This is a genomic window from Saliphagus sp. GCM10025317 (assembly GCF_042663665.1).
Classification (GTDB): Archaea; Halobacteriota; Halobacteria; order Halobacteriales; family Natrialbaceae; genus Natronosalvus.
Map to the genome: position 1 here is coordinate 735,759 of NZ_JBHTAQ010000005.1, position 223,654 is coordinate 959,412.

Genomic DNA, 223,654 nt, shown 5'->3' on the forward strand with positions numbered 1-223,654 from the left:
GTAAGCCACCCAGTCACACCAGTGAGGGGTTGAGGAGATGTAGCAATGACAACGTCATGTTTTCGGAGCCGTAGTCCAACGATTGTTGTCAGGACCATGAACCAAATGAATTTCAGTGCTCTTCTCGGAAGGCCACCACTGGATGCAGGGATCGTCTTCGTCATGATGACGGAGACGTCACCAATCGATTCACGGTGTACCCATTCGTTCGAATATCCTTCGTAAATTTTCCCTTCCGGGTAATCCGGTGCCGAGGTGAGTACTGTAACATCGTGACCTGCGTCAGACCAGCGTGAACACAGTTCCTTCACCCGAGTTGGGCCAGCACCTGTCTCTGGAGGACAGTATTGAGTTACATATAATATTGAATGGGACGTTGAGTCTCCTGTCATCATCACTCGTTTGGTCAGGGTGGGTCTGGTTTAGTCATTTTGATGCATTTAGCAGGTGGAGAACACGGCAGAATTTTCTAACTTTGTATACATAGAGTGTAAATGACGTGATTACTAAAGGATTCTATCCATTTTCAAAGTCCCATAAATACTACCTTCGGATTGTCTCCCAACTGTCCTCGAGCACGTTCCACACCTGCCGAATAACGATTTTCAAGTCGAACCAGAAGGACTGTTTCCGGATGTACTCGAGATCGTAGCGCAGCTTCATCCTGGGATCGGTGCTCTTCGCGTCGTTGATCTGCGCCAGCCCTGTCAGCCCGGGTTTCACGAACCAGCGTTTGCGCCAGGCGGGCGTATCTTCCTCGAGCAGAGTTTCCTCCTCGGTCCAAGCGGCCCGTGGGCCGACGACACTCATTTTCCCAATGAGAATCGCCCACAGCTGCGGGAGTTCGTCCAGGTGTGTCTTCCGCAGCATCTGACCGACCCGCGTAATTCGGTCGTTCGACTCGTCGTCTACGGGCTCGGCGGAGTCCCCTTCGGGAACCATCGACCGGAACTTGTAGACGGGGAACGTCTCACCGAACCCGGCCGTGCGGTGCTGTTTGTAAAGCACCGGTCCCCGACTGTCGAGTTTCACGGCCACTGCAATCACTACCATCAATGGCGCGAAGACAACCAGACCTACTAGAGCAAACATTACGTCGAACAGCCGCTTGAACACGTGATCGAGCGGGTCCCACGGCTCGAGATCCACGTCCACCAGCTCCCCGACGTCGTCGTTGTTCACGAGCACGCTTGAGGCGTACTCGCGGTGGACCTTCGCCTCAACACCGTGTTCGTGGCACGCATCCAGCGCGCCGAAGAATTCCGCGCGGTCGGCCCGGAAGAACGCCAGGACGACGGTGTCGACGTCGTACTCGACCAGGACGTCCTCCAGACGGGACAGCCCGCCGAGTCTGGTCATCGCGCCCAGGCGACCGTACTCGTCGATAGCTGCTTCGAGGTCCGCGAGCTGGTGGTCCTCTATCGTCCCACCGTCGGTCAAAATGCCGTTGACTTCGGCCTCGGATTGCCCGGCTACCGTGGGCCGGGTCGGGCACAGATAGCCGATTATGGGCGCATCAATGGCGGGCGCGACCCGTTTGATCTGGTGGAGGTCGTCGCCGACGATCAGCGTTCGACCCGTCTCGCCGGCCGGCCGTCGGCGCACCTGGAAGAACCAGACCGGTACCACGACGGCCAGAATCGCGACGGTCATCGTCAGCGTCTGGCGGGGCAATCGATGAGACCACTTGAAGTAGCCCAGCGTCGCCATTGCCAATCCAGCCACGACCACGCGTTTCTCAGCGATGAAGATCGTGTCGAGCGCTCGCCGGGGCTGTGGTTTATACAGCGGCAACAACGCCCCGACCACGGCCACCGTGCTCAGCGCAACTGCCCAGCGCAGCGACTCCCCGTCGAGAACCGTTGGCTCGAGACGGTTGAATAGCGGCACGTACGTCGTGAACAGGTGCTGTGGGATCGGGTGATTCGCGATGAGGACGGCAGTAATCGTCAAGGCGAGTATCCCACCTGCACTCACGATTCGGTACTGCCACCCCTTCAGCATCTACGTAAGGCACCCGTGTTCTGAAGATATATGTCTTTGGAAATTACTGGATTGCTTACACCAATCCACATAATGGTTGTGGCCATTCGGTCGTTTCACTTCGATCACGTGAGGCGAGAATCACGTTGGTACTCATTAGTTTGCTCCTGTATATCTTCACACAAGTAAGGAAGTCTCGCAGAGACCCGTCTACAGCCACACGACTATAGGGACCTGAGCCGATATCGATCGCCCCTTCCTCGAGCGAAACAGACTGCCTGAAGGAGCGTTCGCTCGACGATACGTATCATGTTCTCGAAGTGGAGGGCATGGTCAAGTCGCTAGCCGGGAACTGTGGCGAGTAACTCTCCAGGTAACAGGGTAGTTCACACCCACCTGGAATTCCTGTCGAAACGCCAGTAGTGCAGAACGAAACGCCGAAGTACTGACTGTGAGTCGACAGAGATGATGCACACCGCGGTCCGTCTCGGACTGCTCGCCATCTGTCTCCTCGCGGCTGTCGGACTTGTAGTCCACCACGGGGCGACCTACGACGAGAACTGGTCCCACCCGACGGGCGACCAGCTCGAGGGGAACGTCGAGGCCTACACCGGCGAACGCGTCCTCCTCTTCGGCGAAGTCCACGCGGTCGAGGACGACGCACTGACGGTCCACGTGACCAACGACGCCGACGAAGTCGTCCTCGAGCTGACGGTCCACGGACCCACCGAGCCGGTCGAACCCGGCGGCGTGGTCCAGGTCTACGGGATTCTCGAGGGCGACCGAACCATGACACCCGACGGGTTCGTCGTTGTGAACGAGAGTCCGACGGCTACCCGGTACAAGCACCTCGCTTCTCTCCTCGGTGGGCTCCTCGCTGCTGCGTACTTCCTTCGACAGTGGCGAATCAACGTCGCTGGAATCGGCTTCGAGCCTCGCTACACCACAAGCGATACGCGAGAGGTGTCCGACGATGGCTGACCTCCTCACACACGTCCTCGTGGCCTACGCCTGTTTCACCGTTCTGCGCTGGCGCCTCGAGTGGCTTACCCCGCGCTGGCTCGCCATCAGTCTCGTTGGCTCGCTTCTGCCCGACATCAATCGCATCGAACTGGTCGTCTCCGACGCCGCAGTCGAAGCCGCGACCGGCGTTCCCTTCGACTTCGATGCGATCCACACGCTTGGCGGCATCGTCGTCCTCGCCGCCATCGGCGCGCTCTGCTTTCGAGCCAGTCACCAGCGCGCGTTCGTCATGCTGTTCGGGGGCGCACTCTCGCATCTCGCCGTGGACGGCCTGAAGGTGTACGCCGACGCACAGTCAGGCGCCTGGCTGTATCCCTTCACCTGGTTTCGTCACCCGTCGCCGAACCTGTACGTCTCCTCGGATCCGATCGTCCTTGCCGTGGCTATCGTTGTAGCCGCCATCGTCTGGCGTATCGACCGCTGGCTCGAGACCAGAGCGCCACAGCGACTTCGAGATCAGCGAGACCGCTGATATACTGATTCGGTCGGACGCACCGTCGACGCGATTCGCCCGACAGCTAACGAACCAGGATCAGCTATCTCGAGAATCATATCATCGTCGATAACGAATTCACGAGAAAGACGAACTCGAGACACCGGCGGCCGGAGTTCGCTGGAGACTAGGCCACCAGCTAACCCCACTGCCGTGTCGATTCGCGAGAATCGTCCTTTCTTTGCGAGTCCATCGAAAGATAACAACAGCTATAGTCCAGCGTCGGCCTTGCCAGACATATGATCGTGGTGGCTGACGTATGGAGTTGATCGACGACGAGGGCAAACTCTTCGGCCGAGTCAACGTCGTTGACGCGCTCGTCGTACTGATTTTGCTTGCAGTCGTCGTTGCTGGCATCGCCGTCGTCGGGGTCCTTTCGGGCGATGCCGAACCCGAAACCCGCTATGCGACGATCGATCTCGGCCCCCAATCCGAGCACGTCGCTGAACAAATTTCCGAGGGTGACGTCATGTACCTGGAGGGAAGCGGAGACAATCTGACGGTGACCGACGTCTATCGGTCGGCGTCGAGTGGCGATGACGAGGAACGCGCTGGTGGCGCTCACGTCGTGATCCGCGCGGAACTCAACGGGCAACTCGCCGAAGACGACCAGCGAGAGGACCCTGTCTTCCAGTTCGGTGGTCAACGCCTGCGCGTGGGCCAGACCCTGACGATCGACACGCTCGAGTACACGACCGAGGGTGAGGTCCGATCGGTGAGTGGCGAGGAAACGACGCTGCCGGTGAACGAGACGGAACTGGTCGTCGAGACGACCCTTCCGACCGCGACGGCCGACGAGATCGCCGAAGGAGATACCTACCGTATCGCCGGTGACACGATCGCGTCTGTCGAGTCGGTACGGACGCACGTCGCCGGCGACAACCGGCGCCGCGTCGTCGTTGGACTCACCGCCAGGACGATCGACACCAGCTCCGGGCCGGCGTTCGGCGATCAGCCAGTCGTACTCGGGTCGACGATTCCTGTTCGGACCGACGCCTACGAGTTCGCGGGGAACGTCACGCGACGCGGAGCACTCGAGGAGTCCGGCGAGGAAACCACCGTGAGCGTCACGGCGACCCTCGATAACGTGAAACCAGACGTCGCCGACGGCCTCGAGGCTGGCATGGCCGAAACCGAACGCGGCGAGACGGTCGCAACCATCGACACCGTCGAGACGGAACCCGCGTCGGTTATCCTCGAGAGTGAGGACGGCAACATCTACGAACGCGACCACCCCCGGAACCTCGACCTCACGCTCGATCTCGAACTCGAGGGTCGAGAGACCGAATCTGGGCTCCGATTCCACGGTGAACCACTTCGGGAGGGCGAGACGATCATCCTCGACTTCGGAACCGTCATCGTCACCGTCGAGGTAACGGATATCGATCGATAACACCTAACCACACCGATGACCGATTCACTCCGCGCAGCCTACGAACGTTCGACCGTCGTCACCGTCGTCGAGCGGATTCGCCGGAGGCTTGCAACGGCGCTCGCACGATCGGGGCTCGCCTCGACGATCGTTCCCGGTCCCTCGAGCCGAGATGATCGGGATTCGCCCGGTGAATCCGCTGGTGTCGAGGACGAACGCGCCACGCCTGCGGAGGCGGTCGGGACTGGGACTCCCGGAGCTGACGACTCCACGATTAAGCGCCATTCCCGATCGTTCGTCGCGCGGGCGACTGAGTCGTCGGTCATCGCTTCCCGCGGCCGGGCGGTCCAGCGCTTTGTAACTCGCGCTGGCCGTTCCGCTCGAGTCGTAGGAGGCGCGACCGTTCTCGCTCGATACGTAACGTCGTCGTCGGTGTATCGCTGGTTCACAGCCGAACCTGAACCGGAGGTGATCGTCATCGACCTGCGCGAGACGAGGACCGTCGGACCCATCTTCGCCATTCTCGATCGTGCAATCGCGTTCGTAACCGCCGGCCTCACGACCTCGCGTATCGCCAGGATCGGGCGTTCGATCGCCGATCGGGTCTGTGCCCGTCCGATCCGCGTTCTGGGGCTGTGTCTCCTTTCAGCGCTGCTCTCGAGCTTCCTCCTGTTGACGGTAACCGATGCGATCACTGTGCCTCTCGCCGTCGTCCACGGACTGCTGGCCCTCGTGGCGGCCGCCGGAACGCGTTCGAACGCGACCCTCGAGGATCTGCGCTCGTCGCGGGCTGCTGCCCTTCTCAGCGCGGTACTAGAGCCACCAGAACCGCCCGAACGAGTAGATGATGAGTCGCTGTCCGAGTCCGACCGACGGTAAGGGTGTCAACTCGATAAACTCGAACTCCGTGCTGACTCATTTTCGCCGGATATTTCCACCAGTGAAGACCCCACGGCGGACGCTCGATGGAGTTTCCCGCGGTCTCAATCCGGGACGATCGATGCGATAGTAGATCCTGGTCGCGCCAAGGATATCAAGGTGATCCAACCACGCGAAGGATCTCTGGCGCTTCGTACATTCGGTAGCGTTCTAAGTCTATTTACGGGAGACTTAGTAGATTTAGAACGGGGGCCGGACAGCTCTGTATCAAACTGGGATTCGAATTTCAGGACAGCTCCCGCCGATACACTTCGATATGGACATCACAGTGGCCATCGATCAGCGAACAATCTGACTGTTTGATTATTTGTGTTGGCCACGGTGATCGGTGAACTCCGTCAGTGTCTTGTGATCGTAAGAACCGTCCAACCGAAGCAAATGCTGTGGGCTGAGGGTCAATAGAAAGCCGTTGAATACGAGCTGAATCCTGATCACAATATTCTGAATAGTTCCTTCCTATGTGTGTTTGTCAAAGCGAGCTACGGCTCGTCTGGGCGTGGCGCGTTCTCGTACTTGACCATCTTCTCGGGTTTCTCGGAGATGGTCTCGTAGATCCGTTGCAGCGTCTCCTCGGCCGCGAGAAGGTTGTGGGCCTCGAGGAAGTCACGGCCCTCGTCGGTGAGCCCGTAGAACTTCCAGGGATAGCCCTGTCGGCGGTCGTCATCATCAAGCGCAACCTCTTTGACGATGTCGGCATCGATCAACTTCTGGATGTGCTTGTAGACGGTGGCGTCGCTGACGCTCGGGTTGAGCGCCTCGAGTTCGTACATCGAAGGGAGCTGGTCGGGATGCTGGAGGATGTTGTTGATGAGCGCAAATCGCGTTTGCTGGGTGACGAAGTGGACCAGTTCTCGGGCCTCCATCCCATCCGTAGTTCCAAGGTCGGTGCTCATACTGCACGGTACACGCTGTGGCGGCAAGTAGTTTACCCTTGAGTAAATCACTCTCGGGTAAACCAAACCTACTTGACCCGGTGATTTACTCCATAAACCATATCTTCTCGTCACGAGAATGTTTCCGTATGTCTGACGAGGAGTCGCCCGTTCCTAACGAAGTCCTCCAGAGTGCCAAAGAACAACTTTCTGACGAGGCGATCTCGCTTAGAGACAACGAAGAGATCCTCCATGCGCTGAGCGAACTGACTCCGGTCTACGAAACCGAGCGATCGTATTTCGTGCTCGGGAACTACGACCGGGAGCCTATCCGCCGGCTGAATCTGGTCGTTGATCGGTTGAACCGGCGAACGGATGCCTACGCCTTCCGAATGGTCGATATCCGAGGCGAATGGGACAACAGTATTCAAAAGTTCTGCCTGATTGCAGATATCGTCACGTATCTCGTCGGCGTCGCGGAGAAGAAACCGAGCGACTTCCTCGTTGAACAGGGACTCCTCGTTGGCACCACCGAATACTTCGCGAAGAGCCACGTCCTCAAGCGAGAGTACGAGGATGAAGAGCACTCGTTTGGTTGGATGCAGGACGGTGTCTTTGATTTGTTCGACAATGAGGGGCGTTTGTATCGATGGCGAACCGAGGAGGACCTCGTTGAAGTAACTGGCGAGCTGCCGTGAGTTCGAGTCTCCCCCGAGAATTACCTTCACTCACGCCGTGTCGACCTCGGGGATTACAAACCTCAGATAGTAGGCCTCGCGGGTGTACGCGGCGTCCATCGACGGGGCCTTCTCCTGAGGAGCATACACGCGCGTATCGACGAGTTCCTCGTCGTAGTGGACGATCAGATCGCCCGTCTGGGCCGACCCCATATTCTGGATGTCGCCAATGGCCAGCGCGCCGTACAGCTCGAACTCGCCGTGCATATACAGTGTTGATTCGGAGGCATGGACGTACCCTGTCACGGTGATTTCGTCGGACTCGGCGCGTTCGCCCCGTCGTTCTTCGTCCGCCCGGATATCACCGGCGGCGAAGACTCGCATATCAGGCGCCCGATGGGGATTGTCGGTCGTTTCGATCCGGACGTCATCGCCCAGCTCGAGGTCGCCCGTCACATACAACCGAAAGTCGTCATCGGCGACGATCGTCGCGTTTGCGAGCGTGAGGTTGCCGGCGACGAACAGCGAGGTGTCATCGACCAGTCGGAGGGTCTCATTGCTGACCTCGAGGTCGCCGTCCGTGTGGTAGGACCCGCCGGCTTCGAGAACAGTCAGGTCCGATGCTCCGATCGGGGCCCCCTGGGTCGACTCCTGCGCGGCGATGACGTCGCCTGTAGGCACCGGCACGGAGACGTTGTCGGCGTACTCGACGATCTGGTCGTCTGTGAGCCATGGGCCGGGGGTGATCGACTCACCGGAGACGACGCGCTCGACGCGGAGGTCGACCGTGCCGCCGCCGCCGGCCGCGAAGTGCAGTTCGTTCGGCGAGCGAATCGTCGCGTTGGCCCCGCGATTGTCCCCACCATACGCCCCCGCCGAGGAGGCGTAGCTGTCGACCCACAGACGGTCGATCTCGCCGACCGTGACGCCCCCTGTCTCCCCGAAAGCGATCGCCGACGAATCGGTCGGCGGCCGTGGTGCGTTGCCCCCTTCGAAGACCACCTCGACGGTCTCGCCGTCGACCAGCCGCGCCTCACCGCTCCTTTCGAGCGCCTCGTACCAGGCCGGCGCATACTCACTGTGGACGGTGAGGGTCACGTTCGCGGTCGGATCCTCGACGCGAATCGCCGTCGTCCCCGTTCGCTCGAGGTCGCCAGAAAACGTCTCACCGGCAAGTTGCGGCACCGTAATCTGCGTTGACCGCCCCTGTGTCTCGACGGCCGGATCGCGGATCGCCCGTCCGTCTTGCACCACGAGCCCGCCTTCGTACACCAGGTCGTCGGTCACGAGCCGCCCCATCGATTCGTTATACTCCTCCTGGCCGTCGACGCTGATCACGAGCCGACCTCCCTCGACCCGCTCGTACGACTCTTCGACACCAACCGCCCGGTGATCGCCTTCTCCCAGCGAGGTAACCCCGTGGGCGATCGTCTGCATCTCGAGGCGATCCCGCTCCGTCTCGGCTTCGTCTTGCACTAGCTCTAGTCCACTCACTCCCACCGTCGCAATCGCCGTGGCTCCCACCAGTACCATCCCAAAGAGGAGGACGACCCCGAGAACCTCCGCCTGTGCACGCCCCATGGCGTGTCTGCCCAACGGTGGTATACATACACATTATGGCGAGTTTAACATTCTGAAAATCGAATGGGTTGCCTAACCGAGGGAATAACACTGGTAGGCGGCCGAATATACTGTCAAGAACTTTCGAGCGACACACTTGCCTAATTACGAGTCCGAATCGACGAGTTCTGCCTGCCCGGCGGTTCCCTCGACCTCGGTCACGCGGACGGTCGCCTGGATGCCTCTGACTTCTTCCTCGAGAAAGAGGACGAATCCGCCGTCGGTTTTGCACACGAGCGTCCCGTCGGGCTTCTCGTCGACGATGTCGACGGTCAGTTCGTCGCCCGGTTCGGGCTTCCCGCCGAGGGGCTCGCCGCATCGCCAGCACTCCGTATCGTACGCTGGCGTGCCTTCAGGTGCGTTGTTCGCGCCACACCTCGGTGTATCGCATTTGATGAACGTCTCGTGTTCGCCTGGTAGATAACGTCCCACGCTACCACTGTCGAGAGCAAAGAGCAAAAAGGTCGTTCATTCCTCGAAGAGTCTCTGTGCCCGCCTGTAGATCGGTGCTTCCAGCCAATCTCTGTTCTCGGCCAGGTGCTCGAGCCGGTTCCGTGCATCGTCCTGTGTCAGCCGACTACGTTTGACGAGGGCTTTCAGCATGATAGGCGAGATTGCGACTCGAGCCGCTGTCATGTTTTGTAGTTCGGGTAATGCCCTGAGATCATCTGTAATGAGGAAGTCGGCGTCGAGTTCCTGGCAGAGGTGGACACAGCTTGCTTCACCGGGGTCGACCCTCGATGTCTGAACGTCGGGATTAGAGAGTTTGTGAATCGTGATTTGTGACCGGTTCTCGAGTGCTGTGGTAGCGCCAGTGCCGTGGATATCTGTGTACGCTGCGGTCGCTTCGAGTTCTTCGATTACGGTTTCGGTAGTGTGGGTGTCGAACTCCTCAAGTACCAAATCGAGAGTAGCTGCGGTAGCAAGAGAGACGAACGCGCTGGTGTCGACGACTATCATCTACAGGTCGGCGAGTTCGTCGGCAAGCTCGTCACCCTGCTCGAGAACGGTTTTCGATGCCCGGATTGCTTCTGCATCCTGCCGACCGAGAACGGTTTTCAGGGTATCGAACTCGATCTGATCCTCGAGGTAGAGTTCGGTGACTGCTTCCTTAAATCGGGCTTCGTCCTCGATCCCCTCGAAGTACTCCTGGAGTGCTTCCTTGATGATCTCGGTCCGATTTTTGTGAGCGATTTCAGCAGCGATGTCTGCCTTCTCGACCAGTTCATTTGGCAGTCTGAAGTTGACTCGTGTGGTCCCCATACCAACACCTCTTGTACATACGTTGTACCCACAAGTGTATAATTGCTTCTCTCGTCTCGCCACTACGTCTCCGTGTCGACGAGCTCCGTCTGTTCGGCGACCTCACCGTTCTGGGTCACTCGGCTGGTCGCTTGGACTCATGAAGTCGGTCCAAACTCCCGAAACACTGTCGACTGAAATCCATCGTCCTCGGCCCCAAGGCTCGACTGGTCTGTCACTCGAGGCGCGTCCACTCGAGACAGAACCGTTCCGCCTCGCCCGGCTGGTCGTCGAGAAGGCTCGCCGCTCGCGATGGCGGTCGGAAGGCGGCGCGGCCAGCGTACGGCATCGCGTAGGCTTCGCTGACTGCCTCGACGTTCGCCAGGGTGAGGCCGTCGGCGAGAAAGCGCTCACGCGAGAGGCCGTAACAGATGACGGCGTCCGACGCGGCCGTGACGATGCCGACGTTGGACAGGGCGTTCTCCGTTCCCTCTCGGTCGACGAGCGACGGATGACTACTCGAGTCCGTGAGGTCCGCCCCGCGGATCCAGAGATCGAAGCTGGCGGATGGATCGAGCCCGTCGGCCTCGAGCGCGGCCAGTTCGCGGAGTTGCTCGGCGAAGTCCGGGTAGCGCACCGTGTCGAGCGTCGGGGCGTCGGACTCGACGTCGGTGATCGGTATCGTGAGTTGGCGACTCTCTCCGGGCGTTAGCGTGGTGGACTCGCTGTGGCCGAGACTGACCTCGTCAAACGCCGCCTCCCCCAGCGAGCGGTCGACGAGTGCGGCTGCCTCCTGTGCGGGCATATAGGCCCCAGGATCGAACGGGACCGCGACCGCGGCGCTGAGCCCGGCCCCCTCGCTGTCGGCGGGCGTCTCGATTTGAAGTTCAAGTGTCCCGTCCTCGAGGAAGCGGTCGCGATCCAGCGCGTGAAAACACGTGGCCCGGTCGGTCACCGCGCTGGCGTCCGGGTAATCGCCGTCGGCGTAGCCGCCGAGGTCGCCCAGGTACGTCCACGACCCATCGTGCGTTCGAACCGACAGCCGATGGTCGGCATATTCGAAGCCGTCACCAACCACCCAGAGATCGAAGACCCCGTCGGCTGCGAACCCGTCGCGGCTCGCGAGCGTCGCCACCCAGGCGTACTGGAAGCGATCCCGGGCGATCGTGAAGGTGTTGATGGCGTCCCCATCGGGTTCGGCGCCGGGGACGTTCGGCACGAAGGGATCGAAGCCGGCCTCCGTCGGCACGTAACCGGTCCGGATGTACCACCCGAGCCCGCTCGCGCCAGCCGAAAGCGCCTCCCGGATCGTCATCCCGATCGTTTCCCTGTTCGGCGTGTGGTTCGGGTTGACGGTGTGGCTCTGGCCGAGGTAGAACACGGGCCGATCGTCGAGGACGTCTCGAGCGTTCGAGACGAGACTGTGGAGGGCAGCGTTGGCGCGGCCCGGTTCGACGTCCTTGTCAAACCAGCCCCGGTAGAAGTCGGTGAACGCGAACGCCGGGGCGACGTCACGTGCATACATCCCCTGGAGGAGTTCCTCGAACACCTCGGGACGCTTCGAATCGATGATGTACGGAAAGTGGACGAACAGCCCGACGTCGAGGTCGTCGTTAGCCGATTCGACGGCGTCTTTCTGGGTGGCGAAGATCTCCGGCCCCAGCTCGAGCAGGTTGTCGACGGCTTTCTGGGTCCACTCGCCGCCGGGAACCCACTGCCCGATGACCGGGGCTTCCTGCCAGAGGATCACCCGCCCGCGGTCGAAGAACTCGCCGTGGGCACTGACGACCGACTTCAGCCACTCGAGGTGAGCCTCTCGAGCCTGTTCATCGTTCACAAACGCTTCGGCGGGAATTTCGCTCAACAGTCCCGTATTGAGCCAGACGTCCAGCCCGTACTCGTTCGCCGACTCGAGGGCCGCCGTGAACGCCTCGGTGTCGGGGCCACTCGAGGGGGAGACGACCAGAACGACCGCGAGGTCGTGTCGCTGGGCGAACGCGAACAGGTTCTCTCGGATGGTCTCGCCCTCCCACAACCCGCCCGACAGCCAGAGAAAGTCCTGACGCGACTCCGACGTGTCGGCGACCGGTGGCGAGTCGAATCGGTGGTGAGCCAGACCACCGATCGCGCCGAGGCCGAGACCAGCGGCCAGGGCGAGCGAGCCGCGACGCGAGAGACGAGAACCGACGGTCGACCATCTGGAGGTATCCTCGGGCATGCGTACCAGTAACGTCGACCACACCACCCGGGACCTTGAGAGTTAACCACGCAGGCAACGGCCTATCCCCTCGTCTCCGTAGTACTCAGACGACCACGGAAACGACCGTCCCGCCGACGATCGCCAGCCCACCGAGGCCGAAACAGACCGCCCAGAAGGGCACCCGTTCGACGACCCGCATCAGGGCGCCGATAATCTGGCATCTGCCGATCACACTCACGATTAGGAGAGCAGACAGAGCCTTGACGCTCTAGAGGGCACCAACCAGAATCGAGACTGTAACGTGATTCCACCGCGACGCTCACGGCGGATTGGTGAACGAATTCAATCGACTCACGTCACCATGATCATAGGCGGCTCGCCACATCGCGTGGACTGCCCGTGTGACGAGTGACACCTCCTCGACGGTAATACACGAGGGCTCTGCGGTCACACCCTGAACAGGTGGATGGAAGTGTTTCTCGGGAGAGTGGGTATTGGGATGGCGATCGAATCGCCAGTTGACTTCATCGGTGTCGACGTAGTGGAACGAATACATTCCGCGCTCGCTCCACTGGACGTCGAGACGCGCGCCGTCAGCTGCTCCGATCCCGTCACCAAGTTCGATGTGGAGTTCGGTCGGAGCGATGGGATCGTCGTAGGACGTCTCGTCGACGAGCGGCTCGAGCGTGCGCCAGAGGTCGCGAATTCGTCGAAGAGCGGGAAGGTAAATCGGACCGAACTCGCCAGCACGATCGGCCCCTGTCATGCAGTGAGCTGCTGGCTCGCCTCGCTGTATGCGAGGGCCGCCTGTGCGATAGAGAGGTTCTGCCGAGTGGTGCGCCACGTACTCAGGTCCTCCCACCCCTGCCCATCGTCGGCGTCGAGTTCACGTGCGAGTTCCTCGGGCGAAACGACGTCGTACTGGTCTTCGTACCGGCGAATCTCCCGTTTCATTCGTTTGATGCCGTCGAGCAACTCCTCACGAGTCGTTTCGCGTCGAAGTTCGCGGATTCGGGTCATGAGCACGCGGTCGGCGTTCCGTTTGTAGACCGTCGATCGCCCCTCCTGCTCGGCTTCGGCGAACCCGGTATTGACGAGGGCCTTGCAGTGCCGACGAGCGGTCGGCTCGCTAACGAGCGCTCGCTCGGCGATTTCGGCAGCCGACTGGCCGTCGTGAGTCTGTTCGACAATCTCGTAAACACGTTCGAACGGTGTCGTCTCGGCCTTCCACTCCGCTTTGACGTGTTCGTTGAGGTCGTTCCACGTCTCCTCAGTCATAGTCTCACGTACGACTCGAAAGAACAAATAGTTTCCTCAGAAAATAATTCTTCCCTCGCAGCCTCCAGCAGCTACGTTCACGCGATCGCGGGATCGCATCTAGACGACCACGGAAACGACCGTCCCGCCGATGATCGCCAATCCGCCGAGGCCGAAACACACCGCCCAGAAGGGCACCCGCTCGACGATTCGCATGAGTGCGTCGATGGTCAGGTACCCCACGACCCCACTCACCAGCAGCGCAACTACAGCTGGCACGGGCGCGATCCCGGGCAGCCCGCCGGCGCCGGCCATCGTCAGCGCTGCCGCGCCGAGACTCGCCGGAATCGACAGCAAAAACGATAGGCGAAACGCGGCGGGCGGTTCGTAACTCCGAAACAACAGGGCGCTCGTGGTCATCCCCGAGCGTGAAATCCCGGGTAGGATGGCGAGGCCCTGGACGGCGCCCACCAGGATCGAATCGACCAGCGTCGGTTCCTCGCGAGTGCCCATCGAGACGGACTCGAGGCGCAACTGGATCACGCCGGTCAGGATCAACAACACGCCGATCAGGCCGATGAACACCCCACCCGTTAGCTGCCCTGCGAGGTCAACGGCGTAGATATACAGCGGGATCCCCACCAGGCCGGTCATCGCAGATGCGAGGACGATGTAGGACGTGATCGCGTTCTCCCCCTCGTAGGCCCGACTCGGTCGCCACTCAGGAACGGACTCTAGGGCCGCCCGTATCTCCTCACGATAGTACGTCGCCGCCGAGAGGGTCGTACCGACCTGTAAGAACAGCGCCAGTTGGAGCGCCACGCCGGGGTCGGTGCCGACGAGCGTCAGAAACAGCGAGAGGTTGCCCTGGCTCGAGACCGGCAGCCACTCGACGACGCCCTGGACGATCCCGGCGAGAATCGCGACGAGCAACTCGAGGTCCGACTCTGCGACGGCAACGACGAACGCCCCCATGTCGTGGCTGACTCTCGGGTGGACACACAAGACCGTTTACATTCCCATTTGGTCAGCGAACCCCAATCGACTCGAAATCAGTCGGCCGCCTGCCCGCCGTCGATGGGGATCGTGTGTCCGGTGATGTACGACGCGTCGGACGAGCAGAGGAAGGCGACCGCGCCGGCCATTTCCTCGGGTTCGGCGATGCGGTCCATCGGGACGTCCCGCATCGCCGAGGTATCGAACTCGAACCGGAGCGTCTGAATGGCCATCCGCACCATCCCGATCGCGAGCCGGACTCGATCCACCAATGATCGCGAGCCGGCGGCGATGCCCAGCATCCCCGACTGAATGTTCGTCTTCGTCGGTCCGGGAGCGATGGCGTTGACCCGGATGCCGCGGCTGGCGTACTCGAGCGCGACCGACTTCGTGAGGCCGACGACGCCGTGTTTACTGGCCGAATAGCTGGCGAGGCCGCCCATGCCGACTAAGCCCGCCTCGGAGGTCGTGTTGACGATTACGCCGTGACCCTGTGCTTCCATCACGGGGAGTTCGGCTCGCATGCACGCCCATACCCCTTTCAGGTTGATGTCTAGCAGTTTGTCCCACTTCTCCTCGGTCAACTCCGCTGCCCCCGTGAAGCCGGTGAGGATGCCTGCGTTGTTGTGCGCGAAGTCGAGGCTCCCGTAGGTGTCGACCGCGACGTCGACCATTTGCTGGACCGACTCGAGGTCGGAGACGTCCACCTCGACGAAGGTGGCGTCGCCGCCGTTGGCTTCGATCAGGTCGACGGTCTCGCGGGCGCTCGATTCGACGATGTCGGCGACGACGACGTTGGCGCCTTCGTCGGCGAACCGCCGTGCAGACGCCCGACCGATTCCCGATCCCGCTCCGGTGACGAGCGCCGTCTTCCCAGCTAAACCTTTCATGATAATCTCGCTCGATACTATCCATCGATACATGTATAGTAATTTTGGGGAACAGGTTCTGTTCTGGGTGCGAACGAAAGCCGTCGCGGTATCCGTCGACCCACTCGCACTGACGAGTCAGGCCGTCGCCCTATTGTTCTCGCTGTCTGCTCACACGGTTTTGCTAGTTACCCGACCAATACAGCTAACCGATGGCCGCGCTCGCCTGATATCCAACGTAGGCCGTTTTGGTGTCGAACGTTACTCGTGCCACGTTCCTTCGGGTCGTCGTGATCCGTTGTGTGGTGTTCGAGTCTTGCGACTGTGTCCGTCTTCTCGAGTGAGATCCTCTCCGTGGCTTGCCCCGTCCCGAATCTGTTGTTTCCGACGGGAACGCTTGTGTCTCTCGAGGGCGTATCCCACTTTATGACGACCATCTACACGGCGCTTCCGAATCGGTTGCTGGTCTCCCGAGACGACGGCGACAGCGAGTGGTCACAGTCGACTCGCCTCGAGGGCTACGACCTTGAGTGCGTCGCCATCTCACCAGACGACCCCGACCGGGTCTTCGTCGGCACGTTCGAGGACGGCCTCTTTCGATCGACCGATGGCGGCGACTCCTTCGACGCACTCGAGACAGACTTCGCCAGCGAGGCCGTCATGGCGGCGACGGTCAGCCCCCACGACCCCGACGTCGTCTACGCGGGCACCGAACCCAGCCGCGTCTATCGCTCCGACGATGGCGGCGACACCTGGACCCACCTCGAAGGGCTGGTCGACCTCCCCTCCGAGGAGGAGTGGTACTTCCCACCGCGACCCCACACCCACCACGTGCGCTGGCTCGAGGTCGACCCCCACGATCCCGACCGCCTCTACGTGGGGATCGAGGCGGGGGCGTTTGTCATCCGCGACGAAGCCGAGGACAGCTGGCAGGAACGCCCCGAGGGCTCGCGGATCGACAACCACAGCCTCGCCACCCATCCCGAGATGGAGGGCCGGGTGTACTCCGCGGCGGGTGACGGCTACGCCCAGAGCGATGACGGCGGCGAGACCTGGAACCATCCACAGACGGGCCTCGAGCATCGCTACTGCTGGTCGGTCGTCCCTCATCCCGACGACCCCAACCGGGTGCTCCTCTCGAGCGCCAGCGGCGCCTCGAGCGCACACACGGCCTCGCGGGCGAAGGCCTACGCCTACCGCAAACCGGGACCGGACGCCGACTGGGAGCGCCTCGACGACCGCGGCCTTCCGATGGGCGAGGGCGTCGTCCGGACGATCTTCGCCGAGTCTGAAGGAACGGTGTACGCCGTCAACAATCTCGGCTGTTTCGTCTCACAGGACTTCGGCGACTCGTGGTCGGTGCTCGAGGCGGACTGGGAGGGGCCGGAGTCCAAAACGCCGCGCGGGCTGGCGATTGTCGCATAACCGACACAACCATCTTCCGGTCTAACCAAAAGCAATAACGCCTATCTATCTCTCTGGAGACGCTCGCGGCGTTCCTCGAATTCTTCGTCCGAGAGATCCCCACGAGCGTAGGCCAATCGTAACTCTTCGAACGCCGCATCGCTCTGTCGAGTGCCTGATCGGCGAATCGCGCTGTACAGCAGGTAGCCGATACCGAGGATCACGAGCACGGGAATGAGGGACATGAGGACCCACATCCACGTACCCCCGGAGCCGTTCCACGCACCACCGCCCCACATGTGGCCCCATCCCCACAGTCCCATCATCGGCATCATCGCGACCATCATGACGACCGGCACGAGCAGGATTGCAGCGATGACGATCAGGAGCGTTCGAGTGAACGAATCATCGGTTGCCATACTCCAGGATACGGCGCCCAGGTACGTTATTCCTCCACCCAGATTCCCGCGAAACAGGAAACGTAGCTCGAATACAGCCGCGCCGTCGGCCTGATCGAATCGCCAGGCAATGCCGTCGGTGGCAGCCGACAGTCGCTCGTCCAGCGACTGTGTTCGTTTTTTTGAGTACTCTCGCCACCCACGCTCACGCTTGCTGTACCGGGTGTCTCGAGTGTCCGTCGGTCCGCCTCGGACGGCCACCGATACGAATGAGCGAGGAGAGCGACGTCCGGACGATCGGCGCACTGCTCGAAGACGAATATATTCACGCCATCCTCATCCACACGAGCATAACTTCCACGACGTCGGTTACCGATCGCTCGATCGACGTCGCTCGAGTAGATTCTGGAATAGCCAATCCTGAAATAGGCTATTTCAGGATTGGCTATTTTCGAATTCTTTGCGATCACCTAAGGACAGCTGGCGGGGCTTCATCCGATCAACGTCGAAGCGACCAGCGATCCCATTGAACCGGTCGACGGGATACTTCGGGGACTGGGAACGGATTCGCCGAGGGTGGTCGCTCGAGCCGAGTGTGTGCCCGCCCGACACGCCCCCGGGTTCGAAATCCTTTTAGGCGCTACCCGGGCATAGTAGAGTAACTGAGTGATATCATGGAAGTCGACATCATCTCCGAGGAGGGAAATCCCATGTTGCACCGCACGAACGTCACGTTTGAACTGACCCACGACGAGGCGACGCCCTCGCGTCTGCAGGTCCGTGACAGCCTCGCCGCGAAAATGAACAAGGACGCCGACGAGGTCGTCATCCGCAAACTCGACACCAAGTTCGGCATGCGCAAGACCGTCGGCCACGCGAAGGTCTACGAGACCTCCGCCCACGCCACCGAGGTCGAACAGGAGCACATGCTCGAGCGCAACAAGATCGTCACCGACGAGAGCGACGTCGAAGCGGAGGAGGCCTGAGATGGCACACTACGAACTCTACAACGCCGAGGGCGAAGTCGAGCGCGAACAGTGCCCACGCTGTGGGGACTCGTTCCTCGCCGACCACGGCGACCGCCAGCACTGCGGCAAGTGCGGCTACACCGAGTGGGCGTAAGCCGGCTCGAGTCGCCTCTCGTCGCCGTGTTGAACCGTACACGATCACGACCACAATTTTTCACACGTGAGGAGCGTCAGCTGTGACCCGAAACACCCGTAGTGAGTCGGACGCCGACTCGAGGATGGCCACTGACTCCAGTGCCAATCCCGGCCCCACTGACGACCGACCGCCGCGCGTCCTCGGCATCGAGGGTACCGCGTGGGCGGCGAGTGCGGCCCTGTACGACGGCGACGAGGTGGTGATTGAGACCGACGCCTACGAACCCGACAGCGGCGGCATCCACCCCCGAGAGGCCGCCGAGCACATGCACGACGCGATCCCGCGAGTCGTCGAGACGGTGCTCGAGCACGCCGCCGAGACGACGGACGAACGGCCACCGATCGACGCCGTTGCCTTCTCCCGCGGCCCCGGCCTCGGTCCCTGCCTACGCGTCGTCGGCACCGCTGCACGGGCGCTCGCGGGCACCCTCGAGGTACCCCTGATCGGCGTCAATCACATGGTCGCCCACCTCGAAATCGGCCGCCACGCGGCCGACTTCGACGATCCGGTCTGTCTGAACGCCAGCGGGGCCAACGCCCACCTGCTCGCCTATCGCAACGGGCGCTATCGCGTCCTGGGCGAGACGATGGACACCGGCGTCGGCAACGCGATCGACAAATTCACCCGACACGTCGGCTGGTCCCACCCCGGCGGCCCGAAGGTCGAGCAAGCCGCCAAAGACGGCGAGTACGTCGACCTGCCCTACGTCGTCAAGGGGATGGACTTTTCGTTTTCGGGGATCATGTCCGCGGCGAAGGCTGCCGTCGACGAAGGCCACGCCGTCGAGGACGTCTGCTTTTCACTCCAGGAACACATCTTCGCGATACTCACCGAAGTCGCCGAACGCGCGCTCTCGCTCACCGGCAGCGACGAACTCGTCCTCGGGGGCGGCGTCGGTCACAATGCTCGCCTCCGCGAGATGCTCGAGACGATGTGCGCCGACCGGGGTGCCGAGTTCTACGCCCCCGAGCCCCGGTTCCTGGGCGACAACGCCGGGATGATCGCCGTCCTCGGCGCAAAGATGTACGCTGTGGGTGACACGCTCGAGATTTCGGACTCCCGCGTCGACCCCGACTTCCGACCCGATCAGGTGCCGGTCACCTGGCGGAGCGACGAACCGGATCGGGCCGTCGTCGGGGGAGACGATGGCGGCGAGAGTAGAGACGAAGCCGCGAGCGAGAGTGAGGACGAAGCCACGAGCGTGAGTGACGACGAAGCCGCGAGCGAGACGACAATTCGCGGCGCCGAAGCCGTCGTCACCCTCGAGCCCGAAGCCGGTCGCGTCCGCAAGCGTCGCCGCCCCAAACGCTACCGCCACCCCGACCTCGATGCGCGCCTGCGACGCGAGCGGACCACCCTCGAGGCCCGTCTCACGAGTCACGCTCGACGAGCGGGCGTCCCGACGCCGGTGGTTCGCGACGTCGATCTCCAGGAAGCGACCCTCGAGTTCGAGTACGTCGGCGACGACGATTTACAGGCGGCGCTGACAGTCGACCGCGTCGAATCCGTTGGGCGGTCGCTCGCGACCATCCACGAGGCGGGGTTCGTCCACGGGGATCCGACGACGCGAAACGTTCGCGTCGACGCCGACCGAACCTACCTGATCGACTTCGGGCTGGGCTATCACTCCGACCACCTCGAGGACTACGCGATGGACCTCCACGTCTTCGACCAGAGCCTGGTCGGGACGGCCGACGAGCCCGAACCGCTCAGGGAGGCGCTCCGGGCGGGCTACCGCGAGGCCGGGGACGGGGCAGTCCTCGAGCGCCTCCGCGAGATCGAGCACCGGGGTCGGTACGTCGAAAAAGAGTGATTCGGGCCGTTCTGGAACTCCCTGGTCACAGCGGGGCCGCAAGTCCGAAGTCGAAGCTGAGGCGGATTGGGTCGTTCACGACCGGTGGGATTGTCCTTTTCCGTACTCGAGATGAGTCAGTCTTCCAACGACCTGGGAAGAACCGTATCCCCACACTACTGGCCACCACCGTACCGTACAGCGAATACGTCCCCAAATCGTCTGTCACCAACAGTGGTTGTGCCAGGTCGATTTTCACATGCTAGCCATTGGGTACGCTTCGCATACCTTCAAGACAAGCTAGTCTGTCTTTTGGCGTAGCACGTATATGTATTCTTGTATTTCATGAATCAATTAACGAACGACTGCCGGATTTCTGGTCACGAGTCTCGAGGAGCGATCACCCATGAGTAATAACACGAAGCACACGGGCGCGATTCTCAACAAATTAGCGAACGAAGGGTCGATGAATACCGCGGCAGAACCGAACACCCTCTCTGTCGAACGGAACGAAAGCCACCAGTCCGCGGTCGAACGTGACCTCGAGGAGATGATGGCGCAGGTCGTTAGCGTCCTCCCTGCCGAAGACGTCCGGTTCGAGGATGCGCTTCTCAAAGAAAACCTCGACGAGGTCCTCCTGATGCTCGTCGCCCTCCACGACGGGGCTAACGGCAAGGAACTCCTCTCGACGTTAGCCACTTACTTCGACGTCCAGTTGAGTCCCGGCATCGTGTATCCAGCACTTCACGACCTCGAGGACGAGGCCTTCCTGGAGATGCACCCGATGGTCCGCACGAAGGAATATTCGATTTCGAACGAGGATCACGTACGTGCGACGCTCGAGGCGACGATGGTCCAGCACCTCGCGTTCGGTTTACTGCTCTCTGCGTTCCTCCCCCGACTCACCTCAACGTAACTCCCACAACCGCTGCTACTGCGACAGCGATCTGCCGAATATCGTCGACACGCCACAGGAACGACGTTTTTAGGGAGCTCCCATCGCTTATTTGGCTGCCGCATGTTCTCGTTACAATGCGTTACCGTTGTGTTGCCGTCACTGCACTCGCTGCGGCGTTCGTCTGGGAACTGTGACGTTTCCCCAGTTATGCACAGCACCTCGAGGTCCAGATATCGAGCACTCATCGATCGACTCGTGGTCTGTTCTGGCTTCGTATTTCAACTTCTAATGGATAGTGCGCTATCTTGCCTTCCATCTGTAGCCGGTCTCATGAGACCGGACATGCGAACATCTTTTATTCCATGGGCGAGTAGAGATGAGTAACAACTGTGATCCCTATGAGCAGCAACGACACTAAGCACGTCCAGACGGAGTTGACCGGGGACGAATACGAACAGTTCCGTGAGTTCGCTCGAGAACACGGGCTGTCGCTCAAAGAGGCCGGGCACGAAGCGCTCATCGAGTGGGTCGAACGACAACAGCGAGCGGATCCAAACGACCGAGCGTTCACCGTCCTCGACGAACTCGAGGAAGACTCACTTCCAACATCGGCGGAAACTGACGCTCGCGACGAAAATGATCTCCTTGAGGAGTGGGACGGTAGCGAGGAATCGTTCACGCTTGCCGACGATCCATCCGCGCAATCCTGACGTCACATGGCAGAGCCAGTCGACACACCGATTGGGACGGTCACGGCCGAGCATTTTCGACCTGGCCACGTTCGACACCAGGTCGTCGTTGGCCCGAAGTTCCTCTATGCACTGTTCAACCCCCGCGATCGGATGCATCCGGTCTCGCGGGCGTTCATGGCGTTCGTTCGCGATGGTGACCTCCCCTATCGTCGGCTCATCGTCAACGACCACATCGTTGACGAGGCGGCAACGCGGTTGAAAAAGCAGTCATCGATGCGGAACGCGGTCTCGTTCCTCACGACGCTTGACGAGAGTACGCTCTACCAGTTCGAAGATGTCTCCGAGGCCGTCTTCGATGCCGCCAAAGCAACGTTCGTCGAGTGGACGGATCTAGATGCGTCATTCACCGATTTCGTCGTTGCAGCACACATGGACGCGCTGGAGGTCGATCACATTCTTACGTACGACCAGCACTACGATGCGTTCGATGTGACGACGCTCCCATATCGAAATCAGAATTGAGTAACACTACGCGGCTAATCCATCGACACCTTTTGAACACGGCCAGTGTTTCTGAAAGGAGGGCGTCGACGAACCGCTCAGGCTGGTGTTCCCGGAACGGTTGGCTGAGTGTCGGGGCGTTCGCCAGGCCCGCCGTCGCGAAGCTGCTCGTACGCGCTGACGGTCGTCGCGAGCACGTACACCGTGATGGTCGCACTGACGACCTGAGCCAGCACGCCTCCGACGATGCCGAGCAGGGCGACTGGCAGGGCGAACGCCGCCGTGACGACGGCACCGGTCACGAAGACGGCGACACCGAGGCCGAACAGCCGAAGCCGGTTGCCGCGGGTGAGCTGCCAGCTGCTGCGAAAGCCCTCGAGCGCGTTCTGGTCCTCGACGGCGACGAAGACGGCCCAGTAGTAGAGGCTGACGAGCAGGAATAGCCCCGGAACGACGAACAGGACGGTTCCGAAGGCGACGATCAGCCCGAACGCGATGCCGCCGAGGATCACGTTGAGCGTCGCCCAGCCGACGTTTCGACGCACGAACGCGTCGGGGATCGTCTCCGTTTCGCCCGCGGCGAACGTGCGCAGAGCGACGATCGCGGCGACGACGGTGGCGATAGCGACGATGATCGAGAGCAATCCGGCGAACGCCCCGCCGAACCCGACGGTCGGCACTACTGGTTCACCAGCGTCGAGTCGCATCGGCGATAGAAGGACGCTCGCGATCGAGAGGATGGCGAAGACGGCGACGAACCGCAGTCCGTTTCGAGTCGTGGTGCGCTTGAACCCATCAGTCATTGTGTCGATAATAGGAATTCCCATACGACTAGTAGGCGCTCGAGCAGCATATACTAGTACTCAGACATGTGTCTGGAAGTCAGACAGTTTTCGCTAGCTCGGGTCCCCTTCCCCAGACCATAGGATAGTTCTCCAGCTCGAGTGGACTCGGCCAAAATAACTGAGCGCGACTCAACCGACCGAACCTGCCGCTCGTTCGACACCCGAGTCCTCTACAAAAGAAACGCAACCGAACCCGGCCTAGAGCACGTACTCGCCGGCGACGTCCTGGGGCGTGATGACCTCGATCTCGCCGGCCTCTTCGAGTTCCTGGACGTGTCCCAGGGTGGCCTCGAGTTCGCCGACGCCGCCGTCGAACCGGACGAACGAGATGGCGGTGATGCCGCCGAGTTCGGCCGTTGTCTCGAGGGCCTCGCGGGCCTCGTCGCCGTCGGGGTGGACGAGACGCGGGCACAGCGCGGCGTTCGTGAGGTAGCCGTTGACGGGGTAACCGCCCGTGAAGCCGAGTTCGTGGTTCGCCTCGACGGCCTCGATCGCCTCGTCGTTGTACGCACCGCCCGGGTAGGCGACGTACTCGGCGTCGTAGCCCTCGTCTTCGAGCCAGGTGGCGGCTTCTTCGATTTCGCTCGCGGGCGTCCGATCGCCTTCGAGGGCCGTTAGGTCGTTGCCGAGAGCGCCGTAGCTCCCGATGGTCCAGCCGGCGTCGGCGAGTTCGGCAACCTGGTCTGCGGTGAGGCGGTCGCCCTCGTCGTCCTCGGAGGCACGGAGACGGGATGGGGGGACGAACGCCGTCGCGGAGTAGCCGTACTCCTCGAGGAGGGGCATGGCCTCAGTGAGGTGAGATTCGTAGCCGCCGTCGAACTGGAGGAGGACGGTCGGGTCGGGCTTGGGAACGAAGTGGAGGTCGTCGATCCAGGCCTCGGTCGTACCGTCGCCGACCCAGATTGAGATGTGGATCTCAGTGATCGCGCTCAGGTCGGGGTCGCCGTTGATGTACTCGACGCCAAAGTTCACGTGACGGATGGACATGCCGTGGGTCCGCTGGCGGTAGACCACCTTGTCGCGGGTCTCGTCGTAGAGCTGGATGCCGACGTTGACCGTCGAGTGGGAGGCCACGGCCAGTCCGGGCGTGATCTCGGACACGTCGAGGGGTTCGTCGAGTTCGCGCGCGATGCGAACCTGGGACTCTTCTTCGCTCGCCTCGAGGAGGACGGACTGGGAGCCGACGACCGAGTAGTCGGTGTAGGGGGTTGCCGAGCCGGAGACGACCTGCCAGTCGGAGAGGTCTTCGAAGTCGTCGAAGGTTTCGGCTTCCGTCGGCACGTCGCCGTCGCCGTTGCCCTCTCCGTTGCCGTCGCCGTTGCCCTCTCCGTTGCCGTCGCCGTTCCCGTTGCCGTTACCATCGCCGTTCCCGGTTTCGTTGCCGTCCGGGTCGCTCGAGTTGCTGTCGTTTCCTCGCGGTTCGTCGGTCTCACCAAAGCCCATACAACCGCCGAGGGTCAGTGCGCCTGCCGTTGCGAGATAGGTACGTCGCTTCATTGCGCCGACAGGGGGTACGACGGGAGATGGGGATTGTTATGAACCGGTTGGCGCCACCGTAGGTCACCACTTCCGAACGGTTTCGCGGCAAACTCACCCGCTCGAATCGAGCCGCTATCCGGAGAAATCGCCCGGTAACGAGGGTAGGAGGGCGTTACCGGTGGCCGGTCGCGTGCCGACTCCCTACTCGGAGTCCGTCGAGCGCTTCTCCTTCTCGAGTACGCGAACGTGCTCGATTCGCGTGGCAGGGTACTGACCGTCTGCGTCCTTTTCGACGGCCTTGACCATGTCCCAGACGACGTTCAGCCCCGTCGTCACGCCCTCGAGGGCCTCCATCTCGCAGCCAGTTTTTCCCGTCGTCTCGACGGTGACCTCGAGTTCGAGTGCGGCCGATACGGGTTCGCCGTCGGCTGGACCGTTCCTCTCGTCTCTCCCGTCCACGTCGTCTTCCCCAACCGATCCGCCCCGTTCGTCCGCCCCATCCTCGAGGAATCGAAACGCCGTGTCGACGTTCGTGATCGGGATCTGGTGGCACATCGGAATCGTCTCCCAGGTGTGTTTGACCGCCTGGATCGCCCCGACGCGCGCGGTCGCGAGCACGTCACCCTTGCTCACTTCGTCCGCACGGATCGCCTCGAGCGTCGATTCTCGAAGCCGGATTTCGCCGATGGCGACGGCCCGCCGTCGAGTGTCAGGTTTGGCTCCCACGTCGACCATCTGGACGTCACCGTCGTCGGTCGTGTGGGTGAGGTCGCTCGCCGTCGAGTCGCTCCGGTCGGTGTCCACGGTATCCGGTCGATCCTCACTCATCGTCCTCACCCCATATCGCCGCCGGAATCGCCTCGAGCAGGTCCGACGCGACCAGTCCGAGGTCGTGACGACGCGCGACGCGCTCGCCGGCGCGGCCGTTGACGTACGCGGCGGCCGTCGCGGCCTCGAGGGGGTCGGCGTGTTCGAGCAACCCCGCCGTAATTCCCGACAGGAGGTCGCCGGTGCCACCGACGGCCATCGCCGGTGTCCCAGCACGGCTGATGCGGGTCGTCTCGCCGTCGGAGATTACGTCCGCCGCCCCCTTCGCGAGGACGACGTGGCCCAACTCCGCCGCGAAGGCTTCGATCTCGTCCGTGACTGCCCGGAGGTCGTCGGCCTCGGGTCCGCCCATCCCCGCGAGTTCGCGCCGATTGGGCGTACAGACCAGCGTCGCCTCGGTCTCGAGGCCGGGCACGACCTCGAGAGCGTCCGCGTCGACGACGGCCGGGCCGGTGTAGGCCTCGAGAAATCGCCGGGCAGCCTCAAGGGTCTCCTCGGCGGTGCCCAGGCCGGGTCCGAGGACGACCACGTCGTCGTGGCGCTCGGCCGTCTCGACGAGGCCCTCGACCTGGTCGGGCGTCAGCACCTCGCCCTCGTAGGGCTGGACGATCAGGTCCTCGGCGTACCCCTGGATCTCTCCGGCGACCGTATCGGGCGCGGCGACGAACGCGAGTTCCATGCCCGCCCGGAGCGCGGCCTGGGCGGCGAGCGCCGGCGCGCCGGTGTAGGGGCCACCACCGATGACGAACGCCCGACCCGTCCGATCTTCTGGCCGAGCGAGGTCGACGTCTCCGGGCCCGGCGAATCGCTCTGCGGCCGCCGGAATGCCGATGTCGGCGACCTCGACCGTCGCCTCGAGGCCCTCGAGCCCCGGTTTGGTATCGTGGAAGGTGACGACGTGGTCGGCCGCGACGCCGTTGTCGGTGTGCTCGCCCGCGTCGGCGTCGAACCCGGAGGGGACGTCGACGCTCACCACCGTCGCGTCGGCCGCGTTGATCGCCCGAGCGGCCGAGGCCGCAGGTTCGCGGAGGTCGCCGCTGATCCCGGTGCCGAGCATCGCGTCGACGATCACGTCGCAGTCGGGCAGCGAAAACGATCGCGAGTCGATGACCGGCTCGACGTCGTACTCGCCTCGCTCGAGCGCCTCCCAGTTCGCTCGCGCGATGTCGGTCCCGATAGCCTCCGGTCGACCAAGCAACAGCGTCGTCAGGTCGTAGTCCTCGAGGAAGCGGACGGCCACGAGGGCGTCCCCGCCGTTGTTTCCGCGGCCGGCGACCACGACGACCCGCGTGCCGGGGTCGGCGACGCGCTCGACGGCTCGAGCGACGGCGTTCCCGCTCGATTCCATGAGTTGTCGGCGCGGGACGCCCAACGCGGCGGCGTTCTCGTCGACGGCGGCCATCCGTTCGCCAGTGATCATGCTCGGGCCTTCGCCGTCCGGGCCGTTGAAGATTGCGGGGTTCGGGTGAGGAGTCGCCGATTGCCGGAGGAATCGAGATTCGGCTGACGAACCGCCGGCCGCTGGAGAGAACGGACTTCGGGTTGCGAGTCGTCGGGGTCGCTTGTGGTGGGCGTAACGCGGCCTGCGAGACGCTTAGGTCCCTCGAGCCCTACCGTCACCCGTGAACGTCTTCTGGCTCGACGAGGACCCGCGCCTGGCGGCTCGCTATCACTGCGACGAGCACGTCAACAAGCTGTTGCTCGAGGCCGCACAGGTGCTGTGCACGGCGGCCCGGGAGAACGGCTACGACGGCGACGACGAGTTCCTCTACGCCTCGACGCACGCGAACCACCCGGTCACGCGGTGGGCGACCGAGTCGGAAGCCAACTGGCGTCGCCTCCGTGACCACGCCGAAGCACTCAACGCGGAGTTTCGCGAGCGCTACGAAAAGCGCGAGGACCACGCCAGCTGGGCCGTCGTCCAGCAAATCGATCCCGACCTGATCGACTTCCCGAGCGTAGAGCCGACCCCGCGACCACAGGCGATGCCCGAGGCGTACAGACGTGACGACCCCGTCGACGCCTACCGGGCGTACTACGCGGCCGAGAAGGCGCCCTGGGCCACCTGGGCCCACACCGAACGCCCGCCCTGGCTCGCCGAACTCGAGGCGAACGACGGGGACGCGTAACCGTCAGTACCGAATCTCGAACCCGTTCTCGCCCTGGGGCTCCTCGTACTCGACGTCGACGTCCCTGACGTCGGCCGCTGGGCTGCCCTCGTGACACCACTCGACCATCGACTCGACGGCCGCCTCGGGGCCCTCGAAGACCGCCTCGACGCGGCCGTCGTCGAGGTTTTTGACCCAGCCGTCGACGCCCGCCTCTCGAGCCGTGTCTCTGGTCGTCGCTCGATAGTAGACGCCCTGCACCGTCCCGGAGACGAAGACGTGGGCTCGCGTACTGTCGTCGGTGCGTTCGTTCGTCATACGCGAGCAGTGGCTCGCGACGAGCAAAAAGGCACTCCCGAAAGGGGCTTGGGGTTGGAAAGGGGGGAGGCGAGGGGTGACTCGCGGGCCACCCGACGGGCGGACATCAACGCCCGGGTAGGGTGACCCGCGTACTACAGTGGTCGACGATTAGCTACATGTGGGTTCTTCCAAAATTATTTGGCCCATGTGAACACAGGACGGAGAGCCGCTGTTCGACGACTCCGACTCGCCGCCGAACGGCCGGTCGCCGCCCTCGGCAACGTACACAGCGATCCGTCCAGGTTCGACCAACCTATATCCGCTCGTCCGTCGAAATCGACCTATGGGTATCATCGACCGGTTCGAAACCGAGTACCTCGACGTCTCGAGCAGCCGTGCGACCGCGCGCGACATCGTCGAACTCGTCGTCGGGTCGGTGGTCTTCGTCGCACTCGCCTGGCTGTTCGTCTCTACGTTCATCGGCGACGCGGCTGCGCTGGGCGTCGCGGTGATTCTGGGAGTCCTCTTCACCATCACGATCCTGTCGCAGGCCTACTGGGGGCTCACCGGGCGGTCGGATTACCGCGAGGACGATGGCTGAACGTCGTCTCCCGCGACGTCACCGGGTCGGAACCCCGTCTTCGGGACGCGGGTCCGGCTCGCCTGCCGTCCCCGTCTCGCGTCCGGGGACGGCCGACACCCGCCGGAAGACGGCTTCCGGGTCGCGGTTCCACTGCCAGTGCCAGCGCGTCTTCAGGACACACCACAGTTTTCGTGCCGTCGACAGTGACGGCTCGGCGTTCAACACGTCGTACCCTCGAGCGCGGATGAGCACGTGATGTTCGGCGTACAGCACGGCCGCGAGCAAGACCGGAAGCTGACAGTCCTCGGGGAGATACTGGATGCCCGCGACGCCCTCCCGGTACAGCGACTCCGTCCGACGAAGCTCCTGGGCCATCGCCGTCGCGAACGCGTCGGTCATCTCGAGGCGCTCGACCTGCTCTTCGGTGACCCCGTGGGCCGCGAGCGTCTCGAGGGGCAGGTAGATGCGGTCACGCTCGAGGACGTCCTCACGAACGTCCCGCAGGAAGTTCGTCATCTGGAACGCTTCGCCGAGTTTGATCGCGTGGGGGAGGGCCGCCTCCGGATCCTCAGGGTCCATGATCGCCGTCATCATCACGCCGACGGCGGCCGCCGACCCGCGCATGTACGCCTCGAGGTCGGCGTAGGTGTCGTACCGACTGGTGTGGATGTCGGATTTCATCGCGTCGACGAACGCGTCGACCTCGGCGTCGCTGATCCCGTATCGCTCCCGGAGGCCGTTGAAGGCAATGAGGACCGGATCGTCGGTGAGCTGTTCGCCCAGCGCCTGCGCGCGAAGGGTCTCGAGGCGGGCGGCCTGCGTCTCGGACGGAACGCCCGAGGCGTCGTCGACGACCTCGTCGGCGATTCGGAAGAAGCCGTAGAGCACGTGCGTCGACTCCCGGACGCGTCGCGGCAGGAAGCGCGTCGCGAGATAGAACGTCTTCCCGGTTCGTCGCTGGATTTCCTTGCCGGCGTGTACGTGTTCTTGATCCATATGAATCCCCTCGTCGACCGATTCGACACCGATCCGATACTATACTGTCCGGCAGAAGCGTACAAAAAGGGAATCCCTCACTAGGTTAAGTTTCGCTCGAGAAAGTATTTGGGGGCTGGCCAGTAACGACGACACTGTGACGCGATTCGCCCTCCAGGTTATCGTCGTGGTCGCCCTGATCGCCCTCGCAGGGTGTAACGGCTTCGCTGCGAGCCCGTTCGAGGACTCGAGTCCCAATCGCGAGACCTACGGTGTCGAGGAGCCGCTAGACCCCGAGGAGATCGAGACCGAGTTCGACGAGAACGCGACCCCGCCTGGTATTCCGAACAACGAGTCCGGATCGGTTGACGTCGATCGACTGAGTAGGACTCACGCCGACGCAACCCAAGGAACGACCTATCGTCAGCACATCCGGAGCGTCATTACCCTCGAGAACGGGACGACGCTGATCGACAATCACGCTTCGCTGGCGGCCGACCCTGCAGCGGGCACCTTCCACGCCACGGAACGCTTCGCAGGCCGATTTCCGACACAGCACCCACCATCGCGTTTCGGTTTCCCCCTCGACGGGCTGACAGCGGCAGAACAGTGGGTCACCCGGTCTCCGGAGTTCGAACAGGTCGGGACGCTCGAGTACGCGAACGGATCGACGCGATACGAGCGCATTCGATCCGGGTTCGTCGGCTACTACAGGACGCAACAATCCATGATTCGCCTCGCCGAGAACGTCTCCGTGGAGCGACTCGAGGATGACGGTGACCGCTACTATCGGCTCTCCTCTGAGACGCCCCGATACGACAACTACCTCGAGGACGAACCCTTCGAATTCGAGGCCTACGTGGACAGCGAGGGCGTCATCGTCTACGCCGCCATCGAGGGAACGATGCGCCTCGAGGACTCGCCGATCGGACAGCGGTCCGACGAGGAAGAACGCGAGGGTCGGACGATCACCGTTCAGGAAATCGCCACCACGACGGACATCAACGAGACGGACCTCGAGGAACCTGACTGGGTCGAGACGGCGCGGGAGGAGGCTCCTGACCGGGAAGACAGGCTCGAACCTGGCGACGCCGAAGGCGAATCAGTAGAACGAGACGGCGACGACGCTCCTGAGAATAGGACTGGCGACTAACTCGAGCAGAGTACCGACCGAACAGCACTGACGACTGACGCTCGCCCAGCGCGTCTACACTTCGTCCTCAAGCAACTCCTCGGCCAGCATCGGCAGGAACGTCCCGATGTCGGTGACCATGCCGATCGCCTGGGCGCTCCCGCGATCGAGCAACTGGGTGACGGTGGCCGGGTTGATGTCGACGCAGACAGTCTTCGTCGTCGACGGCAGGCAGTTGCCGACGGCCACGGAGTGGAGCAGCGTCGAGAGCATCAATACGAGGTCCGCGCGCTGGGCCTGCTCGCGGATCGCGTCCTGGGCCTCGATCGAATCCGTGATCGTGTCCGGGAGCGGGCCGTCGTCCCGGATCGACCCCGCGAGCACGTAGGGGACATCGTTGGCCACGCACTCGTACATGACGCCGCTGTCGACGATGCCCGCGTCGACGGCCGCCTCGATCCCTCCGGAGCGGCCGATCTCGCTGATCGTGTAGATGTGGTGCTTGTGCCCCTTCCGCGGGTGCTCGAGCGTCTCCGTGTCGACGCCGAGGGAGGTCCCGTAGAGGTCGCGCTCGAGATCGTGGACCGCGAACCCGTTGCCCGCACTCAGCGCGTTGACGTATCCCTCGCGGACTAGGTCAGCGAGGGCCTCCCGCCCCCCGGCGTGGACGATAGCGGGGCCACAGACGACGAGCACGTTGCCATCGCTCTCGGCCACGTCGCGCATCTCGTCGGCAATCTCCTCGATCAGGGACTTCGAGGGACGCTCGCTCGAGACGCCGCCCTGCATGAACCCGAAGGCGCTGCCTTTCCCGCGTGGGCGTTCCGGGGGGTCGACGCGAATGCCGGTTTCCCCCGTAACGACGAGGTCGCTCTCCTCGATGGCGTTGAGGACGCGCGTCCGCACGCGCACCTCGTCGGCCTCGTCCTCGGCGCGGGTGACGACCAGCGCACAGTCCATCTCGACGTTCTCGACGGGAATCCACTCGCCGTCGACGCGGACCTCGGTCGGGTGGTTCGTCGTCGAGTAGAAGTCGATCGGCACCACCTGGTCGGCGGGCGCCGGTTCGAGCGTCGCGTCGCGCGGATCGGCGACGGTCGCGCCGTTCTGGTTGAGTTCGTGGAGGATCGCCCGGAGGTCGGCCTCGCTTTCGGCGCTGACGGCCATCCGGCAGTAGGACTCCGCGTGTTTGTGTCGACCCACTTCGAACGCCTCGACGTCGAACTCGCCACCGAGGTCCATCACGGCCCCGAAACATCGGGCCATCGTCCCGGAGTCGATGATGTGCCCCTCGAGTTCGACGGTACGACTGACGGTCATTGGTCGGTCTTGGTTCCGGGGGACCGTGAATCTGTGTTTGACATCCTCCCCGCGCTAAAGCGCAAGAATTCCACCGTGGGGGTTCGGCTACGCCGATTCCCCGGCGGTAACTTGCGGGTGTGTATGCTCCTCGTTGGGACGGTGAGCGCGTGGTGACGCCGACCATCGGTGGTCGTCCCACTTGAGGCATACGGGCCGTGCCATCGGCCGTGGTACGTTTCCTTCGTGCCGTCGGAGGAACGTCTCCGACGCCGTGAGGTCCGCGTGGCCCTCGAAGCCACACGGACAGGTGAGCGTGTCTTTGTGTCGAGTCGTGTCCTCCGTTGAGCCGCACTGGGGACACGTCTGCGAGGTCCACGCTTCGGGGCGGACTTCGACGACGATGCCGTACTCCTCGGCGGTACACGCCAGCCGGTCGATAAACGCGCGGAATGCCCAGAAGTTGTGCGTCTTCTGGTTCGCCCGCACCGACCAGTGCGTTTCCAATACGTCGGTGAGGTCGCCGACGTACACGGTGGAAACACCTTCCCCGTACAACCGATCGAAGAGGTCGCGGGCAAGTGCGTCCATGGCGTGGTCGCGTCGTCGCGTCCGTCGGCGGTACAGCCGTCGAATCCGCTTCGACGTGTACCGGCCCTCTTCGCGCTTCACCTTCGATTGGTGGTCCGCGATTCGGCGGGTCGTCTCGCGGAACCGCTCGAACAGGTTGCGCCCCTTGTAAAGATACTGCTGGCCGGTCGTGGTTGTACAGGCGACGATGTTGTTTGCGCCAATATCCAGAGCAGCCGTCTCGTCGGCTAATGGTGAGTCCTGTCGAGAAACATTCGTGGTGACAGGTTGAATGGCCCTGAATTGGCCGCTCAACTCGTCGTAGTACAGTTCCAGCCGGCCTTGGTCGTCCGACCACTTCGGCTTCCCACGAACGCCGAGTGTGAGGCGTTCGCGGTAGCCCATGTCGTACTCATCCTTGAGGTCGCTGCCGACCGTGATTTCGATGGTCGAGCGGTCGCCCCACCGGAGCGTGTACTGGTCGTTGCGAATATACGTCCGCAACTCCCGCCCTTCTTCCTCGTTGCCCCAGTACCCCGGCAGGCCGTTGGCTTCCCCCTTCTCTTTCAGGGCAAAGAACGACCGCCACGCTTCGGTGTTCTTGCGAATCACCTGTTGGGCGGTGGCACTTCCGAGGACACCGACGTACTGTTTGCGGTAGTCCTCGGTATCCCACACCGACTTGTCGATGTCGGGGTCGGTGAAGTTCTGCCGGCGCTGGTAGGTGATTTGGTTCCACAGCGAGGCAGAGGCGTCCAACAGCCTGTGAAGCAGTTCTTCGTCGGCGTCGGAGCGCGGGACGACGGTAAAGGAGTTAACGCGCCTCATGCAGTCCACCTCCCGTCTTGCTTGTCCTTCTGCTCGCGGATGTACTGCTTGACGGCGTCTTTCGAGACGCTGCCGGCAGTCCCGACATAGTACGAGCGCGTCCACTTGATACGGTCGTTGGACCGCTCATTGTACCACCGGGCGGAAATTCCCTTCACCCAGTTGACGATGAGTGACGGGGCGTTCTTCGGCGGACTGCCGATGAAGAGGTGGACGTGGTCAGGCATGATTTCGGCTTCGACCAGTTCGAGGTCTTTGTCGTCGCAGATTTCTTCGAAGATGGAGTGAAGCCGGTCGGCGGCGGCACCCGTGAGACGCTGCTCCCGGTACTTCGGGATGAATACTACGTGGTAGTAGAGGTCATAGACAGCGTGACGGGTGCTCTTCACTATGCATGTATACCATAGTTAGCATGGGCGGTAAGTGCTTCGGTCGAACCCCAGCCCTGCCATCGTTGGTGGACTGTGTGGCCGGAGTGTCCGGCTGATCCCACCCAGAAGGGCAAGGCTTGCACTCGAAAGCCATGTCATTCACTTGCTGTGCATGCTAACCCGGATGATTCACTCGCCGTCCACGCTGACCCGGATTCGGCTTTACCCTCCTCCCCACCGACTCGAGCGACCGCTTCCCGCCGTGCTGAAGGCTGTTAGCCGACGACTACCAAAGTCCCGCGAGAGCGAAGGTCGCCCATGGTCTCGGACCGCGAACTGGTCGACAAGTGGCGAACGCACGTGTTTCGACCCGCAGCAGACGAGGTCAGGGCGCTCCTCGAGCGATTCCCCGACCGCCGGTCGCTCACCGTCCCGTTCGACCGCTGCGGGACCGACTACCGTTTTTCGGCGCCGCTGCTCGAACAACCCGACCGGACCCTCGAGGCCGGGCGGGCGGCCCTCGGCGAGTTCGCCGAGGAACTCGGGGCGCGGGAGGGGCGGATTCACCCGGACGACCGGGTCTACCTGCGGGTGACCGGGGCCCCGACGAGCGTCCGCCACTCGCTGTCGGACCTCGGGACGGACCACCTCAACCGGCTCGTGACCGTCGAGGGGACCGTCGCCGACGTGGACGCGCCCGGCCCGCGGGTCGCCGTCGCTGGTTTCCGCTGTGACCACTGCGAGGAACTCGTCTCGGTCCGCCAGCCGGGACGATTCCTGCGTCGACCGGGGCGCTGTCGTCACTGTAACGCGAACGGGCCATTCACGCTCGAGCCGGATCGAGCGACCTGCGTCGACGCCCAGACCATCGCCATCAGCGACGACGACCGGACGCTCGCCGTCGAACTCGAACACGACCTCGTCGACGCCTTCTCAATCGGCGAGGAAATCGAACTCGTCGCCATCCCCAGGGCGCGACTCGACGGCGAGACGACGACCGGCACACTCGAACTCGAGGCCGTGAGCGCCGACCCCGAGGACGAAAACCCGGCGCTAGCGCCCTGAACGCGAGAGCAGAACGGATTTACGTCGCGGGCCACTTGGCTCGAGTATGGATTACGAAGCGAGCCTCGAGCGCGCGATGGAGAATGTCCCCGACATCGGCGGGGACGACGACCGACTGCAGATTCCCGACGCCCAGCCCCAGAAGGACGGTGCCTTCACCCGGTTTACCAACCTCGGCGAGATCGCGGACGTCCTCTCGCGAGAGACCGACCACCTCCACCGGTTCGTCCAGCGCGAACTCGGGACGAACGGAAAACTGGCCGACGGCCGCGGCCGGTACAACGGTTCGTTCTCCGGCCAGGACTTCGACGCCGCGATCGACGCCTACGTCGAGGAGTACGTCCGCTGTTCGGAGTGTGGCCTGCCCGACACGCGACTCGTCCGCGAGGACCGCACCCCGATGCTCCGGTGTGACGCCTGCGGGGCGTTCCGCCCGGTGACGAAGCGCTCTTCGAGCGCCCAGCAACAGACCCAGCGCGAGGCCGTCGAGGAAGGCCAGACCTACACCGTCGAGATTACGGGTACGGGTCGCAAGGGCGACGGAGTCGCTGAGAAGGGCGAGTACACAATCTTCGTCCCCGGTGCGAGCGAGGGCGACGTCGTCGACATCTACATCAAGAACATCTCGGGCAACCTGGCATTCGCTCGAATCGACTGACCCTCGAGTTCGCTCGGTTCGGTCAGATGCTACTCTTTGTAATTGGACACGAGCCTTGAGCCGACAGTATTTGGTAGGAGAACTTGTCAGTCGGCTATCGATGTGAGACGTGGCGAACCGGCCTATTTGACGCAAGAACTGCACAACCAAGGCACGGTTCACTCGGAAACGTCGTCATCGTCGAAGACGGAGACTCGTTCCTGCTACGTCTAGTCGGTACCGCTCGCTCCTGTTCGAGAGGCGCGAGGCGGACGTGAACGTTGAACCACCAGCAAAAACGAAAATCGACTCCCTGTTCAGTAGAACCGCCGGTAGGCCACGAACAGACCACCGATGACGGCAATACCGGCGACGCCTGCTGCGGCGGCAGCGGTCGTCGAAATCGGGAGCAGCGAGTCGTCGTCCTCACCCTCCTCGAGGAACGAGCGGACCTCGTCTTCGTTGATCGAGGGGAACTCGCGGTCCCACTCGCCGGGCAGGTTGACGGTCGTGTCTTCCCCGACCTGGCGCTGCTCGCGAACCTCGGCCTCGTCGGCGTCCTCGCCGACGAATCCTTCGACAGTGACGTACATCGTCGTCGTCGCGTTCTCGGTCTCGCCGTGGACCGCCGTGATCGTGAGGCCGTTCTCGGTCTCGAAGGGGACGCCCTCGAGTTCGGTCATGTTGCCGAACGCCGCGGCCGTCTCGAACTCGGCTTCCTCCTCGGTGATCGACATCGTCGCCTTCGTCGTCTCGAACTCGGCAGCGCGGAAGTTCTCGATGGCAGCGGTGACTTCCTCGCCGATCATCGGATCCTGTTCTGCCATTTGCTCGTACTCGTCGAGGATGCGCTCGAGCAACTCGTCGTCCTTGGCGGCGTAGTCGTAGACGATGTTGACGTCGCCGTCGACCGTCTCGGCCTCGAAGGAGAGCGTCGTCTCCGCGAGGAACTGCTCGACGTCGCGCTCCTCGAGTCCGTCGACGTAGTCTCCCCAGTTCTCGGCGTCGGCCGAGGAACTGAACTCCAGACTCGTCTCGTTCGGCGCCTGGGTCATCGAGAGGTCGTATTCGGTCGTCTGGACGAGGTCCGCTTCCTTCTGAGCCTCGATCATCTGCCGGGCCTCGTCGAACTGGTCGGCGAGCTCGTCGTCGACGTCGTCGAGTGATTCGGCGATCTCGATGACGCCCAGGACGACCTGGTCGTAGTTGTGGATCTCGGTGTTCCAGTCGATGACGACCGTCGAGCCGTCCTGCTCGGCGGAGAACTGGATTTCTTCGATGTGCAACTCGGCGAGGCGGTCGGCGATCGCTCGCGCCTCAGTTTCGTCGAGGTCGAGTTCGGGATCGTTCTGGAGTTCCATCGCGATCATGTCGGCAACCTGGTCGCTAATGCCGGTGAAGGTAACCGAATACTCGAGGTCGACCGTCGCCGACTCGCCGCTGTCGTCGTAGCTGTATGACTCGAGCGTGAGGTCGTAGTCCCCGCCGAAGTTCATCGCGACGGACTGGAACTGGCGGTCGAGGGCAGCGCGTGCGTCCTCCTCGGTGGCCCAGTTGTCCTGCTCGTAGTCGCTGAGCGCTCGCGTTTCGCTCACCGAGAGGTCGTACTGGTCGTCGCTCTGGGTAAGCGTCATGTCGATAGTGGAGTCACCCTCTCCAGCGGGGGTCCCACTGTCGACGGTCATCGTCCCCGAGGATTCGAACGTCGTCGCGGTGGTTCTGGTCTGTGCGGAGATGTCGACCGATTCCTCCGTTTCGACGTAGTTACTCTCGTTGATCACCATCGCGAGGTTGGCGTTCGCCGAGTAGGTCGTTCGAGACTGCTCGAGGTTGACGTCGGCACTGAACTCCTCGTAGGCGTCGACGTCTCGGAACGTGAGGTCGGCCGCACTCGTGACCGACTCGGGGGACATCCGGAACGAGGCGTCCCCGACCATGCCGAGTTCCTCGCTAGCGTTCTCGTCCATCTCGGTGAAGTCGGCGCCGTAGAGGGCGTGCATGAGTCCCGTCTGGGTCTCGATACCGAACGTACCGGAGACGGCCTCTGCGTCGGAATCGTCCGAGGTATCCTCGTAGACGAGGACGGCGTCGCCGTTCTCGGAGACGTAGACTTCGTCCGCTTCGTCGGGGTCCGCGTCGAATTCTTCCTGCGTCGACGCGCCCGTAGACTGCGTCGCCGCGATCGCCGTCGCTCCCAGACTCGCGACGAGAAAGAGCGACAGCACCAGTGCACCAATTTGTTTCTTGCGCATCATACCTACTGGTAAGGTGGACACTTCATACGCATAATAGTTTCTGTGTCCGCTTGTTAGCAGATAACAATATTTGCCAGCGAAGACCGATGACGATCCGTCGGGCTTTTGGCCGCTGACGCCCCATTCGCGAGTAACACCCGTGGCCCGCTATCACATCGAGACCTACGGCTGCACGTCGAATCGCGGCGAGAGCCGCGAGATCGAGCGGCGTCTCCGTGACGCGGGCCACTATCGCGTCGACGGCCCGGAAACGGCCGACGTCGCCATCCTCAACACCTGTACCGTCGTCGAGAAGACCGAGCGAAACATGCTCGAGCGAGCCACGGAACTGAGCGAGGAGACGGCCGACCTGTTCGTCACCGGCTGTATGGCGCTCGCCCAGGGCGAGGAGTTCGCCGGCCTCGACGCACAGGTCCTCCACTGGGACGAGGTTCCGACTGCGGTCACCAACGGCGAGTGTCCGACGACGACCCCCGACGCCGAGCCGATCCTCGACGGCGTTATCGGCATCCTCCCCATCGCGCGCGGCTGTATGTCCGACTGCTCGTACTGCATCACGAAGCAGGCAACGGGTAAGATCGAGTCGCCGCCGATCGAGGAGAACGTCGAGAAGGCGCGCGCGCTCGTCCACGCGGGGGCGAAAGAACTCCGAATTACCGGCCAGGACACCGGCGTCTACGGCTGGGACACCGGTGAACGCAAACTCCACGAACTCCTCGAGCGTATCTGCGCCATCGATGGAGACTTTCGCGTGCGCGTCGGGATGGCCAACCCGAAGGGCGTCCACGGCATCCGCGAGGAACTCGCCGACGTCTTCGCGGCGAACGACGAACTCTACGACTTCCTGCACGCGCCCGTGCAGTCGGGTAGCGACGACGTCCTCGGCGACATGCGTCGCCAGCACCAGGTCAGCGAGTACCTCGAGGTCGTCGAAACCTTCGACGAGGCGCTCGGCTACTGGACGCTCTCGACGGACTTCATCGTCGGCTTCCCGACCGAGACCGACCACGATCACGAGCAGTCGATGGCCCTCCTGCGAGAGACCCGGCCCGAGAAGATCAACGTCACCCGGTTCTCGAAGCGACCCGGCACCGACGCCGCCGAGATGAAGGGCCTCGGCGGCACGATCAAGAAGGAGCGCTCGAAGGCGATGTCCGAACTCAAACTCGAGATCGTCGGCGCCGCCTACGAGGAGATGGTCGGCGAGACCCGGGAGAACGCCCTGGTCGTCGAGGAGGGGACGGGCGACTCGGTGAAGTGTCGCGATTCGGCGTACCGACAGCTCATCGTCCGCAACGCCAGCGAGTACGGCCTCGAGCCCGGGCAGTTCGTCGACCTCGAGGTGACGAGCGCGAACACGGTGTACGCGTTCGCCGAACCGATCTGAGTCTGTGTCCGTACGCGCAGGCTCACTTTTCGGTAATTCTAGGGCTTCGCTTCGAAGACCAGACTGGTCGGCGTCTCCGCCGCGCGGCGAAAGCGCGTAAACCCGCCCTCGGTGACGACGTCGCGAGTCTGCTCTTCACCCGCCTGGGCGCCGAGCCCGTAGCCGACGTCCTGACTGAGCGAATTCGGCGTACAGGCCACCGTCGAGATCGCGTACGCGAGACGGCCAAACGGCGTGAGGTTATCTTCGACGTCGTCCTCGGCGTAGGGTTCGACGATCATCCACGCACCGTCGTCGGTGAGCGTCTCTCGGACGTGGGCCGCCACGCCGACGGGATCGCCCATGTCGTGGAAACAGTTGAACATCGTTACCAGGTCGTAGTCCGTTCCGTTGTACTCCCGTGCGGTCGCCACCCCGAAATCGACGCGATCGGCAACATTCGCCGCTTCCGCCCGCTCGCGCGCTACCGCTATCGAGGCTTCGTGGTAGTCGATACCGACGACCCTCGAGTCGGGGTACGCTTCGGCCATGCGGATCGTCGGTGCGCCGTGTCCACAGCCAATGTCAGCGATCCGTCCACCCGCTTTCAACGCTGCATCTACCCCGTCGAGCGCCTCGATCCAGTCGAGCAGGAAGGCCCCGTAGGACGGGCCGAAGAAGCGTTCGGTGCCGTGAAACACGTCCTCGTCGTGTTCGTGCCAGCCGATGCCCTCGCCCGTTCGAAACGCCTCGGTAAGGTCGGGTTCGATCTTGGCTACCGACGTGACGAGCTGAAAGGCGCCCGGCATGAACACCGGACTCTCCCTGTTGGCTAACACGTACGCCTGCTCGGGAGAGAGACCGTAGCGGTCGGTCTCGGGGTCGTAGGTCACGTATCCGCCGGCGGCCTGCGAACGCAGCCATTCGCGGACGTAGCGCTCCGCGGTATCCGTTTTTTCTGCTACCTCGGTGGACGTGAGCGGCCCGGCGTCGTCCAGTGTCGTATAGAGATCGAGTTCGTCGCCGATGACGGCGAGCGCGGCGTGGACCGTCGCGCCGAGATCGACGAGCGACGTCTCCACGAGTTCGTTCAGTTGCTGTTCGTCGATCGGATCCGCTTCTGTTCGGGTTTCTGTTGTCATTGTCTCATTTCCGTCGCTACACGATTTTGAGGTGTTCACTCCGGAGTTCCTCGACTGCGTAGTCCTTCCTGTGGACGTCACGCAGGTGCGATTTCGCTAATTCGATCGTTTCTTCCTCGTTTTCCGACTGAATAATGAACCGGCAATCGCCAGTTGCCGATTCGCAATCCAGCCTGTGGGCCTGTGCCATTTCTGTACCCCCGGATACACCATCGACCACGACCAGAATAAATATAATTAGAACGATATTTCTATTGGATTGCTGATCGAACTATGGTTCTATAACTAATATGATGTCTTGTCCCGAACCCGATGCAGTATGGGTGCGATCCCCTCGACGACTCTCGAGGCCCTTCGCGGCCCGATACTATGCTGTATGCTAACGTGAGGAAACGTCTTTATCGTCGTTCGCGTGGTTTCTGTATGGACTCCTCAATTCCGAGCGAAACAGCGGGGTCAGCTCAATCCACCGGAGACGAGGCGTTCCAGCTCCTCTCGGACGAGACCAGACTGGCAGTATTACAGGTCCTCTGGGACGCACATGATCCTACAGACGAGACGCCATTGCGGTTCGCCGAACTTCGCCAACGCATCGGCGTCGAGGATCCCGGCCGTCTCAACTACCACTTGAACAAGCTCACGGGTTACTTCGTCCGGCGGACCGAAGATGGATACGAACTCAGAGATTCGGGAAAGCGGATCGTCAGAATGCTCCTTTCCGGCACCGCGATCGACGATCCGGAGATCGAACCAGTGGCGGTGGATATCTCGTGTTGGTACTGCGGAGGGAAACCTAAGTGGAGCTACCGGGATGGGTGGCGATACCTGGAATGTACCGACTGCGACGCCCGGTGCGTCGATACCTTCCCGCCCGGCGTCATCAGCAAAAACGAGTTCCCACCGTCGGGGTTACGGAATCGCACGCCGAACGAAATCAACGAAGCCGATCGGATCTGGGGCACGCATCGACGAGCATCCGTAATAGACGGCGTCTGTCCGGAGTGTGCGAGCGATATGCCCGTTACCGCGGTCGATATCTGCGACGACCATCACCCCGATTGGAACGAGTACCAGTTCTGTGAGGGCTGTGGGTCGCTCTTCTGGATGCTCGTCTCGCACGTCTGCGAGGGGTGTAAATTTCGGTGGCGGATGCCGACGTTGTTCTACCCGTCGAGACAGCCGGCAGTGACCGCGTTCTATTACGAGCACGGCATCGAGTTCGACCTAGCCACGTACGAACAGCGCGCACTCCTCCTCGACTTCGAGGAGGAACTCCTCTCGGAGGATCCGCTTCGTATCGGCATCTCGATTCCGTTGGAGGACGAAGCGCTGCAGGTGACGTACGATGAACGGATGGAGGTGGTGGATGTAAATCGGCGGGAGCGAAAACACTGACTCAACGGTTGCCTACTCGACGGTACATTCGCTGGGTGGGGCTCTATGGTACCTGCGCTGTTAGAACGCCTGACCGTGCAGCAGGAGGGTCACGACAATGGACAGCATCAATCCGGCGACGGGCGAGGTGATTGAAACGTACGACGATCACACTGCGGACGACGTCGATTCCATCCTCGACGAATCGGCGGCGGTTACGAACGATTGGGCGGCAACGAGCATCACTGATCGACAGCAATTACTCGAGCGCGCGGCCGAGATCCTGCGCGAGCGCGAGGACGAGTACGCCGAGTTGATCACCCGCGAGATGGGGAAACCGATCTCCGAATCCCGGGCGGAAGTCGAGAAGTGCGCCTGGGTCTGTGAGTACTACGCCGAACGCGCAGGCGAGTTCCTCGCGGATCGGGTTATCGGGAGCGAACCCCACGCGCGGACGTTCGTCTCCTACGAACCGCTCGGCGCGGTGCTCGCGGTGATGCCCTGGAACTTCCCGTTCTGGCAGGTGTTCCGGTTCGCCGCGCCCCACCTCACGGCGGGCAACGTCGGCCTGCTGAAACACGCCTCGAACGTACCGGGCTGCGCGCTGGCGATCGAGGACGTCTTCCGGGAGGCGGGCTACCCGGAGGGCGTCTTCTCGACGCTGCTGGTCGACTCCGAGAAGATGGAGGACGTGATCCGGGACGACCGCCTCGACGCGGTGACGCTCACGGGGAGCGAGGGCGCGGGACGGACCGTCGCCGAGCAGGCCGGGAACGAGTTGAAGAAGCACGTCCTCGAACTCGGCGGGAGCGACCCGTTCGTCGTGTGCGAAGACGCCGACCTCGACGCAGCGGCCGAGACCGGCGTCGCGGCGCGGACGATCAACTCCGGCCAGTCCTGTATCGCCGCCAAGCGATTCATCGTCGTCGACACCGTCTTCGAGGACTTCCTCGATCGGTTCGTCCAGGAGATGGAGGCCCTCGAGGTGGGTGACCCGACGGACTCGGATACCCAGATCGGTCCGCAGGCCCGCGAGGACCTCGTGGAGGACCTCCACGAACAGGTCGAAGCGAGCGTCGACGCCGGCGCCGACCTCGCGTGTGGCGGCGATCCGATGGACCGCGAGGGCTGGTACTACCCGCCGACGGTGCTCGCGGAACCGCCCGCGGACAGTCCCGCGGCGACCGAAGAGGTGTTCGGCCCGGTCGCGGCGGTCTTCCGCGCCGAGGACGAGGCCGACGCGATCGAGATGGCCAACGACATCCACTACGGACTCGGCGCCTCGATTTGGACGGCCGATCTCGAGCACGGCGAGGGACTCGCCCGCGAGATCGACGCCGGCTGCGTGTTCGTCAACGAACTCGTCAAATCCGATCCGCGGGTGCCCTTCGGCGGCGTGAAGGCGTCGGGATACGGCCGGGAACTCGGGAAGGAAGGAATCCACGAGTTCGTCAATCGAAAGACCGTGTGGGTCCAGTCGCCTGGTGACGAAGACGATGTGGTTCCCACGGAGTGAGTCCCCGTGTCCACTGCATCCAACCTGCTCGTCGCCTGCCTCGAGGAAGAGGGTGTCGAGCACGTCTTCGGCCTTCCCGGTGAAGAAATCGAGGACCTCCTGTTCTCGCTCCGGGAGTCGTCGATCACGTTCGTCCCGACCCGCCACGAACAGGGCGCGGCGTTCATGGCCGACGTACACGGTCGATTGACCGGCAAGGCGGGCGTCTGCCTGTCGACGCTCGGCCCCGGTGCGACCAACCTCGTCACCGGGGTCGCGGACGCTCACCTCGACAAGAGCCCGGTCGTCGCGATCACTGGCCAGGGCGGCCTGGAACGGCTCCACAAGGAGAGCCATCAGGCGCTCGAGGTGGTCGACATCTTCGAGCCGATCGTCAAGTGGAACGCTCAGCTGACTGCCCCGGAGATCGTCCCCGAATCTATCCGCAAGGCGTTCAAACTCGCCGAGTACGAGAAGCCGGGGGCGACCCACCTCGAGTTCCCCGAGGACGTCGCCGGCGAATCCATCGACGCCAGTCCGATCCCCCAGCACGATCAGGTGCGTCGACCCGACCCGGATACCGAATCGGCGGCACGAGCGGCCCGGACGATCGAGGCGGCCGAACGGCCGATCCTCCTCGCCGGAAATGGTGCGGTGCGGACCCGTGCCTCCGATCGACTGCGCGCGTTCGTCGATCGCCTCGACATTCCAGTCGTCGCGACGTACATGGGGAAGGGAGCGATATCCGACCGCGAACCAGCGTCGCTTCTGACGCTCGACTCCGGCCCGGACGAGGAGGCCGCCCGTGCCATCGAACTGGCAGACTGCGTCGTCGCCGTCGGGTACGACATCGCCGAGCACGACCCGGCGGCTTGGAACCCCGACCTCGAGACGGCGGTCGTCCACGTCGATCACGAACCTGCGGAGGTGTACCGTCACTACAATCCCGAGGTGGAGATCGTCGCCGACGTCGGCGCGTCCCTCGAGGCGATCGGCGAGCACCTTTCTGCGGGCGCCTGCTCGCTGTGGTGTGCCGACCGACACGACCGGATCCTCGAACACGTTTCCGCGCCGCCGGAGGTGGACGATCCCGTTACCGTCAGGAGTGCACTCCCCCTGCTTCGCGAGGCGATGGCCGACGAAGACGTCCTCGTCTCGGACGTGGGGAACCACAAACTCGCGATTGCACAGAATTACCCGACCTACGAGCCCAATACCTGCGTCATCTCCAACGGCCTGGCGAGCATGGGTATCGCCGTACCGGGCGCGCTCGCGGCCGACCTCGCCGTGGACGCGAACGTGGTCGCCGCGACTGGCGACGGCGGCTTCCTGATGAACGCGGCAGAGATCGAGACCGCGACGCGCCTCGGCTGTGAGTTCACCATCGTCGTGTTCACCGACGACGATTACGGACTCATCTCTGCACAACAGGTCGACCATCGGGGGGAGTCGACCGGAACGACGCTCTCCAACCCGGATTTCGTCGCCTTCGCCGAGAGCTTCGGAATCGACGCCCGTCGCCCCGAGACGTGGGACGAAATCGAACTGGCGTTCGCGCAAGCGGTCCCCTCTGACGACCTAACCCTGATCGAGGTGCGTCTGGACGCGTTACGTCCGGACTCGAACGGGTGATCGTCGCCTGCGAACTCGCTCGAGGCGGTTACTCGAACGCAAACCGAACCCCGCTCGAGTCGTCCGGGACCTGCGCGCCCTCCTGGGCGGCGAAGGCCTCGTGAACGAGGGCGTACGTCTCCTCGAGTGCCTCGACGATGACGGTAGTGTCGCTCAGGACGGGCATGAAGTTCGTGTCGCCCTGCCACCGCGGGACAACGTGAGTGTGCAGGTGGTCGCCGATCGAGCCACCTGCGCCCTCTCCCAGGTTCAGCCCGGCGTTGAATCCGTCCGGTTCGAGGGCAGTCTCGAGGGCCTCGAAGGTCCGTCGTTTGAGGCGGGCGTGGTCGAGCAGTTCCTCGTCCGTGAGTTCGGTGTAGTCGCCAGTGTGGTGGTGGGGGATCACCATGACGTGTCCGGGGTTATACGGGGCGTTGTTCAGCAACACGAAGGCGTGGTCACTCCGGGCGACGAGACGGTTCTCCCGTTCGTCTTCCCACTCGGGAAGTTCACAGAAGACGCACTCCTCGACGTTCGGATTTTGCTCCTCGCGCCTGATCCACTCGATTCGCCACGGCGCAAAGATCCGGTCCATACGGGTTCCACTCGAGACGAACTGAAAGAGGTGTCGAGAGGTGGTGCGAACGATGAGCAGCGCGAGGACAGACGGGCTCGATTCCGCTATTGTGGCGTGTTGGCCGTTCTCACGGCCCTTGTCGATAATCCAAACTAACATTTTTGTCACGACTTTCAAGAAATCGTGAAATAATCGCTGAGCAATGAGTTTGAACTGTCTAAAACCGTCTCGGGCCTGCTTATGGTCTGTATAATCCCCTGCTTGCGGTTTTCTCGACTCAGGATCCGAAATGAAACTGGGTTTTAATACTACTCTAACGGAAGAATCTCTCAATGGCAACGACTGACAGCTCATTTAACGGATTGACCGAATACTGCAAGGAGTGCGACCTGGACACGCTACACGAAGTGAACGTGCAGATCCGCACCGAGAGCCTGAAGAAAGAGAACGCGCAGTTTTCCCGCGAACCCTACCGCGTCACCGAGTGCCAGCGCTGCGGAACGCGTTCGAGCCAGCGGATGAACAACGCCTGATCACTAGCGTCTAGTGACCCCCGGTCCCCATTTCCTTTTTTCCTCACGTTGTGTTCTGCGGACGATCCGCTTACCGGTCGGTCAACAGGCGGTTCGAGGCTCGACCCCGAGGCGGTTCACTGATCGGCCGTCGTGACTTCACACCCGTCTTCGGTGACGATAATGGTGTGTTCTTTCTGACTGACCAGACAGCCCTCGTCCTCCTTGAGCACGGGGTAGCCGTGGACGACGTTCCGGCGCTTGAGCCGCCGAAGCGCCATCTCGGGGCGGTCGGTCTCGAGCCAGCGGGTCGCAAACGGCAGGGTGCGGAACTCCTCGGTGATCTGTGCGAGCGCGTCTCGCGCCTGCCGGTTGCGAACCGACGCCTCCCGCTCGAGTGAGTAAATCTCCTCGCTCGAGCCCTCGGTCACCTTCCCGCCGCCGTCGGTCGCGAACGGTTCGATGGCGACGACGTCGCCCACCTCGAGCGTCGTCCCCTGGGAGACGGCCCGGTTGGGGATGTTCGGGCTGGTGTGTTGTTCCCAGTGGCCCAGGCCGTGGCCGGTGAGGTTGACCACGGGGTTGTAGCCGTAGCCGTCGATGACCTCCTCGATTTCGGCGCCGATGTCGCCGGTGTTTACGCCAGGTTCGACGAGATCGAGGGCGGCCTCGAGAGCCTGCTTCGAGGCCTCCGCGAGTTCGGGATTTCCAGAGAGGTCGACCGTGATGGCGGTGTCGGCGAGCCAGCCGTCGACGTGGACGCCGATGTCGAGGTTGATCATCTCCTCGCCGAAGGTGGACTCGTCGTCGATGGTCGGCGTGCGGTGGGCCGCCTCCTCGTCGATAGAGATGTTGACGGGGAACGCTGGCTGGCCCCCGAGTTCCCTGATGCGGTCTTCGGCGTACTCGGCGACCTCGAGGTGGCTCACACCGACCTCAACGCGGTCGGCGGCTTCCTGGCGGACCTGGGCGAGGATCGCCCCGGCTTCGCGATGCTTCTCGTACTGTTCGGCCTCGAGGTCGACCGCGCTGTCGCTCATGCCGTGTGCTTGTGCGGGTCGATAAAAAGAGATTGCGTCACAGTTCGACGCGATTCCGCCACCGTTGGGCCCGATCCACTCTCGGCGTGCGCCGGTCTCCGTCCGGATCGACGACGCTCTAGGCCGGCGTTCGCCCGCCCCGGACCAGTTTGAGCACGCCCTGGGCGATTAACCCGAGCATCGTCCACTTCCAGGCGAGCGCCGCGAGGACGAGCAGTCCTGCTGCCCTGATCCGGTGTCCGTTCTTGAACGCCCGTTTCGCCTCCGCGGCGACCGAGAGGACCGTCAGCGATCGAGCCGCTTTCGAGCCCACCAACCGTTTGAGTACCATAGCCGGTCTACCCCTCGAGGGTGGTTACCTCGCGTGCCAGTATACGCAAGTCGTCGCAAGTCGCAAGCCGTCGGCTGGGCGGTCACTCCGGGTCGAACCCGCCCACGAGTCGATCGAGCGCGAAGAGCGCAATCGCCCCGACGACGGTCCAGACGGCAGCCAGGACGACTGTATCGGTCGTCCAGGTGTGTGTCTCGCCGATGTTGTGCAGCGGGGCGGGCGTCGAGCCGGCGATGAGACTCACCAGAAAGATCAGCGTCGTGTTTCGGTGCCGATCGAGCGCTGCCCGGACGATGCGCGCGACGCTCAGCAGGCCGACCAGCCCGCCAGCGATGAACAGAACCACTGTGGTCCCGGGAGCGAGGACGGCCTCGAGCGACCCGCCGCCGGCGAGACCGGCGATTCCCGAGAGAAACGCGCTCAGTTCGCCCGAGAGGAAGACGTACTGGCCGAGCAGGATCAGGATGAGCGATCCGGAGACGCCCGGCAGGATCATCGCGCTGATCGCGAGGGCGCCGGCGAAGACGATGGTGATCGCGCCGCTTCCCGGCAACTCGAGGACGTTCGCCGCGATGAGCAATGCGAGCGACACGCCCGCGATGGCCACGAGTACGTCCGTCCGCGTCCGAACCCGGAGCTCGCGGTAGAGGACGATTGCGGATGCCCCGATGAGCCCCGTGAAAAAGCCAAAGAGGGCGACGGGATGTGATTCCGCGAGCGACGACACCGCGCTGGCGATGAGCGCGACGGCGGTCACTGCACCGAGTCCGAGCGGGAACAAGAAGCCGACGTCCATCTCGAGGAGTGCCTCTCTGGCCGAGTTGCGGTTCTCCGGACGAACGCCGTTGAGCACGGTCCAGATACGAGTCGGGGTGATCGACGTGATCGCCGCGATCAACCGACCGTAGAACCCGAGGAGGAGGGCGATCGTTCCGCCGGAGACGCCGGGGAGGGCGTCCGCCGTTCCCATGCAGAGCCCGTAGGCGTAGATTCGGAACATCGACAGGCGCTCGACGAGGCGCTCGTCGACGCTATAGCCCACGCCGCGTCACCTCGAGGGCGCGTGGCGCTCGCCGGACGGTCGTCGAGGCTGACGATTCGCGGGGCCGTTTGGCGTCCATTACAGGTTCGTACCGCGGGGAGCCCCTAAAACGGTTCTACTCGCCACGGTTCTACTCGCTACTATTCTACTCGCTACGGTTCCTGCGGGCTGCGATCGGCCACCGTTCTAGCGTCGCCGGCCGTCACTCGTTGGCGCCCGAACTCGAGCCGCTTCCGGTCCCCGTGTACTCGCTCCCGATGACCTCGCGCAAACGTTCGGCGGTCACCTCGCCGACGCCGTCGGCCTCACGTAACTCGTCCTCGCTCGCGATCATCACCGCCTCGACAGTCCCGAAGGTCTCGAGCAGCGAGCGGGCGGTCACCGGGCCAACGTCGGCGATCGAGGAGACGACGTACTCCTGTTGCTCGCTCAGGGTCTTCGCCCCCTTCTCGCCGTGGACGGACACCTCGCGGTTCGAGAGCTGTTGTTCGCGCTTGGCGATCGTCGCGAGCAACTCCGTCGTGTCGTCCTCGCTCTCGCTCCGGAGTATGCTCGCGCCAAAGTCGACCGCCAGGCTCGAGAGCGCCCCGCGGATCGCGTTCGGATGGACGTCGCGCTGTTCGTACAGGCCCTCGCCCTCGACGATGACGACCGGGCGGGAGTAGTGCCGGGCCATCGCGCCCACCTGCTCGAACACCGAACGGTCGCCGCCGACGAGCGAGTCGACGAAGTCCGCGGCCGACTTTCGCTCGACCACCACGCGGTCCGAGCAGACGTAGTCGCCGACGTCGAGCGTTTCCAGACGGATTTCGATCTCCTCGCGCCTCGAGAGTTCACGGGCGATATTCGCGTCCATCTCGCGCTGGTCGGCGACGATTTCGACCGTATCGCCCTCGGCGCTGGGTTCGTGGGTTTCGACCGCTGCAGCTTCTTCGTGGGTCCCGTCAGGTTCGCCGTTGCTGTCCTCGTCGTCCGTTTCACCCTCGTCGCTCGAGTTGACCCCGTCGCTCGAGTCCGTCGCGTCGCCGACGAAATCCTGCAGTCCAGGCTGGCTGCTCCTTTCCTGACTCTCACTCGAGATGCCGCTCTCCGATGCGGGTTTCGACCCACCCGACGCCGCGGATGTCCCGCTCTCGAACGCCTCGAGGGATTGCTGGGCGTCGTCGAGTTCGGCCTCGAGGTCGCTGGCCATCCCCTTGAGTTCCCGGAGTTCGCTCTCCATCTCCTTCTCGCGACGCCGCGAGATCCAGAAGTACGCCTCGTCGCGGGTGTCCTCGGCCATCAAAACGACGACGCGCCCCTCCGCCTGGCGGCCGGTTCGACCCTTGCGCTGAATCGACCGGATGGCCGTCGGGACGGGTTCGTAAAAGAGCACGAGGTCGACCTCGGGGACGTCCAGCCCCTCCTCGGCGACCGACGTCGAGACGAGCACCTCGAACTCGCCGGCCCGGAAGTCGTCGAGCACCTCCTGCTGTTGTTTCTGGGTCATCCCGTCGCTGCCCTCGCGGTCGCCCTGCCCGACGAAGCGCTTCGCGTCGAAGCTCGTGTTCAGGAACTCGGTCAGCGCCTCGGCCGTGTCCCTGGATTCGGTGAAGACGATGACGCGCTCGCCGCCCTCGAGCCCCAGCGTTTCGGCCAGGAGCATCCGCGTCTTGCGGTATTTGGGGTGGAGTTCGTCGAAGGACTCCGCCCGGCGCATCGCTTCCCGGACTCGGGGGTCGCTCACCAGCCGCTGGCTCGCTTTCGATGCCCCCGAGCTGCGGGCCTGGTTGCGCTGGCGCTCGAAGTACCGCCGCAGCGCCTCGACGCTCTGGGTCTCCACGAGGGTGACGGCCTGGCGGAGTTTCATCACCTCCGCGTGGACGGACATGCCCTTGAACCCCTCCGACTGGTCGTTGTTGATCAGTTTCTGTAACTCCGCGCGCATTCGGTTGAGGTCCTTCTGGGACTGGTCGGGCTGGGTCGACCTGGCGACCCCCAGTTCTTTGAGCTTCTCGAGACGTTCCGTGATCACGTCGTTCAGGGCGTCCCTGATTTCGATGACGTCGTCGGGCAACTGGATGCGTTCCCACTCGACCTCGGTGTCGTGGGTGAACTCCGCGACGTCGGCGTCGTCCTCGGTCATCACCTCGACCTCCCGGAGCCCGAGGTTCGCACACACCTCGAGGATGGCCTCCTCGTCGCCACCGGGGGAGGCGCTCATCCCCGTCACGAGCGGGTCCGTGGCGTCGGCGTGGTAGCGCTCGGCGATGTAGTTGTAGGCGTAGTCGCCCGTAGCGCGGTGACACTCGTCGAAGGTGCAGTGCGTCACGTCGGCGAGGGAGATGCGAGAGCCCACGAGGTCGTTCTCGATCACCTGCGGCGTCGCCATGATCACGGTCGCCTCGTCCCACAGCGCCGCGCGGTCGTCCGGGCTCACGTCGCCGGTGAAGACGACGATCTCCTCGTCCGGGATCTGAAGGGCCTCGCGATAGAAGTCGGCGTGTTGCTGGACGAGGGGTTTCGTCGGTGCGAGCATCAGGGACTTGCCACCGACCTCGTCGAGGCGTCGAGCGGTCACGAGCAGGCTCACCGTCGTCTTGCCGAGTCCCGTCGGGAGACAGACGAGCGTGTGATCGTTCGCCGCGGTGCCGGCGAGTTTTAGCTGGTAGAGGCGCCGCTCGAGGAAGTCCGACTCGAGCAGCGGGTGGTCGATGGAGGGCGTTCCCTCGTCCGTCGCGGCCATTGACGCGAATTCGAGGCGGGATCGGTTAAGGGTTCTCGTACCGCGGTGAAAGTGGACAAAGCGGTTCCTGACTCTCTCGACGTACTCCTTCTAACTATCTGGGGAGTGTGCGATCAGCTATGGACGAAACGAGAACAGTGGACGGCACCCGTCGCGGCGGAATTTCCCTCCGATCGCTCTCGCGAGGCGACGTCCTCGAGGCCCTGGCGTTCGTGATCGGCGTCAACGTCGTCGGCGGGCTCCCCGCGGTTCTCGGCGGTCCCGACAGCGCCTGGTTCGAGAGCCTCGAGAAACCCGCCTACTACCCGCCCGAACTCGCGTTCCCGGTCGTCTGGACGCTCCTCTTTTTCCTGATGGGACTCGCCCTGTGGCTGGTGTGGCGGTCCTCGAGGGACGGCCGACGGCTGGCTTTCGGGCTGTTCGCCGTTCAGATGGCGTTCAACGTCGCCTGGACGCCGGTGTTCTTCCAGCTCGAGGAGGTGGCAGTGGCGCTCGTCGTCATCGTCGTCCTCTGGGTTCTCCTCGTCGCGACCATCGCGGCGTTTCGACGGGTCGACCGGCGTGCGGCGGCGCTGCTGTTGCCGTACCTCGCCTGGGTGACGTTCGCGGCCGTCCTGAACTATGGTATCTGGCGGTTGAACGCCTGAGTCGGCCGGAACTCGAGATAATCGGAGTACGGTCTGTCGCCTCGGACCTGGCCGACCTTCTCGCTATCGAGTCAGTTCTGGGTTCCCCTCCCGTCCACGTCGACGGGCGCGTCGTGGGCCTCGGACGCCCGCACTCGATCGGTGGCGTACGCGAGCGCGCGTTCGAAGGTCGCCGGGCCGTCGTAGGCCGTCTCGAAGAGCGACATGAACCGGCGGGCGAGTTCGTCGCACCTGGGGAAGCGAAAGACGTGACGAATCGTCCGCGAGGTGGACTCGAGGCCCTCACCGGTGGGACCGTCGGACGACTCGAGTTCGGGATAGGTCGTCGTGGTGATCGCGTACCCCGGCTGATCGTCGCCGTCGATAGAGGCGGGGGCAACTCGGACGCGCAGGTCTCCCGATTCGTGGCGGTACGTGACGTAGGTCATCTCGCGGTCGCTCGTCGCCGGCGTGTACCGTCTGTGGGTCTCGACGTGCCAGCCGGCTGGCGGGTCCTCGAGGTCCTCCTCGGTCATCGTCCACTGAAACGACCGGAACTGCCACGTTCGTATCGACTCGAGCAATATTTCCGGACTAGCGTCCTCCTATCCGACGGATGTCTGGTACTACTGGCGTAAACGAGGCGATTTGTGTGCGTCTGTCCGAGAATAACGCGGCGATCCGGACTATCGGTCGTTCGCCCGCGGATACTCCGCCGCGAACACGTCCTCGACCAGCGGTTCGCCGTCGGTGGTGTTCGCCGTGGCGTCGGGTTCCACCGGGCTGTCCGCACCGGGACTCACACTCCCCGTCCGGTAGCCGTGGAGGTCGAGGGTGACGTGATCGAACCCGAGCTCGAGCAGCGGGTCGCGGATCGCCTCGACGAACGCCGAGTCGAGGGCATCCTCGAGTTCGTCCGGGTCGATTTCGATGCGGGCGAGCCCGTCGTGGTCGCGTACGCGAAAGCCCTCGAACCCCCACTGGCGGACCAGTGCCTCTGCGCGCTCGATGCGCGACAGGCGGTCCTCGGTGACCGACAGCCCCGTCGGGATTCGCGAGGAGAGACAGGCCATCGACGGCTTGTCGGCCACGGAGAGGCCGTACGCCTCGGCCAGTTCTCTGACCGCCGACTTCGAGAGGTCGTGTGCGAGCAGCGGCGAGTGCACCTCGAGTTCCTCGACGGCGCGCAGACCGGGTCGGTGGCCGGCGCCGGGGTCGTCCGCGTTAGTCCCGTCACAGACCGTCTCGATGCCGAGTTCGCGGGCCTTCTCGAGCATCTTCCCCAGGCGCATCGTTCGACAGTGGTAACACCGCTCCTCGTCGTTCGCGACGAAGGCGTCGCTGTCGAGTTCGGAGAACTCGACGACCTCGTGGCGGATGCCGATCTCCTCGGCGACGCGTTTCGCGTCCTCGAGTTCCGATTCAGGGAGGGTCTCGCTCTTTGCCGTACAGGCGACCGCGTCCTCACCGAGGGCTTCGTGGGCGAGGGCCGCGACCGTACTCGAGTCGACGCCGCCGGAGAAGGCGACCAGGACGCCGTCGTGGGTGCGGAGGTCGTCGACGGCGGCCGCGCGTTTTGCCTCGAGGTCGAGGGTCATAGCCATCGTTTGACCTCGAGGGGCAAAAACGCGTTGTCACCGGTGTGGACTCGGCTCGAGTCGCCGTTCGAATCGGTCTACCGTGCTGGGCCGACCGTCGAGTAGGGTCTCGAAACCGGATGGCGTCTTTGAGGGTTCGCGTCGTAACCTGCGTGGAGAAAACACTTATACGCGGACTGACCACTTGGACTACTGATTTAATTCAAATGAATCGATACCATATCCCCGCTATCGTTCTTCTGGTGATCGGGGTCGGATTGCTGGTCGGTTTGGGGTACGCCGTCCTTTCGGAGCCATCGGCGGAACGGACGTACTCTATCGAGGAAGTTGGCTCCGTTACCAACTACGGGCCAGATACGGACAGCATGACCCCGACTTACAACTATTCCGAACTCTCATCGGAGGGGAAAGAGACGTTCCGAAAGACGCTCGACTCGGACGACGGCACGTACGTTGAAACCGGCGGTCGGGGGGAGTTTGCGCCGGATTTTCACCCGCCACAGGACACGCACTCCGGCGATCATCGCATTCGATACGACGACACCTATTACAATTTGGGCGTACAGAGTACTGACACCGGTGGATACGGCCTCGTCTTCGCCATTCCGTTCGTTCTCCTGACCAGTACGATATTCATCTCACTCGGCGCAGTTGGAGCGGGAATGTCTCGTCCCATCTTCCCGACGGCAATACTCGTCGGCCTCGGCTACCTCGTCGTCCGATCTGCCCTGTTCGAGCCCTCTGCCGGAACGCTTCCAGCCGGATTGTCTCGTGGCGACCTCGGGAGCAGCGTGTTGCTGATGATCGGCACGTACGTCGTTATTCGGGGACGATTCGTATGGAAACACCGATCCAGGTAGCGTCGTGAGCGGCCACGGTTCACAGAATCCTGGTGGAATCTAACCGTCGTCGTTCCGACGACATCGTGAAGAACGTTCACAACACGTCGCCGCGAACCGTCGCTCCCGCCTGCTCGCCCCGCCAGGCGTGGACCGCCTCCGCGGCCTCCTGGGCCTCCGCATCGTCCATTCCGAGCATCTCGAGCGCGCCCGACAGCGTGGGAAACGCCAGCTCGCTGTTTCGCACCTTCTCGAGGGCGTCGTCGCTGCGAACCCCGTCGGACCAGAGACAGACGCCCCGCGGGTCGAGCAACTGCGTGTAGTCCTCGCGTAAACGCGCGCCGCGGAGTCGCTGGGTCACGTTGTCCTCGAACCGGGCGTTGCAGACCTCGAGGTGGACCGGTTCGCCGTCGGCGAGCAACTGCGCGGCGAGACACTTCTCGGGAGCGGCGTGGCCGTTCGCGTTGGCCCGGAGGTACTCCGGATGGGCGCGTGCCCATTCGGCTCGAACCGACTTGCCGACGCCCTCGACGCCGTGGCTCTCCTCGAACTCGGCTTCCGCCTCTGGTTCGTCGCGCATCAGGATGTCCTTCGTCAGGTAGACGTCCAGGCGGTCGACGGGGTCGAGACCGAGCGCGAGGTCGCCGTATATCCACACCTCGTGGACGGGAACTGGCAGTGGATCCGAGTCGACGGTCTCGAGGATCGCCTCCACCCTGTCGACGGCGTCGGCCCGGCTGAATCCGCTCATGGCTCGAGGTTGGGGCGAGTCGGGCAAAACGGTTTTCCTCGACCTGTGCTGACCAGCGAACTCGCTCGATCGCCTCCGCAAACGCCGGTTTACGCCCGCTTGGACTCGTCGGTCCCGACGTACACCTCCTTCTCGGCTCTCGCGTGACGGGTGCCGTCCGCGGCAACGATGTCGACCGCATAGGTCCGGGTCGTGGAGGACTCGGTCTCGAGGACCGACTCGATTTCCTCGAGTTCTTCGTCCGAGAGCCGAAACCTGGCGTACAGCGTCTCTTTGGCCGGCTTCTCGAACTCGATCGTCGCGCCTTTGTCCCAGACGACGTAGGAGTCCTCGAGTGCCTGGACGAGCATTATCGCGTAAATCGGGTCGATGGCGGCGTAGATGCTCCCACCGAAGGTCGTCCCGAAGACGTTCTTCGTCCGCCAGCTACGCGGGATCGAGACGCGGACCTCCTGCCAGTCGCTCGCGATGTACTCGATTCGACCGCCGGCGAGTCGATACGCTGGAAAGAGATTGAAGCGATGGCGTGCGAGTTTCGTCCGAAGGGATTCGGGCATTGCGTGGGTGTATTGTCTCGAAGGGGCAAGGTAGCGCCTTCGATCCTGGCGTGTGGAGTGCTGGCTTCCACCCCCGAGTTCAGCGACGGACGGCGTACGCTTTTGTCACTTCCCGACGAATAGACAGCCGAGATGCGCCATCGAATCTTCAACGACGAGGGCGAGGAGGACCTCGTCTTCGTCATGGGCTTCGGGAATCGCTGGACTCACGAGAACGTCAGCTGGCTCGTCGGAACGCTCGCCAACGCCGGCTACCGCGTCCACGCGTTCGAACTCCCGACGAACATCGAGGACTTCAAAGCCGACTGGCTCGAGCCCGTCGCTGAGTACGTCGTCGACCTCGAGGACTATCAACTGCTGGCTCACAGCGCGGGCTCGCTCGTCGCCCAGGCGCTCGACGGCGCGGACAACCACGTCTACCTGAGTCCGTGGTGGGGGTACAACGAGCGGGTTCCCGACCCGATTCTCGACCTCCTCTCCCAGATTCCGACGAGTGCGCCGTTTCTCCCGCGCGGTGAGACCGACAGATCGGCCATCGGCGACCTCGCGACGGACCACCAGCTCGCGACGGGCCCGAAGTGGGTTTCGCCGTCGTTCGTCCGGGAGACGCGCCGCGCCCAGGGCGACCTCCTGGCGATCGACCACGACGCCGTCGTCTTCTGCTCGCTCAAAGATCCCATCATCGACCACCAGCCCATCGGCGAGCGGGTGCCGCCCGAACACGTGGTCCTCTACGACGGCGGTCACGAACTGTTCTCCTCGAGCGTCCGCGACCAGTACGTCGGCCTCCTGTTGACCGCGCTCGAGGGCGGGGCCGACGCGATCGAAGCCGCCCACGGGATCTACACGCTCGAGGAATCGGTCGGCCGTGGCGACGCTGTCGACGCCGACGCTGGTGACGCCGACACCGACGCAGGAGACGAAGCTGACGCCGTCGACGCGACTAACTAGACGTTGCAGCCAGCCAGAACCGACCAGTTTCAATCAGGGAGGAGCGACCAGTTACTGTCGGCGAGGAGCGAAACGCGTTTCCCCCCGAACCCGCTACCTCGAGTCGATGAACTGCAACCGGTGTGACGCCGAGGCGGTGATGCACGCCGCCTACTCGGGGGCGCACCTCTGTGAAGACCACTTCCTCGAGTCCGTCGACAAGCGGGTCCGACGCCGGATTCGCCGCGACGACCTGGTCCCGCGAGACGCAACTCCAGAAAACCCCCAGACGTGGGTAATCGGCCTCTCGGGCGGGAAGGACAGCGTCGTCCTGACCCAGATCCTCTCGGAGACGTTCGCCGAGGACCCCCGGATCGAACTCGTCTGTCTCACGATCCACGAGGGCATCGAGGGCTATCGCGACGAGAGCCTGGCGGCCTGCCTCGAGCTGACCGAGGACCTCGACATTCGTCACGAGGTGGTGAGCTACGAGGACGAGTTCGACGTCCGCATGGACCACGTCGTCGAGGACGACCCCGAAAACATGGCCGCCTGCGCGTACTGCGGCGTCTTCCGGCGCGACCTCCTCGAGAAGTACGCCGACCGCTTTGACGCCGACCTGATGCTCACCGGCCACAACCTCGACGACGAGGCCCAGACGGCCCTGATGAACTTCCTCGAGGGCGACGTCTCCCAGATCGCGAAGCACTTCGAAGCGAGCCTCGGCCCGCTCGACGAACGCCGGGACCAGGACAACTTCGTTCCCCGGGCCAAACCCCTCCGGGATGTCCCCGAGAAGGAGGTCGCTCTCTACGCCCACCTCCGGGACCTGCCCGCCCACATCACTGAGTGTCCCCACTCGAGCGAGGCCTATCGCGGCGAGATCCAGCAGCTTCTCTACGGCCTCGAGGAAGATCACCCCGGAACACGCCACTCCATCCTCTCGGGCTACGAGGAACTGGCCGGTATCGTCGCCGATCGCTACGACGAAGACGGCGACGACGCCGACCTCCAGGCGTGTACCGAGTGCGGCTCGACGACGACGCGGGAAGTCTGTCGAAAGTGCTCGTTGCTCGAGTCGATCCACGCGGTTTGAGTTCTCTCGAGGAATGTCTCGGCGTATTACGTCGTCGTACTCAGGAGTTCCACCCTCGTCAGTGGCGTCTCGAGAACGGCCGGCGGTGCTCGCGGAACCCACGTGTAGGTAGCGTCTCGCCGAGAGTCGCCACTTGAGGGTGTGAAAGCGTCGGTCGGCCAAAGTGGTGTGTCTGGTGTGGTGTCCTGCGGCGGCGGTGTGTCAGGGCCGCCACAGGTGGCCGACCGATGGTGTGTCGTGATTCGTGATTCGCGGTCGCGATTGCGTTGGTGTGTCAGTCGCGATTGCGTTGGTGTGTCGTTTCGGCTCGACGGTCGAACGGCTGACGGCTAGTCCCCGCGTTAGCGGATAACGTCGACGCCGTTGTTCCGCTCGACCTGGTCGCGGCCGCCGTCGCTCTGAGCACCGAAGCTCGAACTCGAGCCCGAGTGCGAGCGCGAACTCGAAGTCCGCCCGCCCGATCCTCGCTCCTGTGTCTGCTGGGAGCGAACGTTCTGGCTCGCGTCGAAGTCCGCTTCGGTCACGCCCTCCAGGCTGGCACGGGACTTGTCGGCCTGCTTCTGGGTACTCGGGCCGAGCACCTGCGCGCTCTGGACGCCGGTCATGATCGCCATGACCCGCACCTTGCCCTTGTAGCTCTCCTGGATCCGGGCGCCCCAGATCACGTTCGCCGAGGCCTCGAGGCGCTCGGTGATGTTGTCGGCGATTCCCTCGGCCTCCTTCAGCGTGAGGTCGGGGCCGCCGGTGATGTGGACCAGTCCGCCGGAGGCGCCGCGATAGTCGACGTCCAACAGCGGATGGTTCATCGCGTCGCGGACGACCTCCTCGGTCTTGTTCTTGTCCTGGGTCTCTCCCACGAGCATCACCGCGACGCCGCCCTGGTTCATGATCGTGGACATGTCCGCGTAGTCCAGGTTGATCAGGCTCGGCTGGGTGATCGTCTCGGAGATGCCCTTGACGGTCTCGGCGATGATCTGGTCCATCACCGAGAACGCCTTGCCGATCGGCAGATTCGGGACGTAGTCGAGCAGCCGGTTGTTGTCCAGGACGATGATCGAGTCGGCCTGCTCGCGCAGCTTCTCGAGGCCTTCCTCGGCCTTGACCGTGCGGGCGCGTTCGACGTTGAACGGCGTCGAGACCATCCCGACGACGATGGCGCCCTGCTCTTTGGCGATCTTCGAGGCGACGGGAGCGGCACCGGTTCCGGTACCGCCACCCATGCCGGCCGTGACGAAGACGAGGTCCGCGTCTCCGAGGACCTCCTTGATCGTGCCCTGGGCCATCTCGGTGGCACGCTCGCCCATCGAGGGGTCGCCGCCGGCACCCAGTCCGTTCGTGAGCGACTTGCCCACGAGGATCTTGGTGTCGGCCTCGATCATCTTCAGGTGCTGCTTGTCGGTGTTGATCGCGATCGTCTCTGCGCCTTCGACACCGATGTTGTACAGCCGGTTGATCGTGTTGTTGCCGGCTCCACCGCACCCGATGATGACGATTCGGGGCTCCCCGAACTCGTCGTCGTCGAGGGAGCCGTCCATGTTCTTGGCCTCTTCTTCGGCGTTCTCGAGGGCGTCTTGCACGATGTCCTGCATCGTTACACCTTCGCCCAGCCGCGTTTACCCGGCTGTTCGTGGCGACCCTCGTACTGGTCGTTGATCATTTCTCGCACGGCCGAACGGATAGCTTCGCTCCGGTTTGGAAACTCCCCGGTCTCGACCAGCTGTTCGACTTCTTCGATCTGCTGTTTCGGTATTCGCAGTGTCACACGCTCCATTATTGTATTCCCCGTATTGGGTAAGACGGTGCGCGCCCCTGTCAGACGCGGCGTGTCTTACACGTTGAATCGCCCGACTTCGGACGATTCCCGGGTGACTTCCACCCGCTGTAAGACAACCGTCTTACGCGACTGTAGCCAACAGGCTGCTATGTATTAAAACTATCGGCGTCCGTGACCGTCTGTGTCTTACGACGGAATCGTTTGTATGACAGTCACGACTGATTCGACTCGAGCACGTCCGCTGCGGGCGTTCGACGCCCACAGCTCGGACAGAACGCCCAGTCCGATCGCACCTCGTCCCCGCAGTCACAGAAGACGCGGTGGGTCGCCTTCTCCCCGCAGTTGGGACAGAAGACGTGTTCGGACTCGAGTCCCGTCCCGCACTGGCCACATGCGTGCGCGCCTCGAGCGGAATGGTCCTCCATCGAACGCGCCGGTTGGTCTCGCGTCGAGCCGTTCGAGGGGCTCGAGCGGTCGGCCGTGCGCGTTTCCTCAGCCGAGGTGGCAGCGGAAGCGGATTCGGTCTTGCGTGCGCGCGTCGCCTCGACGCCCTCGAGCGCGATGGAGACGTTGACGTCCTGGCCGCTCGACGAGTGACGAGCGGACAATCGCTGCTCGAGCAGGGAGTCGATCCGTTCCTCGAGCAGGGCGTCGAGGCTGTCGTCCGGAGCGTCGGCGCGAGCGTCGTCGGTCGGACGGGCGTCGACACCGTCTGTCGGCTGCTCGTCCAGGTACGCTCGGAGTGCCTCGCGCATGACCTCGCTCTTCGAGGCGTCGAAAGCCTCGAGTTCGGCGACGAGGTCGTCGTCCGCGCGGAACGTGATCTTTCCCATGGTCGATTCAGTTACCGACCATATTATAACTCATCCTATATGAAACTTCCCACGCGTCCGACGGGTGTCTCACACGGCACGAATAATAACCCTTATACCGCCTTCGTCTGCTACGTATGAGTGACCGCTCTTAGCTCAGCCTGGTAGAGCAGTCGACTGTAGATCGACTTGCCCCCCGTTCAAATCGGGGAGAGCGGACTGATCTTCCGGCCGTTCTGTAGTAGTTAGCGATTCCGACGTAAACGCAGACTACAGCGTACCTCCTACCGGATTCATTTTTCCGAAAACGGGCGTCAAAAGTGGAGTAGAACTTGAAACCCGTTGCGGGTCGCCTACTTCCTGCGATTTTGGGAGTGGAAACGGGGGTGGTCGACGTGGCAGTGAGCGACTGGGTTGCCGAGATCGGATCGACCTGTCGGCACTGCGGCGCCCGTTCCAGGCTGTCAGCGGCTGGTTCGGAGCTCGATGCTCGTCTCTTCGCTGGCCCCGAGTTCGTCGATGACGGTAAGCGTGACCGGCCACTCCACACACGGTTCCTCGAGTTCGACGCGAACTCGTTCGCCCTCGACCGTTCCGTATCCATCGATTTCCCACTCGTAAGACGCGATATCTCTCGAGCCACCGGACGAGGTGGAGGCGTCGAGGACAACCGTCGTCCCGGGTTCGAAGCGAGTCTCCTGGGCGTCCGATGGTTCCGTCTCGATGCGAGGCGTCGGCGCCTCGTAGCGTTCCTCGCTTACCTCCACGGTCCTCGTCGTCGATGCCGTCCACCCGTAGGAGTTACTTACCACGAGCGTCGCCTCGTACTGACCGCTCTCGTCGTAGGCGTACGCGATCGAATTGTCTGTGCTCGCGGTCGTTCGATCGGTCGTCCCATCACCGTCGAAGTCCCAGCGGAACTCGGCGGTCCCAGAGTCGCCGTCGAAGTCGCCGAAGGCGTCTGATCGGTTCTCGAAATGGACGGGCATCTCACGCAGAATTTCGTCGGGGACGACGGTGAAGGATGGGGCGGGTTCGGCTGATGCGGTGGCGTCGCCTCCTGCCACCACCGCGGCCAGGCCGAAGGTCTCCTCGCCAGCAGCCGAGAAGCCCCCGACGTACGCCGTTCCGTCGACCACCGCTGGTGGGGTGATAATCTCCGCGTTCCGCTGCGGTCGATACTGTCCGGTGGGATCGCCCGTATCGGGGTCGAGGGCGTATATTCCGGCCGCCTCCGTTCCGACGTAGACGGCCCCGTCAACCAGAACCGGAGAACTGCTTACGGTGACGCTCGAAGGGGCGAATCGCCACTGACGGTCACTGGTGGCCGAATCGACGGCGATCAGCCCGTCGCCGTCGAGGAAATAAACCGACCCGTCGGCGACGGCAGGTGACTGCTCGGTGAAAAACCTGGGCGTGAAGCCGGAGAGTTCCTCGCGCCATCGTTCCGTTCCATCCGGTGTAAACGCGAACAGTGCATTGTTCGTAGCGAAGAATACCTGTCCGTCGTCTATTGTCGGCGTCGAGAGGTTTCCGGGATTGCGTCCCGCGCGTGGGAGGTCTACGCGCCAGCGTTGGTCACCTGTGTTGGCGTCGACCGCGTACAGCGCGCCCTCACTGGCGTCCGTGCCGACGCCGAAGTATGCGACGCCGTTCGCGACGGCGACGCCGGTCACCTCCATTGGACTGCCGGGAACGTCGGCCTCGACGGACCATTCGACGGACCCGTCCGTCGCGTTCAGCGCGAATATCAGCCCGCCCTCGGGCGCGCGAGCGGCGGTGAAAACGGTACCGTCCGCGACCGTCGGCGATCCCTCGTAGTACGAGCTGTTGCCGAACGACCAGCGCTGCTCGCCGGTAGTGGCATCGAGGGCGAGCAACGGGCCGCCGTGGCCGCCGACGAGGACCAGCCCTTCGGCCACCGCAGGCGACGATTGCGCTACCGTCGTACGGGTGCGCCACCGCTCCGACCCGCCGGCGTCGACCGCGTGGACGACTCCCGAGTGGCCATCGTCAGCGTCGCCGCCGTCGCCGGTGTCGTTCGAGACGAAGTACAGCGTTCCGTCCGCTACCGCGGGTGCCGAGGCACAGCCGTACTCGCCGACGTTCCGGAACCGCCACGTCGCGTGGAGGCTTTCCGACGGGCCCGACAGGGGAGCGTTTCCGCGCTTCGCCGCGTCGAACTGTAGCTGAGGCCAGACGGGCTCGGAGGCGTCGCGGCTCTCGTCGTCCGCGAGACCTTCGCTGCTGAGTAACGTGCCGCCGAGCGCGAGACCCGTTGCGCCGAGGAGGTTTCGTCGAGTGAATCTCCGCATACCCACCGACTCTCTCGCTCTGGATATTATTATGGAACTTATTATACAGTTCCGTGACGTAGAAACGTGACGGGTGCAGTGAAGCCTACCGTCGTTTCTGGAGGCTCGAGGTTCATACGATCAGGGCGACCCGAGCCGAACGATTCTGTCGTCGCCGTCGATTGGAAACGACCCGGCATCCATGCCGTCGCGGTTCGACGTCGCGAGGAGCACGCTCCCGTCCGGGGCCTGTACGACGTTCCGAATTCGCCCGAATTCGTCTTCGAAGATACGGTGGGCGGTCACCGTGTAGGAGTCGTCTAGCCAGGCTGCGTCGTACCGTGTCGAATCGCCCTTGAGCGGCGGTTGTTCGGCATCGGGCGAGCGGAGCGTGAGGACGGTAACGTTCTGCCCCTGGAGCGTCCCGACGAGTACCCGGTCGCTCCAAGCGGGGATCGCGGTGCCGGTATAACGAATGCACGCGCTGGGCGCCCACGTGTCGTCCGGCCCAGTGTTGACGAGCGGCGGGGCGACATCCTCACGGGCGTCGTAGGACTCGTATTCGGGGTCGTCGGGACCTCCCTGAACGCCCGGCCAGCCGTAGTTCGCGCCGGGTCGGAGGACGGCCACTTCGTCGCGGCCGCCCGGCCCGTGGTCGACGCAAACGGGCGTGTCGTCGGCGAGCCAGGCGATTCCCTGCGGGTTGCGGTGCCCGTAGGAAAATACCCGGGGATCGGCGCCGTCGATGTCGGGATTGTCCGGTGAAGGCTCGCCGTCCGGCGTCAGCCTGAGAACCGTCCCCCCGAGGCTTCCGGGGTCCTGCGCGGGCGTTTTCTCAGCGGTCCCGACCGTGACCCAGAGCGCTCCGTCGGGACCGAACGTAATCTCGCCGCCAATCGTGTGGTCCCCGGCGATGCCTTCGAGGAGCACCTCGTGGGTCGCTTCCGGATCGCTCGCCTCTGCGTCGAACCGCCCGACGCGGTTCGCTCCGCCCACGTTGTAATACAGGTAGACGTACGCGGGATCCGGGTACGATGGATGGACGGCGATTCCCTGGATCGACTCGCCCGGCCACTCCTGTCGCCGCTCGTCGGGAACGTCGCCCGCCCGTATCGGATCGTCGGCCGCCTCGAGCAGCGTCTCCGCGTCCAGGCGCGTCAGTCGTCCCGCGCGTTCGGAGACGAAGACCTCGCCGGTGGGCGTAAACGCGACCTCCCAGGGGACCTCGAGGCCGACGAGCACCGGCGTGGGGTCGACGTCGGCCTCGAGCGGCGATTCGGGTGATTCGTCGCTGGAATCGTTCGAGGGTGTGTTTTCGGCGGATTCGTCTCCATCGCTCTCTCGATCCTCACCTCCATCCTCGTCCGGTTGTAACCCGCCAGCGCTGTCGGGCATCGAACAACCGGCGAGCACGGTGCTAGCGGCCGCAGTTGCGGCGAGCAGACGGCGACGGGAGAGTCGATTCGGCCGGGTAGGCATTTCGTGACCGTTCGTTTTCGAGATAAATAGCTCCGGCGAGGGCGGGGTGAGGGTGTCACAACCTCGAGGATGGGTCCCGAGGTGACCGAGAGCGGACCGCCGGTTTGCACGGCGAACTCCGAACCCGACCGCCTACCGCACGATCTGCGGCATCGCGTCCAGGCCTGCCACGTCGTAGGTTGCGGCTTCCGAAAGCACGACGTCCCGACAGTGATCCCGACGGACGAACGCCGAGTCCATTCCCACCCGGTGGGCGGCGAGCACGTCGCTCTCGCTATCCCCCACGTACAGCGCACGACCGGCCTCGACGTCGAGGTCGGCCAGCGCCCGCTCGAGATAGTGTCCGTTCGGCTTCTGCAACGCCAGGCTCTCGAGGGTCTTCTCCCGACCGTAATACGTCTCGAACAGGTGCTCGAGATCGAAGTACTCGAGGACGAACTCGATCGTAGTGTGGTGGTTGTTGCTGACGATCCCGCAGGGTTGCTCGAGTTGCTCGACCGCCTCAAGGTCGTCGTACGGCCCGCGCGTTCCGTCCCTGAACCGGCGAAACTGGGATCGTTCGTCGTGATCCTCCCAGGCCGTCCAGAACGACTCCGGCCCGAGGTCGTACCGGCGACAGAGTTCCCGGACTCGCTCGGCGGGGACGCCGTCACAGAGTTCGTCGACGACCGCCCGGTCGACGGTCTCGACGCCCATCGCTTCGAATGCGGCGGTCGTCGCCTCCGCCTGGACGTCGTCGGTCGGCGGGCGCACGAGCACGCCGTCGCTGTCGAAGATGACCGCGTCGTAGGCTGTCACTCGCGAACGTGCACGCCAGGATCACGTGATCGTTTCGGTCTTCTGGAGACGCCCGTTTCGGTGCCAAACGGCCTCCCCCGCAGTCGCCAGCCAACCGCTTTTTCCGCCGCTCGTAGTAGTGACGACCATGAGCGACCAGCCACCAGACGCTGACTCGAGTGCGGGTTCTAACCAGCGAGACCCCGACCCCGAACGCGTCCAGGAACGCGCACGAGAGCGCCAGTCGTCCCGAGCCGAATCGACCGAGGACATCCTCGAGACCGTCGAAGCGCGTCTCGGCGACCTCGAGTACCCGGTCTCGAGCGAGGAAATCGCGGCCGAGTACGGAAGTGAACCGATCGACCTGCCCAACGAGACCGAGACGATGGGGAGCGTCTTCGATCGGCTGGCCGGCGAGACCTACGACACGCCCGAGGAGGCACGCGAGGCGATCTTCGGGCAGCTGACCGGCGAGGCGGGCGGACGAACCGAGGCGAACCTGGAGCGCGACCTCGAGTCGCTAGACGAGGCGGAACAGGGGTCGCCGAGTGAGAGCGGGGGCAGCGGTCTCTGATCGAGCGAGTAGCGTCCGTCGTCCACCCCGTCTCGTTCATACCGTCTCGTTCGCCGAAGACCGCGACGACGCTTCCGTTTACCGCCCCCCCGTTTCGAGTCGACGAGCGTCGCGGCTCCAAACCAACCACCGTCTCCGGGCGCGTCGTCTACTCGTCCCCTCTCGGCATCCTCGAGAGCCACAGCCAGCCGGCGACCAGGGGGGCGTGGATCGTCGCGAGCGGGTAGGCGGTTCGATTGGGGTCGACCCCGAACCCGGCGGCCAGGCCGATAGCGGCGACGCCGATGAGTGCGATCAGGCCGGCCGTAACTCGCCGATCGGCGGGAAAGCCGATGGCTCGAGCGCCGGCCCAGCAGAGCGCGAGCGCGTAGGCGAGACTCCCGAGCGGCCAGTAGCGGAGGTACGAGGGCGTTGGCCCCGGTTGGTCGAGAAACGTCGGCAGGAGCGTGACGTGCCCGGTCTCGAGGACGACCGTCCCCCAGGGAAACAGCAGCGTCGTCCCGCTGGTTCGGATCACGACCCAGGGAACGACGCCGAGGGACAGCAGGGCGAGCCAGCGGACGATTCGATGGCGGCGATTCTGGCCACCTGTCCCCGATTCGGGACTCGTGTTGTCGGCCGCCTCGTCCGACTCGTTCACCTCGTCCGACTCGTCGACGGACGCCACGTTATCGGCCACCGCGGCTACCTCGGCCACCCGCGCGTTCAGAATGGCCGTGCACCCGCCGTTTCCCACCGCTGGTGATCGTTCGTCTCAGCACGCTCGAGCGTCCGTGACGCGGCGAAAAAAGCGTGGCGACCGCCTGCGACCGGAGAACTCATCACCGCGTGCCCGAACGAGTGGCGCATGTCGACGATTCTCGTGACGGGCTACGAACCGTTCGGCGAGTTCGAAACGAATCCGGCGAGCCAATTAGCCACAGCGCTCGACGGCACTCGAGTGGCAGGGGCGACCGTCGTCGGGCGCGAACTCCCGGTAGCCTTCGATCGGGCGCGTCCCGCGCTCGTCGAGCACCTCGAGCGCCACGACCCGACGCTAGTCGTCTCGCTCGGCCTGGCCGCCGGTCGACCCGCACTCTCGCTCGAGCGCGTGGGGATCAACCTCCGCGACACCGCGGGGACGCCGGACAACGACAACCGCTCGGTCGTCGACGACCCGGTCGACGTCGAGGGGCCGGACGCGTACTTCTCGACGCTCCCGGTTCGCCAAATGAGGACGGCTATGCGCGAGGCGGGCATTCCGACGACGCTGTCGACGTCGGCGGGCACCCACCTCTGTAACGACATCCTTTACGCGACTCGCCGGTACGTCGAGACGAACGATCTCGAGACTCGGTCGGGATTCGTCCACGTCCCGCTGAGCCACGAGCAGGCGGCCACCCGCGAGGCTACCCAGCCGAGCATGGCGCTCGAGACGATGCGACACGGGCTCGAGGTGGGGTTGAAGACGGCGCTCGAGGAGTGAACCGCACCAGTTGCGGGGCATTTGATATAGCGACCAGGTGTATATCTGCGCCACTTCTTCCGCCTGCTGGTTCACCTCTCGAGGCACTCGTGGACGCTCAGACGGCGAGTCATCCGACGATCGAGGGTGGCGGACGAGGACGACGGGTTCCGATTTCGCCCAATTGCCGATGGTGCCGCCCCGGGAAGTCTTCGTCCTCCGGGCCGAACGGCCGATAATGCCTCCGATGCGCGTCTGCTACGCCTGCGAACGAACGTTCGAGCCCCCTCGAGCCCGGTGTGACTGCGGCGAACCGCTGTGGCGGCCCATCGAGCCGCTCGAGCGCTGGCCCTCGGGCACTGGCTCGAGCGGGCGATCGATCTGGCGATACGACGCGGTGCTTCCGGCGAGCCAGCCAGCGGGCGACCTCGAGGCTGGCGGCGCGTCGATCTGGCGAAGCCGCTCTCTCGAAGGCTACGCAGGGGCGCGCGTATGGCTCGTTGACGAGGGGCGAAACCCGACGGGGAGCTTCAAGGACCGAGGAAGCGCCGTCGGCGTCGCGGCCGCCCTCGAGGCCGGGGTCGTTCGCGTCGGGACCGTCTCTCACGGCAACATGGCGAGAAGCGTAGCGGCGCACGCGGCGGCCGTTGGAATCGACTGCACCGTCCTGGTCCCTGCAGACATCGCCGAGGAGCGGATCCGAGCTATCGCCCGGTTCGACCCGCAAATCGTCCGCGTCCGCGGCGACTACGGCCGACTGTATTACGACGCCCTCGAACTCGGCCGTAGACACGGAATCCAGTTTCTCAACTCCGACGTTCCCCTCCGGGTCGCGGGCCAGAAGACGCTCGCGTTCGACCTCCTCGAGCGTATCCCGGACCTCGACGCCATCGTCCTCCCGGTCAGCAGCGGCGGCAACGCGAGCGCGGTCTGGAAGGGACTGCTGGAGTTGCGCGCCGGCGGATTGCTCGAGTCACTGCCGCGACTGTACCTGACCCAGGCGGCAGCTTGCGATCCGATCGCCGCGGCGTTCCGGTCGGGTCGAGAGCGCGTCGATCCCGCTGCGGACGTAAAAGCGACCGTCGCGTACTCTATCGCCAACGCCGACCCGCCGAGTGGCACCCGTGCGCTCGCGGCCGTTCGAGACACCGATGGCGCCGTCCTCTCGGTCGACGACGACGCGACCCTCGAGGCCCAGGACCGCCTGGCTCGCGACGCTGGCGTGCGCGTCGAACCCGCCTCGGCGACCACGCTCGCGGGGCTTCGCCGACTGACCGAACGCGGGGAAATCGACACTGACGAGACGGTCGCCTGCGTGCTGACAGGGCGCGGCTACGGCGGCGGGGGCGACGTTCCGACGACGCCCGTCGTCGACCAGGAGGACCTCGAGTCGGTACTCGAGTCCGCGTGACGTACGGTCTCGGGTCGGTGCTTGATCTCGAGTGAGACAGCCGGCGACGGTCCCGAGCAGGTGACGGCGCTACGGGGGGGGGGGCGCCGTAAGAGAGCGTACATAATACTCTTATTACCGGACGGTGTACGCCCGGGTATGGCAGACAAACCGACCTCCGGTGAGATTTTCGGCGTCCCGTACAACTTCGAGCGACCGAGTTTCGGCCGAATGCTCTCGTCGTACTGGCAACCCGGTAAGGGAATGCTCGTCGAGAAGCCATTCGGCGTCGGCTACACGCTCAACCTGGCCAACTGGCGCTCGTGGATCGTCGTCCTCATCGCGGGCGCACTGCTCTGGCAGGAACAGTCGCCGTCGTCGGAGTCGGACTCAGGCTCGGAGTCGGCGATCGATCCTGTCGAAGTGATCGTCGACGACGAGAGCGACGACTGAGCGGTCTCCAGTAGCACTTTTCGACCGTCTTTCGTTCGCCCGAGTCTCGACCTTCGAACCTCGAGTCTCTCTTCCCGTATGTCGAATTGGAATTCGACGACCTCGAGCGCCCGTTCTCTCCTTTCTCTCCCCCGTCGCGCGTCGACTCAGGCCTCGAGTGCTCGGTCGCGAACCCAGCCCTCGGCACCGAACTTCCGCTCGGCGAGGTCGGCCGCGGCCTCGAGTTCCCCGTCCCGCCACTCGCCTTCCTCGGCGTCACACCACTCTCCGAGCGCGCTGGCGAGGCAGTCGACGGCCTCCTCGCGGTCGATTCCCGCCTGCTCGCGGATGCTCGTGACGCGGTCCGTAAACGTCTGCGGCTCGATGTCCGCGGCGAAGACCCCGACGTGCGTTTCGGGCTCGAGGTCGAAACTCAACGAGCCGTGCTGGATGACGACGTCGCGCTGGCGGTACTGGGCGTTGCCGCTGATCTTCTTCGCCTCGGCTTCGCCTGCGGGGGCCACCACGTCGTGAGCCGGGTGGATGTCCCGAAGGTAACACGATGGGCGGTAGATGGCCTCCTGTTTCGCCCCCGCGAAGTCGGCGTCGACGCCCATCCGGGAGAACGCCTCCAGGATGGGTTCACAGAACATGGCATAACAGTCCATCAGGTCACCGGGGACTTCCGCGGCCGGGGCGACGATGGTGTAGGAGATGTCCGCCACGGAATCGTGGTAGATGCCGCCACCGCCGGTCTGGCGTCGGGTGACGCCGATCCCGTGCTCTTCGCAAAAGTCCCAGTCGACGGTGTCGGGTTCTTGCTGGTAGCCCAGCGAGAGCGTGCTCGGCTTCCAGTCGTAGACCCGAACGGTGCGCAGGTCGTCCTCGAGCGCCGTCTGCGCGGCGATTTCCTCGAGGGACATCTGGGTTGCTCCGTCCCTGGGGTCGTCCCTGATCAGGCGCCACTCGCGGTCGGCGAGGTCGGTCATACCCGTGTGCTCGTCGGCCACCGAGAAATGGATTCCGACGTGCGGTCACCGTCGACCGTCGACCATCGACGAATCTTCACATGAGCATCTGATTTAGATCCATCTAAAAATAGAATTCAGTAGTAACTACTTTATAGTTCGTGGGTGCTACGTCACGACAATGAGCGAGCGATCACGGTCGTCTGACGAACACACGATATCCCGCCGCCAGGCACTCGCGAGCGGCGCTGGGATCCTCGTGGCCGGGAGCGCGGGCTGTCTCGCGGGCCTCAGCGGGAGTCCGTCGAGGGGTGAGGACGGGTCGCCGGTCGTCGCGGCGTCGTTTTTCAGCTTCTACGACTTCGGGCGCAAGATAGCCGAGAACACGCCCGTCCAGGTGACGAACCTGATTCCGACCGGCCTCCACGGCCACGGCTGGGAACCGGACGCGAGCATCACGCGTGACATCATCGAGGCGGACGCGTTCGTCCACGTCGGCCCGGAGTTCCAGCCCTGGGCCGATCGGGCGATTCAGACCCTCGAGGACGACGGGGTCGACACGGCGTTGATCAACGCCCGCGAGGGCGTCGAACTGGTCTCGCTGGCAGCCAGCCTGGACCCGGAAGAAGAGGGCGTCGGCGACGGACGAGGCAAAGACCCGCACTTCTGGCTTGACCCACGGCGTGCGAAGCGCTCCGTCGACAACATTGCCGACGGCCTGATCGAGGTCGCCCCCGACCACGAGGAGACACTTCGGGAGAACGCTGAGGCGTACAAGACGGACGTCCTGGACCGGATCGACGCGGACTACGAGCGAATCTTCGAGACGGCTTCGCGGAACGTGGTCCAGCTCGCGGCTCACAACGCGTTCCAGTACGTCGGCGTTCGCTACGGCGTCGAGATGCGCCCGCTGGTCACGAACCTCGCTGCCAGCGGGAACGTGTCACCGAGCGACATCGTGGCAGCGAAAGAGGTCATCGAGGAGAACGACATCGAGTACATCGGTGCCGCGGTCTTCGAGACGCGCAAACCGGCCGAGCAGTTGCTCGCAGAGACGCCCGTCGAGGCCTACTTCCCCGTGACACCGTACGCCGGCGTCTACGAGGAGTGGGTCGATGCGGGCTGGGGGTACGAAGAGATTGCGTACAACATCAACATGCCCACGTTCAGCGTGGTCCTCGGCAACGAATCGCCGGAGAGCGCCGGACCGGACGGCTGGGCCGACGAGTGGCGAAATTTCGAGTGAGACACATGCAAACTACAGCTAATCAGGAGGCGCAGACGAACTCCGCTGACCCGAATACGCCCGTCATCGAACTGTCCGAGGTCGACTTCGGGTACACGTCCACTCCGGTCGTCGAGGACGTCTCGCTTCGTGTCGACCCCGGTGAGTACGTCGCCATTGTGGGCCCGAACGGCTCCGGAAAGTCGACGCTCATGCGACTCGCGCTCGGATTGCTCCGACCGGACCGGGGTGCCGCGCAGCTGTTCGACCAACCCGCCCACCGATTCGACGACGGCGCTCGAGTCGGCTACGTCGCCCAGCGGGCGAGTGCCTCGACGGAGATGCCGATCACGGTTCGCGAGGTCGTGAAGATGGGTCGGTTTCCCCACGTTCGCTTCGGCCGACTCGACGAGGCGGACTGGGCAATCGTCGACCGCGCCCTCGAGACGGTCGGCATGGACGCGTTCGCCGATCGGCGGATCACGAACCTCTCCGGTGGCCAGCGCCAGCGGGCGTTCATCGCGCGGGCGCTCGCGGGCGAGGCGGACCTGCTCGTCCTGGACGAACCGACCGTCGGCGTCGACGCCGAATCGGTCGAGGCGTTCTACGACCTGCTCGAGTCGCTCAACGCTTCGGGGATCACCGTCCTCCTGATCGAACACGATCTGGGCGCAGTGACCGCCCATGCCGACCGGATCGTCTGTCTCAATCGCGAGGTGTACTTCGACGGGACGGCGGAGGCGTTCGTCGAGAGCGACGCGCTCGGCCGGGCGTTCGGGGCGGCAGCGGCCATCGTAGGTGACCGCCGATGAGCCGGTCAATCGTCGGCCTGCTTGGGTCGAGCCCTCACGACCCGCTGCAATCGGGACCCGTCGACGTCGCCCTCGAGCCGCTGTACTGGCTGCTCGAGGCGTGGTACTGGCTCCTGTCCCAGCTGTACTACGCGACCGGGCTCGAGCTGATCCACCCCGAGTACGCGTTCATGCACCGGGCGATCCTGGTGGGGCTCTGCATCGGCGTGATGGCCCCGCTCATCGGCACCTTCCTGGTTCACCGCCAGCTCGCGCTCATCGGCGACGCCCTCGCACACACCGCGTTTGCGGGCGTCGCGGTCGGGCTGTTCATCAATGCGACCCTGTCGTTCTCGGTGTCGCCGTACCTGACGGCGATCGTCGTCGCGGTGATCGCTGCGTTGCTCATCGAACTCATCTCGGAGTACACCGACGCCTACAACGACGTCTCGATGGCGATCGTCCTCTCGACGGGGTTCGCCCTCGGGACGGTGCTCATCAGCCTCAACGCGGGCGGGCTCACCGTCTCGATCGACCAGTACCTCTTCGGGAACCTCTCTACAGTGTCAGCCGAAAACGCGGTCTTGCTGCTGGTGCTGTTCGCCGTCGTCGTCGGCACCGTCGCGCTCACCCGGAATCAACTGCTGTACGTCACCTTCGACGAGGTGGCCGCCGAGGTTGCGGGGATTCCCGTGCGCTGGTACAATCGGGTGATGGTGATGCTCACCGCGCTGGTCGTCGTCGGCGCGATGCAGATCATGGGCGTCATCCTCGTGGCAGCGATGCTGGTCGTCCCCGTCGCTGGCGCCTCGCAGGTCGCACGAAGCTTTTCGCAGGCGTTACTGACGTCGGTCGTCCTCGCCGAACTCGCCGTCGTCGTCGGCATCGGGGTCGCGTACTACGCCGAGGCGACCGCCGGCGGCGTCGTCGTGCTGGTCGCCGTTGCCATCTACGTCGGCTGCGTCGGCCTCGGCAAGCTCTTCGCCGGAACCCACCGCGAGGAGTCGGCGCCGGACGTCGACGCGATCGACGGTGACGGGACTCCCCTCGAGTGACCGATCGACTGTGACGGGACTCCCCTCGAGTGACCGATCGACTGTGACGGGGCTTCCCTCGAGTGACCGATCGACGGCGATGAAACCTCCCTCGAGTGACGGCCCGATCGGCTGGATCTCGAACGCTCCCAGGTGGGTCACCTCGAACGGTTTCGTCCGGTCGCTAGACCACTATACGTTTATACATCTGGCTCTAGGTCTTGGCGTAATGGAATCGCCAGGTTCGGCTCCGAACTGCACTCGAGCGGACGTCCAACGCGTGTTTTCGCGACTCGAGGACCCCTCGACGCCGATTTCGGCCGCCGAGGTCGCCGACGAGCTGGAGTGCTCCCTGGAGTCTGCCCGTCTAACCCTGTCGGAACTCGTCGAACGAGGCACGCTCCGGTCGAAGCGAATCGACGAGTCGACTCGAGTCTGGTGGCGCTCGAGCGACGCTGAGCGTCCCGATAGGCGAACGGATCGAGAGGAGTTCAGTGCCTTCGTCACCGCGGTCGAGGATTACGCCATCTTCATGCTCGACCCCGACGGCACCGTCGTCAGCTGGAACGACGGGGCGGAACGGATCAAGGGCTACGACGAAGCCGACATCGTCGGCGAGCACTTCTCTACGTTCTACACCGACGACGACACTGCCGCCGGCGTTCCCGAGCGAAATCTCGAGCGGGCGACCGCCGCGGGCCGCGTCGAGGACGAGGGCTGGCGCGTTCGCGAGGACGGCTCCCTCTTCTGGGCCAACGTCACCATAACGGCGCTCCACGACGACGAGGGGACGCTTCGCGGATTCACCAAGGTCACTCGCGACATGACCGAGCGTCGGGAATACGAACAGCAACTCCGCCGGGAACGGGACTTCACCGCCCAGGTGCTCGAGACCGTCCCAGTTGGGATCCTCGTGAGCACGCCCGACGGGGACCTCACCCGGGCGAACAGGCGAGTCCTGGACTGGCTCGGTGCCGAGGCGTCGTCGTTCACCGACCACGACCACGACCGCGAGACGTGGGACGTCTACGATGCCGCCGCCGAGCAGATCCCGTTCGAGGACTGGCCGTTGATGCAGGTTGTCGAAACCGGCGAGCCAGTTTTTGGCTACCAGTGCCAGATCGACTCGCCGGCACGCGGTCGGCGGTGGGTCTCGATCAACGCCGCACCGATCGACGACGACGGCGACGACGACGACGGCGACGACGACCGAGTCGTCTTCTCCGTCGAGGACGTCACCGAACAGCACGAACGCGAACAGCAACTCCGTCGCGAGCGCGACCAGACCGAGCAACTCCTGCGGACGGTGCCGATCCCCATCGGCGTCTGGAACGCCGACGGGGAGACGGTGATGACGAACCGGCGGGCCCAGGAAACCCTCGACGTTTCCGAACAGGAATTCCTCGACGATCCCGACGGCGCCGGTCAGTGGAGACTCTACGATCCTGATGGGAACCCGCTCGACTCGACCGAAACGCCGTCCGCGCGCGCTGCAGCGACCGGTGAACCGGTCCGCAACGAAGAAGTCGTCGTCGAAATGCCTGACGGCGATCGCATCCACCTGCACGTGAACGCCGCGCCGGTGCTCGATCCCGATGGGAACGTCGAACGAATCATCGTCGCCGGCGAGGACATCACCGACCTCAAGGATCGAGAACACCAGCTGGAACGACGGAAGTCGGAACTCGAGACCGAACTGAGCGAAATCCTCGGTCGAATCACCGACGCGTTCTACGCGCTCGACGACGAGTGGCGGTTCACGCACGTCAACGAGCGCGCGGAGGAGTTAATCGACTTCGAGGATCGGGGGCTCGTCGGCGAGCACGTCTGGGAGGTCTTCGACTGGGTCGAGAACACGCAACTCCGCGAGGAATACGAGCAGGCGATGGAGACGCAGGAACCGACCTCGTTCGAGTTCCACTACCCCGACCCGCTAGACGCGTGGCTAGACATACACGTCTATCCGTCGGAGACGGGCCTTTCGGTCTACTTCCGGGACGTCACCGAACGGAAAGAGCGCGAGCGCCAGCTCGAGGAGTCCGAACGGCGCTACCGCACGCTCGTCGAACACTTCCCGAACGGCGCCGTCGCGCTCGTCGACGAGCACCTCCGCTACCAGACGATTGGTGGTACGCCTCTCGACGGGGCGGACGTCGCGATCGGGTCTGGATTCGAAGCACCGGTCGAGGACGTCCTCCCCGCGCCGCTCGAGGACGAACTCGTGCCGCGATACGAGGCCGCGCTCGAGGGGGAGTCCAGCTCGTTCGAAATCGAACTCGGCGAGCATGTCTACCAGCTCCAGACGGTCCCAATTCGCGACGAGAGCGGGGGCGTCTTCGCCGCCCTCGGGATGTCCCAGGACATCACCGAGCGCCGAACGTACGAGCGAAAACTCGAGGCCTCGAACGAGCGCCTCGAGCAGTTCGCCTACGCCGCCAGCCACGACCTCCAGGAGCCCCTGCGGATGGTCTCGAGCTATCTTCAGTTGATCGAGCGCCGGTACGGCGAAGCACTCGACGAAGACGGCGAGGAATTCCTGGAATTCGCCGTCGACGGGGCCGAGCGCATGCGCGAGATGATCGACGGACTCCTCGAGTACTCCCGGGTGGAAACCCAGGGGAACGCGTTCGAACCCGTCGATCTCGAGACGGTGCTCTCGGACGCACAGGCCGACCTCCGATTCCCGATCCAGGAGAGCGGGGCCGACGTCACGGCAGAGTCCCTCCCTCGCGTCGAGGGAGATCCGACCCAGTTGCGTCAGGTGTTCCAGAACCTGCTGAGCAACGCGATCGAGTACAGCGGCGACGAACCGCCCCGCGTGCATGTGACTGCCGAGCGAGCCGATGACGTCTGGGAGGTGTCGGTCCGAGACGAGGGAATCGGTATCGATCCCGACGACACCGACCGGATCTTCGAGGTGTTCCAGCGCCTCCACAGTCAGGAGGAACACGCGGGAACGGGCATCGGGCTCGCGCTTTGCCGACGAATTGTCGAGCGTCACGGCGGGACGATCCGGGCCGACTCGGAACCGGGCGTTGGGACGACCTTCACCTTTACGCTCCCGACGGCGGACGACGCCGACCAGGGCTGAACGGACGTCGCCGCTCTCGCGACGAGAGTTCTTCTCTCGCGACGAAACCTCTCTCCCGCAACGGAAGCTCTCTCCCGCGACGAATTCCGGTGATCAGCCGTTCGGTCGAATTTCCGCTCCTACTCGCTGAACCATGGTCTTCTCGGTCCACACCGGCTCTCGAGCGCCGAGATCCGGTGACCAGGGCGCTCCGCCGCGAGCCACTCGACGAGCCATGACCACCGGGCAAAACGGGATTTGATACAGCTACATACAGTTTATCACGTGGCGCCCGGGCCGCTCGAGCGGTTGTGAGCACTTTTACGTCCACGGCGGCTACGGCGCCCATGGTGCGGAACGTCGCCGAGCTGTTGGCAGAACTCGAGTCCGAGGACTTCTATCTCCTCTCGGGGATCGAGCAGGGAATGCGCTTCTCGGAGTGGGTCCAGCGCGAGAAGTTGTCGAACTTCTCGGGACTCACCCCCGAAGAGGTGGACTACCGCCTCGAGCGCTGTCTCAAGCGCGGGCTAGTAGAGAAGAAGACGATCCAGTACGAGGGGTACACCCTCCAGTTCGAGGGCTACGACGCCCTCGCCCTTCGTGCACTCGTCGAGCGAGACACGATTTCGGAGTTCGGCGCCCCGCTGGGCGTCGGCAAGGAGAGCGACGTCTACGAAGTCAAATCTTACAAGCCGCTGGCCCTGAAGTACCACCGGGAGGGCTATACCAACTTCCGGGAGGTCAACCGCGAGCGCGATTACACCTCGGAGAATCAGCACGTGTCTTGGCTCTACACCGCCCGGAAAGCGGCTGAACGCGAGTTCGACGCCCTCGAGACGCTGTATCCCGACGTCTCGGTACCCCAACCGATCGGCCAGAACCGACACGCCATCGTGATGGAGAAGATGCCGGGGGTGGAACTCTCGCGAACCCGGTTCGAGGACGACCAGGTGCTGGGGGTGCTCGAGTTACTCTTGCGAGAACTCTCGCGTGCGTACGAGGAGGGGTACGTCCACGCGGACATGAGCGAGTACAACGTGTTCGTCGCTGAAGAGGGGGTGACGATCTTCGACTGGCCGCAGGCGGTGCCGACCGATCACGAACACGCCCGCGAGTTCCTGGATCGCGACCTCACGAATCTGGTGGGCTACTTCCGGCGGAAATATCCGTCAGTCGTGCCCGGAGACCTCGAGAGCGACGCGATCGCTGCCGAGATCGCCGCCGGTGAGTTCGATTCGTTGTCGGTGTAGGACGTGATACACTCTATGGTGCTATAGGTAATCTTCCCGTCGCTCGAGGAGCCTCGCCGCAACAGATGCTGTGGAGACGCCCCTCGTCCCCCTTCGAGCCGAAAACCGCCTACTCGAGTTCTGCTGCTGCCTCTCGGAACAACCCGTCCAGAATCTCGGGCGTGGTCGGATGGTACGCCCGGTCCGGAACCTCTCGCACGTCGAGGCCCATCTCGACGATTACCTGCATCGTCTTGGCCATCACGTCCGCGTGGAGGTGCAGTCCCTGGTACCCCAGCACGGTCCCGTCACGGGCGCTGACGACCAGCGTCGCGACGCCCTCCGGGTGGTTCTTGGTCTTGAAGACGCCGTCGTCGGACGCCTCCCTCGAGACCACAATCGCGTCCATCGACGAATCCGCGACGGTATCAGGTGTGTGGCCGACGCGGGCCACCGGGTAGGTGCCCAGGCCCGAGAAGATGACGTGGTGGGGGACGTTCGCGTAGGGCTCGAGGTCGTCGCCTCGAGCGTGGCGCAGGACGTTCTCCCCGGCGGCGAACCCCTGTTCCTTGGCGACGTGGAGGATCGGCTCGCGGCCGTTGGCGTCTCCGACGACGAACGTGCGCTCGTTGGCGGCGGCCTGCATCGTCGGCGCGACCCAGCCCTGCTCCGGTTCCAGGGTCGTGTGCTCGAGCCCGAGGCCGTCGACGTTTGGGCGGCGGCCGGTGAAGACGTAGAGCTGATCGGCCTCCAGGACCTCCTCGGTGCCGTCGCGGTCGACCGTGAGTCGGACGCCACCGTCTGCAGTCGATTCGAGGCGCTCCTCGTCGGTGTTCGTCAGAATCTCGACGTCGAACTGCTCCCGGTAGAGGTCGAGGATGGTGTCGCCGTAGGCGTCCTCGAACTCCTCGAGCGGTCGGTTGTCGTGTTCGATCACGGTGAGGTCGACGCCGCTGACCTCGCTGAGATAGGGGGCGAGTTCGAGGCCGATGTAGCCAAAGCCCATCACGATTCCCGAGTCGGGGAACGACGTCGCGTCGAGCACGTCCGCGCTCGAGCAGTAGTCGACGTCCTCGATGCCGGGCGTATCGGGAACGTTGAGCGTCGAGCCAGTCGCGACCACGACGTAGTCGGGTTCGATCGTGCGGTCGCCGACGGCGAGCGTGCGGTCGTCGACGAACCTGGCGCGCTCGTGGAGGAACTCGACGCCGTCGCGGTCGGCGAGATCGTGGACGTGATTCCGTCGATGCTCAGCGAATCCGTGGACGTGCTCGTCCTTCTGGGCGACGATCTCCTCCGGATCGACTGTTGGTGTGCCTTCGAGCCGACCGTCGTGTCGCGCCTGATAGCGGTGCTGGGCGGCCGAGAGGACGTCCTTCGAGGGCATGCAACCCCGGAGAATGCAGAGGCCGCCGCCCGGTTCACCGTCGTCGATCAGCGTCAGTTCGAGGTCGGTTTCCGATTCTCGGGCGCGCTCGAGCAACTCGTCGGCGGCGGCGACGCCCGCACTCCCGTAGGCGCCGACAATCGCGACGTGGAGACTGTCCATATCGGCGAAACGGTGGCTTCCCCAATAGGCGTTGGTGCGGTCGTGCGTAGACGAGTCACTGGCGACAGGAGAAGGCGTTTCGAGAACGAACGTGACGACGAGTCTAGCGTCGAAGCCTGGCTACGACACCCGTCCCGAGGAGTCCGAGCAGCGCGGCGAGAGCCCCGAATCCGGGGAGACCGTCGCTTTCGGCGCTCGAGTCGTCTTCGTCGCTACTGCCCTCGTCGGCACCCGAGCCGTCGATCGACGCGGTTCGCTCCGAGAAGTGGTTGAACGCGACGAAGACGGTCGCTTTCGTCTCCGCCTCGGCGTGCTGGCTCACCATGTACGCGGATTCCTCGCCGCCGATCGCGCTCTCGAGTTCGGACTGGGAGGACGCCTGGACGGCAGCCTCACCGTCGACGCGAACCTCGAGGTCCTCAAGCGTGCCGACGGTCTCCTCTTCGACCGTCGTCATGACGATCGTTCCCTCCTCGATGGCGCGGTCGACGGTGACGTCGACGCGGCGTTCGCTCTCCTGCTTGGCCTCGAGGGTCAGATCCTCGGCGTAGGTGACCGAGTCGGTGACGGTTTCGTCGTCTCGCTGCTCGACGTAGACCTCGGCGGCGGCCGAGCCGTCGGCGATGAGTTGCTCCTGGGACTTCGTCTCGTCCGTGCGCTCGCCGTCCCCGTAGGACCGGAAGACGAGCGTCGACTCGCCCTCGAGGCTGGCCGTGACGTTGCCCTCCTCGTTGACGGTCACGTCGCCGTCGCCGATCACGAGGAAGACGCCGTTGCGGTCGTCGCCCTCGACGACGACGCGCTCGCCGTCGCCTTCGGCGCTGGCCTGGACGTTCTCGCCGAGTTGGGCTTCGACGACCTGGGCGTCGCCGCCGGCCCGGACGACAAGAATCCCGCGTTCGTTGTCGTGGGCCGACAGCGTCGCGCCGCTCTCGGATTCGATTCGCGTACTCGTCTGGGACTCGGCGCTCACCGAGAGGCCGGCGCCCTCGAGGCTCACGACGGCCCCGAGGTCGATACCGGCGCCTCCGCTGCCGCCGACGCCGGCGTTACTTCGGGAGTCCACGGCGACCGACGAAAAGAGGGTCTCGCCGCCGACGGCGTAGTCCGTCAGGGCGCTCCCCGACGTCTCGAACTCGAGGTGGCTCCCTGTGTACGTTTCGCTCTGGGTGGTCGCGCTCGATCCGGCCGAACTCGCACCGGCCCCGGCCGCGGCGACGAGACTGACGCCGAGCATCGCGGCAAGGAGGACGGCTACGATTGCATTTCGATTCATTTCATCTGATCAGTTCGCCCGCACCATAAAAGGGGTTCTGACAGAGCCGTCCAATCGAACGGGGTCCGAAACCACCCGAGTGCGTCCAGGAGGATAGTTCACGACGCTCGCCCCTCGATTCACGACGCTCACTGGTCTGGGCGGGAGAGTGGGAGGAGAGGGTGGGGTGGGGGTTCAGCGCGAGATCGACTCGCCGCTGTCGGCGACGACCGCGTCGACTTCCGCCTTTGTGAGGAGGGCAGCGTCGCCCGGAATCGTCCGCTTGAGGGCGGCCGTCGCGGCGGCGTACTCGAGCGCTCGACCGACGTCATCGCCGGAGAGCCGGCGAGCGATGAACGCGCCCGTGAAGGCGTCGCCGGTGCCGATGGGGTCGTGCGTCTCGGTCTCGTAGGCGTCGTGGTCGTGGACGACGTTGTCGTGCCAGGCGAGCGCGCCTTGGTCGCCCCGGGTGACGACGACGGTTCGGAAGTCGAACTGGGAGCCGAGCTTGTGGGCGAGCTGACGGGGGTCACCCTCGTAGCCGAGCACGGTACGGGCGTCGCGGGCCGCGATCACGAGCACGTCGATTCCGGGGAACAGTTTCGTCAGGGTGTCTCGCGCCTCCTCGGGCGACCAGAGCTTTCGCCGGTAGTTGAGGTCGAAGGCGGTGGTCGTGTCGTTCTGTCGCGCCGCTTTCAGGAGCTGTGCCGTGGTCTCTCGGAGGGTCGGCGACAGCGCGGGGGTGATGCCCGAGGTGAAGAAGACCCGAGCGTCCCGGATGAGGTCGATGTCGAACTCCTGGGGTTCGGCGGTCGTGATTGCGGCGTCCGATCGGTCGTAGACGACGTTCGTTCCGCGGGGCTTGCCTCCGTGCTCGAGGTAGTACGTCCCCTGGCGGCCCTCGTCGCTCCAGACGACGTCGGTGTCGATGCCGTACTGCTGGAGTTCGCCGACGACGCGCCGACCCAGGGGGGAGTCCGGGAGCTTCGAGGTCCAGGTCGAGACGGCGCCGAGTCGCTCGGCGGCGACGGCCACGTTGCTCTCGGCGCCCGCCGCGCGAACCTCGAACTCGCTGGCGGTCTCGAGGCGTTCGTGCCCGGGTGGCGAGAGGCGGAGCATCGTCTCGCCGAAGGTGACGAGGTCGCTCACGCGTCTCCCTCCCGGTTCGGTCGGACGGTGGTGATAGTGAATCGCTGGCTCATAGGTCGCAAAACGGAGGGCCGTGCTATAAGTTGTGTCGTTGGTGGCGGTATCTCACTCTCTCACTTTCACTCTCACTCGAGACTCGTCTCGGCGACCAGGACGGTCGACCCGCCGTCGTTCTTCCGGTGCTCGGGCTCGAGGTCGAGATCCAGGTCGGAGCCAAACGCCTCGAGCAGTCGCAGGCTCGTCTCGACGTGGTCGGTTACGGCCGGAATCCGCAGGCGGCCGCCGCCGAGAACGAGGAAGTCGAGGAGTTGATCGGCGAGATGGACGTCGACGCTTCCGTTTCCCTCGAGAAAGGCGACGGCGGCGTCGGCGGCTTCCTCCCCGACGCGCTCGGCCGGTTTGCCGGGTTCGCCGAGGGCGCCGAAGCCGGCCCGGAGACGGGGCCTCGATGCGGTTTCCGGCGAGCCGTCGGCGAACTCGTGCTCGAACTCGAGGCCCAGCACAATTACCGAACCTGGACAGGCGCTCTCGGCCGTCGTCTCGACACGCTCGCGGATCTCGAAATTCGCCTCACCTGCACCGATTCGTGCTCGCAACCGCCCGAGGGCACCCTCCGCCTGCCGTTTCGCGACGTCGGCGTCGGCCAGCGCGGCGGCTTCCGTCGAGTAGACGCGCACACCCGCGAGGTCGCCCCGGCTTTCGAGGTCGAGCGGTTCGAACCGCGAGGGAGCGAGGTGAAGCCGCAGTCGGCCGCTGCCCGCGGGATAAAAGCCGCGCTGGTCGACCTCAACGGCGGCCTGCAGGCCGTACCGACGGAGGAGTGGGAGTTTGACGTAGCGCAGGTAGTCCACGGGCGGCGACCAGGTGACGTCCGTCCCACCCGTGGCGGTCAGAATGAGCGGCGACTCGAGGCGGGCGGCGAGGGGGAGGACGGCGTCGAAGAGGAGGGTGAGGCTGCCGGCGGTGCCGACGTCGACGGCGTATTCCCCGCCCGAAATTTCGACTGCGCCGTCGCTGCCCGATCTCGCATGAGGGTCGAATTCGACCGTCTCGGCCTCGAGTTCGTCACCCGAGACCTCGGCGTCGGTAATCGCCGCCATCGCCTCCAGAACGGCCAGGTGCTGGTTCGCCAGCCCCGGATTCGGCCGGTCGCCGCGGACGCCCTCGAGGCGAACGGACTCGCCGGTGAGCGCCGAGAGGGTGAGCGCCCGCCGGAGGAACTGGCCGCCGGCGTCGTACCCGTCGAGGGTGTGCATACCTGCGTGGTCGAGCGCGTCGTGGAAAGGTCTTCTCGTGGTGTGTCACGTCGCGGGGTGTGCCATGGCGCATCCGTGGGGATCGCTCGAGTGAGACGGACACGACCGCTCGAGACGAACGCGAGGACTGCGGTCGAATGGAACAACGGTGACGGAGGGCGCCGGTGGAGCCGCGAATCTCTCTCGAACCCCGTTCGCGATGAACGCTTCCGGAACCTGAATCGTTAGGTCACTCGAGTCGAGAGAAGACAGTCATGCGAGGCTGGCGCGACCCGCTCACTCGCCGGTGGTTCCTCTGGGGGACCCTCGGCGTCGTCTTCTTGCTCGTGAACGTCTACCGGCTCTCGACGGCCGTCCTCGCCGAGGAGCTGATGGCCGGATTCCGGACCACGGGCGCCCAGCTCGGAACGCTCCACGCGATTTTCTTCTGGATCTACGCGCTGATGCAGTTGCCGACGGGGATCCTGGCCGACCGAATCGGTCCCCGACGGACGGCAGCCGCGGGCGGGCTCGTGATGAACGTCGGCGCGATCTGGTTCGCGCTGGCCACCAGCTACGCGGGGGCGCTGGTCGCCCGCGGACTCGTCGGCCTCGGGGCGAGCGTGATCTTCGTCTGCATCCTCCGGTTCTGTGCCAGCTGGTTCCGGGCCGACGAGTTCGCCACCCTCAGCGGCCTCAGCTTCGCGGTTTCGGGCGTCGGCGGCGTCCTCGCGACCACGCCGCTCGCGATCGCCGCGGAATCGGCGGGCTGGCGGGCGACCGTCGGCGCGCTCGGGGTCTTCGGCGTCGCGTTCAGCGTCGTCGTCTACGCGGTCGTTCGGGACACGCCCGAACGGGCCGGCTTCGACCCGATCGAGGGCGTGCCCGGCCAGCCGACGCTCTCGACGGCCGCCGTCATCCGCCACGTCCGAACCGTGCTCTCCGATCGCGTCACCTGGGTCGCCAGCGTGATGCTCTTCTGTACCTCCGGACTCAACCTGACGCTGTTCGGGCTGTGGGGCGTTCCGTACGTCGTCCAGACCTACGACGTCTCCGTGACCCATGCCTCGCTCTACACCCTCGCCGGCGGCGTCGGCATGATCGTCGGCCCGCCGTCGATCGGCTGGCTCTCGGACCGCCTCGAGCGCCGCGTCGAGTTGATGGTCGTCGGCGGCGTCCTCTACGTGGCCTCGATCGGTCTCGTCGCCGCGCTGGGGCGGCCCCCGATCGCCATCGTCGGCTTCGTCTTCTTCGTAGCGGGCATCCTGCTCGGCGCGTTCGTCCTCGGGTATCCGCTGGTGAAAGACCGCCACGACGCGAGCGCGAGCGGCATCTCGACCAGCGTGATCAACGGCGCAGCCTTCTTCGGGGCCGCCGTGCTCCCGACGGCGATGGGCGTCGCTCTCGACACCTACTGGACGGGCGAACTCGAGGCCGGCGTTCGCGTCTACACCGCGACCGGGTACCGGATGGCATTCGTGATCGCGACCGCCGCGGCCGTTGTCGCGCTCGCGTGTACGCTCTGGTTGTATCGGTATGCGGCGGACGGCTCGAGCGTCTGACGGCCCGCACGAGTAGCACCCTTCCAGGCGTCGACCGATGCCTGAAACCGGAAGAACGCTATCAGTTTCACCCAGAACGTAACTAGCCGCACACTTTTTCGTCTTTGCCCTCTGACAAGCCATCGTGACCGACTCGAGCCGCCACCGATCCACTCACTTCGTCCGACCCGCGCGCCTCGAAGACGCCCGAGCGATCCGGGCCGTCGCCCGCGAGAGCTGGCACGCCGCGTACGACGACCTCCTCGGCCCCGAGACCGTCGAGACGGTGACCGACGAGTGGTACGCCCTCGAGGGCCTGCACGAGTCGATCCAGTCGAGGGACAGCCACCTGCTCGTCGCCCCCGAATCCGACGATGGCGAAGCGGATCGAACCGACGAACTCGCCGGCTTCGTCCACGTCGGCCAGTGGCCGGACGAACCCGCCGTCGGCCACCTCGCTCGCCTCTACGTTCGCTCGAGTCACTGGGGGCGCGGGCTGGGAACGTCGCTCTGTGAGCGCGGAGAACGAGCGCTCGAGGACGTCGGCTACGACCGGATTCGCCTCGAAGTGTTCGCGAGAAACGAGCGCGCAATCGACTTTTACGAGGGTCGAGGGTACGAACCCGCCGCCGAGGTAGTCGAAGAACTCGAGGGCGAGACGTATCGGGTGTCGTTGCTCGAGAAGCTGTTATGAGTTCTTGATATCCACCCACGACTGAAGTCGTGGACTTTCTCCTCGAATCTGTGTAACCGCGTTTTCCGCAATTCAGCGTAATTCAAGGTGGAGCCTCCGGCCTCAAGGAGCGAACGAAGTAAGCGAGTAGGCCGGAGAGGAAACCGACATGGGACGACACAACCAGCATACTGCGACCGACTGACTCCCGAACGTATACGTACCGCCGTGTCTTCTCTGAAGTATGGACGTGCGTCGAACCGCCGTCGTGAAACTCGCCGTTTCCGACGAGCAACGCGACGCACTCCATCGAACCGCCGAGCAATACCTGTACTGCGCGAACCAAACTGCCGACTACTGTTGGTCAGGAACCTCGTTCACCGAATGCAGGATCAACAAACGGCGGGTTCGAGACGCGCTCTACTCCGACCTCCGCGAAGAGACGGACCTACAGGCACAACTCGTCCAGGCCGCGATACGTCGCGCTGTCGAATCCATCAAAGGCGTCGTTGAACGCTGGAAGAAGGGACAGCGCGTCTCTTGCCCGACGTTCACCGCCGAAACGATGGACTACGACACGCGGAGCGCGACCTTCTACCGGAACAAGGTGTCGCTGGCAACTGTTGAAGGTCGGGTCGAACCCTCGTTCGTTCTTCCGGCAGACAGTCCGACGCCTTACGAGCGGTACGTTCTCTCCGAGGACTACGAGTTCCGCGAGAGTACGCTTCGGTACGACGCGGCAACAGACGAGTTCTACCTCAATATCTCGATCCGGCGGTGTGAGGTGGACGGCGTTGACGAGACGCGCGTCTCGTCCGCACACCAGAACGCTTCACGTTCTGGGGACGACGACGCGGAGGTCTTGGCAGATACTGAGCACCCCGACCAAACGGTCCTCGGCATCGACCTCGGCGTCAACAGTCTCGCCGTCTCCTCGACCGGCACGTTCTGGCAGGGCAGTGAGTACGACCACTGGTGTCGTGAGTTCGAGAAGCGACGTAGAGCGATGCAACAGCGCGGCACGCAAGCCGCACACAACGCCTTGCTTCGACTCGGGAAACGCGAAGAAGCGTGGCGCAAGCAGTACATCCACACCGTCGCCAACGAAATCGTCACGGAAGCCGTCGAACGCGGTTGCGACGTGATCGCGTTCGAGGACTTGACCGACATACGCGAGCAACTTCCACAGGCGAAGTGGCACCACGTCTGGGCGTTCCGACGCCTCTTCGAGTACGTGGAGTACAAAGCGCCTGAACAAGGCGTCTCCGTGGAACAAGTCGCGCCGAACCACACGTCCCAACGCTGTTCTCGGACGGACTGTGGGTTCACGAACGAAGCCAACCGACACGGAGAACGCTTCTGTTGTGCGAAGTGCGGGTACGAGGTGAACGCGGATTACAACGGAGCGAAGAACATCGGGCTACGCTACGCCCGGAAGCGGATACACAGACTCCGTTCCTCGCCCACGTCGGGGAGCGGAGACGCAGAAGTAGACCTGCGTGTGAATGGTGGGACGGTGAACGGCAAGAGCCACCGGCCTATTGCCGGCGACTGATTTCCGGGAGTCCACATCAAAACCCCACCCTCGAGGACCGAGGCGCGTCTGCGCCGAGGGAGTAGGGTGGGGTAGTTTACAGCGTATTGTCTGCCTCTTCAGCGTCCTCGACGACCTCGAGCCCTCGGTTGTTCACCGCCATCGGATCGAGGCCGACCTCCTGGAGGAACTGTTTGTACTCGCGCTCGCAGGTCTCGGCGGCCTTCTGCTTGTCGCTGGCCCGGTCACAGAGGGCGACGAGGTTCTCCGGCACGTCGTTCTGGTAGACGATCCAGTGGTTGATCAGGTCCGAGAGGCGGCGGATGGGGCTCGTGAAGTGGCCGTAAATCTCGAAGTTGAGCGCGTGGTGGCCGCCGAACGGGTCGTTCATGTACTTCGCGCGGGGCATCACCTTCATCACGGCCCACTGGATCTTGTCGAGTTGTCGGCCCGGCGCGGTCTCGAGAGTCGCGTTGACCGCCTTCCGGGGCTCGTCCCAGGTGTCGCCGGGGATGGAGACGCCGTCGAGGTCCTGGATTTCCTGGAGGGCCTTCGACCACTCGTCGGGCGTCGGCTGGGGGTGGACGCGGTACATCGCCTCGACGCCGCGAGACCACATGAGTTCGTGCGTGACGGCCTTGTTGGCCTTGAGCATGCACTCCTCGATGATGGTGTGGGCGCGGTCGCGGCTGGGGTTCAGGACGAGGGAGCCGTCTTCCTTGCGGATCTCGTGCATCTCGTTGGCGACCTCGTAGACGAGCGCGTTCTCCTCGTGGAGGGGTGCGTCGGGGTCCTCGAGTCGCTGTTCGGCCTGCGAGTAGGTGAGCCGTTCGTCGGACTCGATGACGGACTTGTAGATGTCGATGGACTCGTAGCTCAGCGTTTCCTTGTCGAGGTGCATCTCGACGGTGTGGGCCAGTCGCTCCTCGTTGGGCACGAGCGAGCAGACCGACTCTGCCAGCACCGGCGGCAGCATGTGGATGGTGTAGGCGGGCAGGTAGACCGTGTTGCCGCGCTCGACGGCCTCGTTCCACATCTCGGATTCGGGGTGAACGTAGTGGGTCACGTCCGCGATGTGAACCCAGAGGACGTACTCGTCCTCGCGCTCTTCGATCGAGAGCGCGTCGTCGAAGTCCTGGGCGTCGATGGGGTCGGTCGTCCACGTCGTCATGTCCCGGAGGTCACGCCGGTGCTCAAGTTCCGCGTCGATGTCCGCCTGTGGATCTTCGGTCAATTCCTTGGCCTCTTCGAGAACACTCGCGGGGAACTCGTCGCGGATCTCGAACTTCTCGAAGAGGTCTTCGCGCTTGTTCTCGAGGTGGCGGGCCAGGTCTTCGGAGATCTGGACGGGACCTTGCCCCTCGGCCGTGCCGGCTGCGGCCTGTGCGTCGTCGCTCATACCCTCGGCTACGAACAGGAGGGCCAAAGTCGTGTCGGGACGCGTGCGCGGCGTTTCGTGCCAGCCGTGCGAAGTGGTCGAGGAACTGAACGCGTCCTGGAACGACCGGTGCGAACAAAACACGGTCCGCTGCAATTCTCGATTCGCTCCGGGAGCTTCAAGTGGGTGACAAGGCATATTGTGTCGTATGTTACCACTCTCTTGGAGGGAAGGCGGGGAACAGGCAAAGGCTACTTACCGATAGACATCGAGGTACGTGACAATGAGTCAGAAGGCAGATCGGAGCCGTCAGCAGGAACTGCGGACGGGGAAATCCGCCACCGTCGATTCGCTGACCCTGGAAAGCGGACTGGAGGCGCTTCGGTCGAGTCCGGCGTTTCACGGGACGGTCGAACCGCTCGACGGACTCGACGATCTGGAAACCTGCGAGCACATCGCGCTGTTCTACCGGTCCCGCGAGGAACGGTTCGCCACCGTTGCCCCATTTATTCGACAGGGTATCGAGCGCGGCGAGCGGGTCATGTACGTCATCGACGACCTTCCGAAGTCCGCAATCCTCGCGGAACTCCGCGGTGGCGACGTCGACGTCGACGCGGCGCTCGAGTCGGGTCAGCTGACGTTCCACTCGCTCGAGGAGACCTACCTCCGGTCCGGGCGCTTCGACCCCGACGACATGCTCGAGGTGTACGCCGACGCGATCGAGGAAGCGAAGGAGGAGTACCCGGCGCTTCGCGTGACCGCGAATACGAACTTCATCCTGGACGAGTACGCGACCCTCGAGGACTTCATGGCCTACGAGAGCCGCGTCAACGACCTCTTTCGCGGCGAGGACTGCATCGCCCTCTGTCACTACGATTGCGAGCGCATCCCACCCGAGACGCTCGTCGACGTTATCCGAACGCACCCGCACCTGGTGTACGAGGACACCGTCTGTCACAACTTCTACTACACGCCGCCGGAGGAGTTCTTCGAACCCGACGAACCCACCCGCGACGTCGAGCGAATGCTGAATACGCTGGTGGACCGCGCTCTAGCGCGGTCCGAACTCAACGAGACGGTCGCGGAACTCGAGGAGTCCAACGAGCGACTCAGGCGGTTCGCCTACGTCGCCTCCCACGACTTACAGGAGCCGCTGCGGATGATCTCGAGCTATCTCCAGTTGCTCGATTCCCGCTACGCGGACGACCTGGACGAGGAGGCGCGGGAGTACATCGACTTCGCCGTGGACGGCTCCGACCGGATGCGGGAGATGGTCAACGGATTGCTCGCGTACTCGCGGATCGACATGGACGAGGCGGACTTCGAGCGAGTCGAGTGCGACGACGTCGTCGAGGACGTGCTGACCGATCTACAGGTGCAGATCGACGAGACCGATGCTACAGTCGACCTCGAGCCGTTACCCGCGGTCCGCGGTGAGGCCCACCAGCTCGAGCAACTGGTCTCGAACCTGGTCTCGAACGCGATCAAGTACAGTGGCGACGAGATACCTCGAATCGAGATTACCGGCGAGAAACGGGGTGACCGCTGCGTCTTCTCGGTCGCCGACGACGGAATCGGTATCGATCCGGAGTACGTCGACCAAATCTTCGACATCTTCAATCGACTCCACTCGAACGATGAGTTCCAGGGGACTGGCATTGGGCTCTCGCTGTGTCGAAAGATCGTCGACCACCACGGCGGTGACATCTGGGTCGACTCGGAACCGGGCGACGGCACGACGTTTTACTTCACTCTTCCCGCGGCGGCGTAAATCGGTTCACAGCTCACAGGCTCAGTAGTTCACAGGTTTACAGTAATGACCGAGGAACCGTTCGACATCCTGGTAATCGAGGACAACCCCGGCGACGTTCGGCTCATCGAGAACGGATTCGACGAGAGCGACGTCCCGCGTTCGCTGACCGTCGTCACCGACGGTGCGGAAGCGCTCGACTACCTCTATCGACGAAACGGCTACGAACCCGCGGCGAAACCGGACCTCGTGCTGTTGGATCTGAACGTGCCGAAACTGACCGGCAATGCAGTGCTCGAGCGGATTACCGACGACCCCGACTTTCGTTCGACGCCGATACTCGTTCTCTCGGGCTCCCAGTCAGACGACCACGTTCTGGAGACCTATCAGCTGGGGGCGGACGGGTACTTCGTCAAACCGGTGGACCCCCACGAGTTCATCTCGCTCGTCAAAACGATCGGGGATTCGCTGGCCTCGCCCGGGTCGCTCCCTTCGGGGGAGTTCGCCGACGTCGATCAGCCCTCGTGATCCTAGTCGGGAGAAAACGGGTCTCGGTATGGGACGCCTGCACGTAGAACGGCTAGCCGTTGCGGGAGCGCGACCCCGGCGAGAGCGAACGGTTTCATTGGCCGTCTGCCAGTCGCCCGCGTTCGAGTATCTGTAATCGTCCCACCTGAGCATCTGCAGTTGCCCCCGCTCGAGCATCGACCACAACCCGTGATTTACTATGCCTTTTATAGTATTGTGCCGCCGTGCAGAAACGACCACGTTCCGTCTCTCTCGAGTCGATCAACCAGTTCGCGAAGAACACGTTGGAATTTATATGTTTCCAGCAGAGAGTGTGTGGAGATGACGACGATTGCCCTCCACGACGTCGCGAAACGGTATGGCGACGTCACCGCACTGGCCGGCATCGACCTCGAGGTCGAATCCGGCGAGGTCTTCGGCTTCCTGGGCCCGAACGGGGCCGGCAAGTCGACGACTATCGACATCCTGATGCGCTACACCCACCCCTCGAGTGGGCGGGTCGAGGTGCTGGGTCACGACGTGACGAGCGACCCCGTCGCCGTCCGCGAGCGGACCGGCATTCTCCCGGAGGGGTACGCCCCCTTCGAGACGATGACCGGCCGTCAGCACCTCGAGTACGCCATCGCGGCCAACGACGCCGACGACGACCCCGACGTCCTGCTCGAGCGCGTCGACGTGGCCCACGCGGCCGACCGCAAGGCCATCGGCTACTCGAAGGGGATGACCCAACGCCTGGGGCTAGCGATGGCCCTCGTCGGCGAACCCGAACTCCTGATCCTCGACGAACCCTCGACCGGGCTCGATCCACACGGCGTCCGACTGATGCGTCAGATCGTTCGCGAGGAACGCGACCGGGGCGCGACGGTCTTCTTCTCGAGTCACATCTTAGAGCAGGTCGAGGCCGTCGCCGACCGAGTGGGAATTCTCCGGCAGGGCTCGCTGATCGCCGTCGACACCATCGACGGTCTCCGGTCGGCTAACGAGAGCGACGGCGAACTCGTCGTCGAACTCGAGACGGCCGGCGAGGTTCGTGAACGCGTTGCAGGTGGCGAGGTCGGGGCGGGATCGAACCCACCGCCAGGAGCACAGGTCGGCCTCGAACCGGTCGTCGCGGCCGTCGACTCCCTCGCGGGCGTCTCCTCGGTGCGTCGAGACGGCGACGCGCTCGTGATCACCTGCGCGACGGAGGCGAAACTCGACGTGCTGGATACGATTCGCGACCAGGGAGCGACGATTACCGACTTTACGACCGCGGAGACGTCGCTCGAGGAGCTATTCGTCTCCTACACGGAGGGCGAGCGATGAACTGGCGACTGCTCGCGAGCAAGGAGTTCGGCGACGCGATTCGCAACTACCAGCTGTACGCGATGGCGGCGCTCTTCGGGCTCGTCTTCGGCGTGTTTGGTTACATTCACGTGCGGAACGTGCGACGCGCTCGCGTTCACGACTACCTCTCGGCGCCCGAACCGATCGAGTTCGTCACGATGCTCTCGTTGCTCTGTATCGTGCTGATCCCGGCTACCGGGCTGATGCTCTCGTACGAGGCTATCGTCAAGCGACGCGATGGCGGCCAGCTCACGCTCGTGCTGGGAATGCCCCACGACCGACGCGACGTCGTGATCGGGTCGCTGGTCGGGCGGTACCTGGTGTTCCTCGCACCGCTACTCCTAGGCGTCGTCGTCGCGGTCGCGATCCTCCTCGGGTTCGGCGCGACGGTTCCACTGGCGGCGCTGGCCGGATTTACGCTCGCCACCGCCGGTCTGGGACTGGCCTACGTCGCCATCGGCATCGGTCTCTCGGGACTGCTCCGATCGCCCTCCTGGGCCGCCGTCTGTGCCTTCGGCGTGTTCATGCTGTTCGTCTTCGTCTGGCGGGTGGTCCCCGACGGCGTCGTCTACCTGCTTTCGGGACTCGAGTTCCCCGACGAACTCCCGTGGTGGCGCCCCTACGTGGCGACGCTCTCCCCGAGCGTGGCCTACGAACGGGTACTCGACGCCTACGTGTTCGACCGGGCCGGCGAGGATGCGCCGTCGGTGTTCGGCGTGGCAGTCTTGCTCGTCTGGGTGATACTCGCGCCGCTGGCGGGGTATCTGCAGTTCGACCGGACGGACCTCTAGCGTTCGATGTACATCGACCTCAGGTCGACGCGCACCCACCTGCGACCGTCCGCGCGGCCCGTGATCACCGCTCCTCGACCCGCCGGCGCTCCTCGAGCGAACACAGATACCGCCGCAAAAACGCCTCCTGGGAGTGCTCGCCAGCCTCGAGGTCGGTGAGCTGGGCCTCGAGGCCGTCACGGCCGTATCGACAGAGGTCGCCGTCGCAGGGTTTACAGAAGTACTCGAAGGTCTTGCCCTCGCGTTCCCAGCGATTGCCGTACTTGTCGTACTCGCGGGCCTCGGATCGCGGAACCGTCTCGCCGCAGGCGATGCAGGTCACGGTCTCCGTTCGCCACCGGGAGAGCCACATACGTCGGCTATTGGTGTGCGCCTACTTAGCAATTCTCACGGCACGTGTGACGGTCACGATTGACGACCGAGACGGGCGGTGACCTCGTGATCGAACTGGCCTCGAGACGGGCGTTTTATAGCTGACGTGACCGTGGTGGCGCGTATGCAGGTCAAATCGCGACACCACCTCCGCAGCGACGCCATCTCTGAGATCGAGACGGCCGTGTCCAACCGTCTCGGCGTCACGCTCGCGGGCGACACCTACGAACGCGTCGAGTTCGAGGACAGCGACTGGGAGGTCGTCCTGGTCGACGGCGCCCCCGAAATCGCCTACTTCGACGACGAGCCGTTCCCGACCGTCCGCGGGGCGAACGCCTACGATCCCGACTACCGGATCGTGACCGTCGACGCGGGCGCGGTCTCGTTCGTCTCCGACGGTGCGGACGTGATGCGCCCGGGGATCACCGAAGCCGACGGCGAAATCTCTGAGGGGGACCTCGTGTTGATCGCCGAGGAGTCCCACGGCAAGGTGCTGGCGATCGGGCGCGCTCGCGTCTCGGGGACGGAGATGGTCGGCGAGGAGGGGAAGGTCGTCGACTCGCTGCACCACGTCGGCGACGACCTCTACTCCTTTTCTGGATAACGCTCGACCTGTTCGCGTTTGCGGGTCTCCTACGTGCTTCCAACCCTCGAGCGACGGTACATCCAACCCTCGAGCGATGGCTCACTCCTCGCTCGCGTCGATGTCGTCCTCCTCGTAGGCGTCCTCGTACTTCTCGAGTGCCGTCTCGTAGCCCTCCCGTGCCAGGTCGAAGGTCTCCCGGAGGTCCGCGATCGGCTCGAGGGTCGCGTCGACCCGGAGGTCGTCGTAGAACGGCTCGAGTTCGCGCTCCTCGGTCGTCGCGACGCGGACGGCCGCGCTCTGGACCCGCAGTTCCTCGCGCTTGTCGCCCCCTTCGGCGTGGCCGGCGGCGAGGGCGTCGGTCAGGCGTTCGGCGAGCGGCGTGTCATCGTCCCCCGAGTCGGTGTAGGCCGTCGCGGTCGCCTCGATCACGGACTCCCCGGTCAGGAGGTTGCCGGCGACCGTGTAGCCGTCGCCGCTCATGTGTCCGTACCAGTCCTTGCAGTCTTCCCCCGAGAACGTGAACTCGCCGTCGCGGTCGACGCCGTGGAGTTGGCGGTTCGAAGCCCCCTCGTCCGCGTTGAGCAGGCCCTCGAGGGCGTCCTCGACGGCGAGTCCGTCGTCGACGTACTGGATTCCTCGCCGACCGAGGTCGACGTTCACCAGGCTCTGGGTGGCGACGGCCCCGTTCTCGCTGACGAACGGGCAGAGTGTGCCGACGCCGGGAAGCCGGGTCGTCACGGCGACGCCGAACCGGTCGTGTTCCTCGCCGTCGTCGTCCTCGTACGTCTCGTGGACGCAGATGCTGAACGTCATGTCGTCCGGGGGCACGTACTCCGCCGGCAAAAAGGGACGTCTCCCGGCAGCCCGGGAGTGCTCGAGGGACGGTCGAACTGGCTCGTCCGCTCAGTACGCCTGGCTGTCGCTCGTTTCGTTGCCCGCGGCGTCCGTCACCGTCACTCGGACGCTGTCGGGACTGTCACGCGTCCGCAGGTCGTCCTCGCCCGAGGCGCTCGAGCCGCTGACGCTCGTGGTCTGGCTGTCGAGTACGCTGGTGCCCGAGAGGAGTTCCGTCGTCACGCTCGCGAGGTCACCGTCGGCGTCCGAGACGGACCAGCTGACGCTCGCGCGCGACCAGGGCCCGCTCGAGCTGGTGGAGACGGCGAACTGGTCGATGGTGGGTGCGGTGTCACCGTCGCCACCGTCACCGCCGTCTCCGCCGTCGTCATCGTCACCGCCGTCGAGTCCGAGCGAATTCGCCACGTTCAGCCGACCCGCACCTTGCTCGTTGCTGGCGAGGCCGACGTCCTCGGCGCCGTCTTTCAGGAGCTGTCGGACGTTTGCGGGATCCTCGCCGGCACCGATCAGGCTCGCGGCTGCGCCGGCGACGTGCGGGCAGGCCATCGAAGTCCCCGAGAATTCGGCGTAGTCGCTGCGCGGGATCGACGAGAGCACGTCGACGCCGGGGGCAGCGATTTCGATCTCCGGTCCGGTCGAGGAGAAGTCCGCGAGGTCGTCGTTGGAATCGGTCGCGGAGACGGCGATGACCTCGTCGTACGCAGCCGGGTAGCCCACGCAGTCGGAACAGGGGCCGTCGTTTCCGGCCGCCGCGACGATGACCTTCCCCTGCTGGTCGGCGTACTGACAGGCGTCGCGGACGACGCTCGAGTCGTCGCCACCGAGGCTCATGCTCAACACGTCGATCTGGCCCTGGTCGGCAGCCCACTCGATGCCCGCGGCGATGCTGTCGTACGAGCCGCCGCCCGAACAGTCCAGTACCTTGACCGCGTGCAGGGTGGCGTCCGGGGCGACGCCGATGACGCCCAGTCCGTTATCGGCCGCGGCGGCCGTCCCCGCGCAGTGGCTCCCGTGATCGTTGTCGTCGTCCCAGACCTCGAGGCACTCGCTGATGTCGTTGCCGCCGCCGAAGGGACCGCCGCCACAGCCGGTGTCACACTCCGCGTCGCCCGCGGCCCAGCCCTCGCCGAGGTTCGCCGAGAGCGTCTCGTGCTGGGCGTCGATGCCCGTGTCGATGATCGCGATGTTGGCGCCGGCGCCGGTCTCGCCGTTGTCGACCGCCACGTCGGCGTCTACCAGGTCGATACCGTACGGCGTCGTCTGCTCGAGGGCGTGCATCCGACCGTTTTGCTCGACGTAGCGAACGTTCGGATTGTTCTCGAGCGCCTCGACCGCCTGTTCGGAGAATCGTCCCGAGAGCGCTTTGCCGACGTCGCCGAACTCGAGCTCGAGCCGAACACTGTTGGCTCGCTCGCTGGCGACCTCGAACCCGCTGTTGGCTCGCAGTCCGATGATATACTCGTCGCCCCGTCCGGACGCCTGTCCGGCCAGTGCCGTCGCGGCGACTCCAGCTCCGACTCCGTGCAGCAGCGTTCGTCGTGAGATGTGTTCCCGTGACATGGTATTATCAACCACGACCACACTCACCATACTTTACCATATAAATGTTCTTATGATACTCCGAAAAATGAATTCTATCTGATAGGCGAATAACAATTAGGTGGATTGCAACAAGCTGGTATTGCCGTTACGAAATCGGGGAGGACCGTGAAGTCGCGAGACAGCGTCTGACGTAAGAACTATACTCCAGCGCGGGACCATTGACGCTATGGGATTAATGAGCAAGATCCTCGGCAGCGGGCAGACGCGCACCGCCGACGAGTACGTCGAACTCGACCTCGACGACGTCACGCCGTCGACCGGGGACGCCGGAATGTCCGTCCACATCGCCGAAATCGGGGGGCAGGTTGACGCCATCGACATCAAAGACGCCGTCTACGACGGCGACATCGTCATCGCCGACATCACCCGCCTGCGCACCAAGGACAGCACGACCGAACACATCGTCGACGAACTCCGACAGGTCGCCCGCGAGGTCGACGGCGACATCGTCCAGAAGGGTGACGACCAGCTCATCATCACCCCGACCGGGATTCGGATCGGGCGGGAGAAACTGGGTCGGTAAGGTTCAGGAACTTCGCTTCTCGAGGGCTCGAGCGTCATCGAGCGTGGCCTCTGTCATACACTAACTAGCAGCGATGGTGAACACGATTGGCGTTTCAAAGTTCGTTACTAACGACTCTCGTCGACTCTGCCCCTGCACCCTTTCGGCCGAATACTCCGCATCTGGAGGTCTCAGTTCTGTTTGGTTCCCGCTGAAGCGTGCGCTCAGTTCTCGCCTCGGGAGCATGTTGTTTGCGGATTAAATTGGGACTGTAAGCGTCGTAATCCGGTTGTTTCCTCTATTCTTCGGCGCTTTTATAGCAGATCCGTCAGTCGGATTCTCGCTTCTGCGCTAGATGCTCCCACACTTCGGTACACCCGCACCCATCAGCAATGTCCTCTAAGTGTCGATCGTCTCGCTCATCCTCGGCCAGGGGTTCATCGTTTGCAGAGGTCATGGTACTCAGTTTCTGAGTAACTCAATTCTCCACGAGGTCTTAGTACTTTCCCTCGGTCTCGCAGGCGATGGCAGAAGCATTATATGGTATGTACTCAAATTATGAGTAACTATGTCGATACTGGTTACGGGTGGCGACGGATATCTCGGCTGGCCTACCGCACTGCGCATCGCATCGCGAACCGACGACCGCGTGGTCCTGGTCGATAACTTCGCGAGGAGGGAGTGGGTAGAGTCCGTCGGATCGACGACAGCGGTACCGATCGCGGATATCGATGCGCGACTGGAGGCGGCCGAAGAAGCGCTCGGTCTCGAGAACCTCTCCTTCGTCGAGGGTGATTTGACCGACAGAGCATTCGTCGACCAGCTGCTCTCGGTTCACGAACCCGAGACGATCGTCCATACCGCTGCACAACCGTCCGCGCCGTACTCACAGATCAACGGCGAGCGGGCAAACTACACGCAGCACAACAATATGCAGGCGACGCGGAATCTGCTCTGGGGGCTGCACGAAGCGGGGCTTTCGGACACCCACTTTATCGAAACGACGACGACCGGCGTCTACGGGGCGCCCACGTTCCCGATTCCGGAGGGCGGGGCGACGATGGAAAACCAGGGCGAGCGAGACGACGTCCCGTTCCCGGCGATGGCCGGTAGCTGGTACCACCTGACGAAATCGCACGACGCAGCAAATATGCGCCTGGCACACAAGCAGTTCGACATTCCAATCTCGGACGTGCGAACGGCGATCACGTACGGTACCGAAACCGAAGAGACCGCAGCACACCCCGACCTGGCGACCCGGTTCGACTTCGATTACTACTTCGGGGTCGTTACCCACCGATTCTGTGCACAGGCCATCGCTGGCTATCCGATGACCGTGTACGGAAAAGGCGAACAGCGAAAGCCGTTCATCGCCCTCGGGGACGCGGTCGAAGGGCTGGCGCGCCTCGCCCTCGAAGAGACCGACCACGACGGTCTCGCCGTCTACAATCAGGTAACTCGAGCGATCAGTATCGTCGAGATTGCAGAAACCATCGCCTCCGTCGCCCACGAGTTCGATCTCGACGTCGACGTCGAACACTTCGAAAACCCGCGCGAGGAGGACGAGACGCACAAGATGGAGATCGAACACGACCGCTACGCGGACCTGATCAACGGCCAGTCGACGACGTTCGAGGACGGCGTCAGACAGATTCTCGGAACGTTGGTCGATCACGAACGGACGGTCACGGCCCACGAAGATCGGTTCCTCCCCGGCGTCCTGACGTCTGATGACTGATCTGCACGTCCTCGTGACGGGCGGCTGTGGGTACATCGGGAGCGAACTCGTTTCGCTCCTCCTCGAGGAGGAAGCCGTGGGGACCGTCAGCGTCCTGGATTCGCTGACGACTGGCTCGCCGTCGAACCTCGCCGGACGCATCGATGACGTTCAGTTTCGACGTGGTGACGTCCGCGAGTACGGTGACGTCGAGAACGCGATGCGCGACGTCGATCGAGTGATCCATCTCGCCGCGATTACCGGTGCAGCGTCGACGCACGATCGCCGTGAGGAGACGTTCGCGGTCAACTACCACGGGACGGAGAACGTGCTCACGGCTGCCGGGAAGTTCGATATCGAACACGTCGTCTTCGCCTCGTCGTGTAACAACTACGGGCGTACCGCGAGCACCGACATCGACGAGACGACCGACCAGGACCCGCTCAATCCGTACGCGGAGTCCAAGGTCGAATCCGAGGGGTTGCTTCGCGAGGCAATCGACGAGTACGGGTTCGACGGGACGGCACTCCGAATGAGCACGAACTACGGCTGGTCGCCGGGTGTTCGTTTCAACCTGGTCATCAACCACTTCGTGTTCCGAGCGCTCACCGACCGACCGCTTACCGTCTACGGTGACGGGAGTAACTGGCGCCCGTTTATTCACGTGAAAGACGCCGCGAGAGCTTACGCACACGCCGCGCTGAACCCGAACTCGTGGCCGCAACTGGTCTACAACGTGGGGGCGAACGACCAGAACTACCAGATCGCCACCATCGCGGAACTCGTTCGAGACGAACTCGATCGGGAACTCGATATCACGTACCTGGAGGACGAGCACCCAGGGCCGTCGTATCACGTGAGCTTCGACCGGTTATCGGAAACTGGCTTCGAGTCGGAATGGACCGTACGAGAGGGAATTTCGGATCTGGCAGACCGGTTACAACGATCACATCCGAGGCAATGATACTATGACAAGTCAACGATCATCGAAGCAAGACGACACGAACGAACCGCCGACGATTGCCGTCACCGGTGCGGCCGGATTCATCGGCAGCCGCGTCCTTCACCTGCTTGAACAAACGCACCCCGAGTGGTCCGTTCGCGCGATCGATAACCAGTACCGAGGTCAGGTTTCCGCGGTTGGCTCGGTTGACATCGAACACGTCGACATTCGAGATCGTCACCGGCTGGAATCGGCGCTCGACGGAGCGGACGTCGTGCTTCACCTCGCCGCGATCAGTGGGGTCGACGACTGCGATACCAACCGCGACCTCGCCTACGACGTCAACGTCACCGGAACGAACGACGTCGCGTGGTTCTGTCGGAAAAACGGATCTGCGCTCGTGTTCCCGTTTAGCATGGCCGTTCTCGGCGACCCCGACACGTTCCCGATTACGGCGGACGATCCACGGGACCCGCTCAACTGGTACGGCCGAACCAAGCTCCTCGGCGAATGCGCGATCGACACGCTGGCCGACGGCGCGTTTCCGGCCCATCTGTTCCTCAAGTCGAACCTATACGGCGACCACGTGGTCGACGGAACGGTCGTCTCGAAACCGACGGTGATCAACTTCTTCGTCAACCGAGCCACGTCGAACGAGCCGTTGACGGTGTACGAACCGGGCACCCAGTCGAGAAACTTCGTCCACGTCAAAGACGTCGCCAGGGCGTATATCCACAGCTGCGAACGGCTGCTCGAGCAACTCGAGACAGGCGATACCGGCACCGAGATTTACGAGATTGCCGGCACTGAGGATCCCTCCGTGATGACGGTCGCGGAAACCGTTCAGGCGATCGCCCGAGAGGAACTGAACGTCGACGTCGACGTCGAACTCGTCGAAAACCCGCGAAGCGGTGAAACGATGGTCGAAAGCTTCACCGTCGACACGTCGAGGGCAGACGAGCATCTTGGATGGTCACCAAGACACACCATCGAAGAATCGGTTCGAGAACTCCTGCAGCGAGCAGAGCGTTGAATTACTGACCTCAGACCAGAATCGCTCGAGGATAAATACACGGTTTTACGGTTTCACAGTCCAACCGTGGGATATCTGCTATGGGGACCGAGCCAACCGATTTGCTGCAGGAATTAGAATTGAAGGAGTACGAGGCGACGGCACTCGAGCATCTCTTGAGCGCCGGACGAACGACTGCACCGGACATCGCAAAGGCGACGGGCATCCCCAAGGCTCGCGTGTACGGCGTTCTCGAATCGCTCGCGAATTACGGCTTCATCAAGGTGATTCCCGGCCGGCCGAAGCAGTATCAACCGAAATCTCCGGAAACCGTTCTCGAGCGGGCGAAGGAGAATCGCCGCCAGGAGTACGAAGACTACTGTACCGAAATCGATTCCATCGAGTCGACGTTTCTGGAGACGTTCGGGCCCCTGTACGAGCAAGCGAACGAGGACGTGACACCGACGTCGGAACTCTTTCACGTAGTCGACGTCGGCGACCCGAGTGAGACGGAGACGCGTCAGCTCTATCAGAACGCGGCCGAAACCGTCTACGTGATTACGAACAGCTTCGCCTACTTCGAGGACATCGAAACGACGGTCGAAACCGCGCTCGAGCGAGGGCTCGAGGTCTCGGTGTTGTTCCTCGATCCCCGTAAGCTTCCGCCGGAGAAAGCAGCGGTACAGGCGGATATCGTAGATCGAATCGCCGCTGAACACCCCGCCATCCGATATCGATTCAGTGAGGAGGTACTGCCCTGGCGCGGAACGTTTATCGATCCCAGTATGGAGTACGATTCCGGGAAAGCGATCTTCCTGGTTGAAGAGACCGACGTTCCGAACCATCAGCGCCAGGCCGCGATCACGGAAAATGGCTCGTTCGTCGCGGGAATGAAGCGGTATTTCGATTTGATCTGGAGCTATGAGAGCCTCGAGTCACGGCCATCGGCCTAAACGATTACTAACCATAGCCGAAGACACTGGACCGCGAGATATTTAGCCGAGTCGTCAGCATATTCAAACAATGCGTATCCTCTACCTCACCGAGGAGCCTATTTCTTTCTCCGATGCGATGGTACGAGGTGGTGCGATACATGTCCGAAATGTCGTTTCAGGACTTCGAAAGCGAGGACACGACGTTTATCTTCTTGACTGGAACTCCAAGCCAGAACGATCGTTTCAGGTTTCGGTTGACCCCCAGTGTCGATTCGTCGAAGGGCCCCTCAGAACGCTCATTCGAGCGATTCGAATCGGACGGAGGCGTGCCGTCGATGTCATCATCTCGAAGACCCGGAAAACGTATCTTCCGGGACTGCTCGCGGCACGGAGTCTCGGCGTGCCTCACGTCGTCCACGTCGGGTCGAGCCTCGACCCGCCGGTGGAGAGTCTCTTCGGGCGATTGGACCTCGCTTCCTTCAGAACACGGCTCCGTGCGCCTCACGACGGATACTTCGTGGTCTGTGATTACATCGGTTCTCAGCTTCAGACGTACGGTGTCCACGAGGATCGTATCTTCAATGTGCTGAACGCAGTCGACGTAGACCGATTTAATCCGGAGTTGGTGCCGACCACGCTTTCCGAGCGATTCGAAAACCGAATCGAGGTTCAAGAGAGTGGCCTCTGCCTGGGATACGTTGGCGGGCTTCAACCGTATAAGGGCCTCGAGGATCTCGCCACCGCACTCGAATCAGTCGATGCTGACTGCAAACTGATCGTCGCCGGTGACGGGCCGGAACGACGACGACTCGAGCAGATTTTCGGGGAAACGGCTACGTTCCTCGGGTCGGTGCCATATGAGCAGATCCCCTCGCTGTACCACGAGTTCGACGCGTTCGTTCTCCCCTCCCATACTGAGGGGCTTCCGCGAGTAATACTCGAGGCGCAGGCAACGGCAACGCCGGTCGTGGCCACTCGAGTTGGCGGGGTCCCGGAAATCGTTCAGGACGGCGAGACAGGGTTGCTCTGTGATCCCCATCGACCGGATCAACTGGCGACGGTGATTGATCGCCTCGCGACAGACGAACGTGAACGTGAGTGGCTCGGCGAGAACGGTCGAACGGCCGTCGAGAAAGGGTTCTCCTGGGACGAGTTGTACGATCGATATGAACGCGCTCTTCGACAGGTGATCGGGTGACCAGATGAGCGATAGCGATCAAGCAATCCGGGACGTGGTCAAAGGCGCGAGCGTCATCTACGTTGGGCTGTTTCTCGAACTAGTTATCGCGTTTATAGCGCAGGTGCTCGCCGCAAGGTTTCTCTCGGTTAGCAGTTTCGGCGGTTTAACGACTGGGACTGCGCTATTAAACGTGGGCGCGATTATTGGAGGCCTCGGGTTAGCCTCGGGCCTGATACGGTACCTTCCCCGGGTAGATAACTCGGAAAAGCGGGCGATTACTCGGTTTGCGTTTAGCGTGGCTGTGATAGCCTCTCTACCATTAGGGCTGCTAGTTACACTCAATGCGGACTTCATCGCGGCGACCGTATTCAACGATCCAACAGTCGAAGCGAGCATTAGAGTCTTCGGTGCAGCAATTCCGTTTGCTGCACTTCTCAATGTCGCACTAAGCGGCTTACGTGGGCAATCGGAGTCGACACGATACGCGTTCGTTCAGAACATCTTGCACACTAGCGTTCGGCTAGTGCTTATTGTCGGAGCAGTCACATTAAGCCTCAACCAGTTCGGGTTCGCTGCAGCATATGCGATCCCGTACGGCGTCAGTCTCGTTGCTGCCGCCTATTTTCTCCATCGTTCGCTTCCAGCGGTCTCGAAACCGCTCGATAAGGATCGCCGGTCCGATGTGTTTCGATATTCTCTCCCATTTACCATCACCGGCCTCTCGAACTTCATATACAGAAGTGCCGATATATTTCTCGTTCTGCGTTTTCTGGGGAGTACAGCGGTTGGAGTTTACGGCGTCGCGTACGCGGCCGTGAGTTTTATGGGGATGTTCTCTACCGCGTTTAACTTCATTGGAACGCCGATGGCAAGCCGGCTTGAAGGAGAAGGGAATATCTCGGGTATGATTGAGGTGTACCAATCAATAACTCGCTGGCTAGTAATCGCAAGCGTATGTGCCTTTTTCCCGCTCGGCGTCTTCTCAACGGAGTTCATTAGTGTAATTTACGGTGGCGAGTATGCTGAAGGCGGTCTTGTCCTCACAATATTAGCCATCGGATACGGCATCACTAATGTCTTGAATGTCCACGGATCTCTCCTCCAAGCATTGGGAAAATCGAAGTTCCTCTCTTTTAATAACGCAGCCGCGGCGATAGCGAATATTGTTTTTAACGTCATACTGATTCCTGCAATCGGAATCATGGGTGCCGCCGTCGCAACAGCGATCTCATTTCTTATCCGTGACGGGCTGGCAACAATACAGGTTCGCTATTACGCTGGTCGGACGCCGCTCTCATCTGCTACCTTGATCCCTGTTCTAATCTCTCTTCCCTTCATCGCTATTGCAGGACTCGTCATACCAGTAATTCCTGCCTCGTTTGTTTGGCTAATCCTTGTTTCGGTAGCATTCTCCTTGACATATTTGCTAAGCATTCTCTTGGTCACTGGTATCTCCCAATACGAAGTAATGATCATCAGGTCGGTGGAGGAAAAATATGGGCTCAACATCTGGTTATTCGATGTATTGGTTAATAGATTTTCGTGAGGATCGTACTATTCGAAGATATCCTCAATGAATGTCCATTCTGGCTGACCAAACAATCGATGAATATTGCTTGCCCTCCGATGAGAACCTAAAATACGTACTCCCGTATGTCAGCAGTCCAATCGACTCGCTCCCGGGTAAAATGGTTGTGACCGCCAATCATAGCCAAGTGTACTTTGATGGCCTGAAAGGTCGACTTGGCCAATGGTCACAAACCACGCCTCCGAATTCTTGAGCTAGTTGAAGTGCTTTAGGCAGTTGTCGAGGATGAGCGCCGCGATATTCGAGACGGCGAGGTCACCACGGCTAGCGGTAGCCGAGTTTAAGAACCGATTCGGCAGCTCGATCACGCCTAGTCGATATATCCGAGATCTTTTAGTCGTTCTTCGACTTCATCACTTTTCGACATTTTCGGGAGGTCAGTGTCAGTCGCCTCGGCTTCGGTTATATACTCCTCCATAATCTCTTTAAAGCGAGAAACATGTTCAGGATTATCCGTACTTACGTCCATCACCTCTTCACGGTCACTCCTCAGATCGAAGAGTTCGACGGTTTCGTCGTCTCGCCGCCAAAAGCACTTCCAGTGCGAGGTCCTGCATGCAAGTCGGTCACCACCCTTCGCTGTAACTAATGCGACTGGTTCGTCCATTGTATCTCCACGAAGTAAGGGAGCGAAACTCGTCCCCTGTACGTTATCGGGAATCGGGATGTCGACGATATCGTAAATAGTTGGACCGAGGTCTACGAGCGAAACTTGTTGTTCCACGTCACGTGAGTCTGTTCCCGGCACTCGGATAACTAGCGGGACACGCAATAGTTCGTCGTATAGATTTGGATGGTGGCCGAATCGATCATGTTCTCCAAACGCTTCGCCATGGTCTGCTGTGATCACGAGTAGGGTCTCTTCGTAGATACCTATATTCCTCAAGTGCTCGATGATGTGCCCGATCTGCTCATCTACAAAACGGACCTCGCCATCGTATAGCGTTAATAGGTCATCAACGTCTTCCTCTAAGAGTGTTTCCGGCTCCTCCTGCATCCGTCCATTAAGCTCGGTAGTTCGGCTCATTGGAATCGGTGTATCTCCATTTTGTTCTACATATTTGTTCGGAGGAGAGAACGGATAATGGACGTCCATATAATGTAGCCACATAAAAAATGAGGATTCACCGTCCCAAGTGGTATCTATCCAGGAAAGAGCGTTTTCAGTAATAGATGATGCCTTGGCGTAAGCAGATGTCCCTGTCGACATGGTGAAGTAGTGCCAGAATCGGCGGAGTAGTTTGTAGAGCCATGTGTCTGTGTCGAGTCTCCGCTCTACGAAATCTTTCGTGGAAGCGATTGATTCTGAGCCTTCTGCGGCATCTCTAAACTCGCTAAAGCCCATGTCATAGTTCTCATCAGCTCCCAGATGGGGATTAGAATGGTACCCGACAGTTTGGAATCCTTCTTCTGCAAGCGTTTTCGCTATGAACGGTCTAGCGTTGTCGAGATACGAATAACCGCCGTAAGCAAGCGGATGCGTACTTGTCAAAATACTTGGGAAGCTCGAACGAGTGGCCGGTCCATTAGAGACTGCCTGAGAGAACGTGATAGCTTCCTCGCTCAATTCGGCTACGTTCGGAGCTGTGACCGTTCCATATGGACGTCTTGGACAACGATCAAAGCGAAGGCTGTCCACGGTTATCAAGAGTACGTGTGGTTTGTTCATCGGCCTCGTGAGTATGTCAAATTGGATTTAGCGCCTACTAAAGCAATCCCTTTCATCGAGGAGCATTGTCTCATCATCACAAAATAACCACGGGGCTTATCTTATAGGCCTCTGTAGTACGGAACAATGGGAGGAATTTCAGATTTGGCCGACGGAAATGCCGTCGAGAACGTTCTGATATATATCGTCGATAGTCTTCGTCTGGATTACCTTCCGGAGCGGGTATCAGATCTTGGTGTAACTGTGCCAACTATCGCTGCGAGTACATACACAGCGTCGAGCATTCCATCAATGATGACTGGCCAATATCCCGCTACACATAGAGTCTGGGGATTCAATGACGTTGTCGAACGATCGCCCAAACTACTTGAAGGACCAAATGCAGGGTTAGATTTGCGGAACGTCTGGGTCGATATAGATGATCCTGTACAAAAACCACCGAATCGGGTTCTCGATCTAGAAAAACAACATAACCTCAATGAGGCCGAAGATGGATTTACTATTGTAGTCCACGAAAAGGGCGCTCACGCTCCATACGATTTCTTCAATGTAAAGTGGGATAGCTCACCGCCCTTTTTCGAGCATTTTGCCGGAAAGAGTGATCAACTAGAGAACATGTACAAACGCGGTGCAGAAACTGCAGCGGATCGATTTCTCGATACGGTTGATCAGCTTTCGGAACGCGACCTCCTTGAGGATACGCTCGTCATTTTTACGAGTGATCACGGCGAGTTACTCGGCGAAATAGAGAGGGGAGGGATATACGCTCATGGTTCCCCGATATGTCCCGAATTAGTCCGCGTTCCAACGGTGTTCATGGGTGCAGGACTTCCGTCTGGGAAACGCCTCGAATGGGTCTCGTCAGGGACCGACCTCGCTCCAACAGCAATGAGCGCGACTAACCGAGGTACTTTACCGAACGTTGATGGTATTGATTTGTGGACAATCACACCCGATCCAAACCGTATTGTTAGATCCGATTTTTGGGCTCACGGTGGAACTGTTGAGTATAGTGCCAGTTCTGCCTGGGATAGTAACGGGGGATTTGTCAAACAGTTTGGATCACCGCTCGAACGAATTATCTTTGCGATTCACAGAAAACTCTACAAGGGGTTGCAAGCGCCTGCGAACAGAGCACAATTGCCGCGTTCGTTTTTACCACTCGTCCAAACGTTCGGCAAATCTGCGTTGGCCTATGGATCGCCATCTGAAATGACCCACCAGTACCCGGTTTCAGAATTCGAGGAGAATAAAGGTGAAACGGAAGTCCCGGAGGTAAACGAAGAACAACTCAGAGCTCTCGGATACATTGATTAAAACATCATTATAAATCTACAACACAGTAGTTGCGAGTAAAGTTAAACCGGAAGCTTTAGACGATACTGAAAGGGTTTTGCTTGACAATATCAAAGCCATGATTACGAGCATGACGTCCAAGAGATCCTACGATAATCCCCGATGGAATACAATGGTGCGTAGTCAGTTTGGCGCCGTGATCGATCAATGACATTCATCGATTGGCTTCGGTATTCGGTGTCGGAGATCCGTTCAAACGGTGCCACAGGAGTCCATTCGGCCGCTGATGAATTATTCTGGGGTGCTCGTGATCGGTTTCGCCGGCTCGCGCCGCTCACATCCTCCACAAAATCTGTCTCGATAGGGCCGCACACAGTCGATATTCACAATCGCACCGTCGGTGAATTCGATCACATCCGCGCAATCCATAACGAATCACCGAATATTGAACATTTTTGTCGACATCTCACCCCAGACGATTGTGTCTGGGACGTTGGAAGTAATATCGGCGTCTATACGCTCTTCGCCGCCACGATCGGCGCGGAGACTGTCGCAATTGAACCTTGGCAGGAGAACGTCGAAACCATCGAAAAAAACCTCGCGCTCAACGATCTTCAGGCTCATGTTGTCGATAGAGCTCTCGCCGAATCTGCCGGGCCGAGAGAATTTACGCTCGACAATCGGGCAACTGCTGGAGCAGGACGGGGCTCGTTGCTCTCAGATTGGCAGCATGGTGATACAATCACAGTCAAGTGTGTCCGTGGAGACGAACTAGCGGGGCAGAACGTGCCTAAACCAACAGTCATTAAAGTTGATGTTGAAGGGGCTGAGCTATCGGTCCTAAAGGGAATGGATGGTATTCTTGAGGGTGTCAGACGGATATATTGCGAACTACACGGTGTTGACGACGAAGCCGTCCACTCGCTTCTCCTCGAAAATGGGTTTAACATTGAGGCGACTCCAGACGAGAGTGGATGCGGAATTCTAAGAGCCGTTCGATGAAAAAGCGGTGTATTCGAACCGTGATTAGCACAAATACTATCATAGACTATGCTGTTGTAGAGCGATGCGATAGGAGTAAATAAATGAAGATTGCTGTATTCACTGGCCATAGAACAGAGAATCTTGCAAACCCACTTGAGCGAACGAATGAAGATGTTATTATAGTTTCAAACACCTCCTCAAATCTGATAAAACGAGCGGTGATGACGGCCAAGGATGGACGACGGGAACTGAAGAATCAGAATGTGGATATTGTCATCGGTGATCACGCGGGCGTCGTAAGTTTCATCGCCTCATTGCTTGCCGTGGCCTATTCTATTCCGTTCGCGCTTAGGCTTGGTGGAAATATTTGGGAAATCAATCGCGAAAAGTTACGCGAGCACGTAACTAACCGGAATTATGGCGGTATCGCCCTTATTACCGTATTAATATTCATAAACCGTATCACGTTTAGGCTATCAGATTGTTATTTAACGATTTCGAACACTGTTGAACGTGCTATCATCAAGAATACGGAGACCACCCCAGACAGAATCGGCACCATCGGTGTTCCACTCGCTTATGATACTTTCGCCGATGCCTCGCCAAAAGCTATCCGCAAAAAGTTCAATCTCAATGGAAGCCGCCTCCTGATCACCGTTACTAACCTGCGCTTCAGAAAGAAGTACGAAGCGCTCAGAGATGCGTTACCTCAGATCGAGCAAATACTAAACGACAATGAAGATTTACAGTTTATTATTGCAGGGGATGGAACATATTTAGAACCTCTCAAGAATGATATTGACTCGTCGTTTTCGAATGATGTCCGAGATAAGGTGCACTTTCTGGGATTCATTGACGACGTTCAAGGTCTATATGCTGCAGCAGATGCGATGGTGTACGTCTCATACGAGGAGGGTTTCGGAAATATCATCCAAGAGGCGATGGCCGCCGGCTGCCCAGTCGTGGCAAACGACTGCGAAGGCCTGGGTGAGCAGATTACCGACGGTGAAACCGGCATATTAGTCGCTTCGCCCACCGATCCGGAACTGACCAGAGCTATCACACAGTTGCTTTACGAAGAACAACGCGAAGAAATAATTCAGAACGCTCGGGCATACGTTAGCGAAGTAAGTGACCCGGATAAAGTTGGACAAGAAATCGTCGCGGAGCTACGTAACATGTGTGATACGGTCGATACAAAGAGTAGCCTCTTTTCTAAATTTTGGACTCGTTAACCTCAACCTCGGAGATGGTAACAGGATTTTCATTCATAACTCTTTCGAGAATCGTTCGTAGCAGATCAAACTTGTCAACCAAGTACATGCAAGCAGGATGAAGAAGCAATGTCGTGATATCGGTCGCTTTGAGCCTGGCATCAGTATGGTCCAATACCCACGAAGCCCATTCATCCGGGTAATATGAGTCTCCCCCAAATGGACCGTCAAACTCGGCATCTGTAACGAACTCCGGCGTTCGAAATGCGTGATAGAGGTGTTCGTGATCAGGTGGCGTATTTACCGGGACGACTGTGACGTCACCATTTTTCCGGACGTGGCCGGCCGGTTCGACCGGGTCAGAAAAATGGGTAAAGTCATGTTTCGCAAGCAGTGATACCGTATGTTTGTCATGCCGGTATGCGTGGTCGCGCCAACTGGTAATACGAGCCTCAATCTTCTGGAACGCCGCTACCGTTTTACCGATTTCCCAGTCCTGGAAAGCACGCGGACCGTTCCACGAACCGAGACGACCACCGGTGGCCTTCTCCACGGCACGCCACAGTTGGTGAACAGGCGTCGTGAACGCCCAATAGTTGTGTCCACCAAGTTCGACGTTCGGCATCTCCGCGAGTTCACGGACCCGATTTCGCTCTTCGTAGACACATTTACCGGTCAGAAAAAGAGTGACTGGAACCTCGTACTCCGCGGCAATCTCCGCGTATTCGATAGCTGCCTCGACTTCCGTGCAGTCCATGTACGCCTGATCGCGCGTCTCGAGCGACATGTGGTGGACATCGCCGGTGAGACAAACCGTCATTCCAGATACCCGAGGTCCTCCAGCCGGTTCTGAACGCTCTGGCGTCCCGAAGCATCTACTGACTCGAACGGTATGGGGTCACATTCATCGAACGCATCGTCGCCGAATAGCGGGAGCGGCGTGCCATCCATGTCCGTCGGAACTGCACAGCCGACGCTGTGGAGAACGGTTGGAGCGATGTCCGTGATTATCACGTCGCGATCAATCGTTGACACCTCGATATCCGGACCGCTCGCAAGGAAGAGCCCTGTCCGGACGTTCTCGGCTTCCCACTGTCCGACGTCGTCGAATACCGGATTCGGTCCGATCGCTCCACTCGTGTGAACGCCCGGCCGCTGGTCGAAGACGATGTCCGGTGCTTCGTCCGTATAGGGGCCGCTGTAGGCGTCGTCGCTACGCATCACCTCTCGAGCGATCGAATCGCCCTTCTCATTTGTAAGCGCGGACAGATCGTCGATTATAGTATCGACCGTATCGGGATCGTTATCGATGACGTAGATGAGACCCTGTCCGCTGGCGATGGCTCGTGAACGTTCCCAATCTATCTTCTCGAGTTTCTGTTCGCGTTTGTAGCCCTCCTCGTCCTCCGGGATCGAGTCCGTCAAACGATCGGGTGCCAGCCGCGTTACGAGGTCGTGAACGCCGAGTTTGTGGGCAAGTTTCGAGATTCGCTTCTTGTTGATGCCGTACTTCGTGAGAAGATCCGACGTTTCGCTTTCGGAAACCAGGTATCCTTCGGCCTCGAGCCAGCTATTGGCGTAAAACACTGTATCGACGTTTTTACAACCGTGGTCCGACATCAGGAAGAGGTTGCTGTCTGGATGTTCCTCTCGGAGTCGTCCGATATGGCCGTCAATGACCTCCCAGGCACGCCGAGTCGGCTCACCGCGCCAAAAGAAGTGTTGGAGTACGTTAATGTAAAACACCGTACAGTGTGCGACGTCCGGGTCTTCCTCCTCGAGCAGGTGGTGAAACGTCTCCAGTCGGCGTTCGATCAGGTCAACGAGATCATCGGCTTCGTCGCGATCGTCTTTCCCGGTAACTGGCTGGTCGGGATGAAGTGCGTATCCTTCGTCGTTGAGACGCGTACCCAGGTCAGACGGATAGGCGTAATTGTTCTGCTCGCTTCCTGGCCCCCCTGCAACGAGAAATCGATCGACCTCGAACGGCGGGTACGTCATCGGGAGGTTGAGTATGCCCGCAGTTCGGCCCTGTTCGTTGAGGTAGTCCCAGTAGTTGGCGCTCTTGAATGATCGCGAGTCGGGTGTTGTAAGCGTGCGCCTGTCCGTGTCGATGCGCTCCCACCAGAACACGCCCAGCTTTCCCGGGTTCTTTCCTGTGGAGTAACACCGCCAGTTCGGGCACGTGACCGGAGGGAGACAGCTTTCCATATCTGCGACGACGCCTTCGGACCGGAGCGCTTCGATGTTCGGGAGGCGCTCCTCTTCCAGCCATGGCTTGAGTAGCGCCCAGTTCGCCCCGTCGAGACCGAGTACGATTGTTTCAGTCATCAGTGGTTCCCTCTCGCCGCCGTCGCGAACGCCTCGTACCGATCGACGACAGCCGATTTCAGTTGCTTCTCGAAGGCAGCGGTTGAGAACGTTTCGACTTCGGACCGAGGGTCACCGTCGAGCCCGTTCGACTCGAACCGTTCGACGGAGGCCCGAATCCCTGCCGGCGTCCCGTCGTGACGGTACCCGTTCTCACCGTCATCAACGTATATGCCTGGGAATCCGTCGTTGCGCACCAGGACGGCCTTCCCACTGGCATTCGCTTCGATCGGAACGATCCCAAAGTCTTCATTCCGGCCGTTGAACACGACAGCGCGACAGGTCGCCAATAGATCTCGTTTTTCGTCTTCATCGACGAATCCGCGGTACACGAGGTTCTCACTCCGATTTATTTTCTCGACGACCGTGTCTTCGACGTCGCCACGGCCGCCAGCCAGTACCAACTGATGGTCGAGTCCCTCAAACGCTTCGACCACCTCTGGGACGCCCTTCTCCTCGTCGAGACGGCCAAGATGAAGGTAGAACCTGTCGTCGTCGTCTTCGTGGTAGGAGTCGACGGCGACGGGCGGATACAGCACCTCCGAATCACGTTTGTAGTATTTCTGTAAGCGCTGAGCGATAATCGGGCTGTTTGCGAAGTAGCCGTCTACGCGCGGGTCGATCGTGTGATCGCGCATCCGAAGATATCGAATCAGTGGTCTGGCGAGCACCCCGGTCGGGGAATCTTTTCGGTCGTGGTATAGGTCGTAAAACCAGCGCGGAGGTGAGTGGCAGTAGTTCAGATGCAAGGTATTTGCCGGCGTAATGACCGAACGAGTCGTCGCTCCCGACGTGATCAACACGTCGGGAGATCCGTACTCACGCCAATCAACGTCTTCCCAGAGAGCGTATTCAAAAGGTCGACCTACGTGCGCCTGAACCTTCCGAAGCAGGCGGGGAGAGAGATCCTCCGTCACGTCTACGAACCGTACGTTTCCATACGGATTTGGATCATCTGGGTTGGGTTCTCCGATTGTATAGATCCGGTCCACGTCCAGGACATCCGCAAGAATCGTTGCAAGGTATTCTGCGCCTCCCCAGGCGTTGATTCCCCAGTGGGCGATAGCGATGTCGAGATCACGTAGCCGCAAGTCTGTGTCCTCGTCCACTGAAGAGTCACTCATATTTCTACCGAACAAAGTCGGCTGTATAAGCGTATCGGCAAGCGTTCACGTCAACGCCACTTCGTCATTCCATATAAGTAACCAAACCCAACAGCGCCGGTAAAGGCGAACAACATGATGAATTGAACGGCCTTTTCCAAAGAAGGGTTACGAACGAGGTTCCTCGTACGTGCTGGGACGAACTTGCGGAAGAGTCGGCCAAGAAAATCGTACTCCTCGCCGGTCGATTCGGGGACCAGTACTTCCATTCCGCGCTTGGAATACCCTTGCCAGAAGGCGCGGTCGAGCAACCACAGCGGTTTTGTCCGGTAATCGAACACCTTGTGGGCGACCTCCGCTTCGGGGTTGTAGTAGACGCTCTGGTTGTACTCGCTACGAAGCCGGGCACACAGTTCCGTTTCGCCGCCCTGGAGGTTCTCATCCCCCTGACGACCGCCAATAGTTGTATCGAACCCGCCCAAATCGAGGAAAACTTCGCGGCGAAAGGAGATATTCGAGCCGAAAGTGTTTCGAACTTCACCCTTGCCATCGGCGAATCCACGTTGGGTAACTCCGACGAGAAAGTAGAACTCTTCGGGGAGAAAGCTCGGTCGTCCAGCCACCCAGAGTGGAACCATTTTTCCACCCACAGAGAGCGCATTCAAGTTCCCATATACTTCGACGAGTTCGGCCACCCATTCGGGATCCGCTACGGCATCATCGTCGATGAACGCTACCACGTCTCCGGTCGCCACTTGGGCCCCGTTGTTTCGACTCTCGAGAAGCCCAACATTGTTTTCGTTGCAGTGTATCGATACGTTTTCGTGGTCGTCGTAGTCCTCATAGAATTGCTGGCAGACTTCTTCGTTCCCGTCGGCTACCAGTACAAGTTCAATGTCGTTGTGGCTCTGGGCGAGAATGCTATTGACTGCATCTCGAAGGTCCTGATACCGGTCCAGCGTGTGTTCACAGACGACCACCGAGACGCGCATGTACGGGCCTGCGAAACTGAGAGAGTTAGTTATTTCGGTAAACGGCCTCGGGCGCAGGGTAGCCGTTACTTGGACTGTCGATGGCAACCAACGGAACATCAGGTTATTTAATGAAACGAGCAGACCATTGGTGCATGGAAGGAAAACGCGTTCTCATCACGGGCGGTGCTGGGTTTATTGGTTCTAACCTCGCAAACTATCTTGCTTCTACAAATGAGGTGGTTGTCGTCGACGATCTCTACCTGGGGACCACCGACAATCTTATCGACGAAGTCGAATTCCACGACGTGAGCGTCCTTGATGATGACCTCCCGTCCGATGTTGATATCCTGTTCCACCTCGCAGCACTCTCCTCTCGGAATATGCACGAAGATGATCCACGACGTGGATGTCGTATCAACGTCGAGGGCTTCGTCAATGCGGTTGAGCAGGTGCGTAAACAGGGTTGTGAAACCGTCGTTTACGCCTCTACGTCGTCTATTTACGGTAGTCAGACCGAACCATCCGTTGAAAGCATGGATGTCGAGGCACATACAGGGTACGAGGCATCGAAATTGGCTCGCGAACGTTACGCTGAATACTATGCCAATCACCATGGACTCTCGATGGCTGGCCTTCGCCTGTTCTCTGTCTATCAAGGATTCGGAGGTAACGAGGAACACAAAGGTAAGTTCGCAAATACCGTCGCCCAGTTCACGGATCGAATTGCCGCCGGTGAATCGCCAAAAGTGTTCGGCGATGGTACACAGACTCGAGATTTTACTCACGTCGATGATGTCGTGCGCGCGTTCGAACTCGCTGCAGATCACGAACTTGGCGGGGTATATAACGTCGGAACGGGCGATGCCTACAGTTTCAACAGGATGATCGAACTGATCAATGATGAACTCGGCACTGATGTCGAGCCAGAGTACGTTGACTGTCCCTTTGACGATTACGTCGAACACACATGTGCCGACCCATCGAAATTCTCTCGAGCAACGGGTTGGGCCCCTTCGATCGATTTCGAAGATGGAGTGAATATGGTGTGCCAGCCCTACCTCGACTAAGCCGGTGGTTAGCCTGGAATTCGAGAACTGTAAATGCCTGCTTCTCGATAGCGCTCAGGAACTTACTAAGCCGCGTTGGCTACCAGTGTTGATCACTCAATACGGCGTACCTCTCGTGTTTTTATGATCTATCGGCCAATTTGCTCTTTGCGATCGCTGGGACGAATTGCGCTGGATACGGTCAGATTCTCATTCGGTCAACTACACATGAAAACAGTCTCACCAAAAGCTTCCAACAGCAGATAACAAAGTTTATTCGCCATATTGCACTGGTGGGACGTAATGAGTACTGACACTGAACACGTCGACGAGGGAACCGAAACGCCCTCCACCCTCGAGGCGTGGCAGGAGTGGTATCACCTTCCCCTCCTCGGGCTGGTGATACTATTCATGCTGTGGACTCGCCTCCGGTCCTACGAGAACTTCGTCGCCGACGGCTCGCCGCGTTTGTCCGGCGTCGACTCGTGGTACCACTGGCGGACGATCCAGTGGACCGCCGAGAATTATCCATTCACGATGCCTTATGAGGTCTATACTGGCTACCCTACAGGGACCTACGTCGGCCACTTCGGCACGCTATTCGACCAGCTTATCGTCACGGCGGCGATGATCGTCGGTCTCGGGAATCCTTCCCCTGAAACCCTCTACATGGTCGCCCTCGTGTCCATCCCGCTGATGGGCGCGCTCACCGCAATTCCCGTCTTCTACATGGGCCGTCGACTAGGCGGAACCATCGGTGGACTCGTCTCGGTCGTCCTCCTCGCGCTCGTGCCGGGGTCGTTCTTCTACCGCTCGGCCGTCGGCCAGCTCGACCATCACATCGGCGAGGCGCTGTTCATGGCGATTGCGGTCCTCGCGATGATGGTCGCCGTCCGGGCGGGCGAACGTGACCGCCCGATCTACGAACTCGTCGCCGACCGCGACTGGGACGCCCTTCGTCGCCCAACCATCTACTCGGTCCTTGCCGGTCTCGCGCTCACGCTGTTCATCTGGGTCTGGCCCTCGGCGGTATTGCTGATCGGTATCTTCGGCGTCTTCTTCTGCATCCAGCTCTGTGTCGACTACGTCCGAGGGATCTCTCCCGACCACGTCGCCTTCGTCGGGGCCGTCAGCCTCGGTGTGACGGCAATCGGATCCGTGCTCCTGTTCGAACAGTGGTCCGGCAGCGTCTCTCACTTCGGCTACCTCCAGCCGACGCTTGCCCTGGGCGTCGCACTCGGCTGCGCGTTCATGGCCTGGTTCGCTCGCCAGTGGGACGACCTTGAGGTCGACCGCCATTATTACCCGGCTGCGATCGCCGGCCTCCTGATCGTGGGACTCGGCGTGATGGCCGTCATCGTTCCCGAGCTCTACTCCACTGTGATTACAAATATCACGAGACGGCTACTGCCGCTCGACCCCTCGACTGGGGCGCTCACCGTTTCGGAGGCCCAGCCTCCGGACGACTTCACCCAGTACGTCTTTAACGAGTTCGGAGCCGCGTTCTTCACGATGCTCGGCGGACTCGCGTTCCTCCTGCTTCGCCCGCTGTTCGGACGCGAGTGGCGCGCCGAGTACACCCTCGTGATCGTCTGGTCGCTGTTCCTGATCAGCATGGCGGCGACCCAGACGCGGTTCTCCTACTACCTCGCGGTCGCGGTTGCGGTCGTCAACGCAGTCTTCGTCGCGGACATCGCCCGCCTCCTCAGCCTGGATTTCCACCGTACGGCCGACTCGATTCGCGACGTCGAGACCTACCAGGTGATCGCGATCGTCCTCATCGTCGTGATGCTGTTCATGCCCCTGCTCCCGCCAATCGCGGCCGACGGCACCACCACCTGGGAGCGCGGCGAGAACGTCGGGCCGAGCGACGACGCGATGACCTGGGACGAGTCGACGCAGTGGCTCCTCGAGAGCACGCCCGAACCCGGGAACTGGGCGGGCGCAGGCAACCAGAGCGACCTCGAGTATTACGGAACTTACGACCGCCCCGCCGACGGCGACTTCGACTATCCGGGCGGTTCCTACGGCGTGATGTCCTGGTGGGACTACGGCCACCTGATCACGACCAACGGCGAGCGCATTCCACACTCGAACCCGTTCCAGCAGAACGCGCAGTCGTCCTCGTGGTACCTGCTGGCCGAGGAGGAGTCCCACGGTGAGGTAATCCTCGACGGGATCGCTGCGGGCGTTCCGGTGGTGAATCAGCCGGAAGACACGATCCGCAGCGACCTCGAGAACGCCGACAGTGCCGACGAAGGTGAGATGCGCTACGTCATGATCGACGATGAGATGGCCGGTGGGAAGTTCAGTGCGATCACGCAGTGGTCCAACCCGGCGTACAGTCGGTTCCAGACCCAGGAGACGGCAAATCTCAGCGGCCAGGAGTTCGACGTGCCGACGACGAGCGAGGCCTACCACGACACGATGCTCGCCTCGCTGTACCTCCACGACGCGGAGGGCATGGAGCATTACCGACTGGTCCACGAATCGAGTTCGTACTCGATCGTGGGGACGCAGTTGCTCCAGACGCCGAACGGGCTGTACCCGGTGACGACCCGCTCCGGTCGGGTCGGAGCCGTCGGTGACCAGGCGGACAACATCTCGGCGATGCTCGAGGAGGCACGGGCGGCCGACCAGGCAACAATGCCGTTTGGCGGATATGCGGTCGAACTCGGCGGCCGGTATTATCCCGCCTACGCCTACAACGCGTATCTGGTCTCGGACGTCAAGACCTTCGAGCGCGTCGAGGGGGCGAGCATCACTGGCTCGGTCGACGGCGAAGTCGCCGACTCCGACCGCGTCTACGCGCAGATCGAACTCGAGACGGAGCCGGGACGAACGTTCACCTACACGCAACAGGCCAACGTGAGCGACGACGGTACGTTCGAGCTAACGGTGCCGTACGCGACGAACGACGAGCTCGGACCGGAAGACGGCTACACCGATAGCGCGGTCGAGGCGGTCGACGAGGAGTACGAAATCTTCGTCGGGACGCCCGAAGACGGCGAGATCGAGCGCCAATACCTGGGAACCACGGCGGTCCCCGAAACAGCTGTCGTGGATGGCGAGACCCTCGAGGTGACGCTCGAGGAAGGTGACGGCGAGGTCGTGCCAGATCCGGATGCGGAGGCACAGCCGTCCGAGGGTGAGGACGAGAACGAGAGTGACGGCGGGAATGAGACCGACGACGATACCGACGATGACGAGTCCGGCGACGACGGACCGGAGAACGTCACGGACGGCGACAACGAGACGGATGCGGGTTCAGACGATGAAAACGAGACGAACGAAACGAACGACACGCCTGACGCTCCCGCCCTGATCGATCCGGTAGCGCCACAAGCGGACTGATTCGGGTACGATTCTACTCGAGGTGGGCCGCACTGTCGAGTCGAGACGAACACCCGACTCGAGGGCGGGTGTTGCCGGAACGTCGACCACCGTCAACCGCCGACGCTTTTGTGACGCGCATCGAGCAGTCGGGCATGGACGATCACGACCTGCTTCGGATGACGCCCGGGCCCACGGAGGTCCCCGAACGCGTTCGCGAGCGCATGGCCGAACCGAGTCGGAACCCCGACGTCGAACCCGAGTTCGTCAACTTCTATCGCGACCTCACCGAGAAACTCGAGCCGATCTACGGCGACGGGGACGTCGCCATCCTCGGTGGGGAGGGCATCCTGGGGCTCGAGGCCGCGGTGGCCTCGCTGGTCGATCCCGGCGACGAAGTGCTGTGTATCGCCAACGGGCTCTACGGCGAGGGCTTTGCGGACTTCGTCGACCTGTATGATGGCGAGGCGACCGTCTGTGGCGGCAACTGGCGGGAATCGATCGACGTCGAGATGGTGGAGCGGGAACTCGAGTCCGGCGACTACGACGTCGCGACGATGGTCCACTGTGAGACGCCCACTGGCGTGCTCAACGACCTCAAGCCAGTGCTCGACCGCCTCGCCGAACACGACGTGATTAGCGTCGTCGACGCAGTCTCCTCGCTTGGCGGCACTCCGGTGCCGACCGACCGCATCGACGTCGTCCTCGGAGCGACCCAGAAGTGTTTCAGCGCGCCACCGGGGCTGACCGTCTGTGCGGTGAGCGACCGCGCGTGGGAGCGGATCGAAACCGTCGAAACGCGTTCGTTCTACGCGAGTCTCGAGCCCTGGAAGACCGTGATCAAGGACGAGTGGTTCCCTTACACCCACCTCACGGCCAATCTGCAGGCCCTCGACGCGGCGACCGACTTGCTGCTCGAGGAGGGCCTCGACTCCGTCTACGGGCGCCACGAGGCGGCCGCCGAGCGGTGTCGCGAGCGGGCCGACGAACTGGGCCTCGGCGTGTATCCCAAGGACTCGCTCGCGTCGCCGACGGTGACGGCGCTCGACCTCGAGGGGCGCGCGACGTACCTCCAGGCGCAGATCCGCGAGGATCACGGGATCGTCCTCTCGACGGGTCTCGGAGACCTCGAGGACGATATCCTCAGGATCGGGCACATGGGCCACAACGCCCGAATCGACCGGGTCGAGCGGACGATGGACGCGCTCGAGGCCGCGCTCGAGTGAGCGCTCGCCGGAGCGCACATCCAGTAAGTTCTCTCCCCAGTTCCCGGGGAGACCGCTACTCGATCGGCTGACACAAGGAGGTTTTCGTTTCGGGGCCCGTTTCGCGCGGGCCACGCGATGGAGTACCGATCACCCTGGTAATCATTGGATCGACGCCGTAACCATCGATTTACTGCCATATTTCCGAATCGAATATCCACCCGGATATAATAACTTCACCATCGATGGTGTGAATATAACCAAGTATTAAGAGTATCGCCCACACTCTGTGTGGGTGGGCTTGTCATGACACAGGTAATTTGGATCGTTGCCGCGGTACTGGTAACGTTTACAGTGGGGTACGTGGGGTACTCGAGGTACCTCGTACAGTTCGTCGAACTCGACTCGAGTCGAACCACACCGGCACACAAGTACGAGGACGGCCAGGAGTACGTCCCGTCGAAGAAACCGGTATTGTTGGGGCATCACTTCTCGAGCATCGCCGGCGGTGCGCCGATCGTCGGACCGATTACGGCGGGCGCCATCTGGGGCTGGGCGCCCGCGCTCGCGTGGGTCGCCATCGGGAACCCCCTGATGGGCGCCGTTCACGACTTCATCTCGCTGTCCGGGTCGATGCGACACGAGGGGAAGTCGATCGGTTACATCATCGGTGAGTACGTCGGCGAACGGGGCAAAGACATGCTGCTGTGGTTCGCGTTCCTCACCATCATCCTGGTGGTGGCGGTGTTCGCGCTCGTCGTGGGTATCGTCCTGAACGCGTTTCCGCAGGCGGCTACCGCGAGTCTGGTGTACATCGGGCTCGCGCTGGTGTTCGGCGTGTACCTCTACCAGATGAACGCCCCGTTCATCCCCGGGACGATCCTGTTCGTCGCGGGCGTGTTCGCGGGCGTCTGGGTCGGGATCCAGTACCCGCTCGCGATCTTCGAGCTGGCGGAGGGTGCCCACCCCGAGGGAACCATCGTCCTGCTCGAGGGAACGGGTTCGTGGATGCCCGGTGCCGGCACCCCCGCGCTGAACGGGAACGGCGCCGCGTGGGTCCCGGTAATCCTCGTGTACGCCGCGGTCGCCAGCGCGCTCCCGGTCTGGACGTTGCTCCAGCCGCGTGATTACCTCTCGTCGTTCCTGCTGTATGCGGGGGTTGGCGGGGCGCTGCTCGCCATCATCGTCGGGACGATCTTCGGGACGTCCTCGGAGCCGCTCGTGGTCGACAGCAGCATCGGCGCGTTCGAGGGATTCCTCGGCGTCGACGCCGTCTCCCCGTACCCGCTGTTCCCGCTGTTGTTCATCACGATCGCGTGCGGGACCATCAGCGGCTTCCACTCGCTGGTGTCCTCGGGGACGACTGCGAAGCAACTCAACAAGGAGAGCGACGCCCGCCTCATCGGCTACGGCGGCATGCTCGGTGAGGGCCTGCTCGCCGCGACAGCACTGTCGACGCTGGCAGTTGCCGGGCTCGCCTCGGAAGCATCCGGTGGCGGCATCGGTGGCGCGCTCCCGAACTTCGCGACCGGCGGGGGCGTCATCCTCACGAGTTTCGGCATCGATCCCGCGTTCGGCGCCCCGTTCATGGCGCTCGTGCTCGTGAGCTTCCTGCTCACGTCCACCGACACGGCTGCTCGCCTCGGCCGATACATGATGGAGGAGATCGTCGGTATGGTCGGGAGCGGCACCGACACCGGCTTCTCCGGCGGCGTCGGCTCGTTCGCTGGCGGTCGGTACACGAATCCCGTCATCCAGATCACCATCGCGTACGTGCTCATCATCTCCGGCCAGTGGACCACACTGTGGGGGCTGTTCGGCGGCGCCAACCAGCTGCTCGCCGCGCTGGCCCTGCTCACCGGAACCGTCTGGCTGGCCAACTGGGACCGTTCCAAGCAGCTCGTCAGCACCGGTGTCCCGATGGCCATCATGGTCGTCATTACCACCCTCGGACTCGCCTGGCTGGCGTTCTACGAGAACCTGTACGTGAACCTGCTACAGGGCGGTGCAGACGGATTCCTCGCGACCGCTTCCGCGGCCGTCCAGATGGTGCTCGCCCTCGTGCTCATCTACCTGGCGCTCTCGCTGGTGCGCATCGGGTACGGGAACATCTCGCGGGCACGGACGGGTCGCGGGCCTGCGGCAGAACCGGGCGACGACTGAACCAAGAAACGACTACCCCTGCGGTCCCCACTTCCTGCCCTCTCGAGAATTGCTACCGGCTGGTCCGTCGGTTTGTCTCCCTCGCCGAAAATCGCGCCCCTACCGCCAGAATCGCTTCGCGAACCGCGAAAGTACGCCCTCCTCGGGCTCGGTGACGTCGTCCCAGAGGGTGAACGCCTCGGTGACATCGGCGACCTCGCTGGCAACGTGTTCCTCCTCGTCGGGATCGACGACGACGAGATTGACGTCGTAGTGGCCGTAGTAGCCGAACTTCAACAACGTGCGGTCGCGGAAGCCCGAGACGAACTCACTGACCGCGTCCGACAATTCGTCGGCGACGAGCACGAAACTCACGTCCGTCCCGAAGTGCTCCTCGCTGGCGACGATCCGGTCGTCGGCGATGTCGTGACCCAGGTCGACGAGTCGCTCGAGTTCGGCGACTGTCGGTCGCGGCTCGCGGCGGGCGAAGAGGTACTCCCTGGCCTCGTGATCGGCGTACTTCAGCGAGGGATGGAAGAACTGCTTCTGGTTGAGCACGCGCAACTCGCCGTAGAGGTCCCACCGTTCGCCGGCGGCGTGTCGATCCTTCTCGAGGTCGTAGCTGTACATCAGCCGGTCGGAGACCCGGTCGAAGTACTCGTCGTCCCAGTCGGGGACGGCCTCGCGGATCTCGGCGGGGAGTTCCTCGGCCTCGGGGAACTGTTCGCTGTCGCTCATGTATCCTCAGGTTTGGTTTCGGGTTCGGGGTCGTAGACGCGGGCGTCGCCGTCGGCCGCCGGCGCACCAATCGCCAGGACGGACACCGGGTCGTCGGCGTCGACCGGATTGTACGCGCGCTGGGGGCTCCCCGGATCGACGATGAACAGCCGTTCCTCCGGTACCTCGTACGTCTCCTCGGGCGTCTCGACGGACAGCGTACCCTCGAGAACGTAAAATGCCTCCTGCTGGGTCTCGTGGTAATGGTACGCCAGCGGCAGTTCCTCGCCCGGGTCGGCGCGGAACCGATTGATCGCCATCGTTTCGAGCCCACCCGGTTCGGACAGCTTTCGACACTCGCTCGGTCGGTCGGGCGCCGGCTCGACGGCGTCCGGATCGACGATACGATATCCCATACCACTTCGTACGAGCGGGGGAGCAAATAGGCGTCGGTGGTTCTGAGGGGTTCGAGGCTCGAGCTCACACCGAGGCCACCAGTCCGCCTACTACTGCAGACGGCGGTACGCTTTAGCCCCTGGAACCGTTACGTTGTGAACGAGACACATGGGAGAGAAACCCACCGAATCCTGTGGCCGGTGTGCCATGTCGACGGTCGTCGACGCAACCGAGGCCGACCGGTCCGACGAGGAACGGGCCTCCCGCGACCCGTACGCCCGCGGGGCCATCGAGGTCGAGGAGTCGTCGGTTCGTCGCGTCTCGCCGGCCGCGTGGCTCGAGGGAATCTCGACTCGCCTCGACGACGCTGCACGGCGGTTTATCTACGGCCGATAGCTTGACCGGTCGTTCCCGAAGCACCGAGTCGTCGGCGCAGTCGCGCCCAGGTCAGGATCACGTCATCGTGACCGCGTAGGTCGCCGTAAACAGCAGAATTATCGCCGTCGCGACGTTTACCAGCGTAAACTCGAGGATTCCGGCGAACGCGAGCCCCCAGACGACGGTCGTGGCGAACAACGTCGACAGGACGGCGTTCATCGCGAGGAGGACGCGCGGGTCACCCCGCGAGGAGGACGCGGCCTCGTCGAACCCCTCGGCATCGCTGTTGGTCCGGCCCTCGACCTCCTCCGGATCAGTCATACCGAACCACGGATGCTCTGGCACTTAGTTTTTGTCGCTCGAAGGTGTCCGTGCTGTATGCGATTCCGCCTTCGAAATCGCGAGGGAACGCCGGTCGACCCCGTCCCGTTTTTCGTCGTCGCGGGCCTCGCCGTCATGCTCGTTCTCTCGTTCGGCCCGCTGTATGGCCAGGCGATTGGCGTCGGCCTCGAGTATTCGGCCGCCGGTTCTATCGCGCTCTCGTTCGCGTTCACCGTCGGCGCGTACTATCGGCAGGTCTGGACCGTCCGGCCGGAGTTCGTCGGCGTCGTTCCAGCAGAGGTACGCGTCGAGCGCCTGTATTACCTCATGCTCGTGCTCGCGGTGCTCGTCGTCGGCCTGGCGATTCCACTGGCCCTCTGAACCGGTGCGAATTACAACGCTCGAACCGTCCGTACCGCTCGAGCGGTCACGTAGGGAGCTGACGACCGTATCGGCGGTGGTCGTGTGTCACCAATGCACACCCACAAAGGACTGGTAGTGCTGGAACTTGAAGAGTCAAATATGGGAGTCATCGATTCGGTGAAAGCCGTACTCGCGTCGTCCGGGCCGAACGACCGCCCCACGGACGGCTCGCAGGGAGCGTACTGGTGTGACGACTGCGACGTTCGCATCAGAGACGTCGACATCCAGGGCGACCCCGTCTGTCCGAACTGCGGCGAGGAGATGCGCTTCGAGCGCTCGTACGGCCGTAGTTGTGCGTGTTGACCGCGGGTTCGAATCGGAACCGTGCTCAGGGCTCTCGAAGCACGACCTCCTCGCCCTGGACGCTGGGAAACGGTCCCTCGGTCTCGAGACCCTCCTCCCACTCTTCATCTGTCACGAGCGTCTTCGATAGCGCGTCCCGGAGCGCCGTCTCGTCGTAGTCGGTACCAATGAACACGAGTTCGGTGCGACGGTCGCCGTGGTCGTCGTGCCACTCCAGGTTGGGTCGGTTCGACCGGAGCATGTCACGCTCGACGGCGGGGAGGCTGGCGATCCAGGGCCCCTGTACGGTCGCTCTGACCGAGGGACCGGCCTGGGCGACCGTCACCCGCACCTCGTTGCCGGCGAGCCAGGCGGTACCTTTCGAACGGACGATTTCCGACGGGAGGGTCTCGAGGAATGCGGCGAACCGCCCAGGGTGGAAGGGACGGCGACGGCCGAAGACGAACGAGGAGACGCCGTAGACTTCGTCGGGGTGACGGTGGTCGTGGCTGTGGCTGTGTTCGTGATTCTCGCCGTGCTCGTGGCCATGAGCGTGCTCGCCATCACCGTCGCGCGGTTCATCGTGATTATGAGTGGCTTCTTCGTCGTGGGTATCGCCCTTCTCGAGCGCCCGCTTCCAGCCCGGCAGGTCGGCCAGCCGGGTGGGATCGAACAGCTCCCGCCCCAGGAGGCGATCCGGATCCACCGCCGAGAACTCCGTCCGAATCGTCTCCGCGTCGGGCTGGAGCGCCCGGACGAGCTCGGCGGCGTGCTCGAGTCCGCCCTCGCTACACAGGTCCGCCTTGTTGAGTAAGACCAGGTTCGAAACCTCGACCTGTTCGACCAGCAAATCCGAAAGCGGGCGATCGTCCTCGGTGCCTCGGCGCTCCGGGACCTCGTCCCCGGCGAAGGCCTCGATGAACGCGGGCGTATCCAGGACGGTCACGAGTGTGTCGACCGCGTAAAGCGCGGCGACGCGGGACTCGGTAGTGAACAGCCGCGCGACGGGTGCGGGCTCGGAGATGCCTGAGGATTCGACGATCAGGTGGTCGAAGTCCCGGTCGCGAGCCAGGCGGACGACCGCGGTCTCGAGGTCGTCCTGGAGTTCACAGCAGATACAGCCGTTCGAGAGTTCCGCGACGCCGTCCTTGAAGTCGAGTTCGGAACCCTCGGCGATCAGTTCGGCGTCGACGTTGACCTCGCCCATGTCGTTGACCAGCACCGCCAGCGACCGGTCCTCGGCGGTCGTCAGCAGGTGGTTGAGCAGCGTCGTCTTTCCCGCGCCAAGGCTTCCGGAGAGAATCGTGACCGGAATCTGATCGGTCTGCCCGTTCATACCGGCTACTGGGGCCGCGTTCCCTTGAATCCGATCCTCGAGCGCTCGACGCCGCGATACCTTTTACCCGTCGGCCTCCCACATCAGGGCATGGACCTGGCCGATCGCATCGAACGCTTTCGAGAAACGCTCGAGGAGTGGCTCCGTGGGCTCTACCACGGGATGATCACGCATCCGGCCTACGAGAAGATCGAGAAGGAAGCCGAGGACATCGAGGACGTGTTCCTGCTCGCGTGTTTCCCCGACGCGTTCGGCATCCCGTCGCCCGTGTCGTACTACACCGCTGAACTCCTGCCGTACCTCGAGACCGAGTTCGAGGCCTGGGAGCGCCGGCTGTGGGATCGCGACATGCTCATCGAGCGCAAAGGCCAGCAGTATCACTTCTGATCGACATGGAACCCTTCGTCTTCTTCGGCGGCAAGGGCGGGGTCGGAAAGACCACCGTCTCCTGTGCCTACGGCCTGCGCTGTGCTCGCGACGGGCTGCGGACGCTCGTCGTCTCGACCGACCCGGCCCACTCGGTAACCGACGTGTTCGACCAGCCCTTCGACGACGATCCGACGCCAGTCGAGGGCATCGACGGCCTCGAGGCGATGCAACTCGACCCCGAGGAAGAGGTCACGCGCCACCTCGACGACATCCGACGAGATCTCTCCGAGCAGGTCTCGGCGGCGATGGTCAACGAGATCAACCGCCAACTCGAGATGGCTCACGGGACGCCCGGGGCCTACGAGTCGGCCCTGTTCGACCGGTTCATCGAGGTCATGCGCAATTCCGAGGGGTACGACCGGGTCGTCTTCGACACCGCTCCCTCCGGTAGCACGCTCCGCTTGCTCGGCCTGCCGGACCTGCTCGAGGGCTGGATCGACCGGCTGATGTACAAACGTCGGACGAGCATCGACCTCTTCGAGAAGGCCGCGATCGGGAACCACGAACCGCGCCGCGTGATGGACGGCGACCCCGTCCTCGCGCGCCTCCAGGAGCGCAAGGAGTTCTTCCGGTTCGCCGGAGACACGCTCGGCGACGATGCGGCCTTCTTCCTCGTCTTGAACCCCGACGAACTCTCACTCAATGAGACCGAACGCTCGATCACCGACCTCGAGGAGAAGGACCTCCCCGTCCGCGGCCTCGTCGCCAACAAACTCACGCCCGAACCCGACGACGACGAGAACGGCCGCGGCGCGCGGTACCTCCGCGAGCGCGTGAAGACCGAGCGCGCACACCTCGAGACCATCCGCGAGACGTTCGGGCCGCCGCTGGTGGCCGAAATCGGCTGGCGGACCGCGGAGGTCAAAGGGAGTCTCCTGGAGGACGTCGCCGGCGAACTCGACATCGAGACGGCGGTCGAACCGCCGACGCACGTCTGATCCTCACGCGGGGTTCGAGACCGCTCGATGAGGTCACCCCGACGTTCCGTGGTCGGTGTACTTGAGGAGCAGGTGAGGGACGATGACGCCGACCACGAAGACGATTCCAAAGACGACTTCCGACGAGAGGGCGGTGAACTCGTAGAGACCGAACAGCAGTCCCATTGCGACCAGAACGAAGGTACCGATGAGCTTGTTTTCGGCAGTGACCAACCCTTCTCGTCTGATGACGACGTACAGCGAGAGGAGTAGCAATCCGAGCACGCCGACGAGAACGGCCGTCACCAGTTCGATGGAGTCCGTCGCCAGCGCGTAAAACAGCGCGATGCCGACCGCGACGTACGACAGTCCGAGCGCTAACGGACCCCTTCGCCCGTCGAAATAGCGATTGGCGTCCGTTCCGGACGACGGAGCATTCACGTTCCCAACGTGACACTGGAGGACTAAATACGTACGGGCGCCGTCGCTCGAGTCCTCGATTCGAGACCGTGGCATGCCGTCTCCTTTCACACGGCGACGGGAACAAAAGCCGTTTAGCCGGGCCGCGCTCACGACTGGTAATGACCAGCAGTTACCGGATCGGACTCGTCGGCAAACCCTCCGTCGGCAAGTCCTCCTTCTTCAACGCCGCCACGATGAACGACGTCCCCGAGGGGGCCTACCCGTTCACCACTATCGACCCAAGCGCCGGCGAGGCCTACGTTCGCGTCGAGTGTGCGGCCCCCGAGTTCGACGAGGAGTGCACCCCCAACGTCGGCTACTGCGAGCACGGTACCCGCTTCGTCCCCACGAAACTCGTCGACGTTGCCGGCCTCATCCCCGGCGCCCACGAGGGCAAAGGCCTCGGGAACCAGTTCCTCACGGACCTCAACGAGACCGACGTGCTCGTCCACGTCGTCGACTTCTCCGGCGAAACGAACCTCGAGGGCGAACCCACCGAGGGCCACGACCCCCGCGAGGACATCGACTTCCTCGAGACCGAACTCGACCAGTGGTACCTGGGCGTGCTCGAGAAGGGGATCAACCGCTACTCGTCGGGCTACGTCACCGAGGACGACGCCATCGAGGAGGATCTGGCCGAACAGATGAGCGCGTTCAAGACGAACGAAGACGAACTCAAACTCCTCATTCGGCGCGTCGACATCGGTTTCGACCCCGAGGAGTGGGACGACGAGGACAAACTCGAGTTGGCCCGCGAAATTCGCAAGGCGACGAAGCCGATGGTGATCGCGGCGAACAAGATGGACACGCCCGCGGCCCAGGAGAACTACGACGAGATCACGAGCGACCCCGAGTACGAGCACCTGACCATCGTTCCCTGTAGTGCCCACGCCGAGAAGGCGCTCAAGTCGGCCGACAAGGCCGGCGTCGTCGAGTACCAACCGGGCGACGACGACTTCGAGATCACGGGCGACATCTCCGAGAGCCAGAAGGAAGGTCTCGAGCAGATTCGCGACTTCCTCCAATCCTACGGCGCGACGGGTGTTCAGGCGGCCCTCGAGACGGCCCTGTTCGACGTTCTCGGCGTGACGCCGGTGTTTCCCGGCGGTGCCAACGGCCTGGGGAACGAGCGCGGCGAGGTGCTGCCCGACTGTTTCCTGATCCCGCCGGAGTCGACCGCGGAGGATTTCGCCTACAGCCTCCACTCCGACATCGGCGACGGCTTCCTCTACGCCATCGACTGCCGGAGCAACCGCCAGTTAGGCAAGGACTACCCCGTCGAGGCCCGCGATGTCATCGAGATTGTGACGACGAACTGAGTCTCGAACTGCGCGCGTCTCGAGTTGACTTCGGTCTGGCTCGAGCATCACATTTGACTCTATTTTGGCTCTGATGGCCCGTTTTCAAACGCCGTTTGAGGCTGGTGACTCGCTCTGCCGATCTGTCACGGTAACTTCACCCGAGAGCAACTGTTCAGAGGGCGGAGCGAGCGCGATATCTTCCTCATCGAAGTGTCGTTTCACTAATCGACGGAAGTCCGAGCGAATCGTCAAGATGTCCTTGTTGTTCGGATCTTCTATCCACAACTCTGCTTGCACCGTGATCGCGTTCTCCCCGAGCTCGAGAATCCGTGCGTTCGGCGCTGGATCATCGAGGATCGAATCATAATTGACGGCAATCTGCTGAATCTCCATCATCGCCCGCTCGGTGTCCTCGTAGTAGGCGACGGACACCTGTTCCGTGATCCGGTACTGGTCCCGACCGTAGGGCCGGGTGAGCGCGTTGTTCGTGAGTTCAGTGTTCGGGACCGAGATCGTTTCGTTGTCCAGTGTCCGAACTCGCGTGACGCGAAAGTCGACTGCTTCGATGGTGCCTTCCCCACCCGGCCACTCTATCCAGTCGCCAACGTTAAAGTCGGGATCGGCGACGAGAAACATCCCGCTGATCAGCGAACCGAACACGTGCTGCCCGGCGATACCGAGGGCAAACGTGATGGCTGCGATGATGACCGCCGATTCGGAAAACACCCTTCCGTACCCAGCGGCGATAATGCCCGTCAGGATCGCAAACCCGATCAGAACCACCCGAAGGTACGTCTTCGTTGCAGTCTCGATCGTGGGGTTATTGCGATTGCGCGATCTAACAACTCGAGTGACGAGAGGAACGAGAACGATCCGGCCGATGAAATAGACGATCCCGAGGGCCATGAGGAACCAAAACAATTCTGACAACACCTGGTCGTATGCCGACAGTACATCTGTCACCCATTCTGGTGGAGAGGTCTGGCCGATCATGCTCTACGGTTAGGGTATACGAATAAAAACACACTTGCTGGCTTCTCAATGCTATCACGCGTATTCAGGTCATGCCGTTTGTCAGGCCATTGTGCAAGACTCGCGCTGTGTATTTAGCACGGTTTCTAAAACTTATTTCCAATTAAGAATTCCAACAAAATCTATATTTTCTATAGTAATATCGAGCCTCGATGGAACGGCCGATTATCGCGTCGACCGTCTCGAGCGCGCCTTCGAATCTCACCAACACGGCTTGTACCCAATTTCGGCCACTCGAACTCGTCACCTTCGAGCCACCGCTCGTGGAAAATGGCCGACGAAACCCGCCCGAACAGAAGCTATTTCCCCGCGGCTTCGGAACCTCGAGCCATGCCCGTCGACCTCGTTATTCACAACGGAACCGTCCTCACGCCCGCGGGCCGGAGCCCGGATTCGGGTATCGCCGTCGAGGACGGCACGATCGTCGCAGTCGGTAGGAGCGAGCGGTTGCCCGACGCGGACCGAACGCTCGACGCAGCGGGTAACGTCATCGCCCCCGGCGTCGTCGATTGCCACATCCACAACCGCGAACCTGGCCTTGAGTACAAGGAAGACTGGGAGTCGGCCACCCGGGCGGCCGCCGCGGGCGGGGTCACGACCGTCGTCGGCATGCCAAACACCGATCCCGTCATCGACCGGCCCGAGCACCTCGAGTTGAAACTCGAGCGCGGCGACGCGAGCGCCCACGTCGACTTCGGGAGCTACGTCGTCGTCACCTCCGAGAACCTCGAGCACATTCCTGCCCTGGACGAGGCGGGTGCTACTGGTTACAAAATCTTCCTCGGCTCGACCGTTGGGGACGTCCCGCCGCCGAACGACGGCGAGATCCTCGAGGCGATGGAAAAGATTCGGGAGACGGGCAAGCGTCTCGGCTTCCACGAGGAGAACGGGGAGATCATCGACCACTACACCCGCCAGTTCCAGGACGCGGGGAAGAACCGACCGATCGACCACGCTCACTCCCGGCCGGTTATCGCCGAACGGGAGGCCATCGAGCGCATGGTCACCTTCGCCGAGGAAACCGGCGCGAAGATCCACATGTTCCACGTTTCCTCGGGGTCGGGTGCGGAGGCCGTCGCCCGCGGCAAGGAGCGCGGCGTCGACGTGACCGCCGAGACCTGCCCGCACTACCTCTGGTTCACCGAGTCGGTTCTCGAGGAGAAGGGCAACGTCGCCCGGATCCAGCCACCGATCCGGGACGCCGACCAGCGCGACCGGCTCTGGAGGGCCTTCCAGACCGGTGCCATCGACTGCGTCGCCACCGATCACGCGCCGCACACGCCTGAAGAAAAGCTGGTCGACGACCCCTTCGGGAACACCTGGGACGCCATCTCCGGCTTCGTCGGCCTCGAGACCGAAGTCCCCGCGCTGCTCTCGTTCGTCGAGCAGGGACGGCTCACGCTCGAGGAGTGGGCTTACCACCACGCGGCGCGCCCCGCCCAGGTCTGGGGGCTGTACCCACAGAAGGGGTCGCTGCAGGTGGGGACGGACGCCGATATTACGATCGTCGACCCCGACCTGGAGTGGACGCTCGGGGACGCCTCCGAGTTACACTCGAAGAACTGCGTGACGCCGTTCGAGGGCGAGACCTTCACCGGGAAGGCGGTGACGACGGTGGTCCGCGGCGAGATCGTCTACGACGACGGCGAGGTCGTCGGGGAGTCGGGGTACGGGGCTCGCGTCGAGCCGAACTGAGTCGGTGGACTCGAGGGGTCCAGCCAGAACGTGTATCGACTTGCGAACGAGGTTCGGAGATTCACACAAAGGCCAGCAAACACTCGTTTTGCTCACCGCATTGACTACGGGAAAGGGATTTCAACCAGTCGTTCGTTGAGGGTTCCAACAAAGTTCGACGATCATCTTGCGGTAGCGAGGAAACCCCGTGCTTTAGCACGGGGAGGAATCGCGTTCGTTCGTGTCTCGACTCGCCCTACAACGGCCCCTTGGTGTCCAACGATTTCGCACCTTGGAGCAACACTCCTTTCCAGGTGAGGCCGTGCGCGTCTTTGATTTCGCTCAGGCGGTCGTACTCGTCTTGATCCACTTCGATATTCAAGTTGGGCATCAACACACCTACTTAGTTTTTCGTTAGTTTTAACTATTACGCTCTCGTACTCGTAGTTGTGACGGCGACCGCCACAAAAACGCTCGAAGCCACGCTCGCCCCGCCCACTATGGGCAAAGAGCAACGCCTTGAGCGCACCGTGACGACCTATCGACGCGCCCTTTCGGACGCCTTCGAGAGTGGAGCGGATACGCAGACGGCGGTTAACGACGTCGTTACGCCGTACACGCTCACGTCCTACGCAAAGGACGCGCTCAAGAACTACGTCCCGTCGCTTCGGGATACGTACAACGCGTCGGAGATCAAGGACGAGCACCCGGTTCGATTTACGAACCGCGGATTCACTCTTGACCATTCCGACGATCGAACGCACGGGTTCTGCTGGCGCGTTCCACAGGCCGGACGTGGCAACGCATTCTGGATTCCACTTCGAATCAATCCCGAGCAGGAATCGCTCTGGTTCGACCTGCTCGACGAGAGCGCGGCAGTCGGTGAGTTCCGACTGCAACAGCACCGAACCAGTTGGATGCTGCACGTCACCGTCGAGTACGACGTTACCGAACCAGAGATCCCGGACGACCCGACTCGAGTTGGCTTCGATATCGGCGAGTCCAAACTGCTGACGGGCTGTGCCTGTCAGAACGACACTCCGACCCAACCGTTCATCTACGATGGCGGTCGTGCTCGCGCACTCCGCGAGGAGATGTACACGACCCTGAAGCGCCTGCAAGAGCGTGACGCCGAGCAGTGGCGGATAGATGAACGCTTCGACCACTTCCAGAACGCACTCACGGATATCGTCGAGAAGGCGTCTCGAGAAACCATCGAGTACGCCGAGTCTTTCGACGACCCGGTGATCGTACTCGAGGACTTGTCGTACATCCGCGAGAACCTGGATTACGGCAAGTACATGAACCGACGCTTGCACTCGTGGGCGTTCGCTCGACTTACCGACCGCATTGAGGACAAGGCCCTCGAAGCCGGTATTCCGGTCGAGTTCGTGAACCCGCGCTACACGTCCCAGACATGCCACGCGTGCGGCCACATCGGCCGTCGTGGGTCGCAAGCCGAGTTCCGGTGCACGAACGCGGAGTGTTGGGTCACGGAGTATCAAGCAGATATCAACGCGGCCGCGAATATCGCCGGTCGTTTTGATCCGTGGGGAGAGAGCGTTCCTTGGAAACCGGAACGCAATGACTCGACACGGAATGGGTGCCGTTGTGACACGGCCACAGGACACCGCACGCCGAGTCGGAGATCCCGACAGACGACGCTTGCGGCCTTCGAGTCCTGAAACCTCCCACTTAGGGCTTCCCTTGTAGGAAACCCCACCCTTTAGGGCGGGTGAGGATGTCACAATCGCTGTAATCGTCCGGAAGGTGCGTGGTATGGTGGTTTGAGAACGAAACTAGGAAGACGGAGATTTGTGTGGGCAGTTTTTGCTCGAGATGGCACTCAGAGCAGCGTCAGGCTTGAACGACAGAGAGAAGAACAACCAAAAAGGGATGTGAATAAGGGTAAATTCACGCTTTCAAAAGTTCATAATCGGTTTCCGTATGGCGTTTTCCGTGTTGAGCGACGATCGATAGACGATGGACCGAAATGCTGGCTCGAGTCCGCTAGCTCGATTTGAATTCGATGGTATGACGCCCTCTATGCAGGGATTTGAGCCACCACCTCGAATAAGTAACCTCCTCTCAGGATATGCTATCCAGAAGTTCATAATCGGATTCCTGCTATCGATTTTGGGCATTTCATCTGCTTGGATTGGTGTGTAGGTATACCTTCAATACAAAAAGTGTAAACGACGCTCTCAGGCCTCCTCAATCCGTTATTCAGGTGTATTGCCTCGAGAAAGACATTGAAGGGTTGGACGCCGACGATGAGACATACCGTGCTCACCTGCCGATCTGGTTGGCCCTGCTATTCGTTCAGACGCCCATATATTGACTTGAGAGGTCCTCTACCCAACGTTTGTGCGACCGTACGCATTCTCGAGCGTGATCTCGATCTTGCAATACCGGAGCGCGCCTCTTCCTAGATGCCCTCTATAACACTCTCTACACACATCTTCCGGACGCATAGCCCAATTATGAACCTCCAAAAAACAGCTAGCACTGTTCTCGAGGCCACTCTGCAGGGTTGACAGCATTCATGCTTTACGTATCGATTCGGAATTGCAGGATCGGCGTCGTGACATAGTGTTTCTCGACTCGAGGGCTCCCTCTGAGGGATCGGCGAGGCCGAGTCGATGTTCGTTATTATCTCAACCGACTCGCGCTTCCGCGCGTGGGGACCTTGCCGTCACGGTGAGTGTGTCACTCCTCGTCTTCGCCTCCATCCTCATCTTCGTCGGCCTCTTCGTCCTCACCACCGTCTTCTTCACCGTTATCTCCGTCTTCACTCTCGTCTTCATCGCCGCCCTCGCCGCCTTCCTCATCGCTGCCCTCGTCGGTTTCGTCCTCATCTCCTTCATCATCTTCACTTTCGTCTCCACCCTCGCTCTCATCACTCGAGCCCTCATCAGACTCGGATTCGTCGCTCTCGTCGGAGCCGTCGTCCTCTCCGCCGTCCTCGCCAGCGCCCTCCTCTTCACCGCTGCTGTCGTCACCGCCGTCGCCACCCTCGGCGCCGTCCGCGTCGGCACCCGATTCCTCGCCGCCGTCGGCCTCGCCGCTCGAGCCGGGCGCGTCCGGCGGCGTCTCCACCGTGACCCAGAAGTACGTGTACTCGGTGGCCTCCTCCATCGTGGCCGTCTCGGGGGCGTCGCCCTCGAAGAGCATTACCGCGATGCGAACCGTCTCGCCGTCTCCGGCGGTCGGTGTCACCGATCGCTCGGCGGTGATCTGTCCACCGTCCTCGGACTGGCTGATCGCCGACACCTCCTGGTGGGTCACTCGCTCGACGACCTCGCCGTCAGCGACCACCTGCTCTTGCATCACCACGGTGTACTCCATCTCCCGGCCCTCCTCGTTGTGGATCTGGAAGGTGATCGGGATCGAGTCCCCGGGGGCGACCGTGTCGGGCATCTCGGCCTCGAGGTCGCCGTCGCCCTCGGCCGTGTAGATGGCCAGCTGGGTGAACCCCCCGGCGGCCATCGGCGCCGTGAACGAGTACAGCAACACGCCGACGGCAGCGATGACCGCGAGTCCGAGCAAGAGCGACGAGGCGCGGGCCGCTCCGGTTTCGTTCGCGCTCGAGAAGCGGCTTCGCAGATCGGCAAGCGACACCGTAAAGCGATCCGCGGGCGGGACGCGGAGCCGGCGGATCACCGCGAGCTGGGCGGCCACGACGGTCACTACCGCGAGCGCGCCGACGGTCGAACCGACTGTGAGGCCCCAGCGCGTCAGCGGGAGCGCCAGCACGACGATCGGGACGACTGCGATCGAGAGCCCCAGACCGAGCGCCAGTCGTTCGACGGCGTCGATACCGCCTGGACGGGCCTCGGCGGTCGCCTGTGGTCCTGGGGCTCGTGCTCTGGCCCGAACCGGGAAGAGCATCGAGACGAGCGCGTAGCCGGGCAGGAACGAGACGAACGTCAGCGCGGACAGCAGGCGGAGGCCGCTTCCCGGCGGCAGGTTCGTGACGAGCACGTACGCGAGGACCGTCGCGAGCGTGACGAACGCGAGGTCGGTCGGGTACCGACCCACCGCTCCGACGGTGTTCTGGGTCTTCGTGGTGAGACTCATCGATTCCGCCTCCACAGGAGTCGGTCAGGGACACCGGACATACTCGAATCAGTGAATTGCTAGCGGTAGCCGGCCTTTGTTATGGCCGGATTACCGTCCTCGAGTCGGTATTCATCGTTCGTTCCCGACGTAAAACGTGATTGTGACTTTCGACGGTCGGCCGCCGTCCGTCGACCGTCGACCGTCGACTGTCACCCGCCGACTGCAGCACCGCCCGGTCGTTCGGGTTGGAGCGACCGGGTGGCGCGATAGCGCTCGCCAGCGATGGCCCGGCATGGGATCGAGCGCGCGATCTGCTCGAGTAGCTTCGTTCAGGCGCCGCGGGTGACCTCATTCAGGCGTTTGTTCGACGGCAACGTTGCTCGTCGACGGTGGTCGCGTCGCTCGCTGTTCGTCGCTCCCCGCTCACCGACGATCGGAAAACAGTGTCGGCGATCGTCCTGGGCGCAGCTCGTCACTTGCCGTTCGACGTCGGCCGGTCACGGCCGCCGTCCCCCTAGACGTCGACGTACTGGGCCTCCCAGTCGCGGCGCTCGCTGATCCGATCGAGCCCCTCGTCGGTAATCGCGTAATAGTTCGTTCGTCTGTCGAGTTGTCCCTTTTCGACCAGCTCCTTGTTGACGAGCGTATCGAGGTTCGGGTACAGCCGTCCGTGATTGATCTCGGAGCTGTAGTACTGTTCGACTTCTTCTTTGACGGTTTGTCCGGACGGGCGGTCCGCGCCGGCGATTACGTATAGCAGGTCTCGCTGGAATCCGGTCAGGTCGTGCATTGCTCAATCACATGGACCGTTCCGTAGATTGGATATTTGTTATCCGCATCATACAGCCGTTGCTCGCTCTCGGTTTTGTCAACGGAATGTACTGTTTTCACGCTATGCTCGTCTTTATCGCGTGAACTCGGGCTAACTCCCCCGAGAGCGCCACCCGTCGTATTCCCCCGATCTGATCGCAACGGCGGGTCGCGAATCTACCGGGTGCCGCCACGTCGCGCCTGCACGCTCGGCTCCGTTTCCGTGTCGTGGCCCGCCCCGGTCGAAACCGTGATCCCCGTCTCGCCGATCTCGACCTGCACGCGGTCGACGGTCGACTCGTAGGCCGTCGTGTGCGTCCCGTCCGGTTCGAACCGGATGCACTCCGCCAGCAACTCACTCTCGAGGAGGTTGTTGATCCGTCGATAGATTGTCGCCGACGAGCAGTCGGTTCGTTCGGTCAGTTCTTTCGCGGTCCGTGGTCCCTCGCTGGCGGCGACGAGGATCGTTCGCGCACACTCGTCGCCGAGCACGTTGAGCTGAGCCGCCGGGTTGACTGTCGATTCTGTCGCCGTGTCGTTTACGTGAGTGGACATGTGTGGAATCTCCGTTGTGAGACCGTAATCGGGTTGTGGGGCAGCACCGACGTCAACTGTCGACAGTGACAGGCCATCGGTACGTTCTAACCATCTAACTCGTAAGGAGGACTAGTATTTTATAACGGACAGCCTTACTCGGCGAAGGGCGCCCGTTCCGTCACGAAAGGTGGAATTTCCCGATGGAAAGTTCGAATTTCGGTGCCCGATATCGGTCTCCTAAACGGTGAATTCGAGCGAACGCGGGTGAATCCGGGCGGAAGTTGTCGGCCAGCACACCCGCACAAATCGGTCACAGCGGCCCAGACGTCGGTAAAACAGCGTATTAACCGGTTCTACCCGCTCTGACCGAACTGAACGGTCGGCCTCTTTTATTCGGATCTGAACACCTCGGTTGAGTACTGCTCGAGCGCTCCCTCGTTCGAGTGCGTGTATAGCCAGGACGACTGCATCGAATCCCCCTTTCCAATCCATGACAACGACTCGACTCAACTGGACTCCGAACGAATCGTCGGCGACAGGTACGCGGTGTGAAAACTGCGGAACGCACGTGACCCAGCAGTTCGCTCGCGTCTTCGGCGACAACGGCGACGTCGTACACGGCTGTCCCGCGTGTACGACCTACCGCGAAATGCAATCGGGTGGCCATCTTCCTTCTCGCTAACACGGCTTTCGAGCCTGTTCCACGACGGTTTCACGACGCGGTGGTGCGATCGTCGGTACGTGTCACGCCGTGTACGTTTCGTTCGCCCGAAACGTCTAGCACATTTTACATCAGATTGAAGGGTGCAGTACGCGAATTGAGAGGTAATACGATGGTAGGTGGTGGAACGTCTTCCAGCGATATCCGCTGTCGAGGCAGCTGAATCATGTCGGTACAGCAGAGCCGAACGGGATCGCTCGCCGAGAGCGATGTCTTTCACATTCTGGGTAACGACCGACGGCGGGCAATCGTTCAGTTGCTCGCTGACGAACACGGCCGACTCGACGTCTCCGACGTCGCCTCCGAAATTGCCTCGACGGAAACCGATGGGAGTTCCGTTCCGAACAATCTGTACAAGAGTGTCTACGTCTCTTTACAGCAGACGCACCTGCCCCAACTAGAGGAAGACGGCGTCATCGAGTACGACTCGACAGCGAAGACGATCACGCCGGGGCCGACCTTCGAGACGGTCTACGGCTACGTCGACGGCGACCAGTCGACGGATCGGTCCGTCCTGATCGGCCACCTCCTCGTGGGCGTCTTCGGTCTGGTCCTGATCGCGGTGTCCGGCCTCGAGGCGCCGCTCGTCTCGAGTATCGATCCCGTGCTCTCGAGCGTGCTGGTCTTGCTCGCGGTGGCGGCGAGCAGCCTGTATCGGCTGTTGAGTTGAGAACAGGGGCGGGGTAGCAATGCCTTTCTCGTCAATAGTGTCGTGAACCACACCGGTGATCCGAAGCCGTTGCTCGCGGTCTACCTGGGTGAATCGATACGTCGGTTCGTACTCGATCGTCGGACGCGAATTTCGAGAACGCCGTTGTTGAACCAGGCCTCGGTCGTTTCGGGCGATCGCCAGGGAATTTCGACGCGCTCGAGGACGGTTCCCTCGCGACTGATCACGAGTTGGTTCGTGCTCGAGTCGATCCCCACCGAGAGGTCGTCTTTGCTTGCCCCGGGGACGTCGGCGGTGACGAGGAACTCGTCGCCGTCCAGGCGGGTGTCGATCAGGTAGTCGGTCGTCGTCTTCCGCACTCGCTTGACTCGGGTGCGTTCCGGTTGGGCTTCCTGGCGTCGACGGTACTCCCCGCCACCCTCGACGGTCGTCCGGTCGGCCGAGTTCACTGGGGGTGGATCCCCCACGGAGACCTCCACCAGGTTGCCGAGCAGGGTCGAGAGGGACCGCAAGCCGGCTCTCAGTCGGAACGCGCGAGGCCGGTCTTCGGATTCGCTCGAGTTCGGATCGTTCGGGTCGTCTGTGTCCTCTTCGCTCATGCGTGTGTCGAGACCGTGAGCCTGTCTCACGGCACGTGTCGTGTGCTAACACCTCGATGGGGATAAGTGGTGTGCACCGCTGGACGGGGACGACGAGTCGATCAGTGAAACGAAGATGCGCTGAAGGAATTTCGCCGCGAGTTTGACCACGTCAGCCCCACTCCACCTGATCTTCTTCGCGTCCTGCGTACCCGTTCTGCGGGAGCAATCTCTCAGACGGAAATCAGAGTCGTCTGCTCGCGAACGGAAGGCGGAACGTGGACCGACTGGACGCGCGCTGGGCGATTGCGAGGACCAAAACGAGAATGCACACTCCCAGTGCGACGAACGGGACGAGCCCCGACGACAGGGTACCGACGGAAAAGCCGGCCAGGACGGCGACGATGGCACCGACGACCGAGACCGACGCGTAGTACCAGTGCCAGGGCCGCTGGTCCTCGAGGTCCCGATCCAGGTACGGCTCGAACGTCTCCTCGTTCGGCAACAACTCGATGCGGTGGGCATCGGGGTCCCAGTCGACGATGCCGTGGTCCTCGAGCATCGGCAGGTGGGTCTGGTAGAGCGAGATGTACACGCGCCGACGCTGGGCGCGCGTCACCTCGTCGGTCGTCGTGTCGTTCTCCCAGGCGGCGACCTGTTCGACCAGCGGTGCCAGATCACAGGTCCCGTGATGGCGTTTGAGGTACTGTACCGTCTGTCGTCGTCTGGCGTTGCTGAACACGTCGAACAGCTCTGCCTGCGTAAGCGTGCCATCGGTCATGGTCATCGATGTCCTCGAAACCGCTCCCAGGTACCCGTCGTCGAGAGACTCACGCACTCAGGTGCCACCGAGTGACACTTTACTATCTCGCGGCTACCGTCTCGAAATCGGTTTGTACCGATCTGATTCGGTGTTTCTCACCACTCTCGAACTGTCACGCACACGTGAACGCGAAACCCCCCTCTCGTCGCCGAAAGGCCGGCCGTCTCTTCGGTCTCGAGCCAGTGGCTGCTCGTTCGTAGTGGCGCGCTACCGGCGCTCAGGCCGGGGATAACAAAGCCCGATTACCGGATGATCCTACGTGATTACCCAACCGGGTATCTGATCTCCATGTACACGCACCGATATCGACGGACGGACGACCGAACGGCATCGACAACGCGGGGTGACCGGCCGTGGCGGTAACCAACGCGACCTACACGGCGGGCGACCGGTGCTCGATCGACGACGGGGCGACCGTCGGCTATGGGGTCGACGACGCGTTCGAGCCGACCACGCTGGGCGACGACGCGACGATCCGTCGGGGATCGATCGTCTACGGTGACGTCGTCGTCGGGAACGACTTCACGACGGGCCACGACGTGCTCGTCCGCGAGAAGACGACGATCGGCCACGACGTCCTGCTCGGCACGAAGACGATCGTCGACGGGCGAACCGACATCGGCTCGCACGTGAGCATCCAGTCGGCCGTCTACGTCCCGACGGACACGACGATCGGAGACAACGTGTTCGTCGGCCCCGGCGCCGTCCTCACGAACGACCAGTACCCCATCCGAACCGAGGTCGACCTCGAGGGACCGACCATCGAGGACGGCGCCTCGATCGGGGCGAACGCGACCATCCTCCCCGGAGTCACGATCGGCGAGAACGCGTTCGTCGGGGCGGGGGCGCTGGTGACCGAGGACGTCCCCCCGGACACGCTCGCGATCGGCGCGCCGGCGGAATCGAGAGCCCTCCCGGCACCCCTCGATGGGCCGAACCGAATCGCATGACCGGCGACATCTCTATCGCCGACCCCGACCTGGGCGAGGCGGTCTACGATCGGGTGCACGCGATCCTGGAGAGCGGCCAGCTGGCCGACGGCCCCGAAGTTCGCCGCTTCGAGTCCGAGTTCGCCCGCTACTGCGGCGCCGAGCACGGCGTCGCGACGACGAACGGAACCACGGCGCTGGTCACCGCCCTCAAGGCGCTGGGCGTCGAGGCGGGCGACGCCGTCGTCACGTCGACGTTCTCGTTCGTCGCCAGTGCGAACGCGATCAGGCTGGCCGGAGCGACGCCGGTCTTCGCCGATATCGACCCCGAGACGCACACGATCGACCCCGACGCCGCCGAGGCAGTCGTGCGCGAGCGCGAGGACGTCGTCGGCATCCTGCCGGTCCACCTCTACGGGCTGCCCGCAGCGATGGGGCCCCTGTGCGACATCGCCGACGCGCACGACCTGTTCGTCCTCGAGGACGCCTGCCAGGCCCACGGCGCGGCCATCGACGGTGAGCGCGTCGGCAGCCTCGGGGACGCCGCTTGCTTCTCGTTTTACCCGACGAAGAACATGACGACCGGCGAGGGCGGCATGATCACGACCGACAGCGAGGACGTGGCGAACGCCGCCGCGAGCTACGTCAACCACGGGCGGGACGTGACCGGAACGCGCGGCTACGATCACGTCTCCCTCGGCGGGAACCACCGTATGACCAGCCTCGCCGCCGCCATCGGCCGGGCGCAACTCGAGCGCCTGCCGGACTTCACCGAGGCGAGGCGGGCGAACGCGGCGTACTACGACGACGGGCTGGACGACGTGCCGGTGGAGACGCCGACTGTCCCCGACGGGATGACCCACGTCTACCACCAGTACACCGTCGCGGCGGACGACCGGGACAACCTCGCCGCCTGGCTCGAAGAGCGCGGGATTGGGACGGGGGTCTACTACCCGACGCCGATCCACCGCCAGCCAGCCTACGAGACGGTGAGTACGGCCGCAGCGACGCTGCCGAACGCCGAACGGGCTGCCGAGCGCGTGCTGTCGCTACCCGTCCACCCGAACCTCGAGCCCGCCGACCGCGAGCGGGTCGTCGAGGCGATTATCGACTACTACAATTCACAATGACTCGACAGACTACTTCGACGGAGACGGTACGGGCCGGCGTCATCGGCGTCGGATCGATGGGAGAGAACCACGCGCGCGTCTACAGCGAGTGCCGGGACGTCGACCTCGTCGGCGTCAGCGACCTTGACGAGGCGCTCGCGGAGACGGTCGCCGCCCGCTACGGCACCGCCGCCGTGCCGATGGACGACCTACTCGCGAACTGTGACGTCGTCACCGTCGCGGTGCCGACCCACGCTCACTACGAGACGGTCTCGGCGTGTCTCGAGGCCGGGGTCCACGTGCTGGTCGAGAAACCGATCGCCGAGACCGTCGAGCAGGGTCGTGCCCTCGCGCGGAAGGCCGAGGAGGCTGGCCTCGTTCTACAGGTCGGCCACGTCGAGCGGTTCAACCCGGCCGTCGACACCCTCGAGTCGGTCATCGCCGACCTGGACGTGATCGCCGTCGAAGCCGAGCGTCTCGGCCCGCCGATCGACCGCACGGCGACCGACGGCGTCGTCCTCGACCTGATGATCCACGACATCGACGTCGTCGGCTCGCTGCTCGAGTCTCGCCCCGAGGTGGTCTCGGCGACGAGCACCGACGACGGCCAGTACGCGACGGCGACGATGACGGCCGACGACGTGATCGTCTCGCTGACGGCGAGTCGCCGTACCCAGAAGAAGGTGCGACGGCTCACGGTGACCGCCAGCGAGTGCCTCGTCGAGGTCGACTACCTCCAGCAGTCGGTGCTGATCCACCGGGATTCCTACCCCGAGTACGTCACCGACGAGGGGACGAACCGCCACCGCCACGAGAGCGTCGTCGAGCGCCCGCGCGTCGAGAACGGCGAACCGCTCAAGCGCGAACTCGAGTCGTTCGTCGACGCCGTTCGAAACGACGCCGAGCCCGTAGTGACCGGCGAGGACGGCGTGGCCGCCCTCGAGATGGTCGAACGGATCGACCGGTTCGTCGCCGACGAGGATCAGGAGGTGGTCGCTCGATGAGTCGGGCGACGACGGCCCTCTATGGCGGGCCGGAGGACGAAGCCACGAAGCGACGGGCGCTGACGAGCGGATCGGTTCCGGTCGCGGTGTACGGCCTCGGCAAGATGGGACTCCCGCTCGCCGCCGTCTTCGCCGAGGGAACGGGCGCCGTCACCGGCGTCGACGTCGATCCCACCGTGGTCGAAACGGTGAACGGCGGCCGGAGCCACGTCGGCGGCGAACCCGGTCTCGACGACCTCGTCGCCGAACAGGTCTCGCGGAGTCGACTGCGGGCGACGATCGACGGGGCTGCCGCCGCCAGCGAGGCACGCGTCCACGTGATCATCGTTCCGACGCTGATCACCGACGGCGACGAACCGGAACCGGATCTCTCGACTATCGAGGCGGTCCTCGAGGACGTCGCCAGCGGCCTCGAGCCAGGCGACCTGGTGATTGCGGAATCCACGTTGCCGCCGGGCACCTGCCGGGACGTCATCGCGCCTCACCTTGCGGCCCGAAGCGGGCTCGAGCCCGGCTCCTTCGGCGTCGCGTTCTGTCCCGAGCGGACCGCCTCGGGGACGGCCCTGCGGGACATCCGCGGGCAGTACCCGAAGGTCGTCGGCGGCGTCGACGAGGCGAGCGGGCAGGCGGCCGCGCTGGTCTACGACGAACTCTCAGCCAACGCGGTTCACCTGGTCTCGGACGCGACGACGGCGGAAGCCGTCAAGGTGTTCGAGGGGGTCTACCGCGACGTCAACATCGCGCTGGCGAACCAGCTCGCGGGCACCGCCGACGACCTCGGGATCTCGGTGCGCGAGGCGATCGAAACGGCCAACCACATTCCGATGTGTCACCTGCACGACCCGGGTCCGGGCGTCGGCGGGCACTGCATCCCCTACTATCCGCACTTCCTGCTCGCCCAGACCGAGGCCCCGCTCTCGATGGTCGAACTGGGCCGCGAGGTCAATCGCGAGATGCCCGCGCGCACGGTGTCGATGCTCGAGGCGGCGCTCAACGATTCGGGTACGGACGAAAGCGAACGCGATAGCCACGGGGAGGAACCCGCCGGCAGCCTCGAGGACGCCACGGTCCTCGTCCTCGGGTTCACCTACCGACCGGGCGTCGAGGAGACCCGGGCTTCCCCCGCCATCGGCGTCGTCGAGTCCCTCCGCGAGCGCGGCGCCGAGGTCTGGGGCTGTGATCCACTGGTCGACCCGGCCGACTTCGGCGCTCGAGCGATCGACGTCGAGGGCCTGGTGTCGGGGCCGACGTTCGACGCGGCGATCCTCGTCACGCCCCAGGACGCCTTCGAGCGTATCCCGTGGGCCGACCTCGAGCCGATGGTGGTCCTCGACGGCCGAGACGTGCTCTCGTTGTCGAACACGGACCACCGTGTCGTCACGCTCGGCGGTGCGCGCGACGGCCGGCCGACGGTCATCGACGGCGACTTGCCGACCGAAACTGACACCTCGACGATCGGCCGTCCGGCGACGTTCGATGCGACCGGGCGGTAGCTCGCACTTTTCGTCGATCGAGAGCGCCGACGCAGACCGGTTATCCGATCGCGAACAGGTCGAGAAGGACCGACTAGCCGACCGCGAGCGACCGTAACCGGTCCCGACCCGCTGGAAGTCGCAGAATAACGAAACCACCGCTAGTCGTCCGTGTGCGCATGAACGAACTGTTCGCGCTCAAGCGGGTCGTCGGCCGGCGCGCGGTCTCGCCCTCGAGGGATCGGCAGTGGTCGCCGTGAAGACCGTCGTCTTCGCGTTCGAGGGCGTGACGAACCGACACCTCGAACGCTTCGCCGACGCGATGCCGACCGTTTCCGGCCTCCGAACCCGCGGCGTTTCGGGGTCGCTCGAGTCGACCGTCCCGGCCAGTCCGGCGAGCGCCTGGACGTCGCTGCTGACGGGGACCGACCCGAGTTACCACGGTGTCTTCGACGACGTCGTCCGCGCGAACTATCCTAACGGTGAGCGCCGGCCAGCCTCCGCCGTCGATGTTCGTCGGCCGACCCTCTGGGCGTACCTCACCGGCGAGGGCGCGTCCACGGTGGCCTGCGGGTTGCCGATGACCGACCCACCGGGGCCAGTGACTGGCGTCGTGGTTCCTGGACGGCGCCCCGTGGAGTCACTCGACGGCCCTACATCGAGTGCCCCCGCGGACGCGAGACTCCCGTCCGGCTCACCCGGCTCGCCGTGGACACTTCGGGACATCGAGGATCCGGCTCAGGTGCCGACGCTCCTCGAGACGAGACGTCGCCTCGCCCGCGACCTGCTCGAGGGCGAGTCCTGGGAGCTGGCGCTCGTCCACGTTCCGGTCGCCGATCCGGACCTCCTCGGGGACGTCGACGCGGACGCCGGCGACCGCGCCCTCGAGGCTGCGTGCCGGGCCGCGGATCGACTCGTCCAGGACGTCCTCGAGGCCACTCCTGAAGAATCGACCGTCATCGGGTGTTCGCCGCTCGGCGTCGAGCGCTCGCGAGGGTATCGCGTCCACGTCAACGAGGTGCTCGCCGATCGCGACCTGCTCGAGCGGGACGCACGAGATTGCCGGTGGCGACTGTCGGGGGCGCTCGAGTCGATACTGGGCGTCGTCAGGAGTGCGTTCGGCGGCGAAGCGAACGAGAGGCATCGGGACGCCGACGGGTATCGGTGGGCGATCTCGGAGGCGTTCTTCCCGAGCCAGACCGGTGCAGGGGTCCGCCTCAACGTCGCCGGCCGGGAGCGTTACGGTCGGGTCGTCAACTCGACGTACGAGGAGACCCGCACGCGGGTGCTCGAGGCGCTGACCGGCCTCGTGGACCCGAGGGGGAACCCCGCCCTCGAGTTCGCCTGTCGACGCGAGCACCTATACGGGGGGCCGTTCGCCCGCGAGGCGCCCGACGTCCTCGTCTCCACTGCGGGGACGGACTGCTCGCTGTCGGCCGCTCCTGCGGAGCGACGGTTCACGCGACTCGAGGGCGTGACGCGAACGGACGTCGGGACGTTCTTCGCGTCCGGGCCGACGATCCGGGAGTCCCCGGAACCAGTTTGTCTCACCGCCGCGGACGTCGCGCCGCTGGTGATGGCGACGCTGGGACGTCCGATTCCCAATCTGATGACCGGACGCGATCCGTCGGCGCTGACGACTGCTCCCGTCGGCTACGGCACGTACGCGAACGTCGCTCACGGTACGGCCTGCGACGATCCCACGTTCGACGACGCGCGTCTGGGGGAGCGCCTTGAGGAGTTCGATTACCGCTAGTCTCGCTCGAGGCCGAGGTATCCTGTCCGTGGAACTACCGGTCGCCCGCCTCGAACGCCTCGAGCGCGTCCCCGGTCACGCCTTCACGTGAGAGCAGCGTCAGGAGGTCGTCGGGTTCGATCTCGGTGTCGCCGCGAGGAGTCAACACGGCGTCGTCTCGCTCGATGGCGATCACGAGCACGTCGTCGGCGAGGACGCCCTCCCTGGCGGCGCGCTCGAGCGAGAGCCCTGCGATGGGGGCCGATTCGGCGACGGTCACCTCGACGACCTCGGCGCCGCCGGTCAGGCTGATGTAATCGGAGAGCGGCTGTGGCGTCCGGTCGTCGGGGCCGAAGGGGCGATAGGCCTGGTAGTGTTCGGCCTGGAGTAAGTCCTCGTCCTCGATGTCGATCCCGAGAGAGGCGATTTCGCGGGCGATTCGGCGCAGGTCGTTCGTGTCTGTACCGACGGCGAGCACGTGGAGGTTTCGCCGGCCGGTCATGAGCTCGCGGACGTTGATCACGCCGGGAATCAGTCGCACCTGGTGGGCCATTCGTTCGCGGTCGTCGACCGGGGCGTTACAGAGGTAGAGATTACGTAACCGGCCGTCGCCGCGCTCGAAGTCGACGTTCGCGTGATAGCCCTCGATCACGCCCGCCTCCTCGAGCTGCCCGATTCGGTTGCGGATCGTCGCCGCCGAAACGCCCACCTCGTCGGCGATCATCGGCGCCGAGATGGACCGCGCGTCCTCCATGAGGGCGTGGATGATGCGCCTGTTGACGTCGTCCAGACGGATGTCCATACGGTCCGTTCACGCGACAGTATTAAGGAGACTGCGTTTCGCTTCCTCGAGTTTAGTCGATGGGGTACTCGACGATCTCGTCGTGATCGCAGTGGGGACACCGACTCGTCTTCGGGTCGACTGTCGTTCCACAGTTTCGACACTCGTAGACGACCGTCGTCGGCCCGTCCACGTGGGCGCCGCGTGGCGCGTCAGGTGACTCCGGCTCGGCGTCTGTCCCCGGCAGAAGTCCAGTGAATAGATCGGAGAGTGACATTGATCGTCCTGACAGCCGCTTCAATGTTCACCAGTATAAGCGTTTCGTCGACAATCGATAGATAGTATTTATATGTGGTTGTTGGAACCGAAACTCCTGGTAGCCTCGAGTTCGTCAACCGGCTTGGGTGTGACCCACGTCTGACGGACGTCGCTCGACGTTCGACGTCGACGCTCGAGGCTGACGTTCGACGTCGACAGACCCGTTTCGAGTCGTGCCCGGTAGAGCCTTAAACCGGGGGACGACTCGGTTCAGGTGCCAACCTCGTGGCGAAGGCCGTTCCTAACAAAGCACGTTCCCGGTGGTCTCTCGGCCGAATGGACGTACTCACGCTGACGAACGCCGCGGACGCGCCGTTTTTGAACCAGCAACAGGCTGCCCTCGAGCGCCGCGGCGTTCGATTCGAGACGCTGTCGGTCGCCGGCGACGCGACCGGCGAGAACGCTCGCGGGCCGCTCGAGTACCTCCGCTTCTTTCGGACGGTGCGCCGCGAACTGGATCACGAATACGACCTGATCCACGCCCACTACGGGCTCACGGCCCCGATGGCGCTCGCCCAACGACAGGTGCCGGTCGTCTGCTCGCTCTGGGGATCGGACGTCCACGGCCCCGTCGCTCCCGTGAGTCGCTTCTGTGCACCCTTCTGTGACGAGGTAATCGTCATGTCCGAGGCGATGGCCGATGCCCTCGGTCGGGAGTGTCGCGTGATCCCCGACGGCGTCGACCTCGAGACCTTCCGGCCGTGGTCGCAGGCGGCCGCCCGTGATCGCGTCGGCTGGCCCACTGACGAGCACGCGGTTCTGTTCCCCTACGCGCCCGACCGGTCGGTGAAGAACTATCCGCGGGCGAAACGGATCGTCGACCGCGTCGACGGTCGACTCGAGCGCCCCGTCTCCCTGCGGACGATTTCGGGCGTCGACCACGACGAGATGCCCCACTACATGAACGCCGCCGACGCCCTCCTGCTAACCTCCCACAGCGAGGGGTCGCCTAACGCTGTCAAGGAGGCGATGGCCTGCGACCTCCCGGTGGTCGCCGTCGACGTCGGTGACGTGCGCGAACGCCTCGAGGGCGTCTTCCCGTCGTGCGTGGCCGACGCCGACGACGTCCTGGTCGACGGCCTGGCGTCGATCCTCGAGTCGGGTGCTCGGTCGAACGGCCGCAGGGCCGCCCGCGAGGTGAGCCTGGAGCGCACGACCGACGCCGTCCTCGACGTCTACGAGTCGGTGACGGGGCTCGAGCGAGTAGACCAGCAGCGAACGCGAGTGACGCGATCCTGAGCACAGGCGATCGTAGACGAGTAAGCGTCCCCTACCGAAACTCTTCACTATCGTTTCTATAGTTATAACCAGGATATCATCGACAGGCTGTCCGAATCACGAGAACGGCGTCGTTGTTCCCGCGTTCGCTCGCAGACCTAAATTAGTCGTCGCCACCGACGGTTTGCGTGATGCTCGTCTCGAGTCCCTCCTCGTCCGCGTTCTCGCTTTCGTCAGCGTCCTCGGTCGACTCGCCGATTCGAGCGGCGACCTCGTCCATCGTCTCCACGGTGAGGTCGGTCTCTCGACGCTGCCGGTCGATGTAGGCGAGGATCGCTCGCATCCGCTCGTCGTCGCGGTCGGTCGTGAGGTTGTTCGGATGGAGCCAGAGGTGACAGAGTCGGTCGTCGTCGGCCGCGACGGCCTGGTCGATCGCTCGACGGGCCGTCACGACCATCGGATCGGTCCAGACGGACTCGGCGACCGTCCTGGCGACGCCCTCGAATCCGAAGCAAAACAGCGAGGCCGGCACGTTCACCAGGCCGTGCTCGTCGACCGTCGGTTCGACCAGCACCGAGCGCCCGCCCAGGCCGGTGTCGAGGACCGCCCGGAATCCCTCCGGCGTCGACGTTCGGCCCCGGTAGGCGGTGAAGCCCGCCTCGGCGAGCGCCGCCCGGTGGCCGACGTCGTTTCGCGGGTAGACGAACGACGAGCACTCGAGCCCCCACTCATCGGCCAGTTCGAGCGCCCGCTCGAACTCGGCGCGAGCCAGGTCCCGATCAGTGCTCGGGGCGCCGAAGAGGACGTGGGAGAACGAGTGGCTCGCGAACTCGTGGTCGACCGGCGACTCGAGCACGGACCGGACCAGGTCGGGACCGAACCGGAGGTCCGGGCGATCCTTCCAGTCGGTTCGCTCGCGCTCGAACCAGCCCGCTGGAGCGGGGTGGTCGACGTGACGGCCGTCGCAGTCTTCGAGCATGAGGTGGCCGACGACGGCCCACGTGGCGGGGATGTCGTAGGCCTCGAAGGCCTCGCGGAGGGCGTGCCAGCCGTGTCGGCAGCGCTCGATGCGGTCGGCCGGCGGTGGGTGGAGGTCGAGAAAACCCCAGCCGAGTTCGGCATCGACCGAGACGACGACGCTACCCACGACGGTCACCTGCCACCCGCTCGCGGTCGCGACTCGGGGCGTCGACGGGAGCGAACATGGCTGGTGGATTCTCTCGTAACGGTTTTGTTATGGACGGCCTGCCACCCCGCTGTGGCCGTTCGCGCCCGGCCGGGTTGAAACGTGTATCCCTGGTGTGCTTCCCGCCGAATCCCGCGGTAGTACCCATCGAGTGAACCGTCTCGAACGGGAGAGTGTGTTCCGTTCGTGGCGGTTTCCAGGGGACAGTCGCTGGATAACAAAGGCCTCCGTACGCCTTGTCAGCGACAGCAGGCGTCACCAACGCCTCGAGTATCATCATGAGCGGATCTACATCGACGACGGCGTCCGAGCGAGCGTTCGTGCTCGGTCTCGACGGCGTCCCCTGGCACTTGATCGAACGCTGGACTGACGAGGGAACGCTCCCGAACTTCGCCCGACTGCGCGAGGAGGGGGCGTCGGGCCCGCTCGACAGCACGCGTCCGGCGACGACGCCGCTGGCGTGGCCGTCGATCGCGACCGGTGTCTGGCCAGATAAACACGGGATTTACGGCTTTCAGCAGCTCTCTTCGTCGTACTCCCACCGGATGTACACCAGCCGGGACTGCAAGCAGCCGCCGCTGTGGGAGCAACTCGGCCCCGCGGTCGTCGGCAACGTCCCGATGACCTACCCCGCGACCGACATCGACGGCGAGGTGGTCGCGGGGATGATGACGCCCTCGCTCGAGCACGACTTCACTCACCCGCCGGAACTCGCCGACGAAATCGTCGACCGCATCCCCGACTACCAGATCAGTCTCAACTACCCCGACTACGCCGACCGCCTCGACGAGTTCGAGGTCGCGGTCTCGGACATCCTCCGGAAGCGCCGGGAACTGATGCGACTGCTGATGGAGCGTCGGGACGACTGGGAGCTGTTCTTCTTCGTCTACACCGCGCCCGACCGCTTCCAGCATCTCATCTGGGACGAAGACCGCATCCTCGAGCAGTACCGGGCACTCGACGACATTCTCGGCGAGGTGATGGACTACACCGACGAGCACGACGCCGACCTCTACGTCGTCTCCGATCACGGGTTCGGGCCCATCGACGAACTCGCCTACCCGAATCACTTCCTCGAGCGGGAAGGGTACCTCTTCGAGGAGGAAGACGACGGAACCCGCGGCGCGCTCGCGAGCCTGGGAATCTCCCGGGAACGCGTCTCGAGTGCGCTGAACCGGATCGGCATCTCCGAGGAGTTCCTGGTCTCGAAGCTGCCGCGCCAGCTACTCGACTCCGTTGCCGAGCAGATCCCCGGCCAGCACGCCCTCTACGACGTGGACTACGAGCGAACCGTCGCGTTCGTCCACGACGCGGGCAACCTCTACGTCAACGACTCGGATCGGTTCGACCACGGCGTCGTCTCGCCGCGAGAGATCCCGGCGCTCAAGGCCGAACTCACCGACCTCTTCGAGTCGATTACCGACGACGCGGGCGAGCGCGTCTTCGTCGTCTACGACGGCGACGACCTCTTCCCGACGGACCCCGACTCGCCGGACCTCATCGTCAACGGGACGAACCGCTACGAGGGGCGCAACGCCATCTCCGACGAGCCGTTCGGCGACCCGTCGCCGACCGCCGCAAGCCATCGCCCCGAGGGAATCATGCTCTGTCGCGGCCCCTCGATCGAACCCGGGGCGACGCTACGAGGGGCGCGGGTCGTTGACGTCGCCCCCACGCTACTCCACGGGATCGGCAAGCCCGTCCCCACGAACGCCGACGGCCGGGTTCTCTTCGACGCGTTCCGACCGGACGCCGAACCCACCGGGACCAAGGTCGCCCGCCGAGACGTCACGAGCGAGCGCGACCAAGAAAGCGTCGACGACGACTTCTCCGGCGTCGAGGATCGGTTGAAGGGCCTCGGCTATATGGAATGAGCGGTCTCGGAATCGAATCGAGTCTTCGAAATCCGATCGTTGCATCGGGACGAAACGTCGGTAACGTCACCGTAACCCGGTTGCATGCATGTCCGGGAACCGATATATAGGTTCCAATTCGTACCTGGTAACGCAATGAAACCAGTTTGCAACTACGGATCGAACCGTCCCACGACCACCCGCGACCTCGAGGTGAGCGCCTGATGTTCGAGTCTGCCGGCGCCGACGTGGCGTTCCTGCTCGCTCGCGTGATCTTCGGTGGCGTCCTCGCGTTCATGGGATTCAATCACTTCCTCGACGTCGAGGGGATGGCCGGCTACGCGGAGTTCAAGGGCCTGCCAGCACCGAAAGCGTCCGTCGTGCTGAGCGGCGTCCTCCTCGTCCTCGGGGGACTCTCGCTCATCGCGGGCGTGTTCCCCGCTATCGGTGCCGGTGCGCTCGCGGTGTTCCTCGTCGTCTCGGCGCTGAAGATGCACGACTTCTGGAACGTCGAGGGCGAAGAGGCCCAGAACGAGATGACGGCATTCCTCAAGAACGTCTACGGCGCGGGCGCGGCCCTCGCGTTCCTCGCGGTCAGCAACGCCGCCTGGCCCTACGCGCTGAACATCGGGCTCTAAGCATCCGAGAGCACCGAGTACGACGTTCCTCGGGATGTGCTGTTCGATCCCGAGTCGAGTACGTGCGTCGAACTCGAGCACTGCTATATTGATGTGTGGCTGACACCTTCTCTCAGCCTTCTTCAGAAGTAATTCAGGAGTGACTATAGCCGGTTTAAATAAGAATGATACTTAACAACATAGTATTATTTGTCGGAATATTGATGTTCAGTCGCCAGACAATCACTGCCGTGTTACACTGTGAAACGGCGTACCTTCATTAAAACCGTCACGAGCACGCTCGCCGGGCTGGCCGCAGCGCAACCGGCACAGGCTGCCGATTCCGCGCTCGACTGTGGCGTCTGGTACGACGCCGAGATCACACGCGTCGTCGACGGTGACACCTTCGACGTCTACGTGTACGAGACCGGTGAGGAGTACAACGTCCGCACGCTCGGGCACGACACGCCCGAGAAAACCGGCAACACGAGCTACGAGAAGATCGAGGAGTGGGAGTTCATCGAGGACGAGGCGCACCTCGAGCACTGGGGCAACGAGGCCACCAGTTTTGCCGAGACGGAACTCCCGGCGGGTTCGGCCTGCCAGGTCCAGGTCGACTGCGCCTCCGAGGAAATCGATCAGTTCGGCCGTCTCCTCGCGAAGATCCGGTACGACCGAGCCGGCGACGGCACCTACACGGTGTACAACAAACTCACCCTCGAGGAGGGATACGCCCGGGTGTACGCCGCGAGCCTGACGAACACCGACGAGTACCTCGAGGCCCAGGAAGCCGCCCGGGCGGCCGGGCGCGGGCTCTGGGTCGCCGACGATGGCCACGTCTCGGAGTGGCGAAACGACGACGTCGCGGCGACGTTCCATCCCCACACCTCGAGCGTGAGGACGACGGACGGCCCCGTCCCCGATTCGCGAGTGCCGGTCTGGGCCGAGGACACCGCCGTCCAGGAGAACACGGCCTCGAGCACCGTCGACTACGACGCGATTCCGATGGTCGGCGTGGACGAGTCGCGCAACCTCGCGTACTTCGGTGGCTGTACGATAAACGAGCGCTGGGAGGGCGAGTCGGCCGACCTGAACCACTTCACGTTCGTCACGAACCTGATCGACCACCTGCACGGGAGCGACGAGCCCTCGGGGCCGGTGCTTGTCGATGGCGGCCACCGAACCTTCGAGCAGGACAATGCGGTGTCGGCCGAAGACACCGCCTACTACCAGCGCCACCTCGAGGGGCTGGGTATCGAACTCCACAGCATCAATGAGTACGGGAACGGATACGGGTACAGCCTGTCGGAGGCCCGCGCGCTCGTCGCCTCCTGTAGCCCGGAGGCGTGGAGCGACGCCGAAATCACGGAGGTGCAGAATTACGTCGACGAGGGAGGTGTCGTCCTCCTGATGGGCAGCGGCAGCGAAACCGCCGGAGAACGAGCCAATCTCGACGACCTCGCCGCGGGCCTCGGGTCGGACCTCCGGCTAAACTACGACGACGTTCGCGACGACACGAACTACGCCGGCGATAGTCGAAAGCTTCTCAAAACGAGTCAGCTGAACACCGCCGACTTCCACCTCTGGTCGGCTTACGAAAGCGGCAAGGGTATTCGAACGGACGTCTTGCGTGCGTCGCCGAACGATCCCGGCGCCGACGCAGATCACGAGTGGACGCTCGCGGACCCCGCCGACGAATTCGCCGGCGAGCTCGATACGATCACCGTCGACTACCCCGACGGGACCAGTCTGGACGGCCTCACGAACGACGACGTGACGGTATCCATGGATCGGGACGGCGATGGCACGGTCGACGAGATCCCCGTCAACGCCGACGAGTACACCGGAAGCGCGGCGACGTTCGACCTCGACGGTCGGTATAACACGTCGGTCGAGGGTGAGGTGCGGGTCGAAATCGCCGGCGTCGCGAATCCGGAGTCGGGCGAGTACGTCGCGACGGAGACGCTCGAGGGCGACGACAGCCTCTCGATCGACGCCGAATACAACGTCACCGACCTGACCGTCGCGACGGACGCGGCGACCCGCGTCGGCGACGCGTCAGCGACGCTGAACGGAACGCTCGAGGACCTCGACGGCGCCGACTGGGGCGAGGTCTCCTTCGAGTGGGGGCGGGCGGGCGACCTCGTGAACACCACGAAGACCCGCCTGCTCGAGGATACCGGATCGTTCAGTGAGGACGTCGACGGACTCGAAGCGGGCGCCGAGTACGAGTTCCGCGCCGTCGTGGAGTCCAACCACGGTTACACCGCCTACGGATCCGTTCGAGCGTTCACCGCCGAAACGGACGTTCGGTCCGACGTTCTCGAGGCCGACCCGGCAACGGCGGGTACGGAGTCCTACCACACGTGGACCCTGGCGGATCCGTCCGCCGACTTCGACGGCGAGGTCGACACGATCACGGTCGACTATCCTGACGGAACCAGCGTAGACGGGCTCACGAACGACGACGTGACCGTCTACATGGACCGCAACGGGGACGGGACGGTCGACGAGATCGCCGTCAACTCGGACGAATACGCCGGAAGCGCCGCAACGTTCGACCTCAACGGCGTCTACAACACGTCGGTCGAGGGCGAGGTGCGCGTCGAAATCGATGGCGTGACCAATCCCGTGTCGGGCGAGTACGTCGCAAACGAGACGCTCGAGGGGGAGGATTTCCACTCCGTCGACGCCGAATTCATCGTGGACTGACGGGGCACGAGAGCGTCGCCACCCGAAAATCGATATCTCACTCGAGGTCAGCCCCAACAGCGTCTTCGATCGACGAAAACCCGTCCTCGCGGAGCAACTCGAGGAGCCCACGATTCATCTCCCTCGCCGTCGACGGCCCGTTGTAGACGAAACCAGTGTAGAGTTGCACCAGCGAAGCCCCGGCGCGGATCTTCTCGTAGGCGCGCTCGGCGGAGTCGACGCCGCCGACGCCGATAATGGGCACGTCGGTGTTCGACGCCAGGAGACGAACGACGTCCGTCGAGCGATCCCGCAGCGGAGCACCGCTCAGCCCACCCCACTCCTCGCTCGCGGGCGAGCGCAGGCCCTCGCGCCCGGTCGACGTGTTCGTAGCGACGATCCCGTCGACTCCCTGGGCCTCGACGATCTCGAGCAACTCGAGGACCGACTCCTCGGGCGAATCGGGACCGATCTTCACCAGAAGCGGGACGTCGGCGTCGTTCTCGGCGTGGAGGGTCTCGAAGATGGCCTCGAGGTGCTCGGGCGAACTCTCGTCGAACTCGTCGGGCGTGTTCGGACAGGAGACGTTGACGACGACGTAGTCGGCGAACGGCGCCAGTCTGGTGAAGACGCGGCGGTAGTCCTCGATCGCCTCGCGCTCGCTCGAGGTGTTCATCTTTCCAATGTTGACGCCGAGGGGAATCCGGGGCGTGCCGTCGGCTTCCAGCCGCTTTCGGACCCGATCCATCCCGTCGCCGTTGAATCCCATCCGGTTGACCATCGCCTCGTCCTCCTGGAGGCGGAACAGGCGCGGGCGCTCGTTGCCGGTCTGGGCGTACGGCGTCACGGTCCCGATTTCGACGAAGCCGAATCCGAGGGCGGCCAGGGCGTGCGTACACTCCGCGTTCTTGTCGAAGCCCGCGGCGACGCCCACGGGATTGGGGAACGTCGTCCCGAACCGCTCGACCTCGAGGGCGGGGTGTTCGTACCGGTAGGCGGCCTCGAGGGCCCATCTGGTCGGCCACGTCGACTGGGCCGCCCGGAGGGCCGCCTTCCCGGCGTCGTGAGCCGTTTCGGGCGGCAGCGCGAACGCCAGCGGCCGGAGCCGCGAGTACAGCGTCATCGAGTATCGCCTAGTCCTCCAGTGGGAAAACACCTAAAGGACTCGAAACCCCAATTCAGGAAACGCGTTCCGGAACCCGAAAAAATCCCCGTTCCATCTGGCGGATAACGAAATAGTTTTCCTGCGGCTACCGCTTGAGTCGACTATCAGACACCAGCGCCATGAGTAACGAATATCGCACGCGTTCGAGCGTCGTTTTCGGAGCCGGATCGGGGGCCGGAACCCGGGCGACTCGAGCGTGTCACCCGCACGGGCGCTCGACCGGAGGGAGCCACCGTGGCGGCTGACCGCCTGCTCGTTCCGCTCTCTGAGTCGTCCACCGTCCGCCAGACGGTCGCCTACGCGGTCCAGTCGAGTCTCGAGTCCGAGTCCGGCCCCGGGGAACTCGTCTGTCACCTCGTGGTCGCCGTCCCCTTCGAGGCCGACGTCCCCGAGGAGCGCGCGGAACTCGAGGCCGCCGAGCGTTTGCTCGAGCGCGCGGCGACGTGGGTCGGCGAAGACACCGACGACGTCGACGCGACCGTTATCGTCGAGACGGCCATCATCGGCGCCGACGAGTACCTCTTCGGCCCGAAGGACTACGCCGACGCGTTCGCGGCCTATGCCGAGGCACACGACCTGGACCGACTCGTCCTCGATCCGGAGTACCAGCCCGGGGCGACCGCGCCGCTGTTGCAACCGCTCGAGCGCGAACTTACACGGACCGACCTGCCATTCGACGAAGCGCCGGTCGACCGGCCAGCCCAGCACGCGCGATTCGTCAGTACCGGCGGCTGGCGTCGCTTTTTCGGTCTCTTCGGCATCTCGTTCATTTTCTACCTGATCCTCGGCGATCCGACCTATTGGTTCGACCTCGTCACCGGCGTCGCCGTCGCCGGAATCGTCTCGCTGACGCTCTCGCAGGTCACGTTCATCCACGAGCCGTCGATCACGCGCGGCCCCGTGTTGCTGGTTCGCTTTCTGCTCTACATTCCCTACCTCCTTTACGAGATCGTCAAAGCCAACGTGGCGGTTTCGATCGCCATCCTTCGGCCCTCGATGCCGATCGAGCCCACGTTGACGCGCGTCGACGCCCGCGTCAAGAGCGGCCTGCCGCTGCTTGCGCTGGCCAACAGCATCACGCTCACGCCAGGGACGCTGACCGTCCGGGCGAACGACCAGTCGCTGATCGTCCACACGCTGATCCCTGCCGCACAGGACGATCTGTTCGACGGCGGCCTCGAGCGAGCGATCCGGTTCGTCTTCTACGGCCGGGGGTCCGCGGCCATCGCGTCGCCTCGAGAACGGGAAGATGCCGAGGTCGTCTATCCGGAGCCTGCTCTCGACGCGGACGCTGATGCGGACACTGACGCTGACCCAGACTCGAACTCCAGGTCTTCCACCGAAAGAGGTGACGAACGATGATGCCGACCGACCTCAGCGAGATCTTCCTCGCCGCCGCCGCGGTGTTCGTCGTGCTCGCCATCGTCATGTTCTACCGCGCGGTCGCCGGCCCGACGACCCAGGACCGTCTCCTCGCGGTCAACGTCCTCGGGACGAACACGGTCGTCATCCTCGCGCTGCTCTCGGTGGCGCTCGAGCAGCCGTGGTACCTCGACATCGCGCTGATCTACGCCCTGTTGAACTTCCTGATGGCGATCGCCATCTCGAAGTTCACCGTCGAACGAGGTGGAGTGCTGTGATCGAGACGATCCGCTTCTGGGCCATCGTCACCCTCGTCTGTGCGGGTGTGTTCTTCACGCTCGTCTCGGCGATCGGCGTCATCCGCCTTCCAGATGTCTACACACGCGCGCACACGGCCTCCCAGACGGACACACTGGGCGCCGGCTTTACGCTCGCGGCGGTCGCGCTGGCGCTGGGATGGCAACACGCGACGGCGTACACCGTCCTCCTGCTGTTCTTCGTCTTCGTCACGAACCCGACGGCCGCCCACGCCATCGCGCGTTCGGCCTCCGACGTCGGTATCGATCCGTGGACGGCCGACGACGCCCGCGACCAGGACGACACGGGAGGTGACTCGCGATGAGCGCCGTCGCCTACACCCTCGCGGCGTTCGTCCTGCTGTCGGCCGTCGCGACCGCGCTGTTCCGGGACGTCCTCTCGGCCATCGTCGTCTTCGGCGCCTACAGCCTGGGAATGGCGATCCTGTACGCCTTCCTACTCGCGCCCGACGTGGCCATGACCGAAGCCGCCATCGGCGCTGGCGTGACGACGGTGCTCCTGTTGCTCACCATCGCCCGGACGGCCCGTCCGACGACCGAGGACCGCTTCGAGTCGATTCACGTGCCCTCGCTCGTCGTCGTCGGGGCGTTCGTCCTCGTGCTCGTGACGGCGGTCCTGCCCGAGATGTACGCCGTCGGCTCCCAGGAGGCGCCCATCTGGGCGAACGCCGAGGTGACCCAGGCGTACCTCGAGTCGGCGTACACGGACACGGGGGCCGAAAACGCGGTGACGGCCGTCCTGGCCGCCTACCGTGGCTTCGACACCTTCGGGGAGGCGGTCGTCGTCTTCGCGGCCGGCGTCGCCACCTTGCTCGTCCTGAAACGGGAGGTGTTCGTCTGATGAGCGATCGGGAACCCGTCAACGGTGGGTTCGAGGACACCTACACCGAGAGCCAGGTCATCCTCGTGGCGGTCAGGATCATCGCCCCGTTCACGCTCACCTACGGTCTGTTCATGACTCTACACGGGGCGAACACGCCCGGCGGGAGCTTCCAGGGTGGTGCCATCGTCGGCGTCACCATCCTCATGATCGCCTTCGCGTTCGGAATCGAGCCGACCCGACAGTGGCTCGCAAACAGCGCCATCGTCGCCCTCGTGACCGGCGGGGTCGCCGTCTTCGTCGGGATCGGCCTCGCGACCATCGCCCTGGACGGCGCGTTCCTCGAGTACGCGCGCTTCGAGTCGATCGGCATCGCCAAAAAGTGGGGGATGGAGGCCATCGAGGTCGGTGGCATCGCCCTGATCGTCTCGGGGGTGATCGTCACGCTGTTCTTCGCGACGGCAGCGGGTTTCGCGACCAACGAATTCGACGAGACGGAGGGATCTACCGATGATTGAGCTACTCGCAAGCCACTACGCCTACGTCCTGGTGTTCGTCGTGCTCGGCATCGGGCTCTACATGACTATCGCCAGCCAGAACCTCGTGAAGAAACTGATCGGCGTCAACCTGTTCCAGTCGGCGATCTTCCTGTTCTTCGTCGCCACGGCCTACGTCGAGGGCGGCCGGGCGCCGATTCTCAAAACGGGGACGGACGCGCCGCTGGCGAGTCCGCTCCCGCAGGTGATCGTGCTCACCGCCATCGTCGTCGGCATCGCGTTGACGGCGGTCGGCCTCGCGCTCATCGTCCGCATCCACGGCGAGTACGGGACGCTTCGGGAGGACACCCTCCGGGAGGTGCGCAGCGATGAGTAGCCTCGAGACGCTCGTCGTCCTGCTGATCGTCGCGCCCATCCTGCTGTCGCTGGCGCCGATCGCGCTCGGCCTTCGATACGACCGCGTCGGCTGGCCGGTCGCAACGATTACGACGGCGGGGCTGTTCGCCGCCGTTCTCGTGCTGGCGTCGGACGTCTTCGTCGCCGAGGGGACGAACCGCGAGGTCGCCCGGATTCACGTGCTCGGGAACTTCGAGGCCCCGATGGGGATCGAACTCGTCGCGGACCCGCTGTCGACCCTGATCGCCCTCCTGATCACCGGAACGGCGTTCGGCGTCCTCCTCCACACCCGGACGAACGGGCCGCGCGGGAACACGTTCTACACTGCCTACCTGCTGCTCGTCGGCGGCCTGCTCGGGATCACGCTCACCGGCGACGTGTTCAACCTGTTCGTCTTCCTCGAGATCACGAGCCTCGCGACCTACGCGCTGGTCGCCAGCGGCGACGGCCCCGAGTCGGCGGTCGCCGCTCTGAAGTACCTGATCCTGGGGACGGTCGCGGCCTCGCTGTACCTCATGGGCGTGGGCCTCCTGTTCATGGGAACCGGGACGCTCAACATGGCCGACCTGGCCGCGACCATTCCCGAACTCGAGGGCCAGAACGTCACCCTCGCTCGCGCGGGTCTGGCCTTTATCGTCATCGGCTTCGCGATCAAGGTCGCCCAGTGGCCCCTCCATAGCTGGCAGCCAGACGCCTACCAGCACGCCCCCGACGGGGTGACGCCGGTGATCGCCGCGCTCGTCTCGACGGCCTCGGCGTACGCCCTCGGGCGCGTCCTCTTCGGGGTCTACGGCCCCGGATTTATCGCCTCGACGCCCAACGCGTCGGCGGTCGTCGTGACCATCGGCTGTCTCAGCGTTGTCGCCGGGAGCACGCTCGCGGTGATCCAGCGCGACGTCATGCGACTGCTGGCATACTCCTCGGTGTCCCAGTTCGGGCTGATCGTCGCCGCCTACGGCGTGCTCACCGAGCAGGCGCTCTCCGGCGCGCTTATCCACCTCGTCGGCCACGGGCTGACGAAGGCCGGCCTGTTCGTCGCCGTCGGCTGGATCGCCATCGCTCACGGCGCCCGAACGGTCGACGAGTACGCCGGCCTCGCCGGTCGACAGCCGTTCGTCGCCGGGGCGATGGCCGTCCTCTTGCTCTCGCTCGTCGGCATCCCGCCCTCGGTCGGCTTCGTCGGCAAGTGGTACATCGCCATCGGTGCCGTCGAGGCCCAGGCCTGGCCCGTTGCCGCCGTCATCCTCTTCAGCACCATGCTCACTCTCGCCTACGTCGCCCGGTTGCTCGAGACCATGTACGTCACCCCACCTATCGATTCGGCGGTCGAACCGGCTCACGACACTCCGGCAGCGACCGACGGGGGGCGTCCGGGATCCGGCGCTGGCGCCGATGCCGGATCCAACCACGGCCCCGGCCTCGAGCGCGCCAGGATCACGACCCGAAAGTCTGTCCCGTTCGGCACTCTCGCAGTGCTCGTCCTCGCCGCCGTCCTCGCCGTCGCGCTCGGGTTCGCCGGTGAACTGTTCGTCGACGTGCTCACCCCGTTCCTCGAGAGCGTCCTGGAGGTGTCTTCCTGATGGTAGAACACGCCGTTGCCGACCCGCGACCGCTGGCAGCCGTCCTCGTCTCGGCCGTCACTGTCGCCCTGATCATCGCCTCGTACCGCCACCCGAACGTCCGCGAGGGGTGGTCCGTCTTGGCCGCGCTCTCGAAGTTCGCCATCGTCGCGAGCATGCTCCCAGGCGTGATGAACGGGACCGTCTACCAGTGGCGCCTCAGCGAGGCGACGGGCTACACGTTCGTCTCGGGGATCGACTTCACCCTGCGGGCCGACCCACTGGGCCTCTTCTTCGCCCTGCTCGCGAGTTTCCTGTGGATCTTCACCTCGTTCTACGCCGCGGGCTATATGCGCGGGCTGGACGAACACGCCCAGACGCGCTTTTTCGCCGCGTTCGCGGCCAGCCTCTCGACGGCCGTCGGCATCGCGTTCGCCGGCAACCTGGTCACCATCTTCGTCTTCTACGAACTCCTCTCGCTCGTGACCTACCCGCTGGTCGCGCACAACGAGGACGATGAGGCCCGGATCGCCGGCCGGAAGTACCTCTTCTACACGTTCTTCGGCGGCGGGGTCCTCCTGCTCGCGGGCACGGTGTTGGTTTACTGGCTCACCTCGGGGGTCGGGGAACCCACGCTCGCCTTCGAGTCCGGCGGCATGTCGGCACTCGCCGACGCCGCCGCGGCCGATCCTGCGATGGCCCAGGCGGCCTTCTACCTCCTGATCGCCGGCTTCGGCGTCAAAGCCGCGGTGATGCCGCTTCACTCCTGGCTCGCCGACGCGATGGTCGCGCCGACGCCCGTCTCCGGCCTGCTCCACGCCGTCGCCGTCGTCAAGTCCGGCGCCTTCGGCGTCGCCAGAGTCATCCTCGAGGTGTACGGTCCCGAGACCATCCGGGACCTGCCCCTGTCGGTCCCCGGCGTCGGCGAGGTGGGCCTCAACATCCCCGTGGCGATCATGGCCGCGTTCACGCTGACCGCGGCGAGCATCATCGCCATGCGCAAGGACCACCTCAAGCGCCGGCTGGCGTACTCGACGACGGCCCAGCTATCGTACATCGTCCTCGGGCTCTCGTTGTTGCACCCGTGGACCATCTTCGGCGCGCTGTTCCACATCCCGGCCCATGCGTTCGGCAAGCTCACGCTGTTCTTCTGTGCCGGGGCGATCCACGTCGAGACCCACACCGACTACATCAGCGAGATGGCGGGCATCGGCAAGCGGATGCCGCTCACCCTGTCGGCGTTCACGATTGGCGCGGCAGGGATGGCCGGTATGCCCCTGGTCGCCGGCTTCGTCAGCAAGTTCTACATGTTGATCGGCTCGGTTCGGCTCGAGGGGTCGGAGTGGATCTACCTGGACGGGTGGGGCTGGCTCTTCGCGGCCACCCTCCTGCTCTCGGGTGTGCTCAACATCGCGTACTTCTGGCCAATCGTCTACACCGCGTTCTTCGAACGTGAGGACCGCCACGACGCGAAGCCGCTCGTCGAGTTCCCGATGGGCGGGCAGTTCCGGTCCTACACCGGGCGTGTGGCCGACCCCGTCCAGCCCGACGGCGGGCGGAACGAGGTCGATGCGGACGCCGGGAGCCTCGAGGGCGAGGGTACGACCGACGCCGAAACGGACGGTCACGCGAACCACGCCGTCGACGCCAACCCGAGCGACGCCGACGTCCCGTTCGGAGCCGGGACGCGTCGCGGGCCCCGCGGAGAACCCGTCCCCATCGATAGCGACCACGACCACGGACACCACGGCGGCCCGCCCGCCGACGGCTGGGCGCGCCACACCCCGCTCACCGAGAGCACGTGGCTCATGCTCGTGCCCATCACCGTCATCGCCACCGGAGCCGTCGTCCTCGGCGTGATTCCCGACTATGCGATCTTCCTCGAGCTGGCGGGAACCATCGTCGAGAACGTCACCGGGGAGGTGGTCCTCGGATGACCGCCACCGCTGAGACGCTCGTCTACGCCTACCCGCCCCTGCTCGTCCTGACGGCGGCGCTGCTCGCGCTCGTCCTGCCCCGCGTCGTCGGCTACGCCGTCGGCGCGCTCTCGCTCTTCGGCGTCCTCGCTGCCTCTCTGCTCGTTCCGGAGGGCCAGCACCTGACGACGACGTTCCTCGGCTTCGCCGACGTTCAGCCGTTCTTCGTCGACGACTTCAGCCGGATGATCGGGACTGGCATCGGCTTCCTCGGCGGTATGGCCGTCGTCTACGCCTACTCGAGCGAGGCCAGCCGCCGGCTACTCGCACTCGCGCTGTTCTACGTCGCGTCCTGTCTCGGCGCGGCGTTCGCGGGTGACTGGCTCGCGCTGGTCTTCATGTGGGAACTCATGGCGATGACCAGTACCCTGCTGGTGTGGCTCCACGGCGACGACGCCGTCCGCGCGGGCTTTCGGTACGCGCTGTTCCACGGCATCGGCGGCGTGCTGGTGCTGTTCGCCGTCACCGCCCACTACGCCCAGACGGGGACGTTCGCCTACGAGGGCGGCATCGCGGGCGGCATCCCGACGATCCTGGCGATGGTCGGCATCGGCGTCAACGTCGGCTTCATCGGCCTGCACACCTGGCTCCCCGACACCTATCCCCGCCCGCACATCGCCGCGTCGGTCTTCCTTTCGGTGTTCACCACGAAGACGAGCGCGTACGTCCTCTACCGCGCGTTCCCCGGCGACGGCGACCTCGCGCTGGCGTACATGGGCGGGCTGATGGCGGTCTACGGCGCCACCTTCGCGCTCCTCCAGCACGACATGCGTGCGTTGTTGTCTTACCACATCCAGGCCCAGGTCGGCTACATGGTCGCCGGCATCGGGATCGCCTCGAACCTGGCCGTCGCCGGCGCGATGGGGCACCTGTTCAACAACGTCCTCTACAAGAGCCTGCTGTTCATGGCCGTCGGCGTCATCATCTATCGGACCGGCGAGGAGGACCTGTACAAACTCGGCGGGCTCTGGCGCGAGATGCCCCTGACGGCGGCCGCGTTCGGTCTCGGCGCGCTCTCGATCACCGCCGTTCCCGGATTCAACGGCTACATCAGCAAGGGAATGATCCTCGACGCGGCCAACCCCGATCCGAGTTACTACGGTGCACCTGAGTACCAGGTCCTGTACTACCTGCTCTGGCTCGGCGCCATCGGAACCTTCCTCTCGTTCATCAAACTCGGCTACTACGCCTTCCTCCACGGGGAGAACGACCTCGAGGTGGCCGACGCGCGGCCGGGTCAGACCGTCGCCATGCTCTCGGTCGGCGGCGCGTGTCTCCTCCTGGGGGTCTGGTGGCAGGGCTTCGTCGACTTCCTGCCGCTGATCGAGGGGACGGCCTTCGAGTATCCGGGCGGCGAGAGCCACCTCCACCCCTACAGCGAGAGCCACCTGACCGATTCGGCCCTGCTGCTGGGCATCTCGGTCGTCGGCTTCGCGCTCGTCCGCAAGCCACTCTCGAAACTCGACATCGCGGATCCGGCGACGATCGTCTACCCCGTCGGCTACTACGTCGGGCGGTGGTCGACCCTCGCCGTCACCGAACTGTTCGCCGCGGTCGACCGGGCCGCCGTCTCGCTCGTACGGTCGGGCTACTGGGTCGGAAACAACCCCGTACTCGCCGTCGAGCGGGCGACGCGAGGCCTGCCGTCGTGGCTCGTCGACCTCGAGGAGACGGGACGAACCGACGGCGGCCGCCCTTCGACGCTCTCGCTGCGGGCGACCATCGGGACGAGCGTCCTCCTCATTACGCTCGCCCTGACAGTCGTGCTGGCGCTCGTGCTCTGACCGGAGTCGATCGATTCCGAGCGGCCACCGACGACGCTCGAGGCTCGCTGGAACGTCGATCACGATAGCTCGAGACTACAGCTCCCGCAAGCGTCGCATAACAATGGGCGAACGGACGAATCTCAGTCGTAGATGAGACGCACTTCTCTCCACGTACCGATACCGGCTCCCCGCGAGTTCGACGCTCGCCCTCCGAGTACGTCGCCTGCGCGGAGGTGAGCACCGTGTACCGAGCACACAGCGTCGGCGTCGTGGTGCCTGCCTACAACGAGGAGGGGTTCGTCGGCCGAGTGATCGAGACGATGCCCGCGTTCGTCGACCGGGTGTACGTCGTCGACGACCGTTCGACGGACGGCACCTGGGACGAGATCACGCGCTACGCCGAGCGGGCGACCCCGCAACTTGTGACGGACGGAAACGGTTCCTCGAGCGCCGTCCAGGCCTCGAGTGATGGAGGGGGGCGGGCCGATCGTTCTGACCAACCCGACCGGACGGCTCCCGACGGCGGCTCGAGCGTCGCCTCCAGCACCGATGCCGAGACGGATCGCCTCCCAGAGACGGACCTGAGCAGCATCGAGCGAGAACGCGAACTCGACCGCCCGATCGACGACCACGCACAGCGGTCCGAAGCCTCCCTCGAGACGTCCGACCGCTCGGGCCAGCGTGACGACGAGGCCAGCAAGGACGCCTCGACGACGGTCGTTCCCATCCGCCACGAGCGAAACCGCGGCGTCGGCGGCGCCATCAAGACCGGCTACCAGCGCGCCCTCGAGGACGGAATGGACGTCACCGCGGTCATGGCCGGCGATGCTCAGATGGACCCCGATCAGCTACACCGGCTGCTCGATCCGATCGTCGAGGGCCAGGCCGAATACGCCAAGGGCAACCGCCTCGCGGACCGCGACCACCGCGAGTCGATGTCGAACTGGCGGCTCTTCGGCAACGTCACCCTGACCGTCCTGACGAAGGTCGCCAGCGGCTACTGGGAGATGATGGACCCCCAGAACGGCTACACGGCCATCTCGAGGGGAGCGCTCGAGGCCGTCGACCTGGACGCCCTCTACGAGGAGTACGGCTTCGCGAACGACCTGCTCGTCGAACTCAATACGGCCGGCTACCGGATCGCGGACGTGTCGATGCCGGCGGTCTACGGCGACGAACGGAGTCACATCGAGTACCGGACCTTCGTACCACGGCTCTCGAAACTCCTCTTGACGGGCTTCCTGCGCCGACTCGGTCGACGGTACGTCGTCCGCGAGTTCCACCCGCTGGTGGTGCTCTACGGGCTCGGCGTCGCGGGTTGGTTGCTGGCGACCGCGGCGTTCGGGTGGGCGGCGGCCAATCGCGCCCGTGCCGAGACGCGGACCGGTCGAATCGGCTGGACCGTCCTCTACGCCTTCCTCGGGGCGATGTGTCTCGCGTTCGCGATGACGCTCGACCACGAGGCCAACGTTGGCACGGTGACGGTGGTGACCGAGGAATGAAGGCCGTCGTGACCATCCAGCACCCCGCCCACGTCCACTTCTACCGCCACGTCATCGACGAACTCGAGGCGCGGGACCACGAGGTGTTTGTCTTCGCCCGCGAGAACGACCTGGCCGTGCCGCTGCTCAACGCCTACGGAATCCCCCACGAGGTGCTGACGGGCCCCCAGGACTCGCTGTCGGAACTCGCGAAGGTGCAACTGGCCTACGAACTCCGCCTGCTCCGGCGAGTTCGGAAGATCGGTCCGGACGTGATGACTGCCATCGGCGGCGTCGCGGTCTCGCACGTCGCCCCGCTCGTCGGCGCCCGGAGCGTCGTCTTCGTCGACAACGAGGGGACGACCTCCCACCGGATCACGACCCCGTTCGCCCACGTGGTCGCCACCCCGCGTCACTACGACGAGGACTACGGCGCGAACCACGTCCGCTACGACGGCTTCCACGAACTCGCCTACCTCCACCCGGACTACTTCGAACCCGATCCGGATGCGCTGGTCGCCCACGGCGTCGACCCCGACGCCACGTACTTCGTCCTCCGGTTCCGCCGATGGGACGCGCTCCACGACGTCGGCGAGGGTGGCCTCTCGCTCGGGGGCAAGCGCCGCCTCGTCTCGATGCTCGAAGAGTACGGCGACGTCTACATCACGAGTACGGACCCGCTGCCGTCGGACCTCGAGGCCTACCAGCTGCCGGTGGCGCCGACGCTGATCCACGACCTGCTCTACTTCGCCGACTGCTACGCGGGCGACTCGGCGACGATGGCGACCGAGTCGGCACTGCTCGGGACGCCGACCGTCCGCATCCAGTCGTTCGCCGCCCGCGAGACGGACATGACCAACTTCGTCGAACTCGAGGAAACTTACGACCTGCTCCGGTCGACGCCCGACGAGGAGGAGGGACTCGAGCTGGTTCGGGAAATCGTCCAGGACCCCGAGACGAGGACGCGCTGGCGAGCGCGTCGGGAACGGCTGTTCGAGGACAAAATCGACGTCGCGGCGTACGTTACGGAACTGCTCTGTGAGCAGGGTGGGGCGGCGGTGGGGACGGTCGAACAGCGGGCCGTTTCGGCGGACTGACCTCGGGAACCGGATCTCGAGCCTCGAGCCTCGAACATCGGGCCACCGGGCGCTCGGGGTGCCCGCGTCGCCTCGATCAGGATTCGTCCGCGTCGACGTCTGTACCCGCGTTCGCGCCCGCGTCGACATCCACCTCCACGTCCACCAGATCGTCGACACCGCCGAGCCCCAGGTCGGGCCGATCCTCGACGACGGCGATCGATTGCTCCGACGACTGTTGGCGGAGGGCCGTCTCCACCGACGCTTGTTCGCCTGGATAGGTTCGCTCGCCCAGCCCCGTCCGCGCTCCCCGCGGGGTCAGGTAGTCCCCACCGACGTCGATCTCGGCGGCCGTACACAGCCGCTTCAGGATCGAACGCGCGCCCTCGGTGGTGATCGCCGGCGGCGCGATAGCGAACCGTCGCGAGAGTTCCGCGGACGTGTGCTTCTCACAGAGCGATTCGATCTCCTCGGTGTCGAACCCGCGTTCCTCGAGGACCGTTCGCACCCGCCGGGCGACCGAGGGGGCGTGACGGGTCGGGAACAGCGGCCACTCGTTCGAGGGCGGATCCTGGACGACGCGGTAGCGCCGAAGTGGCGTCCGCGCCGAGGCCGGCAACGGGACGTCCTCGAGGCGCTGTGATCGCCCCAGGACGCGGATCGTTCCCGAGTAGAAGTCGACGTCGGCCCAGGTTGCCCCGGTGCGGCGGTCGTCCTCGGGCACCCGGAAGAGTTCGGCACCGCGGACCCCGGAGTGAGCCAGCACGGCGACCATCGCGTACTCGCGCAGTCGGGCGAGGCGCTCGGATCTGGGGGCGTCCTCGGCCTCGAGCGACCGCTCGCGGACGAACGCCTCGAGCGCGTCGCGCTGCTCGCGGGTCCAGGATCGGTCGCTGGCGTCGGCGCCGTCGTCGACCGGGAGGGCTCCCTCGGCGGCGTCGGTCGCGGCCGGATTGGTCTCGAGGATGCCACCGCGGACGCACCAGGAGAGGAAGGCCCTGACGACGGCGAAGTAGGTGCCGGCCGTCGAGGCGGTGTAGTCGCCTCGGCGGGTTCTGTCGTCGAGTTCCTCGGCGTAGGCGCGCATGTGTTCGACGTCGAGGTCGAACAGCGAGGCGACGGCGTGTTCGCGCTCGAGCCACTCGGCCCACCGACGGAGGACGGACTCGGCGTTCGAGGCGTAGGTGCCGGCGCCGGGCCCGTCCGGGTTGCCGACGGCCTTGCGCTGGAGGTAGGCGTCGACGGCGTCGGCGACGCGAACGCGGACCTCGCTCACGTAGCGATCACCTCGCGTCGGTCGCCTTCGTCTGATCCGTCGCCGTCCTCACATTCCTCTGGTCGCTCGTATCGATCGCGTTCTTCCCGCTCGCCGGACACCACTCGCCCCTCGCGCTGGATGCGACGTCGAGCGCTCGAGAAACGACTTTGAAATAGTTGGACAGAGGACGCGACGATCGACGCGTCTCCCTCGACGCCACCCCTTGCCGAGCAGGACTCGACCGTCATTCTCGTCGCTTCCTACTCGAGCCTCGTACATCTGCGTTTCGGTCTCGAGAAACGGAAAGAAAGTTACCGCTTCGGCCGTCAGTCGTCCGCCGTTGGCGTCTCCGGGCGGTACGACCGGCTGATTCGCTTCCACTTCCCCGTCGAGAACCGGTAGTAGTTGACCGCCGCGGGGACGGTCGTTTCGGCGACGAACGCGAGGTACAGGCCCATCAGCCCGATCGCGGGTATCGAGATGCCGGGGACCGCAATCGTGGCGTCGACGAGGGGGACGGCGGCCTCGAGCGGCGGGAGCTCGAGGCCGTTCGCGCCGAGGTACGCGAGCGGAATCGCGAAGCCGAACATCCCGAGGAACTGGCTGTAGAACGGCCACCGGGTGTCGCCGCTGGCGTTGAGCGGGCCTGAGGCACCGCCGGACACGCCGCGAAGCACGACGGCCACGCAGGCGGCGTGGACGAGCGAGACGGCGATCGGAATCGCGGGATCCGTCGGATCGTTGCTGAACAGCAGCGTGATCTGCTCGGCGAAGACGAAGACCAGGAACGCAGAGACTGCGTAGACGGCGACGGCGAAGCGGATGATCTCGCGGCCGTACTGCTCGGCCGTCCCCTCGTCGCCGGTGCCGAGTACCTGCCCGACCAGACTCGAGGAGGCCAGCCCGAAGCCCCAGCCGGGAGTGTTCATGACGCCCCAGATGCGTCGGGCGATGACGTAGGCGGCGACGGTGTCCTCGCCGAAGACGTCGACGATGGCGAGCATGGGGAACTCGGCGAGGGTCCAGACGAGGTTGGTCCCGAACACGGGGAGGCCGATGGTGACCAGGTCCCGCAGCGTCGGGGTGTCCACGTAGCTCCCGACGGGATCGACGCGGACGGGAAATTCCCTCGTCCCGGGCAACCGACCAGCGGTCAGGCCGACCGCGAACACCGCGGTGACGACGACGTTCGAGAGGACGGTCCCGAGGGCGGCGCCGACGACGCCCAGGTCGAGGCCGAAGATCAACACGGCGTTGATCCCAATGTTGGCGACGGCGCCGCCGGCCCGGACGACCATCGGGGTCCAGGCGTCGTCCATGCCGACGAACACGCGGCTTCCGATGAGGTTGAGTCCCGCGAAGGGGATGCCGAGGGCGACGACCTGGAGGTAGTCGGATCCGTACCGAATCGCGTCCGGGTTGTCCGTGATCAGTCCGATGAATGACTCGGCGTACAGCCAGAAGGTGGCCGTAATCGGGAGCGAGACGACGACCACGAGGAAGACGCTCGAGCGAACGGCCTGTCCGAGCTGGTCGTAGGCCTCGGCGCCGTAGCGCTGGGAGACGAGCGCGATGGTGCCGCCGGCGACCCCGCCCCCCACCGAGAACGCGAGCCCCCAGAACGGGCCGGCGAATCCGACGCCGGCGATGGCCGACGAGCCGACCGCGATACCGACCATCGCGACGTCGACGGCGCTCTTCGACATGCGGGCGATGCCGGTGACGATGCGCGGCCACGCGAGGTCGGTCGTCCGCCGGGCCCGTTCGCGCTCGATCAGCCCCGCTCGAGCGAGGGCGAAGCCGATCCAGAGAATCAGCAATCGAAACGGGTTCGGGACGCGACGGACCACCGGAATCACGCGAGCCTAGAAGCCTCCGCTTAAAAGCACTTCCCGACGCGGCATGGTCGACCGGTTTCGAATCGAAACCATTTGTCACGGGTGGGGTTCGCACGCCCTCTCCTCGTTCGCGACCCTGGCTTCGACTTATCGCTCGTCTTGGCCGTCAGTTCCTCACGATCCAGAGTCCGGGCTCCCGCTCGTCTCGAGCCGTCGTTCGTACTTCGCGAGCGATTCCTCGAGAGCGTCTCCGGCATCGACGTCGACTTCGGTACAGAGTGCGAGCAGGGCGAAGAGTGCATCTCCGAGTTCGTCTCGAGCGATGGCGACGACCTCGGGGTCAGCCCCGTACGTCGTTGACTCGTTGATCTCCTTCGCCACCTCGCCGACCTCGGAGGCGAGGTCGAGGGCGCGATAGGCCGGATCCGTCTCGAGGTCGTGACGCTCGAGAAATGCCGTGACGTCGTCCTGGGCGTCCATGACTGGGACGTGAGGCGATCGATCGAAAAGAGCATCGGTTTCCTGTGACTACTCGAGCGAGTCGACTGGTTCACTCCGTCGGTCGTCCGTTCGGCACCTCGTCAGTTTCTCGAGCGGACGCACGTTCACGGGTCCGGTGACGGGCGACTGAAAAATAGCGATTCGACGTCCGGTCGTACTTAGACCGGTCCGATGACACCGATCGGGATACGGGAGTCCGTATCCGTGTCGTCGGTTTCGTTGTCGTCTGTTTCGTTGTCGTCGTAGTCGTCGGTCTCGTCAGTGTCGTTGTCGTCAGTGTCGGTTTCGTTATCGTCTGCATCGTCCTCGTCAGTCTCGGTGTCGTCGTCCATCTCGTCTTCCTCCGTCAGCTCGATGAAGGCGACCTCGCCGAACTCGTCGGTGAGGACCATATGGACGTACTCACCAGCCTCGACGCCGGTGGTGTCGACCTCGAACTCAACCGTATCGCTCTCGTCACCGTCGAGCGTCACCGATTGTGACTCGATGAGGTCGCCCTGGAGCCTGAATTCGACGTCCTGGGTGGCCTCCTCGTCGTTGGGATTGGTGACGGTCGCATTGACCGTGATGGTGTCACCGGCGGTGGCGTTCTCCGGTGCCTCGAGGCTTTCGATGGTGAACGATTCCATGTCGCCGTCGAGGCCGTCGTCAGTCTCGTTGTCATCGAGGCCATCATCAGTCTCGTTGTCATCGAGGCCATCATCAGTCTCGTTGTCGTCTAAGCCGTCGTCGGTCTCGTTGTCATCGAGGCCATCATCGTCGTCGAGACCGTCGTCTGTTTCGTTGTCATCGAGACCGTCATCATCGTCAGTCTCGTTATCGTCGTGGCCATCGTCATCATCGAGACCATCATCGTCAGTCTCGTTATCGTCGTGGCCATCGTCATCATCGAGACCATCATCGTCGGTCTCGTTGTCGTCGAGGCCGTCCTCGTCAGTCTCGTTGTCGTCGAGACCATCGTCGTCATCGAGGCCGTCCTCGTCGTCTAGGCCGTCATCGTCGGTCTCATTGTCGTCGAGGCCGTCATCGTCGTCAAGGCCGTCGTCGGTCTCGTTGTCGTCGAGACCATCGTCGTCAGTCTCGTTATCGTGGACGCCATCCATGTCGTCTTCACCGTCGACGACGGTTACGTTCTCTTCGTCACCCAGCATCTCCTCGAGCCGGTCGAGCGCCTCCTCGTCGTCGAGGACGAGGATGTAGACGTTCTCGATCGTGACTTCCTCGATCGTCACCGACGAGAAGTTCGCGTTGACGATCGTCACGCCGTCTTCGACGGCGTCAGCGTCGGACTCCATGACGGGAGCGTCGTCGCTGTCGTTGGTTGGTTCTTCGTCGGCGTGGTCTGCCGGTTCTTCGTCAGCGTCGTCGGCTGGTTCCTCGTCAGTGTCGTCGGCCGGTGGTTCGTCAGCGTCGTCGGTCTCGTTATCGACGCCGTCGTGCTCGTCGTCAGCGTCGTCGCCGTCATCCTCCTCGACGGGGCACTCAGACGGCTTCTCAGCTTCGGCGTCGTCGGTCTCGTTGTCCGCTTCCGAGTCCTCGACGTCGTCGGTCTCGTTAGCCGGCTCTTCTGCCGACTCGAGGGTCACCGCAGCCTCATCGGTCACCGGCTCACCGTCTTCGGTGAGGTAGGGACCGTCGTCTTCGCCCTCGGTCTCGACGAAGTCGTAGGTCTCGTTGTCGTTCGTATCGAGGTGGGGCATCGCGATCAGCGTCTCGCTCTCCTCGAGCGAGGAGTCGAGTTGGACCTCGACGTCTTCGTGCGTGCCCGCCTCGAGGTACTCGGAGGTTCCGAGGACGCTCTCGAGAGCGTTGCCGACGAGCAGTGAGCTATCGTGGATCGTCACGAAGCCGCCTTCCTCCATCGTCACCTCGTCGACGACGACGGAGGTCCCGTCGGTGGTCTGGTCGCTGAACGTCACGCTCGCGGACGGTTGTGCGGTCTCGTTGTCCGCTTCGCTAGTGTCGTTCTCTGTGTCGTTCGCTGTATCGTTCTCTGTGTCGTTCGCCTCGTCGTCCTGTATTGCCAGGCTCGCTCCTGATGCGGATGCCGCCCCCACCAGGGCAACACCACTCGTCAGCATCATAAGGGCGACGAGTACGACGACTACGTGTTTTCGTGTGCTCATGTCATCTCGTGCCGTAAAGGCGTTCGAAACTTGACGAAGGCGGGCATAAACCGGCCCAACGCTTTCGACGGGAAACGACAAACTGCTCCTTACCGTCGCCGTTCCAACCGGCGCCCGCGGCAGAAATGAGGCATTTCGTTGGGGTTTGCGTCGGACACCGCGTCGTGTACTCGATACCTACTGGGGATCGCGCGGCGGCTCGCTCGAGCGGCTCGCGGTGGGCTCGTTCCCCCGAATACACACGAGGTTCTCGCGACCGATCCGCAACTTCGTGATCTCGCCCTCGTCCTCAAGGTCGGCCAGCAGGCGACTCACCTTCGCCTTCGACCAGTCGACTGAGTCGACGATCGCCGACTGCTTCATCCGCCCGCCGTTTCGCTGGATCAGCGAGCACACCTGCTCGCGGTCGGTAAGCATCGACTCGCCCTCGGTTGAATCCCTCGAGTCCGCCTCGGCCCCGGCCTCGAGTCGCTTCCGGAGAACCAGGCCACCGCCCAGAAACGCCAGCGCCAGGATGCCGACGATCGCGGCCAGGTGAGACTCCTCGCCGCCCTGGGTCTGGGCCTGGAGGCGTGTCTGGAGCGCGAACACCTGTGCATGTGTCTGGGCACCGATACCGGTGATCGACCACTCGAGGATCGACCACTCGGCTGGGGCGGATACGACCGGGTTGGAGATGGTGGCTGGATTCATGCGACGAGTGTAAATCGGTTGAGACTGGTCGATACGCCGTTCTGTGGGGGTCTGTCAGCAATCATCGACACGTGGCGCTAAAGTAGTTTTTATAAGAGTACAAGTGATATTGTATTCGGCGACACTCAGGCGACTCGAGAGGTCGCCTCGAGGTCGCGTCCGGCGCGGGGAGAGCCGGCGTGTGACGTTCATCGAGGCTTCAACAATTCGATCCGACAGTCTCGGCTCAGACGCCCGGGACCCCCGCCGCGTCGAACGTCGTCACGCCGAGGAACGCGAGGATGTAGAGCACGATGAGCACGCTCAGCCAGGCCACGAGCGTGATCGCTGCCGCCTGAATCCAGCCGCCTGGATAGCGGGCATTGATCACCGTGAGGTACGCGATGAGGACGATCGCTGGGCCCAGGAGTGGGATCCAGCCGAGGAAGAACCCGACGACGCCCCAGACGATCGCCCCGATGAGAGCCGTGACCAGGGCGTAGGTGTAGTCCTCCGTGTCGACGATGACTCTGGCCCCGACGTAGATTCCGAGGGCTCCGATGAGCAAGCTCACGGCGAACACGATGATGCTGTCGATTGTAGCCATACCCAGGGAGTAGGGCCGCTCCATCGTTAGTTATCGGCGTCCTACACGCACGCGAGCGTGACTCCCAAGAAGCCGTGGCTGTCTCGAGTCTCTCACGTGGAGGCTTCGTCGGATTCCCGTCGCCGTACGTTGTAGCTTCCGTGACGATTACCGAGTCTGAAAGCGAATTCTGACCCAGATCGTGGACGGGGCCGTCCGACACATCCTGCGCGTCCTGTCCACTCTTCCTGTCCTGCGCGCACTTCACGTTCTACACGTCCTACGCATCCTGCCGGCTGCCGGCCGTCTCTCGCTCGCCACCGACCTCGTTCGTCGGTCGACCCGCTGCCCGCTGCGCCCCTCGAGAGTCCGTCCCCGCTTCGACGAGCCGCTCGAGCCCCGACTCGAGGTCGATTCGTGCCGCAAAGTCGAGCTCGTCGCTCGCTCGAGCCACGGACGCGACGCTGTGGCGGACGTCGCCCGGGCGGGGCTCGACGTGGACGATGTCCGAGTCCGAAGCGGTGACGTCTCGGATCGTCTCGGCGAGCGTCCGGATCGACGTCCGCGTACCCGTTCCGACGTTGTACGCCTTCCCGACCGCGTCGGTCGTCGCCGCCAGGAGGTTCGCCCGGACGACGTCCGAGACGTGTACGAAGTCGCGCGTCTGCTCGCCGTCGCCCTCGATGGTGATCGGCTCGCCGGCGCGAGCCTGCTCGAGGAACGTCGCGATCACGCCGCTGTAGGGACCCTGCTGGCGAGGGCCGTAGGCGTTGAAGTATCGCAGGGCTACCGTCTCGAGGCCATATAACTGGTTGTACGCGCGTGCGTAGTGATCGAGGGCGAGCTTCTGGATCCCGTACGGCGAGGTCGGACGCAGGGAGTCCGTCTCCGCGACCGGAACGCTTTCGGGGTGGCCGTAGATCGCCGCGCTCGAGGCCAGGACGACCCGGGCGTCCTCGAGGCGGGCCTGCTCGAGCACGCCCAGGGTTCCCTCGAGGTTGACGTCGTTCGTATGCCGGGGGTCGTCGACGCTCTCGGTGACGCTAACGATGGCGCCCTCGTGAAAGATGACGTCGACGCCGCGAGCCGCGCGCTGGAGGGCGATCGGATCGCGGAGGTCGCCCTCGATCACGGTCGCGTCGTCGTGGACGTGCTCGCGCGTCCCGTTGACGAAGTTGTCGAGGACGCGAACCTCCGCGTGGGGAGCCAGCGCGTCGACGAGGTGGCTGCCGATGAAGCCGGCGCCACCGGTGACGAGGACGCGGCGGTCGGCGAGTGGGTGTTGCTCCATCGGGGAGGCCAACCAGTCGCCCGCGGTTTAGTATAGGTGGCGTACCCCGTCGTATTCGATTCCTACGGGTGTCGGGGTACTCGAGTCGTTCGCGTCGTCCGAGTCGTTCGCACCGTCTAATTCATTCACGTCGCTCGAGCCAGTTCGTCACTCGAGCGGGTTCCGAGGACTACCGATCCGCGTACCAGTCGGTGAACGCGGCCAGCGCACGCCCGCGATGGGAGATGGAATTCTTCTCCGCGGCCATCATCTCCGCGAACGTCTGCCCGTTGTACTCGAAGATCGGATCGTAGCCAAAGCCCGCCTCGCCCCGCGGGGCGACGATGGTTCCCGCGACCGACCCCTCGAAGGTCTCGACGCCCTCGGCGTCGGCGTAGGCCATGACCGTGCGGAAGTGTGCGCGACGATTGGATTCGTCCTCGGCCTCGAGCAGTCGCCAGACGCGTTCGACGCCGACGGTCGTCTCGACGTAGGCCGAGTATGGCCCCGGGAAACCGCCGAGGGCGTCGACGAAGAGGCCGGTGTCGTCGACGAGGACGCCGTCGATGTCGGCTTTCTCGGTCGCCAGCTCGTCGTCTCCCGCTAGCTCGCCGTCGCCCGCTAGCGCGTCGCCAGTTGTCATCGCGTCGTAGGTCTCCCGAGCGCCCGTCGCAGCGATCTCGCCCAGGTCGTCGCTCTGGATCTCGGTGTAGTCGTACTCGATCTGCTCGAGGACCGCCTGCCCGTCGAGGTACTCGCGGGCCTCCTCGAGTTTGCCTGCGTTGCCGGTGGCGAAATAGAGTGTGTCCATACGCGTGGGCGCGCACGGGAGCGGGAAAGCGCCGTCGATTTCTCCTCTTCTCTCCCCCCGGTCGCCGCCTCCGCTAGCCTTTTCCTCCCGGCGGCCGAGTTTCTGGGCATGGACGCTACGCTCGATCACGTCATGCTGCGCGTCGAGGACCTCGAGGAGAGCCTGGAGTGGTACGGCACCCACTTCGACTACGAGGAGAAGGGACGCTGGGAGGCCGACACCTTCACCAACGTCTACCTCGGTCCCGAGGACGACCACGAGGATGGCGCGGTCCTCGAGTTGACGTACAACCACGACGATCGGAGCTACGAGGTGGGCGACGCCTGGGGACACATCGCCGTCCGGGTTCCCGAGGACGAACTCGAGTCGAGCTACCAGCAGCTGATGGACGAGGGCGTCGAGGACTACCGCGATCCTGAGTCCTGCGGGAACCGCTACGCGTTCGTCAAGGACCCCGACGGTCACGAGATCGAGATTGTCAAGCGCGACTACGGGGCGAAGTGGAGCCTCGACCACACGATGATCCGCGTCGAGGACGCCGACGAGGCACTTGGCTACTGGACGCGGAAGTTCGAGTACGACGAGATCAGTCGCTGGGAGTCGGACACCTTCGCGAACTACTTCGTCCAGCGGGAGGGGGCCGCCCCGGAGGAGATGACCGTCGAACTGACCTACAACTACGACGGTCGGAGCTACGAACTGGGCGACGCCTGGGGTCACCTCGCGGTCTCCGTGGACGACCTGAACGAGGCCTGGGACCAGTTGCTCGAGCGCGAAAGCGAAGACTACCGCGATCCGGAGTCGTGTGACGACCGCTACGCGTTCACGAAGGATCAGGACGGCCACGAGATCGAGATTGTGACTCGAGACTGAGTTTTCGAGAGCGATCGACAGTCACGAACGCTCTTTTGCGCTTCCACGGTATCGAATCTTCTCGCTGATCGATGGTGTAGTGTCACAGCTTCGTCTGGCTCGAGTAGTTTGGGAACTTCGAGTGGTTTGAGCAACTCGAGCAGCTCGAGCGGTGCGCCCCTCGAGAGCCGGTCTCGGGTGATCACGCTGTGCACGACTCGTTTCGAGCCAGCCAAATCGTCGTCACGTCGTCATCACGTTCGCCACCACTCCCGTGACTGGTTGGATCGTTGAAGCGGTAATCCGGTCTTACGATCACTCGAATACTCCATCCTCTCGGCAATCCTGGACACTCACTCCCGGCAGATAGTTCGGTCTGATCACCAGTGCTGGAGTCAATCCTGAGCCAAACCGTGACCCTCACTACTCCGTGACAGTTACTGGCCTTTATATGTATTCTCGAGTTGTACGTCGACCGTGTTCGGCGCTAATACCGGGCTGAACGGGGTCTGAGGGGGATTGTGCAGGGTTGGCACACCTCGAGACCACCACAAAGCATTTATAACAATGGCTCTTCGGTATCTAATACCCCTACCCAGGGTGACAGTAGTAAGTATGGCCTCACGCACGGTAATGTGCGATTGGCAGGAACGATACTGTTGCCGTAACAGAATACAACGATAACAATGACAGGCAATTATAAGGATAAATTCAGCGCAGTCGTCATGGCTACGCTGATGGTCCTCTCTGTGGTCGCGATCGGTGGCGCTGCCCTCGCGGGTTCCGCCGCTGCGTCGAACCACAGCGACCTTTCGGTCGAACAGGGACCTGTATCCTATGAGGATTCAAACGGTAACGCATTGATTGAGATCGTCTTCGACGGATCTCCAAGCGAATTTACAGCTGATGAGATCGCCATTACGGACCGTAATGGAGATGACGTCCCCGTGGAAGATGCCGATCTCACTGCCACCGACAACCGGCTCGAAATCGCACTGAGCGAGGCACTCGCGCCTGGCGCAACTCTCGAGCTCTTCGGTGAAGACGAGTACGACATCGAGTCGACTACCGTGACGATGGCCAACGACGATCAGCCTGAGGCCTATGTCGGCGAAAACGTCGCAATTGTCAACGATGACCTTGCTGGCGACACCGTCGAAATCGAGGCTCCTGATGGCACCATCACGCGTGGTCTCGGAGCCGACAGTCACGTTCGGACGCTGGACACCAGCGGCTACGAAGCCGGTGACCAGATCAACGTCACGTTCGAAGAGGATGGTCAGACTTCCACTCTGACTCTCGATGACCTCGGTCTAGAGATCGGGGATGTCTCAGAGTCCTACTATGACAGTGACACTATTGAAGTGTCCGCGGAAGCAGACAATATCGGTCTGGATGTCGAGTTCGAACTTCTTAACAGCGACGGAGAAGCCGTTGCTACTTCCGAAGTCAAATCACTCGACTCCGAAGGTCAAGCATCCGCTGAGTTCGACCTGAGCACGATTGAGAACCTCGAGACGGGTGACTACACGGTCCGCGTCTCCGAGATTGACAGTGGTATCTCCGACGAGACTGACTCGTTCTCGGTCGAAGAAGCCGACGCTAACGTCGCCTTCGACTCGAGCACCTACCAGGCTGTCTCTGGTGACGTCGGCGAAATCACCATTCAGTTCGAGGAAGGTGCTGAGCAAGCGACCTTCAACCTCGTCGAAGAAGACGAGAACTACGAAGCGAACGTGACGGTTGAGGACGGAAACGGTGACGGCGAAGTGACCGTTCTGTTCAACACCTACCAAGCAGGCCACAATGGTGACACCTTCACTGCGGAGGATGACGATGACAGCGTCACCATTAAAGACGAGAACAGCGAACTGGGCAACGCTCACTTGCTGCCCGCTGACTTCGACCTGGAACTGTTCCAGGGCGACTCCGTCGACACCGGTAACGAAGTTGACGCAGCAGTTCTCCTGCTCGAGGCCCGCTCGACTGGCGACATCTCGACGTACGTGGCCCCCGAGGACACGGCCGTCGATGCTGACATCGAAGACGTGATCGCTGACATGACCGAAAGCTCGACGCTCGCCGAAGACGACGTCTTCGTGACGCAAGTCGAAGCCAACGGTCTGTACGGCTACATGCTCAACAGTGATGGTGAGTTGGTTGGAGACGGTCTGGCGCTCAACTTCACTGACACGGAAGACCCACGCTACGGTGACGCCGACAACATCGAAGTCAACGACCTCATTGACGCTGACAACGCTCAGATCGTCACTGACGCCGAGAACGAGACGTTCTACGTCGTCGCTGACCTCTCCAGCTACGAAGGCGCTAATGACGAAAGCGTTGACGCTGGCGAAACCTGGGAGGTCTCCTTCTCCGTCAACAGTGACAACCCGTACGTCACTGCTGACGAAGACGAAGAAGTCTCCAGTGAGTTCAACGTTGAAGAACGCACGCTCGAGTTCGAGAACGTCAACGACGACGACGTTGTCGAAATCGGCAACAGTGCAGAATCCGAAGTCGCCACATCGACCAACGTCGCCCCAGGTACGGAAGTTGACTTCCGCCTGCGCTTCGCGACCTCGGTCATGACCGAGACGGCCGAAGTCGGTGACGACCACCGCGCCGTCGCGACGTTCGACCTCAGCGACCGCGAGGTTGGTGAGGAACTCGATACCGTCCGCGCAACCGGCGCTGTCAACGAACAGGCCGAGCACGCAGGCGTGATCGTCGAAGCCGAAGACGACTCTGACGATTCCCTCGAGAACTGGAAGGCTACCGCGAACCTCCCCGAGGACGCTGTCGAAGGTGACACCCTCGAGTTCTCCGTTGACCTCGAAAACAACGGCGACGAGGAGGCCACGACTACCGTTCAGCTCGTCTTCGACGGGAAGAACGTGATCGACGCGGAAGAGACCGTCGGCGCTGGCGAATCCGTGACGCTCGAAGGCACGGACAGCAAGGCCACCGCTGATGACTACGAGTGGTCGCTCGTCGTTGGTGACACGGTCATCGACGAGGGCACCCTCACGGTCGAAGAAGGTGAAGACACCGACGGTAACGACACCGACGGTGACGACACTGACGGTGACGACACTGACGGCGACGACACTGACGGTGACGACACTGACGGTGACGACACTGACGGTGACGACACTGACGGTGACGACACTGACGGTGACGACACTGACGGTGACGACACCGACGGTGACGACACTGACGGTGACGACACCGAAGACGACGATGACGACGAAGGCGATGACGGTTCGCCCGGCTTCGGCGTCGCTGTCGCTCTCGTCGCACTCCTCGGCGCTGCGATGCTGGCACTCCGCCGCCAGGACTAAGCAGCTGAACTAACCGGAGCAGTTCCGGTCCCGCGGTTTTCATTTTATCGAACGCTACACCGATCAGCGACGGCGTTCCGTCCACCCTCGCTCAGAACCAATCGAGGCGACGATCGATTCCACTACCGTGAACGTAGCCGACCGCTCGAGCACTCGCGTTCCACGTCCACGAAAAGTCCCCACGACTGGACGGCCGTCCTGGCGGTCCGTCGACAGCTACCACGGCATTCGATTCACGGTCACAGTCCATGCCAGTTCGTGCGTCGTCCCTCTCTACTCACTTGTGTCCCGCTGGCGGCTATTGCATCGTCACCGACGCCGACGACTGCCGACGTAAGGACCTGCCTTCGGTGATCGTCGCTGCCGGTCGTCAGAGTTGACGGCGGGGCCGTCCAGTTCTCACGGAAACGTCCGGTGCCACACGGCCAACCCCGTGCTGTCCTGGAATCGTCATCGTGGACGGCGCTACTCGAGAGATGATAGGCAACACTACTGGTGGTGAAAGCGGGCCGTCCAAAAGCGCATCGGACCGTCCACGAACTACACCAAAACGTTCCTCGGGCTCACCTCGTCGCGAACAGCATCGTTTCTGTGAGATCGTGCAGGTTTCCTTCGTGGGCCGATCGATGGCTACGCCCGGCGCTCGACACACACCACACCCAATCGTGGCGACTGCGACCCGGACCCGACGCTGCGCTTCGTCTCGTCACGATTGAGTGGTGGCCACCGCCTCCGCTCGGTCAACCAGTCGCCAGCGTAGACGGCGTTTTTCGTCGCTGTTCCTCTCCCGTTCTCGGCCTCGCCCCTTCTGGACGTACCCGGCTCATCGTAGTCGGCTCATCGTAGCCGGCTCACCGCTCGCGATTCACGGCATCGCTATTCTGCGGTACTTCGTACTCGAGTCTTTCTCGAGGCCAATTCGTCGAGTCGGACGACGGGCACCCGTAGTCGGGCCCGACAGATCCAGGTGCGAGTCGGTTAGACAGCCACGGATTGCTCGAGGCACGTACAGTCCAAAAACGTGTACAGACGGCGTTCGAACTCGACCGAAAACGCTCGGATTCAACGGCCTCCGACCGTCGACTCCGTAACTGAACGTCTTAGCTGGACTCCTGGATGAACTCACCCGAACAGTCGTACTCGATGAGTTCGAATCGGGCGATATCCGGCTCTTCTCCCCGCTCGGCGCGGTCCGTTAGTCCGTAGATGGTGACGGTCTCGAGCTGGGTGTCGTGTTCGTCGTTCCAGCGATGACAGAGGTAGTTCGCCGTGTAAGAGCGGTGATTCTCGTTGCCGGCGTAGCGCATGTTGCTGAGGTACTTCCGCCACCGCGCCCCGTCGTAGGTCGCGTCGACGCTCGGCGGCCGATCCCAGTCGACTTCCTCGCCGTGCATGGCGTCGACCTCCGACCCGTCCTCGAGTTCGCCGGGGACGACGAACCACTTGGCATTCGAGGTGGGGTTCGGTGCGAACATCCGCCAGCTCTGGTCAATCATCGCAGTGTCGATGACCTCCTCTGCAGGGTCGGGAACCTCGGTGTAGTCGACGGCCTCGGCGTTGGCGAAGAGGACCAGGAGCAAGAGCAGCGCCGGAATGACCGAGAAGAACGCACCACGACTGCGCTCGAGGACACTCGAGCGCGACGGCATCGGGACGTCCACTGCAGGAAATCGCGGAACGACCGCCTGCAGTCGTGCTACTCGCGCTCGGAGCGGCGCCGCGATGCCAACGTGGGCGGCAAGGGCGGTCGCGTGGTCCCATATCACCGGTGGATAGAACAGAAGTAAGCCGGCGATGACGATCAGCGGAAACAGGCCGATGCGAAGCGTGACGAGCATGCCGAGGTGCATGCCGACGAACAGCGTCGCGAGCAGAGCACGGCGGTAGCCCGTGAGTGCGATCAGGAGCGGCGAGAGCACGATTAGTGCGACCCAAACGTACGAAAACAGTTGCAACAGGAAGACCTGGTCCGCGAGAACGTTGCCGAGCAAGATCGTAAACTGATCGGCCTGGAAGATACGAACGAGCGCTTCCCCTTCCATCCACACGTCGCTCCGCCACTTGTGGATAGCGTTGGTGAAGTACATCAAGAACACCTGTAAGAGCACGGCCATCGTCGCCTCGCTGGCAATCGTCGAACGTTCCCGATCGATTCGCCTGGCGTCGATCGACCACCGTTCGCCAAGGGGGAGAAAGATCCCCCACAGCAACAGCAGGCGCAAGAGGATGTCGCCGCCGTTCGTTACCATTGGGTTTCGAACGTGCAGTGAGACGAGCAAGAGCCAGGAGACGATCGTTGCGAGTCGAGTTCGGTACCCGAGGACCATCGCGAGCGCGAACGCGCCCGCGATACCGAACAGGAGCGCCTGGAACCAGGCGTCTCCAGAAATCGCGTGTATCGAGTATACGTCGCCGTAATCCGAGTGCAACGCCTCGAGCGGGAGGACCCCCTTGTCGGTGTGAAACGCGTGGAAATCGCGAGCGCGGTTCAGCAGGTCGAGGATGATCAACAGCCCGAGAGCGATTCGAAACGCGGCGAGCGCCCGGAGATCGATCTCGAACCGTCGCTGGAGGGCGGTGGCGAACCGATCCATGGCGGCTGACAGCCGGTCCAGAGTGGAGGTGGATTGCGAGGACATCGTTTGGGTCGACCGTTTCCGAGGTGTCACGCGCAATGACGCATAAGTTTGTTGTCTCCTTTGTCGCTCAGTTTCGATCGACGTGGACTCGTGAAACTTTCTGACGTATACTCGAACAGCAGGTCCTTGTACCCGCGAATCCGCGAAAATCTCGAGCTGAGACCATCGACCCCAATCACCGCCATCGGAACGCTGAACTGCACCCCAGCGAAAGGTCCGACCAATGAGCGTCGACCTCGAGGTTCCCGCAGATGCCCCCATTCTCCTCTTCGACGGCGTCTGCAACCTGTGTAACGGCTTCGTCCAGTTCGTCGTGCCCCGCGATACGGAAGAGCAGTTCTACTTCGCGTCCCTCCAGTCCGACGTGGGCAAAGCGCTGTGTGCCGAACACGGTCTCCCGACCGACGAACTCGAGTCGGTCGTCCTGATCGAGGGCGAGGACAGTTACGTCAAGTCGGGGGCGATCATTCGCACGGCGAGACATCTCGGCGGGATCTACGCCTTGCTGTCGCCGTTTCGGTTCGTCCCACGCCCGGTTCGGGACTGGGCGTACGACTTCGTCGCGACCCGGCGCTATCGCTGGTTCGGGAAGAAAGAGCAGTGTATGATGCCGACGGGGGACGTACAGTCGCGGTTCCTCGAGCGAACCGACTCCTGACTGGAGTCAGGTATCAGCCGACAGTCGTCAGTCGTCGGCCGCAGGAACTTCCTCGCTCTCTTCGAGCACAACCTCTTCGCGCTCTCGCTCGAGGTCCTCTAAGTACTCGTCGGCGTCGATGGCGGCCTTCGAGCCCATGCTCGCGGCGGTGACGGCCTGCTGGTAGTGGTAGTCGACGACGTCGCCAGCACCGAAGATGCCGGGGACGGCGGTTTCGGTCTGGCCGCCGCCGTCGCCACCTTTCGTCTTGAGGTAGCCTTCGTCGTCGGTCTCGATGCCCAGTCCCTCGAGGTAGTCGGTGTTGGGCGTGTGGCCGATGGCGAAGAAGACGGCGCCGACGTCGAAGTCGAACTCCTCGGTTTCGGGGTCGTCGAGGCGGTCGGTCGGGTGCCCCTTCTCGTTGCGGACGAGGGTGACGTGATCGACGCCCGCCTCCTGGGAGCCGTGAATCTCGATCAGTTCGGTGTTCTTCATAATCTCGATGTTGCCGTCCTCGACGTGCTCGTGGACCCGGTCGATCCAGTAGTCCTCGGCGCGGAACTCCTCGCGGCGGTGGGCCAAGTAGACCGTGTCGGCGAACTTCGTGAGGAACGAGGCTTCCTCCATGGCCGCGTCGCCGCCGCCGACGACGAGCATGTCCTCGTCCCGGAAGAACGCGCCGTCGCAGGTCGCACACGTCGAGAGCCCGTAGCCCATGAGTTCGTCTTCACCGGGGATACCGAGGGTGCGGGCGCTGGCGCCGGAGGCGACGATGACGGCGTCGGCGGTGTAGCGGTCGCCGTTGGTGAGGTCGACGCAGAAGGAGTCCTCGGTGGCCTCCTCCACGACCGACGGATCCTCGAGGCGCTCGACGTTTTCGACGATGCCGTTTTTCAATTCGGCGCCGAACTGCCGGGCCTGTTCCTTCATGTTGTTCACGAGTTCCGGGCCGCTGATCCCCTCGGGGAAGCCGGGGTAGTTCGCCACGTCGGTCGTCAGGGTGAGCTGGCCGCCGGGTTCGTCGCCCTCGATGACCAGGGGCTCGTTGTTCGACCGACCAGCGTAAATGGCCGCTGTCAGGCCGGCGATACCCGTTCCGGCGATGAGCAGGCGACGGTGCTCGATGACCTCGCAGTCGTCGTTGCGGGCGATCCCGAGCAGCTCGTCGAGTTCGCCGGTCTCGTCGAGCGCGCTGGTCTCGTCCCAGCCGCCGATCAGTTCGTCGTCGATAAACACCTCGGGCGCGGTCTTGCGACCCTCGGCGCGGTCGACCATCTCCTCGAACAGGTCCTCGTCACCCGTGACGTTGTACGTCTCGAAGGCGACCCCTTTGGCGTCGAGGAGGTCCTTCGCCTTCTCGCAGTACGAGCAGTTCTCTTTGGTGTAGATTTCGACTCGAGGGGCGTCGCTCATGTATCCGTACTACGCACAGGCGACCTAAACGCCTTGCGTTCCTGGCATTCCGCGGTCGGTCATCGGCCGGTTCACCGAGTCGAACCGAGCCTCACCACGGTCCGTTCCGGTGTCCCGGTCGACGTACTCGACGGTCACCTCAATCTGGCGGCCCGTCCGATCCTCGAGGGCGTCCTCGAGGGTAGAGACGAGGTCCGGATAGGCGACGCCGTCGGGGCGACGAACCACGGCGGTCACCTCGTACGACGTGGCCAGGTCGCCCCCGACGAACTCCGTTCGGAGGTCGACGAGTTCGAGACGGTCGTACTCGGGATTGTCGAGGACGGTCCGGATCTCCTCATTGACGTCGTTCTCGAAGGAGACGTGATGGAAGAGGACGCCGCCAGCGAGCAGGCAGACCAGCGAGAGGACGAGCACGGCGGGAACGATTGCGCCGAGGCGGTCGCGGGTCAGGTTCCGGCCCAGGTCACCCGGTACCCAGTCGGCGGGCCGGTAGCCGAGATACCAGAAGACGGCGAGGCCGGAGAGGACGATAGACGCGGCGTTGATCGTCAGCAGGACGAACGCTCCGGCCGCGACCAGGGGCGCGTTCCAGGCCAGGCCGATGCCGACGGCTGCCGCAGCGGGGATGAGCGCCGCGGCGATCATGACGCCGACGAGCGAGACGGGCAGGGCGGTCGCCAGACCGAACGCGCCCGCAGCACCGGCGCAGATGCCGATGATCAGCGAGAGGAGGTCGGGCGAGATGCGGGTGCTCACCTGGTGGATAGCGGTAATCTCGATCGTCGAGGGGACGATGGCACCGGAGCGAAGGAGCCAGGCGAACGCGAACGCCCCGGCCATCGCGGCCACCAACCCGCCGACGAGCGAGGAGATGCCGTCGACGATCATGCCGCGGTCGTTGAGCACCATCCCGACAGTGCCGGTCAGCGCGGCACTCACCTGCGGGGCAATGACCATCGACCCCACGACGATGGCCGGCGAGTCGAGCAGGAGACCGGCCGTCGCCACGACCGCGCTCAGGAGCGTCATCGCGTAGTAGGTGAGGCGGTTCGGCGTCATGTTCAGCGCCCGCGTCCGAATCTCCTCGTAGAAGATGCTGTCGTCGGACTCACTCCCGCTGACGAAGCGCTCCTCGAGGGACTCGAGGCCCGGCGTCCGTGCCGTCTCGATCGAACTGACGACGATGAAGTCGTCGTCGACGCCCGCCTCCTCGAGCGTCTCGAGGACCTCCTCGACGGCCTGGGTCGGCAACGGAAACTGGACGATGACGCTGTTTTCCCCGTCGGTGTTCTCCCGGAGGGTCACGTAGTCGATCCCTTCGGTGTCGAGCGCGAACAGCACGTCGTCCCGGACGGCGGAGGGGACGAGCGCCTGTATCAGTCGCATCGTCGGCGATACCACGGCCCCCTAGTTACGTCTTTATCAGCGGACACGGCGAATACCCCGAGGCTTTTCCTCGAGGACGAAACCGACACGCAGGGATACAAACCATTAAGGAAACATATAACTAATCAAGAGATAGCGATGGAATACAGTCACCGCTACCACGCCTACCCGACACAAGAGGTAGCGGAGCGACTGGAACGCCATCTCACCATTCATCGCCAGCTCTACAACCATGTCCGCTGGGACTACGAACACAGTCCTGGAAGCGACAAGCCGAGTGAGTACGACCAAAACAATAAGCTTCCTGAGTGGAAACGCAAGTGGTTGGTGTTTAGTGAACTACACTCGAAGGCCGCACAAGCCACAGTCGCTCGTTTCCACCGCAACCTCTCGAACCTTTACAAGAAGAAAGAGAAAGGATACAAAGTCGGTCGGCTCAAACGGCAAGCACCCACCGACTACCGGAGCGTCACGTACAACCAGTCTGGTTTCGACCTTGATGAAAAGAGGGGCCAAGACAGGTATGCTTACGTCCGCTTCAGCAAAATTGGTTGGGTCAAAATCCGATACCACCGCCCGATTCCCGACCGCGCCACGGTCAAAGAAGTCACGTTCAAGAAAGAGACGACAGGCGAGTGGTTCATCTCCTTCGGACTCGAAACCGATGACGAACACGTTCCCGAAAAACCTGCGCTGGACTCCTTGGATGCGAGCAACAGCGTCGGTATTGACCTCGGCATCCTCAACTACATCCACACGTCTGACGGCAAGACTGTGGATTGGCTGGACCTCGAAAACGAGTACGAGTGTCTTCACTGCGAGCAACGCAAACTCTCGCGGAAGGAGAACGGATCGAACAACTACGAGAAACAACGGAGAAAAGTTGCAAAGGTCAAGCGCCACATCAAGCGGAAGGTACTGGACTACCAGCACAAACTCACAACGTGGCTAGTCCGCGAATACGATGCCGTGTTTGTGGAAGACCTCAATGTAGCTGGGATGCTTCAGAACGACGGGAACGCCCGGACCAAGCAGGATGCGGCGTGGCGACAGTTCATCACGCTCCTCGAATACAAGGCAGACTTGTACGGTTGTCACGTCGCTCAAGTAGAGGCCCGAGGCACGACCAAAGAGTGTGCATCGTGTGGTGTGGAGACAGCAAAACCCATCTGGGTGCGTGAACACTCTTGCCCGTCGTGCGAATTCGAGACAGACAGGGACGCGAACGCGGCAATGAACGTTTTGCAGAGAGGCTTTTCTGAACTAGGGCTGGGATGGCCCGAAGACACGCCCGTGGAGACTGTGACCGCTACGGACACGCCTGACTTTCAACGTGTGTCTGCAAGTCACGTCATAGAAACGGGAAGCCTCGGGGTCAAGTCCCGAGGCGATTCACCGACCTGACAGTCGCTGTGAACGGACCGTCCGCACTCGATGACGGTGGCGATGACGATGCGTTTACGACCGTTCCCGTCGACCACTGCGTATGCCTGCTGATCTCGAGGAGAAGACCGATCGCTACGGCACCCTCCTGGCGGAGGCGCTCGAGGCGGCGACCGTCGCGCCGCCGGAGGGAACCCCGATGGCCGAGGCTGCCGCGGAGTGTTTCGAGATGGCTCGATCCTATCTCGAGGACGGCCGTCACTTCCGGGAGGAAGACGACCTGGTGAACGCGCTTGCGGCCTTCTCCTACGGACACGCCTGGCTCGATGCCGGGGCTCGGATCGGCCTGTTCGACGTGCCGACCGAGGGACATCTCTTTACCGTCTGACGGTACCGGCGGTCTCCCGTCCGAACGCCCGATACGCAACGAACGATCATGTACTAACCGAAACGTACATAACTGCTCGCATGACTCTTTATAAAGAAGGCAAAAGCTTTATATGCCTTTCGCCCTTACCGTATGTTAGCTGGAGCGTCCGGGTTTTCTTCTGGTACCCCCCACCCGGGAGCTCTGAGTAACTGAGTCGATACACCATGACAGATACGACAATTCGAACCTACAGTGGCGAGACACAGCGGGAACAGGAGCCGCGAGCCAGCGAGGACGAGCAGTGCCCCGAGTGCGGTGGCCGACTGGTCTCGGACAGCGAACACGCCGAGACGGTGTGTTCGGAGTGTGGCCTGGTCGTCGAGGAAGACGAGATCGACCGCGGGCCCGAGTGGCGCGCGTTCGACTCCGCCGAGAAGGACAAGAAGTCCCGCGTCGGCGCGCCGACGACGAAGATGATGCACGACCAGGGCCTGTCGACCAACATCGGCTGGCAGGACAAGGACGCCTACGGGCGCTCGCTCTCGAGCCGACAGCGCCAGAAGATGCAGCGCCTGCGCACCTGGAACGAGCGCTTCCGCACCCGCGACAGCAAGGAGCGGAATCTCAAGCAGGCTCTCGGCGAGATCGACCGCATGGCTAGCGCGCTCGGCCTCCCGGAGAACGTCCGGGAGACCGCCAGCGTGATCTACCGGCGAGCGCTCGACGAGGACCTGCTCCCGGGACGCTCGATCGAGGGCGTCGCCACCTCGGCGCTGTACGCCGCCGCACGACAGGCCGGGACGCCGCGCAGCCTCGACGAGATCGCCGCCGTCAGCCGCGTTGACCGGATGGAGCTGACCCGGACCTACCGCTACATCGTCCGCCAGCTCAACCTCGAGATCAAGCCGGCCGACCCCGAGAGCTACGTCCCGCGGTTCATCAGCGACCTGGACCTCTCGGACGAGACCGAGCGTCGGGCACGCGACCTGCTCGAGTCGGCTCGCAAGGAGGGCGTCCACAGCGGCAAGTCGCCGGTCGGCCTCGCGGCCGCGTCGGTGTACGCCGCCGCCTTGCTGACCAACGAGAAGGTCACCCAGAACGATGTCAGCGAGGTCGCGAGCATCTCCGAAGTCACCATTCGAAACCGGTACAAGGAGTTGCTCGAGGCCAGCGACACGATGACGGTATAGAGTCGGTCGACGACCGTATCTGCAGTCTCGGTGTCGATCGACTCGTCGTTTCAACTAAATGGTAACGCGGAGTCCCCTTCCTCGAGCACGAGTGAAACGAGCGGTAGGGAGGGGAAGGGCGCGTTCGTATCGCTGGGCATTTCAGAGACCTATAAATAGCCACGGGAATACATTGAATATGTGGCAGACGACTACGTGCGTCGGACGGCAATCACCCGCCTCTCGGTAGACAGTGAGCAACGCAACTTGCTCGAAGACACCATCTCCGAGTGGAAACGGGGGTGCCAAATCGCCACGGACCTCGCGTGGGGACATTGCAACACCAAGAGCGACGTGCAACCCCTCGCCTACGATTCTGTGCGCAAAGATACCGACCTCGGGAGTCAGCACGCGATTCTCGCCACCCACCAAGCCGCACAAGCCATCACCGGCTGTATCGAACGCCGGTCGAAAGGCAAGAAGGTCAGCAAGCCGACGTTCACCGCGCCGACCGTAACGTACGATACGCGGACGATGACGGTGTTTGATGACGATACCGTCTCCCTCTCCACGACGGAGAGTCGGGTTCGGTGTCCGCTTGCCCTCCCCGACGCTGACGATGGCTACCAGCGGCAGTATCTCGACTCGGACGAATGGTGCGTCACGGAGAGTACGCTCACCGCCCGAGACGGCAAGTTTTTCTTGCATATCGGCTTCCGCCGACCCAAGAACGATACTGAGCGGAACACCGCCGAGGACGGAACGGTTCTCGGGGTTGACCTCGGTATCGAAAACCTCGCCGTCACCAGCACCGCCTCCTTCTTCAGCGGGCGGAAGTTGACCCACGACCTCCGCGAATTCGAGAAGGTACGTGCCGGACTCCAACAGACCGGCACCCGAAGCGCCCACCGAACGCTCGAACAGTCGAGCAGTCGAGAGCTTCGATACGTCCGCGACGTACTCCACCGGGCATCCAACGCGATCGTGGACGAAGCCCTCCGCTACGACTGTGACGTAATCGTGTTCGAGAACCTGACCCATATCCGCGACCGAACCGGGGCATCGTGGGGTCACAAGTGGGCGTTCCGAACGCTCTACGAATACGTCGAGTACAAAGCCGAATCGGTCGGCATCTCGGTGAAGCAAGTCAGGTCGGCGTACACGTCGAAGCGGTGTGCCGAGTGTGGATTCACGGCAGACGAGAATCGCCCGTCGCGCAACAACTTCCGGTGCGTGAAGTGCGGGTCGGAAGCGAACGCGGACTACAACGCGGCGAAGAACATTGGATTACGGTACGTCCGTCGAGGCCAACAGTCGTCTCGGCGGACGGGCGACAGTCAACTCGCCCTAAAGTCTGGAACGGTGACGCCGAAGCGCGGATTTACCGCCTACCCTGATGGGTTCGAGGCCGAGTTCACGGACAAGCCCCACCCTCGACACGTCGAAGGCGTGTAGGGTGAGGTAGTTGACTTGCGCGGTAACGTTTTTGACGGTGGGTGTGTATTGCCATAGCATGGTCGAAACGACCGTCCAACTCGTCTGCCCTGAATGTGTCAAAGAATGGCAACTTACGCCGACGGAATTGCCCGACTCCACCTCGATGTTTCATTGTCCTAATTGCCACGCCTCCCGGCGAATGGCCGAATTTACCCGGACGGACCGCGATCTGCGAACGTTGAAACAACTCGGGTAACGGCGGCGGCCCGGTCGTGGATCCTTTATTGAGCGCACCTGTGCAGAGCGCCGCGTCTCGAAGGGGTGAACGAGGGCTCGATGCTCGAGTTCGAGTTCGATCCTGATGGTCGATCGATCGGAACGCATTCGAGAGGCGATTTTCGGCTCCAGTCACCGATCGGTTTGCTCGCTACAACTCAATGCCAGCGAGCGACACGTTCAGTTGTTCGTGTCGATTTCTACGCCCCGACCGTCGACCAGTTTCGGCCGCGCAACCGAAGTCGATCCCTGTCCCCGGGAAACCTCGTTGGATTCCGTCAGAAATCACAGATTACGTCGTTCAAATCCTCGTTAAGCCGATCCTTCCGAGGGGTTTTTGAGAAGCGATTTCCCCTCGAGATGGTCTCGAACGGCGAAATTTCGTTCAATCGTCACCTGGAGCGTGTTAACGAGACTCAAGATAATAATATAACCCTGCAGTGGGTATGATTGCATGGTTATGAAGAAACAAGAGCTCATTCACCTTCACGGCCTTCTTGCCGAAGTATCGAACCACTGTGCTAACTGGGAGGACTGTTCGGTTTCGCTCGACGAGTACGAGTCTCTTGGGATTCGACCGACATCGATCCACAAATCGAAAACCGATCACAAAGCTGCTGTTTTTGCGCTGGCTGGGGGAATTACGCAACCGATGCGAGAGGGGGAGGCGGAAGCCGTCGCAGCCACGGCCGACTGAGTTTCCTGCGATACCCTAGTCCACGACACTGCCAACTGGAAAGGCTGGCTCTCTCTGACGTTTGATTTCGACTTCGACTTCAAATCTACGCACTTCGTCTCGCTTCGTGTTCCACTTCACGAATCCGTTCTTGGGTCCCGGATCCGTTCGTCGACTGCTCTCGTGCGATAGACTGTGGTGCTTTTATTTGAGGTAAACGCTGGCTCCGTACTTGCGCGACGATTGGTCGACTACCGCTTCTGATTCGAAATCGTCACTCGAGTAAATCTTCGAATTCGGGGAGGACGTCGTCGTCCGACTCGGAGCTCTGATCGTCAGCCTCGTCTCCGCTGCGAGCCTCGTCTTCGTCGTCTCGAGCCGACTCGTCGGTTGACGTTTCGTTGTCGCTATCGTTGTCCGTGTCGCTGTCGTCGTCGTCGTCCTCGTCCTCATCCTCATCGTCCTCGAGCACCTCGACCGAAAGCACCTCCAGCGGGATGTTCTCGAGTCGCTGGCCGATCTCTTTGCGGGCGATGCGGGAGGCGTGTTCCTCGCGTTCGACGTTGAAAACGGTCATCTCGAGCTCGAGGGCGACGAGGGCCTCGTCGGCGGCGATGAACGCGGGCGGCAGTTCCTCGCCGCCGGGGGAGGTGCGCTCGCCCATGTTGATCTCGACGTAGTTCAGGTCAGGGTTCAGCATCTCGCCAGTTTTCGAGATGGCGATACGGATTGCCTCGTCTTCCGTCTCGACGTCGAACACCGGCACGGCAGCTTCGACGACAACCCTGCAGTGCATAGTGAGCTATTGTATCGCATTCGGTATGAAGGTTCGCCCGTAGTGGGCCACAGGCGTTGTCTCGCTCTCGCTCGTACTCTCGTACCGGATTTTCGAACCAGGCCAAAATCAGAAGGCCCATACCCGCACCCACGAAGGCCACGACCAGAGCGATGGCGACAGCCACTGTCAGCGACACAATTGCCGTCGAAGCCCTCTCGGGCGGCTTCGACCTGTACCTCACCCTCGAGAGCGGCCAGAGCTACCTCTGGACGCGAAGCGACGGCGAGATGTACACGGACCGTCGAGCGCCCAAGGCGTGGTACCAAACCGTCGTCGACGACGTTCCGATCCGGGTGCGCCAGCCCGACGGCCCCGGCGGCGACCTCGAGTGGCAATCGACGACCGATGCCGACCCGCTCGTCCGCGAGCTGTTGCGCCTCGAGGACGACCTCGAGGCGATCGCCGCGGACGCGCCCGACGATCCGCTGATTCGAGCGGCATACGCGGCCCACGACGGGATGCGACTGGTCGACGACCCACCCTTCGGGACGTTGATCTCGTTCATCTGCTCGGCGCAGATGCGCGTCGGGCGGATCCACGGCATGGCCTCGACGCTCGCGAGGGAGTACGGCGACGCCTACGCGCTCGGTGGCGAGACCGTCTACGCCTTCCCGACGCCCGAACAGCTCGCGACCGCCACCGAAGCCGACCTCCGGGACCTGCGCCTGGGGTATCGCGCCCCCTACGTCCAGCGCACGGCCGAGATGGTCGCGAACGGCGAGGCCCGCCCCGAGGACGCCCGCGACCTCGAGTACGAGGCCGCCCGCGAGCACCTCACGCGGTTCGTCGGTGTCGGCGACAAGGTGGCCGACTGCGTCCTGCTCTTCTCGCTGGGGTTCGACGAGGCCGTGCCCCTCGACACGTGGATCAGGAGCGCAATCGCGGAGTACTACCCCGATTGCGACCAGGGATCGTACGGCGAGACGTCTCGAGCGATCCGCGAGCGACTCGGCGGTCAGTACGCCGGGTACGCCCAGACGTACCTCTTCCACCACCTGCGAACGGGTGCCGTCGACGCGTAGGCGGTTCGCGAGAACTTCGGCCCGCGTCCAGTTCGACCCCCCGAGCTGGCGATTACGCTCGACACAAGCGGTAGTGCTGTCTCTCGAGGTGCTGACGAGTGTCCGAACGTGATGCGAGAGTACGAACGTGGCTCGAGAGTCCCAGTACGAGTCGATAGACGAGGCGTCGACCGTCAGTGGGCCGACTCTTCTGCCGGCGCGACCATATCCTCGATCCGCAGAATCAGGATGTTGTTCGTGTCGTCTTTCCCATCGAGTACTCCCTCGATGACCAGTTTCGATAGCGGCGTCGGCCCGACGGTGACGCTGTCGCCCTCGTGGATGTCGCCGGTCGAGCCCTGGACGTGGATCTCGGCCCGGCAGAGTTCCGGGTGGTGGACGCTCGAGAGGTCGATTTCCTCGACGATCATGCCCTCGACCGGGGTACCCTCGTGGGTGAGTGGGACGGCCGCTGGCTCGTCCATCTGCTGGATCTCGAGAGCCTCGAAGGCGGCCGCGGTCGGCTTGTAACCGCCTTTGGGGCCGGGTACGCCCTCGACCAGCTGAAGGGCCTTCAGGCTCTGCATCTGGTTGCGGATGGTTCCCGGGTTGCGGTCGACTTGCTCGGCGATGTCCTCACCTTTGATCGCATCTTCGTCCTCGGAGTGAAGATTGGTGAGCGCGCGCAAAATTTTCTTTTGGCTCGGGGTAAGCTCGATTGATGACATGGTGAATCCTTGGTAATTGATTTGCTTAAAGCCGATGGTCAGGTACGGTTTCGATCGCTATCTCATATTCTTCACAACCGTAGTAATCAATTCCGCTTCCTGTTCGTCGGTTCGTCGACGGATTACGACCGGGCGTCCACCGGCGTCGCGACGCGAACGTGACGGGCCACCTCTTGTGGGAGCGAGACCTGGGTTTCGGTATCCGCTGACTCGAGCGGCCGCGCGGTCACCATCCCGAAGGGGGCGACCTCGACGATCTCGAGTTCGACGCCGGGCTCGACGCCGTGGTCGGCCAGGTACGAGAGAATCTCGGGGTCGTGATCGGCGACCTCGCGGACGACGACGCGGTCGCCCGCTTCGAACGCTGAGATGGCATCGCCGGTCGGCGTCTCTGGCGCCTCGAGGTCGGCGCTCGGGATGGGGGCGCCGTGGGGGTCGACGTCGGGGTCGTCGAGTGCGGCGGCGACCCTGGCCTCGAAGTCTTCGCTGATGTGGTGCTCGAGGCGGTCGGCCTCCGCGTGGACCTCCGACCAGTCGTAGTCGAGGTGCTCGGTCAGGTAAGCCTCGAGCAGACGGTGGTGACGGATCACCTCGAGGGCGACGGTCTCGCCCTCCGGGGTGAGGACCACCCCACGGTACTTCTCGCGGTCGACGAGACCGCGCTCCTCGAGTTTCGAGAGCATGCTGGTGACGGTCGGCGAGGTGACCTTGAGCGCCTCGGCGATGGCGGAGGTCTTGACCCGCTCGTCGCGTCCCTCCTGGAGCTGGTAGATCGCCTTGAGGTAGTCTTCCATGACGTCACTCAGCATCATCGTCCGAATTTAGGCGCGTCTATTCCTAAAGGTTCCGACAATCGAATCCGACCGCGAACGCCACGTATTCAGCGGTTTCGTGAAACCGGGTACTCGAATCCGAAATCGGGTCACTCTAAACGTCGGGTGGAGAACTGCGGGTATGGATCGAGCTGTCCACGTAATCGGTGCACCGATGGACTACGGGGCCGACCGACGCGGCGTCGACATGGGAACCTCCGCGATCAGGTACGCGGGACTCGCCGACGAACTCGCCGGCGCCGGCGTCGAGGTTCTCGACCAGGGTGACCTCCCGATGCCCCGTGCCGAGGAGCGCGACCCCGACGCGAACCAGCCGGTCGAGGGCACCGCCAAATTCCTCCGCGAGGTCGAGGACGTGACCACGCGCGTCGCCAGTTCCGTCGCCGCGACCCTGGAGACCGGTGCGTTCCCGCTCGTCCTCGGCGGCGACCACTCCATCGCCATCGGGTCGATGAGCGGTTCCTCCAGGGACGCCGACCTCGGCGTCGTCTGGTTCGACGCCCACGCCGACCTCAACACGCCCGCGACGTCCCCGAGCGGGAACGTCCACGGGATGCCCCTGGCCGCGACGCTCGGTCACGGCATGTTCGACGGCCTCGAGTGGGCTCACGCCCCGCGGGTCCGCGAGGAGTCGATCGCCTACGTCGGCCTCCGGAGCATCGACGAGCGCGAGCGCGAACTCGTTCGCGAGAGTGAGATGACCGCGTTCACCATGTCCGACATCGACGAGCGGGGCATCACGGCGGTCGTCGAGGATGCCCTGGACGTGGCGACGGCGGGGACCGACGGCGTCCACGTCAGTCTCGACCTGGACTGGCTCGATCCCCGAATGGCCCCCGGCGTCGGGACCCCCGTCCGCGGCGGCGTCACCTACCGGGAGGCCCACTCGGCGCTCGAAACCGTCTACGAACGCGACCAGGACGAGGGAATCCTCCGGTCGATGGACGTCGTCGAGGTGAACCCGATCCTCGACGAGCAAAACGAGACGGCCGAACTGGCCGCCGAACTGGCGGCGAGTGTCTTCGGGAAGCGGATCCTGTAGATACATCGAATAATTGATTGCTTCTGGAGAGTTCTGCTACGTGGGAACGGTGCGCACGCCTATCCGGGTTTCAACACCTTTGTATCGGTGTGATACGGAGGTTGGCGTATATGACCGAGAACGTCGTCGTGCTCGGCTCCGGCTACGCCGGCGCCGGCGCGATCAAGTCGCTCCAATCGGAACTCGACGAGACCGCTCGACTGACCTGGATCTCCGACACCGACTACCACCTCGTGTTGCACGAGTCCCATCGCGTGGTTCGAGATCCCTCGGTTCGCGCCGACATCACCATCCCGGTTGCCGACATCGCCGACCCGCGGACCCGGTTCATCACCGACACCGTCACCGGCCTCGACACCGAAGAACGCGTCGTCGAACTCGCAGACGGCGAGGACGTCGAGTACGACTACGTGCTGGTCGCGCTTGGGAGCAGTACCGCCTACTACGGCATCCCCGGCCTCGCGGAGCACTCGCTGACGCTCAAGAGCCTCGACGACGCCCTCGAGATCAACGAGCAGCTCACCGAGGCGAGTCGCAACGCGACCCGCGGCGAACCGGCCCAGATCGTCATCGGCGGCGCTGGCCTCTCGGGCATCCAGACCGCCGGCGAGGTCGCGGCGTTCCGCGACGAGAACCGCGCGCCCCTCGAGATTCACTTGGTCGAGGCGCTCGACGAAATCTTCCCCGGGAACGACCCCGAGATCCAGCAGGCTCTGCGCAACCTGCTCGAGGAAGCCGGCGTCAAGATTCACACCGACGACCCGATCACCGAGGCCGAAGACGGCGTCATTCACTTCGACGAGGGCGACCCCCTCGAGTACGACGTGTTCGTCTGGACCGGCGGCATCACGGGGCGGGAGGCCCTCGACGGGACCGACCTCGAGAACCAGCACAATCGCGTCGAGGCGAAGGCGAACTTCCGGACCTCCGACGAGCGCGTGTTCGCCATCGGCGACTCGGCGATCGTCGACCAGGGCAGTCAGCCCGCCCCGCCGACCGCACAGGCCGCCTGGCAGGCCGCGGAGGTCGTCGGCGAGAACATCGCCCGCGCAATCGACAATCGCCCGCTCAAGACCTGGGAGTACGACGACAAAGGGACGGTCGTCTCCGTCGGCGACGAGGCCGTCGCTCACGGCGTCAAGATGCTCCCTGTCGACACCTTCGGTGGCTTCCCCGCGAAGAACCTCAAGAAGCTCATCGCCGCCCGCTGGATCGCCGACCTGACCTCATGGAACCGGGCCCGCAAGGCCTGGTCCGTGCTCTGATCGAGGCCTGAGAATTTCGTGGACCCGATCGTTTTCGACGCTTTGGTTTCGCTCGAGGGGGCCCTCGGTAGCCTTGCCGATAGATCGATTTCGGATGCCATTCCGGTTCCGGACCCGGGCACGGGCCTGCTCTCAGGGGTAGCGCAGGCCCAACTCGCCAGCGTCGAGGAGTGGGCTCGCAACCTCCTCGACGCCGCCAGCGGCCCCTGGCAGTACGCGCTCGTCTTCGCGCTCGCGGCGACTCCCCTGCTCGAGATCCTGGTCGTGATCCCGCTCGGCGTCGCTCTCGGACTCGATCCGGTCGTGGTCGCCGTGACGGCGTTCACCGGCAACGTCCTCCCGATCTACGGCATCGTCCTCGCGGCCGACCGGGTCGCGTCGTGGCTCGAGAGCCGCCGCTCGGGCGAACCCTCCGCGCGACGGAAACGGGCGATCCGCATCTGGAATCGCTACGGGCTACCGGGGCTGGCGCTACTCTCGCCCGTCACGACCGGGGTCCACCTCGCGGCCGTCCTCGCGCTCTCGCTGGGCGCCCGCGGCCGGGACACGCTCGCGTGGATGACCGGCAGCATCGCCCTCTGGACGGTCCTCATTACGCTCGTCAGCGTCGTCGGGCGATCGGCGCTCACGGGCGCCTTCTAATCACTTCTACGGGGTCACTCGGTCTGCCTCGCCGTCGCCGACGACCAGCACCGGCCTCGAGGACAGGCGAACCAGCGCGTCGACCGTACTTCCGAGCAAGGCGTCGCGAAACGCCGAGCGGCCCTGTGCGCCCACGACGATCACCGAACAGCCCTGCTCGTCCGCGTAGTCGAGAACCTCCTCGTGGGGCGTCCCTCGTTTCCGGGCGGTCGTGACGGGGACATCGGACTCGCCCGCCACCGCCTCGACTCGCTCGAGGGCGTCGTCGGCTCGAGATTGCTGTCGCTCGCGAACCTCCTCGGGGTCGACGATGCCCGAATCGTAGGCCGTTCGGTCCTCGAGCACCGAGATGGCGAACAGCGGGACGGCGAGCGTCTTGGCGAGGAAGACGGCGTGGTCGACCGCTCGCTCGGCCGTGTCGCTGCCGTCGGTGGCGACGAGGATCGAGTCGTACATACCTGGCCTTGGTTGCCCATCGGAAAGAAGATTCACCTCCTGGGCTGACCCTGGATTTTTCTCGTATCCGGACGAGGGCCTCGTATGAACGTCAGACAGGTTATTCCCCGAGACGCGATCCCCAGCATCGACAATCCCCGGTTCGGCCCGGACCACCGGGGACCGGCCTCCGACGATGCCGTCGTCCTCGAAACCGAGGACGGCTCCGCGCGGGCGTACCCGCTCCGGATCCTCGACTACCACGAGGTGGTCAACGACGAGGTGTCGGGCACCCCGATGGCCGTCACCTGGTGCCCGCTCTGTGCCAGTGCCGTCGTCTACGACGCCGTCGTCGACGGTCGTTGGCTCACGTTCGGCGTGAGCGGAAAGCTCGCCGACGACGACCTCGTCCTCTACGATCGAGAAACGGACTCGGAGTGGAAACAATCCGCGGGCGTCTGCATCGACGGCCCCCTCGAGGGGGCGCGACTGTCGCCGCGGGGGTCCTCGCTGACGACGGTCGACCGTTTCTTCGAGCGTTACCCCGACGGTCGAGTCCTCCAGCCCGTCCCCGACGCCGAGAGCGAGGCCGCGAGCGAGAACGACGACCCGGCGCCGGTCGACTACGACGAACGGCCGTACGCGGGGTACTTCGCGAGCGACGAGGTCGGTCTCGCTGGTCTTCGCGGCGACGGTGACGGTGACAGTGACGGCGGCCGGACCTGGAACCGAACTGACCTCGAGCCCAAAGCGGTCGTCCTCGGCATCGAGCGCGCCGGCGACGCGCTCGGAATCCCCGTCCCGTGGGTTCGTGAGGCGGGCGGCGTCCTGACGGCGTCGGTCGGCGAGAGCGAGGTCGTCGTCGGCGCCGGCGAGGCCGGCATCCACGCGTTCGAGGCGCCCGATTTCGTCCTCGAGTTCGCGCGAGCGACGGATGTGGACGTGGATATGGACGTAGACGCGACCGGCAGCCCGCTGCTCGTCGGCGACGGCACGACCTGGGACCCCGTCACCGGCGAGAGCGAGGACGGGCGTCGCCTCGAGACCGTCCCCGCGAAGCGGTTGTTCGCGTTCGCCTGGTGTGACGACCACGGGCAGGAATCGCTCGTCGACCGGTGAGTCGGCAGCGAGCGTACCCTGGGGCCGGTGCCGGTGAACGACTGCTCGGCGGCGAACGCCGCGTTTCCTCACGCTCGAGGATCCTGGTCCGGTCCCGGATAGGTGTCGCCCTCGATGGCCTCGTAGAGACTCTCGGCGTCGAACACCGTTGCGAACGCGTCCGGCGTCCGCACGCTCACGGCGACCCGCGGCTGTAAGGTCATTCCCGCTTTTGCCGACCCCAGGCGTTCGTCGAACGAGAGGAGGTGCGCCGCGTTCCCCCGGTAGGCCGAGGCGAGCGCCGGATGGTCCTCGGGTGGGTGCTCGACGCGAACGCACTCGCGCTCGAGTCGGTCGTGGTGAGCCCGCGCGAGGTCGGCGTCGGCCAGGCCGGCGACGAGCGATTTGGTCGCCTCGAGGAGTTCGTCGCTCGCGACCAGGTCCATCCAGGAGTGGCGACGCACGTGGTCGAGGGCGTCCCTGGCCACCCCGCCGACGAGGAGGTCCGCCGCGAGTACGTCCGCGTCGGCGACGATGCGTGCCGGATTGGGTCGGTCAGGCATCGTTGTCCTCCGGGTTCGATTCCGATGTTGGTTCCAGGGCCGATTCCGATTTCGAGGCCGAGCCCGATTCAGGTTTCGATCCCGAGCCCGGCCCGGGATCATCGGCAGCCAACTCGCGCCGTCTCGCGAACTCGTTTCGAATCGTCTCGAGGTCGACCGCGAACGACTCCCCCCGGTCGAATAGCGCTTGCCAGCGTTCGGTCATCACTCGGGGTTGGGGGTCGACCCTCAAAAGTACTCGAGGGACGGCGCTCGACGGTCGCGGTAGCTCGAGGGGAGCTGAGTTCGAGGTGAACCGAGCCAGACAGCGATTTCGACAGCTAGTAACCAAATTATATAGGGGGTAGAGTAGTAATTCACCTCTGTGTGATTGTTCGTGAGAAAAATGCATCGGTCTCCCAACGCGAAACGGAGTGCCTCCGCCGTCGAAGTTACGTTTTCGATTTCTGATAGTTCGTATCCGTTCGTCGCGGCATCGACCATCGACGGCTGTGAAATCGAGTTAGCGAAACTACTTCCCCGGGACGACGGCCAGTTCGCGGAGTACTTCACCGTCACCGGCACCGAGACGAGTCGAATCTACGACCTCGCTGCTGACCACGCCTCGGTGAGCGTTTCGCTTCTCGAGACGTACGACCGCGGTGGGTTGTTCGAATTTCTGGTTTCCGCCGACTGTCCCGCCGTGACGCTGGCGACGTGCGGTGCGCTCCCCAGAGAGGTTCGCGGCGTCGACGGCGAAGGACGGGTCGTCGCCGAAATTCCGTCGCCGTACGAGGCCGGCGACGTCATCGAGACGTTTCTCGAGGAGATCGACGGCGCCTCGCTCGTCTCCAAGCGCGAAACGGGGTCCGTCACGCCCCTCTTTACGGAATCGTCGTTCGAGCAGGTCCTGGAGGCCCAGCTCACCGACCGCCAGCACGAGGTGCTCGAGGTCGCGTACCAGGCGGGCTACTACGACTGGCCGCGAACGTGTACCGGCGAGGAGGTAGCCGAGCGCCTCGACATTACCTCCGCGACGTTTTCCGAGCACATCCACACCGCCGAGCGAAAGCTGCTCACGATGCTCTTTGATGGTTCGTGAAGGTGAGGCCTGGAGCCGATCCGGAGCGGAACGGGACGTGACGGAACCCGTCGTCAATCGCGCTCGGAAACCGTGACGGTCGTCTGACCGCTGGTGGAGACGGTCACGTCACACCCGTGAAACCGGAACTCGACGACGCCCGTTCGCAGCGACGGCACGTGGCTTGTCGGTTCGAACAATTGGTCCAGTGCCTCGGGGTCGACGACCTCGTAGAGCGGAGGGATGGATTCCGGCGTCGATCCGGTGGCAGCGGCGACCGCCTCGACTACCGCCTCCGAGGGTAATTCGTCGGTCGCCCAGTCAGAGGAGACGGTGTACGTGTCAGTCTCCGGATCGTACCCAATCCTGTCGTCGGGTGAGTGGTCTGAGGACATTGGAGGACAGAAGTGACGGTTGACTACCAGAGACGACGAGGAGTGACGCCTTAGTTTCGGCCCCTACATCTCGAGGGCCGCGATCTGGTTCGAAACGAATCCTCGGGTATTCCGGTTTTGGCCTCATTCGTCGGTGTCGGCGTCGCCGTCGCCGCCGGCGTCGGCCGCGGCCGGAAGGGTAAACGAGAACGTCGCACCCTCGCCTAGTTCGGAGTCGACCCAGATTTCGCCGCCGTGGCGCTCGAGGACGCGCTGGCAGATCGCCAGGCCGATGCCGGTGCCGGTATCTTCCTCGCGCGAGTGAGCGCGGTTGAAGACGTCGAAGATTCGATTCGCCTCTCGGGGATCGATGCCGATGCCCTCGTCTCGTACCGAGATGATCCAGTCCGATTCGTCGCGCTCGGCCGAGACGTGCACGCGTGGTGGGGCGTCGCCAGCGTAGGTGAGCGCGTTGGCGATCAGGTTCTGAAAGACCTGTCTGAGCTGACTGCCGTCGGCCCGGACCCACGGCAGCGGATCGGCGGTAATCACCGCGTCGGTCTCGACGACTCGCACCTCGAGGTTGGCGAGCGCCTCCTCGAGGGCCTCACCGGCGTCGACCGGTTCGAGCGGGGCTCCCTGGGTGTCGATCCGCGAGTACTGGAGCAGACCGTCGATCATCTCGCGCATCCGGTCGGCGCCGTCGACGGCGAATTCCAGGAACTCCTCGCCGTCTTCGTCGAGGTTGTCGCCGTACCGGCGCTCGATCAACTGGAGGTAGCTCGAGACCATCCGCAGGGGCTCCTGGAGGTCGTGGCTGGCTGCATAGGCGAACTGCTCGAGGCGTTCGTTCGAGTCCTCGAGGCGGTCGATCGTTCCCTCGAGTTCCGCCCGGTACTCGGTGCGCTCGATCGTTTCCGCGAGGATGTTGGCGACGCTCTGGACGAAGTTCACGTCCTCGTCGATGAACGATCGATGACTGGTGTCGTGGACGCCGAGGATGCCCCACGGATCGTCGGCGGAGCCGATGATGGTACTAATTCCGCTCGAGACGTCGTGGTCGGTCAGCAGGTCGGGGCCTCGGAATCGGGTCTCCGACTCGAGATCGTCGACGACGACGGGTTCCTCCGCGATGAGCGTGTATCCGGCCTGGGAGTTGTCGGTGGCAGAGACGGTCGCCGTGCCGACGATTCCCGCCTGCCAGCCGACGCCCTGTCGGAGGCGCAGTTCGTCGGCGACGGGATCGAGATCCAGGACCTTGCAGTACTCGACCTCGAGTGCGTCGGCGACCTGCCGCGTCGCCTCGTGCATGAGGTCGTCGATGTCGTTCGTCTCGATGGCGAACTGCCCGAGGTCGGCGATGACCGCCTGCTGGACGGTGCGGCGTTGCAGTCGATTACGCGACCGGACGCGTTCGGTGATGTCCGTGAGGTAGACCGACTGACCGGTCTCGGAGGGGTAGATCGTCACCTGGAGCCAGGCGTCGGCTGGCTCGTAGAACACCTCGCGTTCGACCGTGGTTCCGGTCCGCTTCGCCTCGCGGGCCGCGTCGGAACACGCAGTTGCCTCGAGTTCGGGGAGGGCGTCCCAGATCGGGGCGCCGAGTAGTTCCGGCCCCGAGACGTCGACCAGGTCGGCGAACGCCTCGTTGGCGTAGATGACGTGCCAGTCGGTGTCGACCGCGAAGAAGGCGTCGTCGATCCGCTCGAACAGGTCGTCGAGTTCGGTTCGCAAGTCGTCGCGCTGTCGCTCGATGCGCTCGGCCTGTACCTTCAGCTGCGTGATGTCGGTCACCGCGGCGACGACGTGGCGAACGCTGCCGTCGTCTCGCGTGACGGGCGCGGCGTTGATCGAGAGCCACCGGGGCTGGCCGTCGGCGTCTTCGATCCAGATCTCCGTGTCCGTCACCGCCTCGCCGGTCTCGAACACTCGACTGATCGGCCGGTCCTCGAGTGGGATGTACTCGCCGGTCGCGTCGTACATGTCCCGCTGACCGGCGCTGTAGGCTTCCATCGTTTGCACCGATCGGTCGAAGATCTCCGCCAACCGGTCGTTCGCCCGCACGGTCGTTCCGTCCGGATTCGCGACCATGATCCCGACCGGACTCGTCTCCAGCACCCGGGTGATCAGGTCGCGCTCGTGTTGCAGTTGCTGTTCGTGCTCGCGCCGGTCGGTCATGTCGCGAGTGACTTTGAGGAACCCCCGGTGGGTACCGTCGCCGTCGAAGATCGCCGTGATGGTGACGTTCGCCCAGAACGTCGTGCCGTCGCACCTGACGCGCCATCCCTCGTCCTCGACCGACCCTCGATAGAGGGCGGTAGCGAGGTTTCGTTCGGGGACGCGCTCGGCCCTGTCGTCGGCCGTGTAGAACCTCGAGAAGTGCTCGCCGACGATCTCCTCGCGGTCGTAGCCCTTGATCTTCGAGGCACCCTCGTTCCAGGAGGCGACGCGCCCCTCGGGATTGAGTCGGAAGATGGCGTACTCCTCGACGGCATCGACCAGCGACGCGAACTCGGCCTCGCTCTCGAGGAGAGCGCCCTCCGAGCGCTTCTGTTCGGTGATGTCGGAGTAGAGTTCGACCCGACCGCCGGCGTACTGACCCGTCTCGATCGGTTTGCTCCAGTGCTCGAGCCAGCGGCCGGTCCGCTCTTCGGCTTCGGTGACGCGACACTCGAAGCGCTCGACGGCGTCGTTGTCCTCGTAGGTCGCGAGGACGCGTTCCGCGAATTTCTCGGAGTCGGCGACCCGCTGGCTGACGTCGTCGACGACGGTGCGTTTGTCGCGACCGACGAGTTCCGCTCGCGAGAGTCCGAAGTACTCCTCGATCGTTTCGTCGGCCCACGCGACGGTGAACTCGTCGTCGAGGACGATGACGCCGATCTCGGCGTCGTCCAGGACGCTCGTGATCGACCGGTAGGTCTCCCGGGCGGATTCGGCGCGTTCGCGGTGGCGTTCGCGTTCGGAGACGTCACGCGCGACGCCAATCGTTCCGGCGAATTCGCCGTCCTCGATCAGCACTGTCATCCGGACGTCGCAGGGAACCGCGCCGCCGCCCGCTGTCCGGACCGAGAACTCCATCGTCGACACGTCACCGGTCCCCTCCTCGAGCTGTCTCCTGATCTCTTGTCTCCCTCGAGCCACGTCTTCGTCCTCGAGGAGCATCGAGATGTGCTCGCCGACGAGTTCGTCGCGGGCGAATCCCGTCGTCTCGACGATCGCCTCGTTGACGGCCTCGAAGCGGCCCTCGGCGTCGAGCTGGTAGAGCCCGTCGTCGACCGTGTCGACGAGCGTCCGGTAGCGGTCCCGCGCCACGTCATCGGACATCCCCTCCCAGAAAGTCGTTCGTGTGCCTATCGACCGGTCGTTCATACGTCGTAATGATCACTCGATGGGATAAAATCTCTGGCATGCTTCTCGGTGAAGCATCCCGTGACGGACGTCACTCGAGCGGTGAGGGCGGTACGACGGACGTCATTCGAGCGTCGAAGACGGGCGCGACGACCGATCGTCAGGTCTCGAGCGCAGCCTCGAGCACCGCCGTGATCTCGGCTGCGGCGTCCTCGTCCACCGGCTCGAGCGGTCGGCGCGGGGGCCCGACCTCGAGGCCGCGGTGGGCGAGGGCCGCCTTGATGCCGGGGACGCCGTAGCGGGCCGTGAGCGTCCGGTTGAGTTCCACGATGGCGGCGTTCAGGTCGCGAGCGGTGTCGTCGTCGCCGTTCCAATGGGTCTCGAAGATTTCGCTCGCAAGGTCGGGGACGGCGTTCGCGACTGCCAGCACCCCGCCGTCGGCGCCGGCATCGAGCGCGTGGGCGTAGACGCTCCCGTGGCCGACGAGCACCGAGAAGTCGGCGTCGGCGGTAAACCGGACGAGGCGCTGGATCGACTCGAGGCTCCCGCTCGAGTCCTTGATCCCGGCGACGTTCTCGTGGGTCGCGAGCGACTCGACGAGTCGCGGCGAGAGCGGGCAGTCGGTGAACTTCGGCACGCTGTAGAGGTAGATCGGGATCGGCGATTCGTCCGCCAGGTCGCGGTAGTAGCGCCCGAGCGCGGCGTCGTCGCTGCCGTAGTACGACGGCGTCACGACGAGCGCGGCGTCGGCACCTGCCGCGGCCGCACCCTCGGTCGCCTCGAGCGTCGGTTCGTATCCTTCGTGGCCGGTGCCCGCGAGGACGGGTTTCTCGGTCGCGTCGGCCACCGTCTCGACGACCTGTGTCCGTTCGTCGGCCGTCAACAGTGGTGCCTCGCCCGTCGAGCCGCAGGGGACGAAGAAGTCGATGCCCGCGCTCGCGAACCAGTCCACGAGCGCCTCGAGGCGCTCGTGATCGACGCGTCCATCGTCGCCGATCGGCGTCACCAGCGGCACGCCAGTTCCGTGCATGCCGGTTCCTGAGTGATGACGGGTAATAGCTGTGGCCGTTCGGATGCCAGCTATTCTGCACGGGCGTCGACGTGGTCGAGCCTTGAGCGCGTCTCCGTGATTTACTATCGAAATTATATTGAATGACTATGATATATATAGTATTAGAAGAATTGAGAACGCCTCGAGCGAACGATCAGCAGGCCTAAGCGCCCGCCTCGAGAACGTTCGACCGTGACCGACCCCTCGCCCGACTCCGACCCCGCGCTCGGCAAGATCGACCGGACGGTGTTCGAGCGACAGATCGCCCCCCGTCTCGGTGCCGACCGCGACGACGTCGTGCTCGGGCCAACCCACGGCGTCGACTTCGGCGTGCTCGACGTCGGCGGCCGGGCCGTCGTGGTGGCGACCGATCCGGTGTCGATTCTTCCGGATCTGGGCCTCGAGCGGGCCGCCAGGTTCGCCCTGGACATCGTGCTCACGGACGTCGCCGTCAGCGGAATATCTCCCTCTCACCTCTCGATTTCCTTTACCTTGCCCCCGGAGATGACCGACGAGCAGTTCGCGATCGTCTGGGAGGCGATCCACGAGGAGTGCGTCGATCTCGGAATTGCGATCACGGCGGGCCACACCGCCCGCTACGCCGGCATCTCGTACTCGTGGGTCGGCGGTGCGACGGTGCTCGGCGTCGGCGACCACGAGGCCGTCGTCCGCCCCGATGGCGCCCGCCCCGGCGATGTACTCTTGCTCACCACCGGACCGGCCGTCGAGGCCGTCGCCCTCCTGAGCACTCTTTTCGGCGACAAAATCGACGTCTCCGACGCCGTCCTCGAGGACGCTCGGGCCTGCCTCGACGATAGCTTCGCCGTCCGCGACGCGCTGACCGCCGCCGCGTCGGCCCCCGTCCACGCGATGCACGACGTGACCGAGGGTGGCCTCGCAGGCGCGCTCGTCGAGATGTCGGAAGGGTCAGGAACTCGCTTCGAGATCGATCGCTCGGCGGTCCCGGTTCGGCCGGCCGTCCAAGCGGTCTGTGACGCCCTCGAGATGGACCCCTGGCGGGCGACCAGCTGTGGCTCGCTCGTGATCGCGGTCGATCCGGGGGACCTTTCGGCGGTGGTCGAGGCGCTCGAGGGTCGTGGAACGACGGTCGCAGAAATCGGGCACGTCCAGGAGGCCGGCGACGCTCCCGAAGTTCGCGTCGATGGCGCCGTGCTCGAGCACCCCGGCGTCGATTCTTCGTGGGGGGCATTCGAACGCCTCGCCGAGAAGTGAACCACGCAAACGAGTGATACCGGAGTATTCCGAGTGTGCACTGGCGCTTTCGGAATTTCCGGCACGGGTACGTTAGCAGTCGATTTCGTTTTCGGCCCCGCTCGAATCGTCGTCAGTTCGAGCTATCTCCGCTCGATCCCTCTACGCCCGCATCCAGTGCGTACACTGATGTATAGTCAGCTGAAACGAAGACGGAACCATCGGCGAATCTCGGCTCGCTTATGTCGGAATCGGCAACGAAGTTCCATCGCTCCTCGCCGGTTGTCGTATCCAGCGCGTTTAATCGATAGGCGTCCTCGAAGTCCGTGTCAGTTCTGCTGGCGACGAAGAGGGTATCTTCGATGACGGTTATCGGTGAGACCAATAGATTACCGGCGAGGAAGCGCCACCGTTCCGTGCCCGTCTCCGGCTCGAGTGCGTGAACGACGCCGTCGCCGCCTTCCCCAAGCGCCGTTCCAACGAAGAGCGTGCCATCTGCCCTGGTCACCGTGTCGACGGAATTGTTCGCCTCGAATTGCCACTTTTCCTCGCCCGATCCCGCGTCGATGGCGTACAGGTTTGCACACGTGGGATGGTCGTAGCAATCGTCCGTCCCGACATACAGGGTGTCGTCGAACACGGTCACGAACTCGGGTCTCGGCTTTTCGGTACCGGGATCCGGATTCACCGTGAATCGCCATCGTTCCTCGCCGGTGGTCGCGTCCAGCGCGGAAACGTAGTACTGGAAGTTGTCCGGCTGGTCAGTTTCACTGTCGAACACTCCGAGGAACAGCGTGTCATCGACCACCGAGAGTTCGGTATACACTCGGCTGCCGACGTCGGCGCGCCATTCTTCCTCGCCGCTAGCCACGTCCACGGCAAACACGTTCCCGTCGCTATCAGCGACGTAGAACGTGCCGGAGTCCGTCTTGGCGAAAGAGTCCATTTTGACTTTGAGCTGGGTTTCTATCCCGTACCCAACCTTGAAGTCCCATCGGTGGTCTCCGGTGTCCGCGTCTACTGCGGTGACGCAAAATTGCTTGGGGATGAAGACGGTGTTCTCCGCCACGTGTATCGGTGCGACGGTCACATCGTAGTCGTCGAACTGCCACTTCTGTTCGCCCGTGTCCGCATCCAGCGCGTACACTGCAGTGTCTTCTACGTCCCGATCGGAGTAAACGTGACTCGTAGCATAGACGGTGCCATCGACCACGATGGGCTGATCGTGAAACTCCGTGTCGTCAACGCTGAATTGCCACTCTTCGTCGCCCGTCGATGCGGACAGTGCATGGACGGTATCGAGGTTACTCACATAGAGGGTGCCATCCGCTACCGATGACAAGTACGGTCTACCAAGGGGATCCGGAGTTTCGTAATCGACGTGCCACAGTTCTTCGCCTGCACTCGATTCTGTGTCTCCGTCACTTCCACCTTCCGCGTCTCCGTCGGATCCGCCGCCGGTAGCGACCCCGGCACCGATCCCCGAAAGGAGGCACGTACCCGCAGCACCGGCAAGGAACCTGCGGCGAGGCGTTGATTTAAACGACTGTTCTCCGAGTGACCCACTATCGTGTTCACCCATACGCTCGCAGAAACCATCATTGATTATTATTAGAAGGTAATTAGACAATTCTACAACTTGAAACAGTCTCGTAGAACTCCGTCGACGATAGCGAAGATCGAATTTCCGAGAGATTGGCCAGCAACATCCCTTTGTACAACCGACGAATACCTCCCGTATGAACGAACTCGGCAAGGCCGACCGGGAGTTCTTCGACGAGTACCTCTACCCAAACCTGGGCGCCGAGCGCGAGGACGTGCGACTCGCACCGCAACACGGCGTCGACTTCGGCGTCGTCGACGTCGGCGGCACCGCCGTGGCGATGGCAACCGATCCCGTCTTCATCATGCCCTCGCTGGGCTTCGAGCGGGCGGCGTGGTTCGCCTTCCACATCCTCTTCAGCGACGTGGCCGTCTCGGGGCTCGAGCCGGCGTACCTGAGCGTCGACTTCAACCTCCCGCCGGAGATCACCGACGAACAGTTCGCGACCGTCTGGGAGACGTTCGACCGGGAGGCGCGCGAGCTGGGCGTCTCGGTCGTCACGGGCCATACTGCTCGCTACGCCGGGTGCAACTACCCGATGGTCGGGGGCGCGACCGTCGTCGCTGTCGGCGATCACGACGACCTGATTCGCCCCGACGGCGCTCGACCGGGCGACCGCGTCCTCGTGACGAAGGGGCCGGCCATCGAGACGACCGGCTTGCTGGCGATTCAGTACGAGTCCTTGCTCGCAGAGCGGATGGACCCCGACGCGCTCGAGGCCGCCAAAGACCGCTACTACGACATGAGTCCGATCCGAGAGGCGATGCTCGCGGCCGAGGTCGGCGGCGACGCCGTTACGGCGATGCACGACGCGACCGAGGGTGGCGTCTACGGCGGGCTGTTCGAGATGGCGCGCTCGGCAGGCGTCGGGATGCGGATCGAACGCGATCGCGTGCCGATCATGCCCGGCGTCCGCGAGACCTGCGAGGCCGTCGAAATCGATCCCTGGATCTCGATCAGCGAGGGAACGCTGCTCGCGACAGTTGACCCCGAGGGCGTCGACGACGTGATCGAGGCACTCGAGGCCGAGGGAGTCCCGGCGGCGACCGTCGGCGAGGTCACGGACGGTGAGGGTGTGGTCGTCGACGGGGAGTCGATCGACCACCCCGGGACGGACCCGTTCTGGGGGACGTTCGAGCGATTGGCCGAGGAGGCCTCGAACAGGGACGAGTCGAGAGAAGGAGGCGAGAACGGATCGGGGGAGGGGGACGCGAACGGAGGCGACGACCGATGATCGTCCCTTCACCCGAGACGCCGCCCGTCGCCCTCACCATCGCAGGCAGCGACTCCGGCGGCGGGGCCGGCATCCAGGCCGACCTGAAGACGATGGCCGCCCACGGCGTCTTCGGCACGAGCGCGATCACCGCCGTCACCGCCCAGCACACCCGTGGCGTCGAGTCGAGTTTCGTCCTCCCGCTCGAGGAGATCGATGCCCAGATTCGGGCCGTCCTGGACGACTTCGACGTTCGCGCAGTGAAGACGGGGATGCTCGCGACCGCCGACGTCGTCGACCTGGTGACCGAGCACGCGGCCGACCTCGAGGCGCCGCTCGTCGTGGACCCGGTCATGGTCGCCACCTCGGGCGACCGACTGCTCGACGCCGATGCAGAGACCGCCTACCGGGAGCTGTTCGCCCAGGCGACGCTCGTCACGCCCAACGCCGACGAGGCGAGCGTCCTGACGGGAATCGACGTCGACACTCACGACGCGGCACGCGACGCCGGACGGGCGCTCCTCGAGACCGGCACCGACGCTGTGCTGGTGAAGGGCGGCCACGTCCCCGGCGAGACGGTTCGGGACCTCCTCTGTACCGACGACGGGATCACGGCGATCGACCACCCGCGAATCGACACGGCGGCGACCCACGGCTCCGGGTGTACGCTCTCCGCCGCGATCGCATCGAACCTGGCTCGAGGCGAGGGCCTCGAGGCGGCCGTCGAGGGTGGAATCGAGTTCGTCGAGGCCGCGCTGACTCGCTACGCCAACGTGGGTCGCGGAGCGGGTGCGGCGAACCCGACCGCGGAACTCGAGTGAGTTCGGGTGTAATACGGAGGACGACTCGAGTAAATTCCGAACGGAACGCGGCGCAGGTGGTCGACTCGGGTGGAGGGAGGGGGCGACGTCCGACGTTCGACGGACGGTGCCAGCGGTCGAGTCCCGTCGAGAGCGCGGGCCGACTGCCGCTGGCGGGCGCCGTTCGAAATCACCGGCAGCCGTGTCTTTACCCAGTCATTAGACCCGCTTGAACAGTTGCTCAGCATACAACTGTGAGATAGTACGTCGATAGTAATGAGATGATTCGACCCTGAACAGGTATGGGAAAATGGAAACGCCGTTCCTTCCTCGCAACTGGTGCAGCACTGTCGACTGGCGTCGGACTCGCCTCGAGCGGGGCGGGAGACGACGACGACGGTGACGGCCCCTCCAATGTCAACGCAGCGCTCGATACGGACCTCCCGGACCCGACACGCCGACCGAACCCCACTATGGACGAAGACTGGGCATCCTACCGCGGCGACGCGGGACAGACCAGGTGTATCGCCGACGGACACGACTTCGACGGGGACGCACTCGCCCCCGTCTGGACGGCCGACCACGACGGCTCGGTTGCCGCCGCCGACGATACGGTGTACACTTCGACCGCCGACGGCGTCGTCGCGCTGGACGCCGAGGATGGGGCACTCGTCTGGGAGAACGCGGCTGTCGACGCGAGCGACCCCGCGGTCGCCGACGACGTGGTCTGTCTGACCACCGACGAGGGCGTCGTGGCGCTCGACCGATCCGACGGCAGCGTCCGGTGGGAGACGTCGTTCGATCCGGCGGACTCGGTCACCCGTCACGCGGTAGCCTACGGAGCCGCATTCGTCGTCGTCGACGGAACCCTCTACGCCCTCGAGGTCGACGACGGCTCGATTCGGTGGGAACGGGAGTCGGTCACGCTCGAGTCACCCGTTAGCCCGGACGGGACGTTCGAATTCGCCAGGGCCCCCGCCGCGGCGAACGGCGTCGTCTACGCCGCGACACCCCGAACCGTGCTCGCGCTGGAGCCCGAAGCCGGGGACGAAGTCTGGCGAAATGAGGAGGTCTATCAGGACGTCGAGAGCCCCATCCACGCGAACGCGAGCGCGGTCGTCGTCGACTGGTGGTCCGACATCGACCAGGGCGTGCACGATGCGCAGACGGGCGAGGTGAAGGGCGTCATCACGTCGGAGACGGACCACGAGATTACGCTCGGTGAGGACGTTTACATCACCGGCGACTCTTTCAACCTCTACGGCGGTTCCGTCGAGGCGTGTGAGCGTGAGTGGGAAGTCCCCTGTGCGTACAACCTCGGACAGGCCGTTATCTGCGGCGAGACCATCTACGTCTACTTCGGACAGGCAAGAGGGGACCGGGGCGACTACGACCAGGAACTCGTCGCGCTGTCCAAGGACGACGGAACCGAGAAGTGGGCGATTTCGACGAACGAGGCGCCAGTGGGATACGTTCGGGCGATCAGCGGCGACACGCTGTACGTCGACCACGACGGGGAACTGGTCGCGTTCAGAGAGGGTGCGCCCGAGGACGGCTGCTGAGACCTCGAGCATTCGTCTTCCACGTCCAGATCCGATTCATCAGCGATTTTACCGATCCTGGCCCTCGACTCGTCAGTAATTTCATCGATCCTAACTCCGATCCGACTTGTCAACGAATCCCTCGACCTCGACTTCGACTTCGACTTCACTCGCTGCCTCGAGCGAACCGCCGACGTATATCTGTCTGGCGCTCCTGTCTCGAGACGATGCCGGAGAGTCCGTTCGACGTCGAGATTCGCATCGGAGAGATCGTCCGCGCGGAGTCGTTTCCCGAGGCGCGAAAGCCGCACATGACGAAACTGTGGATCGACCTCGGTTCCGATTCCGGTTCCGGGTCCGATTCCGACACCGGTGACGACCTCGTTCGCTCGGCAGGCCAGCACGACTACCACTACGATCCCGAGGAACTGATCGGTCGCCGGGTTCTCTGTGCGACGAACCTCGGGAGCGTTCGCATTGCCGGGTTCAAATCTGAGGTCCTCACCGTAGGCGTTCCGAGCGACGAGGGCTACCCGGTACTCGTGACTCCCGACTCCGAAGTCGACGCGGACGTGCCACTCGGCGGCGTCCTCTACTGACGCTCGAGTCGAGGAGGGAAACCCTGATACTGCCATCGCCTAATCGTTACGCATGGGAACCGAGTGGACCGACCGGATCGTCAGCGAGCGCATGACCGTCGACCGGGAGTTCTCGACGCGGGTCCAGAGCTCTCGCTTTTCGAGCCAGGAGTGGAGCTTGATCATGACCGCGACCGAGTTCGAGATCGAGAATCCCGAAGACCCCGAAACCGCGCGGATGGTCGCCAACACCGACAAGATCGACCAGATCCTGCCGGAACTCGAGAACGTCCGCTCCCAGGTCGGCGCGATGGGCGGCGCCCCGGGGGGTAGCAACGACTCCGGCGGCGGGGTCATCGATTCGATCAAGGGCGCCCTCGGGATGGGCGGCGGTGGCTCCCACGACGCCGAGCGCGAGGCTGCCGAGGCGCTCACCCAGGAGTACGCCGAGGAACTGCAAGCCCGCCTCGAGGAGAACGGCCGCTGGGAGGGGATCTGTGCGACTGCGGCGGAATGACGCCGCTCGAGTGACTCACTTCAGCCCGCGCGTCGCTCCGTCGAATCAATCGCCCGCGTGGAACAGCGTCCGCTCGCTCGATTCGTAGATGTTGATCAGTTCGATTATCAGTTCGTCGTAGGACTCGTCTTCGATCCGCAGGGCGTCCAGTCGCTCGATCGTCTCCTCGTCGAGTTCGACCTGGGGCATGGTCGACGGTTAGACGCCGACGGCAATAAAGGCACAGTACCTTTAAGGTTGCCCGCCAAGGGTCAGTCGATGACAGACGACATTGAGACGACCACGTTTTCGATCGAAGCCGATGGCGACGCCGACGAAGTCACGCTCCCGACCGGCCTGGTCGACCTCCTCGCGGAGGAGGGTCAGGGCGAGGCCGAGACCGTCGCGGACATTACCCTGCTCTCGTTCGCGAGCCGCGCCCACCACCTCGTCCACCACGGTGAGGATCCAGGTGAGGACCTCGAGGCCCAGGAGGAACGCGTCATGGACCTCTTCGAGGAGCGCTTCGGCGTTTCGTTCGCGGAAGCGACGGGCCACCACCACTGAGTCGGCGCTCGAATCGGTTTCCGCGCCACTCGACGGGGTCGCGTTATCCCGTCGGCTCGAGCAGTTTTCGCATTTTCTCGCTGACTCGAGCGACGTCACTGTCGGGCTGCGGCTATTGGTCGTTGGCCGGTGGTTGCTATTCATCGGTGACGGTCGCACGCTGGTGGCCGCTCGGAGCTAATGTGAGCGAGTCCCACGGACTGTACTCTCGCTCCCATCCGTAAACCCAAGAGTTAAATCTGGTTTACGAGTGGGTCGAAGTATGGCTACGTCAACCGAAAACGTCGACCTCGTCGGCGGCGACGTCGTGCGCTCGTTCGCTCGAGCCGCCCTGTTAGCGGTGTTGATCGGCGCGAGCGCCTACGTATCGATTCCACTGCCGGTCTCGCCGGTCCCGTTCACGCTCCAGGTGTTGTTCGTCTTCCTCGCAGGACTGGTTCTCGGGCCCGTCTGGGGCGTCATCTCGATGGTGCTGTACCTCGCCGCTGGCGCGGTCGGCGTTCCGGTCTTCGCCGGGGGCGTAGGCGGCGTCGGTCACCTGTTCGACTACACCGGGGGATACCTCTGGTCGTACCCGATCGCGGCGTTCGTTATCGGCCTCCTCGTCCACCGGGGCTGGCAGGTTCGAGACCCCGCGACGATACAGAAAACGACGCTCGCCGCGGCGCTGCTGGTTGGCCTCGGTATCATCTACGGCCTCGGCGTCCCGTGGCTCGCCTGGGTCCAGAGCCTCTCGCTCGCCGAGGCGGCCATCATCGGCATGGCGTACTACGTTCCCCTCGACCTCGTGAAACTCGCCGCCGCGATCGCGATCGTTCGAAGCGAACGGATCCCCGTCGCCTAGTCGATGATCGAATTTCGCGACGTTCGCTACGAGATCGAGGGCGTCACCGTCCTCGAGTCCATCTCGCTCGAGATCGGGAGCGACGAGTTCGTCGTCCTCGCGGGGGCGAACGGGAGCGGGAAGACGACGCTCCTGCGTCACTGCAACGGCCTACTGACGCCGACGGCGGGAACGGTTCTCGTCGACGGCACGCCGGTCACCGACGACCTCGTGGCCGCCCGCACAGCCGTGGGGATGGTCTTCCAGCACCCACGGGACCAGTTCGTCGCCGCGACGGTCGGCGCGGACGTCGCGTTCGGCCCGGAAAACCTCGGCCTCGAGCGTCCGGAAATCGACCGCCGCGTCGCCGACGCGCTCGAAGCCGTCCGACTCGAGGGACGCGAGGACGATCGAATCCACACCCTCTCCGGGGGCGAACAGTCCCGCGTCGCCATCGCGGGCGCACTCGCGATGGAGCCGACCCACCTCGTCCTCGACGAACCGTTCACCGGCCTCGACGACCCCGCCCGTCGGGCCGTCCTCGAGCGTCTGGTTGCCCTCTCCCAGCAGGAAACCGGAATCGTCCTCGCGACTCACGACCTGCGGGACGTGCTCGCGTTGGCCGACCGGGTGATCGTTATGCGAAACGGCGCGATCGCGATCGACAAACCACCGGCCGACGCTCGCGACTCCCTCGAGGGCGAGGCGATTGCCGTTCGCGCGCCCGGCAGCGGTTCGCGAGTCGGGGATTGACGATCGATGCTCGGTTACGAACCCGACGACACGCTCGCTCATCGCCTCGATCCGCGATCGAAACTCGCCGTCCAGATCGGGTTCTCCGTTGCGGCGCTGGCTCACCTCTCGCCGCGACCGCTCGCGGCACTCACCGTCCTCGCGCTGGGGTTCCTGTGGTCTGCGGCCGTTTCGCCACTTCGTGCGCTCGTCGCCTACCGATTCGCGCTGCCGTTTCTTCTCGCGGCCCCGGTCGTCGCCGCGATCTCGTTCGGTCCGCCGTGGCTCGAGCCTGGCGACGCGATCGAGCCGACGCTCGCGAGTTACCGCGTCCTGTTGATCGTCCTCGTCAGCGCCGCCTACGTGCGCTCGACGCCGGTTCGCGCCTCTCGGGCGGCTATCCAGCGAACGATTCCGGGGAAACCCGGCCAGGTGCTGGGAATGGGCGTCGCGCTCGTCTTTCGGTTTCTCCCCGTGCTCCGGGCCGATCTGCGGTCGATCCGGGACGCCTCTGCGGCTCGACTGGGGACTGAACGGGGCTTGCTCGAGCGGGTGACCCACCTCGGGGTGACGGCCCTCGAGCGCGCGTTTCTCCGGGCGGATCGACTGGCGATCGCGATGCAGGCGCGGTGTTTCGCCTGGAACCCGACGCTCCCGGAACTCGCACTCACGCGGCTCGACGTGCCAGCGTTCGGGCTGGCCGTCGCGCTAACGGTATCGGCGTTCCTCTAGGCGTCGAGTTCCTCGAGAACGCGTTCCCGCTCGCCGACGAGGGCCGACTCGAGGGCGAACCGGACGGTCTCGACGGACGCACCCGAATCGCCCGTGACGCCACCCACCGATGTCGGATCGAACGGCACCTCCAGCGCATCGTAGACGGCCTTGAGGAGGTCTCGAAGCTCGTCGCTCGCCTCGACGAGCAGGATGCCCGAGACGAGGGCGGCGTCGCTCGTCACTCGCTGGGCGATGCCGACGACCTTGCGACGCGACCCACCCGCTTCGAGCGAGAGGGAGTGGGCCCCCGGACAGAAGGAGTCGTCGGGCTCGCCACGAACCGGTTCGACGCCGAGGGCTGTGAGGGCCGATTCGACGTCGGCCGTGAGCCGTTCGTAGCGCTCGTCGGTCCCTCGGCGGAAGTCGGCGACGGGCTCTACGCGGGCGAACGCCAGCACCCGCGACCCGTCGTAGGCGACCGCCCGACCGCCGACGCCCCGTTCGACCGGCGGGAACCCGCGCTCGTCGGCGGCCTCGCGGGCCCGTTCGTACCCCTCGCGTCGGGCGTCGCGGCGGCCGAACGCGACCTGGCGGTGGGGCGTCCAGACCCGAACCGCCCGCTGGCCATCGGCGGCGACCTCGAGGAGGCGTTCGCTCGCCGCCCGGTCGGCGTCAATCGTCGGTTTCCGGCCTCGGAGGACGCGAACCGGCGGAGTCGCTGGCATACCAGAAGCGTGGAGCCGAACTATCTAAATCCTCGCGACTCCGACTCACAGGCGATGGACGCGCCGGAACCGGTCCCGCTCGGACCCTCGGTGCTCGAGCGCTACGCTCGCTTCTCGCTGTACAACTCGCCGTACCCCGCCCACGACCGGGGCTGTGCAATCGACCTCTATCCCGGGACGCTACGGGATGGCCGGACGACCGCGGCGCCGAGCCCCGTCTCGGGAACCGTGCTCGAGACGCGGACCGTCCGAGCGCCGCCGAAACCGTACGCGCCCGATCACGACCACCTGGTCCTCCTCGAGTGCGACGGGCCGTTCGCTGGATTGGTCGCCCGAATCCTCCACGTCGACCCCACCGTCGAGGCGGGCGAGACAGTCGAGGCGGGAGACTCGCTGGGTCGGCTCGTCCGGGCCGGCTTCTTCGCCCCCTGGGTCGACAACCACCTCCACGTTGGCTTTCGTCGACCCGACCAGAACTGCTATCGGGCATCGGGGTCGCTCCCGCTGGCGCTCGGCCTGGAGATTCGGCCGCTCGCGTGGGACGGTATCGGCACGGTGGTCGACGTCGGCGAGACGTACGCCGTGCTCGACGCTCCGGCGCATCCGTCTCCTGGATCGGGGTTCGTCGGAATCGCAGCGGACGACGGCGGCGTCCTCGACGGCGGGATGCCCCACTACGAGGGCGGAGGCGTCCTCGGGGACGTTTCGGGTACCGAAGTTCGCCTCGGTGGAACTCGACTCGGCACGCTCGAGGATGGCGGTCGAACCGTCGACTGGGACCGCCTCGCGGTGACCGTCGACGGCACGCCGATCACCGGACTCTCGTTCTTCTGTGCGCGCGACGACGGCTTCGGCGCGAAGCTCATCTGCCCGGATCACGACCTCGTTGTGGGCTCTCAGGTTACGGCCGAGATCCGAAACGGTGGTTTCGGCGCCAACAGAAAGGGTTAGGTCCTTCGAGATACTCGTGGCCGGTAATGGCTGCACTGAATACGGAAGTCGTCCTCGAAATGGCGACGCTACTACTTTACTCACTGATCGCGGCCGCCCTGACAGTGGCCGGGGCCGCCGCGGAGTTGCTGAGCGTCCAGAACTTCGGCGCCGGTGAACTGTCCGTGGCCGTCTGGGCAGGGGTGCTCGGGTTCGTCCTGCTGTACGCCGGCCTCTACGGCATCGGCTACCAGAAGTTGCTGGCTCGAGTGATCTGAGGCGCCTGTCAGTTCTTCGGTTGATCGTCGGCTAATTAGCGACGGCGTTGTTGGCGGAGTCGAGCCATCCTCGATCCGTCACCGATCCGCCGTCGACTCATCGCCGATCGACCCACTCCCTCCCGGAGATCACATCGATCCAAGCAGCGCCGCTATCGACGCAAAATCAGCTTCAACACGTCCTCGTCCTCGAGGACGTGCTGGTCGCCCACCTGCTGTTTGTCGTGGGTCGCGCTGGGCCCCGACACCCGCGCGAATCGGAATCGCTCCTCGAACTCGCCGCCAAGCTTGTCGACGGCGTCCTCGATGGTCGACCCTGCCGAGATGACGAGCGGCTCCTCGTAGTCGACGCCCCGTCCCGGCTTGTCCATGTAGACCCGGATCAGGTCGAGGTTGTTCCACATCCGATCCTTGAGCGCCTCGAGCCCCTTCTCCTCTGCGGCGCTGATGAACGTGACCTCCTCGGGGTCGAGGCCGCGCTCGCGGAGTTGCTCGTCGACGGTCTCCTTGTACTCCGGGGTGATCAGGTCGACCTTGTTGACGCAGGTGATCGACGGAATGTACTCCCGATTTTCCATTAGGCCGTCGATCAGGCGGTCGATGTCCACCTTCTCACCGAGGTTGAGGTCGGCGTTGACGTAGCCCTGGTCGCGCAGGACCTCCTTGATCGTGGCCTCGTCCAGGTCCTGGTCGGCGCTCGAGGTGATCTTGATGCCGTCTTTGATCTTCGGCCGGACGGTCACCCGGGGCGGTTCCTTGTCGACGCGGATGTTGATATTGTACAACTCCTCCTGGAGGCGGTCGTACTGTTCGATCTCGAACACCGAGAGGACGAAGAGGATGAGGTCGGCGTTCCGGACGACCGAGAGCACCTGCTTGCCGTCGCCCTTCCCGGTCGCCGCGCCCTCGATCAGCCCGGGTACGTCGAGGAGCTGGATGTTGGCGCCGCGGTGTTTGCACATCCCGGGATTGACGTCGAGGGTCGTGAACTCGTACTCGCCGGTCTCGCTCTCGGCGTTGGTCAGCGAGTTCAACAGTGAGGACTTGCCGACGCTCGGAAACCCGACGAGGCCGACCGTTGCGTCGCCGGTCTTCTCGACGGAGTAGCCCGTGCCGCCACCCGCCGAGGACTGGTTCTGGAGCTTCTCTTTCTTCTCGGCGAGCTTCGATTTCAGCCGGCCGATGTGCGCCTCGGTCGACTTGTTGTAGGGCGTGTTGGCGATTTCCTCCTCGATTGCCTGGATGTCCTCCTCGAGCCCCATTCTATCTAGCCTCATCCGCGCGTCGCGAAAAACCCTTTCGACCTCGTGCAGGCGTCGCGGTGCGGTCGCGGCCGCGCACGGACGAATCGGGAAACCGGGATGCATCCGGATCACCCCTCTATTCGAAACCGACGGACACTTCGACACACATAAACGACCGGCAACGCATCGTTTAGCCGAACGAATGCCAGATCCGTCGAGTCTGCGCGATAGCACGCAAATCGTCCTCCCGCAGGAGGCCCTGGCGGGCCTCGAGGCGCAACTCGACGAGGAGTTTACGATAACGATTTTCCCCGAAGGCGATCGGTACTGCCGGATCATCGGCAGCCCGGTCGAGATCAAGGAAGCGAGTCAGTTTTTGGTACGCCAGGGCGTCAGTTTACCTTGACCATCTGACCGCGGTCACGATCATGATCACGACTACGATCATCGCTCCGGGTGCGTCGGCCCGTCGAACCCCCCTCTGACCAGCGGTTTCGCGACGTGGCGTCGCGCACACGGGGGTACCTCGTACCACCCGACCTCGAGGTCGCGCTCGAGAGGTCGGTCGACCTTCGTCGCCGCTGTCGTCCCACACTTCCGGCACCGGTAGCCCTGGCCACGACCGGCGCTCTCCATCCGTCGGCCGCAGGACTCGCAGGTCGGCGTCACGCGCTCGGTTTCGACGAGGTCGCGAACCGCGAACTTCTCGAGCTTCAGGGTACCGCGGGCGATCTCGCCACAGACGGTGAGCTGGTCACCGACTCGCAGGGCGCGTACCCGGTCGCGAAAGCGTTTGGTGGGTTCGAATGCGGCGCAGGTGAGCGTCTCGGTCGCGTTCGCGCTCGAGACGTCCGTATTGTCACTTTCACTCGAGGCGTCTGCAGACGCACTGTCGGCTGGGTCGGCTAACTCGAAGAACACGTGCCCGCCCCGTCGCGTTTCGGGCTCGCCGGCGACCCGTCCCTCGAGGCGGTAGGCTCGCCCGTCCCGAGCCGCCGAGAACGACTCGAGGGTCGACCCGTCCTGGAGGTGGACGTCGGTTCCCTGGTTGGTCACGAATCGCTGGGTTCGGGCGACCGGTTCGCTCCTGATCGCTTCGGACACAGTTCGGACGGCCTCGGGGTCGTCGCCGCGGATCCCGTGCAGGATCGGTCCCGGCGTGTGCGGGACGCAGACCGTCTCGCCTTCGACCCGGTCGACGGTGTCCCACACGGTTGGATAGCCCGCCTCGGCGGCCGCGAAGACGCTTTCCTCGTCGATCGTTCGCGGCGTTCCCCACCGTTCCGGGTCGCGGTAGGCGATGTACTCGTGGGTCCAGTCCCGCTCCTCGAGGGCGACCCAGGCGCCGACCGCCGCCAGCGCGCCGATCTGTCCGCGGCCATTTCCCGCCCCCCACCGACGGTAGCCGCAGTCGTCGGCGAGCGTCGTGGCTTCGTCGATCGACAGGTGGTCACGGATCGCCGACAGCGCGAACGCACTCACGTCGTCGGGAACCTCGTCGGGGTGGTGGTCGGCGACGACCAGTCCCGGGTTCGTCCGATCGTCGGCCGACTCTGCGAGGTCCTCGAGTGTCGCCCGGGCGACCTCGAAGGCCGTCTCTGGATCGCACTGCTGGTCGTGGCCGAGGTGGATCGCGAGGGCGGCGTTCCCGCGAGTCTTGTGTTCGACGGCGGGGTTGAGCCGGACGAGGAGCAGGCGCTCGGCGGTCGCGCCCGTCTGTTCGGTCAGGCGGTTGGCCACCTCGGTCGCGACGTAGGTCGTACACATCCCGCGCTCGCGGGAGTCCGTATCGTCGAGGCCGACGACGGTCATCGCTGCTCGTTGGACCGCGAGTCGTTAACCGGTTTCGCCTCGTGACTTCTGCGAACTGGCCCTGGTCCCGATTCCGACCGGCCGTACTGGTTCGTCCAGTTATAAAACCGGCTGCTCGGATCTCGAGGAGTGGCGACGATCCGGCCGAAACCCAAAAAGACCGGACGGCACGGAGTCATCGGGGAAACGCTCATATACCAGGAGTGACTTACCTTTCCCTATGTCCCGATCCGCACTGGTCGGCAACGTCACCGCGATGCTCGAAGACGCGGGCTTTACGGTGAGCGACCGGTGTGCAATTCGCCCGAAGAGCTTCGACATCGCGGCCCGCCGCGGCGAGGACCTGATCCTCGTGAAGATCCTCGGCAACGTCGACGCCTTCAACCAGGCGACCGGCCACGAGATGCGCCGACTCGGCACCTACCTCGAGGCGACGCCGCTGGTCATCGGCCTGCGCAGTCGCGACGAGGACCTGAAACCCGACGTGGTCTACTTCCGCCACGGCGTTCCGGTGTTCAGCCCCGACACGGCCTACAACCTGTTCATCGAGAACGTCCCGCCGCTGATCTACGCGGCCCCCGGCGGTCTCTACGTCAACATCGACGGCGACCTGCTGGCCGACGAACGCGAGGCTCGCGAGTGGAGCCTGGGGCAGCTCGCGAACGAACTCGGGGTCTCCCGCCGAACGGTCTCGAAGTACGAAGACGGCATGAACGCCTCCATCGAGGTCGCGATGGCGCTCGAGGACCTCTTCGACGCGCCCCTGACCAGCCCGGTGGACGTTCTCGAGGGTACGGAGGACGTTCGCGAGCGCGATGCGACGCCCGAAGAGCCGGACGCCGACCCCGACGACGAGGAGGTCGTCGCGGTTCTCACGCGGGCGGGCTACCGGGTCCACCCGACGCTGCGCTCGCCGTTCAAGGCCGTCAGCCAGGACGAGGCCGACGACGAGGACGTCGTCCTCACCGGCCACTCCCAGTTCACCAAGGCGGCGGAGAAACGTGCGAGGATCATGAGTTCCATCGGCCAGGTCACTCACACCCAGTCGGTCTACGTCGTCGACCGCGCGAAGCAGGAAAACGTCGACGGGACGGCGTTGGTCGAACGCGAGGAACTCGAAGCGCTCGACGACGCCGCGGAACTCCGGAAGGTGATTCGCGAGCGGGCGAAGCGCGAAGAAGCGGCCTGACTCCGAATCCGAATGGGGATCCAAATCCGGATTCGGATTTGGACTCGAGGTCCCTGTATTTTTGACGGCGACGCTACTCGAGCGCCGTCCAGCCGGTCGATTTTCGCCCGAACCCACGAACGCGACACTCCCAGTCGCCGGCGTCTGTTTCCCGGAGTTCGATGACCCCGTCGAACTGCCCCCGGACCGTGTTGATGACCTGTGCGTCGTGTGTGTCGTCGTTGAGTGTGTAGATCCCGAGGCCGTTCGTATCGTTCACCCGGTTGGCGAAGACGTACAGGAACTTGAACACGGTGTTGCTGTCGAGGTGCTGGAGGAGGGACGAAACGGAGATGAGACCGTACCTGATGTCCGAAACGCCTCGTTTGTGAAACTGGTTGAACAGTTTGGCCGTCCCGATGCTGATCCCGGTCAGGTCGGCTGGCGAGGAGACCGACTCCGTCATCTCCTCGATCATCGAGCACGTGTTACGTCCACCGCAGTTGAGGACGCCGATCTGCTTCCGATCCAGCGACGTAACGTGTCGCTCGAGGTCGTTGAACAGCCGTTCTGCGTTTCCCGTGGTAATGCACAGAATGCCGTCACCCGATTCGTAGCCGGTTGCGAGCAAGCGAAGCGCTATCTCGCGCTTTCCGCTCATCGACGGCCCAACGACTGCGACGTTCGTCCCCGGCTCGACCTCCTCGAGCAACCCGTCGGGGAGTACTCCTGCGACGTCGTACCCGTCGGTCATCGTTCCTCCTCGGCGTCGGTGATCCGGTCGAATGCGGCCGAACCGTCCTGGTCGCCTCCGTCAGCGTCGTCGGCCAGTTCACGGATCGCACTAACGAAGTCGATATCGGAGGCCATGTCCCCGAGACCATCGTCTATCTCGGCCTGTTTCGCGTCGATACGGTCGAGAAGATTCTGGTACTCGTCGCTCGCTTCCAGCTCGGCGAGCGGTTTTTCGGACTCGAGGGCGCCTTTCCGGGCCAGCAGCGAGTGATACTCCTGTAACGCTCCATCGAGAGTCGCCCGCTCGAGCAGCTGGTCGATCGTACCGATCAGGTCCGCTCGCTCTGGCGGTTTGGTGATGTACGCGTCGAACCCCATCTCGACGACGTCGAAGTCGGGTTCGACCGCTGTCACCATCGCGACGCGACAGTCGATCCCGCGTTCGCGGATCTCGCGCAGGACCTGCTCGCCGGATCGTTTCGGCATCATCCGGTCCAGGAGGACCACGTCCACCGTGTCGTCGATGACGTCGAGCGCATCCTCGCCGTCGTGGGCGCGCCTGATCTCGTATCGACCCGCGAGCCAGAGCTCGTAACTCTCCGCCACGTCCGGTTCGTCTTCGACAATGAGGACGACCGGAGCGTCTGCGCCCGTCATTTCCTTGCCCCCGGTACGGAGAGCACACGTATCACGTTTTTGTCCCTCCGTTCGCTTTCGGGAGTTCGAGAACGAAGCAGGCGCCGCCTGAGTTGTTGTCAGTCACCCAGACTTCGCCGCCGTACTTCTCGACCATGACGTCGACGAAGAACAGCCCGAAGCCTGACCCGGTCTCTTTGACGTGGGAGGTCGCGCCGCGACGGAACACGCCTTCTTTGCGCTCGTCGGCGATTCCGATCCCGTTGTCGGCGATTCGTATCGTGACGGCGTCGGCGTCGTCGGTTTCGATCGTCACTTCGACCCGGAGGCCGTCCGTGTCGTTGTGTTCGATGCTGTTCGACAGGAGGTTGGCGAGGACGTCGGACAACAACTCGTCGGCACGAACGGACACGCTCGAGTCGAAATCGTCGACGAAGGTGACCTCAGGGTGCGCGTTTTGCAGTTCGTCTAGCTTCCGCCGGAGGATCGCGCCTGCATCGACCGGCATAACCTGGCTCTCCTCGTTCGGCGTCGTGAGCGTCTCGATGACGCGCTGGACTCTCTTCGTGACCGCCGTCGTGGCGTCACACCAGTCGACGATCGTCCGTGCATACCGCCCGTGCTCGCCCTCGAGTTGGTCGGCCAGGAGTTCGCCGCGCGTCTTGATGATGGTCATCCCGTTCAACACGTCGTGACGGAGGATTGAGTTGAAGAACTCCATCTGCTCGCGCTGGCGTTCCAGTTCGGTGATGTCCATCGAGATGCCGATGAGTTCGGTCACGTCGTCGTCCTCGACGATCGGTCTGAACTGGCTTTGGAAGTAGTGGTTTTCGACTTCGAACGTGAGAGACACCTCTTCGCCCTCGAGCGTCCGTTCGACCGCCTCGAGGATCTCTGGGTTGGCCGCGTACACGTCGAACACGGATTCGCCGACGACGGCACCGGGCTCGAGACCCAGCATCGTCAGCCCTTTGCCGCGAGATTCCTGGAAAACTCCCTCGCTATCGATCCGATAGAAAATGAGTGGCATGGAGTCCAGCACCATCCCAAACTTCTCCTTCTGGTCGGTGATGTCGGCCGAGATGACCGCAACCCCGTCCTCGTAGGGATACGCCTGCGCCTCGATCCAGTACTCGTAATCTTCGACGTAGAATTCACATGACGTTACCTCCTGGCGCTCCTTCGCTTCCTGGAAGGTTTCCTCGAGGATCGATCCTCGAGCGCCGGGAATCACCTCCCAGACCGACGTTCCGATCAATTCGTCGACAGTCGTTTCGAGTCGTTCGGCCAGCACCTCGTTGCAGTACGTCAGCGTCCAGTCGCGATCGAACGTGTAGTAGGCCTCCGGAAGGCGGTTGACGAGTTGCCTGTACTGCAGGTCCTGTCGGTGGAGTCGACGCTCCTGTTCCTTGCGCTTCGTGATGTCGGTGACGATTCCAACCATTCGACCGTTGCCGTCCTCGAACCCGTACGTTTCAGCCCGTGCGTACCCCCAGCGCTGCTCGCCGTCGTCACGGAGAATTCGGTATTCGAGCTGGAACACGTCGTCCTGCTCGATGGCCGTCTCGATGGCCGATTGTACGGCGGGGCGGTCGTCAGGATGGACGCGCTTGGCGAACGCCTCGAAGGTTCCCTCGAACGTGCCGGGCTCGAGTCCGAACAGTCGTTCCATCGATTCGGTCCAGGTCACCTAGTCGGTCTCCATATTCCACTCCCAGACGCCCGTGTTCGTTCCGGCTAGGGCGATGTTGAGCCGCTGAACCGTCGTGTCTAGCGCTCGAGATCGCGTTTCCTCGGATCCACGTTCGCGGATGGT

At 63.5% G+C, this 223,654-nt stretch carries 216 protein-coding genes, 1 tRNA gene and 3 pseudogenes (2 of these 220 only partly in view); 118 read left to right on the forward strand and 102 right to left on the reverse strand.

Features of this window, described 5'->3' with window-relative positions; translation table 11 throughout:
* Positions 1–395, reverse strand: partial view of a glycosyltransferase family 4 protein gene (locus ACFQS4_RS05690; RefSeq protein ID WP_497902694.1) — the beginning only. 856 nt of this gene lie to the left of the window's left edge; 395 of the gene's 1,251 nt are visible here — the first part of the coding sequence; it begins with the start codon at positions 393–395; its stop codon lies off the left edge, out of view.
* 148 nt (positions 396–543) lie between these two features.
* The gene (locus ACFQS4_RS05695) at positions 544–2,004 is read right to left on the reverse strand and encodes a sugar transferase (protein WP_497902695.1); all 1,461 of its coding nucleotides are present in this window, start codon (positions 2,002–2,004) and stop codon (positions 544–546) included.
* A gap of 447 nt (positions 2,005–2,451) precedes the next feature.
* On the opposite strand from ACFQS4_RS05695, the gene ACFQS4_RS05700 reads away from it, so the two are divergent.
* The 4 genes from ACFQS4_RS05700 to ACFQS4_RS05715 all read left to right on the forward strand — a co-directional run bounded on the left by ACFQS4_RS05700 (position 2,452) and on the right by ACFQS4_RS05715 (position 5,750).
* Positions 2,452–2,964 (forward strand): OB-like fold-containing membrane protein, encoded by a 513-nt coding sequence (locus tag ACFQS4_RS05700; RefSeq protein ID WP_497902696.1) that lies wholly within the window; start codon positions 2,452–2,454, stop codon positions 2,962–2,964.
* Positions 2,957–3,478: a metal-dependent hydrolase gene (locus ACFQS4_RS05705; RefSeq protein ID WP_497902697.1), complete on the forward strand. Its 522-nt coding sequence runs from the start codon at positions 2,957–2,959 to the stop codon at positions 3,476–3,478. The genes ACFQS4_RS05700 and ACFQS4_RS05705 overlap by 8 nt, the downstream gene beginning before the upstream one ends.
* A gap of 280 nt (positions 3,479–3,758) precedes the next feature.
* A complete protein-coding gene (locus ACFQS4_RS05710; RefSeq protein WP_497902698.1) occupies positions 3,759–4,892 on the forward strand; it encodes a DUF4330 family protein in 1,134 nt (377 codons plus the stop codon).
* A gap of 15 nt (positions 4,893–4,907) precedes the next feature.
* Complete coding sequence (locus tag ACFQS4_RS05715; RefSeq protein ID WP_497902699.1) at positions 4,908–5,750, forward strand: hypothetical protein; 843 nt, start codon at positions 4,908–4,910, stop codon at positions 5,748–5,750.
* 539 nt (positions 5,751–6,289) lie between these two features.
* On the opposite strand, the gene ACFQS4_RS05720 is transcribed toward ACFQS4_RS05715, so the two are convergent.
* On the reverse strand, positions 6,290–6,703 hold the full coding sequence (locus ACFQS4_RS05720) for a PadR family transcriptional regulator (RefSeq protein WP_497902700.1): 414 nt from the start codon (positions 6,701–6,703) through the stop codon (positions 6,290–6,292).
* A gap of 128 nt (positions 6,704–6,831) precedes the next feature.
* Between ACFQS4_RS05720 and ACFQS4_RS05725 the strand changes: the two genes are divergently transcribed.
* Positions 6,832–7,380 (forward strand): DUF8170 family protein, encoded by a 549-nt coding sequence (locus ACFQS4_RS05725; protein ID WP_497903155.1) that lies wholly within the window; start codon positions 6,832–6,834, stop codon positions 7,378–7,380.
* Between the two features lie 30 nt (positions 7,381–7,410).
* On the opposite strand, the gene ACFQS4_RS05730 is transcribed toward ACFQS4_RS05725, so the two are convergent.
* The 10 genes and pseudogenes from ACFQS4_RS05730 to ACFQS4_RS05775 all read right to left on the reverse strand — a co-directional run bounded on the left by ACFQS4_RS05730 (position 7,411) and on the right by ACFQS4_RS05775 (position 15,564).
* Positions 7,411–8,940, reverse strand: coding sequence for a DUF7289 family protein (locus tag ACFQS4_RS05730; RefSeq protein WP_497902701.1), 1,530 nt, complete (start codon positions 8,938–8,940; stop codon positions 7,411–7,413).
* A gap of 144 nt (positions 8,941–9,084) precedes the next feature.
* On the reverse strand, positions 9,085–9,411 hold the full coding sequence (locus ACFQS4_RS05735) for a TRAM domain-containing protein (RefSeq protein WP_497902702.1): 327 nt from the start codon (positions 9,409–9,411) through the stop codon (positions 9,085–9,087).
* Positions 9,412–9,447: 36 nt separating this feature from the next.
* Complete coding sequence (locus tag ACFQS4_RS05740; RefSeq protein WP_497902703.1) at positions 9,448–9,939, reverse strand: PIN domain-containing protein; 492 nt, start codon at positions 9,937–9,939, stop codon at positions 9,448–9,450.
* Entirely contained in the window at positions 9,940–10,242 is a 303-nt protein-coding gene (locus tag ACFQS4_RS05745; protein WP_497902704.1) for a ribbon-helix-helix domain-containing protein, read from the reverse strand. It abuts the gene before it with no gap.
* Positions 10,243–10,456: 214 nt separating this feature from the next.
* Positions 10,457–12,439 carry a hypothetical protein gene (locus tag ACFQS4_RS05750; RefSeq protein ID WP_497902705.1) on the reverse strand — a complete coding sequence of 661 codons (1,983 nt, stop codon included), beginning with the start codon at positions 12,437–12,439 and terminating at the stop codon, positions 10,457–10,459.
* An 85-nt stretch (positions 12,440–12,524) separates the two neighbouring features.
* Positions 12,525–12,680 (reverse strand): annotated as a pseudogene (locus ACFQS4_RS05755) (undecaprenyl-diphosphate phosphatase); the annotation flags it as partial.
* A gap of 60 nt (positions 12,681–12,740) precedes the next feature.
* Complete coding sequence (locus tag ACFQS4_RS05760) at positions 12,741–13,187, reverse strand: toxin-antitoxin system TumE family protein (RefSeq protein WP_497902706.1); 447 nt, start codon at positions 13,185–13,187, stop codon at positions 12,741–12,743.
* Positions 13,184–13,699, reverse strand: a complete 516-nt coding sequence (locus ACFQS4_RS05765) for a winged helix-turn-helix domain-containing protein (RefSeq protein ID WP_497902707.1) — start codon at positions 13,697–13,699, stop codon at positions 13,184–13,186. The genes ACFQS4_RS05760 and ACFQS4_RS05765 overlap by 4 nt, the downstream gene beginning before the upstream one ends.
* A gap of 99 nt (positions 13,700–13,798) precedes the next feature.
* The gene (locus ACFQS4_RS05770; RefSeq protein WP_497902708.1) at positions 13,799–14,653 is read right to left on the reverse strand and encodes an undecaprenyl-diphosphate phosphatase; all 855 of its coding nucleotides are present in this window, start codon (positions 14,651–14,653) and stop codon (positions 13,799–13,801) included.
* Between the two features lie 77 nt (positions 14,654–14,730).
* Entirely contained in the window at positions 14,731–15,564 is an 834-nt protein-coding gene (locus tag ACFQS4_RS05775) for an SDR family NAD(P)-dependent oxidoreductase (protein ID WP_497902709.1), read from the reverse strand.
* A gap of 405 nt (positions 15,565–15,969) precedes the next feature.
* On the opposite strand from ACFQS4_RS05775, the gene ACFQS4_RS05780 reads away from it, so the two are divergent.
* Positions 15,970–16,968: a WD40/YVTN/BNR-like repeat-containing protein gene (locus ACFQS4_RS05780; RefSeq protein WP_497902710.1), complete on the forward strand. Its 999-nt coding sequence runs from the start codon at positions 15,970–15,972 to the stop codon at positions 16,966–16,968.
* Between the two features lie 41 nt (positions 16,969–17,009).
* Here ACFQS4_RS05780 and ACFQS4_RS05785 read toward each other — a convergent pair whose 3' ends face one another.
* On the reverse strand, positions 17,010–17,366 hold the full coding sequence (locus ACFQS4_RS05785) for an SHOCT domain-containing protein (RefSeq protein WP_497902711.1): 357 nt from the start codon (positions 17,364–17,366) through the stop codon (positions 17,010–17,012).
* 653 nt (positions 17,367–18,019) lie between these two features.
* On the opposite strand from ACFQS4_RS05785, the gene ACFQS4_RS05790 reads away from it, so the two are divergent.
* The 6 genes from ACFQS4_RS05790 to ACFQS4_RS05815 all read left to right on the forward strand — a co-directional run bounded on the left by ACFQS4_RS05790 (position 18,020) and on the right by ACFQS4_RS05815 (position 22,413).
* Complete coding sequence (locus ACFQS4_RS05790; protein WP_497902712.1) at positions 18,020–18,331, forward strand: 30S ribosomal protein S24e; 312 nt, start codon at positions 18,020–18,022, stop codon at positions 18,329–18,331.
* Between the two features lies 1 nt (position 18,332).
* The gene (locus tag ACFQS4_RS05795) at positions 18,333–18,467 is read left to right on the forward strand and encodes a 30S ribosomal protein S27ae (protein ID WP_497902713.1); all 135 of its coding nucleotides are present in this window, start codon (positions 18,333–18,335) and stop codon (positions 18,465–18,467) included.
* Positions 18,468–18,591: 124 nt separating this feature from the next.
* Positions 18,592–20,322, forward strand: coding sequence for a bifunctional N(6)-L-threonylcarbamoyladenine synthase/serine/threonine protein kinase (locus tag ACFQS4_RS05800; protein ID WP_497902714.1), 1,731 nt, complete (start codon positions 18,592–18,594; stop codon positions 20,320–20,322).
* A gap of 385 nt (positions 20,323–20,707) precedes the next feature.
* Positions 20,708–21,217, forward strand: coding sequence for a PadR family transcriptional regulator (locus ACFQS4_RS05805; RefSeq protein WP_497902715.1), 510 nt, complete (start codon positions 20,708–20,710; stop codon positions 21,215–21,217).
* A gap of 380 nt (positions 21,218–21,597) precedes the next feature.
* Complete coding sequence (locus tag ACFQS4_RS05810; protein ID WP_497902716.1) at positions 21,598–21,909, forward strand: hypothetical protein; 312 nt, start codon at positions 21,598–21,600, stop codon at positions 21,907–21,909.
* A 6-nt stretch (positions 21,910–21,915) separates the two neighbouring features.
* Positions 21,916–22,413, forward strand: a complete 498-nt coding sequence (locus ACFQS4_RS05815; protein WP_497902717.1) for a type II toxin-antitoxin system VapC family toxin — start codon at positions 21,916–21,918, stop codon at positions 22,411–22,413.
* 77 nt (positions 22,414–22,490) lie between these two features.
* Here ACFQS4_RS05815 and ACFQS4_RS05820 read toward each other — a convergent pair whose 3' ends face one another.
* The 4 genes from ACFQS4_RS05820 to ACFQS4_RS05835 form a co-directional block, all read right to left on the reverse strand.
* On the reverse strand, positions 22,491–23,219 hold the full coding sequence (locus tag ACFQS4_RS05820) for a DUF7847 domain-containing protein (protein WP_497902718.1): 729 nt from the start codon (positions 23,217–23,219) through the stop codon (positions 22,491–22,493).
* Positions 23,220–23,435: 216 nt separating this feature from the next.
* On the reverse strand, positions 23,436–24,734 hold the full coding sequence (locus tag ACFQS4_RS05825; protein ID WP_497902719.1) for a polysaccharide deacetylase family protein: 1,299 nt from the start codon (positions 24,732–24,734) through the stop codon (positions 23,436–23,438).
* 183 nt (positions 24,735–24,917) lie between these two features.
* Positions 24,918–25,544 carry a cyclic pyranopterin monophosphate synthase MoaC gene (locus ACFQS4_RS05830; RefSeq protein ID WP_497902720.1) on the reverse strand — a complete coding sequence of 209 codons (627 nt, stop codon included), beginning with the start codon at positions 25,542–25,544 and terminating at the stop codon, positions 24,918–24,920.
* Complete coding sequence (locus ACFQS4_RS05835; protein ID WP_497902721.1) at positions 25,537–26,964, reverse strand: NAD(P)H-hydrate dehydratase; 1,428 nt, start codon at positions 26,962–26,964, stop codon at positions 25,537–25,539. Before ACFQS4_RS05835 ends, ACFQS4_RS05830 begins: the two co-directional genes overlap by 8 nt.
* A gap of 202 nt (positions 26,965–27,166) precedes the next feature.
* Between ACFQS4_RS05835 and ACFQS4_RS05840 the strand changes: the two genes are divergently transcribed.
* The gene (locus tag ACFQS4_RS05840; protein WP_497902722.1) at positions 27,167–27,673 is read left to right on the forward strand and encodes a hypothetical protein; all 507 of its coding nucleotides are present in this window, start codon (positions 27,167–27,169) and stop codon (positions 27,671–27,673) included.
* 3 nt (positions 27,674–27,676) lie between these two features.
* Here ACFQS4_RS05840 and ACFQS4_RS05845 read toward each other — a convergent pair whose 3' ends face one another.
* Positions 27,677–27,970 (reverse strand): acylphosphatase, encoded by a 294-nt coding sequence (locus ACFQS4_RS05845; RefSeq protein WP_497902723.1) that lies wholly within the window; start codon positions 27,968–27,970, stop codon positions 27,677–27,679.
* A gap of 325 nt (positions 27,971–28,295) precedes the next feature.
* On the opposite strand from ACFQS4_RS05845, the gene ACFQS4_RS05850 reads away from it, so the two are divergent.
* Positions 28,296–28,553 carry a hypothetical protein gene (locus tag ACFQS4_RS05850; RefSeq protein WP_497902724.1) on the forward strand — a complete coding sequence of 86 codons (258 nt, stop codon included), beginning with the start codon at positions 28,296–28,298 and terminating at the stop codon, positions 28,551–28,553.
* Positions 28,554–28,571: 18 nt separating this feature from the next.
* Here ACFQS4_RS05850 and ACFQS4_RS05855 read toward each other — a convergent pair whose 3' ends face one another.
* Positions 28,572–29,531 (reverse strand): phytoene/squalene synthase family protein, encoded by a 960-nt coding sequence (locus ACFQS4_RS05855; protein ID WP_497902725.1) that lies wholly within the window; start codon positions 29,529–29,531, stop codon positions 28,572–28,574.
* A 136-nt stretch (positions 29,532–29,667) separates the two neighbouring features.
* Between ACFQS4_RS05855 and ACFQS4_RS05860 the strand changes: the two genes are divergently transcribed.
* Positions 29,668–30,663: a hypothetical protein gene (locus ACFQS4_RS05860; protein WP_497902726.1), complete on the forward strand. Its 996-nt coding sequence runs from the start codon at positions 29,668–29,670 to the stop codon at positions 30,661–30,663.
* Between the two features lie 54 nt (positions 30,664–30,717).
* Here the strand turns inward: ACFQS4_RS05860 and ACFQS4_RS05865 are convergent, their stop codons facing one another.
* From ACFQS4_RS05865 to tnpA, 3 genes are all read right to left on the reverse strand, one after another.
* Entirely contained in the window at positions 30,718–31,962 is a 1,245-nt protein-coding gene (locus ACFQS4_RS05865; protein ID WP_497902727.1) for an ornithine cyclodeaminase, nickel-pincer nucleotide-dependent, read from the reverse strand.
* Between the two features lie 87 nt (positions 31,963–32,049).
* Positions 32,050–33,339, reverse strand: coding sequence for an RNA-guided endonuclease InsQ/TnpB family protein (locus ACFQS4_RS05870; protein WP_497902728.1), 1,290 nt, complete (start codon positions 33,337–33,339; stop codon positions 32,050–32,052).
* Complete coding sequence (tnpA, locus tag ACFQS4_RS05875) at positions 33,336–33,731, reverse strand: IS200/IS605 family transposase (RefSeq protein WP_254159641.1); 396 nt, start codon at positions 33,729–33,731, stop codon at positions 33,336–33,338. Before tnpA ends, ACFQS4_RS05870 begins: the two co-directional genes overlap by 4 nt.
* 297 nt (positions 33,732–34,028) lie before the next feature.
* Here tnpA and ACFQS4_RS05880 point away from each other — a divergent pair, with 297 nt between their 5' ends.
* A complete protein-coding gene (locus tag ACFQS4_RS05880) occupies positions 34,029–34,775 on the forward strand; it encodes a hypothetical protein (protein ID WP_497902729.1) in 747 nt (248 codons plus the stop codon).
* Between the two features lie 46 nt (positions 34,776–34,821).
* On the forward strand, positions 34,822–35,433 hold the full coding sequence (locus tag ACFQS4_RS05885; RefSeq protein ID WP_254159643.1) for a translation initiation factor IF-2 subunit beta: 612 nt from the start codon (positions 34,822–34,824) through the stop codon (positions 35,431–35,433).
* 296 nt (positions 35,434–35,729) lie between these two features.
* Here the strand turns inward: ACFQS4_RS05885 and ACFQS4_RS05890 are convergent, their stop codons facing one another.
* The gene (locus ACFQS4_RS05890; RefSeq protein WP_497902730.1) at positions 35,730–37,667 is read right to left on the reverse strand and encodes a hypothetical protein; all 1,938 of its coding nucleotides are present in this window, start codon (positions 37,665–37,667) and stop codon (positions 35,730–35,732) included.
* A 139-nt stretch (positions 37,668–37,806) separates the two neighbouring features.
* On the opposite strand from ACFQS4_RS05890, the gene ACFQS4_RS05895 reads away from it, so the two are divergent.
* Positions 37,807–39,054 (forward strand): tRNA (N(6)-L-threonylcarbamoyladenosine(37)-C(2))-methylthiotransferase, encoded by a 1,248-nt coding sequence (locus tag ACFQS4_RS05895; RefSeq protein ID WP_497902731.1) that lies wholly within the window; start codon positions 37,807–37,809, stop codon positions 39,052–39,054.
* A 38-nt stretch (positions 39,055–39,092) separates the two neighbouring features.
* Here the strand turns inward: ACFQS4_RS05895 and ACFQS4_RS05900 are convergent, their stop codons facing one another.
* Together ACFQS4_RS05900 and ACFQS4_RS05905 are read right to left on the reverse strand one after the other, a co-directional pair.
* Positions 39,093–40,175 carry a class I SAM-dependent methyltransferase gene (locus tag ACFQS4_RS05900; RefSeq protein WP_497902732.1) on the reverse strand — a complete coding sequence of 361 codons (1,083 nt, stop codon included), beginning with the start codon at positions 40,173–40,175 and terminating at the stop codon, positions 39,093–39,095.
* A gap of 16 nt (positions 40,176–40,191) precedes the next feature.
* On the reverse strand, positions 40,192–40,365 hold the full coding sequence (locus tag ACFQS4_RS05905; protein ID WP_497902733.1) for a DUF1059 domain-containing protein: 174 nt from the start codon (positions 40,363–40,365) through the stop codon (positions 40,192–40,194).
* A gap of 233 nt (positions 40,366–40,598) precedes the next feature.
* Between ACFQS4_RS05905 and ACFQS4_RS05910 the strand changes: the two genes are divergently transcribed.
* The 3 genes from ACFQS4_RS05910 to ACFQS4_RS05920 all read left to right on the forward strand — a co-directional run bounded on the left by ACFQS4_RS05910 (position 40,599) and on the right by ACFQS4_RS05920 (position 44,676).
* Entirely contained in the window at positions 40,599–41,570 is a 972-nt protein-coding gene (locus ACFQS4_RS05910) for a DUF7351 domain-containing protein (protein ID WP_497902734.1), read from the forward strand.
* Between the two features lie 97 nt (positions 41,571–41,667).
* Positions 41,668–43,065 (forward strand): NAD-dependent succinate-semialdehyde dehydrogenase, encoded by a 1,398-nt coding sequence (locus ACFQS4_RS05915; protein ID WP_497902735.1) that lies wholly within the window; start codon positions 41,668–41,670, stop codon positions 43,063–43,065.
* A gap of 6 nt (positions 43,066–43,071) precedes the next feature.
* Complete coding sequence (locus ACFQS4_RS05920) at positions 43,072–44,676, forward strand: acetolactate synthase large subunit (protein ID WP_497902736.1); 1,605 nt, start codon at positions 43,072–43,074, stop codon at positions 44,674–44,676.
* 28 nt (positions 44,677–44,704) lie between these two features.
* Here ACFQS4_RS05920 and ACFQS4_RS05925 read toward each other — a convergent pair whose 3' ends face one another.
* Positions 44,705–45,250, reverse strand: coding sequence for an HIT family protein (locus tag ACFQS4_RS05925; protein ID WP_497902737.1), 546 nt, complete (start codon positions 45,248–45,250; stop codon positions 44,705–44,707).
* A 314-nt stretch (positions 45,251–45,564) separates the two neighbouring features.
* Between ACFQS4_RS05925 and ACFQS4_RS05930 the strand changes: the two genes are divergently transcribed.
* On the forward strand, positions 45,565–45,765 hold the full coding sequence (locus ACFQS4_RS05930; RefSeq protein WP_254159655.1) for a DUF7835 family putative zinc beta-ribbon protein: 201 nt from the start codon (positions 45,565–45,567) through the stop codon (positions 45,763–45,765).
* A gap of 116 nt (positions 45,766–45,881) precedes the next feature.
* Here ACFQS4_RS05930 and map read toward each other — a convergent pair whose 3' ends face one another.
* The 4 genes from map to ACFQS4_RS05950 form a co-directional block, all read right to left on the reverse strand.
* Positions 45,882–46,784 (reverse strand): type II methionyl aminopeptidase, encoded by a 903-nt coding sequence (gene map / locus ACFQS4_RS05935; protein ID WP_497902738.1) that lies wholly within the window; start codon positions 46,782–46,784, stop codon positions 45,882–45,884.
* A gap of 118 nt (positions 46,785–46,902) precedes the next feature.
* The gene (locus ACFQS4_RS05940; protein WP_497902739.1) at positions 46,903–47,115 is read right to left on the reverse strand and encodes a hypothetical protein; all 213 of its coding nucleotides are present in this window, start codon (positions 47,113–47,115) and stop codon (positions 46,903–46,905) included.
* Positions 47,116–47,197: 82 nt separating this feature from the next.
* A complete protein-coding gene (locus tag ACFQS4_RS05945; protein WP_497902740.1) occupies positions 47,198–48,157 on the reverse strand; it encodes a DUF368 domain-containing protein in 960 nt (319 codons plus the stop codon).
* A gap of 202 nt (positions 48,158–48,359) precedes the next feature.
* Positions 48,360–50,882 (reverse strand): DEAD/DEAH box helicase, encoded by a 2,523-nt coding sequence (locus ACFQS4_RS05950; protein ID WP_497902741.1) that lies wholly within the window; start codon positions 50,880–50,882, stop codon positions 48,360–48,362.
* A 119-nt stretch (positions 50,883–51,001) separates the two neighbouring features.
* Here ACFQS4_RS05950 and ACFQS4_RS05955 point away from each other — a divergent pair, with 119 nt between their 5' ends.
* Positions 51,002–51,529: a TspO/MBR family protein gene (locus tag ACFQS4_RS05955; RefSeq protein WP_497902742.1), complete on the forward strand. Its 528-nt coding sequence runs from the start codon at positions 51,002–51,004 to the stop codon at positions 51,527–51,529.
* A gap of 71 nt (positions 51,530–51,600) precedes the next feature.
* Here the strand turns inward: ACFQS4_RS05955 and ACFQS4_RS05960 are convergent, their stop codons facing one another.
* Together ACFQS4_RS05960 and larE are read right to left on the reverse strand one after the other, a co-directional pair.
* Entirely contained in the window at positions 51,601–52,044 is a 444-nt protein-coding gene (locus ACFQS4_RS05960; RefSeq protein ID WP_497902743.1) for a hypothetical protein, read from the reverse strand.
* A 150-nt stretch (positions 52,045–52,194) separates the two neighbouring features.
* Positions 52,195–53,106 carry an ATP-dependent sacrificial sulfur transferase LarE gene (gene larE, locus ACFQS4_RS05965; RefSeq protein WP_500192477.1) on the reverse strand — a complete coding sequence of 304 codons (912 nt, stop codon included), beginning with the start codon at positions 53,104–53,106 and terminating at the stop codon, positions 52,195–52,197.
* A gap of 206 nt (positions 53,107–53,312) precedes the next feature.
* Here larE and ACFQS4_RS05970 point away from each other — a divergent pair, with 206 nt between their 5' ends.
* The gene (locus ACFQS4_RS05970) at positions 53,313–53,966 is read left to right on the forward strand and encodes a DUF7979 domain-containing protein (protein ID WP_497902745.1); all 654 of its coding nucleotides are present in this window, start codon (positions 53,313–53,315) and stop codon (positions 53,964–53,966) included.
* Positions 53,967–54,042: 76 nt separating this feature from the next.
* On the opposite strand, the gene ACFQS4_RS05975 is transcribed toward ACFQS4_RS05970, so the two are convergent.
* A complete protein-coding gene (locus ACFQS4_RS05975; protein ID WP_497902746.1) occupies positions 54,043–54,696 on the reverse strand; it encodes a DUF7095 family protein in 654 nt (217 codons plus the stop codon).
* A gap of 89 nt (positions 54,697–54,785) precedes the next feature.
* Positions 54,786–55,253, reverse strand: a complete 468-nt coding sequence (locus tag ACFQS4_RS05980) for a DUF4442 domain-containing protein (protein ID WP_497902747.1) — start codon at positions 55,251–55,253, stop codon at positions 54,786–54,788.
* Positions 55,254–55,385: 132 nt separating this feature from the next.
* On the opposite strand from ACFQS4_RS05980, the gene ACFQS4_RS05985 reads away from it, so the two are divergent.
* Both ACFQS4_RS05985 and ncsA read left to right on the forward strand, forming a co-directional pair.
* Positions 55,386–56,204, forward strand: coding sequence for an alpha/beta fold hydrolase (locus ACFQS4_RS05985; protein ID WP_497902748.1), 819 nt, complete (start codon positions 55,386–55,388; stop codon positions 56,202–56,204).
* A gap of 106 nt (positions 56,205–56,310) precedes the next feature.
* Entirely contained in the window at positions 56,311–57,279 is a 969-nt protein-coding gene (ncsA, locus tag ACFQS4_RS05990; RefSeq protein WP_497902749.1) for a tRNA 2-thiolation protein NcsA, read from the forward strand.
* A 341-nt stretch (positions 57,280–57,620) separates the two neighbouring features.
* Here the strand turns inward: ncsA and ftsZ are convergent, their stop codons facing one another.
* The 3 genes from ftsZ to ACFQS4_RS06005 all read right to left on the reverse strand — a co-directional run bounded on the left by ftsZ (position 57,621) and on the right by ACFQS4_RS06005 (position 59,886).
* Positions 57,621–58,868, reverse strand: coding sequence for a cell division protein FtsZ (gene ftsZ, locus ACFQS4_RS05995; protein ID WP_497902750.1), 1,248 nt, complete (start codon positions 58,866–58,868; stop codon positions 57,621–57,623).
* 2 nt (positions 58,869–58,870) lie between these two features.
* Positions 58,871–59,050 (reverse strand): transcriptional regulator CdrS, encoded by a 180-nt coding sequence (cdrS, locus tag ACFQS4_RS06000; protein ID WP_253433115.1) that lies wholly within the window; start codon positions 59,048–59,050, stop codon positions 58,871–58,873.
* A 215-nt stretch (positions 59,051–59,265) separates the two neighbouring features.
* On the reverse strand, positions 59,266–59,886 hold the full coding sequence (locus ACFQS4_RS06005; RefSeq protein WP_497902751.1) for a double zinc ribbon domain-containing protein: 621 nt from the start codon (positions 59,884–59,886) through the stop codon (positions 59,266–59,268).
* A gap of 124 nt (positions 59,887–60,010) precedes the next feature.
* Here ACFQS4_RS06005 and ACFQS4_RS06010 point away from each other — a divergent pair.
* Positions 60,011–60,084: transfer RNA gene (locus ACFQS4_RS06010), tRNA-Tyr, on the forward strand.
* A 245-nt stretch (positions 60,085–60,329) separates the two neighbouring features.
* Here ACFQS4_RS06010 and ACFQS4_RS06015 read toward each other — a convergent pair.
* The 3 genes from ACFQS4_RS06015 to ACFQS4_RS06025 form a co-directional block, all read right to left on the reverse strand.
* Entirely contained in the window at positions 60,330–62,180 is a 1,851-nt protein-coding gene (locus ACFQS4_RS06015; RefSeq protein ID WP_497902752.1) for an outer membrane protein assembly factor BamB family protein, read from the reverse strand.
* A gap of 120 nt (positions 62,181–62,300) precedes the next feature.
* Positions 62,301–63,638: a PQQ-dependent sugar dehydrogenase gene (locus ACFQS4_RS06020; protein ID WP_497902753.1), complete on the reverse strand. Its 1,338-nt coding sequence runs from the start codon at positions 63,636–63,638 to the stop codon at positions 62,301–62,303.
* 132 nt (positions 63,639–63,770) lie between these two features.
* Positions 63,771–64,436, reverse strand: a complete 666-nt coding sequence (locus ACFQS4_RS06025) for an HAD family hydrolase (protein ID WP_497902754.1) — start codon at positions 64,434–64,436, stop codon at positions 63,771–63,773.
* A 127-nt stretch (positions 64,437–64,563) separates the two neighbouring features.
* Between ACFQS4_RS06025 and ACFQS4_RS06030 the strand changes: the two genes are divergently transcribed.
* Entirely contained in the window at positions 64,564–64,989 is a 426-nt protein-coding gene (locus ACFQS4_RS06030) for a DUF5789 family protein (RefSeq protein ID WP_497902755.1), read from the forward strand.
* A 148-nt stretch (positions 64,990–65,137) separates the two neighbouring features.
* Here ACFQS4_RS06030 and ACFQS4_RS06035 read toward each other — a convergent pair whose 3' ends face one another.
* Positions 65,138–65,668, reverse strand: a complete 531-nt coding sequence (locus tag ACFQS4_RS06035) for a DUF8050 family protein (RefSeq protein WP_497902756.1) — start codon at positions 65,666–65,668, stop codon at positions 65,138–65,140.
* Between the two features lie 168 nt (positions 65,669–65,836).
* Between ACFQS4_RS06035 and pcp the strand changes: the two genes are divergently transcribed.
* From pcp to ACFQS4_RS06050, 3 genes are all read left to right on the forward strand, one after another.
* Positions 65,837–66,454 carry a pyroglutamyl-peptidase I gene (pcp, locus tag ACFQS4_RS06040; protein WP_497902757.1) on the forward strand — a complete coding sequence of 206 codons (618 nt, stop codon included), beginning with the start codon at positions 65,837–65,839 and terminating at the stop codon, positions 66,452–66,454.
* A gap of 217 nt (positions 66,455–66,671) precedes the next feature.
* Entirely contained in the window at positions 66,672–67,844 is a 1,173-nt protein-coding gene (gene thrC, locus ACFQS4_RS06045) for a threonine synthase (RefSeq protein WP_497903156.1), read from the forward strand.
* 138 nt (positions 67,845–67,982) lie between these two features.
* A complete protein-coding gene (locus ACFQS4_RS06050; protein WP_497902758.1) occupies positions 67,983–68,276 on the forward strand; it encodes a DUF5808 domain-containing protein in 294 nt (97 codons plus the stop codon).
* Positions 68,277–68,422: 146 nt separating this feature from the next.
* Here ACFQS4_RS06050 and ACFQS4_RS06055 read toward each other — a convergent pair whose 3' ends face one another.
* Positions 68,423–69,244, reverse strand: coding sequence for a lipoate--protein ligase family protein (locus tag ACFQS4_RS06055; protein WP_497902759.1), 822 nt, complete (start codon positions 69,242–69,244; stop codon positions 68,423–68,425).
* 160 nt (positions 69,245–69,404) lie between these two features.
* Between ACFQS4_RS06055 and ACFQS4_RS06060 the strand changes: the two genes are divergently transcribed.
* From ACFQS4_RS06060 to ACFQS4_RS06080, 5 genes are all read left to right on the forward strand, one after another.
* Complete coding sequence (locus ACFQS4_RS06060; RefSeq protein ID WP_497902760.1) at positions 69,405–70,469, forward strand: metal ABC transporter substrate-binding protein; 1,065 nt, start codon at positions 69,405–69,407, stop codon at positions 70,467–70,469.
* A gap of 5 nt (positions 70,470–70,474) precedes the next feature.
* Entirely contained in the window at positions 70,475–71,260 is a 786-nt protein-coding gene (locus ACFQS4_RS06065) for a metal ABC transporter ATP-binding protein (RefSeq protein ID WP_497902761.1), read from the forward strand.
* Positions 71,257–72,294, forward strand: a complete 1,038-nt coding sequence (locus ACFQS4_RS06070) for a metal ABC transporter permease (protein WP_497902762.1) — start codon at positions 71,257–71,259, stop codon at positions 72,292–72,294. The genes ACFQS4_RS06065 and ACFQS4_RS06070 overlap by 4 nt, the downstream gene beginning before the upstream one ends.
* Positions 72,295–72,502: 208 nt before the next feature.
* Complete coding sequence (locus tag ACFQS4_RS06075) at positions 72,503–75,364, forward strand: PAS domain-containing protein (protein ID WP_497902763.1); 2,862 nt, start codon at positions 72,503–72,505, stop codon at positions 75,362–75,364.
* 326 nt (positions 75,365–75,690) lie between these two features.
* On the forward strand, positions 75,691–76,593 hold the full coding sequence (locus tag ACFQS4_RS06080) for a serine/threonine-protein kinase RIO2 (RefSeq protein ID WP_497902764.1): 903 nt from the start codon (positions 75,691–75,693) through the stop codon (positions 76,591–76,593).
* Between the two features lie 109 nt (positions 76,594–76,702).
* On the opposite strand, the gene ACFQS4_RS06085 is transcribed toward ACFQS4_RS06080, so the two are convergent.
* The 4 genes from ACFQS4_RS06085 to rtcA form a co-directional block, all read right to left on the reverse strand.
* Entirely contained in the window at positions 76,703–78,121 is a 1,419-nt protein-coding gene (locus ACFQS4_RS06085) for a dihydrolipoyl dehydrogenase family protein (protein ID WP_497902765.1), read from the reverse strand.
* A gap of 103 nt (positions 78,122–78,224) precedes the next feature.
* A complete protein-coding gene (locus ACFQS4_RS06090; protein WP_497902766.1) occupies positions 78,225–79,397 on the reverse strand; it encodes a PGF-CTERM sorting domain-containing protein in 1,173 nt (390 codons plus the stop codon).
* 174 nt (positions 79,398–79,571) lie between these two features.
* The gene (gene kdgK1, locus ACFQS4_RS06095; RefSeq protein ID WP_497902767.1) at positions 79,572–80,525 is read right to left on the reverse strand and encodes a bifunctional 2-dehydro-3-deoxygluconokinase/2-dehydro-3-deoxygalactonokinase; all 954 of its coding nucleotides are present in this window, start codon (positions 80,523–80,525) and stop codon (positions 79,572–79,574) included.
* Between the two features lie 125 nt (positions 80,526–80,650).
* On the reverse strand, positions 80,651–81,781 hold the full coding sequence (gene rtcA, locus ACFQS4_RS06100) for an RNA 3'-terminal phosphate cyclase (RefSeq protein ID WP_497902768.1): 1,131 nt from the start codon (positions 81,779–81,781) through the stop codon (positions 80,651–80,653).
* A gap of 254 nt (positions 81,782–82,035) precedes the next feature.
* Between rtcA and ACFQS4_RS06105 the strand changes: the two genes are divergently transcribed.
* From ACFQS4_RS06105 to ACFQS4_RS06115, 3 genes are all read left to right on the forward strand, one after another.
* Positions 82,036–83,322 carry an MFS transporter gene (locus ACFQS4_RS06105; RefSeq protein ID WP_497902769.1) on the forward strand — a complete coding sequence of 429 codons (1,287 nt, stop codon included), beginning with the start codon at positions 82,036–82,038 and terminating at the stop codon, positions 83,320–83,322.
* 124 nt (positions 83,323–83,446) lie between these two features.
* Positions 83,447–83,995 (forward strand): GNAT family N-acetyltransferase, encoded by a 549-nt coding sequence (locus ACFQS4_RS06110; RefSeq protein WP_497902770.1) that lies wholly within the window; start codon positions 83,447–83,449, stop codon positions 83,993–83,995.
* 223 nt (positions 83,996–84,218) lie between these two features.
* The gene (locus tag ACFQS4_RS06115; RefSeq protein WP_497902771.1) at positions 84,219–85,529 is read left to right on the forward strand and encodes an RNA-guided endonuclease InsQ/TnpB family protein; all 1,311 of its coding nucleotides are present in this window, start codon (positions 84,219–84,221) and stop codon (positions 85,527–85,529) included.
* 76 nt (positions 85,530–85,605) lie between these two features.
* Here ACFQS4_RS06115 and ACFQS4_RS06120 read toward each other — a convergent pair whose 3' ends face one another.
* Positions 85,606–86,907: an RNB domain-containing ribonuclease gene (locus ACFQS4_RS06120; RefSeq protein ID WP_497902772.1), complete on the reverse strand. Its 1,302-nt coding sequence runs from the start codon at positions 86,905–86,907 to the stop codon at positions 85,606–85,608.
* Positions 86,908–87,169: 262 nt separating this feature from the next.
* Between ACFQS4_RS06120 and ACFQS4_RS06125 the strand changes: the two genes are divergently transcribed.
* The 4 genes from ACFQS4_RS06125 (at position 87,170) to ACFQS4_RS06140 (ending at position 91,281) form a co-directional block, all read left to right on the forward strand.
* On the forward strand, positions 87,170–88,657 hold the full coding sequence (locus ACFQS4_RS06125) for a sensor histidine kinase (RefSeq protein ID WP_497902773.1): 1,488 nt from the start codon (positions 87,170–87,172) through the stop codon (positions 88,655–88,657).
* Between the two features lie 45 nt (positions 88,658–88,702).
* Positions 88,703–89,164 (forward strand): response regulator, encoded by a 462-nt coding sequence (locus ACFQS4_RS06130; protein ID WP_497902774.1) that lies wholly within the window; start codon positions 88,703–88,705, stop codon positions 89,162–89,164.
* 321 nt (positions 89,165–89,485) lie between these two features.
* A complete protein-coding gene (locus ACFQS4_RS06135) occupies positions 89,486–90,469 on the forward strand; it encodes an ABC transporter ATP-binding protein (RefSeq protein ID WP_497902775.1) in 984 nt (327 codons plus the stop codon).
* Complete coding sequence (locus ACFQS4_RS06140) at positions 90,466–91,281, forward strand: ABC transporter permease subunit (RefSeq protein ID WP_497902776.1); 816 nt, start codon at positions 90,466–90,468, stop codon at positions 91,279–91,281. The genes ACFQS4_RS06135 and ACFQS4_RS06140 overlap by 4 nt, the downstream gene beginning before the upstream one ends.
* A gap of 64 nt (positions 91,282–91,345) precedes the next feature.
* Here ACFQS4_RS06140 and ACFQS4_RS06145 read toward each other — a convergent pair whose 3' ends face one another.
* Complete coding sequence (locus ACFQS4_RS06145) at positions 91,346–91,633, reverse strand: DUF7562 family protein (RefSeq protein WP_497902777.1); 288 nt, start codon at positions 91,631–91,633, stop codon at positions 91,346–91,348.
* Between the two features lie 144 nt (positions 91,634–91,777).
* Between ACFQS4_RS06145 and ACFQS4_RS06150 the strand changes: the two genes are divergently transcribed.
* A complete protein-coding gene (locus ACFQS4_RS06150) occupies positions 91,778–92,257 on the forward strand; it encodes an RNA-binding protein (protein ID WP_497902778.1) in 480 nt (159 codons plus the stop codon).
* Between the two features lie 81 nt (positions 92,258–92,338).
* On the opposite strand, the gene ACFQS4_RS06155 is transcribed toward ACFQS4_RS06150, so the two are convergent.
* Together ACFQS4_RS06155 and ACFQS4_RS06160 are read right to left on the reverse strand one after the other, a co-directional pair.
* Positions 92,339–93,052, reverse strand: a complete 714-nt coding sequence (locus ACFQS4_RS06155; protein ID WP_497902779.1) for a DUF1028 domain-containing protein — start codon at positions 93,050–93,052, stop codon at positions 92,339–92,341.
* A gap of 90 nt (positions 93,053–93,142) precedes the next feature.
* A complete protein-coding gene (locus tag ACFQS4_RS06160) occupies positions 93,143–94,669 on the reverse strand; it encodes a S8 family peptidase (protein ID WP_497902780.1) in 1,527 nt (508 codons plus the stop codon).
* Positions 94,670–94,862: 193 nt separating this feature from the next.
* Here ACFQS4_RS06160 and ACFQS4_RS06165 point away from each other — a divergent pair, with 193 nt between their 5' ends.
* On the forward strand, positions 94,863–95,219 hold the full coding sequence (locus ACFQS4_RS06165) for a cell division protein SepF (RefSeq protein WP_253433197.1): 357 nt from the start codon (positions 94,863–94,865) through the stop codon (positions 95,217–95,219).
* Between the two features lie 307 nt (positions 95,220–95,526).
* On the opposite strand, the gene ACFQS4_RS06170 is transcribed toward ACFQS4_RS06165, so the two are convergent.
* Positions 95,527–95,655: a DUF8595 family protein gene (locus ACFQS4_RS06170; RefSeq protein WP_497902781.1), complete on the reverse strand. Its 129-nt coding sequence runs from the start codon at positions 95,653–95,655 to the stop codon at positions 95,527–95,529.
* Positions 95,656–95,766: 111 nt separating this feature from the next.
* Between ACFQS4_RS06170 and ACFQS4_RS06175 the strand changes: the two genes are divergently transcribed.
* The 6 genes from ACFQS4_RS06175 to ACFQS4_RS06200 all read left to right on the forward strand — a co-directional run bounded on the left by ACFQS4_RS06175 (position 95,767) and on the right by ACFQS4_RS06200 (position 102,531).
* Positions 95,767–96,936 (forward strand): NAD-dependent epimerase/dehydratase family protein, encoded by a 1,170-nt coding sequence (locus tag ACFQS4_RS06175; RefSeq protein ID WP_497902782.1) that lies wholly within the window; start codon positions 95,767–95,769, stop codon positions 96,934–96,936.
* A complete protein-coding gene (locus ACFQS4_RS06180) occupies positions 96,929–97,879 on the forward strand; it encodes an NAD-dependent epimerase/dehydratase family protein (RefSeq protein ID WP_497902783.1) in 951 nt (316 codons plus the stop codon). Before ACFQS4_RS06175 ends, ACFQS4_RS06180 begins: the two co-directional genes overlap by 8 nt.
* 4 nt (positions 97,880–97,883) lie before the next feature.
* Positions 97,884–98,891 carry an NAD-dependent epimerase/dehydratase family protein gene (locus ACFQS4_RS06185; protein ID WP_497902784.1) on the forward strand — a complete coding sequence of 336 codons (1,008 nt, stop codon included), beginning with the start codon at positions 97,884–97,886 and terminating at the stop codon, positions 98,889–98,891.
* 80 nt (positions 98,892–98,971) lie between these two features.
* Complete coding sequence (locus tag ACFQS4_RS06190) at positions 98,972–99,823, forward strand: TrmB family transcriptional regulator (protein ID WP_497902785.1); 852 nt, start codon at positions 98,972–98,974, stop codon at positions 99,821–99,823.
* Positions 99,824–99,941: 118 nt separating this feature from the next.
* Positions 99,942–101,003 carry a glycosyltransferase family 4 protein gene (locus ACFQS4_RS06195; protein ID WP_497903157.1) on the forward strand — a complete coding sequence of 354 codons (1,062 nt, stop codon included), beginning with the start codon at positions 99,942–99,944 and terminating at the stop codon, positions 101,001–101,003.
* A gap of 4 nt (positions 101,004–101,007) precedes the next feature.
* Entirely contained in the window at positions 101,008–102,531 is a 1,524-nt protein-coding gene (locus tag ACFQS4_RS06200) for a flippase (protein ID WP_497902786.1), read from the forward strand.
* Between the two features lie 352 nt (positions 102,532–102,883).
* On the opposite strand, the gene ACFQS4_RS06205 is transcribed toward ACFQS4_RS06200, so the two are convergent.
* The gene (locus ACFQS4_RS06205) at positions 102,884–104,242 is read right to left on the reverse strand and encodes a sulfatase (protein WP_497902787.1); all 1,359 of its coding nucleotides are present in this window, start codon (positions 104,240–104,242) and stop codon (positions 102,884–102,886) included.
* Between the two features lie 126 nt (positions 104,243–104,368).
* Here ACFQS4_RS06205 and ACFQS4_RS06210 point away from each other — a divergent pair, with 126 nt between their 5' ends.
* The 3 genes from ACFQS4_RS06210 (at position 104,369) to ACFQS4_RS06220 (ending at position 107,757) form a co-directional block, all read left to right on the forward strand.
* A complete protein-coding gene (locus tag ACFQS4_RS06210; protein WP_497902788.1) occupies positions 104,369–105,559 on the forward strand; it encodes a sulfatase-like hydrolase/transferase in 1,191 nt (396 codons plus the stop codon).
* A 186-nt stretch (positions 105,560–105,745) separates the two neighbouring features.
* Positions 105,746–106,540, forward strand: coding sequence for an FkbM family methyltransferase (locus ACFQS4_RS06215; RefSeq protein WP_497902789.1), 795 nt, complete (start codon positions 105,746–105,748; stop codon positions 106,538–106,540).
* An 83-nt stretch (positions 106,541–106,623) separates the two neighbouring features.
* The gene (locus tag ACFQS4_RS06220; protein WP_497902790.1) at positions 106,624–107,757 is read left to right on the forward strand and encodes a glycosyltransferase family 4 protein; all 1,134 of its coding nucleotides are present in this window, start codon (positions 106,624–106,626) and stop codon (positions 107,755–107,757) included.
* Here ACFQS4_RS06220 and ACFQS4_RS06225 read toward each other — a convergent pair.
* The 4 genes from ACFQS4_RS06225 to aglG all read right to left on the reverse strand — a co-directional run bounded on the left by ACFQS4_RS06225 (position 107,738) and on the right by aglG (position 112,201).
* On the reverse strand, positions 107,738–108,523 hold the full coding sequence (locus tag ACFQS4_RS06225; protein ID WP_497902791.1) for a polysaccharide deacetylase family protein: 786 nt from the start codon (positions 108,521–108,523) through the stop codon (positions 107,738–107,740). The genes ACFQS4_RS06220 and ACFQS4_RS06225 overlap by 20 nt on opposite strands.
* 29 nt (positions 108,524–108,552) lie before the next feature.
* A complete protein-coding gene (locus ACFQS4_RS06230; RefSeq protein ID WP_497902792.1) occupies positions 108,553–110,067 on the reverse strand; it encodes an alkaline phosphatase family protein in 1,515 nt (504 codons plus the stop codon).
* The gene (locus ACFQS4_RS06235; protein WP_500192534.1) at positions 110,067–111,215 is read right to left on the reverse strand and encodes a glycosyltransferase; all 1,149 of its coding nucleotides are present in this window, start codon (positions 111,213–111,215) and stop codon (positions 110,067–110,069) included. Before ACFQS4_RS06235 ends, ACFQS4_RS06230 begins: the two co-directional genes overlap by 1 nt.
* 65 nt (positions 111,216–111,280) lie before the next feature.
* The gene (gene aglG, locus ACFQS4_RS06240; RefSeq protein ID WP_497902794.1) at positions 111,281–112,201 is read right to left on the reverse strand and encodes a glucosyl-dolichyl phosphate glucuronosyltransferase; all 921 of its coding nucleotides are present in this window, start codon (positions 112,199–112,201) and stop codon (positions 111,281–111,283) included.
* A 134-nt stretch (positions 112,202–112,335) separates the two neighbouring features.
* Between aglG and ACFQS4_RS06245 the strand changes: the two genes are divergently transcribed.
* The 4 genes from ACFQS4_RS06245 to ACFQS4_RS06260 all read left to right on the forward strand — a co-directional run bounded on the left by ACFQS4_RS06245 (position 112,336) and on the right by ACFQS4_RS06260 (position 119,930).
* The gene (locus tag ACFQS4_RS06245) at positions 112,336–113,250 is read left to right on the forward strand and encodes an NAD-dependent epimerase/dehydratase family protein (protein ID WP_497902795.1); all 915 of its coding nucleotides are present in this window, start codon (positions 112,336–112,338) and stop codon (positions 113,248–113,250) included.
* A 282-nt stretch (positions 113,251–113,532) separates the two neighbouring features.
* A complete protein-coding gene (locus tag ACFQS4_RS06250; protein WP_497902796.1) occupies positions 113,533–116,583 on the forward strand; it encodes an oligosaccharyl transferase, archaeosortase A system-associated in 3,051 nt (1,016 codons plus the stop codon).
* Positions 116,584–116,717: 134 nt separating this feature from the next.
* Positions 116,718–117,788, forward strand: coding sequence for a pyridoxal-phosphate-dependent aminotransferase family protein (locus ACFQS4_RS06255; RefSeq protein ID WP_497902797.1), 1,071 nt, complete (start codon positions 116,718–116,720; stop codon positions 117,786–117,788).
* Between the two features lie 285 nt (positions 117,789–118,073).
* Positions 118,074–119,930 (forward strand): carbon starvation CstA family protein, encoded by a 1,857-nt coding sequence (locus ACFQS4_RS06260; protein WP_497902798.1) that lies wholly within the window; start codon positions 118,074–118,076, stop codon positions 119,928–119,930.
* A gap of 99 nt (positions 119,931–120,029) precedes the next feature.
* On the opposite strand, the gene ACFQS4_RS06265 is transcribed toward ACFQS4_RS06260, so the two are convergent.
* Both ACFQS4_RS06265 and ACFQS4_RS06270 read right to left on the reverse strand, forming a co-directional pair.
* Complete coding sequence (locus ACFQS4_RS06265) at positions 120,030–120,647, reverse strand: DUF8052 family protein (protein WP_497902799.1); 618 nt, start codon at positions 120,645–120,647, stop codon at positions 120,030–120,032.
* Positions 120,644–121,042, reverse strand: coding sequence for a cupin domain-containing protein (locus ACFQS4_RS06270; protein ID WP_497902800.1), 399 nt, complete (start codon positions 121,040–121,042; stop codon positions 120,644–120,646). Before ACFQS4_RS06270 ends, ACFQS4_RS06265 begins: the two co-directional genes overlap by 4 nt.
* Positions 121,043–121,190: 148 nt before the next feature.
* Between ACFQS4_RS06270 and ACFQS4_RS06275 the strand changes: the two genes are divergently transcribed.
* On the forward strand, positions 121,191–121,418 hold the full coding sequence (locus ACFQS4_RS06275) for a DUF8007 family protein (RefSeq protein ID WP_497902801.1): 228 nt from the start codon (positions 121,191–121,193) through the stop codon (positions 121,416–121,418).
* A gap of 57 nt (positions 121,419–121,475) precedes the next feature.
* Here ACFQS4_RS06275 and ACFQS4_RS06280 read toward each other — a convergent pair whose 3' ends face one another.
* Entirely contained in the window at positions 121,476–121,721 is a 246-nt protein-coding gene (locus tag ACFQS4_RS06280) for a DUF8107 family protein (protein ID WP_497902802.1), read from the reverse strand.
* A 57-nt stretch (positions 121,722–121,778) separates the two neighbouring features.
* Between ACFQS4_RS06280 and ACFQS4_RS06285 the strand changes: the two genes are divergently transcribed.
* Positions 121,779–122,102, forward strand: a complete 324-nt coding sequence (locus ACFQS4_RS06285) for a hypothetical protein (RefSeq protein ID WP_254159740.1) — start codon at positions 121,779–121,781, stop codon at positions 122,100–122,102.
* A 141-nt stretch (positions 122,103–122,243) separates the two neighbouring features.
* The gene (locus ACFQS4_RS06290) at positions 122,244–122,447 is read left to right on the forward strand and encodes a hypothetical protein (RefSeq protein ID WP_497903158.1); all 204 of its coding nucleotides are present in this window, start codon (positions 122,244–122,246) and stop codon (positions 122,445–122,447) included.
* Between the two features lie 25 nt (positions 122,448–122,472).
* Here ACFQS4_RS06290 and ACFQS4_RS06295 read toward each other — a convergent pair whose 3' ends face one another.
* Entirely contained in the window at positions 122,473–123,762 is a 1,290-nt protein-coding gene (locus ACFQS4_RS06295) for a CobW family GTP-binding protein (protein WP_497902803.1), read from the reverse strand.
* A 90-nt stretch (positions 123,763–123,852) separates the two neighbouring features.
* On the opposite strand from ACFQS4_RS06295, the gene ACFQS4_RS06300 reads away from it, so the two are divergent.
* A complete protein-coding gene (locus tag ACFQS4_RS06300) occupies positions 123,853–124,149 on the forward strand; it encodes a DUF7990 family protein (RefSeq protein WP_253433231.1) in 297 nt (98 codons plus the stop codon).
* Between the two features lie 5 nt (positions 124,150–124,154).
* Complete coding sequence (locus tag ACFQS4_RS06305; RefSeq protein ID WP_497902804.1) at positions 124,155–125,129, forward strand: ArsA family ATPase; 975 nt, start codon at positions 124,155–124,157, stop codon at positions 125,127–125,129.
* Between the two features lie 33 nt (positions 125,130–125,162).
* Here ACFQS4_RS06305 and ACFQS4_RS06310 read toward each other — a convergent pair whose 3' ends face one another.
* A complete protein-coding gene (locus ACFQS4_RS06310) occupies positions 125,163–125,624 on the reverse strand; it encodes a DUF7987 family protein (RefSeq protein ID WP_497902805.1) in 462 nt (153 codons plus the stop codon).
* Between the two features lie 65 nt (positions 125,625–125,689).
* Between ACFQS4_RS06310 and ACFQS4_RS06315 the strand changes: the two genes are divergently transcribed.
* Entirely contained in the window at positions 125,690–126,889 is a 1,200-nt protein-coding gene (locus ACFQS4_RS06315) for a redox-regulated ATPase YchF (RefSeq protein ID WP_497902806.1), read from the forward strand.
* Between the two features lie 84 nt (positions 126,890–126,973).
* Here the strand turns inward: ACFQS4_RS06315 and ACFQS4_RS06320 are convergent, their stop codons facing one another.
* Entirely contained in the window at positions 126,974–127,864 is an 891-nt protein-coding gene (locus tag ACFQS4_RS06320) for a mechanosensitive ion channel family protein (RefSeq protein WP_500192554.1), read from the reverse strand.
* 369 nt (positions 127,865–128,233) lie between these two features.
* Between ACFQS4_RS06320 and allB the strand changes: the two genes are divergently transcribed.
* Positions 128,234–129,598: an allantoinase AllB gene (allB, locus tag ACFQS4_RS06325; protein ID WP_497902808.1), complete on the forward strand. Its 1,365-nt coding sequence runs from the start codon at positions 128,234–128,236 to the stop codon at positions 129,596–129,598.
* A 235-nt stretch (positions 129,599–129,833) separates the two neighbouring features.
* Here allB and ACFQS4_RS06330 read toward each other — a convergent pair whose 3' ends face one another.
* The gene (locus ACFQS4_RS06330; RefSeq protein WP_497902809.1) at positions 129,834–129,968 is read right to left on the reverse strand and encodes a hypothetical protein; all 135 of its coding nucleotides are present in this window, start codon (positions 129,966–129,968) and stop codon (positions 129,834–129,836) included.
* A 58-nt stretch (positions 129,969–130,026) separates the two neighbouring features.
* Here ACFQS4_RS06330 and ACFQS4_RS06335 point away from each other — a divergent pair, with 58 nt between their 5' ends.
* Entirely contained in the window at positions 130,027–131,262 is a 1,236-nt protein-coding gene (locus tag ACFQS4_RS06335; protein WP_497902810.1) for an RNA-guided endonuclease TnpB family protein, read from the forward strand.
* Between the two features lie 1,024 nt (positions 131,263–132,286).
* Here the strand turns inward: ACFQS4_RS06335 and ACFQS4_RS06340 are convergent.
* The 3 genes from ACFQS4_RS06340 to ACFQS4_RS06350 form a co-directional block, all read right to left on the reverse strand.
* On the reverse strand, positions 132,287–133,657 hold the full coding sequence (locus tag ACFQS4_RS06340) for a DUF8471 domain-containing protein (RefSeq protein WP_497902811.1): 1,371 nt from the start codon (positions 133,655–133,657) through the stop codon (positions 132,287–132,289).
* A 496-nt stretch (positions 133,658–134,153) separates the two neighbouring features.
* A complete protein-coding gene (locus ACFQS4_RS06345; RefSeq protein WP_254159748.1) occupies positions 134,154–134,429 on the reverse strand; it encodes a PadR family transcriptional regulator in 276 nt (91 codons plus the stop codon).
* A gap of 197 nt (positions 134,430–134,626) precedes the next feature.
* The gene (locus ACFQS4_RS06350; RefSeq protein WP_497902812.1) at positions 134,627–135,004 is read right to left on the reverse strand and encodes a helix-turn-helix domain-containing protein; all 378 of its coding nucleotides are present in this window, start codon (positions 135,002–135,004) and stop codon (positions 134,627–134,629) included.
* Between the two features lie 472 nt (positions 135,005–135,476).
* On the opposite strand from ACFQS4_RS06350, the gene ACFQS4_RS06355 reads away from it, so the two are divergent.
* Both ACFQS4_RS06355 and ACFQS4_RS06360 read left to right on the forward strand, forming a co-directional pair.
* Entirely contained in the window at positions 135,477–135,668 is a 192-nt protein-coding gene (locus tag ACFQS4_RS06355) for a DUF7563 family protein (protein WP_253433255.1), read from the forward strand.
* 205 nt (positions 135,669–135,873) lie between these two features.
* A complete protein-coding gene (locus ACFQS4_RS06360) occupies positions 135,874–136,377 on the forward strand; it encodes a DUF7344 domain-containing protein (RefSeq protein WP_497902813.1) in 504 nt (167 codons plus the stop codon).
* A gap of 80 nt (positions 136,378–136,457) precedes the next feature.
* Here ACFQS4_RS06360 and ACFQS4_RS06365 read toward each other — a convergent pair whose 3' ends face one another.
* Positions 136,458–136,976 carry an Hsp20/alpha crystallin family protein gene (locus tag ACFQS4_RS06365; RefSeq protein WP_497902814.1) on the reverse strand — a complete coding sequence of 173 codons (519 nt, stop codon included), beginning with the start codon at positions 136,974–136,976 and terminating at the stop codon, positions 136,458–136,460.
* A 223-nt stretch (positions 136,977–137,199) separates the two neighbouring features.
* The gene (locus tag ACFQS4_RS06370) at positions 137,200–137,736 is read right to left on the reverse strand and encodes a DUF7344 domain-containing protein (RefSeq protein ID WP_497903159.1); all 537 of its coding nucleotides are present in this window, start codon (positions 137,734–137,736) and stop codon (positions 137,200–137,202) included.
* 395 nt (positions 137,737–138,131) lie between these two features.
* On the opposite strand from ACFQS4_RS06370, the gene ACFQS4_RS06375 reads away from it, so the two are divergent.
* The 5 genes from ACFQS4_RS06375 (at position 138,132) to ACFQS4_RS06395 (ending at position 144,048) form a co-directional block, all read left to right on the forward strand.
* On the forward strand, positions 138,132–138,728 hold the full coding sequence (locus ACFQS4_RS06375; protein WP_497902815.1) for an acyltransferase: 597 nt from the start codon (positions 138,132–138,134) through the stop codon (positions 138,726–138,728).
* Complete coding sequence (locus tag ACFQS4_RS06380; protein WP_497902816.1) at positions 138,725–139,837, forward strand: DegT/DnrJ/EryC1/StrS family aminotransferase; 1,113 nt, start codon at positions 138,725–138,727, stop codon at positions 139,835–139,837. The genes ACFQS4_RS06375 and ACFQS4_RS06380 overlap by 4 nt, the downstream gene beginning before the upstream one ends.
* Complete coding sequence (locus tag ACFQS4_RS06385; protein ID WP_497902817.1) at positions 139,834–140,820, forward strand: Gfo/Idh/MocA family oxidoreductase; 987 nt, start codon at positions 139,834–139,836, stop codon at positions 140,818–140,820. The genes ACFQS4_RS06380 and ACFQS4_RS06385 overlap by 4 nt, the downstream gene beginning before the upstream one ends.
* Positions 140,817–142,313, forward strand: a complete 1,497-nt coding sequence (locus ACFQS4_RS06390) for a nucleotide sugar dehydrogenase (protein WP_497902818.1) — start codon at positions 140,817–140,819, stop codon at positions 142,311–142,313. The genes ACFQS4_RS06385 and ACFQS4_RS06390 overlap by 4 nt, the downstream gene beginning before the upstream one ends.
* A gap of 226 nt (positions 142,314–142,539) precedes the next feature.
* Positions 142,540–144,048: an alkaline phosphatase family protein gene (locus tag ACFQS4_RS06395; RefSeq protein WP_497902819.1), complete on the forward strand. Its 1,509-nt coding sequence runs from the start codon at positions 142,540–142,542 to the stop codon at positions 144,046–144,048.
* Between the two features lie 34 nt (positions 144,049–144,082).
* Here the strand turns inward: ACFQS4_RS06395 and ACFQS4_RS06400 are convergent, their stop codons facing one another.
* Positions 144,083–144,829 (reverse strand): Lrp/AsnC family transcriptional regulator, encoded by a 747-nt coding sequence (locus ACFQS4_RS06400; RefSeq protein ID WP_497902820.1) that lies wholly within the window; start codon positions 144,827–144,829, stop codon positions 144,083–144,085.
* Between the two features lie 52 nt (positions 144,830–144,881).
* Complete coding sequence (locus ACFQS4_RS06405) at positions 144,882–145,085, reverse strand: hypothetical protein (protein ID WP_497902821.1); 204 nt, start codon at positions 145,083–145,085, stop codon at positions 144,882–144,884.
* A gap of 317 nt (positions 145,086–145,402) precedes the next feature.
* On the opposite strand from ACFQS4_RS06405, the gene ACFQS4_RS06410 reads away from it, so the two are divergent.
* Positions 145,403–146,365: a glycosyltransferase gene (locus tag ACFQS4_RS06410; RefSeq protein WP_497902822.1), complete on the forward strand. Its 963-nt coding sequence runs from the start codon at positions 145,403–145,405 to the stop codon at positions 146,363–146,365.
* Positions 146,366–146,507: 142 nt separating this feature from the next.
* Here ACFQS4_RS06410 and ACFQS4_RS06415 read toward each other — a convergent pair whose 3' ends face one another.
* The gene (locus tag ACFQS4_RS06415) at positions 146,508–147,491 is read right to left on the reverse strand and encodes a polysaccharide deacetylase family protein (RefSeq protein WP_497903160.1); all 984 of its coding nucleotides are present in this window, start codon (positions 147,489–147,491) and stop codon (positions 146,508–146,510) included.
* Positions 147,492–147,808: 317 nt separating this feature from the next.
* Between ACFQS4_RS06415 and ACFQS4_RS06420 the strand changes: the two genes are divergently transcribed.
* The 3 genes from ACFQS4_RS06420 (at position 147,809) to ACFQS4_RS06430 (ending at position 152,712) form a co-directional block, all read left to right on the forward strand.
* Positions 147,809–149,404 (forward strand): alkaline phosphatase family protein, encoded by a 1,596-nt coding sequence (locus ACFQS4_RS06420; protein ID WP_497902823.1) that lies wholly within the window; start codon positions 147,809–147,811, stop codon positions 149,402–149,404.
* A 203-nt stretch (positions 149,405–149,607) separates the two neighbouring features.
* Positions 149,608–150,021, forward strand: coding sequence for a DoxX family protein (locus tag ACFQS4_RS06425; protein ID WP_497902824.1), 414 nt, complete (start codon positions 149,608–149,610; stop codon positions 150,019–150,021).
* Between the two features lie 240 nt (positions 150,022–150,261).
* Entirely contained in the window at positions 150,262–152,712 is a 2,451-nt protein-coding gene (locus ACFQS4_RS06430; protein WP_497902825.1) for a thermonuclease family protein, read from the forward strand.
* Positions 152,713–152,749: 37 nt separating this feature from the next.
* Here the strand turns inward: ACFQS4_RS06430 and ACFQS4_RS06435 are convergent, their stop codons facing one another.
* On the reverse strand, positions 152,750–153,814 hold the full coding sequence (locus ACFQS4_RS06435) for a quinone-dependent dihydroorotate dehydrogenase (RefSeq protein WP_497902826.1): 1,065 nt from the start codon (positions 153,812–153,814) through the stop codon (positions 152,750–152,752).
* A gap of 276 nt (positions 153,815–154,090) precedes the next feature.
* On the opposite strand from ACFQS4_RS06435, the gene ACFQS4_RS06440 reads away from it, so the two are divergent.
* The 11 genes from ACFQS4_RS06440 to ACFQS4_RS06490 all read left to right on the forward strand — a co-directional run bounded on the left by ACFQS4_RS06440 (position 154,091) and on the right by ACFQS4_RS06490 (position 165,127).
* Complete coding sequence (locus tag ACFQS4_RS06440) at positions 154,091–155,218, forward strand: monovalent cation/H+ antiporter subunit E (protein WP_497902827.1); 1,128 nt, start codon at positions 154,091–154,093, stop codon at positions 155,216–155,218.
* Positions 155,215–155,496: a cation:proton antiporter gene (locus tag ACFQS4_RS06445; protein ID WP_497902828.1), complete on the forward strand. Its 282-nt coding sequence runs from the start codon at positions 155,215–155,217 to the stop codon at positions 155,494–155,496. The genes ACFQS4_RS06440 and ACFQS4_RS06445 overlap by 4 nt, the downstream gene beginning before the upstream one ends.
* Positions 155,493–155,840 (forward strand): monovalent cation/H(+) antiporter subunit G, encoded by a 348-nt coding sequence (gene mnhG, locus ACFQS4_RS06450; protein WP_497902829.1) that lies wholly within the window; start codon positions 155,493–155,495, stop codon positions 155,838–155,840. The genes ACFQS4_RS06445 and mnhG overlap by 4 nt, the downstream gene beginning before the upstream one ends.
* Positions 155,837–156,376 (forward strand): DUF4040 domain-containing protein, encoded by a 540-nt coding sequence (locus ACFQS4_RS06455; protein ID WP_497902830.1) that lies wholly within the window; start codon positions 155,837–155,839, stop codon positions 156,374–156,376. Before mnhG ends, ACFQS4_RS06455 begins: the two co-directional genes overlap by 4 nt.
* Positions 156,376–156,873: an MnhB domain-containing protein gene (locus ACFQS4_RS06460; protein ID WP_497902831.1), complete on the forward strand. Its 498-nt coding sequence runs from the start codon at positions 156,376–156,378 to the stop codon at positions 156,871–156,873. Before ACFQS4_RS06455 ends, ACFQS4_RS06460 begins: the two co-directional genes overlap by 1 nt.
* Entirely contained in the window at positions 156,866–157,228 is a 363-nt protein-coding gene (locus tag ACFQS4_RS06465) for a cation:proton antiporter subunit C (protein ID WP_497902832.1), read from the forward strand. The genes ACFQS4_RS06460 and ACFQS4_RS06465 overlap by 8 nt, the downstream gene beginning before the upstream one ends.
* Entirely contained in the window at positions 157,221–158,828 is a 1,608-nt protein-coding gene (locus ACFQS4_RS06470; RefSeq protein WP_497902833.1) for a proton-conducting transporter transmembrane domain-containing protein, read from the forward strand. The genes ACFQS4_RS06465 and ACFQS4_RS06470 overlap by 8 nt, the downstream gene beginning before the upstream one ends.
* Positions 158,828–160,744, forward strand: a complete 1,917-nt coding sequence (locus tag ACFQS4_RS06475; RefSeq protein WP_497902834.1) for a proton-conducting transporter transmembrane domain-containing protein — start codon at positions 158,828–158,830, stop codon at positions 160,742–160,744. The genes ACFQS4_RS06470 and ACFQS4_RS06475 overlap by 1 nt, the downstream gene beginning before the upstream one ends.
* Positions 160,741–162,567 carry a Na(+)/H(+) antiporter subunit D gene (locus ACFQS4_RS06480; RefSeq protein ID WP_497902835.1) on the forward strand — a complete coding sequence of 609 codons (1,827 nt, stop codon included), beginning with the start codon at positions 160,741–160,743 and terminating at the stop codon, positions 162,565–162,567. Before ACFQS4_RS06475 ends, ACFQS4_RS06480 begins: the two co-directional genes overlap by 4 nt.
* A 224-nt stretch (positions 162,568–162,791) precedes the next feature.
* Complete coding sequence (locus tag ACFQS4_RS06485; protein ID WP_497902836.1) at positions 162,792–164,051, forward strand: glycosyltransferase family 2 protein; 1,260 nt, start codon at positions 162,792–162,794, stop codon at positions 164,049–164,051.
* Positions 164,048–165,127 (forward strand): DUF354 domain-containing protein, encoded by a 1,080-nt coding sequence (locus ACFQS4_RS06490; protein WP_497902837.1) that lies wholly within the window; start codon positions 164,048–164,050, stop codon positions 165,125–165,127. The genes ACFQS4_RS06485 and ACFQS4_RS06490 overlap by 4 nt, the downstream gene beginning before the upstream one ends.
* Positions 165,128–165,203: 76 nt before the next feature.
* Here the strand turns inward: ACFQS4_RS06490 and ACFQS4_RS06495 are convergent, their stop codons facing one another.
* The 8 genes from ACFQS4_RS06495 to ACFQS4_RS06530 form a co-directional block, all read right to left on the reverse strand.
* Entirely contained in the window at positions 165,204–166,382 is a 1,179-nt protein-coding gene (locus ACFQS4_RS06495; protein WP_497902838.1) for a tyrosine-type recombinase/integrase, read from the reverse strand.
* A gap of 308 nt (positions 166,383–166,690) precedes the next feature.
* Entirely contained in the window at positions 166,691–168,214 is a 1,524-nt protein-coding gene (locus ACFQS4_RS06500) for an MATE family efflux transporter (protein ID WP_497902839.1), read from the reverse strand.
* A 162-nt stretch (positions 168,215–168,376) separates the two neighbouring features.
* Positions 168,377–168,682 (reverse strand): MazG nucleotide pyrophosphohydrolase domain-containing protein, encoded by a 306-nt coding sequence (locus ACFQS4_RS06505; protein ID WP_497902840.1) that lies wholly within the window; start codon positions 168,680–168,682, stop codon positions 168,377–168,379.
* Between the two features lie 179 nt (positions 168,683–168,861).
* Positions 168,862–170,829: a DUF7282 domain-containing protein gene (locus tag ACFQS4_RS06510; RefSeq protein WP_497902841.1), complete on the reverse strand. Its 1,968-nt coding sequence runs from the start codon at positions 170,827–170,829 to the stop codon at positions 168,862–168,864.
* Positions 170,830–171,006: 177 nt separating this feature from the next.
* Positions 171,007–171,522 carry a helix-turn-helix transcriptional regulator gene (locus tag ACFQS4_RS06515; RefSeq protein WP_497902842.1) on the reverse strand — a complete coding sequence of 172 codons (516 nt, stop codon included), beginning with the start codon at positions 171,520–171,522 and terminating at the stop codon, positions 171,007–171,009.
* Between the two features lie 226 nt (positions 171,523–171,748).
* A complete protein-coding gene (locus tag ACFQS4_RS06520) occupies positions 171,749–172,108 on the reverse strand; it encodes a hypothetical protein (protein WP_254159788.1) in 360 nt (119 codons plus the stop codon).
* A 259-nt stretch (positions 172,109–172,367) separates the two neighbouring features.
* Positions 172,368–173,378, reverse strand: a complete 1,011-nt coding sequence (locus ACFQS4_RS06525; RefSeq protein WP_497902843.1) for an NAD-dependent epimerase/dehydratase family protein — start codon at positions 173,376–173,378, stop codon at positions 172,368–172,370.
* A 169-nt stretch (positions 173,379–173,547) separates the two neighbouring features.
* Entirely contained in the window at positions 173,548–174,168 is a 621-nt protein-coding gene (locus ACFQS4_RS06530; protein ID WP_497902844.1) for a non-canonical purine NTP pyrophosphatase, read from the reverse strand.
* A 108-nt stretch (positions 174,169–174,276) separates the two neighbouring features.
* Between ACFQS4_RS06530 and ACFQS4_RS06535 the strand changes: the two genes are divergently transcribed.
* From ACFQS4_RS06535 to ACFQS4_RS06545, 3 genes and pseudogenes are all read left to right on the forward strand, one after another.
* Positions 174,277–175,041 carry a VOC family protein gene (locus tag ACFQS4_RS06535; protein WP_497902845.1) on the forward strand — a complete coding sequence of 255 codons (765 nt, stop codon included), beginning with the start codon at positions 174,277–174,279 and terminating at the stop codon, positions 175,039–175,041.
* A gap of 665 nt (positions 175,042–175,706) precedes the next feature.
* A pseudogene (locus ACFQS4_RS06540) lies at positions 175,707–175,808 on the forward strand (surface glycoprotein); the annotation flags it as partial.
* Between the two features lie 159 nt (positions 175,809–175,967).
* Positions 175,968–178,364, forward strand: coding sequence for a DUF7827 domain-containing protein (locus ACFQS4_RS06545; protein ID WP_500193755.1), 2,397 nt, complete (start codon positions 175,968–175,970; stop codon positions 178,362–178,364).
* Between the two features lie 1,100 nt (positions 178,365–179,464).
* On the opposite strand, the gene ACFQS4_RS06550 is transcribed toward ACFQS4_RS06545, so the two are convergent.
* Entirely contained in the window at positions 179,465–181,003 is a 1,539-nt protein-coding gene (locus ACFQS4_RS06550) for an HTTM domain-containing protein (RefSeq protein WP_497902847.1), read from the reverse strand.
* Between the two features lie 223 nt (positions 181,004–181,226).
* Here ACFQS4_RS06550 and ACFQS4_RS06555 point away from each other — a divergent pair, with 223 nt between their 5' ends.
* Positions 181,227–181,661, forward strand: coding sequence for a thiol-disulfide oxidoreductase DCC family protein (locus ACFQS4_RS06555; RefSeq protein ID WP_497902848.1), 435 nt, complete (start codon positions 181,227–181,229; stop codon positions 181,659–181,661).
* Positions 181,662–181,688: 27 nt separating this feature from the next.
* On the opposite strand, the gene grxC is transcribed toward ACFQS4_RS06555, so the two are convergent.
* Both grxC and ACFQS4_RS06565 read right to left on the reverse strand, forming a co-directional pair.
* Positions 181,689–183,053 carry a glutaredoxin 3 gene (grxC, locus tag ACFQS4_RS06560; protein ID WP_497902849.1) on the reverse strand — a complete coding sequence of 455 codons (1,365 nt, stop codon included), beginning with the start codon at positions 183,051–183,053 and terminating at the stop codon, positions 181,689–181,691.
* Between the two features lie 24 nt (positions 183,054–183,077).
* Positions 183,078–184,442: a DUF389 domain-containing protein gene (locus ACFQS4_RS06565; RefSeq protein ID WP_497902850.1), complete on the reverse strand. Its 1,365-nt coding sequence runs from the start codon at positions 184,440–184,442 to the stop codon at positions 183,078–183,080.
* Between the two features lie 138 nt (positions 184,443–184,580).
* On the opposite strand from ACFQS4_RS06565, the gene ACFQS4_RS06570 reads away from it, so the two are divergent.
* The 6 genes from ACFQS4_RS06570 to ACFQS4_RS06595 all read left to right on the forward strand — a co-directional run bounded on the left by ACFQS4_RS06570 (position 184,581) and on the right by ACFQS4_RS06595 (position 189,774).
* Positions 184,581–185,846 carry an RNA-guided endonuclease InsQ/TnpB family protein gene (locus ACFQS4_RS06570; RefSeq protein WP_497902851.1) on the forward strand — a complete coding sequence of 422 codons (1,266 nt, stop codon included), beginning with the start codon at positions 184,581–184,583 and terminating at the stop codon, positions 185,844–185,846.
* An 82-nt stretch (positions 185,847–185,928) separates the two neighbouring features.
* Positions 185,929–186,213, forward strand: coding sequence for a DUF357 domain-containing protein (locus ACFQS4_RS06575; RefSeq protein WP_497902852.1), 285 nt, complete (start codon positions 185,929–185,931; stop codon positions 186,211–186,213).
* A gap of 206 nt (positions 186,214–186,419) precedes the next feature.
* Positions 186,420–187,385 carry a transcription initiation factor IIB gene (locus ACFQS4_RS06580; protein WP_254159799.1) on the forward strand — a complete coding sequence of 322 codons (966 nt, stop codon included), beginning with the start codon at positions 186,420–186,422 and terminating at the stop codon, positions 187,383–187,385.
* A 180-nt stretch (positions 187,386–187,565) separates the two neighbouring features.
* The gene (locus ACFQS4_RS06585) at positions 187,566–188,819 is read left to right on the forward strand and encodes an RNA-guided endonuclease InsQ/TnpB family protein (protein WP_497902853.1); all 1,254 of its coding nucleotides are present in this window, start codon (positions 187,566–187,568) and stop codon (positions 188,817–188,819) included.
* A gap of 58 nt (positions 188,820–188,877) precedes the next feature.
* Positions 188,878–189,057, forward strand: coding sequence for a DUF7836 family putative zinc-binding protein (locus ACFQS4_RS06590; RefSeq protein ID WP_253433364.1), 180 nt, complete (start codon positions 188,878–188,880; stop codon positions 189,055–189,057).
* 480 nt (positions 189,058–189,537) lie between these two features.
* Positions 189,538–189,774: a UPF0058 family protein gene (locus ACFQS4_RS06595; RefSeq protein ID WP_253438168.1), complete on the forward strand. Its 237-nt coding sequence runs from the start codon at positions 189,538–189,540 to the stop codon at positions 189,772–189,774.
* A gap of 253 nt (positions 189,775–190,027) precedes the next feature.
* On the opposite strand, the gene ACFQS4_RS06600 is transcribed toward ACFQS4_RS06595, so the two are convergent.
* Entirely contained in the window at positions 190,028–190,549 is a 522-nt protein-coding gene (locus ACFQS4_RS06600; protein WP_497902854.1) for a DUF555 domain-containing protein, read from the reverse strand.
* A 152-nt stretch (positions 190,550–190,701) separates the two neighbouring features.
* Between ACFQS4_RS06600 and ACFQS4_RS06605 the strand changes: the two genes are divergently transcribed.
* Positions 190,702–191,613 (forward strand): DNA-3-methyladenine glycosylase family protein, encoded by a 912-nt coding sequence (locus tag ACFQS4_RS06605; RefSeq protein WP_497902855.1) that lies wholly within the window; start codon positions 190,702–190,704, stop codon positions 191,611–191,613.
* 173 nt (positions 191,614–191,786) lie between these two features.
* Here ACFQS4_RS06605 and ACFQS4_RS06610 read toward each other — a convergent pair whose 3' ends face one another.
* Both ACFQS4_RS06610 and ACFQS4_RS06615 read right to left on the reverse strand, forming a co-directional pair.
* Positions 191,787–192,320 (reverse strand): Rrf2 family transcriptional regulator, encoded by a 534-nt coding sequence (locus ACFQS4_RS06610; protein ID WP_497902856.1) that lies wholly within the window; start codon positions 192,318–192,320, stop codon positions 191,787–191,789.
* A gap of 122 nt (positions 192,321–192,442) precedes the next feature.
* Positions 192,443–193,132: a metal-dependent transcriptional regulator gene (locus tag ACFQS4_RS06615; RefSeq protein ID WP_497902857.1), complete on the reverse strand. Its 690-nt coding sequence runs from the start codon at positions 193,130–193,132 to the stop codon at positions 192,443–192,445.
* 142 nt (positions 193,133–193,274) lie between these two features.
* On the opposite strand from ACFQS4_RS06615, the gene rocF reads away from it, so the two are divergent.
* The 3 genes from rocF to ACFQS4_RS06630 all read left to right on the forward strand — a co-directional run bounded on the left by rocF (position 193,275) and on the right by ACFQS4_RS06630 (position 196,102).
* Positions 193,275–194,195 carry an arginase gene (rocF, locus tag ACFQS4_RS06620; RefSeq protein WP_497902858.1) on the forward strand — a complete coding sequence of 307 codons (921 nt, stop codon included), beginning with the start codon at positions 193,275–193,277 and terminating at the stop codon, positions 194,193–194,195.
* Between the two features lie 110 nt (positions 194,196–194,305).
* Complete coding sequence (locus ACFQS4_RS06625; protein ID WP_497902859.1) at positions 194,306–195,460, forward strand: NAD(P)/FAD-dependent oxidoreductase; 1,155 nt, start codon at positions 194,306–194,308, stop codon at positions 195,458–195,460.
* Positions 195,461–195,478: 18 nt separating this feature from the next.
* Positions 195,479–196,102 carry a small multi-drug export protein gene (locus tag ACFQS4_RS06630; protein WP_497902860.1) on the forward strand — a complete coding sequence of 208 codons (624 nt, stop codon included), beginning with the start codon at positions 195,479–195,481 and terminating at the stop codon, positions 196,100–196,102.
* Positions 196,103–196,108: 6 nt separating this feature from the next.
* On the opposite strand, the gene ACFQS4_RS06635 is transcribed toward ACFQS4_RS06630, so the two are convergent.
* Positions 196,109–196,558: a universal stress protein gene (locus ACFQS4_RS06635; RefSeq protein ID WP_497902861.1), complete on the reverse strand. Its 450-nt coding sequence runs from the start codon at positions 196,556–196,558 to the stop codon at positions 196,109–196,111.
* A gap of 84 nt (positions 196,559–196,642) precedes the next feature.
* On the opposite strand from ACFQS4_RS06635, the gene ACFQS4_RS06640 reads away from it, so the two are divergent.
* Positions 196,643–197,656 carry a DUF3179 domain-containing (seleno)protein gene (locus ACFQS4_RS06640; RefSeq protein ID WP_497902862.1) on the forward strand — a complete coding sequence of 338 codons (1,014 nt, stop codon included), beginning with the start codon at positions 196,643–196,645 and terminating at the stop codon, positions 197,654–197,656.
* Between the two features lie 68 nt (positions 197,657–197,724).
* Here the strand turns inward: ACFQS4_RS06640 and ACFQS4_RS06645 are convergent, their stop codons facing one another.
* Positions 197,725–198,198, reverse strand: coding sequence for a DUF7384 family protein (locus tag ACFQS4_RS06645; protein WP_497902863.1), 474 nt, complete (start codon positions 198,196–198,198; stop codon positions 197,725–197,727).
* Positions 198,191–198,403: a hypothetical protein gene (locus ACFQS4_RS06650; RefSeq protein ID WP_497902864.1), complete on the reverse strand. Its 213-nt coding sequence runs from the start codon at positions 198,401–198,403 to the stop codon at positions 198,191–198,193. The genes ACFQS4_RS06645 and ACFQS4_RS06650 overlap by 8 nt, the downstream gene beginning before the upstream one ends.
* 180 nt (positions 198,404–198,583) lie before the next feature.
* Here ACFQS4_RS06650 and ACFQS4_RS06655 point away from each other — a divergent pair, with 180 nt between their 5' ends.
* Positions 198,584–199,279, forward strand: a complete 696-nt coding sequence (locus tag ACFQS4_RS06655) for a helix-turn-helix domain-containing protein (protein WP_497902865.1) — start codon at positions 198,584–198,586, stop codon at positions 199,277–199,279.
* A 53-nt stretch (positions 199,280–199,332) separates the two neighbouring features.
* On the opposite strand, the gene ddfA is transcribed toward ACFQS4_RS06655, so the two are convergent.
* From ddfA to ACFQS4_RS06670, 3 genes are all read right to left on the reverse strand, one after another.
* The gene (gene ddfA / locus ACFQS4_RS06660; RefSeq protein WP_497902866.1) at positions 199,333–199,653 is read right to left on the reverse strand and encodes a DdfA family disk-determining factor; all 321 of its coding nucleotides are present in this window, start codon (positions 199,651–199,653) and stop codon (positions 199,333–199,335) included.
* A 123-nt stretch (positions 199,654–199,776) separates the two neighbouring features.
* Complete coding sequence (locus tag ACFQS4_RS06665; protein WP_497902867.1) at positions 199,777–203,001, reverse strand: PAS domain-containing sensor histidine kinase; 3,225 nt, start codon at positions 202,999–203,001, stop codon at positions 199,777–199,779.
* Positions 203,002–203,140: 139 nt separating this feature from the next.
* Complete coding sequence (locus ACFQS4_RS06670; RefSeq protein ID WP_497902868.1) at positions 203,141–204,010, reverse strand: dihydrodipicolinate synthase family protein; 870 nt, start codon at positions 204,008–204,010, stop codon at positions 203,141–203,143.
* Between the two features lie 213 nt (positions 204,011–204,223).
* Here ACFQS4_RS06670 and ACFQS4_RS06675 point away from each other — a divergent pair, with 213 nt between their 5' ends.
* Complete coding sequence (locus ACFQS4_RS06675; RefSeq protein ID WP_497902869.1) at positions 204,224–205,264, forward strand: AIR synthase family protein; 1,041 nt, start codon at positions 204,224–204,226, stop codon at positions 205,262–205,264.
* 112 nt (positions 205,265–205,376) lie between these two features.
* On the opposite strand, the gene ACFQS4_RS06680 is transcribed toward ACFQS4_RS06675, so the two are convergent.
* A complete protein-coding gene (locus tag ACFQS4_RS06680; protein WP_500192610.1) occupies positions 205,377–206,873 on the reverse strand; it encodes an outer membrane protein assembly factor BamB family protein in 1,497 nt (498 codons plus the stop codon).
* A gap of 109 nt (positions 206,874–206,982) precedes the next feature.
* On the opposite strand from ACFQS4_RS06680, the gene ACFQS4_RS06685 reads away from it, so the two are divergent.
* The 5 genes and pseudogenes from ACFQS4_RS06685 to ACFQS4_RS06705 all read left to right on the forward strand — a co-directional run bounded on the left by ACFQS4_RS06685 (position 206,983) and on the right by ACFQS4_RS06705 (position 211,495).
* Positions 206,983–208,080, forward strand: coding sequence for an AIR synthase family protein (locus ACFQS4_RS06685; RefSeq protein WP_497902870.1), 1,098 nt, complete (start codon positions 206,983–206,985; stop codon positions 208,078–208,080).
* Positions 208,077–208,874 (forward strand): annotated as a pseudogene (gene thiD / locus ACFQS4_RS06690) (bifunctional hydroxymethylpyrimidine kinase/phosphomethylpyrimidine kinase); the annotation flags it as partial. The gene ACFQS4_RS06685 and the pseudogene thiD, both read left to right, overlap by 4 nt.
* Before the next feature lie 287 nt (positions 208,875–209,161).
* Positions 209,162–210,421 carry an outer membrane protein assembly factor BamB family protein gene (locus ACFQS4_RS06695; protein ID WP_497902871.1) on the forward strand — a complete coding sequence of 420 codons (1,260 nt, stop codon included), beginning with the start codon at positions 209,162–209,164 and terminating at the stop codon, positions 210,419–210,421.
* Positions 210,422–210,627: 206 nt separating this feature from the next.
* Complete coding sequence (locus tag ACFQS4_RS06700) at positions 210,628–210,999, forward strand: tRNA-binding protein (RefSeq protein ID WP_497902872.1); 372 nt, start codon at positions 210,628–210,630, stop codon at positions 210,997–210,999.
* A 52-nt stretch (positions 211,000–211,051) separates the two neighbouring features.
* Positions 211,052–211,495 carry a DUF5799 family protein gene (locus tag ACFQS4_RS06705; protein ID WP_497902873.1) on the forward strand — a complete coding sequence of 148 codons (444 nt, stop codon included), beginning with the start codon at positions 211,052–211,054 and terminating at the stop codon, positions 211,493–211,495.
* A gap of 45 nt (positions 211,496–211,540) precedes the next feature.
* Here the strand turns inward: ACFQS4_RS06705 and ACFQS4_RS06710 are convergent, their stop codons facing one another.
* Entirely contained in the window at positions 211,541–211,684 is a 144-nt protein-coding gene (locus ACFQS4_RS06710; protein ID WP_254159823.1) for a DUF7557 family protein, read from the reverse strand.
* Positions 211,685–211,753: 69 nt separating this feature from the next.
* Between ACFQS4_RS06710 and ACFQS4_RS06715 the strand changes: the two genes are divergently transcribed.
* The 4 genes from ACFQS4_RS06715 (at position 211,754) to ACFQS4_RS06730 (ending at position 214,328) form a co-directional block, all read left to right on the forward strand.
* Complete coding sequence (locus ACFQS4_RS06715; RefSeq protein WP_497902874.1) at positions 211,754–212,041, forward strand: DUF7545 family protein; 288 nt, start codon at positions 211,754–211,756, stop codon at positions 212,039–212,041.
* 262 nt (positions 212,042–212,303) lie between these two features.
* Positions 212,304–212,885 (forward strand): biotin transporter BioY, encoded by a 582-nt coding sequence (locus ACFQS4_RS06720; RefSeq protein WP_497902875.1) that lies wholly within the window; start codon positions 212,304–212,306, stop codon positions 212,883–212,885.
* 3 nt (positions 212,886–212,888) lie between these two features.
* Entirely contained in the window at positions 212,889–213,617 is a 729-nt protein-coding gene (locus ACFQS4_RS06725) for an energy-coupling factor ABC transporter ATP-binding protein (RefSeq protein WP_497902876.1), read from the forward strand.
* A gap of 6 nt (positions 213,618–213,623) precedes the next feature.
* The gene (locus tag ACFQS4_RS06730) at positions 213,624–214,328 is read left to right on the forward strand and encodes an energy-coupling factor transporter transmembrane component T family protein (protein ID WP_497902877.1); all 705 of its coding nucleotides are present in this window, start codon (positions 213,624–213,626) and stop codon (positions 214,326–214,328) included.
* Here ACFQS4_RS06730 and ACFQS4_RS06735 read toward each other — a convergent pair.
* Positions 214,325–215,035, reverse strand: coding sequence for a lipoate--protein ligase family protein (locus ACFQS4_RS06735; RefSeq protein WP_497902878.1), 711 nt, complete (start codon positions 215,033–215,035; stop codon positions 214,325–214,327). The genes ACFQS4_RS06730 and ACFQS4_RS06735 overlap by 4 nt on opposite strands.
* A gap of 54 nt (positions 215,036–215,089) precedes the next feature.
* On the opposite strand from ACFQS4_RS06735, the gene ACFQS4_RS06740 reads away from it, so the two are divergent.
* Complete coding sequence (locus tag ACFQS4_RS06740) at positions 215,090–215,986, forward strand: DUF8155 domain-containing protein (RefSeq protein ID WP_497902879.1); 897 nt, start codon at positions 215,090–215,092, stop codon at positions 215,984–215,986.
* A gap of 26 nt (positions 215,987–216,012) precedes the next feature.
* Positions 216,013–216,243 carry a DUF8151 family protein gene (locus ACFQS4_RS06745; protein ID WP_497902880.1) on the forward strand — a complete coding sequence of 77 codons (231 nt, stop codon included), beginning with the start codon at positions 216,013–216,015 and terminating at the stop codon, positions 216,241–216,243.
* A gap of 152 nt (positions 216,244–216,395) precedes the next feature.
* On the opposite strand, the gene ACFQS4_RS06750 is transcribed toward ACFQS4_RS06745, so the two are convergent.
* The gene (locus ACFQS4_RS06750) at positions 216,396–217,505 is read right to left on the reverse strand and encodes an OBG GTPase family GTP-binding protein (RefSeq protein ID WP_497902881.1); all 1,110 of its coding nucleotides are present in this window, start codon (positions 217,503–217,505) and stop codon (positions 216,396–216,398) included.
* Positions 217,506–217,689: 184 nt separating this feature from the next.
* Between ACFQS4_RS06750 and ACFQS4_RS06755 the strand changes: the two genes are divergently transcribed.
* The gene (locus tag ACFQS4_RS06755; protein WP_253433448.1) at positions 217,690–217,893 is read left to right on the forward strand and encodes a VNG_1110C family protein; all 204 of its coding nucleotides are present in this window, start codon (positions 217,690–217,692) and stop codon (positions 217,891–217,893) included.
* Between the two features lie 38 nt (positions 217,894–217,931).
* On the opposite strand, the gene ACFQS4_RS06760 is transcribed toward ACFQS4_RS06755, so the two are convergent.
* Positions 217,932–219,299: a TiaS agmantine-binding domain-containing protein gene (locus tag ACFQS4_RS06760; protein ID WP_497902882.1), complete on the reverse strand. Its 1,368-nt coding sequence runs from the start codon at positions 219,297–219,299 to the stop codon at positions 217,932–217,934.
* Between the two features lie 220 nt (positions 219,300–219,519).
* On the opposite strand from ACFQS4_RS06760, the gene ACFQS4_RS06765 reads away from it, so the two are divergent.
* Complete coding sequence (locus tag ACFQS4_RS06765; protein ID WP_497902883.1) at positions 219,520–220,488, forward strand: transcriptional regulator; 969 nt, start codon at positions 219,520–219,522, stop codon at positions 220,486–220,488.
* A 73-nt stretch (positions 220,489–220,561) separates the two neighbouring features.
* On the opposite strand, the gene ACFQS4_RS06770 is transcribed toward ACFQS4_RS06765, so the two are convergent.
* The 4 genes in view from ACFQS4_RS06770 to ACFQS4_RS06785 are tightly spaced (at most 31 nt apart) and all read right to left on the reverse strand, a layout consistent with a single transcriptional unit that may run on beyond the window.
* On the reverse strand, positions 220,562–221,221 hold the full coding sequence (locus tag ACFQS4_RS06770; protein ID WP_497902884.1) for a DUF7504 family protein: 660 nt from the start codon (positions 221,219–221,221) through the stop codon (positions 220,562–220,564).
* A complete protein-coding gene (locus ACFQS4_RS06775) occupies positions 221,218–221,859 on the reverse strand; it encodes a response regulator (RefSeq protein WP_497902885.1) in 642 nt (213 codons plus the stop codon). The genes ACFQS4_RS06770 and ACFQS4_RS06775 overlap by 4 nt, the downstream gene beginning before the upstream one ends.
* 31 nt (positions 221,860–221,890) lie before the next feature.
* Positions 221,891–223,528 (reverse strand): PAS domain-containing protein, encoded by a 1,638-nt coding sequence (locus tag ACFQS4_RS06780; RefSeq protein WP_497902886.1) that lies wholly within the window; start codon positions 223,526–223,528, stop codon positions 221,891–221,893.
* Positions 223,529–223,654, reverse strand: partial view of a PAS domain S-box protein gene (locus ACFQS4_RS06785; protein WP_497902887.1) — the 3' end only. It continues 336 nt past the right edge of the window; the window shows 126 of its 462 coding nt (coding positions 337–462); its start codon lies off the right edge, out of view; it ends in the stop codon at positions 223,529–223,531.

Excerpts from the sequence above, each read along its gene's own strand:
- ACFQS4_RS06215 (WP_497902789.1), top strand. The coding sequence starts at position 105,746 with ATGACATTCATCGATTGGCTTCGGTATTCGGTGTCGGAGATCCGTTCA.
- map (WP_497902738.1), bottom strand. The coding sequence starts at position 46,784 with ATGAGCGACAGCGCGGTCGACCTCGAGGCCGAACAGTACGAGAAGCAT.
- ACFQS4_RS06765 (WP_497902883.1), top strand. The coding sequence starts at position 219,520 with ATGTCCCGATCCGCACTGGTCGGCAACGTCACCGCGATGCTCGAAGAC.
- ACFQS4_RS06605 (WP_497902855.1), top strand. The coding sequence starts at position 190,702 with ATGGCGACAGCCACTGTCAGCGACACAATTGCCGTCGAAGCCCTCTCG.
- ACFQS4_RS05820 (WP_497902718.1), bottom strand. The coding sequence starts at position 23,219 with ATGGGAATTCCTATTATCGACACAATGACTGATGGGTTCAAGCGCACC.
- ACFQS4_RS06290 (WP_497903158.1), top strand. The coding sequence starts at position 122,244 with ATGGGAGTCATCGATTCGGTGAAAGCCGTACTCGCGTCGTCCGGGCCG.
- ACFQS4_RS06075 (WP_497902763.1), top strand. The coding sequence starts at position 72,503 with ATGGAATCGCCAGGTTCGGCTCCGAACTGCACTCGAGCGGACGTCCAA.
- ACFQS4_RS06055 (WP_497902759.1), bottom strand. The coding sequence starts at position 69,244 with ATGACCGACCTCGCCGACCGCGAGTGGCGCCTGATCAGGGACGACCCC.
- ACFQS4_RS05870 (WP_497902728.1), bottom strand. The coding sequence starts at position 33,339 with ATGAGGCGCGTTAACTCCTTTACCGTCGTCCCGCGCTCCGACGCCGAC.
- ACFQS4_RS06170 (WP_497902781.1), bottom strand. The coding sequence starts at position 95,655 with ATGACCTCTGCAAACGATGAACCCCTGGCCGAGGATGAGCGAGACGAT.
- ACFQS4_RS06265 (WP_497902799.1), bottom strand. The coding sequence starts at position 120,647 with ATGAGCGACAGCGAACAGTTCCCCGAGGCCGAGGAACTCCCCGCCGAG.
- ACFQS4_RS06200 (WP_497902786.1), top strand. The coding sequence starts at position 101,008 with ATGAGCGATAGCGATCAAGCAATCCGGGACGTGGTCAAAGGCGCGAGC.
- ACFQS4_RS06120 (WP_497902772.1), bottom strand. The coding sequence starts at position 86,907 with ATGAGCGACGACGCACAGGCCGCAGCCGGCACGGCCGAGGGGCAAGGT.
- ACFQS4_RS06650 (WP_497902864.1), bottom strand. The coding sequence starts at position 198,403 with ATGACCGAACGCTGGCAAGCGCTATTCGACCGGGGGGAGTCGTTCGCG.
- ACFQS4_RS06750 (WP_497902881.1), bottom strand. The coding sequence starts at position 217,505 with ATGGGGCTCGAGGAGGACATCCAGGCAATCGAGGAGGAAATCGCCAAC.
- ACFQS4_RS05770 (WP_497902708.1), bottom strand. The coding sequence starts at position 14,653 with ATGGGGGCGTTCGTCGTTGCCGTCGCAGAGTCGGACCTCGAGTTGCTC.
- ACFQS4_RS06090 (WP_497902766.1), bottom strand. The coding sequence starts at position 79,397 with ATGAATCGAAATGCAATCGTAGCCGTCCTCCTTGCCGCGATGCTCGGC.
- ACFQS4_RS05960 (WP_497902743.1), bottom strand. The coding sequence starts at position 52,044 with ATGACCGAGGAGGACCTCGAGGACCCGCCAGCCGGCTGGCACGTCGAG.
- ACFQS4_RS06285 (WP_254159740.1), top strand. The coding sequence starts at position 121,779 with ATGCGATTCCGCCTTCGAAATCGCGAGGGAACGCCGGTCGACCCCGTC.
- ACFQS4_RS06530 (WP_497902844.1), bottom strand. The coding sequence starts at position 174,168 with ATGGACACACTCTATTTCGCCACCGGCAACGCAGGCAAACTCGAGGAG.
- ACFQS4_RS05720 (WP_497902700.1), bottom strand. The coding sequence starts at position 6,703 with ATGAGCACCGACCTTGGAACTACGGATGGGATGGAGGCCCGAGAACTG.
- ACFQS4_RS06180 (WP_497902783.1), top strand. The coding sequence starts at position 96,929 with ATGACTGATCTGCACGTCCTCGTGACGGGCGGCTGTGGGTACATCGGG.
- ACFQS4_RS06710 (WP_254159823.1), bottom strand. The coding sequence starts at position 211,684 with ATGCCCCAGGTCGAACTCGACGAGGAGACGATCGAGCGACTGGACGCC.
- larE (WP_500192477.1), bottom strand. The coding sequence starts at position 53,106 with ATGACCCTCGACCTCGAGGCAAAACGCGCGGCCGCCGTCGACGACCTC.
- ACFQS4_RS05900 (WP_497902732.1), bottom strand. The coding sequence starts at position 40,175 with ATGACAACAGAAACCCGAACAGAAGCGGATCCGATCGACGAACAGCAA.
- ACFQS4_RS06370 (WP_497903159.1), bottom strand. The coding sequence starts at position 137,736 with ATGACCGATGGCACGCTTACGCAGGCAGAGCTGTTCGACGTGTTCAGC.
- ACFQS4_RS06550 (WP_497902847.1), bottom strand. The coding sequence starts at position 181,003 with ATGTCCTCGCAATCCACCTCCACTCTGGACCGGCTGTCAGCCGCCATG.
- ACFQS4_RS06700 (WP_497902872.1), top strand. The coding sequence starts at position 210,628 with ATGCCGGAGAGTCCGTTCGACGTCGAGATTCGCATCGGAGAGATCGTC.
- ACFQS4_RS05700 (WP_497902696.1), top strand. The coding sequence starts at position 2,452 with ATGCACACCGCGGTCCGTCTCGGACTGCTCGCCATCTGTCTCCTCGCG.
- ACFQS4_RS05930 (WP_254159655.1), top strand. The coding sequence starts at position 45,565 with ATGGCAACGACTGACAGCTCATTTAACGGATTGACCGAATACTGCAAG.
- ACFQS4_RS05815 (WP_497902717.1), top strand. The coding sequence starts at position 21,916 with ATGGCAGAGCCAGTCGACACACCGATTGGGACGGTCACGGCCGAGCAT.
- ACFQS4_RS06175 (WP_497902782.1), top strand. The coding sequence starts at position 95,767 with ATGTCGATACTGGTTACGGGTGGCGACGGATATCTCGGCTGGCCTACC.
- ACFQS4_RS05810 (WP_497902716.1), top strand. The coding sequence starts at position 21,598 with ATGAGCAGCAACGACACTAAGCACGTCCAGACGGAGTTGACCGGGGAC.
- ACFQS4_RS06760 (WP_497902882.1), bottom strand. The coding sequence starts at position 219,299 with ATGACCGTCGTCGGCCTCGACGATACGGACTCCCGCGAGCGCGGGATG.
- ACFQS4_RS05715 (WP_497902699.1), top strand. The coding sequence starts at position 4,908 with ATGACCGATTCACTCCGCGCAGCCTACGAACGTTCGACCGTCGTCACC.
- ACFQS4_RS06080 (WP_497902764.1), top strand. The coding sequence starts at position 75,691 with ATGGTGCGGAACGTCGCCGAGCTGTTGGCAGAACTCGAGTCCGAGGAC.
- ACFQS4_RS06410 (WP_497902822.1), top strand. The coding sequence starts at position 145,403 with ATGGACGTACTCACGCTGACGAACGCCGCGGACGCGCCGTTTTTGAAC.
- ACFQS4_RS06490 (WP_497902837.1), top strand. The coding sequence starts at position 164,048 with ATGAAGGCCGTCGTGACCATCCAGCACCCCGCCCACGTCCACTTCTAC.
- ACFQS4_RS06435 (WP_497902826.1), bottom strand. The coding sequence starts at position 153,814 with ATGACGCTGTACTCGCGGCTCCGGCCGCTGGCGTTCGCGCTGCCGCCC.
- ACFQS4_RS06745 (WP_497902880.1), top strand. The coding sequence starts at position 216,013 with ATGGCTGCACTGAATACGGAAGTCGTCCTCGAAATGGCGACGCTACTA.
- ACFQS4_RS06245 (WP_497902795.1), top strand. The coding sequence starts at position 112,336 with ATGGAAGGAAAACGCGTTCTCATCACGGGCGGTGCTGGGTTTATTGGT.
- ACFQS4_RS06730 (WP_497902877.1), top strand. The coding sequence starts at position 213,624 with ATGCTCGGTTACGAACCCGACGACACGCTCGCTCATCGCCTCGATCCG.
- ACFQS4_RS06195 (WP_497903157.1), top strand. The coding sequence starts at position 99,942 with ATGGTACGAGGTGGTGCGATACATGTCCGAAATGTCGTTTCAGGACTT.
- ACFQS4_RS06145 (WP_497902777.1), bottom strand. The coding sequence starts at position 91,633 with ATGTGGCTCTCCCGGTGGCGAACGGAGACCGTGACCTGCATCGCCTGC.
- ACFQS4_RS06130 (WP_497902774.1), top strand. The coding sequence starts at position 88,703 with ATGACCGAGGAACCGTTCGACATCCTGGTAATCGAGGACAACCCCGGC.
- ACFQS4_RS05795 (WP_497902713.1), top strand. The coding sequence starts at position 18,333 with ATGGCACACTACGAACTCTACAACGCCGAGGGCGAAGTCGAGCGCGAA.
- ACFQS4_RS06380 (WP_497902816.1), top strand. The coding sequence starts at position 138,725 with ATGACCGGCGACATCTCTATCGCCGACCCCGACCTGGGCGAGGCGGTC.
- ACFQS4_RS06535 (WP_497902845.1), top strand. The coding sequence starts at position 174,277 with ATGGACGCTACGCTCGATCACGTCATGCTGCGCGTCGAGGACCTCGAG.
- ACFQS4_RS06400 (WP_497902820.1), bottom strand. The coding sequence starts at position 144,829 with ATGGACATCCGTCTGGACGACGTCAACAGGCGCATCATCCACGCCCTC.
- ACFQS4_RS06345 (WP_254159748.1), bottom strand. The coding sequence starts at position 134,429 with ATGCACGACCTGACCGGATTCCAGCGAGACCTGCTATACGTAATCGCC.
- ACFQS4_RS06220 (WP_497902790.1), top strand. The coding sequence starts at position 106,624 with ATGAAGATTGCTGTATTCACTGGCCATAGAACAGAGAATCTTGCAAAC.
- ACFQS4_RS06590 (WP_253433364.1), top strand. The coding sequence starts at position 188,878 with ATGGTCGAAACGACCGTCCAACTCGTCTGCCCTGAATGTGTCAAAGAA.
- ACFQS4_RS06425 (WP_497902824.1), top strand. The coding sequence starts at position 149,608 with ATGTTCGAGTCTGCCGGCGCCGACGTGGCGTTCCTGCTCGCTCGCGTG.
- ACFQS4_RS06340 (WP_497902811.1), bottom strand. The coding sequence starts at position 133,657 with ATGAGTCTCACCACGAAGACCCAGAACACCGTCGGAGCGGTGGGTCGG.
- ACFQS4_RS05785 (WP_497902711.1), bottom strand. The coding sequence starts at position 17,366 with ATGGCAACCGATGATTCGTTCACTCGAACGCTCCTGATCGTCATCGCT.
- ACFQS4_RS05805 (WP_497902715.1), top strand. The coding sequence starts at position 20,708 with ATGAGTAATAACACGAAGCACACGGGCGCGATTCTCAACAAATTAGCG.
- ACFQS4_RS06740 (WP_497902879.1), top strand. The coding sequence starts at position 215,090 with ATGGACGCGCCGGAACCGGTCCCGCTCGGACCCTCGGTGCTCGAGCGC.
- ACFQS4_RS06665 (WP_497902867.1), bottom strand. The coding sequence starts at position 203,001 with ATGAACGACCGGTCGATAGGCACACGAACGACTTTCTGGGAGGGGATG.
- ACFQS4_RS06695 (WP_497902871.1), top strand. The coding sequence starts at position 209,162 with ATGGGAAAATGGAAACGCCGTTCCTTCCTCGCAACTGGTGCAGCACTG.
- ACFQS4_RS06625 (WP_497902859.1), top strand. The coding sequence starts at position 194,306 with ATGACCGAGAACGTCGTCGTGCTCGGCTCCGGCTACGCCGGCGCCGGC.
- ACFQS4_RS06655 (WP_497902865.1), top strand. The coding sequence starts at position 198,584 with ATGCATCGGTCTCCCAACGCGAAACGGAGTGCCTCCGCCGTCGAAGTT.
- ACFQS4_RS06390 (WP_497902818.1), top strand. The coding sequence starts at position 140,817 with ATGAGTCGGGCGACGACGGCCCTCTATGGCGGGCCGGAGGACGAAGCC.
- ACFQS4_RS06005 (WP_497902751.1), bottom strand. The coding sequence starts at position 59,886 with ATGGGAAAGATCACGTTCCGCGCGGACGACGACCTCGTCGCCGAACTC.
- ACFQS4_RS05695 (WP_497902695.1), bottom strand. The coding sequence starts at position 2,004 with ATGCTGAAGGGGTGGCAGTACCGAATCGTGAGTGCAGGTGGGATACTC.
- ACFQS4_RS06115 (WP_497902771.1), top strand. The coding sequence starts at position 84,219 with ATGGACGTGCGTCGAACCGCCGTCGTGAAACTCGCCGTTTCCGACGAG.
- ACFQS4_RS06445 (WP_497902828.1), top strand. The coding sequence starts at position 155,215 with ATGATGCCGACCGACCTCAGCGAGATCTTCCTCGCCGCCGCCGCGGTG.
- pcp (WP_497902757.1), top strand. The coding sequence starts at position 65,837 with ATGTCGACGATTCTCGTGACGGGCTACGAACCGTTCGGCGAGTTCGAA.
- ACFQS4_RS06330 (WP_497902809.1), bottom strand. The coding sequence starts at position 129,968 with ATGCCCAACTTGAATATCGAAGTGGATCAAGACGAGTACGACCGCCTG.
- allB (WP_497902808.1), top strand. The coding sequence starts at position 128,234 with ATGCCCGTCGACCTCGTTATTCACAACGGAACCGTCCTCACGCCCGCG.
- ACFQS4_RS06305 (WP_497902804.1), top strand. The coding sequence starts at position 124,155 with ATGGAACCCTTCGTCTTCTTCGGCGGCAAGGGCGGGGTCGGAAAGACC.
- ACFQS4_RS05865 (WP_497902727.1), bottom strand. The coding sequence starts at position 31,962 with ATGACCGTCAGTCGTACCGTCGAACTCGAGGGGCACATCATCGACTCC.
- ACFQS4_RS06015 (WP_497902752.1), bottom strand. The coding sequence starts at position 62,180 with ATGCGGAGATTCACTCGACGAAACCTCCTCGGCGCAACGGGTCTCGCG.
- ACFQS4_RS05705 (WP_497902697.1), top strand. The coding sequence starts at position 2,957 with ATGGCTGACCTCCTCACACACGTCCTCGTGGCCTACGCCTGTTTCACC.
- ncsA (WP_497902749.1), top strand. The coding sequence starts at position 56,311 with ATGAACTGCAACCGGTGTGACGCCGAGGCGGTGATGCACGCCGCCTAC.
- ACFQS4_RS06565 (WP_497902850.1), bottom strand. The coding sequence starts at position 184,442 with ATGCGACTGATACAGGCGCTCGTCCCCTCCGCCGTCCGGGACGACGTG.
- cdrS (WP_253433115.1), bottom strand. The coding sequence starts at position 59,050 with ATGGAGCGTGTGACACTGCGAATACCGAAACAGCAGATCGAAGAAGTC.
- ACFQS4_RS06645 (WP_497902863.1), bottom strand. The coding sequence starts at position 198,198 with ATGCCTGACCGACCCAATCCGGCACGCATCGTCGCCGACGCGGACGTA.
- ACFQS4_RS05760 (WP_497902706.1), bottom strand. The coding sequence starts at position 13,187 with ATGACAGGGGCCGATCGTGCTGGCGAGTTCGGTCCGATTTACCTTCCC.
- ACFQS4_RS06125 (WP_497902773.1), top strand. The coding sequence starts at position 87,170 with ATGAGTCAGAAGGCAGATCGGAGCCGTCAGCAGGAACTGCGGACGGGG.
- ACFQS4_RS06685 (WP_497902870.1), top strand. The coding sequence starts at position 206,983 with ATGAACGAACTCGGCAAGGCCGACCGGGAGTTCTTCGACGAGTACCTC.
- ACFQS4_RS05955 (WP_497902742.1), top strand. The coding sequence starts at position 51,002 with ATGGACGAAACGAGAACAGTGGACGGCACCCGTCGCGGCGGAATTTCC.
- ACFQS4_RS05970 (WP_497902745.1), top strand. The coding sequence starts at position 53,313 with ATGAATCGATACCATATCCCCGCTATCGTTCTTCTGGTGATCGGGGTC.
- ACFQS4_RS06150 (WP_497902778.1), top strand. The coding sequence starts at position 91,778 with ATGCAGGTCAAATCGCGACACCACCTCCGCAGCGACGCCATCTCTGAG.
- ACFQS4_RS06155 (WP_497902779.1), bottom strand. The coding sequence starts at position 93,052 with ATGACGTTCAGCATCTGCGTCCACGAGACGTACGAGGACGACGACGGC.
- rtcA (WP_497902768.1), bottom strand. The coding sequence starts at position 81,781 with ATGCACACCCTCGACGGGTACGACGCCGGCGGCCAGTTCCTCCGGCGG.
- ACFQS4_RS05910 (WP_497902734.1), top strand. The coding sequence starts at position 40,599 with ATGGACTCCTCAATTCCGAGCGAAACAGCGGGGTCAGCTCAATCCACC.
- ACFQS4_RS06270 (WP_497902800.1), bottom strand. The coding sequence starts at position 121,042 with ATGGGATATCGTATCGTCGATCCGGACGCCGTCGAGCCGGCGCCCGAC.
- ACFQS4_RS06480 (WP_497902835.1), top strand. The coding sequence starts at position 160,741 with ATGACCGCCACCGCTGAGACGCTCGTCTACGCCTACCCGCCCCTGCTC.
- ACFQS4_RS06260 (WP_497902798.1), top strand. The coding sequence starts at position 118,074 with ATGACACAGGTAATTTGGATCGTTGCCGCGGTACTGGTAACGTTTACA.
- ACFQS4_RS06020 (WP_497902753.1), bottom strand. The coding sequence starts at position 63,638 with ATGCCTACCCGGCCGAATCGACTCTCCCGTCGCCGTCTGCTCGCCGCA.
- ACFQS4_RS06615 (WP_497902857.1), bottom strand. The coding sequence starts at position 193,132 with ATGATGCTGAGTGACGTCATGGAAGACTACCTCAAGGCGATCTACCAG.
- ACFQS4_RS05940 (WP_497902739.1), bottom strand. The coding sequence starts at position 47,115 with ATGGTACTCAAACGGTTGGTGGGCTCGAAAGCGGCTCGATCGCTGACG.
- ACFQS4_RS05830 (WP_497902720.1), bottom strand. The coding sequence starts at position 25,544 with ATGAGTGAGGATCGACCGGATACCGTGGACACCGACCGGAGCGACTCG.
- ACFQS4_RS06715 (WP_497902874.1), top strand. The coding sequence starts at position 211,754 with ATGACAGACGACATTGAGACGACCACGTTTTCGATCGAAGCCGATGGC.
- ACFQS4_RS06320 (WP_500192554.1), bottom strand. The coding sequence starts at position 127,864 with ATGATCGGCCAGACCTCTCCACCAGAATGGGTGACAGATGTACTGTCG.
- ACFQS4_RS06185 (WP_497902784.1), top strand. The coding sequence starts at position 97,884 with ATGACAAGTCAACGATCATCGAAGCAAGACGACACGAACGAACCGCCG.
- ACFQS4_RS06595 (WP_253438168.1), top strand. The coding sequence starts at position 189,538 with ATGAAGAAACAAGAGCTCATTCACCTTCACGGCCTTCTTGCCGAAGTA.
- ACFQS4_RS06575 (WP_497902852.1), top strand. The coding sequence starts at position 185,929 with ATGCCTGCTGATCTCGAGGAGAAGACCGATCGCTACGGCACCCTCCTG.
- ACFQS4_RS05890 (WP_497902730.1), bottom strand. The coding sequence starts at position 37,667 with ATGATGCGCAAGAAACAAATTGGTGCACTGGTGCTGTCGCTCTTTCTC.
- ACFQS4_RS06475 (WP_497902834.1), top strand. The coding sequence starts at position 158,828 with ATGGTAGAACACGCCGTTGCCGACCCGCGACCGCTGGCAGCCGTCCTC.
- ACFQS4_RS05750 (WP_497902705.1), bottom strand. The coding sequence starts at position 12,439 with ATGCCCGAGGATACCTCCAGATGGTCGACCGTCGGTTCTCGTCTCTCG.
- ACFQS4_RS06300 (WP_253433231.1), top strand. The coding sequence starts at position 123,853 with ATGGACCTGGCCGATCGCATCGAACGCTTTCGAGAAACGCTCGAGGAG.
- ACFQS4_RS05915 (WP_497902735.1), top strand. The coding sequence starts at position 41,668 with ATGGACAGCATCAATCCGGCGACGGGCGAGGTGATTGAAACGTACGAC.
- ACFQS4_RS06190 (WP_497902785.1), top strand. The coding sequence starts at position 98,972 with ATGGGGACCGAGCCAACCGATTTGCTGCAGGAATTAGAATTGAAGGAG.
- ACFQS4_RS06770 (WP_497902884.1), bottom strand. The coding sequence starts at position 221,221 with ATGACCGACGGGTACGACGTCGCAGGAGTACTCCCCGACGGGTTGCTC.
- ACFQS4_RS06465 (WP_497902832.1), top strand. The coding sequence starts at position 156,866 with ATGATTGAGCTACTCGCAAGCCACTACGCCTACGTCCTGGTGTTCGTC.
- ACFQS4_RS06030 (WP_497902755.1), top strand. The coding sequence starts at position 64,564 with ATGAGCGACCAGCCACCAGACGCTGACTCGAGTGCGGGTTCTAACCAG.
- ACFQS4_RS05790 (WP_497902712.1), top strand. The coding sequence starts at position 18,020 with ATGGAAGTCGACATCATCTCCGAGGAGGGAAATCCCATGTTGCACCGC.
- ACFQS4_RS05775 (WP_497902709.1), bottom strand. The coding sequence starts at position 15,564 with ATGAAAGGTTTAGCTGGGAAGACGGCGCTCGTCACCGGAGCGGGATCG.
- ACFQS4_RS06570 (WP_497902851.1), top strand. The coding sequence starts at position 184,581 with ATGGAATACAGTCACCGCTACCACGCCTACCCGACACAAGAGGTAGCG.
- ACFQS4_RS06280 (WP_497902802.1), bottom strand. The coding sequence starts at position 121,721 with ATGACTGATCCGGAGGAGGTCGAGGGCCGGACCAACAGCGATGCCGAG.
- ACFQS4_RS05985 (WP_497902748.1), top strand. The coding sequence starts at position 55,386 with ATGCGCCATCGAATCTTCAACGACGAGGGCGAGGAGGACCTCGTCTTC.
- ACFQS4_RS06755 (WP_253433448.1), top strand. The coding sequence starts at position 217,690 with ATGCCAGATCCGTCGAGTCTGCGCGATAGCACGCAAATCGTCCTCCCG.
- ACFQS4_RS06135 (WP_497902775.1), top strand. The coding sequence starts at position 89,486 with ATGACGACGATTGCCCTCCACGACGTCGCGAAACGGTATGGCGACGTC.
- ACFQS4_RS06085 (WP_497902765.1), bottom strand. The coding sequence starts at position 78,121 with ATGGACAGTCTCCACGTCGCGATTGTCGGCGCCTACGGGAGTGCGGGC.
- ACFQS4_RS06105 (WP_497902769.1), top strand. The coding sequence starts at position 82,036 with ATGCGAGGCTGGCGCGACCCGCTCACTCGCCGGTGGTTCCTCTGGGGG.
- ACFQS4_RS05765 (WP_497902707.1), bottom strand. The coding sequence starts at position 13,699 with ATGACTGAGGAGACGTGGAACGACCTCAACGAACACGTCAAAGCGGAG.
- ACFQS4_RS06705 (WP_497902873.1), top strand. The coding sequence starts at position 211,052 with ATGGGAACCGAGTGGACCGACCGGATCGTCAGCGAGCGCATGACCGTC.
- ACFQS4_RS06255 (WP_497902797.1), top strand. The coding sequence starts at position 116,718 with ATGGACGATCACGACCTGCTTCGGATGACGCCCGGGCCCACGGAGGTC.
- ACFQS4_RS05925 (WP_497902737.1), bottom strand. The coding sequence starts at position 45,250 with ATGGACCGGATCTTTGCGCCGTGGCGAATCGAGTGGATCAGGCGCGAG.
- ACFQS4_RS06275 (WP_497902801.1), top strand. The coding sequence starts at position 121,191 with ATGGGAGAGAAACCCACCGAATCCTGTGGCCGGTGTGCCATGTCGACG.
- ACFQS4_RS06060 (WP_497902760.1), top strand. The coding sequence starts at position 69,405 with ATGAGCGAGCGATCACGGTCGTCTGACGAACACACGATATCCCGCCGC.
- ACFQS4_RS06525 (WP_497902843.1), bottom strand. The coding sequence starts at position 173,378 with ATGGAGCAACACCCACTCGCCGACCGCCGCGTCCTCGTCACCGGTGGC.
- ACFQS4_RS05980 (WP_497902747.1), bottom strand. The coding sequence starts at position 55,253 with ATGCCCGAATCCCTTCGGACGAAACTCGCACGCCATCGCTTCAATCTC.
- ACFQS4_RS05710 (WP_497902698.1), top strand. The coding sequence starts at position 3,759 with ATGGAGTTGATCGACGACGAGGGCAAACTCTTCGGCCGAGTCAACGTC.
- ACFQS4_RS06555 (WP_497902848.1), top strand. The coding sequence starts at position 181,227 with ATGAGCGTCGACCTCGAGGTTCCCGCAGATGCCCCCATTCTCCTCTTC.
- ACFQS4_RS06360 (WP_497902813.1), top strand. The coding sequence starts at position 135,874 with ATGTCGGTACAGCAGAGCCGAACGGGATCGCTCGCCGAGAGCGATGTC.
- aglG (WP_497902794.1), bottom strand. The coding sequence starts at position 112,201 with ATGCGCGTCTCGGTGGTCGTCTGTGAACACACGCTGGACCGGTATCAG.
- ACFQS4_RS06580 (WP_254159799.1), top strand. The coding sequence starts at position 186,420 with ATGACAGATACGACAATTCGAACCTACAGTGGCGAGACACAGCGGGAA.
- ACFQS4_RS06455 (WP_497902830.1), top strand. The coding sequence starts at position 155,837 with ATGAGCGCCGTCGCCTACACCCTCGCGGCGTTCGTCCTGCTGTCGGCC.
- ACFQS4_RS05740 (WP_497902703.1), bottom strand. The coding sequence starts at position 9,939 with ATGATAGTCGTCGACACCAGCGCGTTCGTCTCTCTTGCTACCGCAGCT.
- ACFQS4_RS06720 (WP_497902875.1), top strand. The coding sequence starts at position 212,304 with ATGGCTACGTCAACCGAAAACGTCGACCTCGTCGGCGGCGACGTCGTG.
- ACFQS4_RS05845 (WP_497902723.1), bottom strand. The coding sequence starts at position 27,970 with ATGACGAACGAACGCACCGACGACAGTACGCGAGCCCACGTCTTCGTC.
- ACFQS4_RS05885 (WP_254159643.1), top strand. The coding sequence starts at position 34,822 with ATGGATTACGAAGCGAGCCTCGAGCGCGCGATGGAGAATGTCCCCGAC.
- grxC (WP_497902849.1), bottom strand. The coding sequence starts at position 183,053 with ATGAGCGACGCCCCTCGAGTCGAAATCTACACCAAAGAGAACTGCTCG.
- ACFQS4_RS06610 (WP_497902856.1), bottom strand. The coding sequence starts at position 192,320 with ATGTCATCAATCGAGCTTACCCCGAGCCAAAAGAAAATTTTGCGCGCG.
- thrC (WP_497903156.1), top strand. The coding sequence starts at position 66,672 with ATGCCTCCGATGCGCGTCTGCTACGCCTGCGAACGAACGTTCGAGCCC.
- ACFQS4_RS06065 (WP_497902761.1), top strand. The coding sequence starts at position 70,475 with ATGCAAACTACAGCTAATCAGGAGGCGCAGACGAACTCCGCTGACCCG.
- ACFQS4_RS06600 (WP_497902854.1), bottom strand. The coding sequence starts at position 190,549 with ATGCACTGCAGGGTTGTCGTCGAAGCTGCCGTGCCGGTGTTCGACGTC.
- ACFQS4_RS05780 (WP_497902710.1), top strand. The coding sequence starts at position 15,970 with ATGACGACCATCTACACGGCGCTTCCGAATCGGTTGCTGGTCTCCCGA.
- ACFQS4_RS06050 (WP_497902758.1), top strand. The coding sequence starts at position 67,983 with ATGGCAGACAAACCGACCTCCGGTGAGATTTTCGGCGTCCCGTACAAC.
- ACFQS4_RS05745 (WP_497902704.1), bottom strand. The coding sequence starts at position 10,242 with ATGGGGACCACACGAGTCAACTTCAGACTGCCAAATGAACTGGTCGAG.
- ftsZ (WP_497902750.1), bottom strand. The coding sequence starts at position 58,868 with ATGCAGGACATCGTGCAAGACGCCCTCGAGAACGCCGAAGAAGAGGCC.
- ACFQS4_RS06725 (WP_497902876.1), top strand. The coding sequence starts at position 212,889 with ATGATCGAATTTCGCGACGTTCGCTACGAGATCGAGGGCGTCACCGTC.
- ACFQS4_RS06635 (WP_497902861.1), bottom strand. The coding sequence starts at position 196,558 with ATGTACGACTCGATCCTCGTCGCCACCGACGGCAGCGACACGGCCGAG.
- ACFQS4_RS06165 (WP_253433197.1), top strand. The coding sequence starts at position 94,863 with ATGGGATTAATGAGCAAGATCCTCGGCAGCGGGCAGACGCGCACCGCC.
- ddfA (WP_497902866.1), bottom strand. The coding sequence starts at position 199,653 with ATGTCCTCAGACCACTCACCCGACGACAGGATTGGGTACGATCCGGAG.
- ACFQS4_RS06295 (WP_497902803.1), bottom strand. The coding sequence starts at position 123,762 with ATGAACGGGCAGACCGATCAGATTCCGGTCACGATTCTCTCCGGAAGC.
- ACFQS4_RS06640 (WP_497902862.1), top strand. The coding sequence starts at position 196,643 with ATGAACGTCAGACAGGTTATTCCCCGAGACGCGATCCCCAGCATCGAC.
- ACFQS4_RS05835 (WP_497902721.1), bottom strand. The coding sequence starts at position 26,964 with ATGATCACTGGCGAACGGATGGCCGCCGTCGACGAGAACGCCGCCGCG.
- ACFQS4_RS06470 (WP_497902833.1), top strand. The coding sequence starts at position 157,221 with ATGAGTAGCCTCGAGACGCTCGTCGTCCTGCTGATCGTCGCGCCCATC.
- ACFQS4_RS05730 (WP_497902701.1), bottom strand. The coding sequence starts at position 8,940 with ATGGGGCGTGCACAGGCGGAGGTTCTCGGGGTCGTCCTCCTCTTTGGG.
- ACFQS4_RS05850 (WP_497902724.1), top strand. The coding sequence starts at position 28,296 with ATGGGTATCATCGACCGGTTCGAAACCGAGTACCTCGACGTCTCGAGC.
- ACFQS4_RS06140 (WP_497902776.1), top strand. The coding sequence starts at position 90,466 with ATGAACTGGCGACTGCTCGCGAGCAAGGAGTTCGGCGACGCGATTCGC.
- ACFQS4_RS05880 (WP_497902729.1), top strand. The coding sequence starts at position 34,029 with ATGGTCTCGGACCGCGAACTGGTCGACAAGTGGCGAACGCACGTGTTT.
- rocF (WP_497902858.1), top strand. The coding sequence starts at position 193,275 with ATGGATCGAGCTGTCCACGTAATCGGTGCACCGATGGACTACGGGGCC.
- ACFQS4_RS06315 (WP_497902806.1), top strand. The coding sequence starts at position 125,690 with ATGACCAGCAGTTACCGGATCGGACTCGTCGGCAAACCCTCCGTCGGC.
- ACFQS4_RS05905 (WP_497902733.1), bottom strand. The coding sequence starts at position 40,365 with ATGGCACAGGCCCACAGGCTGGATTGCGAATCGGCAACTGGCGATTGC.
- ACFQS4_RS06225 (WP_497902791.1), bottom strand. The coding sequence starts at position 108,523 with ATGTCGCTCGAGACGCGCGATCAGGCGTACATGGACTGCACGGAAGTC.
- ACFQS4_RS06230 (WP_497902792.1), bottom strand. The coding sequence starts at position 110,067 with ATGACTGAAACAATCGTACTCGGTCTCGACGGGGCGAACTGGGCGCTA.
- ACFQS4_RS06310 (WP_497902805.1), bottom strand. The coding sequence starts at position 125,624 with ATGCCACGGTCTCGAATCGAGGACTCGAGCGACGGCGCCCGTACGTAT.
- ACFQS4_RS06210 (WP_497902788.1), top strand. The coding sequence starts at position 104,369 with ATGGGAGGAATTTCAGATTTGGCCGACGGAAATGCCGTCGAGAACGTT.
- ACFQS4_RS05825 (WP_497902719.1), bottom strand. The coding sequence starts at position 24,734 with ATGAAGCGACGTACCTATCTCGCAACGGCAGGCGCACTGACCCTCGGC.
- ACFQS4_RS06385 (WP_497902817.1), top strand. The coding sequence starts at position 139,834 with ATGACTCGACAGACTACTTCGACGGAGACGGTACGGGCCGGCGTCATC.
- ACFQS4_RS06355 (WP_253433255.1), top strand. The coding sequence starts at position 135,477 with ATGACAACGACTCGACTCAACTGGACTCCGAACGAATCGTCGGCGACA.
- ACFQS4_RS06350 (WP_497902812.1), bottom strand. The coding sequence starts at position 135,004 with ATGTCCACTCACGTAAACGACACGGCGACAGAATCGACAGTCAACCCG.
- ACFQS4_RS06670 (WP_497902868.1), bottom strand. The coding sequence starts at position 204,010 with ATGCACGGAACTGGCGTGCCGCTGGTGACGCCGATCGGCGACGATGGA.
- ACFQS4_RS06520 (WP_254159788.1), bottom strand. The coding sequence starts at position 172,108 with ATGGCTACAATCGACAGCATCATCGTGTTCGCCGTGAGCTTGCTCATC.
- ACFQS4_RS05975 (WP_497902746.1), bottom strand. The coding sequence starts at position 54,696 with ATGAGCGGATTCAGCCGGGCCGACGCCGTCGACAGGGTGGAGGCGATC.
- ACFQS4_RS06735 (WP_497902878.1), bottom strand. The coding sequence starts at position 215,035 with ATGCCAGCGACTCCGCCGGTTCGCGTCCTCCGAGGCCGGAAACCGACG.
- ACFQS4_RS06420 (WP_497902823.1), top strand. The coding sequence starts at position 147,809 with ATGAGCGGATCTACATCGACGACGGCGTCCGAGCGAGCGTTCGTGCTC.
- ACFQS4_RS06510 (WP_497902841.1), bottom strand. The coding sequence starts at position 170,829 with ATGAGCACACGAAAACACGTAGTCGTCGTACTCGTCGCCCTTATGATG.
- ACFQS4_RS06505 (WP_497902840.1), bottom strand. The coding sequence starts at position 168,682 with ATGGACGCCCAGGACGACGTCACGGCATTTCTCGAGCGTCACGACCTC.
- ACFQS4_RS06365 (WP_497902814.1), bottom strand. The coding sequence starts at position 136,976 with ATGAGCGAAGAGGACACAGACGACCCGAACGATCCGAACTCGAGCGAA.
- ACFQS4_RS06070 (WP_497902762.1), top strand. The coding sequence starts at position 71,257 with ATGAGCCGGTCAATCGTCGGCCTGCTTGGGTCGAGCCCTCACGACCCG.
- ACFQS4_RS06460 (WP_497902831.1), top strand. The coding sequence starts at position 156,376 with ATGAGCGATCGGGAACCCGTCAACGGTGGGTTCGAGGACACCTACACC.
- ACFQS4_RS05725 (WP_497903155.1), top strand. The coding sequence starts at position 6,832 with ATGTCTGACGAGGAGTCGCCCGTTCCTAACGAAGTCCTCCAGAGTGCC.
- ACFQS4_RS06205 (WP_497902787.1), bottom strand. The coding sequence starts at position 104,242 with ATGAACAAACCACACGTACTCTTGATAACCGTGGACAGCCTTCGCTTT.
- ACFQS4_RS06515 (WP_497902842.1), bottom strand. The coding sequence starts at position 171,522 with ATGAATCCAGCCACCATCTCCAACCCGGTCGTATCCGCCCCAGCCGAG.
- ACFQS4_RS06250 (WP_497902796.1), top strand. The coding sequence starts at position 113,533 with ATGAGTACTGACACTGAACACGTCGACGAGGGAACCGAAACGCCCTCC.
- ACFQS4_RS06775 (WP_497902885.1), bottom strand. The coding sequence starts at position 221,859 with ATGACGGGCGCAGACGCTCCGGTCGTCCTCATTGTCGAAGACGAACCG.
- ACFQS4_RS05950 (WP_497902741.1), bottom strand. The coding sequence starts at position 50,882 with ATGGCCGCGACGGACGAGGGAACGCCCTCCATCGACCACCCGCTGCTC.
- ACFQS4_RS05800 (WP_497902714.1), top strand. The coding sequence starts at position 18,592 with ATGGCCACTGACTCCAGTGCCAATCCCGGCCCCACTGACGACCGACCG.
- ACFQS4_RS06405 (WP_497902821.1), bottom strand. The coding sequence starts at position 145,085 with ATGTCACTCTCCGATCTATTCACTGGACTTCTGCCGGGGACAGACGCC.
- ACFQS4_RS05855 (WP_497902725.1), bottom strand. The coding sequence starts at position 29,531 with ATGGATCAAGAACACGTACACGCCGGCAAGGAAATCCAGCGACGAACC.